The sequence below is a fragment of the Thalassospira sp. MCCC 1A03138 genome (assembly GCF_002115785.1).
In the GTDB taxonomy this organism is placed as follows: Bacteria; Pseudomonadota; Alphaproteobacteria; order Rhodospirillales; family Thalassospiraceae; genus Thalassospira.
Window position 1 is genome coordinate 115,344 of sequence record NZ_JFJY01000004.1, and the last position, 230,686, is coordinate 346,029.

Sequence of the window (230,686 nt, forward strand, 5' to 3'; positions counted from 1 at the left end):
CGGCACCCAACCATCCTGCCCGGAGGCGACTGCATGATCCCCCGTTATTCCCGTCCGCAGATGACATCAATCTGGGAACCGGCGAACAAATTCCGTATCTGGTTTGAAATCGAGGCACACGCTGCCGACAAACTGGCCGAGCTGGGCGTGATCCCCGCTGCCTCTGCCAAACTGGTCTGGGAAAAAGGCAACAAGCCCTATACCCAGGACCGTATTGACCGCATCGATGCTGTCGAAGCCGAAGTCAAACACGACGTGATCGCCTTCCTGACCGAACTAGCAGAACAGGTCGGTGAAGAAGCCCGTTTCGTTCATCAGGGCATGACCAGCTCCGACGTCCTCGATACCTGCTTTAACGTTCAGCTTGTTCAGGCAACCGACATCCTGCTTGAAGATATGGACAAGCTTCTGGCCGCGCTTAAAAAGCGCGCCTATGAAACCAAGGACATCGCCTGCATGGGGCGTTCGCATGGTATCCATGCGGAGCCTGTGACCTTCGGCCTCAAACTGGCGACATTCTATGCCGAATTCAAACGCAACCGCGACCGTCTGATCGTGGCGCGTGAAGAAATCGCGACCTGTGCGATTTCCGGTGCGGTCGGCACATTTGCCAATATCGACCCGCAGGTCGAAGAACATGTTGCGGCCAAGCTTGGCCTGAAACCGGAACCGGTTTCAACCCAGGTGATCCCGCGCGACCGTCACGCTGCCTATTTCGCCGCCCTTGGCGTGATCGCATCCTCGATCGAGCATCTGGCAACCGAAATCCGCCACCTGCAACGTACCGAAGTCCGCGAAGTTGAGGAGTTCTTCTCGAAGGGGCAGAAGGGTTCGTCGGCAATGCCGCATAAACGTAACCCGGTTCTGACCGAAAACCTGACCGGTCTTGCGCGTCTTGTCCGTTCGATGGCGATCCCGGCAATGGAAAACGTTGCCCTTTGGCATGAACGTGATATTTCGCATTCATCGGTCGAACGCAATATCGGCCCGGATGCGACCGTAACTCTCGACTTCGCGCTGATGCGTCTGACCAATGTGGTTGAAAACCTTGTCGTCTATCCGGAACGGATGGATGAAATCCTCAATCAGATGGGTGGTCTGGTCTTCTCGCAGCGCGTGCTCCTCACCCTGACGCAGCATGGCGTTTCGCGCGAAGATTCGTACCGCATTGTTCAGCGCAACGCGATGAAGGTCTGGAACCGCGAAGGCGATCTGTTGTCGCTTCTGAAGACCGACGCAGACGTTACCGCGAAAATCCCGATGGAAACGCTCGAAAGCCTGTTTGACCTTGGTTACCACACCAAGCATGTCGACACGATTTTCGCCCGCGTGTTTGCCGACTGACGGTAGCATCGCGCACTAAAATCAAAGCCCCGGTCAATTTGCCGGGGCTTTTTTCGTTTACGGGTTTTGCGACAATGTCAGTTCCCGTGCCTCGCCCAGCAGCCAGTCGCGAAACAGCTTCACCTGACCGCGCAGTTCCCGGTTTTTCGGATGCACCAGATAATATCCCAATGGGACAACCTGAACCTGTTCGGGAAACAGATGGATCAGCTTGCCTTCCATCACGTCTTCCTCCGCCAGTAACGGATTGGCCATCACAACCCCCTGCCCGTGGATCGCGGCTTCGATCGCCATAGATGTCTGATCGATTTCAATGCGCTTGATTGCAGCAATCTCGACCGGGTTCATCCCTGCAAACTGGCCCAGCCATTCTTCCCACCAGTCATGCAGAATGTCGTTTAACAAAGTCGCACGCGCCAGATCGGCGGGGCGCTCAAACCCCATCCGGTCACGATAGGCAGGCGAACAGAAGGCCGCCGCCTGCCCGCGATAGATCAGGACGGCTTCAAGCTTTTCATCATTCCCGTCAAAATACCGCACGGCGATGTCGACCGGATCGCGATCAAAATCCGTGAATTGTACTGACGAACCCACGTGAAGTGACGTTGACGGATAATCGATCAAAAACCGCGCCATGCGTTTGGAAAACCATTTCGCGGCGAAGCTTGGCGGCATGACCACACGCACCATATGTTCGCGCTGCCCGCGCAAATGCTGGCTGGCATGGATAATCTGCTGCAGGGCGGGCGATATGCGCGCGGCATATTCAAGCCCGTCGGCGGTTGGTTTGACCTGCCGGACCGAACGGGCGAACAGTTCTACACCCAGCCATTCCTCAAGCTTTCTGATCTGCTGTCCGACGGCACCGGGTGTTACGTTCAGTTCTTCTGCTGCACGAGAAAAACTATTCAGTCGAATGGATGCCTCGAAAGCACGCAAGGAATTCAGGGGGGGATATGAACTCATAATACAGATTTTCTATTTCATGATCCAGATAACATGATTTGTACGCCATTCCGGCCAGACCTACAATCACGGCATTACCCCCACGAAAGTTCCGGCCATGAAGAGCAACGCATACCTCGTTTTCGGCTTTCTTGCCCTGTGCTGGGGCATGACCTTTTTGTTCAACAAAACGGCAAGCAACCTGATATCGCCGATGCAGGTGGTGACGGTACGTGTGATCATGGGCTTTCTGCCGGTTCTGGCATTTGCGATGGCGCGCAAGGTGCTGCATTGGCAGCATCTGCGTTATGTACACCATTTCATTGTCATGTCGCTTCTCGCGGCCACCGTTTATTACCTCGCCTTTGCCAAGGGCATCGCCCTTCTGCCATCCAGCGTTGCCGGGATGCTAAGCGGCGTGATCCCGATGTTTTCCTTTATCGCCGCGGCCATTTTCCTGCGCAGCGAACCGGTCAATATCCGTTCAATCAGCGGATTGCTGTTTGGCTTTGCCGGTGTCCTGATTATCGCAAAGCCATGGGAAAGTGGCACGTCGGGCATCGATCTGAGGGGTGTGGTTTACGTCGCCATTGGATCGGGCTGTGTCGGGCTTTCGTTCGTCTATGTCCGCAAATTCCTGAGCCCCCTTGGCATTTCACCAATAGCACTTTGCACCTATCAGCTTGGCCTTTCTGCTTTAACGCTTCTGCTGATTTGCGACTTTTCCGGCATGAATGCGATCTTCACCAACTGGAAAATTGCCACCGGGCTATTCATCGGCCTTGGCATGTTTGGCACCGGCATTGCCTATATGTGCTATTACTTTCTGATCGGGAAACTGGGCGCGGTCAAAACCGCCGGAGTCACCTATATCCCGCCGGTCATTGGCCTTTTGACCGGAAGCCTGATTTTGGGCGAACCGGTTTCCGCAACTGATATCGTTGCGACCGCCATGATCCTGTCGGGTGTTTTCATCATCCAGTCGGGCAGAACCCCGCCATCATCGACAAATACAACATCATCGAATGTCCGGGCACACAACCTGCCCGAACGTGCCTGAGACTCTCCGTCTCAAGGACTGCACCCCCGTGCTGATCGCGGGGGTGCTTTTTTATGGGATTATTTTGCCGATGCGGCTTTGATAAAGGCCGTGATCAGCGGATGATTTTCACCGCGCAGGGCGGATCGTTCCGGCTGAAAGGCTGTGCCGATAAAGAAACGATGATTGTGCAATTCCACCGAACGGGGATCGCCATCTGCATCCCATGCCCCAATCTGCAATGCCTGCCCTGCCAGCAGCCCCGCATAATCACGATTAAACCCATAACTGCACCGATAGGTTTCAATCAGATGATCCGATCCGCAATGAGCACGGATCAAACTTCCCGCAGCCAGATCAATCCCGGCATCCTGATCAATCAGCGCACAGGCCAGCGGCGCAATCAGCGGCAATTCCGCATCCGGATCAATTTCGGCATTCGCAGCATTGGCAAGTCCCAGAACATTGCGTGCATATTCCAGAACCGCATGCTGATAACCGCCGCATGTGCCAAGAAACGCGATATCGTTCTCGCGCACAAACCGGATCGCGGCAAGCGCACCTTCAAGATTTTCATACGGACTTGCCGGAACACACCACATCCCGTCATAGCCAGATAGTATCGGTGCAGCCCCATCATCAAAACGCGGTGTTGCGATCCAGTCATATTCGACGAAAAAGCTGATTTCGGCGGCCGCGATTTCAATGGCTTTGGGGATGGCCTGATGGGCGGTAACGGCGGGGTTGAAATCCCCGACAAGGGCGATACGGATGGTCATTTCAGTTCCTCGTTTCAGGTGACATTACGAGGGGAGCAACCCGAACCGCCAAAGAAAAACGGCCCGTGAAATCACGAGCCGGGTTTCGAGCGTTAAACAGCGCTGCCTTTGACAAGCTTACTACAAGTTTCCGGCGCGCGCCATATCTTCAAGTGCGATTTTTACCGCCTGTGCACGATTGGACACATGCAGTTTGCGGTAAATGTTTTTCAGGTGATATTTCACCGTAATTTCGCGCAGATCAAGATGGCGCGCGATATCCTTGTTCGGTCGCCCTTCGGCCAAAAGCGCAAGAACTTCACGCTCCCGCGGTGTCAACCGGCTGAAATCGCCTTCGTTGCCAAATCCGCCAGCCATGCGCGGTTCGCCGTCGCTACCGCCGCCAAATCCGTCCCCCATGTCATTAAGGATCGAGGATGGCAGATATTTTTCACCCGCCAGAACCAACTGGATTGCATTGGCAAGTGCCTGCCCGCGCAGTGTTTTGGGGATAAAGCCGTGTGCGCCATTTTCGATGGCATGACGTACATCTTCGCTGCGATAGGCACCGGAAAGCAAAACGACCGAGGTTGTTTTGGATGCCTTTTCAAGCGCGCGTTTAAGTCCCTCAAGCCCGTTCATGCCGGGCATGCGCAAATCCAGAAGCACCAGATCAAAATTATTCTGAGCTTCGATATGGTCCAGTGCCGGGTCAAGCGCCCCAGCTTCGACCACTTCACAACCTTCGAAATATTGCTGGAATAGCAGTGATAATGCTTCACGAACCAGATCGTGATCGTCTGCCAACAGGATACGCAAAGCCTTTACCCTTCTTTACCTGACCCACAACCATGCCCGACATTAACAAGCAAAACAACGCGTGGCTGCAACCAGAAATCTTTCTTGATCCGGGAACAGAATACGAAACCGGCTAATGGTTTGCAAATCCGAACTTTTTCTTATTTCGGGGAAACAACTATTCCTCGAGCACTTCGGCACGCGCGATTGGGCGTAACGCTTCGAGTTTACGGTTAAGTTCGCTGACCGTCATATCGACATTGTGTCGTCCGAAATCGGCCAGAATCACCGAAATCACCCCGTTTTCCTGAGGATTTGCAATAACATCGCCGATGACTCTTGCAGCATAGGTCTGACTTTCGGCCTCGGTCATACCCATTTTATCGCCGGCCCAAACGGCAAGCATTTTATAAAGGTGAGCCTCGATGCGGAAATTCTGTTCAAGATCAAAGCTGTATTTTGCCTCGAAACCGCGTTCGCGTTCGGTCAAATTCGTCATGTGCGCACTCCTCCATCTGATTTGTTTTTTGGCGGGACGTTTCCCCGTTGTCCTTTATTTATGGACTGTACCACGTCATGTCACCGTGGTGCTGTGATACTTTTGAATTTGACAAATGCCGGTTCATGTCGCTTTGATCTGGGTCATGTGTACAGTTATCATTCTGCGCCGCCCCGACCATGAATGGCCGGTGATTATCGGTGCCAATCGCGACGAAATGAACAACCGCCCATGGAAGGCCCCTGCCCGCCATTGGGAAGATCGCCCTGATGTTATCGCCGGACTGGATGAAACCGGCGGCGGAACATGGCTTGGCATCAATGAAGATGGCGTGGTGGCAGCGGTCCTGAACCGGTTTGGCACACTTGGCCCCGCCGACGACAAACGGTCCCGCGGTGAATTGCCGCTTGAAGCACTTGACCATGCCGATGCCATTGATGCCGCCCAGGCACTTGCCGAACTTGATGGCACAGCCTATCGACCGTTCAATATGGTGATTGCCGATAACCGCGATGCTTACTGGCTGGCCAATCGGGGGGATGGCAAAATTGAAATCACCGATATCCCCGAAGGATTGTCGATGATCACCGCCCATGACCTGAATGACAAGACCAATAGCGAACGCACCAAACGCAACCTTCCGCGTTTTTTAACGGCACCGCCACCCAACCCCGAAGCCGATGACTGGTTTGCCTGGCAGGCCCTTCTAGCCGATACCGGCTTGATGGAACCCGATCCAGAACATCATGACATCCGCGCTGATGCCATGCTGGTGCGCAGCAATATTGGGTTCGAGACGATCTGTTCCTCCCTGATCGGGCTTCCGGCCATTCCGACTCAGAAAAACGAATTGCCGCGCCGACCGGTCTGGCTGTTCGCCGATGGCCAACCAGACAAGGTTCCGTTTCACTCGGTTGAGATTTAGGCGCCCCACTAATTTCGCCTCGCAACGCCCGGATTTGGCGGACCATTTGCGCGGCAACAACCTGCCAGACGGACGGTTGCAAAATCCTATTATCAAGTCTGCGTAAATAGACCTACACGGCAATTGAGTTTCTGCGTCAGCACTGCTATACGGGGGGCGCGATTTTCAGGGTGCTCGGGGACACTCCCCGCAAGCAAAGATGTGAAAGATCCCGCCAATGTCCAGAAAGCAGCCCATCTACGAGGGTAAAGCCAAGGTTTTGTACGAAGGTACCGAGCCCGGAACCATCATCCAGTATTTCAAGGACGATGCCACGGCGTTCAACGCACAGAAGCGCGGCACCATTGCCGGCAAAGGCGTCCTGAACAACATGATCACCGAATTCGTCATGACCCGTCTGGCGGAAATCGGTATCCCGACGCATTTCATTCGCCGCATCAATATGCGCGAACAGCTTTGCAAGAAATGCGAAATCGTTCCGATCGAAGTCGTGGTGCGCAATATTGTCGCCGGTTCGATGGCAAAACGTCTTGGCCTTGAAGAAGGCGAACGTCTGCCGCGCCCGATTGTCGAGTTTTATTATAAAGACGACGCCCTTGGCGACCCGCTGGTTTCCGACGAGCATATCCTTGCCCTTGGCTGGGCAAGTGCCGAAGAGCTCGAAGAAATCGTTGGCATGACCCTTCGCGTCAATGATTACCTGTGCGGTCTTATGCGCGGCATCGGCATCAAACTGGTCGATTTCAAACTTGAATTTGGCCGGGTGTGGGAAGGCGACTTCATGCATCTGGTTCTAGCTGATGAATTCAGCCCGGACAACTGCCGCCTCTGGGATGCCGTCACCAACGAAAAGATGGACAAGGACCGGTTCCGCCGCGATCTTGGCGGGGTCGAGGAAGCCTATCAGGAAGTGGCGCGCCGTCTCGGCGTCCTGCCTGAGTCCGCAGATATAGAATCGCTGAATAAAGACAAATAATCCAAAAGGCCGCGCTTGCGCGGCCTTTTCTTATCGACGCCGGAACCTTCGGGACCGGTACATTATTGTTTGCAAACAAGTATCGCCGTATGGCGAGTGCGCACTCAAAGGAGCTTCTCGTGAAAGCACGTGTCCACGTCACCCTGAAGAACGGTGTTCTTGACCCGCAGGGTAAAGCCGTTCACCACGCCCTTCAGGGTCTTGGTTTTGCCGGTGTCAACGATGTCCGCCAGGGCAAGTTCATCGAACTCGAACTGGATGGCAGCGACGTCGAAAAGGCACGCGCCGAGGTCAAGGAAATGTGCGAGAAGCTTCTCGCCAATACCGTGATCGAAGATTACAGCATCGAGCTGGCCTAACTGCCCGGGCGGGGCTTTGCCGTTGCAGGGCCTTTGTCTATCGCGATCAAGTAACGGATATTAATCGAGAGACGGTATTTCATGAAATCCGCTGTCATCCTCTTCCCCGGCATCAACCGGGAGAATGACGCCATTGCGGCCCTTGAACAGGCCACCGGCACCAAACCGACCGTGGTTTGGCATGGCGAAACCGAACTGCCAAAAACCGACATCATCATGGTCCCGGGCGGTTTTTCCTATGGCGACTATCTGCGTTGCGGCGCCATGGCTGCCAAATCGCCGATCATGCGTGCGGTTGCCGAACGCGCGAAGGCCGGTGTGACCATCCTTGGCGTCTGTAACGGTTTCCAGATTCTGACAGAAGCAGGCCTGCTGCCCGGTGCGCTGATGCGCAATGCCAGCCTGAAATTCATCTGCAAGAATACGCATCTGAAGATCGAAAACACCAATACGCGCTTCACCAACCAGTACAAAACCGGCGAAGTCGTCGATTATCCGGTGGCTCATCATGACGGCAACTTCTTTGCCGATAGCGAAACGCTTGACCGCCTCGAAGGCGAAGGTCGCGTTGTTCTGCGCTATTGCGATGCCAATGGTGTCGTTGATCCGGCAACCAACCTGAACGGGTCGCAGCGTAATATTGCCGGCATCATCAACGAGGCGGGCAATGTCCTTGGCATGATGCCCCACCCGGAAAATGCGATTGATCCGCTCCATGGTGGCACCGATGGCCGCAATCTGTTCAAAAGCTTGGTGGAGGCAGCATCGTGAGTGCTAACGATTTCAACACCCCGATCACGCCGGAACTGGTCAAGGAACACGGGCTGAACGAGGAAGAGTACAAACTCGTCCTCGAAATCATGGGCCGTGAACCCAACATCAACGAGCTTGGCATTTTCTCAGTCATGTGGTCAGAGCATTGCTCTTACAAATCATCGAAAAAATGGCTCAAAACCCTCCCGACGAAGGCCGACTGGGTCATTCAGGGACCGGGTGAAAATGCCGGTGTCATCGACATTGGCGATGGGCAGGCCGCCGTCTTCAAGATGGAAAGCCACAATCACCCGTCCTTTATCGAACCCTATCAGGGTGCGGCAACAGGCGTTGGCGGCATCATGCGCGATGTCTTCACCATGGGTGCCCGTCCGGTCGCAAACCTCAATGCACTGCGCTTTGGCGAACCGGATCATCCGAAAACCCGCCACCTGCTTAGCGGCGTGGTCGAGGGTATTGGCGGTTACGGCAACTGCATGGGTGTGCCGACCATCGGTGGGGAAACCAATTTCCACGCATCGTATAACGGCAATATCCTGGTCAATGCGATGACCGTGGGTCTGGCCGATGCCGACAACATCTTCTATTCCGCAGCAGCCGGTATCGGAAACCCGGTTGTCTATGTCGGTTCGAAAACCGGTCGAGACGGTATCCATGGTGCGACCATGGCCTCGGCCGAGTTTGATGATGACAGCGATGAAAAACGTCCTACCGTTCAGGTCGGCGATCCGTTCACCGAAAAGCTTCTGCTGGAAGCCTGCCTTGAACTGATGGCGACCGACATGATCGTCGCAATTCAGGACATGGGCGCGGCCGGTCTGACATCCTCCTCGTTCGAAATGGCGTCCAAGGGTGGTGTCGGTGTCGAACTGTGGCTTGATAAAGTCCCGATGCGCGAAGAAGGCATGACCCCCTACGAACTGATGCTTTCAGAATCGCAGGAACGCATGCTGATGGTCCTGAAACCCGGTTGCGAAGACGCCGCCAAGGCGATCTTTGACAAATGGGAACTCGACTTTGCCGTCATCGGTATCCTGACTGATACCAAACGCATGGTTCTGAAATGGCATGGCGAGGTTGCAGGCGACCTGCCGATTGACCCGCTGGCCGAGGCATCGCCTGAATATGACCGTCCGTGGGAACCGACCCCGAAGCAGGACCGTATTGATCCGGCCAGCATTTCGGGCAAGGTCAGCCATGTCGATGCGCTTAAAACCCTGATGGCGTCGTCCGATCTGGCATCGCGTCGCTGGATCTGGGAACAGTATGACCATCTGGTCATGGGCAACACGATTGTCCGCCCGGGTGGTGATGCCGGTGTCGTGCGCGTTTCGGGCACGAACAAGGGCATTGCAGCCACCACCGACTGCACCCCTCGCTATGTCATGGCCGATCCGGTCGAGGGCGGCAAACAGGCCGTTGCCGAAGCCTATCGCAATCTGGTTGCAACTGGTGCCAAGCCGCTTGCGATCACGGATAACATGAATTTCGGCAACCCGGAACGCCCGCGCATCATGGGTCAGTTTGTTGGCGCTTGTCAGGGCATTGCCGAGGCCTGCATCGCACTCGACTTCCCGGTCGTTTCGGGCAACGTGTCGCTGTATAACGAAACCAATGGCGTCGGTATCATGCCGACCCCGGCAATCGGCGGCGTTGGGGTGATTTCCGATCTGGGCCATCATGCCACCATCGCCATCAAACGCGATGACAGTGCGTTGATCATGATCGGTGCCGCGACCGGTGAACTTGGTCAGTCGCTGTATCTTAAAACCATTGAGGGCCGCGAAGAAGGCGCCCCGCCGCCGGTCGACCTGAATGCGGAAAAACGGGCTGGTACGCTGGTGCGCGAACTGATCGAGCTTGGTTTGGTACGTACTTGCCATGATATCGCCGATGGCGGCCTTCTGGTTGCAGTTGCCGAGATGAGCCTTGCCGGCAATATCGGTGCCGACCTGCACCTGCCGGAATCCGGCAGCGAAGTCGCATGGCTGTTTGGCGAGGATCAGGGCCGTTATGTGATCGCCACCCGCGATCCGGACAAGGTCCTGAACGCGGCGGGCAGCGCAAATGTCGCCGCGGTCATCATCGGTCAGGCCGGGGGCGATGCGGTTACCATTGATGGTGGTGCCAAGGTATCCCTTGCCGAACTGCGCCAACTGAACGAAGGCTGGATGCCATCCTATATGGCAGAAGCTGCTCAGTAAGCTGCCTTCGCGACAAAACCAAAACCCCGTTAGAGAAATCTGGCGGGGTTTTGTGCTTTGGCCCGGTTCGGTTCAAATTAACGCAAATCTGCCGCCAGCCCCCGCAAAATGGCCGTCGTTTGGGCATCGGCTGGCAACAGGGTTGCGATAGCAAGTTCGGACAATGTGACCTCGACCGGAGTGCCAAAGACCGTGGTTGTGCTAACAAAGCGCAATTCACCGGCGTCACTTTGCAAAACCAGCGGCACGACAAGCCCGGACAGATCCCCTGCCCCGTCAGCGGCACCGGGTTCGTCTGCATTTTCGGGCGCACGGTAACGGCTGGCCTCGTCATAAAGGCCGCGCAGTTTCGCATCTGCTGTCACTGCAATCTGGCGGCGCCATCGGTCCAGTAAATGGTCGCGCCATTCGACGTAATTCACTACCCGGGGTGCAAGCCCGTTTGGATGCAGGCTCAGCCGCAGGATATTGACCGGCGGCCAAAGAGATTCCAGGTCAACCCTGCCAATCAACAGGGGCACAATCCGGTTTGCGGCCACCATGTACCAGTGCCGATCCATTGCCAGCGCCGGATAAGGCTCATGTGCAGCCAATATCAGATCCACCGCCGCCCGGATTGCAGCCGACTGATCGGTGCCAAGATCATGTTCGGCATAGATCGGCGCAAAGCCCCCCGCAATGAGCATCGCATTCCTTGTCGGCAGCATCCTGACGCCCCATGTCTTCTGTAAGGTACAGAAGCATCATCAGGGGCCAGAATGACATTTCCGGCAAGATTACTTGCCCTATTGATACTCGTCGTCGGCATGGCCTTCGCGGTCCTGATGCCGGCGACGCAAAGCCATGCCGAAACCATTTATGTCGACGAAGCCAATCCGCCTTTTATGTATCGTGCCGGGGATGAGGCCGTGGGCATTTACCCAGCCCTGATCCGTGCGATTTTCAGACATGCCAGCATAAATGTCGATGTCGTTGCCGTCCCTTGGAAGCGCGCCATTGAAAACCTTGACGCCAACAAGGGCGGTGTTGCCGGGATATACAAGAATCTTGAACGCCAGAAGAAATACGTCTTTTCCGAGCCGATCCATGTAGAACAGCTGATGCTATATCAGCGCCTGAGCACATTCAACAATCCAACCGATATTGATGACCTGCGCGGCCAAACCGTTGGTGTCATTCGCGGATGGAGCTACGGGGATCAGATTGATGATGCACGAAAACGCGGCGTGTTTAGCGCATCCGAAGCCACCGGGGACGAACAGAATTTTCAGATGCTGGCACTTGGCCGGGTAGATACCGTCATCGCGATTGGCGAGGCCGGGGATGTCTGGGTCAAACGGCTGGGACTAAGCGACAAGGTCGTCCGCAGCGAAACCCCGATCCGGAAAAACCCGACCTATATCGTATTCCACCGCGCATCATCGACAATATCGACGGTGACGATGATCAATCGATCCATCGAAGAACTGCGCGAAAACGGCACCCTGCAACGCATCTCTCAAGAAGTTTTGCAGGGTGCCAGCAATTATTAGGCGAAAGTCGGGCGACCTAACGGAAGCTGATTTTGGGGAACAGGCTTTTCTTCGGTGCGGTTTTCGGTCCGACGCGTTCGTCAATTGCCGCAGCAATCTTGTCGGCAATCGCGGCATAGGCCTTGGAATGTTCGCCGTCCGGATCGGTATGGATGATTGGTTTGCCTTCATCCGCACCCAGCCGGATTTTAAGGTCCAACGGGATTTCACCAAGAAACGGTACGCCCAGTTCATCGGCGGCCTTGCGTGCACCACCATGATCGAAGACATGATCGACATGGCCGCATTCCGGGCATTTATAATAGCTCATATTCTCGATCAGGCCGAGCACCGGCACATTGACCTTCCGGAACATATTAAGTCCCTTGCGCGCATCCAAAAGGGCAATGTCCTGCGGGGTGGAAACGATCACCGCCCCCGTGACCGGCACGCGTTGAGCCATCGAAAGCTGGATATCGCCGGTGCCCGGTGGCATGTCGACGACCAGAACATCGAGTTCGCCCCAATCGCTGTCGCGCAGAAGCTGTTCGAGAGCGCCCATCGCCATCGGCCCACGCCAGATCACCGGCTGTTCTTCATCGACCATAAACCCGATAGACATGATCCGGATGCCAAAGGCCGACGGCGGCACCATTTTGCCTTCCTTGTCGGAATGGGTTGGTTTGGCATCACGAAGGCCCATCATCCGTGGCAGGCTGGGCCCATAGATATCGGCATCGAGAAGACCGACCTTCAACCCCTTGGCCGCCAGTGACAGCGCCAGATTGACCGAAGTGGTGGATTTCCCCACCCCGCCCTTACCCGACGCAACCGTGATGATCGAACGGACACCCGTCATTTCGAGCGGCTTTTGCCCTGCACCTTGCGGACGTTGCCCTGCTTGCGGTGCGCCATGTTGCCCCCCATGTGTATGACCATGAGAATGGGGATGCGAATGACCACCTTGTGCCGGGGCAGAAGCCCCATTCGGACGTTCTGCCGTAAGGGCGACACGGACTGTTGTGACCCCGTTCACATTAGCAACGGCACGTTCCGCAGCAAGGCGCAGATCTTCAAGCGACGCCCCGCGTTGCGGGTCAACCGCGATCATGACATTCACGGTTTCGTCATGAATATCAATACCTTGCACCATACCCTTTTCGACGATACTCTTGCCGTCAGCCGGATCGATAACCGTCGAAAGGGCTTCAGTAATGCGTTCCCGGTTGGGCGAGGTCATATTGCAGTCTCCGAAAAATGGCTTAAGTCCGTGATCGCACAGAACTTGCAGGCGCGTATCGTTGTTTTGCGAGGCAAGCTGTCATATAAGGCCTTAGGGTGTGGCCCCATTAATTACATGCAACGCCGTCCGGATAAAAGGATTGAGACGGAACTTGATGCGCAGATAGGTCAGATGACCGCGATAAGCAAGCAATAGGCATGTCATTAATGGGCTCATGTCCCAAGATCGGTAAGCATAAATAAACACCGAACGGCAAGAAGAGGAAGACACTCGATGCCTTGGAATTCACAAGGGGGCGGCGGCCCCTGGGGTGGTGGCGGAAACAATGGCGGCGGCCGCAATCCGTGGGGACAGCGTCCTCAGGGTGGCGGTGGCGGCGGTGGTAACACGCCCCCCGATTTTGATGAAATGATTCGCAAAAGCCAGGAACGCTTGAAGCGGCTGTTCCCCGGTGGTGGTGGCTATAAGGGCTTTGTCCTGATCGGTATCGCCATAGTCGGGTTGTGGCTTTTGACAGGTTTCTATCGCGTCCAACCGGGTGAACAGGGTGTAACACTTCTGTTTGGCAAATGGGTTGGCACGACGGGCCCGGGTCTGAATTATTTCCTGCCCGCCCCGATTGGCGAAGTGATCAAGCCGAACGTCGAACGCACCAACCAGATTGAAATCGGTTATCGCGGTACCGGCAATGCCGGAACCGGCGGTGCGCGTGACGTCCCGGAAGAAAGCCTGATGCTGACCGGTGACCAGAACATCATCGACATTGATTATGTCGTTCAGTGGCGCATCAGCGATGCCGGTGCCTATCTGTTTAATGTTCGTGATCCGGAAAACACCATCAAGCTTGCCGCAGAAAGTGCAATCCGCGAAGTCATTGGCAAAACCAATCTGGAAGAAGCCTTGACCGTTGGTCGTGTCCGTGTTGAAGAACAGACACGCACCCTGCTGCAATCCATTATGGATGGCTATGCGTCGGGTATTTTCATTGCAGAAGTGAAAATGCAGAAAGTGGATCCGCCGCGTGACGTTATCGATGCGTTCAACGACGTGCAGCGTGCCCGTCAGGACCGTGACCGTTCCCAGAACGAAGCACTGGCCTATCGCAACGACATCATCCCGCGTGCAAAGGGTGAAGCCGAACGTATGGTTCTTGAAGCTCGCGCCTACAAGGATCAGGTTGTGAAGAATGCCCAGGGTGAAGCCGAACGCTTTACCTCGGTCTATAATTCCTATCTGACCGCGAAGGATGTCACCACGCGTCGTCTGTATCTTGAAACCATGCAGGATGTTCTGAAGAACTCCAACAAGGTCATTCTCGATCAGAAGGGTGAAGGTGCCAATGGCGTGGTTCCGTACCTGCCGTTGCCCGAAATCCAGAAACGCACGAACGCAGGAGGCAACAACTAATGGCAAGTCCTAAACTTATTGCCACCGGCGTCGTTGTCGTCATCGCGGCCGTGGTTGCATCCATGTGCATGTTCACCGTCCGTCAGGACCAGCAGGCACTGGTGCTTCAGTTCGGTAATCCGGTCCATGCGGTTTCCGAACCGGGTCTTCATTTCAAACTGCCGATCCAGAATGTGGAATATTATGAGCGCCGCATTCTGGAACTTGATCCGCCGGTTCAGCAGGTTCTGCTGTCGGACCAGAAGCGTGTCAACGTCGACAGTTTTGCCCGCTGGAAAATCGTTGATCCGCTGCAGTTCCGTCAGCGCGCAACCAATGCAGCCAACTTTGTTCAGCTGTTTGGCCAGCGTCTGAACTCGGTCATCCGTGGTGAACTTGCACAGGCCCCGCTTGTGTCACTTCTGTCGGATAACCGGTCGCAGATCATGGAAAAAATCCAGGCAACGCTGGTCGAGCCGGCAAAAGAATTCGGTGTCGAACTGATAGATGTTCGTATCGGCCGTACCGACCTTCCGCAGGAAACCTCGCAGGCGGTGTATAACCGTATGCGTTCTTCGCGTATCGCAGAAGCCGCACAGCTTCGTGCCGAAGGTGAAGAGCTCAAGGCGAAAATTCAGGCCGAAGCGGATCGTGAACGCGTCGGCATTCTGGCTGAAGCCCGCCGTCAGGCAGAAGTTCTGCGCGGTGAAGGTGACGGTCAGCGGAACATCGTTCTGGGTGAAGCCTATGGCAAGGATGCCGGTTTCTTCGAGTTCTATCGTTCGCTGGAAGCCTATCGTGAGGCCCTTTCGGATGGCTCGACCATGGTGATTTCACCGGATTCCGAATTCTTCCAGTACTTTAATAACTCCACGCCTAGCGCAACGCGCTAGACAAACGGGTGCTGGACAAAGCACTAGGGCGACCGGCATAGTGTGCCGGTCGCCCTTTTTTGTTTGAAAATAATGTCCTGTTGATAGTTATATCGCACACAGGTTCATAGAAACGCCGGAACGTCCACGCCCATGAAGGAACTCGTTACAGCTGTTCTCCTGGCCATCGCGCTGGAGGGAATGTTTTATTCGCTGTTCCCGGGCGGCGCCAAACGTGTGATGGAACTGGTGCAGGAAATCCCCGAATCCCAATTACGGATCGGCGGCCTTGTTGCCGCGGTCGTCGCCATCGCCGCGATCTGGGGTGTGCGGGTCTGGCTTTGAAGATAAAGTTCGGGGCCATTTCGCGCATATTTGCGCCTTCCGGTGTGCAAACACAGAAAAACCCGAGCTCTTCCTTGATTTTTCTCAGGCTTGCCAAATTTCTGACAAACTCGGCACTAACTTGGCTAGTTAAGCGGTGCATGAACTATCCAAAAGAACAGCATCGCGTGCTGCAAAAATTCAATACCGTGAACGCGGCAACGAACAGGATCAGACACATGCTAAAAGCATTATACAACCCGGCGCGAAGCAGATTTACGGCTGCGCTGGTGATTGTTCTTCTTGGCGTGACCAGCGTCTCGCAGATTGCGAACGCTCGCCCCGCTCCTGAAAGTTTCGCAGACCTGGCCGAAAAGCTTCTGCCCAGTGTGGTAAATATCTCGACCAGCCAGATGGTGGCCGAACGTCAGGGACCGGACTTCCAGTTCCCTCCCGGATCGCCGTTTGAAGATCTTTTCAAGGACTTTATGGATCGCAACGGACAAGGCGGGCAAGGCCAAGGCCAGACTCCGCAACAGCGCCGTGCGACCGCACTTGGTTCGGGCTTTATCATTTCGGCAGACGGTTACATCGTAACCAACAACCATGTGATTGATGGTGCCGACGAAATCACGGTACGCCTGCATGATGGCGATACGCTTCCGGCGAAACTGATTGGCCGTGACCCGAAAACGGATGTCGCACTTCTCAAAGTCGAACCGGAAGACGACCTGCCCTTCGTCAAATGGGGTGATTCCGATCATTCCCGTATCGGTGATTGGGCGATGGCGATCGGCAACCCGTTCGGCCTTGGTGGCACCGTGACCGCCGGGATCATTTCCGCACGTAACCGCGACATCAATCAGGGTCCGTATGATGACTTCATCCAGACGGATGCGTCGATCAACCGGGGCAACTCGGGCGGGCCGCTGTTCAACCTTGATGGCGATGTCATCGGCATCAACAGCGCGATCTATTCGCCGTCGGGCGGTTCGGTCGGCATAGGCTTTGCCATTCCGTCGGCTATTGCACAGTCGGTTGTTGACCAGCTTAAGGAATACGGCCGGACCCGTCGTGGCTGGCTGGGTGTTCACATCCAGACCGTGACCGACGATATAGCTGACTCGGTCGGGCTTGATAAATCGACCGGGGCGATGGTTGCCGGCGTGTCCGATGATGGCCCGGCAAAGGCCGCTGGCATCAAACAGGGCGACGTCATCCTGTCGTTTGACGGCAAGGAAGTCGAAAGTATGCGCCGCTTGCCGCGTATCGTTGCTGAAACCAAAATCGGCAAGGATGTCGATGTTGTAATCTGGCGTGACGGAGAAAAGAAAACCGTTCAGGTCGAACTTGGCGAACTTGAAGAAGACGTTGTCGCCACCTCGGCAGAACAGGGCGAAGAACAGGCACCGGCCGCAATTGCCGAAGCCGAAATCAAGCCGCTGGGCATGAAGATTGCCAACGTCGATGATGAACTGCGCCGCCGCTATAACCTAGCCGAAGGCACCGAGGGTGTCATCGTGACCGAAGTCAATGGTGACAGCTATGCCGCTGAAAAGGGTGTTCGCCCGGGCGACATCATTATCGAGGCATCGCACAGCTCGGTTTCCACGGTCGAGGAAGTTTCAGACGCGGTCAAAAAGGCAATGGATGATGACAAACGCACCATCCTGATGCTGATTGAAACCTCGGCAGGCCCGCGTTACTTCGGCCTGACGCTGAACAAGGAAGACTAAGACCTTCTGGTCTTGCTTTCCCAAAATCAAAAAGGGCGGCCTTTACTGGCCGCCCTTTTTGCATTCCGGCTTACGGGTTTATAAATACCGTGATCAGATCACAAAATCGGATTTGGCATATCCTTGCAGATACAGCAGCGCGGTCAGATCGCCATGATTGATGCAGATGCGTGCCTGTTCCTGAACCGATGGTTTGGCGTGAAATGCCACACCGGTTCCGGCCAGTGAAATCATCTGCAGATCATTGGCACCATCGCCAACCGCAATGGCATCCTCAACACCGAGGCCCTGCTCGGCCGACAGTTTTTCAAGCGCATCAACCTTGGCCTGACGGTCCAGAACCGGTTTCTTAACCTTGCCGGTCAATGTGCCGTCTTTGGTGATCAGCACATTGGCCTGATCAAAATCAAAGCCCAGTTCACGACGCACGGCACCGGTAAAGAAATCAAACCCGCCCGACACAAGGGCGGCAAAGGCACCATTGGCCTTCATGGTTGCCACCAGCGCTTTGGCCCCGCCGGTATATTCAACGGTTTTCCATGCCTCGGCCAGCATTTCGGTCGACATACCATCCAGCAGCCCGACTCGTTCATCAAGGGCGGCCTCGAAATCAAGTTCGCCATTCATCGCACGCGCGGTTATCGCCGCAACCCGGTCCTTGACCCCGGCAAAGGCCGCCAGCTCATCAAGCGTTTCACCGGTGACCATGGTACTATCCATATCCGCAATCAGCAATTTCTTGCGCCGCGTTTTGGCAGTCTGGGTCACGGCATCAACACCAAGACCGGCATCACGTAACGCCGTATCGGCAATATCAAGGCTCAGCCCGGCAAAGCCAATATCGCACGCCTCGCCCGCCGCCAGCCACGAAACATCCCCGACACGCGCCCCGGCCCCGGCCAGAACGGTTTTGGCACGCGCGGCAATATCGTCACCTAACGCGTTCGAATTGGGGGCAGCGATCAGGGTAAGGACCAGATCCATGGATTGCGGGCTCCTTGGCATGGCGAAAGATTAATAATATTGCGCTCTTTATCCGAATTGCGACCAGCAAAGACAAGAGCCGTTTTGTTAAGGCGTCCCCTCTACGCAGTTTTTGTCTCGTAATGATGACGCTAATCTCTATGCCTTGCAGGTCGAACCCCATAAACTGGCTGACCGCGATAAATTGAATGATTGAAAGTGCCTTTCCGATGTCGGCCCAGACCACAGCCCCCTTCCAACCCGTCCTGATCGTTGCGGGACCAACCGCCAGCGGCAAGTCCGCGTTGGCGCTTGATCTCGCGGAGGCGTTTGACGGGGTGGTGATCAATGCCGACAGCATGCAGGTCTATAGGGAACTACGTGTGTTAAGTGCGCGCCCCGACGAGAGCGAAACCGCGCGTGCACCACATCGGCTTTATGGCGTACTGTCCGGGCGCGAGGCATGTTCGGCTGGGAAATGGCGCGACATGGCGATGGCGGAAATTGCCGAATGCCATGCAAAGGGCAAGCTTCCGATCGTTACCGGGGGGACGGGCATGTATCTGAATGCCCTGACCGAGGGGATCGCCCCGATTCCCGATATTCCCGCCGGGATTCGCCAACAGATCACCGCTGATCTGGAAAAAGCCGGGCACCAGGCGTTTTTCAATGATTTTGCCAAACGCGATCCTTACACGGCCGCCACCCTTGATCCGTCAAACACCCAGCGCCTGATCCGTGCGGCCGAAGTTCTGGCGGGAACCGGGCGCGGTCTTGCAGACTGGCATCACGAGCCGATGGTGAGACCACCCGAAGGCATGGTTTTCAAAAAGCTGTGCTACATGCCGCCGCGTGACATCCTTTATGATCGCTGCAACCGGCGTTTCGATTTGATGATCGAGCAGGGCGCAATCGAGGAAGTCCGCGGACTTCTGGCCGAGAACCTACCGGAACCGGCCCCTGTGATGAAGGCAGTCGGCGTGCGCGAGCTCGCAGCCTACCTTGCCGGCGAGATCGATCTTGAGGCCGCCAAAGAGAAATCACAGCGCGAAACCCGGCGTTATGCCAAGCGTCAATTAACGTGGTTTCGCCATCAGATGAATGACAAGGAGATCATCGACACGCAATATTCGGAAAGTTTGGCAGACAAATTGCGTAATGATGTTCACCAATTTCTGTTGACCACGCCAAAGTGAGGCGATAGGTTGGCCCTTCCGCCGTCGAAATGGCGGAAAACCGCCGTTTCGGCGGATTTTTCAACTCCAGTTCAAGGGTAATTGGATCATGTATCAACCACGCGGTTATCACGCGGCACGTTGTTGTCGCTAAGGAAGAGGCTCGAAAATCATGGCAGAACGTATTTTAAGCGGTTCGGAAGTAGTGTTGCAGGCTCTGGTCGATCAGGGTGTGGAAGTCGTGTTCGGCTATCCCGGCGGCGCCGTCCTACCGCTATATGACGAGATATTTAAGCAAAACCGGATTCGTCATATCCTAGTACGCCATGAACAGGCTGCCGTGCATGCCGCCGAAGGTTACGCACGTTCGACCGGAAAGGTCGGCGTTGTTCTGGTAACCAGCGGTCCGGGTGCAACGAATGCCGTTACCGGCCTCACCGATGCGTTGATGGATTCGATTCCCGTCGTCTGCCTTACCGGGCAGGTTCCGACCCACCTGATCGGCAATGACGCCTTTCAGGAAGCCGACACCACCGGCATCACCCGCCCCTGCACCAAGCATAACTATCTGGTGAAGGACAGTGCGAAGCTTGCCCGAACGATGCATGAAGCATTCCATGTTGCGTCAAGCGGCCGCCCGGGTCCGGTTGTGATCGACCTGCCGAAAGATATTCTGGTCGCCAAGGCACCGTATCTTGAGCCTTCACAGGTTCAGCACCGCACCTATAACCCGGTTGTCAAAGGCGACCGCCGCCAGATTGAGGAAGCGCTCGAACTGCTGGCATCGGCGAAAAAGCCGATCCTGTATTGCGGTGGTGGCGTCATCAATTCCGGCAGTCAAGCCTGCAAGGTTCTGACGGAATTCACCCGCCTGACCGGTGTTCCGATTACGCTGACCCTGATGGGGCTTGGTGCCTATCCGGCATCAGACAAGCAGTATCTTGGCATGCTCGGCATGCACGGCACCTACGAAGCCAACATGGCGATGCATGATTGCGATGTGATGATTGCGGTTGGTGCACGTTTTGATGACCGCGTGACCGGCAACCTAGATTTCTTCTCGCCAGGTTCGCAGAAAGTCCAGATCGATATTGATCAAAGCTCGATCAACAAGAACGTCCCGGTTGATATCGGGATTGTTGGCGATGTCGGTCATGTCCTTGAAGACATGATGAAAATCTGGAAAGCCAAACAGCACAAGATCGAAGCCAAGGCACTTGATAGCTGGTGGGACGAGATCGAAGGCTGGCGTGGTAAACACTGCCTGTCCTACAAACAACCCAAGGACATCATCAAGCCGCAGCACGTGATCCGTCGCCTGCATGCGCTGACCCGTGATCGCAAGACCTACATCACCACCGATGTCGGGCAGCACCAGATGTGGGCGGCCCAGCATTTCGGGTTTGAACATCCGCATGAATGGATGACATCCGGTGGCCTTGGCACCATGGGATATGGCATGCCCGCCGCCCTTGGCGTTCAGGTTGCCCATCCGGATGCAACCGTTGTCTGCTTTACCGGTGATGCATCAATCATGATGAATATTCAGGAATGCGCGACGCTGACCCAGTATCGCCTGCCGGTGAAAACCGTCATCCTGAACAACCGTTACATGGGCATGGTCCGCCAGTGGCAGCAGCTTCTGCACGGGTCGCGCTATTCGGAAAGTTACAGCGAATCCCTTCCGGATTTCGTCAAACTGTCCGAGGCATTCGGCTTTACCGGTATGACTTGTAACAACGCGGCCGATCTTGATGACGCACTGACCAAGATGCTTGAAATCGATGGTCCGGTGATCCTCGACGTTGCCGTGGATGACAAGGAAAACTGCTATCCGATGATTCCGTCGGGCAAGCCGCATAATGAAATGCTGCTTGGTGCGGAAACCACCGGTGACGAAGCCATTGATTCCGACGAAGGGATGGTTCTGGTCTGATCCGCGAAACCCGTTCGCGACAAGACATCATCAAAACCAAAATCAAAGGCCGGGCCGGGCTGCACACTGAATGCGCCCGCCCGCGCCCTAGCGGAGCAAGACCCGTGAAAGAAACCGAAATTTCGAAACACACGATATCCGTTCTGGTGGATAACGAAGCAGGTGTTCTGGCCCGTGTCATCGGCCTGTTTTCCGGCCGTGGCTATAACATCGAAAGCCTGACCGTGGCCGAGGTTGACGCCAGTTCCCACCAGTCGCGCATCACCGTTGTCACCTCGGGCACGCCCATGGTGATCGAACAGATCAAGGCACAGCTTTCACGTCTGGTGCCGGTTCACAAGGTCAGCGATCTGACCCTTGCCGGACCATGCGTTGAACGTGAACTTGCCCTGGTCAAGGTGATTGCATCGGGTGAAAAGCGCGTCGAGTCCCTGCGTATTGCCGATATCTTCAAGGCACGCGCAGTCGATGCGACCAACAGTTCCTTCGTCTTCGAAATCATCGGAAGCCCGGAAAAAATCGACGCCTTCATCAAATTGATGGAGCCGTTGGGGCTTTCGGAAACTTCGCGCACGGGTGTCGCAGCAATTTCGCGCGGCACGCTGACGATGTGAGTTCGCCGGGGGTGCCTTGGCAGTCCCGCTTTAACAATTTAATCCATCCGCCACGCAAAGAAAAATCGCGTGGTCCAACGTCCAGAGGTATCGAAAGATGCGTGTTTATTACGACCGCGATGCAGATGTTAATCTGATCAAGACCAAAAAAGTTGCCATCATCGGTTACGGTTCGCAGGGCCATGCCCATGCGCTGAACCTTCATGATTCGGGCGTTAAAGACGTTGTTGTCGGCCTTCGTGAAGGTTCTTCGTCGCGCAAAAAGGCTGAAAATGCCGGCCTGAAAACCATGACCCCGGCCGAAGCCGCTGCTTGGGCAGACGTTGTCATGATCCTGACCCCGGACGAACACCAGGCTGCGATCTATGCCAACGAACTGCGCGACAACCTGAAAGATGGCGCCGCCCTTCTGTTCGCACACGGCCTTAACGTCCATTTCGGCCTGATCGAGCCGCGCGCTGATCTTGACGTCATGATGATCGCACCGAAAGGCCCGGGCCACACGGTTCGTTCCGAATACAAACGTGGTGGCGGCGTACCCTGCCTTGTTGCAATCGAACAGAACGCTTCGGGCAATGCGCTTGAACTCGCACTTTCCTACGCATCGGCAATCGGTGGCGGCCGTTCGGGCGTGATCGAAACCACCTTCCGCGAAGAATGCGAAACCGATCTGTTCGGCGAACAGGCTGTTCTTTGTGGCGGCCTGACCCAGCTGATCAAATACGGCTTCGAAACCCTGACCGAAGCTGGTTATGCTCCGGAAATGGCCTATTTTGAATGCCTGCACGAAGTCAAACTGATCGTCGATCTGATGTATGAAGGCGGCATGGCCAACATGCGTTACTCGATCTCGAACACCGCAGAATACGGCGACTATGTCACCGGCCCGCGCGTGATCGACGCATCGGTAAAAGAACGCATGAAAGAAGTTCTTGCTGACATTCAGGAAGGCAAATTCGTTCGTGACTTCGTTCAGGAAATGCATTGCGGCCAGCCGATGTTCAAGGCAACCCGTCGCCTGAACGCCGAACACGAAATCGAAGAAGTCGGCACCAAACTGCGCGCGATGATGCCGTGGATTGCTGCCAACCAGCTCGTCGACAAAGAAAAGAACTAAGCTTTACGCTTTGTTTTTCGAAACGGCCGTCCCGATGGGGCGGCCGTTTTTGTTTGTCCGCACACAACAGCCATGATCTGTTTGAGGTGGATTTTACAAGCCGATCCGCGTAATCCTGACCTTTAAAACTTTAACTCAAACATGAGCATTTTGAATGTCGGACTTTATCGATATCGCCCCGGAAGTCGCCGAAGCCCTTGTTGCTGGCAAGCCGGTTGTCGCCCTTGAATCCACCATCATCTCGCACGGGATGCCCTATCCGCAGAACCTTGAAACCGCGCAGGCGGTTGAACAGGATGTGCGTGACAATGGCGCAATCCCGGCCACCATCGCGGTGATCGGCGGGCGTTGCAAAATCGGCCTGTCGCCGTCGGAACTGGAGTATTTCGCCAAGGGTACCGACATTCTGAAACTTTCGCGCCGGGATATCCCATACTGCATCGCCAAGAAACGCGATGGTGCGACCACCGTTTCAGCAACCATGATTCTGGCGGAAAAGGCCGGTATCAAGGTCTTTGCCACCGGCGGGATTGGCGGGGTTCACCGCGAACTGGCGGCAAGTTTCGATATCTCGGCCGATCTGACCGAACTTGGCAAAACCAGCGTTGCCGTCGTCTGCGCCGGTGCCAAGGCGATCCTTGATATTCCGATGACGCTTGAACATCTTGAAACGCTGGGTGTGCCGGTGATTGCATATGGCACCGATGAATTCCCGGCGTTTTATACCGTCAAGAGCGGCCAGAAAGCCCCGATCCGCCTTGATAGCCCGGTTGAAATTGCCGAATTCCTGAAATCGAAATGGGACTTTGGTCTTGAAGGCGGGGCTGTAATCGGCAACCCGCCGCCGACTGACAAGGCACTGGAGCTTGATGCGATCGAACATGCGATTGATAGCGCGCTGATCGAAGCCAAGGGGCTTAACATCCATGGTCGCGACGTCACGCCCTTCCTTCTGGAACGCGTGACCCAGCATACCAAGGGCAAAAGCCTTGAAGCCAATATTGCGCTGGTGCGCAACAATGCCGTCCTTGGCGCCAAAATTGCGGTTGCGCTGGCGGTCTAAGGCCCTCTTTCCGGAAACATTGCAAAAGTAAAAAAGCCCCTGATCCTGTCAGGGGCTTTTTCCTTGGAATTTTCGGAAGCTGCGCTTAATCAACCTTGTCGTTGCCTCTCAGATCGCCGCATTCACCATTCTCTTTTTCGCGCATCGCATTTGCCGCTACAAGTGCACGAATGATCGCCAGAACTGCAGGTGAATCCACATCCGACCCGCGGATGGACCGCTCGTAACGAGCGACATCGTTAGCAAGAAACTGCAAATTGGATAAAACAATATCGGTTGTCTGACGTGACAGATACAACCTGCCACCATAATCGTTTGCCGTACGGCGCAATAAAGCCGTCATCGTCGAGAGTTGTTCACTCAACATCTGTTTTCTACGCGATTTATGATTTTAATTATCGACCCAAAACTTATTATCGCTATTTTTCGCGTATAAACAACGCTTAAATACACTAAATACGCGATGAATACGCAAAATTCGCGTAGACACAATGCAGAACACTTCACAAATTTGCCTATTCAGAGTAGCCTCCGTGATATTCCAAACACAGTAAGCAGAGCCAAATGTATGAACCCCGATGCAATGACCGGACTGGCCCAGCGGATCGGAATTTGCGAAAAGATCGCGGGATCACGCAGCGCCCTTGCGGCAAAAACAGGTATTGCCGCACGCACGCTCGAAAACTATAGCCACGGACGCAATGACCCGAAGGCATCAGCATGTGTTGCCATTGCACAGGCCACTGGCGTTTCGATCGAATGGCTCATGACTGGCATTGGCTCCCCTGCCATAGAAGCCCCTGAAAGCGAACGCAAAATCGTTTACAATATTGCCTATTTCCTTGCCCGCAAATCCAAGGCTGTCAAAGCGGACCCAGTGGAGTTTGCTGATTCATTTCTGTCACTTTACGATTATTGCCGGGAGAAGCAGCAATCGGGATCGGAAACGTTTGATGCACAGGCATTTGAGAATGTCGTGGAATTTGCATCGAAGCGTTTTCAGAACAATAGCGCCTGATCAATAGCTGCAACCGTTGCCGCAACCGGTTGCAATCATCACAGACATAACCGACTTCCGGCAACCGCTGACCTTCAATTACACGGTCGCGTTTCACCTGACTGCGCCATCCCATTTGCGCATACCAGAAGCGGATCGGATTATCGCGGAAAGCCCAAAGCACCGGCGGGATCAGGCGACGTTCGGTCAAAAAATCAACCATGGTCAACATCATGATCGGCCCAGTTTCCCGGCCGCGATAGTCCGGTAGGACATAAGCAGCATGCATTTCGCCTTTTCCGTCGATGTCCGGGTCCTTATTGCGACAACAGAAACAAAACCCAACAACCTGTTGACCGGATTCTATCACGAATAGTCCATCGCTATCTTCGTGGGAGTCGAACCAATCCAGCCATTGCTGATGACGATATTCTCGCGACCGACTGCGCAAAACGGCTTCGGGCATGAAGGCATATGTTTCACGCCAGCAGAAGGCATGAATCTGCGAAATCATTGAAACATCGTCGATTTTTGCAGCCCTGATTGAAATCATTGATTTTCCTCCAATTGATTAATGGACGAAAATCATTGCACATCTTTCGCGTGTTGCGTTTTCCGTATACAACTATTTTAAAGAAACCAGCGAAAACCATTACCGTCTTAAACGATAGTGACCGGATTTAATGCATGCTTGATATCGATCTTCAGAAACGTCTTGATCAGGCTGCCGCTGGTGTTCGTAAAGAGAAGCCAGCCTTATCCAGAACTCAGCATATCGCGATTACGATTGCGGTTTCGCTGTTCATGACCACGGTTGGCATTGCAACCTACGCACAGCTTAACAGCATCCCCTCAATGCCATCTGACGATCTGGGGAAACTTGCTGTCCTGGTCAGTGATGTGACGGAGTCGGTACCGGCTGACATCTGGGCGGCGATGGAAAATCATATCGGCAAGCCTGCCGAAAATTTCAATGCGGATGATCAAGTTCGTGCAGTTGCATTCCTACTGGAACTGATCGAAAACCAGCCCAAGCCTACAATCAATATATGGTAACGACTGAACTTGTCACGACAACCGGATAATCGCGCAATTTACGCCACATTGTACGCGCCGGGTAGGTATTAAGCTTTGTCTCTGTAATACCTGATAAACCGTTACCGACCATTAAGCTATCGAAGAAACCCGAACTCAGTTCCATTTGAGCAGGGCTGGTCATGACTGCGACACCATCCGTGGTAAAAGCCGAATAGAAACACAAACGGCATGCGCGCTCTGCGGGGAGCCAGGCATCGGGCGTCATCACCGCCACGAGTACTCCGATCGTTTTGCCCGACACCCCTCGCAACACACGTGTTACAGGGATAAAGGGAACGCCGGATTGCTGACCGGTTACCGGCGTCCCGATATTAAGGGCTTCACTACCTGTAGCAATGGTCTGACTGAAATAATCGCGGCTCGACAAATCCAGATCCGCCGCAGGATAACGTGTCGTGTCGAAACGCAGAATCCCCTTGGCATCAATAAACAAAAGAGCACGAACCGCAGAAACCTGTTCAGTAAACCGTTTCAGGCTGCCTTGCAGAACCACTTCGTTCATGTTGCCGTCATTTCGCAATAAGTCCGCTGAACGACGCATCAGACCATCAGTTTGGTTCAATATATTTTCGACATGGGTGGCCATCAGAAGAACGTTCTCTTCCAAAGAGATACTCGCCGGGTTGGCGGAAGCCGTGCCGGGCAACCACATCACTCCGATCAGAATTACCAGCCATCTATTCATCAAATCCCCGCGCCGTTGATAGCAGCAGCTATTCAAATTTGAACTTCCTGTAAATCAAACAACAGCGACGAGGCGCAAGCAACATCTAATACATGTTTCTAGGTGCTTGTTTGATGGCGGTGAGCCGCATCAAGACGGGTATCATCAATCGGATCGCCCCAGACATTGGCGCAGGGCAAAACACCGGCCCAGACCGGCAGACCATAATCTTCCTCGTCATCGACCGGATCACCGGTGCGGACCTTGGCCGATACCTCGTTCAGATCAAAACCAAGGAACATGGTGGCCTTGAGTTCCTGTTCATTGGGATGACGGATCTGGTCCCAGCGGCCTTTGGACAGCTTTTCGACAAACAGCCGGGAATGTTCCATTTTGCCTTCCGGGTCGGCGACGATTTCACCCTTGCCGTAAATCACCACCGAACGGTAATTGGCCGAGTGATGAAAGGCCGAACGCGCCATCACCAGACCGTCCAGATGCGTAATGCACAGGCAGGCTTCCTCACCATTGGCGATGGCGGCCAGAATGCGGTTCTTCGATGCACCATGGATATAAATCCGTTCGCCCACGCGCCAATGCGCAGTCGGGATCATCGAGGGGCGACCATTCACAACGGTTCCGACATGGCAGATCAGGGCATCGTCAATAATGCCATGCACAAGTTTTCGGTCGTAACTGGCACGTTTGGGGCCACGCACCACTTTGGTTGCGGGATGGACTTCGTATTGTGCCGGAAGTGCCGTGGTCTCTGACATTTTCTTTGTTCTCTGTAACTTCTGGTGACGCAAGGACTGACGTCATCATCGACAGAATTGGACTTTATCACAGGTCCGTTATAATAATTTTGACAGAACCAATTTCAACATCATCCGTCACCGATTGGCCAAGATGCGCAGCGACTACACCTGGATTTATCCCAGCCATACCGCCAAATCCGATAATGCGAAGGAAGACAGCGCCTATCGCCGTCTTTACCTTGGCATTCGCCAGGCCATTCTGGATGGGCGGCTGCATCCGGGCGAAAAACTGCCCGCCAGCCGCGATCTGGCCAAAAGCCTTGGCATTTCGCGCAATACGGTGGTGACGAGTTTCGATCTGCTGGTGTCCGAAGGTTATCTTGAAACCCGGATCGGGGCCGGAAGCTTTGTTGCCAGCAGCCTGCCCGACCGGGAAATGACCGCCACCGCCACCCCCGAAGCACTGGACCCGGCGCGCAAGGCGACCCGCCCCGTCCGCCTGAGCCAGAGTGCCACACGCATGCTGGCCTATGACCGACGCTTTCCAAGATTTCGCGTGGCGCGTCCGTTTAACCCGGCGACACCGGATCTTGATGCCTTTCCATTTGATCTGTGGGCGCGGTTGTTGCGCCGAAGCTGGCGGGCACCTGCCCTTGACCTGACCATTCCGGTTGATCCGCTTGGCATGCCGGCATTGCGCGACGAGGTTGCCAAGTGGCTGCGCCAGTCACGCGGGGTCAAATGCGATGCCGATCAGGTGATGATTGTTTCAGGCGCGCAGCAGGCGCTGGACCTGATTGCGCGTGCCCTTGTGGATCCGGGTGACGTGATCGCGACCGAGGACCCGGGTTACGAAGGCATTCGCGGGGTTCTGGCCGCCAGTGGCGCCACCTTGCTCCCAATCCCGGTGGACGGCGAGGGATTGCAGGTAGATCAGCTTGGCAAGGGTGCACCGGCCCGGATCGTCGTTACGACGCCATCACGCAATTATCCGCTGGGCACGACATTGTCGCTTGCCCGTCGTCTTGCCCTTTTGCAATGGGCAGATGCCCATGATGCGTGGATTGTCGAAGACGATTATGACAGCGATTATCGCTATGACGGGCCGCCGTTATCGTCCCTTCAGGGATTGGATCGGCAAAATCGTGTGCTTTATGTCGGCACGTTTTCACGCGTCCTGTTTCCCGGTATTCGGCTTGGATATCTGGTTTTGCCGCCTGCCCTGATCCCGGTATTTCGCGGGATGCGCGGCTTTGCCGACGGTGTACCGGCCCCAACAGCACAGGCCGCATTGGCCTCCTTCTTCGCCGAGGGGCACTTTGGCGGTCATGTCCGCAAGATGCGGTTAAGCTACGGGGAGCGAAGGGCACATCTGCGCGAACTGATCGAAACACGTGCCAGTGATATTTTGCAGGTCCTGCCATCGGATGGCGGATTGCATCTTTGTGCGCGCCTGACCGGTGGACAGGGTGATGTTGAATTGCAGGAACGGATGGTTCAGGCACAGCTCGATTGCCGCGCCCTTTCATCCTATTACCATGATAAATCAGAAGAAAATCGCGGCAATCTGCCACAGGGGCTGGTGCTTGGCTTTGCCGGATGGAAAAAGAATGTGATTTCGCAAAGTTTCGATGAACTGATCAATCTGGTCCGCCGTACATGATGATGTACCCCGAGCCAGAGAGAGCGCATCGACATCCCTCTATGCTGTCACAGTCGATGTGCTCTCTCACCCTTCAGCCCCTTCCTCCCCCAAAGGTACGAGTTCCCGGATGCCCTCTGTTTCTGCCGCCTCGGTTGCCATCATGTGGTTTCGCAATGACTTGCGTCTTGCCGACAATCCGGCATTGAATGCCAGCGTAAAGTGGGCACAGCAAAATAACGGCATCGTTCTTCCGGTCTTTATCCTTGATCGGGTGATTGATGCCCAATTGGGCGGGGCGACGCGCTGGTGGCTGGAAAAAAGCCTGACGCGTCTTGATGAAAGCCTTGCAACAGTGGCCGGAAAAAAGGCCCCCTGTCTGCGGGTTTTCAGATCAGATGCGCGGGACGTTTTCAATCAGTTGCAAACTGATCACAAAATCGGCGCGCTTTTCTGGAACCGTCTTTATGACAAGGCGTCCATCGCGCGCGATACTGATATCAAATCATCCTTGTGCGATCAGGATATCGAATGCGAAAGCTTCAATGGTCAATTGCTGTATGAGCCATGGGAAGTCAAAACCGGTGCCGGGACCGACTTCAAGGTTTTCAGCCCGTTCTGGCGGGCGTGCCTGAAACTGCCACCCCCGGCAGAACCGAAAAAAGCCCCCGAAAAGATCCCGCTTGGCAATCTGAAACTGGCCAATGAAACGGACATTGCCGGGCTTGATCTATCGCCCAAGCCGTTTGACTGGGCCACGGGCTTTACCGACCGGTTCACACCCGGCGAACAGGGCGCGATGGATCAGCTTTACGGCTTTATCGATGACCGGTTGATTGATTATGCGGACTTGCGCGACCGGCCCGATCATCGGGTGACATCGGAACTTTCGCCGCATCTGCGCTTTGGCGAGATCAGCCCGCGCCAAGTCTGGCACGCGGCAAACCATTATGCCGACGCCCATCCCGGCCAGGGCAAAACCGCATCAAAATTCATGGCCGAACTGGGCTGGCGGGAATTTGCCCATCATGTGCTGTTTCATGCCAGGGATCTGAAATCCGTGCCGCTTCAGGGCCAGTTCACAGAATTCCCATGGGTCGATGATCCAAAGGCGCTTGAACGCTGGCAACGCGGGCAGACCGGTTTTCCGATTGTCGATGCCGGGATGCGGGAACTTTGGCATACCGGCTATATGCATAACCGGGTGCGGATGATTGTCGGGTCGGTACTGATCAAACACCTTCTGATCCACTGGCACGAAGGACTGGCGTGGTTTGACGATACGCTTGTCGATGCCTGCCCGGCCAACAATCCGTTTTCATGGCAGTGGATCGGGGGATGTGGTGCCGATGCCGCCCCCTATTTCCGGATTTTCAATCCGGTCCTGCAAGGCGAGAAATTTGATCCCGATGGCAGTTACGTCCGGCGATGGGTGCCGGAACTTGCCGACATGCCCGCGCAATATATCCACAAACCGTGGGACGCATCCCCCTTGATCCTGAAAGCCGCTGGGGTGGATTTGGGCCTGACCTATCCCGAACCCCTGATCGGGATCAAGGAAGGCCGTGAACGCGCGCTGGCGGCCTATCAGGATATGAAACGCGCGGTAGCTTAGGCTGCACTTACCGCGCCTTGCGCAAATACCAGATCAGGTTATCCATCGTGTTGGGCAGCAGGGTGCCACTCGAACAGATTGCAGCTTCGACAAAACTGTCCCGATAACCTTTGCTTTTGGCATTATCAAGCTTGAGGATTGCGGTTCCGACCGCGCAACGGTTCTGCTCCTTGTCTTTGCCAAAGGCAACGAAGCCCTCTGCCCCGTTTGGATGGCCGGGTTTGCCGACGATGGTGTAATCGAAAACCAAAGGCCGCCATCGTTCTTCAAATGCGGGACGGGTATGGATGAATTTCTTCCGTCCGGATGGCATGTCGTCCGCCGCCCAATAGGCTATTCTTACCTGCCCCTTGCCGCCATCAAGTTCCCAATTGTAATGGGCGGCTGCCGTTTCGAAAAACCCATCCCTTGGCAAATCCCGAACAGAGGTCACCGACATTCCCGACGCTTCGGCGATATTGAACTGTTCCTGATAGACAACGTCGCTTTCGGCCGGAAACTCGTTACTGGTCACGCATGTCGACAAAGCCATGATCAGCGGCAAAAGGAGCAGATGATGCAAGACCAACATTAGTCCCAATGCAGATCCCCAATCTGTCTACTTCCAGAACAGCTTCTGCTTTTCGAATTTCTTCCATGCCTGATCAAGTCCCTGCAGGCGATGATCGGCGCGCGCGCCGAACCAGCCGGAAATCAGGCCAATGGCGACCATACCATCTTTGGAAAGTTGCGGTTTCAATGCCATTAGCCGCGCTTCGGCCACCGCAACATCGTTCAGCCAGCCAAGGATTTCCTGAAGGGTTGCCAGTTCCTTGCGAAACTTCTTTGCCGGTTTCCCGTCATAAACCTCGCCAAAGAAATCGCTGCCATATCGCATCTGTTTGACATCCAGACGCAGGGCATGCAGTTGCGGGACGGTCAGGCTGCCAACATCACTGCCACGCTTGGTCAGGCGTTTATAGGCGCGGCTTAGCAAGGGTTCGGCAAGTTTGGTCACGGAGGCCGACATTGCCTTCATCTGGCTGGCATCCGCCCCAGATGCCCAGCGTGAATAGCTTGACCATGCGCCAAGCAGCAGCAGGAGTTGCTGATACTCGAAACTTTCAAGCATTTCGCGTGCGGTCACCAAGGCAGCCTCGCGCTGTTTGGCTGCCGCCTTGCGCAAATCGGTAACCCCCGGATGATCGGGAAAGCGTTCTTCGACCATCGGCAGGGTTTCATTGAGGAAAACATCCCAGTCGCGCAGGCCATCAAGCGCCTTGGTGCAATGTTTCAGCAGGCGGCGGATCAGAACGCCTTCTCCCTGCGGCAGGTTTTTCTTGAAAAGGTTGAATGCCACGCGCAGGCGCCGCATGCCCACCCGCATCTGATGACAGCCTTCGATATGAAGGTCTTCACGCACGCAGACCTCGTTCCCAAGGATCATGCGAAGCCCCTGCGCCAGTACCGCCCGAAACGCGGTTTCGGCCGACATATCGGCAACAAGCCCGCCGGGGGCCGCCTTGTAAAAGCCCGGCACCTCATTCAGATAAAGCGCCCGCCCGCGCGATGCCTTGGACCGCAGGCTCAGGAACAGGGGCACGGTGCGTTGCAGTTCAAGTGCCAGATCAAACAGGGCAGCGGGATGGCCTTCCTTCAGCTCCAGCTCGACCTCGGACAGGGGGGATTCCTTTTCCGCGGTGCGCACCACGCCCTGATCGATTGCCAGTTCCATGATCGCGTCGCGATAGGTCAGATCAACGGCACTGCGTTTCAGGTCGGTTTCAAAAATCCGGTCGATCTTCTTCTTTTTGACATGCCTGTCGAGCAAGCCCACCACGTCTTCGTCGGTGAATTTATCCAGATCAAGAACACCGTCGGGCAGTTCGACATTCCATTCATGACGTTCGGGCAGTGCTTCGCGCATGCCGTTCGATGCCTTGACGGTCTGCTCCCACCCCTTGGTGCCCTTTTTGCGGACACGCAGCGCCAGTCCCTTGCGGGCCAGCGAAAGTTTGGGCGTGTCGTGATAGATGGACACAAGATGGGTGGTCAGAAGGCGGCGGCCTTCCTTGACCTCGCGCAGGACGGGTGCCTGTTTCAAACGCGATACGTGCTTCGGATCGATGCGGAGTTTCAGTTCGATCTCGATCTGCTTTTCGGCCATCAGGGTCCCCCGGATGTTCTTGTTATTGCAGCGCAGAACACGCTGTCTGCCATAACGTCATAGCCCGAATTGTGTTTCAGCAGTTTGAAACCAGCCGCCGGACGTCATGGTAACGGGATGTAAAATTTCCGCAACATTCCTGACATAACCATATCTTTTCAAGCATTAAAGTTGCGGCTGATATCTTGCGCGCGCGGTTGTTTTCATTTGAAACCCGAACCGCCGCGATACGTTCGTTTGATCATAAAAAGTATGAGGAATGGTCGAATCCCGTCGACGAATCGCAAATTTGTCGAGGGTGAAAAGGTGCTGTTGCCCACGATTCCCTCCCCTTTTCTGACGGCATATAAAGTTTTTTAAAAAAGTTCTTGATTTGTTCTTTTGTTTGTGGCATAAAAGTAAAGTCAACGGGAGAAATGCACCCGGACCGAAACCCGCAAGGCCTTGTGCCTCGCGGGTTTTTTTGTTTAGGACCGGATCAGAGAGGTGATCAGGATGCAGCGGCAAGGACACAGACAGGGCGGCGAGGCAATCCGCAGGATATTGAGCGGCGGATGGCGGAGCCATTACGGCGGCATTTCGCGTTAGTTCTAGCACGTTTCTAACACGCTTGTTTGTCATGACGGGAGAGGTGCGTCTTGTCGGGGAAAGGACCCCGAATTTGCCGGAGAGTGGCAGCGATGGCAGCAACGGGTTGTGGCGCGTCGGCGGTGGATAGGTTGGGGGCAGTACGCCCGAAAACCGTCTGGTGGTGAAGATGGCGGCGGCCCGAGGTGTGTCTGGACGTTGGAATGGCAAGTTGTCGCCGTGACCGGAAGGTGATCGAAGTGGGCAACGAGCCCGAGGACCGTCTGTGGGCCGTCCGTCAGCGAGGTTGCTGGAGGCCCGAGATTTGTCCGGGCTTCGCGATCATGGCATCGCTGAAAGTGGCCAGAGCGGGCAGCGAGGTCGTGGGCAGTCTGTGGACCGTCTGCTGGCGGAGATGGCGAAGGCCAGCGGTGTGTCGAGGCTTCCGATGGTTGCGGGAAGTGCCATCATTGCCGGAGGCGACCGGAACGAGCAGTGAGCCAGCGGGCCGACTGTTCGCGAGGATAGCGAAGGCCCGTGATGTGTCGGGGGGCTTCCGGGATGGCAGGAAGTGTCGGCATGGCCGGAAGTGATCGGAGCGGGTCGGAAGCCCGAAGGCGGAACGGATGCTGCGCGACATCGGTGCGTGGTTCCTGTGACCTGCCCCACCAAGCTTTCGGCTGTGATTGCCGGCGTGCTCAGTCGACAAGTCCCTGAAACCTGAACGGTTTTTCTTCTTCGAAGGACGGGGCGGCATCCCCGGCATAGACATTGCGCTGATCCGGCCCGAGGTCGAGCTTTTTCACAGTACCGGTTTCCGTACTGAAATCGATATTCTTGAGATCGACCCAAAAGGTGTTCGGGGTCAGGGCGGATTCAAAGAAATACAGCATTCGCTTATGATCGGCGACCGTGCGCCAGCGGGTGGAGGAAATGTTGGGTTCGTTTGGTGTTGAAATGCCAAACGGGACCGAGACATTGCGGATGACGCTGAACACGCTGGCAAGGGCAACGACCGGGTCCTCGTCCCTGGGGATTGCGTTGATATAGAACGCGGCGCGGGCAAACCGGTCCGCAGAGCGGTTGGTGCCGGGCAGCATCACGGTTCCGCCGACCTGCTTCCAATAGGCATTCTGCGCAAGCTGATGTTCGAAAATGGGCGAGTTTGTCATGACCTGATAATCGCGGTCGTGATGGATGACCTGTTTGCCGTCGATATATTCGATAATCGCGCTGTCGCCCGTGGCATCCGAGATCGAGAGATGCAGGGTCGCAAGCCGGTTTTCGCCCGGCATCTGGTCGGTGACGACGACAAAGGGTTCCTTGGCGAGTGCCGCAACCGCATCAGACACCGTCGCAAAATTATCGAGCACATATTGCGCCCATGCCGCAATCGAAAGACCCGGCTTTGTCCCGTCATAGGGCGGATATTCGGACTCGACCAGCCAAAGCACATTGGCCGACAATCCGGCTTCGTTCAAACCATCCGTCGTTGCGATGTCATAGGCGCTGGCGATGACGCTACCGTATCTGGAGACCCATTTGACGGAATTTGGCCCGACTTCCCCGCCCCGTTCCATACCCCGCGGGAAAATCCACAGATTGGTGGCAATATCGGATTTCCAGTCCATGGAGCGCGCGGTGATCACATCATTATCCGCCCCGTGATAGACGGCCCGCGTGCAAGCCTTCGCAACGGGAAGAAGGACGGCTGTGGACATCAGTCCCGAGACAATCATCATCGTTGCAATGCGTGTCCGTCGGTCCATCGGGTTCTTCCTTTGCGCAATCCGATTTCATCCTGCCTGATCGCGATTATGTCGGGCACGGCAACCAACCGCAACCATTGCGAAAGTGTGGATGGATAAAATTCAATTTTACTGGATTTGCAGGCACAAAAAAACCCGGCCAATGGCCGGGTCATTTTGGGCTACCTAAAGATGGTGCCCGGGGGCGGATTCGAACCACCGACACGCGGATTTTCAGTCCACTGCTCTACCAACTGAGCTACCCGGGCATTCTGTAGGCGTCTCCGTTTCCGGAGCGTTCCCTGCGGAACGAGCGGGGTTATACAAACTCCTTTGGGGCTTGTCCAGCCTCAAATCGCATTTTTTTTATGCGTGAAAATCTTCTTCATCTTCAAGGTCTTCAAGATACTCCGGCGGCTCGGTCACCGGGACGGCGTAGCTTTCGTTCAGCCATTTGCCAAGGTCGAGATCGGCACAGCGTTTCGAACAGAACGGCTTGTATTTTTCCACCACCGGCTTGCCGCACATGGCACAGCCCGAGCCTGCTGTTTTAACTGTGTTTTTTTCAACCATTTCAGAGTTTCTCCAGCCTGTAGTCTGCGCGCGACAGGGTTTCATCGGCGGCCAGTTCCGGCGCCATCCCCATCACACGTTCAAGAATTTGTTGCCCAGTGGTCCCCAGCGCAAGGGTATCAATCATTTCCGGGGCGACATGAAGCCGATAACGCCCCGCCTGCCCGGCCCGCAAATCGCGAGTCACAGAACGCAGAATGGCATTCAATGCCGCGGTCCGCGTTGGCACGGGATCGGGTCGCGATGCGTGCATCAGTTCGGCAAGGGCAATCCCGCCGCGCTGCCGGGTCAGTTCAAACAGGCCCAGCCGTGTGAAGCCGCCAAACTGGACAGCACCGCTCATTTCCGGGCCAAAGGCATCGCGAAGGGCGGTTTCGAACCGGTCGCGCGGTGCCTTGCCCGCCATGCGAAGCGGATCAATCACCACCAGACCGCCGATATTGCGCAATTGCAATTGCCGGACGATTTCGGACGCCGCACGCAGATTGACCTGTTCGGCACGCCGTGCCTGATCATTGTCGGCATCCGATCCGCCCGCATTCACATCAATCGCGCACAGTGCCGTCGTCTGTTCGACCGCGATCCAGCCACCGCCCGGAAGCGGCACACGCGGTTGCAGCGCGGTTGCGATGTCGTCTTCGATATCCTGATCATCAAACAGCAGTCGCGCACCGTCATGGCGCACCAGATGCGCATCATCGAAACCACGCGCCCGCAACAATCCGCGCAGACGGACAAATTCATCCGCACCATCAACAATGCACTCGCCGCCCGCCATCACATGGCGTTCGATCAACTGATCGGCATCCGATAATGCCTTGAACACCAGAACCGGTTTTGCCGGCGATGCCAGGGCGTTTCGGGCCTGCGTCCAGACGGCACGAAGCTGCCTGAGCTCGCCCGTCAGGGCAGCGTCATCCCAGTCGATTGCCAGACTGCGCAACGTGATGCTTTCCTCGCGCGCGACAAGTCCCTTGAACAGGGCCGACAATGATGCACGGCGGTCTTCGTCCTTGAGCCTGCGGGGGAGTTCTATTAATCCGCCACCTTTTTGCTCGTTCGGACGTAGGATCATACCGAGCCCCTCGATCGCGATGCGACCGGTCAGTTTCGGGCCCTTATCCTCGAACCCAAGGCGGGAGATCTGCACGATGACCCACTGGCCTTCGTGAAGCGGGCCATCCACACGATCAAACGGCAGCAAGCCATCGGCAACACCGTCAAGGGCGACCATGGCCGCCGCCATTTCGGGAAGAATTTTGGAAACACGACCGAGATGAATGTCAAAGCGCGCCGGACCACCACGATCAATCCACAGACGCGACAGCCGATCATTGCCTATCAGGGCAATGCGCCGTTCACATGCGACGGCATCAATCAGCAGGCGGTCCGTTTCTGTTCCGCCAGCCACCATGATCACGCCCCCTGCCGGAAGCCAAGACCGCGCAGCATGCCATCAACCTCGCACAGCGAAAGGCCAACGACATTGGAATAGGACCCGGTGATGCTTTTGACGAAGGTTGCGGCATATCCCTGAATGGCATAGGCGCCAGCCTTGCCCTGCCACTCGTCATGGGACAGGTAGCGCGCAAGATCGTCTTCGCCAAGGCGGCGGAAAATCACCTGTGTTTCGATCACACGTGCGCGGGCAGTGCCATCGGGCGCAATCACGCACAGGCCACCATAAACACGATGACGACGGCCAGACAGCAGTGTCAGGAATTTACGCGCCTCGGCCGTATCGGATGCCTTGCCAAGTGCGCGACGGCCACAGGCGACAACCGTATCGGCGGCAAGAACGAAGCCGCCCGCATGGTCGTCGGCAACCGCACGCGCCTTTTCCTCGGCCAGGCGGAGTGCCAGCCGACGCGGACTTTCGTCGTCATGCGGGGTTTCGTCGATATCGGCAGGGACAACCTGATCCGGCACAATTCCGATCTGCGCCAGCAACTCAAGACGCCGCGGCGATGCAGAGGCCAAAATCAGTTTCGACAAGTCGCGGCTCCCCACAGACATCCAAAGCCAAACCAGAAGGGTTGTAGACACAGCAAAACGCAACCATGCGCGCAAACCTAAACTGCGCGCCCGGCAACGTCAATTTTTGCGGTATTACAGGTTCCGGATTACTTGAAACGGAAGGTAATACGACCCTTGGTCAGGTCATAAGGCGTCATTTCGACGCTGACGCGGTCACCAGCAAGAACACGAATACGGTTCTTGCGCATCTTGCCCGAGGTATGAGCAAGAATTTCGTGATCATTGTCCAGCTTCACGCGAAACATCGCATTGGGCAGAAGTTCGACAACAGTGCCCTGAAACTCGATAACGTCTTCTTTAGCCATGAGACTCCTAGCTTTCGTATTGCAATATCAATTACCGGTGGCCCGCAAACTGCTCCGAACGCGCCAAAAGGTCAAGCCCTTTCACACAAGGCACAAAGCGGCCCAGCACTGCATTTCGGGCATGCCGTGCGCATGACCACCGAACATCGCAAACCTTTGCCGGGAAATCATGTTGTTGCGCGTGGTCTATCGCCTTTATGGTTTAGGGTCAGGACCTAGAGCCGCCACATGAAGGACCGCATGACCATGACCGCCAAACATCCCTATCCCGTCGCCCCGCCCCATATCAGGATCGCAACCGCGCAGGATGTTGACGATATCCATGCCATGCTGTTTGAAATTGCGCGCGCAACCGGGTGCGAGGACAAGTTCAAAAGCAAACCCGAAGACCTGGCGCGTGACGGGTTTGGCCCCCGCCCTGCTTTCGAGGCGCTGATCGCACATGATGGTGACGTACCGGTTGGGCTGTGCCTTTATTTTCCGAGCTATTCGACATTTCGCGGCAAGGCCGGGATTTACATTCAGGACCTGTTTGTCGCCCCGGAATATCGCGGCGGCGGTTTTGCCCGGCACCTGATCGCACAGGCCGCCGCACGGGCCCGTTCACAAGGCGGGCACTATATTCGCCTGTCGGTCGATGCCGAAAACATCATCGGGCAGCGTTTCTATGCCCGCATCGGCATGCGGCATGCCCATGATGAACGCATTCATGTGCTGGACGGGGATGCGTTTGATGCGCTGATCGACGGTTAGGTTAGACCTTGGGTGCCGGACCAACCGGGAACCGTTCAAGAATGCGCTTTTTGATCTGGTCGCGGACCTGACGGTAGGCTTCAAGCCGGATTTCGCGTGAACCTTCGACAATTGTGGCGTCGAAGGTATTCCAGAATTCCACATCACAGGCCATGGTGCGGGTCATTTCGACCGCCCTGTGCTGGGCTTCGGGGGACAGGGTGATGATCAGATCGAAAAACCCGTCTTCAAGTTCGTCAAAGGTTTTGGATTTATAGGTCGAGATATCCAGCCCGATTTCTTCCATGACCGCGACGGCAAAGCCATCAAGATCACCGGCGCGCAAGCCGCAGCTTTCAACATAGACCTTTGTTCCGTGATAATGGCGCATAAGCGCAGCCGCCATCACGGATCTTACAGCGTTGAAGCTACAGGCAAAAAGAACCGAACCGGGAAGTTCTTCTGCCACCGTGCCCTAACCCCGGATATGAAGGACGCAGATCAGGGTAAACAGGCGACGCGCGGTATTTTCATCAATCGTCACCTTTTCCGACAGCAGTTCGCGAAGCTGTTCCGATCCTTCGTTATGCAGGCCGCGGCGCGCCATATCGATGGTTTCGATCTGTGCGGCGCTCGCCTTTTTGATCGCATCATAATAGCTTTCGCAGATCATGAAGTAATCCTTCACGATCCGGCGGAACGGGGTTAACGGCACGACAATGGTGGTCAGGTTTTCGGTATCGTCATCGCCGCGCACATCCATATAGATGCGGTTGTCTTCGATGCGCATATGAACCGAATATGGCCCTTCGAAGCCGCCTTTCGGTTCGAAATGGTTGTCTTCCAGAAGGTCATAGATGGCCACCGCCTGCTCATGCTCGACCTCGGGGCGGCGACGCACCTTGTATTTCTCGTCGAGATAGATACCGGCAATGCATTGGTTGTCTGCAATTTCTGCCATCTTAGTCTCCCTGCGATCCCTCGGCGCTGCACTGCAACAGCTTACATGCGGTTGGACCGGATCGCCACAGAAAGTCCGTGCGCCTGCAAACCTTCGCTTTCGGCCAGTGCAATCGCCGCCGGGCCGATTTTGGCCAGACTTTCAGGCGTGCATTTGATCAATGACGACCGCTTGATGAAATCAAGCACGCCCAGACCCGACGAAAAACGCGCCGAACGGGCGGTTGGCAGAACATGGTTTGGCCCGGCAACATAATCGCCAATCGCCTCGGGCGTGTAACGGCCAAGGAAAATGGCACCGGCATGATGAATGTCTTCGGCAAGTGCGTCCGGGTCATCAACAGCCAGCTCAAGATGTTCCGGTGCAATCCGGTCAACCAGGGCCGGAGCCTGCGTCAGATTTTCAACCAATACAATTGCACCAAAGTCGCGCCAGCTTGCCCCGGCGATTTCGGCACGCGGCAGTTTTTCAAGATGCGCATCAATGGCTTCCTGCACGCGATCGGCAAAATCCGCATCATCGGTAATCAGGATCGACTGTGCGACCGGATCATGTTCGGCCTGTGACAGCAGATCAGCCGCGACCCAGCTTGGATCGTTGGAACCATCGGCAACTACAAGGATTTCCGACGGGCCGGCAATCATGTCAATCCCGACCTGCCCGAAAACGCGGCGCTTTGCCGCGGCAACAAAGGCATTGCCTGGACCAACGATCTTGTCGACCGGTTTGATCGTTTCCGTGCCATAGGCAAGGGCGGCAATCGCCTGCGCCCCGCCAATCCGGTAAATTTCATCAACACCGGCAATGCGTGCCGCGGCCAGAACCAGCGGGTTCATTTTATTGTCCGGGGTGGGTACGACCATCACCAGACGTTCGACACCGGCGACCTTGGCCGGAATGGCATTCATCAGCACGGATGACGGATAGGATGCCAGCCCGCCGGGCACATAAAGACCGGCCGCCGATACCGGACGCCAGCGCCAGCCGAGTTCGACCCCGGTTGCATCGGTGTAACGTTCGTCAGACGGCATTTGCCGATCATGGTAGGAACGAATACGTTCAGCGGCCAGTTCAAGCGACTTCAGAAGATCCGCGTCGATTGCGGCGACGGCGGCATCGACTTCTTCCCGGGTTACCACCATGCCGGCGGCATCGATATTCAGACGGTCAAACTTGTTGGTGTAATCACATACCGCGATATCGCCGCGTTTACGGACATCGGCAATGATATTGGCAACCGCAACATCAACATCGGCATCCGATTCCCGCTTCATGCCAAGCAGTTTGACAAAGCCGTCTTCGAAATCGGCATCGGTGATCGAGAGTTTAATCGGCATTGCGCACCTCGGAAAAACGGTCGATCCAGGGCTGAACATCGGTCGGGCGGGTTTTAAGTGCGGCCCGGTTGACGATCAGGCGCGAGGTGACATCGGCAATATGTTCGATTTCGCGAAGCCCGTTGGCCTTTAGCGTGTTGCCGGTCGACACAAGGTCAACGATACGACGGCACAGGCCAAGGGTTGGTGCCAGTTCCATCGCCCCGTTCAGCTTGATGCATTCGGCCTGTACCCCGCGCGCGGCAAAATGATTGCGGGTGACATTCGGGTATTTGGTCGCGACACGAACATGCGACCAGCGCGACGGATCATCGCCATCGATCATTTCTTCGGGTTCGGCCACGGCAAGGCGGCAATGGCCGATATCGAGATCAAGCGGTGCATAGATTTCGGAATAATCGAATTCCATCAGGACATCATTGCCGCAGACCCCGATATGGGCAGCGCCAAAGGCAACGAAGGTGGCGACGTCAAAGCTGCGCACACGGATGATATCGATATGCGGATGATTGGTGGCGAAACGCAGGGCCCGGGATTTCGGATCGTCAAATGCGGCTTCCGGTTCTATACCGGCCGCGCGCACCAGCGGCATTACCTCGTCTAGAATGCGCCCCTTTGGCAGGGCCAGCACCAGCTTTTCGTCACTCATCAATCAGTCGCCTTACGCGTTTGTCTGTCGTCCCGGCCCCAAGGCCAATGATCCCCGCAATTATGCAGGAACACGGACACGTTCGATCTGCGCCCCGCAGGCGCCAAGTTTTTCTTCCAGCCGTTCATAACCGCGGTCCAGATGATAGACACGGTTAATAATCGTCTCGCCCTCGGCTGCCAAGCCTGCAAGTACCATGGATACCGATGCACGCAGATCGGTCGCCATGACTTCGGCACCCGACAGCTTGGCACTGCCGCGCACGATGGCGGATCGGCCATGCACGTTGACATCAGCGCCCATGCGGCTCAGTTCCGGGACATGCATGAAACGGTTTTCAAAAATCGTTTCGGTGATCATGGAGGCCCCATTGGCCACGGCCATCAGCGCCATGAACTGTGCCTGCATATCGGTCGGGAAGCCCGGATAGGGTTCGGTCATGACATCAACGCCCTTAAGGGCGGCGCGATTGCCGCGCACGATCATGCCATCCTCGGTTTCCTCGATCTCGACCCCGGCCTTGCGCATGGACACAATCAGGCTTTCGATCAGTTCGGCCCTGGTGCCGACCAGCTCGATCTCGCCACCCGTAATGGCAGCGGCAATCGCATAGGTCCCGGTTTCGATACGATCGGGCACCACCGAATATTCCGCCCCGTGCAGGCGCGGCTTGCCGGTGACTTTCAGCGTATCGGTGCCGATACCTTCGATCTCGGCGCCCATCGCAACAAGGCAATGGGCCAGATCGGTGACTTCGGGTTCGCGCGCGGCATTGGCGATTGTGACCACACCATCGGCAAGGGATGCTGCCATCAGGGCGTTTTCGGTCGCGCCGACAGATACCTGCGGGAACAGGACATGCCCGCCCTTAAGGCCTTCGGGGGCGCGGGCTTCGATATAGCCCTCGGTCAGGTGGATTTCGGCACCCATGGCTTCAAGCGCCTTCAGATGCAGGTCAACCGGACGGTTGCCAATCGCACAGCCACCGGGCAGCGACACACGCGCCACACCGCAACGCGCGACCAGCGGCCCCAGCACCAGAACCGATGCCCGCATTTTGCGGACCAGATCATAAGGTGCAGTCGTCGATGCGATTTCCCTGGCGGTCATTTCCAGAACGCGACCAGTATGCCCGCCATTGGGCGCATGGCCGTTCAGATGCAATGCGACACCATGCTGTGCCAGAAGATTGGCCATCGATGTGATATCGGCCAGATGCGGCAGGTTGGAAAGGGTCAGCGTTTCATCGGTCAGAAGGGCTGCTGCCATTAGCGGAAGGGCCGCATTCTTGGCTCCGCCAATTGCAATTTTGCCCTGCAACCGGCGGCCGCCGGAAATCTTGATCTTGTCCATTCAATCCTCGTATGACCATGCCGGTTGCGGCATGGCGGTTACTCGTGTCTTTGGCGATGCCACCTTTATGGCATTGCCTTTATCACAGGCGTGGCAGCGTGACACCTTTTTGGCCCATATATTTTCCTGCGCGATCCGCATAGGAGGTATCGCATTCGCTTTCGGCTTTCAGGAAAATGAACTGGCAGGCCCCTTCATTGGCGTAAATGCGGGCCGGAAGCGGCGTGGTATTGGAAAATTCAAGGGTCACATGCCCTTCCCATTCCGGTTCCAGCGGGGTGACATTGACGATGATGCCGCACCGGGCATAGGTGGATTTGCCAAGGCAGATCACCAGCGTGTCGCGCGGAATGCGAAAATATTCGACCGTGCGCGCCAGCGCGAAACTGTTGGGCGGGATCACGCAGACATCGGTCTGGCGATTGACGAACCCTGCATCGGAAAATTCCTTGGGATCGACAATGGCCGAGTCGACATTGGTGAAAATCTTGAATTCGTCGGCGACACGGGCGTCATAGCCATAGGAACTGACCCCATAGGAAATGACACCATCGCGTTTGAAACCGTCGACAAACGGTTCGATCATGCCTTTTTCCTGCGCCATCTGGCGTATCCAGTGATCCGGTCTTACCGACATATCGCCACCCCTGTTGTGCAAATTGGCATTGTGCCATTGGTTTTACCCGCGCGGGGCATGCAAGATCAACCAGGCGATGCGGGCAACAGAGCCAAATTGGCATTTTTCTTGAACCGGGGCTCCGAAACCGGTGGGAAGCGGACTAATCCTTGTCCGAAGTGCTGCCCTGTTCGTCCGTATCGGTATTTTGTTCCACCGTCTTGCGAGAACGCTGCTGCTGTTTTCGGCGCGCCAGATTGGCACGCAGGGCTTCGGCCTCGCGCTTTTTGCGTTCTTCGTTGGTCGCGGGATATTGCTTGCTTTGCTGTGCTGTCATCTTGCCAATACGTTTCTGGTTCCAAAGGTCCGGCTTTTATAGAATATTCCGAGGCAGAATGCAGCCTTGACCAACAAAATTGCACCATCCGAGCAAGATCAAAAATCTTCGCATAATTCGGGCTTGACCAATTGCCAGCCAGTGGCCTATAACCCGCCCGCACCGCAAGGGCTCGATGCTGCTGTAGCTCAGGGGTAGAGCACTCCCTTGGTAAGGGAGAGGCCGGGAGTTCAAATCTCCCCAGCAGCACCATTGCCCGACGATCAGCCTTTTCAAGGGCTGCTGTAGCTCAGGGGTAGAGCACTCCCTTGGTAAGGGAGAGGCCGGGAGTTCAAATCTCCCCAGCAGCACCATTTTCCAAATATTTTAGAAAACCACGCAAAAGCACCACGCTGTAAGCGCAGTATGCATACATGCCTTGTGGTATAGAGCAGGCGCAATCACGCCTGCCCCTAACAAACCAAGCCTTACCCGTAAAAGGCTTTGTACCATTCAACAAACCGGCCAATACCCGTTTCAATCGAGGTTTCCGGCTTGAAACCGACGGCATCGGTCAAGGCATCGACATCGGCATAGGTCGCCGGAACATCACCCGCCTGCATCGGCAGCATGTTTTTCTCAGCCGTCTTGCCCAGTGCCTTTTCAAGGGTTCCGATCATGTGCATCAGTTCTACCGGACTGTTGTTGCCGATATTGAACACGCGATAGGGTGCCGAACTGGTTGCCGGGTCCGGCTTGGCCGGGTTCCAGTCGGGATTGGGGGATGCGATGGTTGAAATGCAGCGATGAACACCTTCGACGATATCGTCGATATAGGTGAAATCGCGGCGCATTTTTCCTTCGTTAAAGACGTCAATCGGACGTCCTTCCAGAATAGCCTTGGTAAACAGGAACAACGCCATATCCGGCCGCCCCCAAGGACCATAAACCGTAAAGAAACGAAGGCCTGTGGTCGGCAAACGGTAAAGGTGGCTGTAGGTATGCGCCATCAGTTCGTTGGCTTTTTTCGATGCGGCATAAAGACTGATCGGGTGATCAACATTGTGATGCACCGAAAACGGCATTTCGGTATTCATGCCATAAACCGAACTGCTTGAGGCATAGACAAGATGCTTCACGCCGTTATGGCGGCAGCCTTCAAGAATATTGGTAAAACCGACCAGGTTGGCATCAATATAGGCATGCGGATTTTCAAGCGAGTAACGCACCCCGGCCTGGGCCGCAAGGTTGACGACATAGGCCGGCTTTTCGGTTGCGAACAGATCAGCAATACCATCGCGATCTTCCAGATTCATACGGACAAATTTAAAGCCGTCCCGCCCTTCAAGTCGTGCAAGCCGGGCTTCTTTCAGCGTGACGTCATAATAATCATTGACGTTATCAAGCCCGATTACGGTACTGCCCTGATCCAGCAGTTTCTGGCAAAGATGCGATCCGATAAAACCGGCAGCCCCGGTTACCAGAACCTTTTCATTCGCGGGAATGACAAAGTCGGACATCACGATCAGTTTTCCTGTCTTGAAAGGCTATTGCCCAAGAATTGGGGGCATCCAAAATCAAGCCTTTCCTGTAACAGCCTATACTTTGGCGCGCAAGACAGCATGCTTCATGCAAGGCACCAAAGGTATAGACACCGGGCGAGACTCCTGCGAATTTTCCTGCTATCCTTACGTATCGATTTTGTATCGCCACGGAAAACCATTTCGATCCGATGATTACGACCGGTCAAACCATAACGAACCCCGCTAGCGGTGGATTGGGCATTGTCCTGAATGTCAGGGAAGTTGCACAAACCGCTGATGGCAGGGTTTTGGCCGAATACGAAGCGCTCGAAGTTAAACTTGGCAATAAATCCGGACTTTCAAATAGTGCTTATGGTTTTGGCGATGTCTCAGCAGCCGGGGTTCGAACGCGTATTGTAGACCCAAGGACACTCACCGAAGCACAAGCTGTTGCCAGTGGCGTCAGTCGCGGCGAGTATCGCGAAGCCCGTGAGGCTAGCGAAGATAATGCCGAAAGCAATAATGCCGGCCCTAAAAACCCGGCGGATATGAGTGATGCGGAGAAGGCCGCAGTTGCGAAGCTGCAAGCTAGAGATTCGGCTGTAAAACAGGAAGAAAAGGCCCACGCAGCGGCGGCTGGCATGTATGCTTCTGCCCCGCAATATGAATATCAGATAGGGCCGGATGGAAAGGCATACGCCGTTGGCGGACATGTCGATATCGGTGTTAGCCTTGTCGGGAGCAAGGAAAACAGAGAACGCGCCCTGGCAACCATTCAGAATGCAGCGCTTGCACCGAACGCACCATCGGGCGCCGATATGGCAGCCTTCCGAGACGCAAGTTTGCAACGCGCAGCACTTGGCAGTGATGCATCAGAAGTGATGTCGAACGATCAGCAACCGAAAAACGACGCGAACGACATTTTTTCGATTTACGCATGATTTTCTCTAGCCATATAACTTGAGATTCAATGAAATTTACTATGCAATACGCGACAATATCTTTATCACATCACACAGAATACTATCCTCATGGATAATTCCACCCCCTGAAATCCATCCTGCAGTTTGACAGGACATCAGAATTATTTAATGCTGCGCTCGCGTCCGGGGGGACGCGAAATTTGGAAGATGACAACTTTGCGTGTTTCCGTATGTTTGGGTGCGGGACGCGATACCGGTACCGCCTTTTGCGGGAGACGGCTAAAAACGGGTACGGCACAATAACATGAACATCCTGCTAGCGGACGACCATGACCTCGTCAGAGACGGGATCACATCCTTTCTGAAAACGGCGGCGCCAGAAGTCGAAATTGCCCAGGCAAAAGACTTTGCCGAAGCACTTTCCATCGTCGATGGCGATACGCCGGTCGAACTGACGATCCTAGATCTCAACATGCCAGGCATGAACGGGCTTTCGGGCCTGACCGTAATGCGGCAGAAACATCCGGAAATTCCGGTCGTCATTTTGTCGGGATCGGTCAAACGCAGCGATGTGCTCAATGCACTTGAACATGGTGCGTCGGGCTATTTGCCCAAAACGTTGTCTGGCAAGTCGCTGATCAATGCGCTCCGCCTGATCATGTCAGGGGAAAAATACATTCCGTCGGCACTTCTGGAAGATGATGGCAGCAACACCCGTCCGGGTGAAATTGATCTGGATGGGCTTGCTCCTGACAATCCCCTGCGTCAACTCACCAATCGGGAACGTGAAGTTCTGGCCCTGCTGACCAAAGGTCTGTCAAACAAGGAAATCGCCAAACAGCTTACGGTCCGCGAAATCACGGTGAAGGTTCACCTGACCGGTATTTTCAAAAAGCTTGGTGCCGCGAACCGTACGCAGGCAGTTAAAATAGCCATGCAGCTTGGCTGGGAGGCCTGATTTCCGCGCATCATGCCGAAGCTTTCAAAACCCGGCCCCTTTGGCCGGGTTTTTTTTGTATTTCAGCCCGCAACGACTTCGGAAATTTCATCAAGCGTGGCCAGAAGCTCTTTCAAATCAAGCGGCTTTGCCATCACCATGACCGGCGCATCATCCCCATCCTCTGTCGGCCTGTCGGCATCCCCCGGATGACCGGTCATAACGATCACCGGCAAGGCTGGATTGCGCGAACGCAGTTCCCGAACCAGACTATTGCCATCCATCTGCGGCATCCGTATATCGGTGATCAGAATATCGGGCTGGACCACACCGGCCAAGGCAAGCGCATCTTCGCCGTCGCTTGCCGCCGAAACCGAGAATCCCTGCGCTTCGAGATAGGCTGCGATAATCTCCATCGCATCGATTTCATCATCGACAACCATGATCCGTAAATCGCGCGACCTTGCCCCTGGAACTTTTTCCTGCTGAGGCAGCAAGGGAGTATCATCGGATTGATCATCGTCATCCCCCTGGCTTTCGCCGATATGCGTCGCAGGCAGAACAATCTCGAAACAGGCACCGTCTCCTTCATTGCGAACATCAATATGCCCGCCCATTCCCTCGACGATGCCATAGCTTACCGAAAGGCCAAGCCCCGTTCCCTTTCCGACATCCTTGGTGGTAAAAAACGGATGAAAAATAAGACCAATGGCATCTTCGGGTACACCACCGCCATTGTCATTGATGGCAATTCGAAGCACTTCCTGATCGGGGTCAAGCATTGCCGTTAACCGGATAAGCCCACCAATCCCGCCGGTATCGTCGCCATTTTCCGTGATCGCATCGCGTGCATTGGTCAACATATTGACCAGAACCTGTTCAAGCTGAACCTGACGCCCAAGCACCTGGCAACTTTGTGCAGATGGAACAACATCGACGACGATCCCCGCCAAACGGCAATCATGCTCGATCATATCCACCGCACGGGTCACCGCCCGCATCGGGTCGAAAAGCTCGAAATCGTCTTCGTCCGGTCGACTGTATATCTGCAAATGTCGAATAATTTCGGCCATGCGCTGGGTTTGCCCGCTGATCAGGGACAATCGCTCTCTCTGAAACGAGGGTTGAACCTTTTCAAGTTCATATTGAAGCGCGCAGGTATCAGCCGCCATCCGAATGACATTGAGCGGCTGGTTCATTTCATGGGCGACGGATGCGGCCATTTCACCAAGGGTCGCAAGCTTCGAGGTCTGAACCAGTTGCCGTTCGATTTTGCGCTTCTCGGTCACATCCTCGGCCAGCATCAGCATGGCTGGCGCCCCTTCGTGGGTGAAGGCGATGGCGGACACTTCAAGTTCGACATTTTCGCCGTCTCCCCGTCGGCAGATGATGACGAAGTCCGCCCGCCCCGTATAACCGCCAGCGTAACGGTCGATATACTCGGTCATGATTTCGCGGCTGTCGGGATGGACCATCTCCATGAAGCTGCGCCCGACCAGTTCAGAACTGTCGTTACCATGCAGAATGGCAACGCCCTGCTGGTTGATATAGGTAATTTCCTCACCGCTCAGCACCGAAATCAGTTCCGGTGCCAGTTCCACCAGCTTGCGATACCGTTCTTCGCTTTCCTTCAAAGCCTGCTCGGCACGCGACCGTTCAATCGCATAACGGATGGATCGGCGAATGGTCCTGCCGTCGGGGAATTCTTTGGTCAGGTAGTCTTCTGCGCCGTGCTGAAGGGCTTCAAAGGCAAGTTCCTCGTCCTTGTGCCCGGTCAGGACAACAACCGGTGCACTATGCGCGCAATCGCGAATTCGGCGAATGGTCTCAACCCCCGATGAATCGGGCAGCGTCAAATCCAGCAGGACAACATCAAACTGTCCATCAGGTGACGGATCATTCAGCAGGGCCATGGCCGAAGCAAGATCGGACCGATGTTCGATGCCGAATTGCTCACCGGTTTCTTCCAGCAATGTTTTTACAAGAAACGCATCGCCAGGATTATCTTCGACCAGAAGGATACGAAACCGGTTTTCGGTCATATGGCTGGGCCCATTCGCTTCAGAATTTCAGGATTGGCGGCTCGGATCAGGCTGATTCTGCATATATTTGCCTCTGCTAGCAATCCTGCACATCAATCAGTAACCGCCCCCGAACCTGCCCTTTGAGGATTTTTTCACCCCACGGCAGGATATCACGAAGCCCAACCTTTGTTGTCACAGCATCCAGTTGATCCATGGGTAATTCCTGCGCCAGACGTTTCCAGGCTGTGACGCGCTTTTCATAGGGGCACATCACGGAATCAATTCCGATCAACCGGACCCCGCGCAGCAGAAATGGAATGACCGTTGCGGGCAAATCCGGCCCGCCAGCCAACCCGCAGGCGGCAACCACACCGTGATATTTCATTTCCGATAAAATATGCGCCAAGGTCGCGCTGCCGACACTGTCAATGGCACCCAACCAGCGTTCGCTCAACAACGGCTTGCTTGCATCGCTTAATTCCGACCGGTCGAGAATGGAATGCGCACCAAGGCTTCGAAGATAGTCATGCGTGTCTGCACGCCCGGTCGAGGCGGCAACACGATAACCAAGATTGGAAAGAAGACTTACTGCGACTGAACCAACGCCACCCGCCGCCCCGGTAACGAGGACTTCACCATCCTGGTCAGTTGATACGCCCTGTTCTTCAAGCGCCATCACGGCAAGCATTGACGTAAAGCCCGCGGTGCCAATTGCCATTGCATGTGCACCATCAAGGCCATCGGGCATCGGCACCAGCCAGTCTGCATTCACGCGCGCATACTGGGCATATCCGCCCCAATGAGCTTCGCCAACCCGCCATCCCGTCAGGATAACGTCATCCCCGGCCTTGTATCGCGAATCACGGGACGAAACGACCTCACCAGAAAAATCGACACCGGGCACATGCGGATATTCCCGAACAAGCCTTCCCTGCCCGTTCAAAATCATCCCGTCCTTGTAATTCAGGGTAGACCATCGTACCCGAACCAGCACATCACCGTCTGGCAGATCATCAATTGCAAGATTTTGGAAATCGGCCTGAACTGCTTTTTCCTGCTGGCTCAGAACCAAGCCACGAAATGTATCTGCCATTGTCGTATCCCGTTTAATGATGGAATTGCATCCAAGCTTAAAAGGGCAGGGCAAAGACTGTCAAAGGTGCAAAAGTAGTGTCTTAACCAGTGGACGGTGTGTTCAGGAAGCTATCATCGGGCCCTGTGAGCATAACAATGCCAATCAGAACCAGGATCAAAATCAGAAGATACAACCATTTACGAGACTTTGCCGGCGTCTCAAGATTGTCGGATGCCATATCCGATTTTATGGTTGGCGGCAGGCTTTTATATGAAAGCCATCCCAACAGGGGCACGATAACAAGGTCATCAATCCAGCCGACACCGGCAATAACGTCTGGCAAAAGATCAATTGGACTGACGAGGTAAATGATTCCGGCCAGCAAAAGAATCTTGCTTCGCAGCGGGACGTCGGATCGAAACAGGCTGCGCAACAAATTGGGAATAATCGCCCAGACAGTCGGTTTGGCCATTCGATACTCCAGACATTAATCCTGCATTATCAACGCGTCAGGTCGGCTTGGCGATATCAGCGACGCGCCGTATCCAGAGGAAGGCTGACCTGCATATATCCGCCGCCTATTGAACTGGCCTTTTCCAGATCAAATGCACCGCACAGACTGCCACAAGATGCGTTATCGGCATTCCCATAACGGATGGCGTACATTTCGAACCCGGCTTTATAGGCCGGAACCGGCACAAGATTGACCTGGCTTCTCTGCTCCCCCACAGCCCCCTGAATCCAGGCCATGGAAACAGCAAACAGCAAAACAACGATCATTGTCAGATGCTCGGTACGGATCATCTTTCTGGTCCGGAACAGTTGAAACAAAATTCACATGATAAGCAAATGCATTAACATGCGAATTGTTCCCGATTGATCGCAAACAGGATTGTCCGGACCTTAAAATTTCAGCTTTAAGAACGCTCGCCATTAAACTCTTTGCGGCTTGGCGATCGTAAGTTTCTCTGCCGCAAACAGGGGATAGCGATAATTGACCGATACCGTTTTGCCATCTGTCGTTTCAATTTCGGTTTTCACATCTCTGTCTGCCCGAATATCGTCGACACCTGACAGGTGCATTATTCCAATGGTGGCATGCGGTTCGTTGGGTTCGACAAAAACCGATTTCTCTGCATCCCAGAATGGTTTGTGCTGGCATTGCCACATTGCATAGGCAGGCAGGTATTCGGCCTTATATCCTTCAATGTGAATGATCTTGCCCAAAGACAACTGTTCGGCCGGGAACATCTTTCCCTTCATGGCAGCTTCAACAATAACTTCCTGCCAGCGCTTCCAGTGCGGCGCCTTTGCCGCAATCGCGAATGTCGCCGCAGACAGCACATAATGGGGAATCATTTTCTTGGCCGTCGCCCAGCCAAACGCCTTTTTGCCATTGGCGTTATAGAAGCTGCCTATTTTTCGGGGCCATCTTCCAAGCCACGAAATACGGATCGGCTTTGGATAGGATCGATCCGCTCCATTCGTGATCGCCAGACGGTCGCCTTTCGCCGCGGATCGAATGAACATCTCTACAGATGACCAGTCCTGAACCCAGGTATCACAATCCATCCACAGATATACGTCATATCCGGGGAATATCTCGGGGATGAAGGGGCGGCAAATACACGCCTTGAGGTATTCCTTGCCCTTTGATTTTTCTTCCGAAATGCCTTCGGGCCAATCGGGGATAACGAGCTGGTTCACCAGCGGTGACAGTTCTTCCCTCTGGGATTCAGCCAAACCCGCATCCATCACGCAGATGTCGATATTTCGGTCGACAGAGAATTGCCTGACCGAATGCACCATTTCGATCAACAAAGGAAAATAGTTTTTGTCAGAACCTGAAACGATGGCGATCCGCATGCTTCCCCGCTTAAACAAACCGATAATTTATTTTAAAAACTTACATGAAAATTCAAAAACTTTGTCAACAGACAGGTCCGTCATCAAAGACTTCTGAGATTTCCAGTCGACACCGTCAGCCACAATCTGATCATAATTGCGATCCGTGCAGACATAAGCTGTCTTCTTACCATATGGCGCATAGTTTTCCGGTCGGGACGGACCAAAAAGCCCCACGGTGGGAGAACCGGAAGCCGCCGCCATATGCATCAAACCGGAATCATTACCGATATAAAGATCTGCCTTCTCCAGGCAGGCTTGCACGGTCAATAAATGCTCACTTCCAAAAACAACAGTTCTGCGATCATCCGCAATGGATGAAATCAGTTCCTGCGCCTTCTCGATTTCAGAAGGTGCACCAACCAGCAAAACATGCGCATCCGGCAAAGGACCCGTTATAGACGTCAGCCGCCCGACAAGGTCCTGAAAACGATCTATCGGCCACATCTTTCCTCCCCAGTTTGCCGTTGGACCAACCACAAGAAGCGGCCGCCCGGCAAAAGAGGAAAGAATTTCCTGAGCCCGTTTCACATGTCTCGGATCAAGCCAGATTTTGGGATTTAGAGGACGATCAACACCGATCAGACGTGCAAGCTGCTCTACCCGGTGGACACTGTCATCGTTGCCTTTGAGCACCACCCGCTTCCAGCCCGGCAACACATAAGCCGTCGCACTGCCGCGCAGATCGACGATGATGTCCCACCAGCGAAACGCGACCGACTTCCAAAGCTTCCACCAATGGCCGCCGCGTTTCTGCTTTGGCATTTCAATGATGCGCTCAAGCCCTGGTACCGCTTCAAAAATCGGGGCGGCGACCGGGCCGCAGGCAACCGTTACCTTGATGCCGGGATAGGTTTCGACATAGTGGCGCAGCACCGATGTCGAAAGAACGGCATCGCCGAGCCGGTTCGAGGTGATGAACAGTAACCGCACGGTTTAAAGTTTCTCCAGCTCGCCTGCCACGTTAAGCCATTCACGACGGCTGTTACGGGCCGCTTCGGACTGGCTGGCAAAAATCTGCCGGTCTGCCAGCAACTGCATCACCAGATTGCCATAGGCGGTTTCATCGGGAACGATATAGCCGGTCTTGCCGTTTTCAACCCGCGCCTTGGCAATCCCGCCATAGGACACAACCGGGGTTGCCGCGGCCAGCGCATCGTAAATCCATTGGCCGACCTGATCATTGCCGTATTTGCCGTGATGCAGGAAGGCACGCGCGGTTGCGATACGTTCGGCCATGTCGGCCTCGGGCATCGGGTGACAAACGCGGACACCCTTGTCGATGTTATCGCGCACCATATCGACGAGTTCTTCGGAAACATCGTCATTTTCGCCCGCCATCGCCGAGAACAGGTCGGCAGCATAGATTTCCAGAATGGCACCGGGTACTTTGGGCGCGACATAAGCCGACCAGATGCGGATGATCTGGGCAATGCCGGTTTTGCTGTTGGCAACCGTCACGGCAAGATCTTCGCGGCTCTCGAACGCCCAATGCATGTTTGACGCCATGGCAAAGGCCGGGCACGCGCCTGGTGCAATCACAATCGGGCGTTTGGCGGTATCGCCATCAAACGCCTTGCCCTGATCTTCATGGGGGAAGATCACCTGCGCGCCGGTTTCAAGCAACGCCAGCCGTGCCTTATCCGCATTCAGATCGGATGCCATGCCATCAAACCAAAGCCAGCAGTCGCTACCTTCGGGGATTGACGGATGACGCAGCAGCTCCGCATCGCGCCACACCAGAACCCGATCCACCGGGTCGCCACCAAAGGGCGGCATGGCACTGTCAAGCTGACGCCAGGCAACGCCATGATGATCAAGGTCGATGCCACCATTCCGGCGGGCTTCAACCTTGTGGCCACGGGCAACAAGGGCCTCGGCCAGCGCGATAAATCCGCGTTGGCGCGATCCCAGCGGGCGGGCTTCACGATCCTTGGGATCAAAGCCGATGGAACGATCAAGCATCAATATTTTCATACATTGCGTTCTATCGGTTCCCGCGCAATTTATGAAGGCTTTTCTTGCGGCGGGTTGCTTTGCCTTTGCCAAACCACCCCTTGCCAAATCCCGGTCATTGCCCCACATTTCGGCCAACAATTCCGATAAACCGGAGCCATAAGAATTATGAGTGAGACTTTATACGCCCCCCTGCCTGACCGGGCCGTTATCCGGATCAGCGGGCCTGATCGCGTCAGCTTCCTTCAGGGGCTGGTGTCGAACAATATCGAAAAAATCACGGCTGACCATTCCGGCTATGGCGCGCTTTTGTCGCCGCAGGGCAAATTCCTGTTTGATTTCTTTGTCTATCAGCAGGACGAGGACAGCCTTCTGATTGAATGCGAACGCGGCGAAGATGGTGAGCGCGCGGCCGAGCTGTTCAAAAAACTGCGCATGTATAAATTGCGCGCCAAGGCGGAACTGACCGATGTCACCGAAAGCTATGACGTTGTCGCCGTTTTCGGCGATGGAGCCCTGAGCGCACTTGACCTGCCCGATACGCCCGGTGCCACCGCACCGTTTGCCGACGGGATCAAGGCCGTTGATCCGCGCCTGAGTGCGATGGGCGCGCGCGTGTTACTGCCCAAGAACGAACTGGCGCAAATGGCCGCGATTGGTGCCATCGAAAGCGATGAAAGCACCTATCATCAGCACCGCGTGCTGCTTGGCCTGCCCAATGGCAGCGAGGAAATGGAAATTGACCGTGCCATCCTGCTTGAAAACGGGTTCGAGGAACTGGGCGGCGTTGATTTCAAAAAGGGCTGCTATATGGGGCAGGAACTGACCGCGCGTACCAAATATCGCGGGCTGGTGCGCAAACGCCTGCTGCCGATCACGATCACCGGCCCAGCCCCGGAAATTGGCACCCTGATCATGAATGGCGACAAGGAAGCCGGCACCATCCGCAGCATCCATGGCGATGCGGGTCTTGCCCTGATCCGGCTGGAACGGATCGGCGATGATGCCGACCTGACGGCGGGGGATGCCAAAATTTCGGTCAAGATCCCCGACTGGGTCAAGTTGCCGGAAACAGCGGCCTGATCCACCGATCATCGCCTTACGAATGAAAAACGGCGGCAGAAATTCTGCCGCCGTTTGCTTTATCAGTGCTGCTTATCAGCAGCCTTATTTCTTGAGCGCGGCCTGTGCCGCCGCCAGTCGCGCAATCGGCACGCGATAGGGTGAACAGGACACGTAATCCAGCCCCTGTGCCTCGCAGAAGGCGATGGAGGATGGATCACCGCCATGTTCGCCGCAAATGCCAAGCTTGATGTCAGAACGCGTTTTACGGCCACGTTCCGCGGCGATGCTTACCAGTTCGCCCACCCCTTCCTGATCAAGTGATACGAACGGATCACCGGCAAAGATATCCTTGGAAATATAGGTATCCAGGAACCGGGACGCGTCATCACGCGAAAGACCAAAGGTCGTCTGGGTCAGATCGTTGGTCCCGAAGCTGAAGAATTCGGCTTCTTCGGCGATTTCACCGGCCCGAAGGGCGGCGCGCGGCAATTCGATCATCGTGCCGACAAGGAATTCGAGCTTGGCCGATTTTTCGGTTTCGACCTCGCCTGCAACCTTGATGATCGCGGCCTTGAGTATTTCGAGCTCTTTCTTGCCGACAATCAGCGGAATCATGATTTCCGGAATGACCGGATCGCCACCATCCTTTGAAACCTCGATCGCGGCTTCGAATATCGCACGCGCCTGCATTTCATAAATTTCCGGATAGCTGATGCCAAGACGGCACCCGCGATGCCCCAGCATCGGGTTGGCTTCCGAAAGTTCCAGCAAACGGCGACGCACAACGACCTCTGCCACGCCCGCCGCATTGGCGACCTCGGCGATTTCGTTGTCGCCATGCGGAAGGAATTCATGCAATGGCGGATCCAGCAGACGGATCGTGACCGGCAGGCCCTTCATGATCCGGAACAGGTCAATGAAGTCCTGACGTTGATAGGGCAGAAGTTTATCAAGTGCCGCACGACGGCCTTTTTCCGTATCGGCCAGGATCATTTCGCGCATGGAAATGATGCGTGCCGGATCAAAGAACATATGTTCGGTCCGGCAAAGGCCGATCCCCTCGGCGCCAAAGCCACGGGCGGTTGCCGCGTCATCAGGCGTTTCCGCGTTGGTGCGAACCTTAAGGCGGCGCACACCATCCGCCCATTCCATCAACTGGGAAAAATCACCGGAAAGGTCGGGCTTAAGCGTTGCCACCTCGCCCAGCATGACCTCGCCGGTCGCACCGTCAAGGGTGATGACATCCCCTTCTTTCAGGGTCACGCCGCCCGACGTCATGGTTTTGCTGGCATAGTCAATCTTGACCTGACCGGCGCCGCAAACACATGGCGTCCCCATGCCGCGTGCGACGACGGCGGCGTGGCTGGTCATGCCGCCGCGTGATGTCAGAATACCCTCGGCAGCATGCATGCCGGCAATGTCTTCGGGGCTGGTTTCGATGCGCACCAGAATGACCTTGCGGCCCCGGTTATGCACCCAGTCCTCGGCGACCTCGGCGGAAAAGACAATCTGCCCGGATGCAGCACCAGGCGATGCCGGAAGCCCCATGCCAATCACCTTGCGTTCCGCATCGGGATCAAGGGTCGGGTGCAGCAACTGGTCAAGCTGTGCAGGATCAACACGGCGAAGGGCATCTTCACGCGAGATTACATTGGCTTGGCACATTTCAACCGCGATGCGAAGGGCGGCCTTGGCGGTGCGTTTGCCTGCGCGGGTTTGCAGCATGTAAAGCTTGCCGGACTCGACGGTAAATTCCATGTCCTGCATGTCGCGATAATGGGATTCAAGCCTGTCGCGGATATCGCAAAGTTCGCCAAAGACGCCGGGCATGGCTTCTTCCATCGACAGAAGGTCGGAACCGGACTCTTCACGTTCGATTTTGGTCAATGGTGCCGGGGTACGAATGCCCGCCACGACGTCCTCGCCCTGCGCATTGATCAGATATTCGCCGTAAAAACGGTTTTCACCGGTTGACGGATTGCGCGAGAAGCAGACACCGGTCGCACAATCATCGCCCATATTGCCAAAGACCATGGCCTGAACATTGACCGCCGTGCCCCAGCTTGCCGGGATATTGTGCAGGCGACGGTATGTATTGGCGCGCGCATTCATCCAGCTTCCGAAAACCGCACCAATCGCGCCCCAAAGCTGTTCGCGCGGGTCCTGCGGGAAGGGACGGCCAAGTTCGGCATCAACCTTTTTCTTGAAGCCCTGAACCACCGCCTGCCAGTCATCGGCATCCATATCGGTATCAAGGACATAGCCCCTGTCTTCCTTGTGGATTTCAAGGATTTCCTCGAAATGGTAATGATCGACGCCAAGCACCACATCGCCATACATCTGAATGAAGCGACGATAGCTGTCATACGCAAAACGGCGGTCACCAGAGACCGCCGCCAAACCTTCAACCGTTTCGTCATTCAGGCCCAGATTGAGAACCGTGTCCATCATGCCAGGCATCGAAGCACGTGCGCCGGAACGAACGGAAACCAGCAACGGGTCCTTGGGATTACCAAATTTGCGACCGACCAGGGCTTCGACAGCAGCAAGCGACTTTTCGACTTCGGCTTCAAGACCGTCTGGATAGGCACGGTCATTGTCATAAAATGCCGTGCAGACTTCGGTCGTGATGGTAAAGCCGGGCGGGACCGGAAGGCCGAGATTGCTCATCTCGGCAAGGTTGGCACCTTTACCGCCCAAAAGCTCGCGCATATCGGAACGTCCTTCGGCGCTACCGCCACCGAAGCCGTAAACCCATTTGGTCATCTTGCCTTTTCCTCATCTGGTCAAGGCGATCCGGAATTCCGGGCGACCCCGACCTTATTTATGACTCGATCTTCGAGAAATCGGCAATGTCATGCAAGGCAGTGCGAATTTGCGCCAGCAGTTTAAGGCGGTTGGCACGTTCGTCTGCCTTGTCACTATTTACCGTGACCCCTTCGAAGAATGCATCGACCGGTCCGCGCAGATGCGCGAATTCGGCCATAGCCGCGGCATAGTTCTCGGCCCGCAGAAGCGGCAAGGCCTTATGCCGGACATTGATGAGCGCCTCATAGAGCTTGCGTTCCTCGTCCTGCGTCAGAAGATCGGCGGACACATCCGCATCATAGGATTTTTCATCCTTCTTCTCTTCGATACGCAGGATATTGGACGCGCGCTTGTACCCGGCCATAAGGTTGACGCCGCTTTCACCCGACACAAAATCGGCAAGCGCATCAACACGGGCCAGAAGGCGGACAAGATCGTCCTCGCCATCCAGTGCAAACACGGCAGACACCAGATCATGGCGTACGCCCTGTTCACGCAGATGGACTTTCAGGCGGTCGGCAAAGAATGCCAGAAGTTCGTCAACCGCCTCGTCACGACGAATAGAGGCCGGATATTGGGAAACGGCAAAGGCAAATGCGCGACGCAGCGGTACGCGCAAACCGTTTTCCAGAACCAGCCGGATGACACCCAATGCCGCACGACGCAGCGCGAACGGGTCTTTTGAACCGGTCGGCTTTTCATCGATGGTAAAGAACCCGGCAAGGGTATCGAGCTTCTCGGCCAAGGCAACAGCCACCGAAACAGGTGCGGTCGGACACATATCCGACGGACCGGCCGGTGCATAATGCTGCGCAATGGCGTTGGCGACTTCGGGGGCTTCGCCGTCATTCTCGGCGTAGTATTTCCCCATCAGTCCCTGAAGTTCGGTAAATTCGAACACCATGTTCGACACCAGATCGGCCTTGGCAATTTCCGCCGCCCGATCGGCAAGTTTGACATCGCAGCCCGGAATATCGGCTGAAAGTTCGCGTGCCAGTCCGCGTAGGCGCAGAACACGCTCCGCCAGCGAGCCAAGTTTGGCATGGAACACGATGTTATCAAGTTTCGGCAGACGCGCTTCGAGCGTCACTTTCCGATCCTGATCCCAGAAGAATTTCGCATCATGCAGGCGTGCGCGCAAAACGCGTTCGTTCCCGGCAATGATCTGCGCGTTGGCATCCAGCGTCACCATGTTTGAAATGGTGATGAAGCGCGCGGCAAGTTTGCCCGTGCTGTCTTCGACGACGAAATATTTCTGATGTTCGCGCATCGAGGTTTCCAGAACCTCGCGCGGGATATCCATGAACTGGTCATCGACCTTGCCCATGACGGGTACGGGCCATTCGACCAGACCGCAGACTTCTTCAAGAAGCCCGTTATCTTCCAGAAGCGTGAAACCTTCTGATGCCGCAAGTTTGCGCGCGCCGTCCAGAATGACTTTTTTGCGTTCTTCGCGGTCCAGCATCACCTTGGCAAAGGCAAGCTTCGCCTTGTATTCGGTGGCATTGGCAACGCTAAAGGTGGCCGGTGCCAGGAACCGGTGGCCGCTTGTGATATTGCCGGCCGTTACCGGGCCAAACGATGCCGGGATCACCTTGCCGTCAAACAGGCACAGGATCCGGTCAAGCTGACGGACCCAGCGGACTTTCTGATCAGCCCAGCGCATCGATTTCGGCCAGGGCAGTTTTGCCATGGCGTCTTCGATGATGTCCTTGATGACATCCGCGCTATCGCGGCCTTTCTGTTCGACAATCGCAAACAGGAAAACACCCTTGGGCGTTTCGCGCTTTTCGCATTGTTCCAGCGTCACACCATTGCCCGCCAGAAAACCGGCAATCGCCTTTTCCGGGGCATCGGCACGCGGGCCACGGCGTTCTTCGCGAAGGTCCGGCTGTTTGTCCGGCAAACCATCAATGATCAGGGTCAGACGGCGCGGTGTTACCAGTGCCTCGACATTATCAAACGCAAGGTCGGCGGCCTTCAGGCCATCGGTAACCAGTTTGGTCAGATCCTCGGAAGCACGCGCCTGCATGCGGGCCGGAATTTCTTCCGAAAACAGTTCAAGCAGCAATTCGGCCATGACTTATGCCTCCTCTTTCAAATGCCCGCGCGAACGAAGCCACGCCTCGCAGCAGGATTTCGACATGTCGCGCACACGGCCGATATAAGCCGCACGTTCGGTGACCGAAATCACGCCGCGCGCATCGAGGAGGTTAAAGATATGGCTGGCCTTCATTGTCTGCTCGTAGGCCGGAAGCGCAAGACCGCGTTCGATATTGACCGCACATTCGGCCTGCGCGTCCTTGAAATGCTGGAACAGCATATCGGTATTGGCGACTTCGAAGTTATAGGTCGACTGTTCCTTTTCGTTCTGCAGGAACACATCGCCATAGCTGACGCCATTGCCGTTATAATCAAGGTCATAGACGTTTTCGACGCCCTGGATATACATCGCCAGACGTTCCAGACCATAGGTCAGCTCGACCGGGACCGGGTCGCATTCAAAACCGCCAACCTGTTGGAAATAGGTGAACTGGGTGACTTCCATCCCGTCCAGCCACACTTCCCAGCCAAGGCCCCACGCGCCCAAAGTCGGGCTTTCCCAATCGTCTTCGACGAAACGGATATCATGCGCCATCGGGTCAATGCCCAGATGCGCCAGCGAGCCAAGGTAAAGTTCCTGCGAATTGGCCGGTGACGGCTTCATCAGGACCTGGAACTGGTAATAGTGCTGCAAACGGTTCGGGTTTTCGCCGTAACGACCATCGGTCGGGCGGCGTGACGGCTGCACATAGGCCGCATTCCAGCTTTCCGGACCCAGCGCGCGCAACGTGGTTGCGGTGTGGAAGGTACCGGCACCGACTTCAAGGTCATAGGGCTGCAGGATGACACAACCCTGATCGGCCCAATAGCTTTGCAGGCGGAGAATGATTTCCTGGAATGAAGGGGGACGTTGCGACCCGTCGAGCGCCATTGCGCGAACTCACTTTGATGTTGTCGGTAAATTTAGAGCGGCAAGCTACCGCCCCACCCCGTCGGGGTCAAGAACGCAAAAGCCCTGAGTGGGCCTGAATTTAGCGCTTTTTATGACGTCCCGCCGAATCTTATACCGCGTTGCAGCATACAACATCCGTGCAACAACCGGTTTTTCCAAGCGAAATCACGGCCTGTTGGGCGAAAGTCGAAGAAATCAGCAAAGGAAAATATGCCGTCCGCGCAACTCAGACTTCGCAAACATGCGCGCTGCCTTCGGCGTGATAGACACCGCATTTCGGGCATTTTTCAAGATCATGCGCCACAGCTTCCTGTTTCTGCTGTTTGGCTTTCTTGTCATGTGCCTTCTGTTTTGGCTGTTCCTGCCCGGAAACCTGATTCTTGCGGGTAAACAGCTTGAAGCCCTGCCATACCACCACAACGATCAGTGCGGTAAAAAGGATTTTCGATAAACTCAGCATGGCATTTCCCGTCAATTGGGCATTGGATGTGCGCACCGTAAAGTCAAAAAGTTCGCGGTTCAACCCAAATGGGTATGCCCACCGCGCCGAGGATCAGCCATCCGGTACAAACAAGGATGCCGCCCGGCGAGCCGGACGGCATTTTTCATTTCATACCAATAGCCTAGGCGGTTTTCACACCAGACAGGAATGCGCTGACGATCTCACGCATTTTTTCGGCTTCATGCGACAGCTCCGAAGACGCCTGCAATACGTCTTTGGCAACCCCGCCGGCACTTTGAACCGCATTGGTGACTTCGTGAATGTTTTCATTCACGTCTTCGGTACCTTTCGCGGCTTCATCAACATTTCGGGCGATCTCGCCGGTTGCGACCTGCTGCTGTTCGACGGCGGCGGCGATACTGCTCGAAATTTCGTTTATCTTCTCGATGGTTTCCGCAATAGAGGAAATGGCAGCTACCGCTTCTTCAGTCGCGGCACGCGTTGCTTCAATTTGTTCGCCGATATCGGCCGTTGCCCGGGACGTCTGGCTCGCAAGGTTCTTGACTTCGCTTGCGACAACAGCAAACCCCTTGCCAGCCTCTCCGGCACGTGCGGCTTCGATCGTTGCATTCAATGCCAGCAAATTGGTTTGCCCTGCAATGTCATTGATCAGGCTCACGACTTCGCCGATCTTGACGGAAGCCTGTTGCAGGTTGCCAACAACCTGCCCGGTATGACCGGCCTGATCAACAGCCTGCTTTGAGACCTGGGCTGCCATCGAAACATCCTGTGCGATCTGGCTGATCGATGCCGAAAGCTCTTCTGCCGCAGAGGCAACAGTCTGGACATTGCCCGCCGCCTGCGTTGCAGCCGATGCCACAGCCGACGACTGCGTTATTGCCTGCTGCGAAGTTGCCGACAGTGTCGACGCATTTGCCTGAAGCTCCGTTGCAGCCGAGGCAACCGCCCCGATGGTTTTGCCAGCACTCAGATCAAAATCCTGGGTGAGTTTTTCAATACGCTCAGACCGTTCTGCGCGTTCTTTCTGATTTTTTGCCTCAATCTCTGCAAGACGCTCGGCTTCTATCATGTTATCGCGGAAGACCTGAACAGCATCAGCCATGCTGCCAACTTCGTCACCACGTCCCACGCCCGGGATTGTGACGGTTTTGTCCCCTCCAGCAAGGCGGCTCATCGCTGCCGTCATGTCGCGGATCGGGTTGGCAATAAGCCGTGACAACCCGAACGAAAACACAATGGTCAAAGTCGCAACGACCAAAGCAACCGCAATCATCAAACCTCTGGAAAGCGCGAATTCTTTGTCACCGATATCTGACGCTTGGCGGCCACCGGCCTCGTTCATATCGACCAGTTCGAGCAAGGCGCCACGAAGCTCTATGCTGGTCTGGCGCGCATCCTCGAACATCACCTTGCGCGCCTGTTCGTCTTGGTTTTTGTTCGAAAATGCAAGAGCGCGCTCCAAATGGCCGTTAAATTGGGCAATCAGGGCTTTGGCTTTTTGCCACTTCTGGCGCTCTTCATTTGACGAAATCAAAGCCTCGTAAGTTTTAATTTCTTCTGATTGCTGCTTTTGCAACTCGAGGGTACGGCCCTCATATTCTTCCTTGTCAGTCGCATCACTTGACAGGATATGCGACAGACCGGTCAGCCTGATAAGGTTCGAAGACGTAACGATCTCATTCACAGCTTTGATACTGGGCATCCAGTTTTCAGCAAGAGCCGTCGACGTATCGTTAATAGTGTCCATTTTCATGACGGCAAAGACACTGGCGAAGACGTTTAGAATAAACATAGCCCCGAAGGCGAACGTTAACTTTTTAGATATCTTAAGATTGGTGAGCGCGTTCATTTCTTTCCCCAATAAAACACGAGGTTTTCCGCTCTCAAGCACAAGAAAATTTCAATTTTTGAAATGCTTTGACTCGCGACAATAAAATTAATGACCACAAGTCATTAATTGAACGAAAAACAATAGCTTCGTACACTTGGGATTACTCTTTTGCACATTTAAAAATTGCATACCTCCCAAGATGAATATCTTCTCCGCCAAAAATTCGTATTGATACATCGGCCCCAAAAAGGACCCAAGACATCACCCCGGCACTCCAGGTCGGGTATTCCCGAAGTCACAGGATCGCTTTAGTCAGAATTTAAATGCACTCGTCTAAAGTTAAATTCGAATACATGTAGGGCTTATTGAAACCGCGTCGCATTTGAGGACATAAAATCCGTTCTTTTTTTGCAAAACACTCTCCCTTGGCTGTAACAATTAAAAAAAGTCGCCCAGCGAACTGGACGACTTTGATCTTGGCGAAAGGCTTGCTCTTTACGCGCTTTTTACCCCCTGAAGGAAGGCACTCACGATATCACGCATTCTTTCTGCTTCTTTTGAAAGCTCTGACGACGCCTGCAGAACGTCACGAGCAACACCGCCTGCACTCTGCACAGCATCGGTGACCTCATGAATATTTTCATTCACGTCTTCCGTGCCCTTGGCTGCCTCGTCGACATTACGGGCAATCTCGCCGGTTGCAACCTGCTGCTCTTCTACAGCAGCGGCAATGCTACTCGATATTTCGTTGATCTTTTCAATGACCTCCGCAATCGAGGCAATGGCTGAGACAGCTTCATCGGTCGCAGCCCGGGTAGCGGCAATCTGTTCACCGATATCAGCTGTTGCACGCGACGTTTGACTGGCGAGGTTTTTAACCTCACTGGCGACAACAGCAAACCCTTTACCGGCGTCACCGGCCCGCGCAGCCTCAATTGTCGCGTTGAGCGCCAGAAGATTAGTCTGACCTGCTATGTCTTCGATCAGGTTGACAACTTCACCAATTCGAACAGATGCCTGTTGCAAGTTACCAACAACTTGTCCGGTGTGACTAGCACGCTCCACGGCCTCTTTGGAAACAGCTGCCGCTTGAGAGACGTCTTGCGCAATTTGACTGATTGAAGCCGAAAGCTCCTCAGCTGCTGATGCGACAGTCTGAACATTACCCGCAGCCTGTGTGGCAGCGGAGGCCACAGCCGCCGACTGTGAAATTGCCTGTTCGGATGATGCAGATAGCGTTGAGGCATTTGCCTGAAGCTCTGTCGCTGCCGATGCAACAGCGGAAATCGTTGCCCCCGCACTCGCATCAAATTCGCGGGTCAAATTTTCAATACGTTCGGCACGCGCTGTGCGCTCGGCCCTGTTTTTTGTTTCAATCTCGGCAAGTCTCTCTGCCTCAATCATATTGTCGCGGAAAACCTGCACAGCATCAGCCATACTGCCGATCTCGTCGCCACGCCCCACACCCGGAATTTCAACAGATTTGTCGCCGCCCGCAAGACGTGTCATCGCGGTAGTCATGTCACGAACAGGTACCGCAATCAAACGTGTAAGCCCAAAGGAAAACACGACAGTCAGCAGTGCCACAATGACAGCCACAACAATCATCAAGCCCCGAGCAAGAGAAAACTCTTCATCACCATCACGAGATGCCTGTTGTCCGCCTGCATCATTAAGAGATATCAAATCATTCAGCAAATCGCGCAATTCGCTATTAATCCTCGACCCATCCTCGAGCATCACAGAACGCGCCTGTTGATTTTCATTTTTCTGGGAAAAGGCCAATGCGCGATCCCAAAGAAGGTTATTTTGCGCAATGAGCGCTTTGGCCTGTTCCCATTTCTGACGTTCATCGTCAGACGAGATCAACGCTTCATAACGCACAATCTCTTCAGCTTGCTGTTTTTCGAGTGCCTGTATTCTCTGTTCATACATCTCCATCGCTTTTTGATCTTCCGATAGAATATGAGCCAGCCCGGAAAGTCTTAGAATATTGGAGGATGTATTGATGTCGTTCACTGCCTTGATACTGGGCATCCAGTTTTCAGCAATCACAGTAGAGGTATCGTTGATCGTACCCATTTTGACGATTGAGAACCCGCTGGAAAAAACGTTCAGGGCCAGCAGGAAGCCAAACGCAATCAGTAACTTCGTCGATATTTTCAGGTCGGATAGGACACTCATATTCACCTCGATGAACCGTTCTAGGCCACTCAAATTCGGCGTTTCTGCGAAACGGCCATCAGGCCCTGTCGACGGATTCAGCGAGTACTCGGCGAAAAGACTAAAAGCTATTTCACATTAGCGCATTACTTGATCGCCCTGCTTCGCCCTTTCAAGATGCGGGCAAAAATTTATCGTTCTAAAACCTGAAATTGTTTTTTAGATTGTAGAGGGAATCTTTTCGTCTGCTAAAAAACAGCTCACTGAAAAGATTAACGCCTTAAAGGGCACGGAACACTACAACTCTATCCCGGCAGGGTTTCGCAGAATTACCTCGATTTCCGGCAGATAGTTGCCCTCAGAATCATGCAACACAATTCCCCGCCTCAGGGTAACCGGCGATGAAACGCCCTTGCGGGCCGAGACAATCACGCGAAGCGGTGCATCGGCGCTGGCCTTGCTCCAGATCGGGTAAATGGTCATGTCGCCTGCCCGGCCATACAAAAGCCCGATGATCCGGTCGAGATGATCCGCCCGATGCACGATGGTGACCCGGCCCTTCCGGCGGACCATCTTAAGGCAGAAATTGATCCAGTCCTTAAGATCAGCCGTGCCTTCCTGATGCGCCTTGGCCCGGCTTTCATTGGCGGGGCGCGTTCCCCCTGCATAGAAGGGTGGGTTTGAAATCACCTGATCAAAACTTTCGGCCACCAGCGGCAAGGACCGGTCATTGATATCGCCATGAACCGGCGTTACCCGGCCCACCAGATCATTTTCGACAATGTTACGGCAAAACAGCGCATAGAGATCGTCCTGCAACTCGACCCCGGTCACTTCGGCATCGGCCAGACGGCGTGCCACACATAACCCGGCCGACCCGACAGCCGCCCCGACATCAAGTATTTTCTGATCCCGTCTGGAATTGATCGACACGGACGCGGCCAGCAAAACAGCATCAACCGCCGCCCGATACCCATCTATCGGCTGTTTTAACGTCACCGAACCGCCCAGCAGAAAATCGTGGCTGATGCGTTCTTCCGCAAAATCGGGAACATGAAATGCGCTATCGGTTCGGGTCATAAATGCCTAAATTCCTGCAACCTTGCCGATGTCTGACTGATTTTCAGTCTTGGACTTCCTCGGTATCGGGATCATGCTGTGCGTTATGCGCATCAAGTTCGCGTCTGGCAATATCAAGGATGTATTTGGCCCGGCTTTCTTCCTGGGGCTCAACCATCAAACGCCTTGGAAGTGCGCCGATGGATCCTTCGAGAATGCTGGCGTGGTAATCAAAAATATGGCTGGCGATGCCTTCGTCGGCGAGAACCGATTGCGCCCAGCTGAGCTCGATCGGGTCGTTGCTGCGAAATAGCTCGATCATGCGATTTATGCGCCCCGGTTGTTATTGTATGTTTATCTTATCCATATATGTGTCTGGCAGAACATATTTGGGTAAAAATGACGGCAAAGCGGCTATTGTTGCCTGCCTGGCAACCATTTGTCCACTTGACCGTCACCACCCGGCATCTCTATGTTGAGGCCGCCCACTGAAATCAGCGTTACCCGTCCCGGTGGGCGGGGTCAATACGCGAGAAATTGTTTCGGATTACAGCGTGACCAATATCGCAACGCAGCAGACGACCGAACCCAGCCTGGACTCCCTGATCCGCCTTGTCGATGCCGACATGAAGCGCGTCAATCAGGTCATCATTGACAACATGCACAGCGAAGTCGCGCTGATCCCGCAACTGGCAAGCCATCTTGTCGCTGCTGGTGGCAAGCGCATGCGCCCGATGCTGACACTGGCATCCGCCCAGCTTTGCGGCTATCAGGGCGGCACATCGGCGGTTGATCTTGCGGCCTGTGTCGAGTTTATCCACACCGCAACACTTCTGCATGACGATGTCGTTGATGAAAGCCTGCTGCGCCGTGGTCAGGCATCGGCCAATGCCCTGTTTGGCAACGAAGCCAGCGTCCTAGTCGGTGACTTCCTGTTTGCGCGCGCCTTTGTCGTGATGGTCAAAAACGGCTCGCTCAAGGTTCTTGATATCCTGGCGAAGGCGTCCGCCGTCATTGCCGAAGGCGAAGTTTTGCAACTTTCGACCGCCAATGACATGGCGACCACCGAAAAAGCCTATCTTGAAGTCATCACCGCCAAAACCGCCGCCCTGTTCGGGGCAGCGTCACAGATCGGTGCGGTGATTGCCAATCGTTCGGCCGAGGACGAAGAAGCGCTTCGTCTTTATGGCATCTATCTTGGCACCGCTTTCCAGCTGATCGACGATGTTCTGGATTATTCCGCCCATCAGGCGACGCTGGGTAAAACCGTTGGCGATGATTTCCGGGACGGCAAGGTTACCCTGCCGGTCATCATTTCCTATGCCAAGGGCGATGACGCGGAAAAGGCCTTCTGGCGCCGTTGCATGGAAGATCAGGAATTCCAGGATGGCGATCTTGATCGCGCACAGGAACTGATCCGCAAATATGACGCGCTTAGCGCATCCATGGACCGTGCACGCGAATTTGGCCAGCTTGCCATCGATACCCTGACGCGCTTTGACGATGGCCCGATCAAGGATGCGATGATCGAGGCGGTCGAGTTCTGCATTTCGCGCCCATACTGATATCGCATGCCGGGGTCCCGGCGGATTGGCGCAAAAAACCCTTGCGTCGGTCCGTATTTGGGATTATCACCCGGCTTCGCAGAATGACGGAGCGTAGCTCAGCCTGGTAGAGCACTGTCTTCGGGAGGCAGGGGTCGGAGGTTCGAATCCTCTCGCTCCGACCATCATTCAAAGGTCCTGAAACGGTTTCCGTTTCGGGGCCTTTTGCGTATTGGCACAAACCCCGCCGAATTCACCCGCAAAGCGATTGATGCCCACACCGCGCAACCGTGAAATCATCTGTCGTAAAGTGGCAAAGTTTTTCGCGCCCACCGACCGGTTTATGCTTGATCCAGCCCGAAAGAAGGGCTAAACAACCGCCCACTGACGGAGCGTAGCTCAGCCTGGTAGAGCACTGTCTTCGGGAGGCAGGGGTCGGAGGTTCGAATCCTCTCGCTCCGACCATCAGTCGGGAAGTCTTTCTCAAAGGCTTCCCGTTTTCATTTCCGGGCCCCTTTCCCCGCCTAACTTGCCTCCTTATCCCCGTCCATTCTATGAGGCGCAGACACCGCGCAACCATCTTTCTGTACGGCTTATCAAGTAGTCTTTCCCAAAGCGGTTTCCAGCAACCAATTCGAGCGCACCGCGCTGCAACAAATTCGCATTACCGTTCGCAAGCGCAAACTTTATCATCGCACTTTTGCGCCCCTGTACTCACATTGCCAACATTGCGGATGGCGGCGCCAGAGCGCACCGACAATCCGAAAACGGTTTCTCTGCCAATCGATTCGCAACCATGGCGCGGGTTACCGGGTCTTTCTGCTATAACAACTTTAAATGAGAGTTATGCAATATGCTGAAGCCCGTATAAATACGCATTCCCATGCGGAAATCCCGGTTTTTTGAGCGAAATCAAGTCATTTTTGTGCGTTCGCGAAGATATTTTCTTGCGCAGCGGGCGAAACAAACTTGCCCATACTTGCGAAATACGCTTAAGCTTCGCCCTGCAACAAGAGGAACGGGGAGTTTCCGCCAGCAATAATAAAAGCAAAAGGCGGTTATCGACCTGACGTGGTAATACCAATTTCGGACTTCTTAGGGAGGAAGCTACGAATGAAATTTGCTAATATTTTGAAATCTGCAACCTGTGTGGCCGTCCTTGCAGCGGCTGCTTTGACAACGGTTGCACCTGACGCGGATGCGGCTGATCGTGTTCGCTGGAAAATGGGCTCGACCTATCCGGGTAGCCTGACCCAGCTTGGTACGCTTGGCAAACGCGTTGACGAAAAGATCGACGAAGTTTCCGGCGGCAACATTCAGATTAAATTCTACGAGCCGGGCGCACTTGTTCCGGCACTTGAAGTATTTGATGCGGTTTCAACCGGTTCCATCGATGCCGCCTTCTCCACCCCGGGTTACTGGGCGGGCAAGGTTCCGGCATTGCAGCTTTTTGGTGCCGTTCCGTTTGGTCCGCAGGCTGGTGAATATCTGGCATGGGTCAAATTTGGCGGCGGTCAGGAAATCTTTGACCGTCTTTACGCAGAACATGGCATCAAGTCGCTGTTCTGCGGCCTGATCGCACCGGAAGCATCGGGCTGGTTCTCCAAGGAAATCAACACGGTTGAAGACCTTAAAGGCCTGAAAATGCGCTTCTTCGGTCTTGGCGCAAAAGTGATGGAAAAGCTTGGTGTTTCGACCCAGCTTCTGTCGGCTGGCGACATCTATCCGGCACTTGAACTCGGCACGATTGACGCGACCGAATTCTCCATGCCGGCGATCGACCTTAAACTGGGCTTCCATCAGGTCGCCAAATACTACTACTTCCCGGGCTGGCATCAGCAGTCCACCTTCTTCGATCTCATGATCAACAAGGAGAAGTGGGACGGTCTTGACAAAACCCAGCAGGCACAGATCGAAGCCGTCTGCAACGACAACCTGGCTTATGGTTTCGCCGAAGGTGAAGCAATCCAGTTCTCGGCCCTGAAAGAACTTCAGGAAAAAGGCGTGAACATCAAGAAATGGTCGCCTGAAATGCTTGATGCCATGCGTGGTGCATGGGAAGAGGTTGCAGGCGAACTTTCTGCGCAGGATGCGGACTTCAAAGAAGCCTATGACAGCCTGCAGGGCTTCCGTGCCAACTACAAAATCTGGAAAGACATCGGATATCTCGATTAATCTTTCCCGGTCCTGATGCGACCTTGTGTCGGACCACAAAAAAGTCTCGGCAAGGCCGGGCGCCAATGGCCCCGGCCTTGACCGCGATTAAGAAAAGACCCGGGAGGCTTTTTAATGGAAGCGCTACTAAAACTGAGTGACGGCATTGATGCCATCGTTTCCCGTATCGGGAAATGGGCCGCCCTGCTCGCCATTCCGCTGATGCTGACGATCATGTTTGACGTGATCCAGCGTAAATTCGGCGGTCAGGGTTCCATCAAGCTGCAGGAACTGGAATGGCATCTCCATACCGGCCTGTTCATGCTGTGTTTCGGTTTTGGCTATATTCGTGACTCTCATGTCCGTATCGAACTGATCCGTGACAATCTGCGCCCGCGCACACGCGCCATCGTCGAGATGATCGGCGCGATTATCTGCATTCTGCCGTTCTGCGCACTGGTGATTTATTTTGGTTATGATTTTGTCCTTCGATCCTTCGAAAACCACGAAGTCTCTGCCTCGACCACGGGGCTGACCCATCGCTGGCTCATCAAATCAACCATCCCCATCGGCTTCGGCCTTCTCGCCATGGCCGGTTTTTCGGTCTTCCTGAAATGCTATGTCTTTGTGTTCGGCCCTAGCAACCTGCGCAGCCGTGCGGGTCACTATGTCGGCGCAACACATCACGCAGACCTTGGCAACAAAGCCGCCAGGCTCAAAGACTGATTGCGGAACGGGGATAATTCCAAATGGAAAACTTCTATATCGAAGACTGGTTTCCGCTGATCATGTTTGCCTCGCTGGGCATTCTGGTCTTCTCGGGGCTGCCGGTCGCATTCGTCATTTCGGGCATCGGGATCGCCTTTGGCTTCCTTGGCATGGCCTATGACGTCTTCTCATTCATTGAATTCTTCAACATCGTATCGCGCATCTGGGGTGGCATCGCCGAAAACATGGTGATGGTTGCCGTTCCGATGTTCATCTATATGGGCACGATGCTGGAAAAAAGCGGCGTTGCCGAAGACCTGCTTGAATGCCTGAACGTGCTGATGCGCAAGGTTCCCGGTGGTCTGGCACTTTCGGTTACCCTGATGGGTACGATTATGGCCGCCACCACCGGCATCATCGGTGCATCGGTTGTGATGATGACCCTGCTTGCCCTGCCGGTCATGCTGCGCCGTAATTATGATCCATCGCTTGCGACCGGGACGATTGCCGCATCGGGAACGCTCGGCATTCTGATCCCGCCAAGCATCATGCTGGTTCTGATGTCCGACCTTCTGTCGGTATCGGTCGGCAACCTGTTTCTGGCGGCGATCATTCCGGGTTTGCTGCTGGCGTCACTTTATACGATCTATATCTTTGTGCGTTGCCAGATGCAGCCGCATCTTGCCCCGCCCCTGCCTGATGCTGAAGCCGTCCATGGCATGGATATGGTACGCATGATGCTGCGCAGCTTCATCCCGCCGGTCTTCCTGATTGTTCTGGTGCTGGGCTCGATCTTTGCCGGTTTTGCCACCCCGACCGAGGCCGCAGGCGTTGGTGCGGTTGGTGCGACCTTCCTGGCACTGGTCAAGGGCCGCCTGAAATGGGATGTGCTTAAGGACGTCTGCGAACGGTCGGCTTTGACCGGCGCCATGCTGTTCTTCCTGTTTGCCGGTGCAACCGTCTTCTCCTATGTGTTCCGTTCACTGGGCGGTGATGATCTGGTTGTTGATCTGGTCGACAGCGCCGGCCTTGGCGCATGGGGCGTTCTGTTCCTGCTGATGCTGATCGTGTTCATACTTGGCTTCTTCTTCGACTGGGTCGAAATCACCCTGATCGTGTTGCCGATCTTTGCCCCGGTCATTGCACAGCTTGATTTTGGTGATCACCTTGCCGTTGCCGGCATTGGCCCGACCGAGACACAGGTACTGACCTGGTTTGCCGTCATGGTTGCGGTCAACCTGCAAACCAGCTTCCTGACACCGCCCTTCGGGTTTGCCCTGTTCTATCTTAAGGGCGTCGCACCGAAATCGATCACCATCCAGCAGATTTACAAAGGCATCATTCCCTTTGTCATCCTGCAGGTGATCGGGCTGTTGCTGGTGATGTATTTCCCGGAACTGGCGCTGTGGATGCCAAATACCATTCTTGAATAGGCTTATGTCTGTCACATCAAAGGCACCGTGCAAACGGTGCCTTTTTTGTTTCCATCCCCTGCAACCCAAAGAAAAACCGCCCCGACAGGGCGGCTGTAATCTTTAATGTCCAAAGGGATGCCGGACTATTGCTGCGGCAGGTTCCGCTCGCTTGGCAATTGCAGCATACGGCCCATCAGGTAATCGACATCGTCTGAATCGAATTCGACACCAAGATCACCATACTGGGTCAGAACCCGTTCAATCATCCGGCGTGAATAGCGTTCCCGATCACGTTCCCCGCCATCAAGGTCGGTTTCACGCGCAACTTCTATGGCCGCGCGAATGCCCGGGAAGAAATGTTTGGGCATGTCAGCCTTGTTGTAAATCGCTTCAAGCCCGAACGGGCCGCTATCATGGATCAGAATGCGGGTATTGATCAGTGACACCCCGGCACGGCGCGCAAGGGCGGCTTCGAAAAAGGCAACATCGCCCATGCAAAGCGCACGCAGGATTAGACCGCTGGTCAGACGGTTGTTGGTGTGAAGATGTTCAACCAGAAGCTCGACATCGCGTTCTTCCGCGCCATCCCCCAGAAGGCCGATGGTCGCACTTTCCTGCGACTGGGTCATGACCGCATTCACGATCCCCTCAGGGATGTGGCCGCGCGCAATCAGTTCGGATCGCATCCGGTCAGACACCAGCGTCACCAGCCGTTCGGCAATCGTGATCGGCAGATGGTTGCGTTCGATCATCGGCTTTTGGATGCGCTCGTTCTCGCCGAATTCATCCACAACCTTTTGCAGCGAATGTTCGCTGATCTGTGCGCCGTCATTCGAAATCAGATCGACCATCACGTCTTCATGACCGATATCGACAAGAGTTGCCGAAACGATTTCCGACACATGCGGACGCGATGCGATGGCACGCTGTTTTTCAACACTGTCGGCATTGTCACCGATAATGTCGACCAGATCCTCGTCATTGAGAACTTCGGAAAATTTCAGGATCGGCAGGGCCACATCATCGACATCGCGTGCAAGGGTCGCGGCAACATCGTGGGGCACAAGCGGAGTCTGCTTAAGGTTCTTGGCCAGCGCCTTGCGCACACGCACTTCCGCGTCACGCACCATCAGCCGGAAAATATCCTCGGCAAGAATGCGTTCGCTGTCACTCAGGCTTTCAGCAGAAAATTCACGGCTGATTTTCTCGGCCGTTTCGGCACGATTCTTCCCGGAAGGATCCTGGATCAGATTGTTAAGATCTTCTTTGGTTATACGCGGCAATGGAGTTCTCCCGGCACGCTAAGCAATCGGCTGCCAACCATTTGTAATTCTTTATACACCGTAGGGCCGATTGACTAAACGCAAATTATTCAGTTCCTGCATGTGGTAAATGTCGTGTCGAATTCGGGAAACTCAACAGTAAGCCGATCTTTTTTAACGAAAAGCGAATTTTTGCTTCTGTTTATGTTTTTCGGTTCACTTGTGAACCAACCAACGACACAATGTAGTGGGGACCCTACCACCGCAGACCAAGAGAGGCCCGCAATATGAATTGGACCAAAACGCTTACCATCGCCGCCACTCTGGCCGTACTCGGCATGGCACCGGCAATGGCTGGTGATGCCGAAAAAGGCGAAAAAGTTTTCAAGAAATGCGCTGCCTGCCACAGCATTGAAGCCGGCCAGAACAAGGTCGGCCCATCGCTGGCGGGTGCGTTCGGCGCACAATGTGGCCATGTCGCCGACTTTAAATACGGCAAAGGCTATCAGGCTGCTTGTGAAAAAGGTTTCACCATCGATGAAGCCTTCCTGGTTGATTATCTTCAGGATCCGTCAGCCAAGCTTAGCGAAATCTCGGGTTCGAAAGAACGCTCGAAGATGACCTTCAAGCTGAAAAAAGAAGACGAAATTGCCGATGTCATCGAATATCTGAAAGCGCACTAAACCTTTCGATATCCGGTACCGGAATAAAAAACGGCCAGTGCTTCTGCATTGGCCGTTTTCATGCGTGCAAAGATATCACGCTGCGGCGCGTCGCCGACCAAGTTCCTCGGTGATCGCGCGGATTTGCTCCTCGACCCGGATGTCAATGGTCGATGTCACTTCCAGGTCGCGATCTTCGTAAACATCGCGGTCAGGATACTTTTCACGCCATTCGTTGATTGCCACATCACGCAGGCGGATCAGCTGTTCGATTTGCGGCCGATACAAAAAGATCATCCCCGATATCCAGCGATTTACCGGCCAGGATGGTTGCGCATGATCAATGATGAAGTTTTCGAGCATATTGATCACGGTTTCGCCGTCATACCAGACTTCGCCGGTCACCCAGCGGTTGGTGGTGAACAGACGCTGGGCAAAACCGTATTCATCCATCGATACCGCAACCAGGTGCGACAGCGCGTCATTTGGCCCTTCGGGATAGTCAAATCCCTCAATCGGTACCGGCTTTGACCCGGACGGCATACCGCGCGGCCGCAGGAAGGTATGGAAATGTCCATGCTCGTTCCAACTGCGCTGTTCGTCTTTGGGATGGGCATGATAATAAAACTGGGCGTGCGAATTGCGGTCATACACATCCCCTTCGGGATAATGCGTCCATTCATAAAAAGGCCCCGCCGTCTTGATCAGTTCACCGACAACATTATCGCCTGTCACCGTCAAGACCCGGTGGCATTCCATAACATCGCGTCCCGCAGTCAGCATCCGTTCAAGCCGTCCGGTCGGAAGCGATGTCCAGTCAATTGCAATTCCGGTCATTCCAACACCAGTAACCTTGCGATGAGAATCCTATCCGCAGCGGCAGAAATAACCCGTCCATGGCCATGACGGCCAATTAATCCCGTTCAAGAATTAGTGATTCTGTCACAATGTGCAAGCCTGCTTCGAAAACAGGCCGCTATTCATGCATCAACCGAAATCCGATAAGGATATGCTGCATATGTTCCGGCCTGCCATGGCGGGCGGCGGGGCGGCAAACACCGCATCCCCGATCATCCCAAGATCCGCCCTTAACAATACGGTATCCGGCTTGCAAACTGGTGGCCGTCCATTCAAACACCTGCCCCGCCCCGTCATACAGCCCATAAGGCCCCGGTTCGAACTGCCCCACCGGGACGGTATCAAACGGGCCGCGATCGGCACTGTTCAATTGCAGCGGATCATAAATATTTCCCCAGGGATAGAAAATGCCGTCCGCACCGCGAACCGCCTTCTCCCAATAGATTTCTTCGGGGATTCGCCACTTGATGCCGGTTTTCAAACTTAGCCAGATGGCATAATCCTGGGCATCACGCCACGACACCAGAACAACCGGATGATTGCCCTTGCCACGCGGCGGCTCGCCATTCTGCCACGCAAACGGACGGGTCGCGTCATATCCGTAAATCAGACCAAGACTTTCCCAGTCTTCCTCGCTGATATCAGGCGCTTCACGACCGGTATCCCGGACAAAGGCGGCATACTGATCATTGGTGACCGGCGTTTTCATGATGAAATAGTCGGGCAGATAAATGTGCCATTTATCGACTTCAACATCGTACCAGCGATTCCGGCGGCTGATGTCATGGCCATAGACCTGCTCATCAATCTGATAGGCATATTGCCGTTCAATCGCATCCGATCCCTGAAAGAACCAACCGGCCGGAATTTCCGCCACATCAGCATAGGGTACATCCGCGGACTGCGCCCGCACAGAACCGGGCAACGACATCGCGGCCAAAACGGCCGCAAAAAGACCGCCGATCATGTGACTCTGCTGTTTTTTCATTGTCTGTTCCGGTCTCCGTGATGGCTGTTCTCACGGTTTATTCAACCGTACGCCATGCTCCGCTCCCCGTATCCCTGATTTCTTAAATGCGTAAAATCTATCGATTTTTCAATCGTTTTGATACCAAAGCATAAAAAATCAAACATAAATTGTTCGCCACTCATTCAACCTTGGGCATCTTTTGACCGCTTCTCTCACACGGCTCTCTCACACAACAGTGAAACCATGTGACGTTCCGGGCGACCTGATTTGGCGCATATTGGCCTGCATCGGACGAAAAACATTCAACGTCCCTACCGTCAGATCGAAATGAACGCTTAATCAGTGAGGCAATCAATGTCCAAAAAATCCAGCTTCTTCTCCCAGTCGGCCCTGATCCCCGCGATTGCCGTTGGCGCCGGCCTTGCCATCGCGGCCCCGATGGCAATGGCAGCCCCGCTTCCGACACCGACCGCCGAAGTCGCGACGTGCACAGCCAATCCTTGCGCGGCCAACCCCTGTGCCGCAAACCCCTGTGCCGCAAACCCGTGCGCGGCCAAAAAGGTCGTCAATCCCTGCAGCCCGTGCGCAGCCAACCCTTGTGCTGCAAATCCTTGCGCGGCGGCTAACCCCTGCGCTGCCAATCCGTGTGCGGCAAATCCCTGTGCTGCCAAATAACCGGGCCGATCCGTCGCCCTGACCATGCAAAAGGGGCAGTGCTTTTGGCGCTGCCCCTTTTCATGTCTGTCCGGAACGATAGCAATCAGTCGCGAACCACCATCACCGAACAATCGGCATGGCGCACAACGCGTGCGGCGTTCGGCCCCAGAAGGTAATCCTTCAATTCGGGGCGGTGTGCCCCAATGACGATCAGATCGCAATTGGTCTTTTTCGCCATTTTCAGGATCACTTCATAAACCGTCCCCTGGCCCACGATATGCTGAACCTTAAGGTCGGACGGAATATGTTCGGAAACGAACTGGTGCAGTCTTTCGTTATAGGCATCAAGAACCTTTTTCTCGTAACCCTTGGGGAAAAACTGCCCGACCATCGACATCCCGACCGTGGGAACCACGGTCAGGACATGAAGGCGCGCATTGAATGCCTGGGCTTGCTTGATTGCAACCGGAATGGCTTTTTTCCAGGACAGATCGTGATCAAGATCCACTGTAACCAGAATATCCTTATACATGGACTTGGCCCTCCTTAGGCCGCTTCGGCACGACGGCGACGGCGTTGCAATACGATGATCCCGCCCAGCAGAATAAACGCCGGGATAAAGAACACCTCTTTGGGCATGCGGTCGGCTTCGATCTTGATCGCGGTGATTTCAAAGTCGAAATCAAGTCCCGCTTTCTCGGCCGGACCACCAAATACCAGATCATCGATAAAGACCTTGCCGTCTTCGTTGCGAACCGCAATGCCCGCATTGTAAAGACGGTCTTCACCCGATGCTTCCGGCCCCAATGGCAACATCACCGATTTGCTGACTTCGTCGCCTTCAAGACTGATGCCCTCGACATCCAGAAGAATGCTGGTATTGGCGGGCATATCGGCCGCCTTTTCAACAATCTCGGTCGCGGGCAGGTTTTCATAGGGCGGCTCCAGCAGATCAAGCCAGAAACCCGGACGGAACAGGGTAAAGGCAATCAGCAGAAGTGCCGCACTTTCCCACAGTTTCGACCGGGTGAAGAAATACCCCATCGTCCCTGCGGCAAAGACCAGCATCGCAACAATCGCGACAAAGATCACCATCACCACTTCAAACGGATGATCAAGCCCGATCAGCAGAAGCTGCGTGTTGAACAGGAACAGGAACGGCAGAACGGCGGTACGCATGCTGTAAAAGAACGCGACGAAGCCGGTCTTCATCGGGTCGGCCCCCGAAACCGCAGCCGCAGCAAAGGATGCCAGACCAACCGGTGGCGTCACATCGGCCATGATGCCGAAATAGAACACGAACAGATGCACCGCAATCAACGGCACGATCAGGCCGTTCGCAGCCCCCAGTTCAACAATCACCGGTGCCATCAGGCTCGACACCACGATATAGTTCGCCGTGGTCGGCAAGCCCATGCCAAGGATCAGGCTGATGATCGCGGTAAAGATCAGGATCAGCATCAGATTGCCGCCCGAAATCAGTTCAACGAATTCGACCATCACCTGACCGATCCCGGTCAGCGACACCGTACCCACGATGATACCGGCCGCCGCCGTCGCGACCCCGATCCCGATCATGTTGCGCGCCCCGGTGGCAAAACCGTCAATCACATCGGCAATGCCTTCCTTCACACTGGCCATATAGTCCGGCTGCTTGCGGAAGAACGCCTTGACCGGACGCTGGGTCAGCATGATGAACAGCATCAGAACCGTCGCCCAGAAGGCCGACAATCCGGGTGATTTCAACTCGATCATCAGGAACCAGACCAGAACCACGACCGGCAGCAGATAATGCAGGCCGGACTTGGCGGTTTCGCCCAGTGCCGGAAGCTCCAGCACCGGCTTGTTGGGATCATCCAGTTCAAGATCAGGATATTTCGCCGCATAATACAGACCGGCAAAATAGATCGCGGCACATTCGACCGCGACAATCCAGCCCACCGCGTTACCGAATATCTGTTTCTGGAAATTGATCGCGTAGTAAATCACACCCGCAAGAATAACCAGCGACAGCACGAACAGAAGCGAACGCATCAGCACTTGCTGCACGGTGGATGTCTGACGTTTCGGCAGGCCCTTCATATCGGCCTTAAGCGCCTCAAGATGAACGATATAAATCAGCGCGATATAGGAAATCGTCGCCGGCAGGAAGGCATGCTTGATGACTTCCGGATAGGGAATACCGACATATTCCACCATCAAAAAGGCCGCAGCCCCCATGACCGGCGGCATGATCTGCCCGTTGACCGACGATGCGACTTCGACCGCACCGGCCTTCTCGCCCGAGAAACCGACACGCTTCATCAACGGGATGGTAAAGGTCCCGGTCGTCACCACATTGGCAATCGAGGAGCCTGAAATAAGCCCGGTCATCGCCGATGCCAGAACTGCAGCCTTTGCCGGACCGCCACGCATGTGACCAAGGGCTGCAAACGCCACCTTGATGAAATAGTTGCCAGCCCCGGCTTTATCGAGCAACGAGCCAAACAGCACAAACAGGAACACGAAGCTGGTCGAAACGCCAAGCGCAATCCCGAACACGCCTTCGGTCGTGATCCACTGATGCGACATCGCCTTGGAGAAGCTTGCACCCGCCCATTGCAGGACATCGGGCACCCACGGCGCATTGCCAAAGAAAACATAGGCAAGGAACACCATCGCCACGACCATAAGGGGCGGGCCAAGTGCGCGGCGCGTTGCTTCAAGCAACAGCACCAGACCGGCACCGGCAACCACAAGATCCTGCGTGATCGGCAAGCCCGGACGCGATGACAGCTCGCGGTAGAAAATAAAGATATAAAGGGCACAGAATGCCCCGGCAGCCGCCAGGACCCAGTCAAAAACCGGAATATAACTTCGCGGTGAATTCTTGAAAGCCGGATAGGCCAGAAACGCCAGGAACACGGCAAAAGCCAGATGGATCGACCGTGCTTCGGTCGAATTGAAAACCCCAAAACTGACAATATAGGGCAGTGGCGATGCCAGCCACAGCTGGAACAGCGACCAGGCCACGGCAACATACAGCAAAATTTTTGCCGTCATGCCGGTCGGCTGGCGCGCGCCTGTATCATTTTCTGCGATCAGATCCTGAAGATCCTGGTCCGATGGACCCTGTGTCGCGCTTTTATCGTCGGTCATTGCAAACTCCCGGTCTGAACGCGGTTTCTGTTTCGGGTGGCCCAAACCAATAGCCCAGAAACAAAAAACCTCCGTCGACACTTACCCGGTCGCCCACGGAGCATATCGGCACATCATCGTGCGCCATTTTGATCAAATTTTTTTAAGATGCCCGCAGGACGGAAGAAAACAAAACGGGAGGCACGCCGTGCCTCCCGTTTCAACCTGTCTTACATCAGGCCAGCTTCTTTGAAGTATTTGACAGCGCCGTCATGCAGCGGTGCCGAAAGGCCGTCTTTGACCATTTCTTCTTTTTTGAGGATCGCAAAAGCCGGGTGCAGCTTTTTGAAATCGTCAAAGTTTTCAAAGACTGCTTTGACAACATTGTAAACGACGTCCGCATCGGTTGCGGTCGATGAAACGAAGGTCGCGCCAACACCGAAGGTTTTCACGTCTTCCGGGTTACCGCGATACATGCCGCCCGGAATGGTGGCAACACGGTAATACGGGTTATCGGCAACCAGTTTGTCGATTTCCGGACCGGCAACTTCCACCAGAACAGAATCACAGGAAGATACAGCTTCCTGAATCGAACCGGACGGATGACCAACGACATAAAGCATCGCATCGATCTTGTTATCGCAAAGCGCCTGCGACTGTTCAGCCGGCTTCAGCTCGGATGCCAGTGCGAAATCGTCAAGGGTCCAGCCCTTGGCGTTCATCACGATTTCCATGGTGTCGCGGCTACCCGAACCCGGGTTACCGATATTGACACGTTTGCCTTTAAGGTCATCAAAGGTTTTGATGCCGGAATCAGCGCGGGCAACAATGGTGAACGGCTCTGGATGGATCGAGAAGACAGCACGCAGTTCCGGGAACGGGCCGACGTCTTTGAATGCTTTTTCACCATTCAGGGCATAGTACTGAACGTCAGACTGGGCAACGCCAAGATCCAGCTCGCCCGAACGAATGGTGTTGATGTTGTAGGACGAACCACCAGTGGACTCGACCGAGCAACGAATGCCATGCTCTTTACGGTCTTTGTTCACAAGACGGCAGATTGCACCACCGGTCGGATAGTAAACGCCCGTCACGCCACCGGTACCGATGGTGATAAAACGGTTTTCCTGTGCCGATGCCTGTCCGGCGAACAGCGACGCACCTGCCAAGGTGGCAATGGCACCCGCTACAGCAATAAGTTTCTTCATCAGGATTAGCTCCCTATTACACCCTGTTATAAAGTTTTCAACCACACCGCGAGGATGCGACGGAAAAACATGGAAACATCAGATAAATCAGATGTTTCAGCGAGGGGATTATAATGACGAGCCTCAAGAATTGAAACCCTATAACCCCGAAACCCCCTGATACTTTTATGTCAGGTAACCAGTCTGTTTTCATTGGCGCACCACAGTTCACCACTGTGGTTGCATGATTTTTCGCGCCTGATCACTGGTCGCAACAGTCCGCCCCATAAGATACGCGCCTTCGCGCGCCTGAACGATCAAAGCAGCATTGTCGACCGCACCCGAACGGTCAACCAAAAGATGATTATTTTCAAAACCAATACGCGCATGACCACCCAATCCGGCAGCCGTCAACGCGCAGGCATTTTCATGCGCCCCGAAGGCGCACAGCATCCATTCCGACACAAAGGGCGACGTCTCTAGATACGGCAAAAGGTCCTTGGGATCGGATACCTGCCCCGTGGTGTAACGGCCCAGAACATAAAGCGCCGGCAGCTTTTCACCCGGAATGACGCCATCACGCACAAGCTGGTTGAACCGTATCACGTCTCCTGGCGCATAAAGGATGAATTGCGGCAGGATATCCGCCTCGCGCATGAAGGCAAAGAAATCGCGCAGTTCGTTCAGGTCGGCATTTTCCGGCGCAATTTCGCGAACCGCGATTGAAACGGCTTCGGGCACAAGCCCGCGAATCATCGCCATCTGGTCCTGCGCGCTATACATGCCGACCGCCTCGCTTGTGACCTGAAGCAGCATGTCATCCCCGACACTGGCCCTGACCTCGGTCAGCATTTCACGATAACGGCCCACATCAATGCTGTGCTTCTGATCGTCATCACGCACATGCAGATGCATCATTGCCGCCCCGGCGGCCTTGCAGTTGGCGGCTTCTAGTGCCAGTTCCGCTGGTGTAATCGGAATGCTGGGCAGATCGGCCTTGGTTTTGCGCGCGCCATTGGGGGCCGATGCGATCAGAAACGGGGTTTCACCATAAGACATTACAAAAGCCCCTCGGCGGCAAACACGTCATTCATCGCCAATTCAAACAGTTCAACGATCCTTGCTACATCATCCCCGGTCACGATAAAGGGCGGCGCAAACAGCACGTGATCGCCGCGCACGCCATCAATCGTGCCCCCCATCGGATAGGCCATCAACCCGCGCGCAAAGGCCGCCTTCTTGATCCTGGCGTTGATCTTGCGCGCCGGATCAAACGGGTCTTTAGTTTCGCGATCCGCGACCAGCTCAACACCCCGGAACAATCCCCGGCCCCGAATGTCGCCAACAAACGGGTGCTGCCCGAACCGTTCGCGCAATCCATCGGCCAGCAATTCGCCCTGCTTGACGACATTGGCCAGAAGGTCGCGTTCACGGATGGTCCGCTGGGTTGCAAGGGCTGCGGCACAGGCGGTTGCATGCCCCTGATAGGTATGACCGTGCTGAAAGAAACCCGATCCATTGGCAATCGCATCATCGATTTTCTTCGACACCAGGATCGCACCAATCGGCTGGTATCCGGCACCCAGCCCCTTGGCGATGGTTTGCAAATCACCCGAAATGCCTTCCTGTTCAATCGCATGCAGGGTGCCGGTGCGCCCCATACCGCACATGACCTCGTCAAGGATCAGAAGCACACCATACTGATCGCAAATCTCGCGGATGCGTTTGAAATATCCCGGCACTGGTACAACCGCACCCGATGTTGCGCCGACAACCGGCTCGGCGACAAAGGCGGCAACGCTGTCGGCCCCCAGTTCAAGGATCGCGGTTTCAAGTTCATTGGCGACCCGCAAACCATACGCCGCATCACTTTCGCCCGGCAACTGGTCGCGATACGGATAACAGGGCGCGATATGGCTTGCCGTAATCAGCAGCGGTTCGAACTGCTTGCGACGCCACATATTCCCGCCAACCGAAAGCGCGCCCAGCGTATTGCCATGATAGGACTGGCGGCGCGCAATCACGTATTTCCGGTCCGGCTGCCCGATCTCAAGGAAATATTGCCGCGCCATTTTAAGCGCCGCCTCGGTCGCCTCGGACCCGCCCGAGACGAAATACGCCTTGGCAATGCCTTCGGGGGCATGGGTGACAAGGTCTTCGGCCAGTTCTTCCATCGCATCGGTGGAAAAGAAACCCGAATGGGCATAGGCAATCTGATCAATCTGTGCATGCATCGCTGCACGCACCGCCGGGTCGGAATGCCCCAGGCACGAAACGGCGGCTCCACCGCTGGCATCCAGATAACTTTTGCCATTCTGATCAAAGATATAAATGCTTTCCCCCCGCACCGCACGCGGCGGGGTCGCAAGACTGCTGCGATGAAGGACATAGGTTTCGGGCTTGCTGTGGGGCTGTGTCATGATCGGGAATTCCGGGTGGGGGCGGCTTCTTCATGATAGGCATCGAAAGCCGCAAGTTGTTCTTCCGCAACGGCAATCCGTTGCAGTACCTTTTGACCGCCGCGCGCAACCAGAAGGGCGACAAGCGCCTGCATGACCGAAACGCTGGTGGTAAAGCTTTGGAAAAAGGATGGGGAACGGTCTGATACGACCAGCTTTGCAACCGCATCGACCGCAATCGGCGCAACGTTCGAATCACAAACCGCAATCACCGGGCAATGCTGTTTGCGGGCAAACGCAACCGCGCGCACCGTATCGCGAATATAGGGGCGTGCCCCGACGGCAATCAGAACGTCCCGCGGGCCAATCCCGCGCAACTGATCGCCGAATGCGCCTGCATGCCCGTCAACCAGAACACCATTTTCGTTAAACAGCCGATAGGCATAGGCAAACTGATACGCCGCCGGATAGGCCGCACCACGCCCGACGACAAAAACCTGACGGGCGCGCGCAATATGTTCACACGCGTCCTTCATGCATTCGCACATTTCCGGTGCGAATGCATGCCCGATATTGGCAATCTCCGCCGCCGCGATGCTTTGCAGCAGATGTGCATCGCGATGGATATCGGCTTCGCTGTTTTGCAGTTCTCGGGCCCGGTGTGCGTAACTTGCCGGCAGGTCAAGCAACCGGTTCTGGTAACTGTCGCGAAACTGCTGCCACGTATCAACACCGATGGCTGCCATCAGGCGCGTGACCGTGCTGGGCGGGACATTCGCCGCACGCGCAAGGGCGCGCATTGATCGCAGGGCAACATCATTGGGATGATCAAGGATATGGCGCGCTGCCTTCTGCATTTGCGGGCTCAGCGTTGCATAGTCCGAAATCAGCTTTTCGCGCAAATCGGTGTAAACACCCATTTTCCTGCGTTCCTGTGGTCAATTGATCGAAAAACTACGCCACAGCGCCACCGGATTTGCAACGAATGTTTCAATTATGCAGCTCAATGAAACGTTTGTTTTGCAAAATGTTTCATGACCAAGGCAGACTTGTGGGCTGCAATTGGTAAAAACCATGGACTTATAAGAAAAAGATGTAACAATACCAAATTCGCGGCAGGAACGTTTACGTTTCATATAAAGATATAAATCTACATTCGCGATGTGGGACTGGGCACCGAATCGATAAGGTGGCCAATGAATAACCAGATCATCGATGCACTGGCACAGACAAGTGCAGGCATCGCTCTTTTTGACAGCAATGAACGAATCATCTATGCGAACCCGGCTTGGGAACAGCTGATTACCGGCGTTGCCGAGGAAGACCTGCTGTTTTCCGAGACCGAGCTTGCTGATGGCGGCATGATTTCCGTCTGCTTCGTCAAGCCGCAGGCGGAGCATCCCCACCCGATTGCCCTTCCGGCATCGGCCAATGACACCAAAATCGGTACCGTGATCATCGCCGATGACAGCGAAAGCAACCGCATGGTCGCGCGCCGCATCCTGCAAGCCGAAGGATACGGCATTGTCGAGGCCACCAACGGACAGACCGTGCTGAACATGCTGCGTCGCGGGGTCACCGCCGATCTGATCCTGATGGATGTTGAAATGCCCGATATGGACGGATTGCATACGACGCGCCGCATCCGCCACATGCAGGGGCCGGTTGCCCATACCCCCATCATTGCCTTGTCTGCCCACCAGTCGCGCGACTGGAACGTCATTGCGCGTCAGTCCGGCGTGGACGAATTCATCAACAAACCGATCCAGCGGACCAAGCTTCTTGATACCATCCGCGACCTCATCAGCCGGTCCCCGGACGGTGCGACCCCGACCGCACGACTGTCACCGCCGCCCGTGCTGCGTTCCAAGGGCGCTCGCCTCACCCGCCCGGAACGCCTTGATCCCCCCTCAAGCCCGGTTCTTGATATCCGCACCCTCGAACAGCTTTATGCCGACGCCGGGGACGAAGGGGCATCATGCGGTATCGACCTTTTCATCAATGAAACCGAAACCCGCTTGGTCAAAATTGACAACGCGCTGTCAAATGACGACCTCGCAACCGTCCGGGACGAGGTCCATGTGCTCAAAAGCACCTCAGGCACCTTTGGCTTGCGCCAGCTTTCCGATTTGTGCGGGGTCACACAGAATTTCTTTGAAGAAGACGATATCGACGAAGGCCGCATCCTCGCCCTGTCACGCCAGGTCGTACTGCTGGCACCAACGGCCCTGACCGCGCTTAATCTTTACCGCCGCTCACGCGGCTGGGGCAATCCGCAAGGGCCTCAATAGCCTGCCCCCACGACAACTCTCGCCACCCCGGCCACACCTCCTACAGAGGCCGGGGCCGAGGTTAAGCTTAAGGCAGAGACAGCATTAAAGACTGAGCCCGAAACCTCGGCAAAACCTCAGTCCAAGCTCCCAGCCCACACCCAAGTCCAAGCCAAATGCACGATTTTCACATCGCTGCCTCGGACAACGTTTCTGCTTGAACAGCCGCCTTTATCGATCCACCCACGCTGCCTTTTGCATACTTGATCTCTGCCCCGCGATCCGTTGCAAGATGCGTCTGCCAAATCCGCCAAACGAGTAACGCCCAAAGGCCAAGCGCCATATCCTGCTCGCCATGCCGTGTTGCCCTGCGCCAGTAATCCTGCCGCGCGCAATCCAGTATCGGCAGATCAGCAAACAGCATCTGGATAATCCGGGCCTCGCACCCCCACAAAAGCCCACCAAGCTTTACCAGCCAGTCCGACACCGGTGGATTGAAGCCGACCTTGGATGCACGGAGATAGCCATCCGGCATCATCGGCGCGATGGCCGCACGCAACAACGACTTCGCACCGTCCCGCAGATGCCCGCGTGCCGCAACACGCCCGGCAATTGCCATCACGTCATGGCCCAGCAATGGCACCCGGTATTCCAGCCCATATGCCATGCCACATTGGTCCGACATCGCAAGCTGATTTCCCGGCAATGTCACCCGTCGGTCAAACGCCATCATCTGATCGCACAAATCACCGTCTGGCAAACCCTCGGGTACCACTAACCGCGCGCCCAATTCCGTCAATCCGCAACGATCATTCCAGTATTGAAACGCCCTTTGTGCGTCGCCCTGCCCGCCCCGAACAAACCGCGCCCCCCCGCGCGGCAGCAACCGGGCAATATTGCCTGCCATCTTTCGTCGGATGAAACCCGGAACAGACTGCCACGCACCGAATATCGCGGCCGCCTGATAGCGCGGATAGCCCCCAAACAGCTCATCCCCGCCATCCCCTGCCAGACAGATCGGCACGTGCCTTGATACCGCCGCACCAAGCGCCTGCATCAAAACAACCGACGGATTGCCAAAGGGCGCCCCAAAAGCCCGCAGGCCATCATTCAGATGCGCCAGAATTTCTTCGGGCCCGTCAGGTGCCACGACAATGTGCAACTCCATGCCCAGATGCTTTGCCAACTGCCGCGCCCGCGGTGTTTCATCCATCTCGGCATTGTCAAATTGCATGACAAATCCCGGCGGCGGCTTTTGCCCGCGTTCACGCGCGACATCACACGCCATGGCGGCAATCGCACCACTATCCACTCCACCGGACAAAAGCATGCCAACATTACGGTCCGCATCCATCGCATCGGCCACCGACTGGCGAATGGCCCGGCGCAGATCGGCAACTGTGTTGCCACCAGCAGCTCGGTGGCAAATGGCTGGCCGGATCATCCGGCTATCAATCTTACCATCCTGCCAGCAGATCAGTTCCCCCGGCCTTAACTGCCGGATATCGACAAAGCCCGTCGCAGGTGCAGGCACAAATAGGTGCGCAAGATAATGCGGAAAAACATTCTGGTCCGGCATGGCCGGTATGATGCAACGCAGGGCTGCGACCTCGGACGCAAACGCCACGTTCCCGTCGCTACATTCTGCAAAATGAAGCGGCTTTATCCCGACCGGATCGCGCCCCAGCCAAAGCTGCCGCAAGACGCAATCCCAAAGCGCAAAGGCATACTGCCCGGAAAGATCGGCAAGTGCTTTGGCAGGATCAGCATCATCACGCAGGGCATTGCCAAGAACCGCCAGAACCAGCGCCGCGTCACTGTCGCTTTCAACGACGGAACCTTTTTCACGCAAAGACAAAATACGCCGCCGATGCCCCGCGATATAACCATTGAACGCCAATACAAACCGACCATCGGGTGAAATCAGGGGCTGGTTTGCCGCCATCCCCGGATCGGTTGTGATCAGCCGACGCACGCCAAGCGTTAGCGCACCCGAGCGATCAGACCAGCACCCTTCATCATCAGGTCCCCGATGGGCAAGCGCATGCAGCGCTGCCAGAACGCGCTGACGCTCAGTACTCCCCGTCGCCCCCGCCAATCCGCACATAAGGCTCCCCCCTTATGAAGGTCTAGCTTCCCTGTTTGCCAAACCACGCGCCAGTACGGCGCAATCCGTCATACGCATCCACAGGCGGTTGCCAGTCCAGCAGTCGACGAATGGCGCGACTGTCAATTTGCAACGAGCCCGTCAAACGCGAAACCTGCGCACTTTTGCCGGTTACCCGACCCAGCAGGGCCAGAACCCCTTCGGGTACCGGCAGCAAAACCGGTTTTTTTCCCATTCCCTCTGCCAGCAGGCGGATCATCTGGCCAATTGAATGATCAACCCCGTCCGAAACAAGGAAGGTCTGATTTGCCGCCCCGGGATGTGCCACCGCGGCCACACACGCATCCGCCAGATTATCGACATGCACAAGGGAACGGTGATTGTCTATCGCCCCCAATGGCAACGGCATTCCACGACGGACCAGCTTCGTCAGTGCCGCAAAATTCGCCCCGACATTTGGCCCATACACCAAAGGCGGCCGCAAAATGGTGACTTCCAGACCGGTTTGCGCAGCAATGTCGCGTAGCATCTGTTCCGCCTCGGCCTTGGATTGCCCATACGGGTCTTCCGGTGCCGTCGGACTGCTTTCATCAAAGGCCCGGTTTGTCGTCGCCTCGCCGTTCACCTTGATCGAGCTCATGAAAATCAGCCGCTTAACACCCTGCGCATGTGCCGCCCGTGCAAGGCCCGCCGTCCCGTCAACATTGACCGCGCGAAATGCCGCCAGCGGATCATCGGACTGGTCATTCATGACATGCACGCGCGCGGCCAGATGAATAACCGCCTGCACATCTTTCAGATGATCTTTCCAATCGGTTGTCGCATTGATATCGCCAACAACCCGGCTATCGATTGCCACACCATCGACAGGCTGCGCCAAGGCATCCGCGCGGCGCAACAATGCGCGTACCCTGTATCCCTTCGCCAACAGCGTTCTGCAAACCGCCTGCCCGACAAAGCCATTGGCACCCGTCACGGCAACCCGTACCGGTTCACTCATTCTCCATATCCCCTGTTTCGGATGATCCTGCACCGTCTGACGAATTCAGCCGCCCCTGCAAATCCGCCAGTACATATAACCGCAGGGCACTTGAAAGGTTGCCGTCGCGGCCTTCGTCAACCTCGGCTACCAGTTCGGCAATTGCCATGTCGCGCCGTGTTGCGATGCCCTGAAGTTCGGACCAGAATGCATCTTCAAGCGAGAAACTCGTCCGGTGTCCGGCAATTGTCACAGATCTTTTGCGAACGTCGCTGCTCATCGGCCTGTATATCTTCCCAATCCTCGGCAACTCGATCATCATGCCGGTGGCGTCACCCGATCATGATAAGGCATCCCTATGAAATTCATACATCTTTCCGATACGCATCTGCTGGCCCGTGATGATCTTTCGCGTCCGCCGCATTCGGGTGAAACGCTGCGTGCCGTCATTGCCGAGATCAACGAATATCATGCTGATGCCGCGATCTGCGTGATTACCGGCGACATCACCCATCATGGCCGCCCGGAACAATATGACCACGCGGTCGAACTGTTCGCGACCCTTGCCATGCCGTTTATCATGATCCCGGGCAACCACGATATCCGCGAACCGATGCTGGCCGCCTTCCCCGATGTGCCGCGCGATGAAAACGGCTTTATCAATCATGGTCAGACAATCGGCGGCATCCGCTTTGTGATGCTTGATACCATCGTCCCCGATGCCCATCACGGCACATTGTGCGATACCCGGCTTGACTGGCTGAAACGCGAACTGGCAGAGCACCAAAACCTGCCAACGTTCCTGTTCATGCATCACCCGCCGCTTGATATGGGCCTGCCGTTTCTTGATTCGATCCGGATGGATGCAGACGCCGAACTGGCCGCCATCATCAAGAACAATCCGCAGATCAGGCATATCTTCCTTGGCCACCTCCACCGCCCCAGCAACGGCATCTGGCAGGGTATCCCGTTCAATGTCGGCGGCAGCAGCCAGAAGGGCGAACCGTTCGACATGCGTCATGAAAAGGAAGAAGAACTGGTTGAACGCGCCCCGTTAAAGCCGATGTTCGGCATCGTACTGACCGATCCGTCGGGCAATGTGCGCTATCATTATGAAACGGTACCGTTCGACTAGGATCACGGAGCGGGGCGCGCCCATTCCGCCAGCACCACCGGATCACTTTCCATGCGTTCATGACGGGATCGCAGGGCGTCAAACGCCTTGCCATCCATCAATTGCGACAGCGCCCAGACCGCCGATCCGCGCACAAGCGGGCTGTCGTCGGTCAAAAGGCTTTCGACACGCGGCACAAGATTGACCGCCCCGCTATTGCCCACCGCCGTCAGGACATTGCGCAAAAACTTCGCCCGCCCGATCCGCTTGATCGGCGATCCGGCAAAGAAACTGCGAAATGTCTCGTCATCAAGATCAAGGAAATCGGCAAGCCTTGGCGCAGTCAGTTCGGCGCGCGGGATAAAGGCCATTTCCTGCGTCCGGCTGGCAAACTTGTTCCACGGGCACACCGCCAGACAATCGTCACAGCCATAAATCCGGTTCCCCATCGCGCGTCGAAACTGGGGCGGGATCAAGCCATCATGCTCGATCGTCAGATACGAAATGCATTTGCGCGCATCAAGTTTGTAGGGCCCCGGAAACGCATCGGTCGGGCAGGCCGAAAGGCATTTGGCGCATGACCCGCAATAATCGATTTCCGGTTCAGCCAGATCAAATTCAAGCGTCGTGAAAACCTCGCCCAGAAACAGCCAACTGCCATAGTCGCGCGACACAAGATTGGTATGCTTCCCCTGCCAACCAATCCCGGCGGCCTGCCCCAGCGGCTTTTCCAGCACCGGAGCGGTATCGACAAACACCTTGACCTGTTCGCCATCAGCACCCGCTTTCTGCGCCTGTTCGATCATCCAGCGCGCAAGCTGTTTGAGGCGTTTCTTGATCAGGTCATGATAGTCGCGATTTCTGGCATAGACCGAAATCATCGCCCGGTCGGGATGGTCCAGAAGGGTTAGCGGATTTTCCGCAGGGCCATAGTTGGAACCCAGAACAATGACGGATTTGACATCCGGCCACAGCATTTTCGGATCGCGACGGCGCGGCAGCCGTTCCGGGTCATTCATCCAGTCCATGGTGCCATATTCTGCAGCGGCGACAAATTCATCGAGCCGCGCCTGATTGCGTTCGTCAATCTGCGGGCGCGCCACGCCACAGACATCAAAGCCGATTTCACGGGCTTTGGCCTGAAGGCTTTCAAGGGTGATGGCAGCAGCAACCGTCATGGCAAAACATCTGGGTCGTTTTCTCTCTCTGTGCTGCCTTATATATGTTTGTCACCGAAACGCAAAAGGCCGCAGCACATGGCTGCGGCCTTTTGAAACGACACCGAGCGAAATCAGAAGCGATATCGCAGCGTCGCCAGAATTGTGCGTTCCTCGCCATAATAACAGTTATCCGACCACTGCGTGATCAGGCAGGATGCGACATATTCCTCGTCCATCAGGTTGTTCACATTCAGCCGGAAATCGGCATTGTTCATGCCAACCTGCGCCAGATCATAGTTCAGCACTACATCAACCAGCGTGTAGTCCGGAACCATAAGGGTGTTCGCCTCGTTCGCGGCAGTTTCACCGACATAACGGATACCCGCCCCGATGCCGAGCCCGTCAAGCGCCCCCTGATCAAAGCGGTAATGCCCCCAAAGCGACACCATATGTTCGGGCACCTGCTGCGGGCGATTGCCATCCTTGACCGAACCCGGCGCATCAAACGACGCGTCGGTATAAGTGTAACCGGCCAGCACGCTAAGATTGTCGGTCAGTTCGGTCCGCGCCTCAAGCTCAATGCCTCGGGATTCAATCGTTCCAACCGGCTCCCATGCCGTCGTCAGGTTGTTATAAACCGCAACGTTTTCCTGTTCGATATGGAATGCCGCTGCACTCAGCATCGTTCTGCTGCCTTCAGGCTGGAATTTTACACCGACTTCATATTGCGTGCCTTCGGTCGGTTCTAGCGGTTTGCCGGATGCGTCACTCGACAGGCTGGGATTGAAGGATTCCGAATAATTGAAATAGGGCGCGATGCCGTTATCAAACAGATAAAGCACACCACCGCGTTTGGTAAGCTTGCTGCGATCTTCACCCTGTTCAACATTGGTCAAACGGTTCAGGTTGCTGGTTTCCAGCCAATCCTGCCGAAGGCCAAGCGAGAAACGCCAGTTTTCATAGGCCAGCTGATCCTCGGCATAAAGCCCTGCCTGTTCAAGGGACCGGCTGTTGCTGTTGGTGATTGTTCCCAAAGCAACCCCGGGGCTACCATAGACCGGATTGAATGCATCAATGTTCGATGCCCCGGTAAACAGCCATTCGTTTTCACTTTTACGATCCTGATAGTCAAAGCCCATCAGAACCGTGTGATCGATCTCGCCCGTGGCAAAATTGGCTTCGGCCTGGTTATCCACCGTAAAGGCCCGAAGGCTTTCATCCCCACCGCCATAGGTACGGGTCAATTCGTTTAAGGTGCCGCTCCAGCCCGTCTGATAGATCTGGTCAAGATGCACATCGGCATCAAGGAAGCGGAAATTCTGGCGCACCGTCCAAGTATCGTCGAAATCGTGTTCAAACTCGTAACCAACCATATTCTGGGTGCGCTCGAAACTTTCCAATGCCGGATCACCGTCAAAGAAAGTGTTTGAGATATACTGGCCGTTACGCGGGAAAAGCGTGCCTTCGGACGGAAGCCCATTATGGGTGCCACCTTCCGGGTCTTTCTGGAAATAACCCGACAGTGTCAGGCGTGTATCATCGCTGATATTGGCTGTCAGTGACGGGGCAATGGCATAACGTTCTTCTTCGGTGCCTTCGAACTGGGTGTCGGATGCATCTGCCTTGCCGACAACGCGATAGGCAAGCTTGCCCGCCTCGTCCAGCGGACCGGTGAAATCAAAACCGACCCCGCGCTGATTGCGGCTGCCATAGGAAAGTTCGACTTCGCCCTGCTGTTCGAATTGCGGCTTCTTGCTTGATAATGCCACCAGACCACCGGGCGAACTGCGACCATAGAGAACCGATGCCGGGCCTTTGACCACATCGGCACGTTCGACGAAATAGGGATCGATCTGCATCGAGCTATAGGTCGAATCATCGCTCATGGTTTTCAGGCCATCGAGATAGATATTATCGATACTGCGATCCACCAGACCACGCAGGATAATGTAATCGTACCGGTTTGATGCACCGACCTGTCCGGTAAAGGCACCGGGCGTATAGCGCATCGCCTGCATCACCGTCTGCGATCCCTGATCTTCCATCTGCTCCTTGGTCACCACGCTAATGCTTTGCGGTGTTTCAAGGATCGGCGTTCCTGTTTTGGTTGCCGCACGCGACCGGGTCGCGACATACCCGTCCACCGGCCCATCGGCGGTTTCGGTGACCGCATTGGCTTCGACCCGCACCGGATCAAGCACCGTTTCACCACTGGCGGCAATCTGTTCAATCGTGACCGTGTTATCCTCGGTAAAGTGCCAGGTGTAACCCGTCCCGCTCAGAAGCTGCCCCAGTGCCTGATCAACCGTCATTTCCCCCTGAACAGCGGATGCCTGAACCCCGGAGATCCCGCCGGACGGGAAGAACAGACGCACACCTGCCTGATCGGCAAGGCTGGTCAGGGCCCGGTCAAGGTCCTGTGCCGGGATGCTGAAATCAATCACGCTCGCCTGTGCGATTTCGGCATTGTCCCGCGACGCGGCAATATCGGCCGCCGTCGCATAAAACGGTGTAATAGCAACAATGCCGGAAATCACCGTGGTTACCGCAAGACGGCGTTTCCAGCCCATCAGCATCATCCGCCGGGCCACACAAACGTTTGTATTCATTCCATAAGCCTTTTCGTCAGAAACCCCAATGCGAATGAAATTAAGAACCGAAATCATTCGCTGTTGTTTCTGAGACGAAACCGCCTAACGTGATTTGCAGTAAAAAATTCAAAAAATTTTCCGAAGCCGGATAGAGACAGGAAAAAGGCCAAAAAACAGGGGATTGGGCCGCCGGCAGAAGATCAATAGATGACGGTCAGGAGCGGCAACCGGGTGACACGCGCCGACGTCGTCTGTTCGATGGAGGCGAAAATCGCATCAAGGTCGGCGGTTTCAAACACCCCCGTAACCTTAAGCCCGCGCAACGCATCCCGCGCCACAACGATTTTCCCCGGCTGATAGCGTTGCAGTTCTTCCATCACATCCGAAAGGGTCCGCTGATTGAAAATCAGCTTACCGCGCTGCCAGCTGCCATAGGCGGCAAGATCGGCATCCGTGATCTTTTTCAGCCCGCCATTGCCATCATAACGCACCTGTTGCCCGACGGTGATCCGCACCGGTTCACTGTCGCCACTGGTGACTTCGACAATGCCTTCGCGCACGGTGACATTCGCCGCGTCCCCGTCAAGCCGAACCCCGTAAACCGTGCCAACCGCGCGTGCTGCCCCCCCATTGGCGGAAACGACAAACGGATGATCGGCATCCTTTGCCACGTCAAAAATCACTTCGCCCGATGCAAGGCGGATTTCGCGGCGCGGACCGGAAAAATCAACGGAAAAGGCCGATGCGGTATTCATATGCGCAACCGACCCATCGGCAAGCGTCACCACGCGCTGCTGCCCGATGGCCGTACTGTAATCCGATGTCCAGCGCGCGATGGGCCCGGTTGCTTCCACCCCACCAAACACCGCCAGCATCAAGGCACAGACCATTGCCCCGGCAATGACAAGGCGTCCGGGCCGGGGGCCGGATACCCTGCGTTGTGCCGGTTGTAGCGTAAGTTGCCTGCGGGGTGTTGCGGTCCCCGGCGCGGGTGACTGGAAACTGCCGATCTCGTGCAGGATATCGGGATTTTCCTGCCATTGCTGCGCGGCTTCGGTTTGACCGACGGCGGCAAAAAGGCTTCGGGCCTCGGCCGCGGCACGGGCATAATCCGGGCTTTGCGCGCACCAGTCGGCAAAGGCTGCACGATCCCGCGCACCGGCATCGCCCGATTGCAACATCACGAGCCACTCGATCGCCTGATCGCCAAGATCAGTCGCCACTGGCCTGTCTGTTGACTGCGGATCCGAATGCGCGGTTTTCAAAACCCGATACCCCGAAAATGGTTCTGTCCGGCCCCGGTTGCGGGGCCCTTACTGTTAAGACGTTTGGGCAGGGGCAAATCCACAATGATTTCCGTCATTATTTTTTACCCTCGCGCAGAAGCTCGTCCCGACAATGTTGCAGCGCGCGCACGATATATTTCGCCACCATGCTGTTCGATACGCCAAGGCGCCTGGCAATTTCACTGTGCGACAAACCATCAACCCGAAACATCAGCAACGCCATACGTGGCTTTTCTGGCAGTTTTTCCAATGCTTTATCAAGCAGTAAAATCTGTTCGCGATCCAGCACGATGTTTTCGGGGCCGGGTTTGGGATCGTGGATCGCATCGGTATCCTCGTCCATGTCGTGATGGGCGGTGATGCGTTTTTCGCGCCTGAGTCCGTCAATCGCAAGGTTCCCGGCAACCCGATAGACATAGGCACGCGGATTTTCGATCACGTCCCCCTGATCGGGTGTATCGGCAAGCCGCACATAGGTATCCTGCACGACATCGGCTGCGCGTTCATGGTCCCCGCCCAGCTTTCGGGTCAGAAACCGGAAAAGCTGTTCGTAATTTTCCTGAAAGCTTGCGATCAGAACCGATGCGCTGTTGCGCGCCATGGTCTTGCCCAAACGTGCCGTTGTCAAATGATACAGGTTCCCCCGTTCCGCCCGTGTATTAGCAAGAACCACAACACAAAACAATGAGAATAATTCGCATTGTTAATAACTATACATACCGGTACCCCCCAAAACAAAAGGCTGCCACCGGTTTCCCGATAGCAGCCTTTGATTTTGCATCAATTCCGGCAGACCTGGCTACTAGCCACGCCCGCGATAGGGCGCCACCCCCTGATCGGGGATCCACACCCCTTCGGGGGCCGGGCCGGTCTGGTAAAACACGTCAATCGGAATGCCGCCGCGCGGATACCAGTAGCCACCAATGCGCAGCCATTTCGGATCAATCATATCGGCAATCCGTTTGCCGACCTTGACCGTGCAATCCTCGTGGAACGAGCCATGATTGCGAAACGACGTCAGAAACAGCTTCAGCGACTTGCTTTCCACCAGCCAGTCACCCGGCACATAATCAATCACCAGATGGGCAAAATCCGGCTGACCGGTGATCGGGCAAAGCGATGTGAATTCCGGTGCGACAAACCGCACACAGTAATCGGTTCCCGCCTGCGGGTTCTGCACCCGTTCAAGAACCGCTTCATCCGGGCTGGCGGGCTGTTCGGTGGTCCCGCCCAGCATGGTCAGGTTGTCGTAAATGGTTTGATCGGCCATGTGATTAATCCTCGATGATCGGTACGGGATCAATGTCCCCGCCTTCCTGCCCGGCGTAAAAATCACGGGCGAACTGTTCCATGCGGCGCTGGGCAATGGCGTCGCGCATGCCGCGCATCAGGTCCTGATAATAGGCAAGGTTATGCCACGTCAGCAGAACCGCACCCAAAATCTCGCCTGCCTTGATCAGGTGATGAAGGTAGGCGCGCGAATATTTCGTGCAGGCCGGGCAATTGCACTGATCGTCAAGCGGACGATCATCATCGCGATGACGGCCGTTCTTAAGGTTCAGCGTCCCGCGATGGGTAAAGGCCTGCGCATTGCGGCCCGAACGGGTCGGCAAAACGCAATCGAACTGGTCAATCCCGCGCATCACCGCACCGACAAGGTCCGATGGCTTGCCAACCCCCATCAGGTAACGGGGCTTGTTGGCCGGCAGCATATCGACACAGAAATCAAGTGTATCGAACATGATCTGCTGGCCCTCGCCAACCGCAAGACCGCCCACCGAATGCCCCGGAAGGTCAAGTTCGGCCAGTTTTTCGGAACTTTCGCGCCGCAGGTTTTCAAAAACACTGCCCTGCTGAATGCCATAAAGCGCATAGCCTTCGCGTTCGACAAACGCATCCTTGGACCGTTTTGCCCAGCGCATCGACATGCGCATGGAATCTGCGGCCTGCTGTTCGGTCGCCGGGAACGGGGTGCATTCGTCAAACGCCATGGTGATGGTCGATCCCAGCAGATGCTGGATTTCCATCGACCGTTCCGGCGACAGCGCAAATTTGCGCCCGTCGATATGGCTTTTGAACGTAACACCATCTTCGGTGATCTTGCGCAGCTTGGACAGTGACATCACCTGATACCCGCCGCTATCGGTCAGGATCGGCTTGTCCCAATTCATGAATTTGTGCAAACCGCCAAGCCGCGCGATGCGTTCCGCACCGGGGCGCAGCATTAGGTGGTATGTATTGCCCAAAAGGATTTGCGCGCCGGTATCGGCAACGTTTTCCGGCAACATGCCCTTGACCGTGGCGGCCGTTCCGACCGGCATGAAGGCCGGGGTATCGATCACGCCGTGGGCGGTATGAATGCGGCCAAGACGGGCCTTGCCGTCGGTGGCCAGAAGTTCATAACGGAATTCAGTCATCAGCTTTTTTCAATCTTGCTGGCGCATTCAAGCAAGCTGCAATCGCCATAGGAATAGAAACGGTATCTGTTTTCAATCGCGTGGCCATAGGCCGCCTTCATGCGATCAAACCCGGCAAAGGCCGATACCAGCATGAAAAGGGTCGACCGCGGCAGATGGAAATTGGTCAGCAGCATATCGACCGCCCGGAATTTATAGCCCGGCGTGATAAAGATGTCGGTTTCGTTCTCGAACGGTTCAACCACCCCGTCTTCGCGCGCCGCACTTTCAAGCAGCCGAAGCGACGTCGTCCCCACCGCAATCACCCGTCCGCCCCTGGCGCGCGTTTCGTTGATCAGGTTGGCGATCTCGGGCGATATGCTGCCCCATTCGGCATGCATTTTGTGATCGTCGGTATCATCGACCTTGACCGGCAAAAACGTGCCCGCCCCGACATGAAGCGTGATCGTGCGGCGCTCAATACCGCGCGCATCAATTGCTGCCAGCAATTCCGGGGTAAAATGCAAACCCGCCGTCGGGGCTGCTACCGCACCGTCATGCTGGGCGAAAATCGTCTGATAATCCGATCTGTCCTGATCATCCCCGCCCTTTTCACGCCGGATATAGGGCGGCAACGGCATCACGCCATGTTTTTCAAGCGCTGCAATCAGATCGGCACCGGCAACGTTAAACCGCAGCAACACCTCGCCGCCGTCTTTCTTTTCCATGACTTCGGCTTCGAAATCATCGGCAACCCTGAAGGTTTCGCCAATGCGCAGCTTCTTGGCCGGTTTGGCAAAGGCGCGCCATTGAGCAAGACCTTCCTGCTTGTGCAGGGTCACTTCAATGCCTGCATCCCCGCGCTTGCCAAACAGGCGGGCCGGGATCACGCGGGTATCATTGGAAATCAGAAGGTCGCCGGGCTGCAGGATATCAGGCAGTTCGCGAACGATGCGGTCATGCGTTTCCCCGCCCGTCAGGTCAAGCATACGGGCACTGTCACGCGGATTGGCCGGATGTTCGGCAATACACTCACGCGGCAGATCGAAATCGAACAGATCGACTTTCATCAGAAAAACAAAACCTGCAATTATCAGAAAAAATCAGAGGGGCGCTTTATACCGCCCCTCTTTGCAAAACCTCAAGGCATCGCGTCGGAATATCAGCCCTGCATCAACCTTGCGCCGGCTCGGCATTCATCCGCGGGGTAATGATCGCCATCAGCAGACGGAACGGTGCCAGACAGGTCAGCGCCATGATGATCTTGGCGGTGAAATCGCCCATCGCCCATGTCTGCCAAGGAAGCCCGGTGCCAACGAATGCGATGGAAAAGAACAGCGCGGTATCCACCGCCGACCCGATCCCCGATGAAATCAGCGGTGCCTTCCACCAGGTTGCGCGGCGCAGCCTGTCAAACACCGTCACGTCAAGCATCTGCGCAATCAGAAACGCCGTTCCCGATGCAATCGCGATGCGCGTATCGGCAACGATCAACGACAGACCAACCGCAATCGCAAACCCGGCCAGCACCACAAGGCGTGCTGCCGCTGCCCCGCGTGCGCGGTTGGTCAGGTCAGTCACCAGAAACGCCACCGGATAGGTAAACGCCCCATAAGTCAGCCAGTCGGCCAAAACGCCCGGCAGCGGATATTCAACCAGAATGTTCGATGCAACAACCGTCACGGCCATTGCCAGAACGCCAATGATGGTGGCTTTCATCGTTTTTCCTTAACCAAAATCCTGACCAAAAGCAGAACGCACGCATAAGAAATCTCGCGGCCCACTTTGATTGGGCGACGATTCGGCACGGGTTTGATTCAAATTATGGTTGGGGTAGATACGCTTGCAGGCCCCACGCGTCAAGGAAAAACGGCGGTCAGACAAAGCCTGACCGCCGCTGCAGATCGCCACAAGCTGCTCCGGGGAAAAGGAGGAGCACCGTGCCGCGAAACTTCAATTCTGCGCCTAATTCCGGCGGAATTAAAGCATGATCCCGCGAATGGTGAAAAACAGCAACGCACCAAGGAAAGCCCCGGCCGGAACCGTGATCACCCACGCGGTCGCAATCGTCACCGCATAACGACGCCGCACCAGCAACCGCTTGCGCAGTTTCTTCTCGGCCTTTTCGGCCTGTGCCGGATCAAGCTGGCGCAGGGCTTCGATATGCTGTTTCTGTTCGTCGGTTTCGGTGTCTTCGCCAACCAGCATCGGCGCATTATCAACCCGGCGACGATGGCTCAGCGTTTCACGCAGGAACCCAACCCCAAACACTGCACCAACCGCGATATGGGTCGAACTGACCGGAAGGCCAAGCGCGGACGCCACAATCACAGTCAAAGCCGCCGACAGCGCCACGGTATAGGCCCGGATCGGGTCAAGCTTGGTAATCTTCGATCCGACCGTCTTTATCAGTTTCGGCCCGAAAAGGATCAGACCCGCCGAAATGCCAATCGCCCCAATCACCATCACCCATATCGGGATCGGGGCCGATGTGACGATCTCGCCGCTATCCACACCCGAAACGATGGCCGCCAACGGACCAATCGCATTCGCCACATCGTTTGACCCATGCGCGAACGACAGAAGGGCTGCCGATACAATCAGCGGAATACGAAACAGCGATGCGATTTCCTTGCGCCGCCCGGTCATGTTACGCGACGCATGCAGCACGGCCTTGCGGGTCGGCAACAGGGTGACGAAAAAGGCTGCGATACCGATAACAATGACCTGCCACGTATCAGCAGCCCAGATCTTTTTGATCCCCTTCATCATCAGATACATGGTGAAGGCCGATACCATCACACCAACCAGGATCGGCACCCATTTGCGGGCCGCTTCGACGCGGTTGTCGGTATAAAGAATTCTGAACTTGATAAAGGCAAGGAACCCGGCCGCGATCACCCCGCCCAGAACCGGTGAAATCACCCAGCTTGCGGCAATCGTGCCCATGGTCGGCCAGTTAACCGCGCCAATGCCGACGGCTGCCATACCGGCCCCCATCACACCGCCAACGATGGAATGGGTGGTCGATACCGGCGCGCCAAGCCACGTCGCAAGGTTAAGCCAAAGAGCGGCTGCCAGAAGGGCCGCCATCATTGCCCAGACAAAGGTCTGTGCATCGGGCATCTGGGTCGGGTCGATAATGCCGTTCTTGATCGTGCCAACAACATCGCCACCGGCGATAATCGCCCCTGCGGCTTCAAACACGGCTGCAATCAAAAGGGCGCCAACCATGGTTAGCGCCTTTGAACCAACAGCAGGACCAACATTGTTGGCGACGTCATTTGCACCGATATTCAGTGCCATGTAACCGCCGATCACCGCAGCGGCGATCAGAAATCCGCTTTGCGGCAAGCCCCCCATGTGAAAGGCGACAAAGGCGCTGCACGCCAAAAGAAAGACAAGCGCAAGTCCGAGCTTCGCACTCAGGGAGGCCGTCTCTCCGGCACCCGCATCCATGCGGCGCTGCCATTTGAGATCCTTATCCAGAGCGGTTTTCTTTGCGACCATGATCAACCGTTACTCAAAAGGGAATCGACGCGCGGATCATGTCGAAGCAAACCCGGTTTGTTAAGGTTTTTTTGCCTTTTCATGACAGCCATGTCCCGCAGCCACCCTCAAAACAGCAAAACGGCCCCGCACTGCAGGGCCGTTTTACGTTTGGAATGATCGTTAAAAGTTATCGACCGAACTGGTTCAAAAGACCTTTCAGCAATCCCTTGGCCGCATCCTTGCCGGCATCCTTGCTGGATCCGCCACCATCGGACGAACCACTGCCGCCAAGCGCCTTATCAAGGATATTATCCAGAACCTTGATCGCGACCTTGTCCATCCGTCCGGTAATCTCCGGGTTGCTGATATTGCCCTTGGCGTAAACGCTGAACGGCGGCAATTCTTCGATTTTCTCGGAAAAATCGAAATCGGCCTGCGTATCCATCTGCCATTTCGGCAGATCAAGGGTCGCATCGGCATCCGCCGTCCCCACACGCGATGTCGCTTCGACACGGGAGGTTTTGGCAATCCCGTTGGTAATCGCAATGTCGGCTTCAAGGCTCTGAACCAGATCGTTGTTACCGACCCCTTCAACCACCATTGCCTGCGGTCCCTGCTGCAACAATGCCTGAATGTTCAGCTTCGGATCGGCCGACCGTTTATCGGCATTGCTGAACCGGACATTGTTCAGAACAAGGTTCGCCGTGCCATTCAACGCACTGACCAGCTTGCGCGATGTATTGCCCGATGCGGTGACATCAAACTTCGTCGCTGCCCCGCCGATCACCGTGTCATTGGCAACCCGGATCGGGGTCAGCTTTTCGATATCCGCCCCGTCAAGATTACCTTTAAGCGCCAGCTTCGGCGTATCGGAATTGCGCGCATCAAACGTGCCATCAATCGACAGATCACCATCGCCCAGAAGGCCGGTGAATTTCTGAATGGTCAGAAGCCCGGTCACGAGTGTCGCCTTAAGGTCCGGCTCCACAAGGCTGTAGGTGTCGAAATCAAGCTGATCAAGTGCGACCGTGATATCCGCATCAATCGACCGCAGGGCCGATACATCAATCACCGTATCATCCCACGGCGTGCCGTCACGGGCATCAACAGTCGTAACCTTCATCGTGGTCGGCATATTGAAAGCCGCCCGGCGCGCACCGCTACCGCCTTCGGGCATCAGTCCGGCCCGTTTTGCCGCGGGCACGAACGGATCAACATTCAATACCCCGCCTGAAAGGGCCACGGCCAGTTTCGGCTGCGCCCCGGTGGCATCAAAATCCACATCACCCCTGGTTTCAAACGGACCGATGCCGAACTTCGCGATATCAAGCGCGATATTCTTGACATTGCCCTTGACCGTGCTGTCCAGAACCAGACGCCCCAGATTGCCCGACGGCTCATAGGTCGGTGCCAGCAACGGTAACACGCGGTTCAGGCTTGATGCCTGCATCGCAAGTTTGCCATCAATGCCCGGTGTTGCCCCGAACAGGTCGCTCAGCACCCCGTTCAATGCCACCTGCATCAACGGGTTGGATACATCAAGATCAAGGTTCGGGCCCGTTACCGGACCATTCAGCCCGATATTGGCCTGAATGCTTTTATATTCGCTGGCCGGTGCCGGAAGCGTCATACCCGTCAGCTTCGCCAGCGGCGCCAGCGTTTTGGCCGTGACTTTAAGCTTGATCCCCTCGAATGCCGGAACAGCCACATCGCCACGGAACACACCGCTGGCACTGGCCGAAAGTCCGGCCGCATCGGCCACCGCAAAATTGTTCAGCTTGATCTGCGAACCGCTCAGGCTGCCATCAATCGAAATGCCCTTGATCGACACGCCCGACGAAATGATTTCATCCGCCGCCAGTCGATAATTGGCCGCAACACCATCAAGCGGCGCCAGCGCATCCTTGATCGTCTTGACCATGGCATCGCTGCCCGCCGCCGGGCCTGAAGACGCACCCGATGATGTATCAGAACCACCTGTTGTGGTGCCGGAATCCGTTGTTGCCGCACCGTTGCCCGCTGGGCTTGCCGCATCGCCATTTCCGGCGGCTGGTGCTGCCGAAATATACTGATCCAGATTGATACGATCGAGCTTAAGACCAACACCAAGTGCCGGAAGCCCCTCGCCGCTCAGATTGGCGACGATGGCACCGCGAATGGCGGTATCATCAATCCGCATATCCAGATCGGAAATATCAAGCTTGTCAGGTGTCCCCTTGACCCCACCGGTCAACGAGAAACGACGCAGACGGTCAGCACGGATGCCATCAACATCCGCCCCAAGCCAGCGTGCCACCGCCCGAATATTTTCCGATGCCACCTCATAGGAAAGGGCCGCACTCGGCTTCGGACCTTCGCCGGAAATGCTGCCAAACACCGAGAAATCGGTCCCGCCCGGAAGACCGGCCGAAACTTCGTTCAATGTGATCTTGCTGTTGGCAATCGCGGCATTGATCCGCGCATTGTGAACCGGCGTCTGGTTATAGATCAGAGTTTCAACTTCGAAATCAATCGATGCCGTCAGATCAGCCGGGATCATCGGGCCATTGGCCGCACCCGATGTCTTGTCGCCCTGCGACGGGATGGATTGCCCACCAGCATCGCCCGCCGATCCATTTTCCGGGGTCGCCGTGCCGCTGCCACCCGTGCTGCCGGCACCGGTGTCCGGATTGGCACCATCACCCATATGGGTCAGGACAAGGATTGAATCGAGGTCAAGCTGATTGAAACGAAGCGCCACATCGGCCTTCATTTTCGGGTCCTGATCAATCGCAATCGCGCCCGATCCACGGGTTTCACCAAACCGGATCGACAGATCATTGATCGTGACGGATTTCGCATTGGCGGCAACCTGCCCGCCCAGATTGAACGGCTTGGCCGCGATATCAGGGATATCGGCACCTTCACCGGCAATCCGAAGGGCGGCTTCGCGCAGATCATCAAACTTGCCGTCAATCTGGCCGTTAAAGCCCGGATATTCCGCCGAAAGATCAACCTGACCGCTTAAATTGATACCGCCATCGACCTTGTCGATGCCAATCTGCATGCCGACCGGGAACGGGCCGGTCTGGCTGATTTCGCCTACATTGAAATTAAACGTCAGCGGAATCCCGCGATAGAAAACATATCCCTCGCCCTTTGCCGGACCATTCAGGCTGTCGGCCGAAACGCCAAGCGTCAGCCCCTCGATCCGCTCCGTGCTGCCGGGTGTGTGATAAAGGATTGTCGCATTTTCGATTTCAAGGCGGTCGATCTGGATCGTGCTGGCAAAATCGGATGAACCAGCATCGCTTCCGCCCGATTGAGCATCGGTTGCCGCCTGTTCTCCATTCGGTGCCGGGGATGCGGATGGCGGTGTGGTGATCGTACCGGCATCCGGCCCGCTGGGGGCCGCCTGTGCCGGATCAAACACCAGATTGTTGCTGCCATCTTCGAACGTCTCAATCGAAATCACCGGATCAATAAGGCTGATCTCGGTCACCTGCACATTGCCGGTCAGAAGCGGCATCAGGGCGACCGATATGCGGACTTCCTCGACCGACACCATGTCGGGGTCCTGCGCGCCGGGCAGATTACTGAGTGTGACCTGCTCGACCGACAGGGCCGGGAACGGCAGAACGGACATCGAAAGATCGCCGCGAATTTCAAGATCGCGACCGGTTGCTTCACGCACTGCCTGGGTGATCTGTGGCTTGTAACCGTTCCAGTCAATCAGGGAAGGAATGACCAACAGGGCAGCGATGATCACAACCAGAATGGCGCCAATCACGGCAAGGATCTTTTTCAACAGTCCGGCTCCGCTTTTTGCTCGGCACCGCTGAAACAGACATGTTTGCGCGGTGCGATGTTGTATTTATCTCAGTAGCATATGGCTCGTACCGCTCGTCGCAACAGAAAATGGCAACAAGTTGGTTGATGATACCATTTACGCACGTTTTCGGTACGCGCATTTCCCTGTTACCGGTTCACCTATGAATTTGTGAGCAAGACCCGCAGTAATCAAGCATCCCCTATGGAAAACCGCCCCCGCACCCTCATATGAAAAACCTGTGCCATTGAACACAGCCGATACTGGCAATTGTTTTGCGAAGTGATACTATAAACAAAAAAGAACACACCATCAGGGCGTTGAGCCTGTGTATCAGCCACCTTGATCAATTCTGATCAACAGGGTGCAGGGAGGATGCAGATGTCCGAAACCACAATCGAACAACCAACAGGTTCCATCGGCGGGCTTCCGCAGGGCATCGCGATCCGCGATGTCACAAGTGACCAGTCCGGCAAATGGCTCGAAGCAGGCTGGCGCGATTTCAAACGTACCCCGGCCATCGGTCTTGCCTATGGCGGGCTTTGCGTTATTGCCGGTTATCTTATTTTACTAAGCCTGTTCCAATCGGGTCAGCCCTATCTGACCCTGCCGCTCGGCGCCGGTTTCATGCTTCTGGCACCGGTGATTGCCGTTGGCCTTTATGAAACCAGCCGCCGCCTTGAAATGGGTGAAAATGTCACCCTGTGGCACAGCCTGAACGGTTTCCGGCGCAATCCCGGCCAGCTTGGCGCGATTGGCGTCGTCCTGATGCTGTTCTTTCTGGCCTGGACGCGCATTGCCATGCTGTTATTTGCGCTGTTTTACAATGGCTCGGTCCCGTCGCTTGATGTGCTGGTCTGGGAAACCTTCTTCTCGCGCGATGCCATCACCTTCCTGATTACCGGCACCATCCTTGGCGGTGTGCTGGCGATGATGGTGTTTGCCATTACGGTCGTCTCGATCCCGCTTCTGGTGGATCGCGATATTGATGTGATTACCGCCCTGATCATCAGTGTCGCGGCGTTTCGCAAAAACTGGCGGGTTCTGACCGGCTGGGCAGCCATGATTGCCGTCATGGCGGCGTGTGGCATGGTGGTGTTCCTGCTGGGTCTTGCGGTCATGATGCCGCTTCTTGGTTATTCCAGCTGGCATGCCTATCGCGGCCTGATCGACACCGAAAATGCCGAAGCCCGTCGGTTAAGACGCGTGGTGCCATAACCCCCTTCAAACAGCATTTCACAAAGGCCCAAAGATGCATTAAAGCAGCCTTGGGCCTTTGTTTTTACCAAAAGAAACCCGGCAAAACTAACCCGTGTTAGCAAGCTCAAAGTTCCCATGTGCTAAACCTTTCGATAGCTTGGCGGAAGTTCCGTCGGGCATTGTTAAGGCACCGCGCATGACACAGAAAACAGTCGAAGCCGACAAAACGGCCACCTCAATTCCCGCACCCATTCTCGAAGTTTTTAACGGACCGATTGCATCGACGGTTAAAAACAATTCCGAGACCATCGCCAATAGCATGCAGGTTGTCCCCGCAAGGCTTGGGGAATTTGTCGCTGGCCGGATCAAGGCCAATGTGCAGCTTTACCAGACGTGTCAGGAATGTACGGATTGGTCGGACCTGATGGATGCGCAACAAACCTGGCTAAAAGACACCAATGCCGCGTTCGCCGATCAGACCAATACCATCATCGCGATGACCCAATCCCTTTTTGGCCAGATCGAAATCCCCAAAGGCAAAGTGGAAACAAAAGTTTCCGATAAAGCCCACAAATAAGATCTGACGACATTGGCGATCTTCGATGTAACAGGCATCGAAACACATCACGAAAAAGGGCGGGATTTTGCGCCATGCAAGATCTCCGCCCGTCCGTGTTAAGATATTGAATAATTCTGTCTGGAAAGCATTTGATGAAAACCGTCACCCCGACTAAGCGGGATGTCGCACCGAGTTTCCACCTTTTATAATTGCCTTGATCAAATCATGAACGGCCAGGTGATGGGCATCGTCTTTCCCCCCGGCTTCAACGACGACATGGGCGTTGGCGGCATCTTCAAGAATACCAATAATATCCTTGTCCGTCATCAGACCCATATCTCCCAGACAAAGCAAGAGCGACTCACAAATCGAAAGGGCAGCAGCACCTTGAACGCTGTATTGGTCACCCACGTTATTCATCCTTCAAATGATCTTGAATTTATCGCGTCCATGTTGCGCAATATGACCCAAAGATTTATCATCATATTTGCAAAGAAGCGTAAACACAGATCAGGATTTTAAAAATATTGACACAATAATTTTGATTATTTTGTCAAGAAAGAAAAATATATGATTTCCTCTACAGATTTTGTCGTTAAAAAACTAAAATCTTTTATCGACCTGACCGACAATGAAATTTCCGTATTTTCTTCGCTACCACACAGATTGATTACGCTGGCCGCCGGTCGCGAAATTGTCCACGAAGGGCAGCGCGCCCATAACGCCTTTATTCTTGTTGATGGCTGGGTCGCATCATACAAACTGCTGCCCGATGGCACGCGCCAGATCATCGATGTTCAAATTCCCGGTGATTTTCTTGGCCTGCGAAGCCTGTTGCTGCGTACCTCGGATCACAGCTTCGAAGCCATAACCGATATTACAATCGCCGAAATATCTGCCCAGAACATGATATCCACCTTCTCGAAATCGCCCCGCCTGGCCAGTGCCGTTCTCTGGGCAGCATCACGCGATGAGGCAATGGTCGTCGAACATCTGGTCAATATCGGCCGCCGGTCCGCGATTGTGCGCACGGCCCACTTCCTGCTGGAACTTGGAAACAGATTGAATCTGATCGGGGTTGGCACCAAACACACCTATCCCTGCCCGCTGTCACAGTACCTTCTGGCCGATGCATTGGGGCTAAGCGCGATCCATATCAACCGTGTCCTTCGCCAGTTGCGCGAACAGGATCTGATGACCTTCCAGAAGGGGATCGTGCATTTCAAAAATCTTGAAAAACTGATCGCACTTGCCGATTTTCAGGTCGGCTACCTTGATCAGGACGAACCGATCATCAGGCACTGACATCGGTCGTCCCGGGCATAGATCGCCTTCATGCGATCAAAACACCTTGCCCGCCATCCACGCATCGACATCCTTTGTCGCCTGCTCTTCGGAAAGGCTGGCACGGACCTTGATCATATTGCAAAGCTGCCCTTTGGTCCGGATGGTCGAAAGATCATAATGCGTCAGGAATTCCCAATGCTTCTGCGCATCTCGCAGATATCCCTTTTTGCGGTCAACAACTTCGGCTGTTTCGTTACCCTGAAAACCAAACATTTCCGCTCTCCTTTTTGTGATCGTCTTGAATTCCAAAATGAAATGAAAGAGCCGGACAGGCCGAATGAACCGGGCCAGAATACACCAGCAAAAAACACGGGAAACCTCAACGCATAACCGTTGCAAATGGCGACCTGGCTGGTGAAGACCGGTTTGCACGGCGGATATCGCTCATCAATCGCAATTCCTGCTCGGAAACATCGCTGTCAAACATCGTCAGTTCCTCGGCTGCGATATCATCCATCATCAAGGCAAGCTCAAGCTCCTCAAGACAGACCTGAATGGAAACCCGGGCATCATTCGAAGCCGGCTCCCCATTGAGGTGCAAAAGCGTTAGCAACGGGATATAAGTGACGAAACAGTCCCCCGCCTCCAACTCCTCATAGGTTTCAACACAATAGACCCCCGCTGGCAGGCTGCGCACCCGTCCGGCCAAATGAAACGGATGTCTGAAACAGTAAACCTTTCGGATCGTGCGGACACTCATGGAAGCCTCCTGTATTCTCAAGTCAAACCCTGCTCTTGCGTCATGGCCAGTTAGAAAAAAACCACCCCGACGGAACGCCGGGATGGGAGATGTCAATAGGGGTAGGACATCAAAGTTCAGTTCAAAGCTTTGGTCGCTGCGTCGAGCGATTTGAAGCAATCAGGGTCGTTCTTGGCTTTGTGGGCCGTTTCGGCTGCCTGATAATGCTTCAACGCCGCTTCTTTTTTCGGACCGGAAGGCGCCTTATCCCAGGCAGCCTTGACAGTCTTCATTTTCTCGGCAGCGGACTGCCCTGAACTCTGTTGTTCTTTCATAGCCATTGACCTTAAGTCTTGGTTTCGTAAGGGCAATATAGGGGGACTTGTCTTGAGCATCGGGGGTCCGACTTTGGGCGACAAGGATTGTCCTAGCAAAACCGAATTTGAATAACTGAACATTCAGCATTCATGATCACTTTTAACCGAAATCCCAAAAGACAGAACTAACCTCTGTTTACTTCGGCCAAAATTTTATATCGTCATTACATTAGAAAAATAGCTGAACATCATTTGTGAATGACACGCCAGCGATAATGACAATCAACACAAGTATGATCGAACAGGGGAAATACCCCCACCTGCGACTAAAAGACCAGATCGGCATGGTCACGACAAATATCGATCCCAAAATCATCAGTATCAGGAAGGTAAGCGACATGATGCCCTCGTTGTATCGAGTTGCCGCCAAGATAAAGTACCTGTCCAAGCGGGGAAAATTTCGTCTTTTCATGATTATACAAAATTAAAATCCACGCACTGATCTGTGTTTGCTTACGCAATGAAAAATAAAAATAGACCAATAGATACAAAATTCGGATCAGCGTATAATAATAATCAAAACAAAACGCAAAGTGTGAAAATAAATGAAAATATCTCCTAACAATATATTCCACACACTCGAAACAAAATCAAATCTTCCTCTTGAAGGTTGCCCGTTCAGTACGCCGACACCTTTGCCAAGGAAAGAACCGGACGAAGGATATCCTCTGCGCTCGTAAAATGATTTTGCCTTCCCCACCGACGAATGCCCCGCACCATCGGACAAAAGTCATAGCCGGGGCCATCGCAAATGGAGCCTCATGACATGACGACCGTCAGAACAACCCAGAAAACATATGCCTTCCACCATCCCTTCCATCTGAAAGGCTTCGATCACAGTTTCCCGGCTGGTTCGTACAATGTTGAAACCGAAGAAGAAATGCTCGAAGGGCTGTCTTTCGTATCCAACAAACGGATCGGAACCACGCTGCATATGCTTCGAACGGCAACCACCCTCATTGAACCGAAAATCTTCAATATCGACCCGCGCGATCTTGACCTTGCCGTGCTTCGTGATCGCCATCAATGCGCCGAAGAAACCGGATTGTCAGACGCACCATCAATGATGTCACGCGTCGACAAGCTGGCAATAGAAAGAGGCGAAAACGAAGGCATGACGTCCCGTAAATAGGAGCCCAAAGGCACCATCTGCCGCGCCTCTGAATACGCCCAAAAGACAAAACACCGCCCAGTGATACGGGCGGTGTTTTGCTTTGCACAGGCCATAGTCGAAACCAGCATTTATAACCTAGCTGGTCGCCGATGCCCGCCGATCCGCTGGCCGTGCCGGGCGCACAAGGAACGTTCCCGCCACCACACAGCCCAGTGTCACGATCAGTTCCGGTCGCAATGTTTCCCCCAAAAGCAACGTACCCCCCGCAAGACTGGTCAGGGCCATGACATAGCCGATCTGGCTCAGGAATACCGGGCCTGCCACGCGCTGCAATTCGAAATGACAGATATACATCATGCTGGCGACCGCCATCTGAACCCCGATGATCAGCCACGCCATGGCATTGCCGAAATCGGGCACATGCAACCGATCACGACCGGTTTCAAACACAAGACACAGGATCGCACTGAGCAGCATCATCCCCGATGCCAGTGTCAGGGGCGATGCCCCTTTTGGCCATGCCACCGTCCGGTACACATTGCCAATCGCCAGACTGACCGGGATCAGCGCCGCAATCAGCAGATAAACCAGAAGGGTGCTATCGGGTGCACTGATCTGCGGCACATACAAAAACAGCACACCGCAAAAACCGACCATCAACCCCATCAGGCGCTTGAATTGCGCGGTTTCAATCCCGATCCCCATCGAAATCAGATAGGTCATCAGCGGTGGAAGCGCGGTAAACACACCGGCCATTGATGCCCCGATATAGGGAACCATGAAATAGCCAAGCCCCATCGGAAACGCCAGACTGACCAGACCGGCGACAAAATAATACCGGATATATTTGCCCCGCAGCGGCGGCAAACCACCCCGCCCGACCGACAATATCGCCAGTATCAATCCCGCGCCAAGACACTGCCAGAACAGATAGGAAAGGGCGGGAATACCTTCCTGCGCGGCAACCTTTGACAGCAGGATGGAACTGCCGCCCATCGTTCCGGAACCAATCAGCAATAAAACAGGTTTGAGCCAGGTGGCCCTCATGGTCTTGATCCTTCCTCGGGCCGGCGCGAATATGTGGGGCGCGCGGGCAATTTCAATTTTGGTGAAACTAACACAACATTACCAGTCGATCTTGCCGGTATTTGATCGTAGTTTATTTCCAATATGGAAATTATAGGGTTATTTGACCGGAATACGGGGAACAGGAATGGACCGTCTGCGCGCACTGGAATGTTTTCGTAAAATCGCCGAACGCGGCACATTTGCCGCCGCCGCCCGCGAACTCAACATGACGCCGGGCTCGATGACCAAGCATATCAACGCGCTTGAAGATCAACTTGGCGTGCAACTGATCGCGCGCACCACACGCCGCATGAGCCTGACCGAAGCCGGCGAAACCTATCTTGGCCGGATTACCGGCATTCTTGATGACATGACCGATGCCGATGAAACCGTGCGTGATCTTAACGACGGGCCGCGCGGACGGGTGCGTATCGCCGCTCCCATGTCGTTTGGCATCCGGCAACTGTCGCCGATGATTGCCGAAATGATTGATGCCTATCCCGAACTGACCATCGAACTTGAACTCAATGACAAGGTCGTCGATCTGGTGGACGAAGGATTTGACATCGCCCTTCGGATCAGTGAATCACTGCCCAATTCAAGCCTTATTGCCCGGCGATTATGCGGCTATTCTAGAGTCTTATGCGCAAGCCCCGCCTATATTGCCAAATCACCCCCGCTGACCAGACCCGAGGATCTGTTGCACCACAACTGCTTTGTTTACACCAATGACGGTCGTCCGGGTTTCTGGACCTTTCTTGATGGTGAACATGAACGCAGCGTTCAGGTCAAAGGCCGCTTTTATGTCAATAGCAGCCTTGCGAAGCGCGACGCACTGCTGCAAGGTTGCGGCATCACGCTGACACCGCGTCTGGTTGTCGACGATTTACTGCAAGACGGCAGGCTTGTCAGTCTTCTGGATGATTTCGCCCCGCGCGAGCTGGGCCTTTATGCTATATGTGCACCGCAACGTCATAAACTGCGTAAAATCAGGACCGTGATCGATTTCATGGTGCGGAAATTGCGCGTCAATAATGATCAGAGCATTCGATGACATCGCCCAAAACCATTTCGAAAAACCTTCTGGCATCACTGCCCGTCCTTGGTGTTCTGACCCTGGCAAACATCGCCCATGCCCAGCAAAACACCGCATCCGGTCCGCAATCGACCCGCACCCCCGATGATAAATGGGGTGTGTCGCTATCGGTTGAAAACGATCTGTTCACCAAGAACAATCAGGACCAGCATTACACCAATGGTGTCCGGCTTGCCTTCGTTTCCCCCGAAGACAACGCGCCAGAACCGGTGCTCAGTGCGGCCAAGGCCGTGCCGTTTTTCGCCTCAAACGGCCGCATCCGCACCAGCTATGCCATCGGGCAAAGCATGTATACGCCAAACGACATCACCATTGCCGAAAACCAGCCCAATGACCGCCCGTGGGCTGGTTTGCTTTATGGCAGTGTCGGGCTTCTGTCCGATACCGGCCTGCAGCGCGAAGAAGAAAGCAACTATTCGCGCATCGACACACTTGAACTGACTCTTGGCGTCGTCGGCCCGGCATCATTTGCCGACAATACCCAGAAAGTCGTTCATAAAATGATCGACAGCCCTGACCCCCAAGGCTGGGACAACCAGATTAAAAACGAACCGATCGTCAACCTTGCCTATGAACGCAAATACAGAAGCTGGTTCGAAGGCGACGTGCTTGGCCTTGAATATGACGCCACCCCGCATGCGGGTTTCATGCTGGGTAACGCTTACACCAATGCTGAACTTGGCACCATGTTCCGGCTGGGGTTTGACCTGCCGGCCGATTACGGCCCGCCGCGCATCCGCCCCAGCCTGCCGGGTTCGGACTTCTTTGCGCCCGACACGCGCGGCTTCCCCGTCAGCGGTTATCTGTTTGCCGGGGCTGCGGGCCGCTGGGTGCTGCGCGACATCACCCTTGATGGCAACACATTCCGCGACAGCAATTCCATCGACAAGGAACCGCTGGTCGGCGATCTGCAAATCGGTTTCGCCATCATCGTCGGACAGGCCCGCTTCACCTACACCCACGTCTATCGTACCGCCGAATTCGAAGGCCAGGACAAGGGCGATCAGTTCGGATCGCTGTCCATGTCCGTCCGTTTCTGATCCGATAGCCGATATTACCGCTCAAAAAACGGGGCCACTTTGGCCCCGTCTTGCATTCATCTGACAGGTCGGACGATCTCAAAGACCCGGGATCAGCTTGCCCGGGTTCATCAATCCCTTGGGATCAATCGCTGATTTGATGGCACGCATCAGGGCAATCGTATCCGGGCCATGTTCGGCTTCCATGAAATCAAGTTTGCCATAACCGATGCCATGTTCCCCGGTGCATGTCCCGCCCAGTTTAAGCGCACGTTCCACCATGCGATCATGCAGGCGCTTGGCTTCGGCCATCTGTGCCGGATCTTCGGGATCGAGCAGGATCAGGGTATGGAAATTGCCATCACCCACATGGCCGACAATCGTGCAGGTCAGCGGGCTGGCATCGCAATCGGCGCGTGTTTCGCGGATCGCCTCGGCCAGCTTTGAAATCGGCACGCAAACGTCCGTCGGCATCCCGGCCTTGCCCGGTTCAAGCTGAAGCGACGCGTAATACGCCTTGTGACGTGCCGCCCACAATTTGTTGCGGTCTTCCTGACGGGTCGCCCACTGGAATTCCTCGGCACCAAATTCTTCGGCAACCGACTGAACAAACTCCGCCTGTTCCTTCACACCGGCTTCGGTGCCGTGGAATTCGAAGAACAGGGTCGGGGCTTCCTTGTGATCGGTCTTGGAATAATTGTTGATCGCCCGGATTTGCATTTCATCCAAAAACTCGATGCGCGCCACCGGAATACCGGCCTGAATGGTCAGGATAACGGTATCGACCGCCGCATCAACGCTTGGAAACGCACAGACCGCAGCCGACATCGCTTCGGGGATGCCATACAGCTTCAATGCGATTTCGGTAATCACGCCAAGCGTGCCTTCGGACCCGACAAACAGGCGGGTCAGGTCATAACCCGCCGATGATTTGCGCGCCCGGTTGGCGGTCTTGATGATCTTGCCATCTGGTGTCACGACGGTCAGGTTCAGCACATTGTCACGCATGGTGCCATAACGCACCGCATTGGTGCCCGATGCGCGGGTTGCCGTCATGCCGCCGATGGAGGCATTCGCCCCCGGATCAATCGGGAAAAACAGACCGGTATCGCGCAGATGATCGTTAAGCTGTTCGCGCGTCACACCGGCCTGAACCCGGCAATCAAGGTCCTCGTTATTGACCTCAAGGATCGCATCCATCCGCGAAAGATCGATGCAGATCCCGCCGCGAAGGGCCGCGACATGCCCCTCAAGCGACGATCCGGTGCCAAACGGCACGATCGGCACGTTATGTTCGGCGCAAAGTGTGACGACCTTCGCGACTTCTTCGGTCGAGGTGGCAAACACCACCGCATCGGGCGGAGATGCCGCGTGCCAGCTTTCATCCTTGCCATGCTGTTCCAGTACGGCGGGGGCAGTCGACAAACGATCACCCAGCATGTCACGCAGGCTCGCGATCAGGCTTTCGGGGGTTTCAATGCGTTCATACTGACGGTCGGACATATATTTCCTCTTCTTTCCGGGCTGCTTTGTTCGGCGCTGGCACGGATGCCTGGTGCCGAACATGCAAGGGCCCTGATGGCTTTGGTGGCGTTCGGGCAGCAGACCAATGATATGTCCCGATGACATGTGGGGTCGGCCAGCTGCCCTGAAATCATGTTGCCTACCCTACGCCGCCAGACGCAAAATTGGTATTACCTTTTAACCCGTAAAAGCAAAAAACCGCCCGTGATGCCACGGACGGTTTTGTTATATCGCATCAATGATCGCATCTGCTTCAACCGCGCCATGATGCCGATGACGCTTCAAACGCGCGTCAGTCAGACGCCAAGTGCTTCCTTGACCGCAGCCAGTCCGTCGCCACCATCCTTGGTGGTAACCCCCTCAAGCCACGCATCAAGAACCGACGGGTCTTCTTTCAGAAGCTTGGTCGCGGCATCATTGGGCGCCATGCCATCATTGATGATCAGCCCCATCATGGTGTTTTCCATATCAAGGGTGAAACTGACATTATCAAGCAACTTGCCGACATTCGGGCAGGCCTTGGCAAAGTCGCCGCGCACCAGCGTGTAGACATCCGCCCCGCCGTAATTCGGGCCGAAATATTCATCCCCGCCTTCAAGATAGGTCAGATCGAACTGGTTGTTCATCGGATGCGGTGCCCATGCCAGGAACACGATCCAGTCCTTGCCGCGCTCAAGGCGCTTGGCCTGTGCCAGCATCGCCTGTTCGCTGCTTTCGACAAGTTCCCAGCCCTCAAGACCGAAATCACCGGAATCGATCATTTTCTGGATCAGCTGATTGGCCGGTGCGCCGGGCTCGATGCCGTAAATCTTGTGATCGAACTCTTCAGCATGCGCCCCCAGATCGGCAAAGCTTTTGATCCCCGCCGCGGCGACATATTCCGGCACGGCAAGCGTGAATTTCGCCCCCTTAAGGTTCACACCCAGATTTTCAATGCCGCCTTTTTCATTGGCCGCATCAACAAATTTCTGCTGGGCGGGCATCCAGTTGCCCTGAAACACGTCAACTTCCCCGGCGCCCAGCATTTCAAAGGTCACCGGAACCGAAATGGTTTCAACCTTCTGCTCGTAACCAAGTGCTTCAAGAACCACACCGGTCAATGCATTGGTCGATGTGATATCGGTCCATTGCGGATCGGAAAACACCACCGTATCGCATTCTTGCGCATGGGCCGTGCCCGTCATGGCAATGCCGCCCAGAATAATGGCCGTTGCCCCCGCCGCCATTATTCCCCGTCGTCCCGCAAAACTCATGAAATTCTCCTGACTTTTATAATTGGTTTTCGATCCGCGCCGCCGCGCAGTTGATCCACCGGCACTTGCTCCAAACGCCTGATCACACAGCAAGTTCCGCGATCTGCCTTTGGCATTCACAGAAATGATAGTTATCGCCGTCATGGATGAATGTCGCCAATTCTTGCCTATCGGAATTCCTGTGTGAAGGCCGCTTGCATCGATCATTGGTATCAATATAATTCATGTCATGAAATTCCATCACATCCCCTCGCCGCATGCCCTGATCGCGTTCGAAGCCGCCGCCCGCTGCGCCAGCTTCACCGCGGCGGCCCGCGAACTGGGGGTGGGGCAGCCCGCCGTCAGCCATCAGATCACCGCCCTTGAAGAACAGCTTGGCCAACCGCTGTTTCGCCGTAAACATCGCGGCGTGTCGCTGACCCGCGCCGGGCAGGAACTGTTTGACTGCATTTCGGTGGCCTTCGGGCAGATCGACCGCACGGTAGAACGCATCAAAACAAGGCGGTCGGCCCGGCTCAGTGTCGGCACCGACTTTGCCTTTGCGTCCTTTATCCTGATGCCGCATCTGCCGGAATTCATCGCCCGCCATCCCGATATCGAGGTCAATGTCGTCACCAATCAGACCGGGCGTTTTACCGCCGATCAGAATATCGATATCGAAATCTCCTTTGATCATCACCGCCCCGAAGACGTGATGCTGATCCCCGAACAGGTCACACCGGTTTGCAGCCCCACCTTGCTTGAGGCCCGCGGCCATCCGAAAAACATCGCCGATCTGCGTCATTATCCGCTGATCCATCTGGATGATGAAATCGACCATCGCTGGTTTAACTGGGAAAGCTGGCTGCGCACCGCAGGGGTTCGGGAAACCGGGCCGCTTTACGGGCACCGGTTCAATACCTATCTGCTGGTCCTGTCGGCCACCCTGTCGGGACAGGGCGTGGCGCTCGGCTGGACCGCCCTGTTGCAGCAGCACCTTAAAACCGGGCAGCTTGTCACCCTTGGCGATGTCACGCTGGGCTCGGACCGGGGATATGTCCTGTCCTGCCGGTCAAACACCCACCGGCAGGAACAGATCAATGCCTTTCTGCGCTGGATGCGCGAACTGGTCGCTCAACCCGCACCCTAACCCTTGTTGCGATCCTGCGGCAGGGCCGCGGCAATCCGGTCCGCCAGCCGCGCAAATGGCAATGTCTGCAACCACACCGTCCCCGGCCCTTCAAGGGTCGTGACAAAAAGCCCCTCGCCACCAAACAGCGCATTGGTAAAGCCGCCAATGAATTTGATCGAATAATCAACCGATGGCGTCATCGCGACAAGTGTCCCGGTATCCACACGCAATGTCTGGCCCGGTTGCAAATCCTTGCGGATGATCGTGCCCCCGGCATGCACAAACGCCAGCCCGTAACCTCGCAACCGCTGCAGGATAAAGCCCTCGCCGCCAAACAAACCGGCACCGAGTTTCTTGGAGAATGCGATATCGATATCAATGCCCGATGCCGCGCATAAAAACGCGTCCTTCTGGCAAATGATCTCGCCGCCCAGTTCCGGCAAATTCATCGGCACCACCTTGCCCGGATAGGGGGCAGCAAAGGCGACATGCCCCTTGCCCGATCCTTCATGCACGAAACTGGTGATAAAGAACCCCTCGCCGGTCAGCATCCGTTTGAAGCCGGAAAAAATCCCGCCGCCCGTGCCGGTCTGCATGGCAATGCCGTCCGACATATACATCATGGCCCCGGCTTCGGCCCGCACGCCCTCGCCCGGATCAAGTTCGATCTCGACAAGCTGCATTTCCTCGCCATGGATTTTATAGTCGATCACGTCTGCCAATTGGGCGTCTCCATTTGTATTGCATAGGATTTTACACAGGTTCGGCCATTCGTCTCCAAACCGCGGGTTCAGTATCTATATTCAGCCCCCAAAAATTCAACTTCCCTTGAATCTCTTCGTTTGTCGGCTCCAAAGGAATGGCATCACTGTCAAAGCGAGAATATTTAAAGAAATTGGACGTATGAAGGTATAGTTCGGTGGCATCAAATATTGCATCCGCAATGCTTTCCTCAAAGTCAAACGCTACCAACTGACGCTGCTCAGGCGCTATATCTCTCAACATTGCTGCTTGAACCTGATACCGAGAAACTAGAGAGCGGACCGCAATACCGATACCTCCATCTGTCGTTTCAACAATGTCACGAAGCACACTGATAACACCGTCGGAAACCGTCGGCATTGGCCTTTGTGTGTCAGCGTTTTCTCTGAGGGCTTTCGCATACAGTACACACGCCATCGAATAAGCACACATCCGGCTAAGAGCCAAAGGCATCACTGCCCTTGCGGCGCTGTGCCTTCTTTGCGTTTCTAACTGATGCAAAGAGTAGGCTTGTCTAATTTGGCAAGTAATCGCCAATATCGTACCGAATGCTGCCAATGTGGCCATCATTCCTGTTACCAGCGTTTCATGGTCGTATATCCAAGACACCGCTCCATATATCCAGTCATTGCTCATGGCTTTATCCTCAGAATGGATCGTCACTGGAGCTTACTCTCACCAAGCACTTGTAAAAACACCCAAATCGCACGAGGATGAGGTGATCAAGGGCAAGCCGGAGCACCCGGTGAACACCAGATCAGGGTCAAGGCATCTTCGTCGCGTTTTCTGGCTGCTGCCACTTCTGGCCGCAATCCTGTCGTCCTGCGCGCCGCGCGATCCCTATCAGTTCAATATCTGCCGCCTCGCCCTTCCGGGGATAGAGGATGAAGATAAACAGATCCGCCTTGTCACCCGGTTTGACGAAACCTCTGACGGCAATCAGATCACCCTGCGTTACCAGTTGCTCGAACCGGGTGAAATCCCCCTGCCCTCGACTGAAACGCACGCCATTACGTGTCATTTCGAAGCAGCGACCAAACCCAACACGCCAACCAACCTTTATGCGATTGAAACAACCCGCCTTGGCCCGGTGTCCGATGCCCATATGGCCCTGCTCAAACGGTTCTGGATTGACCGGGTCGGGCGCACCGCACTCGAAAGCTATATCGATCCCGAAAGCCACGGCCTGCGCGCCGATGTGCCAGATATCGGGTTGCCCGCGGCCTATGCCACCCAACTGGTGCTAAGCGGCCTTGCGCGCGGTGCGATCTATGGCCTGCTCGCACTTTCGTTTACCCTGATCTATGGCCTGATCGGGCGCATCAATCTTGCCTTTGGCGAGGTGGTGATGACGGCCGCCCTTGGCACCATCATCACAAGCCTGTGGATATCAGGCATGGTCGGCTGGCTGATCCCGGTGATGGTGGTCGGATCGGTCGCGATGGCGGCCTTTATCGGATCGGGGTTAAGCCACCTGACATGGCGCAATGTCTTTGGCCCGCTGGGCCGCCGTGCTGCTGGCGGGCGGGCGATGATTGTCGCGTCCCTTGGCTGTGTGCTGGTCATTCAGGAATTTATCCGGATTGTCATATCAGCACGCAATTTCAACCTGCCGCCGATCTGGCAGTTTTCCGTACCGCTTCTGCGCGGCGATCATTTCGTCGTGCGCCTGCACGGGTTCGATATGCTGGCCATTGGCGGCGCGGTTATGGTTGCGGGCATTCTGGTCTGGATCATGGGCAAAACCGCCTTTGGCCGGAACTGGCGCGCGATCAGCCAGGATCGTCTGGGGGCGGCGCTTTGCGGGGTGTCGCTTTCGCGCACTGAATCCCAATCCTTTGTTCTGGCAGGATTTTTATGCGGATTAACCGGTGCAATGTTGGCCCTTCGTTATGGTGTCATTAATTTTCACAGTGGTACGCTTTTCGGGTTCAAGGCACTGACTGCCGCCATCCTTGGGGGAATAGGACGGATGCGCGGTGCGTGGCTGGGCGGGTTAATGATCGGTTTGACCGAAACATTATGGTCGGGATATTTCGGCGGGGCCTATCGCGATGTCGCGGTTTTCGGGCTTCTGGCGGCGATCCTCGTCCTGCGCCCTCAGGGGATTTTGGGGATAAATGACAGACATGACAGCTTGTTCTCCGCACGAAACGGACAAATATAAAAGGAACGGACCCCTGAAACGTCTGGTCACGTCGCTGACATCCGGCAAACCGGACCCATCAGGGAAATGGAGGGACCGGGGGCGTCAGGATATGGTGCAGTTCAAGACCCGCGACTGGCTTGTCGATGATGATGCCATCGCGCCGTCACTTGAAAAGTGGCAGCGTGCGGTCGATCTGATGACCGAACTTCTCGGTGCCAGTGCCGGTTTCATTGTCGAATATAATGACCGGCTGGGTTACCGCGCCGCCGTCACCAGCACCAATCACGCCAATCCCTATTCCGGGCGCGACACCAGCATCACCAAGCTTGATACCAACATCTTCTGCCGTCGTGTGATCACACTGGGCAGCAGTTTTTACGAACCCGATGCCCGCGAAAAACCCGAATGGGCGGACAACCCGGAACTGACCGAGGATGGCTTCTGTTCCTATTTCGGGGTTCCGGTCACATGGTCGAACGGCACGATCTTTGGCACGATCTGCGTGTTTGACTGCAAACCCACCCAATATTCCGACACGCTGCAAAAACTGATCGAAACCATCCGCGACCTCATCGAAGCCGACCTTCGGCTGTATGAACAGTTCCAGATCATGCGCAGCATCTCGCTATCTGATCAGCTCACGGGGCTTAACAACCGCGCCGGGTTTGAAATGCTGGCCCAGCAGAAAATCCGCATCGCCAAACGCTATCACCATCATATCGGCCTGATCTTCATCGATCTTGATGACATGAAACACTGGAACGATGATTACGGCCATGCCGCGGGGGATGCAGCACTCAAGGCCGTCGGGGCCGCCATCACCGCCAGCATTCGCGAGGTTGATATTTGCGGGCGGATTGGCGGCGATGAATTTGCCATTCTGGGCTATGTGCGCAATCGCGGCGATCTGACCACCATCATCACCCGTATCCGCAATGTGCTGCAAACGGCCAAAATTTCGGTCCCCGGATCAAAAAAACCGATCCACGAAACCCCGAAAATAAGTGCCGGGGCCTCGGTCTTTTTCGAACCGGTCAAGGAAAGCCTCGAAGAAATGATGGATATGGCCGACCAGGAAATGTATCGCGACAAAAACCGCAAAAAATAAATCGCCTTTTTATCGTCCATTGTGTGGCACATCACTGCACGCGACCTCAAAAAATGCGACTTTCACCCAAAGTTCAACCTGTGCTGTGGTGACATTCAAACACACCTTTGGTATGAGCCTCCCACGAAAGTCAGGATCAGACTCAAAACGTGACAAAAGCCCGAAAACCCGCATGTTCCGGGCACCGCCTATCGCCTGAAAAGACGCAACAATAAAAAGACAACGAGCCACGAATGCAGATCCGCAAAGGCACTGCCAACGACCTCCCCTTCATCCGCGACCTGACCAAACGCGCTACCGACACAACCTATTTCATCGAAGGCATGGGGGATGCCGCCGCGGCAACCGCGGCACGCTATGTCGATATGTCGACCGGCGTGTTTGAAAATGCGCTGACCTGCCCCGATCACAGCGTCATCGTCGCCACCCAGAAAGACGACCTGCTGGGCTATGTCATCACCGTTCACGATATCCCGGAAATCAAATGGATCATCGTCGACCCGGCATCGCATGGCCTGGGTGCGGGCAAGGCGCTGATGATCGCGGCCCTTGATGCACTGGCAGAACGCAGACCCGGTGCCACGGTCAAACTGTTGGTCGCCGCCCACAACGAACGCGCCAAGGCGTTCTACCGCAAATTCGGCTTCCTCGTCACCGGCCCGATCCCGGGTCGCGATATCCCGACCGTGGAGATGCAGCGGGCGGCGTGAACGCCAAGCACGACAACAGCTTGACGAACAGCCGCCGGATTGGCATTTTGGCGGCGAACCTTTATCGGAGCTTTTATGTCAGAGTCCCGGCACAGTCGCTGATCGCGGCTTAACCAAAATCTGAACGCGACCATCAATTCCGGTCGTCAGTTTCATCCTTCCGGCCGCTGATCAGCAGATCGGGTTGTCCCTGCCTTAAGACGCAGGCACACCTCCGGCACCTTTGTGCCCGTCCCGATCGGAAAAACTTCTGACTGACAGTTTTCCGGACTTACGACAGTGAATATCTCGAAAAATGAACAGCGCGTTTTGCACGCGCTGGCACAAGGCGGCCTGATCAAGGTGATCAAGGACGACAAAAACCGTGTCTGCCAAGCCGACTGCATCACGCGCGACGGCTGGTTCCTGACCGCATGCAATATCGACATTTTCAAGAAACTGCGCAAACGCCGCCTGATCCGATCACGCGGCGGGGCTCCCTATCGCATCACGCGAGAAGGGCTCGAAGCAGTCCGTGCGGAATTATTCCAACGCTAGAAAAACCAAAGCCCGACTGGTTTTCCGGTCGGGCCCCCGCTCTCCCCCTCACACGTGAGACAGAATATTCAGAAACCCGCAGGTCGTCACCGGTGGGCTTTTTTTGAACTTCAAGCACAAAACTTACCAGCTCTTTGCTTCTTCATAGGCTTCCGGGTAGAGAAAAAGAAAGGCATTCACGACACTCTCAAGTCGCGTTTCTTCCTTGAAATTGACGCTTCTGGCTTCGCAACCGTATTTCTCGACACTCACCATGTCGATATCTCTCTTCCAGTCATTTTTCACATACTGGTTTACAAGAAACTGCGTCGCTTTGCGTTTGACGACCTTGGCATTTTCTGCTGACAAATCGGCACGTTCCTGCAATGTCAGATCGTCGAAATTTTCATAACATTTGAAATCGAACGACACGGACGCCAACGAATGTGGACGTCCGGTTTCACCCTGCCAGAAAACGTTTACCGGCGTTGACGTAACCTCGGCAATCGGACCTGCGGTTAAGTCCAAGTCAGGCGCGCTCTGTCGGGCACATGCCGAAACCAAAACAGACAGACAAACAATCGCCGCCACACGAAACAGTAAAACTCGACCTTGCACCATTTCACCAAAACCCTGCACGTACTGAAAACATCCTCCGCTTCGGCAAACTGCCTCAGACGGAACATATCGATCCCTACCCTCAATGATTGATGATCCCAGTGACCGTGATCACTTTGCGGTGAATTTTCTTTTGATGTGAAACGCCCGCAACGAGAACGTTGAGCTTCGTTCTCTGTTTCACACTCTGGCTCTGCCGTCGTCTGGGAAAAAGCAGATATTTTTCACGGACACGCAATCATGCCGAACCTGACGACCTCATTCCAGACAATCGTTGGCAACTATAAAAGCTCTGCGACGAAATTGTTCACTTCAGACATGCAGAAGCGTGTCGATAGCAACCTTGCCAGCCTGTCGACACAGATGACGGAACTCGACAACGCATCCGCTGCCACCCACGGCAAAGCATTGCCTTCCCCCCAACAGGCAGCAAAAACGCTGGCACAGGCCACCTCGGCGGTTGAACTGTCTCTGAACGCGCTGGAACAGCTCTTTTCAAGCCTCCGACGCGAACGGCAGACCTTCATAAACAACAAGGCCCTTGTCGAACAAAAGGCCCTTTTTGCAACCGACAAAGTCCAGTCCGAACTCGATCAGAAACTTTTGGCGTCGATGCGAAACCTCGCGAACTCGATATTGTTTGCAAATGGCCAGAACTACCTTCCGCCACCCAAAACAATCATCCGATCCAAAGAAGACCTTCTGGCCGTGGACACCAGCAGTTTCGAGGCGTGGCTCGCGGGTTTTGCCGCGCAGTTCCGTTGACCAAGGGCACAATACCCATCTATTTCCCCGGGAGATCGCAATGCCATATGTTGAACGAACAGACGTCGTCATTTCCGACACCGAAGTCCTGATAAAGGCAATCGCGAAATGGCAACGCGATAATAACACCAATGGCTTTGGTCTGACGGGGAACAATCCCGGCACCGATCTGATGAATATCCTCATGGATATGATTGCCGATCTGCCTACTACTGTTAGGGCTGGATACGAACTCAGGTTCCCTGACATGACAACAGGACCAAAAGCTGTGTCTCTTCTGAAGGCGACCTACTATGCCTATGCCCGGCATGTGCATAGCGGCGGCCCGAACATCGACATCGCGACCAATGAAGTCGATATCACCGATCCCGGTTATGGCCTGTCATGCACTGATTTCGCCATGTATGCGTTCCTGATGCTCCGACTGTTTCTGATCAGCAGCGCGCTTAGCCTCGAAGGCGCGATTGGCATTGCCGTTGCCTTTTTAACCTGGCAGGCAACCGCCGTTGGTGAGCAGGATAACCATTCCGAACTTTATATAAACATCGCTGGCATGGCGACGCAGTTTGTTCTGTGGATCGCGGGCTGGTTTGCACATGGCTCCTTGCGGGTTGAATGGAAAAAAACCGAAACCATCGCTGACAAGGCAAGCTTCATCACAAGTCAGGTCGGCACGGTTGCCGCAGCGTCCTCAATGGGTGTACTGGCCTATCTCGGCACACAGGCTGACGCCTCCAACGAAATCGGCATCATGCTCTTTGTCCTGATTGGTGTTGTTCTGCTTCAAAACAACAAACCTGCAATCTTGCAGATCGGCAAAGGCATCGATGTGCTGATCCACATCATCTTTGCCCTGTTCAGCCTCGTTGGATGGTTCCTGGGAGGCGCGGTCGGCTCTTTTGCTGCTTACGGAAGACAACAAGCGCAACTGCCGCATTAAGTATTCTAAAACGCAAAAGCAAAGCCCGGGCGGTTATGCGTTCGGGCTTCTCATTTATGCGAGTCTGGGTCTTGCCATTTCCCCGTTATCGCAACAACATCGAAATACTATTTTAAGTTGATGATATATTTTCATTTTATTACATATAATTAGAAAAATTAGCCATCTAAGAACCAAAAAAATCTACTTTTGAGGGTAAAAATCACATAAACATGAATTGTGATTGATTGAACAATCACGAATTAAAGCAACCATAAATTGCAATCCGAAGGAGTACCCTAAAATGGCGAAGCTTCATTTTTACAAAAAGGTGGGGAAAAATTGGTCCAAGATGGCGGATGGTGATGGCACCATCCCCAACACTCAGGATACCGAGTTCTCGGTAAAGATCACCGATGGCTCGGTCAATAGCGGCATCACCTACGAAGTCCGCTCTGGGCAATCAAGCGACGGCCCGCATTGCCCCTGCACAACCAGCGGCACCTCTCAGCAAAGTGGTGATGCTAAATTCAAGACGCCGAAAACCTGAAAATGTGATGCCGAAATTCGGGCCTTTGATTGTCGCCCATAAGTGCCCTCCCTCCCAAGGCACCCGGAACCGACCATAAACCGTGTAAAAAACACCGCCCGAATACCAAAACCTCAAATCAAAGGGGACCGATCCCAAATGGCACCGGCCCCCTTTAACAATATCCGCCCACTGACATTGACGGCAAATTATCGCCTTTACTGTGCCGCCTTCTCGGTCACGACATTCTTGTGCCGCTTGAACGGTCCGAACGGGATTTCGGACGGGGCAAAGGTTTCCGCCGATGCCCGGTCCCAGCGTGAATACCAGTCATGCAGCCCCTCGATCTCCGGCCCGCCGGACACAAGGAACCCTTCGGGCAGGTAAGGATAGGCTTCGTTGCCATCAAGAAACTCGTTGTCCTTCTGGCGCACCATGAAGTGATAGGGCATGAAATTGCGCGGATCGGTCAGGCCCGCCGCCCCGGTAATTTCCGCCAGCGCATGCATGGTATTATGGTGGAACCGCGCCACCCGGTCGCTTTTATCACCCACATTAAGGGCCCGCTGGCGCAGCGGGTCCTGGGTTGCAATGCCGACCGGGCAATGGTTGGTATGGCATGACTGCGCCTGAATACAGCCCAGCGCAAACATATACCCCCGCGCCGCATTGCACCAATCCGCCCCCAGCGCCAATGTCTGGGCAATATCAAACGCCGAAACGATCTTGCCCGCCGCCCCGATCTTGATCTGATCACGCACACCCGCACCCCGAAGGGCATTATGCACAAATGTCAGCCCCTCGCGCATCGGCATGCCGACCCGGTTGGCAAATTCAACCGGGGCCGCACCCGTGCCGCCTTCCTTGCCATCGACCACGATGAAATCGGGCAGAATACCGGTTTTCAGCATCGCCTTGACGATGCACATGAATTCGCGCCGATGCCCGATGCACAGCTTGAAACCGACCGGCTTGCCGCCCGAAAGATCGCGCAGTTTCGCGATGAATTCCATCAGGCCGACGGGGGTGGAAAACGTGCTGTGCGCGGCCGGCGAAATGCAATCGATCCCCATCGGGATGCCGCGTGCCTCGGATATTTCCGGGGTGATCTTGGCGGCGGGCAACATGCCGCCATGGCCGGGCTTGGCCCCCTGGCTCAGCTTCACCTCGATCATCTTGACCTGCGGGTCGGATGCGGTCTCGGCAAAGCGTTCCTCGGAAAAAGTGCCATCATGGTTGCGGCATCCGAAATAACCCGACGCCACCTGATAAATCAGGTCTCCACCGCCTTCACGGTGATACCGGCTGATGCTGCCCTCGCCCGTGTCATGGGCAAAGCCACCCTTTTTCGCCCCTTTGTTCAGCGCCAGAATGGCATTGCCGGAAAGCGAGCCAAAGCTCATCGCCGAAATATTATAAAGGCTGGCGTCATAGGGCTGCTTGCAGGCCGTACCGCCGACCCGAACCCGAAAATCGATATCGGTAATGCTGGTCGGCGTGACCGAATGGGTCAGCCACGCATAGCCGGAACCATACACATCCTCGATGGTGCCAAACGGGCGCTTATCCTCGACCCCTTTGGCGCGCTGATAGACAAGCCCGCGCGACTGGCGGCTGAACGGCACCTCGTCCTGATCGCTTTCGATCATGTATTGCCGGATTTCCGGGCGAAAACTTTCAAGGATAAACCGGATATGACCACTGACCGGATAGTTGCGCAGGATCGAATGCCGGGTCTGGCGCAGATCAAACCAGCCAACCACCATCAACCCGCCAAAGATCACCACCGGCACCCAGAACCAGACATCGACCACGGCGGCACAGATCAACGAGGCAAAAGTCAAAAGCGTCACGCCAGCCAAAACAGCATAACGCTGATTCAAAATCAGAAACTTCACAGTGATCTATCCCATCCAATGGTGCGGGGAGTGTTGAATGCGGTTCCCGATCCTATCTGCTTATGCCGCCGCCGTCAGGGTGAAATCGACATGCACGGCATCAAACGGGAAAATGATCTGGCCGTTTTCCTCCCGATCCAAAACACCGGCATCCAGCAGGGCATGAACATCGCCATGCACGCTTTTAACATCCCGCCCGACACGGCGCGCTGCCTCGCGCATGCTCATCGCGCCCTGCCCGGTCATCGCCTTAAGCAATTCCCACCGCTTGGCCGTCATGGTCTGCCAAAGCAATTCGACCGACGCGAACGAAATATGCGCGCCTTGCACCGTGCCCTCAAACGCTGCAAGGGCACGCTTGGTCACGTCCTCGCGCGATGCGACCGACAGGGTGACGGTATTGGCTTTGGTTTTGGTGTTCATTCATGCCTCCATCCATCGACATCGGCCCAAAAATCACGCAGCAATTGCGCCGGTGTGGAAAAATCATAGGCTGTTTCAACATCGCCGATATGCTTGTGGTCGCCCTTACCCGCTTCATTGTCATAACGAAGCACACATTCCCGGGCCACAACATAAGCCAACGCATATTTGAACATATGGTCCGAGCCCCGCACCGATTGCGGCACCCGCCAGATCCGCAATTCAACAAATGCGTCGGGCGCAAGCTGATGACGCTCGCGCATAAGCAATTCAGCTTTCATGTTGGTGTTTATACCAACAAAGTCGGAGTGTTGTCAATTACACCAACACTCCGCTTTTTTGTAAATGCTGTGTTCACGAAATCAATACGTGAAAATCACTGCCTGTTTATTCCCTACGCCAGTAACTATTGAGAGGCAACTTATTGAGCAAACATCTCTTTTGCGAAAGGCACAGGCCAAATCAATAAATTACTGAAGATCATACTCTTCTCGTCATACTCTTTGAACGTACAATCAATGTTCACATATGTACGTATGCTTCGCCCTCTCTCTTCACCAACAAGTTCTCCACCAAACCTATAGGTCTTTTGATCCCCATTTTCCTGCGTTCGGAAGGCGTCTGTATCCATAACAAGATACAACTTGCTCCCATGAAGGGGCTCTCGAGTATGCGCATACAAAAAGCACATACTGCGAATTGGCTCAGGAACTTTTATAGGCTGCCCATTTTGTGCGAAAGCACCAGCAGATGAAATCAATAGAATTACCGAAACAAAAGTCGCCTTCAAAAATGACATACTCGCACCTTTCAGCCGTAGAAATGCTACTTATAATTTTCATAGATACACAATCCACACGCAACAACCATTTCTAATTTAAACAAAAAAGCCGCCGGTTTCCCGGCGGCTGCAAGTCTGACAGGGAGCATCCTGTCGGGAACACCCCGTGATGAGGGGCGGGCGTTCCCGGATGTCCTGTCGGCTCTGAGTATTGTGATCAGGCTTTGCCGTAACCGCCACCACCCGGCGTCTCGATGATGAAGACATCACCGGGATACATGGTCGCGCCATCGGTACCTTTAAGCTCCTCGACCGTGCCGTTGGTGCGCTCGATCGCATTGCGGCCAAGCTGGCCCGGCTCCCCGCCGCCAACGGCCTGAACCGGCACGCGACGGTGGTTGGACAGGATCGATGCGGTCATTTCCTCAAGGAAGCGCACCCGGCGCACCGTGCCGTCCCCACCCTTGTGTTTACCTGCCCCGCCGGACCCTTTGCGGATGCCAAAGCTTTCGAGCAGAACCGGGAAGCGCCATTCAAGGACTTCCGGGTCGGTCAGACGCGAGTTGGTCATGTGCGAATGCACACCCGATGTCCCGTCATAATCCGGGCCCGCACCGGTACCGCCACAGATGGTTTCGTAATACTGGTGCGTATCATTGCCCCAGGTGAAGTTGTTCATCGTGCCCTGCGCACCCGACATCACGCCAAGGGCGGCATACAGCGTATCGGTGACGTGCTGCGATGTTTCGACGTTCCCGGCAACCACGGCGGCCGGATAACGCGGGTTGAGCATAGATCCTTCCGGCACGATCAGATTGACCGGCTTTAGGCACCCGGCATTCAGCGGAATGTCATCATCAACCAGGGTGCGGAAGACATAAAGAACCGCCGCCCTTGTTACCGCCGATGGGGCGTTGAAGTTGTTATCAAGCTGATCAGACGTACCGGTGAAATCAACCGTCGCCGAACGGGTTTCCTTATGGATCGTGACCTTGGCTTTCACCACTGCCCCGTTATCCATTTCATAGGAAAACTCGCCGTCTTTCAGCACGTCAATCACACGGCGCACACTTTCCTCGGCATTGTCCTGCACATGGCCCATATAGGCATGCACAACATCAAGCCCAAAGTGATCGACCATCTTGCGCAGTTCCTGCACGCCCTTTTCATTGGCGGCAATCTGTGCGCGCAGATCGGCGATGTTCTGATACGGGTTACGTGCCGGATATTTCGCCCCTTCCAGAAGGGCGGTCAAACCGGCCTCGTCAAACTTGCCCTGATCAACCAGTTTGAAATTATCGATCAGAACGCCTTCTTCCTCAAGAATACGGGAATTTGGCGCCATCGAGCCCGGGGTGATCCCGCCCACATCGGCATGGTGGCCACGCGATGCGACATAGAACAGGATTTCCTTGCCATCATCACCAAACACCGGCGTGATCAGCGTGATATCGGGCAGGTGCGTGCCACCGTTATAAGGATCGTTCAGCATATAAACATCGCCGGATTTCATTTTCCCGGCATTGTTTTCCATAACGGCCCGAACCGATTCACCCATCGATCCAAGGTGGACGGGCATATGCGGTGCGTTGGCAATCAGAAGACCTTCCTGATCAAACAGCGCGCACGAGAAATCAAGCCGTTCCTTGATGTTGACCGAATAAGACGTGTTGGCAAGTGTGACCCCCATCTGTTCGGCGATATTCATGAACAGGTTGTTGAACACTTCCAGCATCACCGGATCGGCCTGCGTGCCAATCGCTTCCGACCGTTTCAACGGCACAACACGGGTCAGCACAAGGTGATCCCGGCCATTAACCTTGGCTTCCCAGCCCGGATCAAGCACCGTGGTCCCGACCGGCTCGACAATCACCGCCGGGCCGCGCACGGTGGCACCCGGTTTCAGATCTTCGCGTTTATAGAACGGCGTTTCCTGCGATTTGCCATCAAACACGACCTTGCGGGTGGCAAGCGGATCGGGTTTGACGCCATCCTTGGAAACCTCGGCTTCGGCATCGGGCAAGCCTTGGGTTTCGCCAATCGCCTCGACCGCAACCGCCTCGACCACCAGCGGCTTTTCATCCATGACAAAGCCGTAACGCTGCTTGTGCTGTTCTTCGAACTGCGCCTTGATCGATGCAACATCACCGAAATCAACGATCAATGGGTTATCCGTGCCGTCATAACGCAGATGCAGCTTTTTAAGCATGCTGATCTTGGCATCGGTAATACCCTGCTCATGCAGCTCGCCGCGTGCTTCGGTGGCCAATGCCTCAAGGCTTTCATCAAGCCCGGCAAGGGCAGCGGTTTCAAGCTTCGCCTCGACCGCCTGTTCGCGCATTGCGCGGATATCGGCAAGCCCCATGCCATAGGCCGACAGAACCCCGGCAAACGGATGGACAAACACGCGTGTCATGCCCAGCGTATCAGCCACCTGGCAGGCATGCTGCCCACCGGCCCCGCCAAAGCATTGCAGGATGTAATCGGTCACGTCATAGCCGCGCTGAACCGAAATCTGCTTGATCGCGTTGGCCATGTTTTCAACCGCGATGCGCAGGAACCCTTCGGCGACTTCTTCGGGTGTGCGCACCTGACCGGTGGCATCCTTGATCTTGGCGGCCATGTCGGCAAAGCCCGCCTTGACCGCATCGGCGTCAAGCGGCTCGTTGCCTTCGGGGCCAAACACATTCGGGAAGAAGTCCGGCTGAACCTTGCCCAGCATGACATTGATATCGGTCACCGCAAGCGGCCCGCCACGGCGATATGCCGCCGGCCCCGGATTGGCACCGGCACTGTCCGGGCCAACGCGGAAACGCGCGCCATCGAAATGCAGGATCGACCCGCCACCGGCCGCAACCGTATGGATTTTCATCATCGGGGCGCGCATGCGCACACCGGCAACCTGGGTTTCGAAATCGCGTTCATATTCGCCGTCATAATGCGAAACGTCGGTCGATGTACCGCCCATATCGAACCCGATGACCTGATTAAAGCCATCCATTTCCGCGGTCCGAACCATGCCGACAACACCGCCCGCCGGGCCCGAAAGGATCGCATCCTTGCCTTGGAACTTGGCGGCATCGGTAAGACCGCCATTGGACTGCATGAACATCAGCTTCACACCGCCCAGTTCACCGGCAACCTGATCAACATAACGGCGCAGGATCGGCGACAGATAGGCATCAACAACCGTGGTATCGCCACGCGACACCAGCTTCATCAACGGACTGACCTGATTACTGACAGATACCTGGGTAAAGCCGATTTCGCGTGCGATCTCGGCGGCGGCATTTTCGTGTGCGGTATAACGATACCCATGCATGAACACGATGGCACATGCCCGGATGCCGTCATCAAACGCTGCCTGCAAATCCTTCCGCAGGTTTTCACGATCAAGGGCGGTCAGTTCCTCGCCCTGCGCGTCAAAGCGGCCATCGGCCTCGATCACGCGCTCATACAGCATTTCCGGCAGCTTGATATTGCGATCAAACAGTTTCGGGCGGTTCTGATAAGCAATGCGCAATGCATCACGGAAACCGGTCGTGGTCACCAGAACCGTGCGATCCCCTTTACGTTCAAGCAGGGCATTGGTCGCAACCGTGGTGCCCATCTTGACGGCTTCGATTTTCTCGGCCGGGATTTTCTCGCCCGCCGGGACGTCAAGCAATTCGCGAATGCCCTGAATGGCGGCATCGGCATAACGTTCCGGATTTTCCGACAGCAGCTTGTGCGTCAGAAGGCTGCCATCGGGCTTGCGCGCGACAATATCGGTAAAGGTACCGCCACGGTCGATCCAGAACTGCCATTTCGGCTGTCCCGTCGTCTGATCAGTGGTTTGCGAAGCGGACGAATTTTGGGTGTGCGAAGCCATGATGCTTACTCCTTCAGCATCGTATTCAAACAAATCTTGCGAATGCGCCGACCGTTAAACGGCGCGGGTCAGCCGTTCATTTTCTGCGGAAGCCAGGTGGCGATTTCGGGGAAGACCGTAATCAGCAAAACCGCCAGCAACAGCAGGAAGAAGAACGGCAGGGAAGCCCGTGCAATGGAAAACAGGTTTTTGCCTGTCAGCCCTTGCAGAACAAAAAGATTGAAACCGACCGGCGGGGTGATCTGCGACATTTCGACCACCAGCACCACATAGATGCCAAACCACAAAAGATCGATCCCGGCGGCCTGCACCATCGGCAGGATCACCGACGTGGTCAGAACCACCACCGAAATCCCGTCAAGGAAGCAGCCCAGCACGATAAAGAACACCGTCAGCGCGGCAAGCAACGCATAGGGCGAAAGGTTCATTTCCGCGATCCATGCCGCAAGTTCGCGCGGAATGCCGGTAAAGCCCATGGTGACGGTCAACACCGCCGCCCCGGCAAGGATGAAACCGATCATGCACGATGTGCGCGTCGCCCCCATCAGGCCATCGATAAAGCTTGCCCGGTTAAGCGACCCGCTGATCGCCGACAGGATCAGCGCACCGACCACGCCAAAGGCCGCGGCCTCCGTCGGGGTGGCAATCCCGCCATAGATCGACCCGATCACCGCAGCAATCAGCGCGATCACCGGGATCAGGCGACCGGACGCCCGGACCTTTTCCATAAAGCCCATATCCGGCCCGGCAGGCGGCATCTTGTCCTTGTTCGCCGTCGCCCAGATCATGACAAAGCCCATGAACAGAATGATCAGCATCGCACCGGGCAGGATGCCGGCAATAAACAGGCGCGCAATCGAAAGCTCCGCCGAAACGCCATACACGATCAGGATGATCGAGGGCGGGATCAGAAGCCCAAGCGTCCCCGACCCGGCCAGCGTGCCAAGGATCAGCTTGTCGGCATAACCCTGCTTGCGCAGTTCCGGGATCGACATCCGGCCAATCGTGGCAGCCGTTGCCGCCGACGAACCTGATACGGCGGCAAAAATCCCGCAGCCCAGAATATTGACATGCAGCAACCGCCCCGGAAGCTTGTTCAGCCACGGTGCAAGACCGGTAAACATGTCCTCGGACAGCCGTGACCGGAACAGGATTTCACCCATCCAGATAAACAGCGGCAGCGGTGCCAGCGACCAGCTTGCAAGCCCCGACCACGCGGTTGTCGCGATGATCGGTCCGGTCTGCGCACTGGTAAAGAATTCAAGTCCGATGACACCGACCGCAAATAACGACAATGCCACCCAAAGCCCCGCCCCAAGGAACAGGAACATCAACCCCATAAGGATCAGGCCGATTTCAAGTACTTCCATGACCGTCCCCCTATTCCGTCAGTTCGCTGGCTTCGCGCGATGCAAATCCGGGTGCACGACCGCGCGCCACATCAAACAATGCTTCGAGCATGGCGATGGTAAAAACAATCAGTCCAAAGGCCATCGCCGCTTGCGGGATCCACAATGGAAAGGCCAGAACACCGGGCGACGTATCGCCATACGAAAAACTTTCCTCGGCCAGCACGGCCATCCAATAGGCAAAATACCCGCCCAGGAAACTTGCTAGCGCCAAAGTGATGCTTTCAACCACCCGGCGCACGCCGCCCTTAAGGTGGGATAACACGATCAGAACCCGGATATGCGTACCCGCCCGAAGTGCCGGACCAAGCGCCAGAAACGTCCCCGCCGCAAGCGAGAAACCGGCAAGCTCATTGGCATCATGCACGGCAATTCCGATAAACCGGCCCAGCGACGACGCCAGGATCAGCAATGCGATGGCAACCAGAAAAATGGCTGCTAACCCCGCACTGAATTTGAACAAATAATCTAATGATCTGCGCACAGCAGTCCCCTTTCCGCCCGCGGGATTTCCCAGTGGTGGCTGACAATACGGACAGTCATATCATGAATTTCGGCGGGGCGTCCCGATCCGGGCATCTTCACCCGGATCGGAAAAGTCGGTTCGTCGCTTACTTTTTATAAGCGTCGATGATGGCGGCACCGGCATCACCTGCTTCGGCCTGCCAATCGGCAACCATCTGATCGCCAACCTTGGCAAGACCGGCTTTCAGCTCGTCACTCGGTGCGGCAACATTCATGCCGTTATCGGCCAGAACCTTTTTCTTCTCGTCGGTTTCGGCCATGCTCATTTCCCAGCCACGCGTTTCGGCCTTGGCAGCTGCGTCCATGACGGCTTTCTGCACTTCCGGCGAAAGGGCATCAAATGCCTTGGCATTGACGATCACCATGTTTTTCGGAAGCCATGCCTGAACGTCATAGAAATTCTGCACAAAGTCCCATGCCTTGGAATTCGCACCGGTCGACGGCGAGGTCATCATCGCTTCGACAATGCCGGTCGCAAAGGCGGTCGGGATTTCCGGAACTTCCACCTGGGTGCCGACCATGCCGGTCAGATCTGCCAGTTTCGACGTTGCCGAGTTATAGGCACGGAACTTCATGCCTTTAAGGTCTTCGACCGAATTAACCGGCTTTGCGGTATAAAGACCCTGTGCTGGCCATGCGACCGCATAAAGGACTTTAAGGCCATCACCGGCCAGTTTTTCTTCAATCGCCGGGCGCGATGCTTCCCAAAGCTTTTTGGCTTCGTCATAGCTGGTCGCAAGGAACGGGATCGCGTCAACGCCGTAAATCGGGTCTTCATTCGACAAAAGCGAAATCAGGGTTTCGCCCGCCGGAACCAGACCGCGCTGCACCGAACGCTTGATGTCCGGGTGCTTGAACAGCGAACCACCGGAATGAACGGTGATGTCCAGTTCACCGCCGGTCGCTTCTTTCACGTCCTTGGCAAATTCGATGATGTTCTGGGTGTGGAATGTCGCATCCGGATACGGGGTCGCCATATCCCATTTTTCGGCGGCCATGGCAAAACCGGCCGACATCGTGATGGCCGCAACTGCAACGGTGGAAAGTGCCTTTTTAAGCATCAGTCAAGTCTCCCTGTGTGTGATGAGGCCGACATGCATTTTTTCGCGCATCTCGTGACTCCGAAGTAGCCTCCCAACAGAACGGTCACATTTTACTGATAAATTGTCAATGTTATTTCATGGCTGATATGCAAAATGCGGGAAACTACGCATGATATGGTGCCCAGACCCGCCCTGACAGAGCGCGCCATCAATATGATATTCCTCGATTTATGGCCGTGTGCTAGGCTCCGCGCAAATAACAAACAGGGAGAAAGCCCGTGCATGATCTTTCGGGGAAATCAGTCTGGATCACTGGTGCCGGCAGCGGCATCGGCGAGGCAATCGCAAAATCGCTTGCGGCGGCAGGTGCCCGGGTGGCGCTTTCTGCGCGCCGCGAAGAAACACTCCAGCAGGTCGCAAACGAAATCACCTCAGATGGCGGAAAGGTCGAAATCCATCCGCTTGATATCAGCAACAGCGATCAGGTCGCGGACGCCGCCCGTAACATTCAAAATTCCTTTGGGCAGATCAACGTCCTGATCAATTGCGCCGGGATGAATACCCCCAAACGGCACTGGCGCGATCTTGATATTGCCGACTGGCACCGCATTGTTTCGGTCAATCTCAATGGTGTGGCGAACACGGTTTGCGCGACCCTGCCCTTCATGCGCGCGCAAAAGGACGGACTGATCATCAATATCGCATCCTGGGCGGCAAAACATGAATTCCCTGTCGCAGGCCCGGCCTATGTCGCGTCCAAACGTGGCGTTGTCGACCTGTCGCACAGCATCAATCAGGAAGAAATGCACAACAATATCCGTTGCTGCTGCATAAGCCCCGGTGAAGTCGCCACCCCGATCCTTGATCAGCGCCCCGTCCCGATCAAAGAAGACGAACGCGCCCTGATGCTAAAGCCCGACGATCTGGCCGACATGGTCGCCTATGTCGTCGCAGCCCCCAAACGGGTCTGCTTCAACGAAATCGTCATGTCCCCGACCCATAACCGAACGCTTCTACCGCAGCCCTAACGCAGACATGAAAAAGGCAGCCCCGATAACCATCGTGCTGCCTTTCATCTTCTTCCCAGAAACCCCCGATCAAATGATCACATTGCACTTGCCGCACGCGATGCCTGATCATAAACGCCCGAAATCGCACGCAGCGTCTTGGCCACATCGCCGACTTCCTCGTGATTGACGCCCAGCCGCTGGAACGTCTCCACCAGACAGGCCTCACGCACTTCGCGGTATTTCTCGCACATCTCGCGGCCTTCCTTGGTCGTCGAATAATGCACTTCCTTGCCGCGCTTGATCCCGTCAACCAGCCCCAGCTTGCGCAGTTTCTTAAGCGAGTAATTGACCAGATGGCTGTCTTCGACATTCAGAACGAAACAGACCTCCGACAGGCTTTTTTCCCGCTCGCGTGAATTGACGTTATGCAGAACAAGGATATCAAGAACCGAAACATCGGGCATGCCCGCCGCCCGCATGCAGCGCACCATCCAGCGGTTAAACGCATTGCCCGACAGGATCAGGGCAAATTCAAGCTCGGAAAGCTCGGCAGCACGTTCCGAAACAAGATGTGACGATGATACGATACGTGGTTTGTCGGTCCGTGGTGTGTCGGTCATGCGGCGTTCCTGAAATCCCGTTGTTAACTTTCGCGATGCGCTTTGTGGCATTCACTTATACGCTTTGTCGGGATTTTATCGCAAAAAAAGCAGCCTGGACAAGGCCAGGCTGCACATTAATGTCGACGTTTCGCTATCAAAGTGATCGCATGCGTTCCAGGAACCCGTCGATCTGACCGCGCAAATGCCCGTTTTGGGTACCAAGATTATCGGCCGAAACATTCACATCATTGGCGGCAACATTGGTATCTGCCACTGCGGCGGATACCCCCTGCATGGCGGCCGATATTTCCTCGGTCCCGGCGGCGGCCTGCTCAACATTCTGCGAAATCTCGCTGGTCGCAACCGTCTGCTGTTCGACTGCGGCGGCAACCGCAGCGGCCCGTTCGCTGATGTCCGAAATCATCCGGACGATTTCATCGATCGCCTCCACGGCCAATCCGGTTGCCTGCTGGATACCGTTGATCTGACTGGTAATGTCCTCGGTTGCCTTTGCCGTCTGGTTGGCAAGGTTCTTGACCTCGCTTGCCACAACCGCAAACCCCTTGCCGGCATCGCCTGCACGGGCGGCCTCGATGGTGGCGTTCAGTGCCAGAAGGTTGGTCTGCCCGGCGATATCGCTGATCAGGCCAATCACTTCCCCGATCTTGAGCGCCGCATCATTCAGCCCCTGAATGTTTTCATTGGTATGGCGTGCACGTTCGGTTGCCGATTGCGCCATGTTCGATGTTTCACTGACCTGACCGGAAATCTCGTTGATGGATGCCGCAAGTTCGGTCGCCGCCGTCGCGACAAGCTGCACATTGGCCGATGCCTCTTCTGTTCCCGACGATACCGCCAGTGACTGGGTTGCCGCAGTATCCGCACTCCTGCGAAGCACATTTGACACCATGTGCAATTGCTCGACCGCGCCGCCAACCTCGGCCATCACGGTAACAACGGCCTCATCAAATTCGCGAATGTACTTTTCCTGAGTTTCCATGCGTTTGCGCCGTTTTTCATCCTCGGCACGCTGAGCAGCTTCAAGCTTGACGCGCTCGATGCCATTTTCGCGAAACACCAGAACCGCCCGACCCATCGTGCCGATCTCATCGGCCCGATTGACTTCGTTGATCTCGACATCAAAATCGTTTTCCGCCAGCCGGGTCATTTTGACGGTCAATCCGGAAATAGCACGCACGATCGCCTTTGACAGCAAGACCGACAGCACCAGCAACGCCAATGCGCCAACCGCAAACATCACCACCGTCGTGATCAGGCTGCGGCGCGAAATCGCTTCGGCCTCGGCCTTCATCGCCGTTGAAATGGCGGTAATATCGACACTCAGCTGCTGAAGAACCGGTTCGGCCTCGGCGTAATAATCGCTAAGCTTGGTTAATTCTTCCTCGCGCTTGAGGATACCGTCGGCCAGCGCCTTGAAATCCGTTACATAGGACTTCATAAGCCCTGCAATTTTCTGCTTTTCGGCAGCGGGAATACTGTCTGCCGCGGCCAGTGCCGGGCCGAATTCCGCCAGACGGTCATCTATCCGCGTGACATATTTCGGATCAATTCGCGCCAGAAAATCCTTCTCGTGGCGGCGCATCATCAACATGATGATTGTCAGCTTGTCGGCCTTGTACTGGTCCAGTGCTTCTTCGACGTTGTGTACGGACGCACGCAGACTGCCAAGCAGGCCACTTTCTTCACTCAAACCAATTTTCTGCTGCAAATCAGCGATGATTTCGAACTGCGATGCATAATTGTCAAAGGAAGTCGAAATCAGCGAAATCTGATCATCAAACCGATCAAGAGCCGGATCACCAGCCAGCTTGTTCAAACCAGCCTGAACAATCTTGACTGTTTCAGCATGGTCGGCTGCATATTTTTCATCCAATCGCAGCAGAAAGTCCTTTTCACGCCTACGCGCATTCAGGAACTCCCGGGCGATCTCGTCAACGATCAGTCGGTCATCAAGTGCTTCCTCGGCAGTCGTTTCCGCAGTTTGGCGTTGGTAATCAGAAACAAACAGCACCACGGCAACGATCGCAAAAATAGAAAGCGCAGCTAACCCTATCAGCGAAATCTGATAGATCAGCTTCATACGAGACAAAAAGCTCATAACATATCTCCCAACGAGCCTAAAGGTAGACTCCGAAAACTAAACCTAAGTATATTTATACATCCTTTAGTATAGTTTTGCACGAGAATTTTGACCGGGCGTTCCAAATTGTTCTTTTTTGCTATCTTGGGCTGCACCGGGGGGTTTTCATCGCCGTATCTGTTACAGTTTTATGACAATAACGGTGGTCCAATAATGAAAAAAAGGCAGCCAGAGCGAGATGGCTGCCTTGAAATAAAGCGACATGGATCGTCAAAGAGACCTCATGTGCTCCAGAAATGTATCAATCTGTCGGCGCAGACCGCCACTTTGTTCTCCCAGATTTTCGGCTGAACCGCGCACGTCACTTGCCGCTGCATTGGTATCGGATACCGCGCCCGATACCCCCTGCATGGCGGCTGAAATCTCGCTGGTGGCTGCTGCTGCCTGTTCGACATTCTGCGAAATCTCGCTGGTCGCCACGGTTTGCTGCTCAACGGCGGCGGCCACTGCCGATGCCCGTTCGCTGATATCGGTGATCATGCGAACGATTTCGTCAATCGCATCAACGGCCGAACGCGTCGCCTGCTGGATACCGGTGATCTGGGCTGAAATATCCTCCGTCGCCTTGGCGGTCTGATTGGCAAGGTTCTTGACCTCGCCTGCGACCACGGCAAATCCCTTGCCCGCGTCACCGGCGCGCGCCGCCTCGATGGTGGCATTCAGCGCCAGAAGGTTGGTCTGACCGGCAATATCATTGATCAGCCCGACAACCTCGCCAATGCGGATTGCCGCATCATTCAGGCCCTGAATGTCCTCATTCGTGCTTTGCGCGCGTTCACTGGCCGAAAGCGCCATGCTTGATGTTTCGGTCACCTGACCGGCAATCTCATGGATCGATGCCGAAAGCTCGGTCGCGGCCGTCGCGACAAGCTGCACGTTTGACGATGCTTCCTCGGTCCCGGCGGAAACCGCGCTGGATTGTTCGGTTGCTGTATTGGCGCTGTTGCGCAGGACCTCGGACACCGCATGCAATTGCTCGACCGCGCTGCCAACCGCCGTCATCATCGTGACGACCTCGGTATCAAATTCGCGGATATAGCTTTCCTGCGTTTCAAACCGCTTGCGCTGGGCTTCTTCGGCGGCGCGCTGATCGGCTTCCAGTTTCTGGCGTTCCACCCCGTTTTCACGAAACACCAGAACCGCACGTGCCATTTCGCCGATTTCATCCTTGCGGTCGACCTCCCCCAGATCGACATCAAAATCATTCCCGGCAAGCCGCGTCATTTTGCCGGTCAGACCGCCAATCGCATGCACAATGGCGCGTGACAGAATGATCGAAAACACCACCAGCAACACCGCACCAGCCACGAAAATCCCGATGGTCATCATCAACGCGGCTTTGGCAATCTGTTCGGTTTCTTTCTGAATACGCACAACATTGGTGCCGATATCCGCACCAAGCTGTTCCAGAACCGGCTCGGCATTGCTGTAATGCGTGCTTAATTCTTCAAGGGCCGCTTCACGTTGCAGCATGGTCGCCGACAGGGTTTTGAAATCCTCGACATAGGATTTCATCAGATCCCCCATCGATGCCTTCTTGTCATCCTTGATACTGGTCGCGGCATTCAGCGCCTTTAAAAACGCGGCAAGCTCGCTGTCCATCTGCGTGATGATTTCCGGATCGGGATGTGCAAGAAAATCCTTTTCAAGGCTGCGCATCTTCAACATGGTCATCGACATGTCCTTGGTCTGGCTCAGACCCAGCATCGCCTCGAACTTGGCAACTTCCGCCAATGCATTTTCAATATTCTGTGCGGCCGTATGCAGGCGCCCCAAAAGCCCGCTCTGGCCATCAAGCCCGATGTCGCGCTGTAACGCGACGACCGTTTCAAACGAACTTGCGTAATTGTTGAATTCGGTCGTGATCAGGTCGATATTTTCGCGAAATTCCGCCAATTGCGGATCGTTGCCCAGAACCTCAAGGCCGCTGCGAACCGCCCCCGCGGTTTCCGCATGGGCCACTACGAACTGTTCATCCAGACGCAGCAGAAAATCCTTTTCCCGACGCCTTGCATTCAGGAACTCGCGCGAAACCCGGTCGACAAGAATCTGATCGGCAATTGCGTCCGCCGCTTCCTGTTCGGCCGCCTTTCGCTGCCGGTCACTGACAAACAAAACCCCGGCAACGAAAACAAAAATAACCAGGGCCACCAGTCCAACCATCGATATCTGATAGACCAGCCTCATCCGCGATAGAAATTTCATCTTTCCCCCCATTCATTATTTTTTCTGCGGTTAATTCAACCATAAGATTAATATTATTACGGAAAACGTAATATTCCAGATAAATGCCCCAAAAAGCCTGTTTCATAGACTTAAGCACTAGTATCGTCAGCCACCTGTACTATCTAATGCGCTTTGCCTGTCAGCCCCGAACCGTTCGGGCGCTGGATCAATGTCCTTTTCGCAACCAAGAGCCTGATCAAAAGCATGAGCATCTGGGGTAAAATCATTGGCGGTACTGCGGGCTTTGCCCTTGGCGGGCCGCTTGGCGCCATTCTGGGGGCGGCGGCCGGTCATGTCGTCGACCGGATCAAGCACAATATCCGAACCGCCCGCATTGGCGGCTATACCGGCAGTACACAGGGCAGCTTCCCCGGCGGGCAGGATGCGCGCCAGGTCGCCTTTGCCACCGCCGTTGTCGTGCTGTCGGCCAAGATGGCCAAGGTCGATGGCGTGGTGTCGCGTGATGAAATCAACGCCTTCAAGCGCGTGTTTCACATTCCGCCGGGCGAGGAAAAGAATGTCGGCCGCCTGTTTGACATGGCGCGCAAGTCATCGGACGGTTTTGAACCCTATGCCCAGCAGATCGCCCTTCTGTTCCGCGGCGAACGTGCGCTGCTCGAAGGCATTCTCGAAGCGCTCTATCAGATCGCGATGGCCGATGGTGCCCTGCATCCGGCCGAAGAACAGTTCCTGCACAAGGTCGCAACCATCTTTGGTTTTGCCGATGTTGATTTTGATCGCGTGCATCACGCCTATACCCGCCCCGGCGGCCCCGATCCCTATGAACAACTTGGCCTTGGCCGCGATGCCAGCGACGATGACCTCAAGGCCGCCCATCGCAAGCTGTCGCGCGAAAACCATCCCGATACCCTGATCGCCAAGGGCATGCCACCCGAATTCATCGAACAGGCAAACGACAAGATGGCCCGCATCAATGCCGCATGGGATCAGATCCGCAAGGAACGCGGCATTCGCTAGTTTGCCACGCACGTCTGCCCTGCATGCAATGATTTCCCTTGCAAGATGCCGCGATTTGCGGTTTGCAGGGGGCACATTTTTGTGACCTCAAGCTTATCGGTTTTTCCATGGCGCCACCGCTGATCAATATTAACGATATCCGTCTGACCTTTGGCGGCAACGATCTGTTTTCCGATGTATCCTTTGCCATCGGCGATCGGGATCGCCTGTGCCTTGTCGGGCGCAATGGCGGCGGGAAATCGACCCTGCTTAAAATCATCGCTGGCGAAATCGAAGCCGATGGCGGCGAACGGTTCGTTCAGCCGGGCTGCAAGATCGCCTATCTTAATCAGGAACCGAAATTCGACGGCTTTGCGACGGTCGAGGAATATGTTCTGTCCGCACTCGACGAACATGAAATCGATTATGCCTATCGCGTCTATATGCTGCTGGACTCGGTCAATATCGATCCGCAGGCCGACCCGACCAAACTCTCGGGCGGCGAAGGCCGCCGGGCGGCAATTGCCCGCGCCCTGATCGCCGATCCGCAGGTCCTTCTGCTGGACGAGCCGACCAACCATCTTGACCTGCCGACCATCGAATGGCTTGAGGGCGAGATCAAAAACTTCCGCGGTGCGGTTGTGGTCATCTCGCACGACCGTGCCTTCCTGAATGCGATTTCAACCGGCATCCTGTGGATTGATCGCGGCGTCATGCACCGCACCGATCAGAACTTCTCGAAATTCGAAGAATGGTCCGAGGAAATCTTCCGCAAGGAAGCCGAAGAACGCGCCAAGCTCGACAAACTGATCGCCCAGGAAACCGTCTGGTCCGTACAGGGCATTTCGGCCCGCCGCAAACGCAACCAAGGCCGCCTGCGCCGCCTGTGGGACATGCGCGAAACCAGATCGCAGCAGATCGAACGCATCGGCAATGTATCGCTTGCCGCCGATGCCGGCAGCACCTCGGGCAAGGTCGTGATCGAGGCCACCGACATCGCCAAATCCTTTGGCGACCGCACGATCCTGACCGGTTTCTCGACCCGTATCCTGCGCGGCGACAAGGTCGGCATTATCGGCCCGAACGGGGCTGGCAAAACCACCCTTCTTAAAATGCTGACCGGGCAACTTGAACCCGATAGCGGCACGATCAAGATCGGCACCAACCTCAATGCCAGCTATTTCGATCAGAAACGCGCCGCCCTTGATGACACCATGACCCTTTGGGATACGCTGTGCGATATCGGCGGCGATCAGGTCATGGTGCGCGGCAATCCCCGCCATGTCGTAAGCTACCTGCGCGATTTCCTGTTTGATGAAAAACAGGCGCGCAGCCCCGTTGGCGCCCTGTCGGGTGGGGAGCGCAACCGGCTTTTGCTGGCCAAACAACTTGCCAAGCCGACCAACCTTCTGATCATGGACGAACCGACCAACGATCTTGATATGGATACGCTTGATCTGTTGCAGGAAATGCTCGCCGATTACGAAGGCACCCTGCTTCTCGTCAGCCACGACCGTGATTTCCTGGATCGCGTCGTGACATCATCCATCGTGATGGAAGGCAACGGCATCGCCACCGAATATCCCGGCGGCTATTCCGATTATGTCGCGCAACGCAAACTGTCCGCCGCCCCCGCCGTGGCCGAGGAAAAGCTTGGCAGCACATCGGGCAAAGGCGGCAAAAAATCCGTCTCGTCACAGGCAGCAAAGCCCAAACCAACCGGCAAGATGAGCTACAAGGACCAGCGCGAATACGACAATCTGCCCGGCCAGATCGCCAAGCTCGAGGCCGAGATTGCGGAAATCGAAGCCGCCCTGTCCGATGGCAGCCTGTTCACCAAGGACCCGGATGCCTTCCAGAAAAAGGTCGACCGCATGGCAGCGGCCCGCGCCGAACTCGAAGCGGGCGAAGAACGCTGGCTCGAACTCGAAATGCTCCGCGAGGAACTCGGGCTGTCATAACACTTCACAGCCAATGCTTTACGGCACTATTCGGATCGGTCACAATTTACCCGACAACTGAAAACAATTCACTTGTCGGGTACCTCTTTCCATCCGATGAAGGGGCATACCGATAACCCTGCAAACGCGCCACCAGCGCCGATGCGCTTTGCCGAAAGCCCCTGCCATGCCCCTCAAAGCCGTTCTGATGGCCCTGTCCGTTGCCGTGATCTGGGGCGTCAATATGCTGACCGTCAAAGGTGCGGTCGCTGAAATACCGCCCCTGATGCTGACCGCGATCCGTTTTGGTTCGGTTGCCATTCTGCTTTTGCCCTTCACCAAAATGCCCACTGGCCGCTTTGGCCGTCTCGCCATTCTGTCCATCGTCTTTGGCACCGGTCATTTCGGGGTGCTGTTCTTTGCGCTTTCGATCCTTGATGCCGGGCCGGTCGCGATTATCGTTCTGCTGGGCGTGCCGTTCTCTTCCATGCTGGCGACCTATTTCTTCAATGACCGGCTGGGCTGGAAACGGCTTTCGGGCATGACGCTGGCCTTTGTCGGGGTCATGATCATGTTCTGGGACCCGACCATGACCGATCTGCAATTGCCCCTGTTGCTGGTGGTGTTTGCCGCCTTCATGTGGGCGGTTGCCAATGTCATGATCAAAAAACTCGGCAATATCGATACTTTCCAGCTTAATGGCTGGATGGCTTTGATGGCGGCCCCGCAACTGCTGATCCTGTCGCTGTTCCTCGAACCGGCTGCGGTTGATGCCGTGTTCAATGCAAGCTGGGTCGCATGGGCCAACACGAGTTTCACCGTAGTGATGTCGTCCATCGTTGCCTATGGCTTCTGGTATCATTTGCTGAAAACGCAGGATGTGAATGTGGTGGTGCCGTGGTCGTTGCTGGCCCCGGTGATCAGTGTTGCCGGATCATTTATTGTCTTTAACGAACCGATCAGCACCCTTAAAATCATCGGCGGCCTGACGGTTCTGGCCGGTGTTGGCGTGATCATGCTGCGCAAACCGCCGCAGCAACAGGAACAGGGAATGGACTAGGCCGCAATGCCCACAATGTCTGCCGGAAATGACGACCTGAAGAACCGCATCATCGCCCGCCCCTCGCCCAATTGCGGCGACAGGCCCGGTGATGCGAAGGGGGACCGCAAGGTCGATATCCTCGTCCTGCATTATACCGGCATGCAAAGCGGTGCGGCCGCGCTGGATCGTCTGTGCGATCCGGCGGCCTCGGTTTCCAGCCATTATCTGGTCGAGGAAGACGGCACCATTTTCCAATTGGTGGACGAGGATAAACGCGCCTGGCACGCCGGGCGCGGTCAGTGGCAGGAATGCCTTGATGTGAATTCCAATTCCATCGGCATTGAAATCGTCAATCCCGGCCATGAATTTGGGTATCGTCCCTTTCCCGATATCCAGGTCGACGCCGTCATCGCGCTGTGTCGCGATATTCTGAGCCGTCACGATATACGACCTGACCGAATCATTGCCCACTCCGACATGGCCCCGGACCGCAAGGAAGACCCGGGCGAGCTTTTCCCTTGGGATCGGCTTGCCGCCAACGGCATCGGATTATGGCCAACGGCGGATAAAACGAACGGCGATGACGCCTGCACCGAAACCGAATTCGATGCGATGCTGGGTCGGTTGGGATACGGTCCAAACGATGCGCTTAAACGCCGCATCGCCTTTCAGCGTCACTGGCGACCTGCCGATATTTCGGGAAAAATGGATGCGGAATGTATCGGGATTTTGCGCGCCCTGCTTGATCAGGCCGGGCGATAGGGGAAAGCCTACTGGGCGATCAACCCGCCCGGATTGGCAATCGGCACGTCCGACAATCCGACATAGCGGGCAAAGCCGACCCGGCTGAAGCCAAGATGCCGGTGATAGATACCATCCACCCCCCCGGTAAGAAGCCCGCGCGCCATTTCACGGTCAAAATCGTTCAGCACTGGCGCCAGATCGGACCGCAGGCTCAAATACCGCTCCTCAACCTCGACCGCAGGCAAAAGCACCTTGAACCCCATCAGGCTTTTCTGACCCCCGCCAGCAAAACGCAGAAAGGCCAGATCGCTAAACAGCACATCGACATAGTGCCGTTTAAGCATCTCGAACCCCTTGGCATATTCGGCAACTTCCACCGGATGCATGGTTTCGTTGGCAATGATTTCCGCCGGATAGGACTGCCCGATCACTTTAAGCCAGTTGGTGTTATCAAGGCTGCGCACGCCCTGATAGGTCCCAAGGCAAAAGCCCGAATTGACCACCGCCACCGTCACCTTGCTCACGAGGGACTGGGACGATATCACAAGCCCGGTTTCATCGGCCTTGGCAAGATCATCGAGCAGCATGCCATCCACCGCCCCATAGCGCAGCGAGAAACGGCACCGCGCCATCGGCATCGCGACAAAACTGACGGAATGCCCGGCATTTTCAAGGAATTTGGTCGCCATATCCACCGCAAGCCCGCGGGCAACACCCTGATCGTCATAGGCATAAGGCGGCCAGTCGTCATAGCACAGACGCACGTCTTTCGCCTGCGCCCCAAAAGACACAGCACAAAAGATCAATATTGCGCCTGAAATCCAAAGCGCCGCACGCATGGCCAATCCTTCAAATGAAAATCCGGCATCATCAATATGAGCCCGGAAACACGAAATACCCCCTTTAGAGGGATATGGCAAACCCGCAGATTTCCGGGCTTCTATGCGTTTTTGGCATGGTTAAAATAACGATCGTATAAGTCCCTGTAGCCACTGCTTTTTCTTGACGACGCGACCAATGTCACCTACATCACGCCCACCAGATGGCCGGATGGCCGCCCCTGTTCTTCGGAACGGGGGAGGAAAGTCCGGGCTCCATGGAAATACGGTGCCAGTTAACGGCTGGCGGGGGCGACCCTAGGGAAAGTGCCACAGAAAGCAAACCACCTGATCGCGCAAGCCATCAGGAAAGGGTGAAAGGGTGCGGTAAGAGCGCACCGGTCCTTCAGCAATGCGGGACGCATGGTAAACCCCACCGGGAGCAAAACCTAATAGGAATGGTCGGCCGGATGCTTCGGCATTGTCGGCAGGCGGGTTTCCGCGCCACCATTCGGGTTGGTTGCAGGAGGCGTCCGGCGACGGGCGTCCCAGATGAATGGCCATCCAGTGCGGTTCGCCGCATGGACAGAACCCGGCTTACAGGCCATCTGGTTATTTCTTTTTCTGATGCCGATAACAGATCGGCGGGGACCTGCCCCGCCGTGAAATGCCCGATCCGGGCTATGCGCGATCCGCCTTATCCGCGTTCGGCGATGGATTGCGCGAAATGTTTGTCGGCTTCTTCCTGGGTGCCGACGTCGAAATTCGCTGCCGTCTGATCCTTGATGATCTTGCCAAGGGTCGGCATCACCTTGCGATCAACCTGGCTCTCGATGCTCCAAAGCTTGGAACGCATCAGCGATTTCGCACAATGCAGGAACGCTTCCGCGACCCGGATTTTGATCACCGTGATCGGCGGTTTTGGCGTATCGGCAAAATGCGCCAGCAATGCCGGATCATTATGGATTTCCGCCGTGCCATTCACACGCAGCGTATCGTTGAAACCGGGCACGAAAAACAGCATCCCGACATTCGGGTTTTCAATGATGTTCGATAACGTATCAACGCGATTGTTGCCCGGACGATCCGGCATTAGAAGCGTGTTGTCATCCAGAACCTTGATAAAGCCCGGCCCGTCGCCGCGCGGGCTGACATCGGCATTGCCCTTGGCATCAGCCGATGAAATCACCGCAAAGGGTGCCAGTTCGATAAAATGCCGGCAATGCGGATCAAGTTTCGTCAATGCCTTGGCAACCGCCAATTCCATCGGCATTCCGTAAATCTCGCGCAGTTTCTCGGCAGTATCGATCTTGGTCATGGGGCAAACCTTTTCCGGGGACGATTATGATGGTGACGGGCGCCAAAACTGCGACAAACCCAGATGCAAGTCAATCGCAATCCCCCCCGATCATCTGCTCCGTCGTGCAAACTTTGGCAAACTCGCCATTCAAGCTCGCCAATGCCACATCATGCACAAGATCGGCCCCAAACACCCGCCCATCGGGCAATTTGCGCTCAAACGCAAAACAGGCATCACTGACAATCGTGACCTCAAAGCCAAGGTTCCCCGCCATCCGCGTCGTGGTATTCACGCAATGATCGGTCGAAATCCCGCAACAAACGATCCGGTTGATCCCGCGTGCCCGCAAATCGGCCTCAAGGCTCGTTCCGATAAACGCCGAATTGACCTGCTTGCCATAAACCGGCTCACCATCCTTCGGTGTGGCAAACTCAATAAATTCATGCCCCGGATGATCAGAATGCAGGCGCGATATCGGGGTTGTTGAATCATGGCGCACATGGATCACCGGTGCGCCCTTGGCCCGCCAATGCGCCAGAAGCCTTGCGCCATTGGCCTCCGCCCCCGGATTATTGCGCTGCCCCCAATAATCCAGATCGGCAAAACCCTGCTGCCAGTCAATCAGGATCAGGGCGGTATTTGCGGTTTTGGTTTCGGTCATTCTCAATCTCTCCGGCGCGTTTGAATGTTGGCCCTAGATTACCCGACCCCAAAATGGCATAAATGACAATAACCCCTCATTTCAGGACAATGCTGCGTGATACCCCGCCTCATCGTTTTCATCCTCACCCCACAAACCGTGATGCTCGATGTCACCGGCCCCTTACAGGCCTTTCACGAGGCCCGCGATCCGGCAACCGGCACCCCGCTTTATCGCACCATATTGGCCTCAAGCCACGGCGGCCCGATCATGACCGATACCGGCATCGCGCTTGATACCGTCGCCCTTGCCGATCTTGATCCGGGTGAAATCCACACTCTGATCGCCGCCGGGTCCGATGAAATGCTTGATGCGCTGGGCGATGCCAATCTGATCGGCTGGCTTGAAAAACACCGGGGTAAAATTACCCGCATCGGGTCGGTCTGTATCGGGGCGTTTATTCTGGGTGCCGCCGGAATGCTTGATGATCGCGCCTGTGTCACGCACTGGCGCTGGTGTGATCGTCTGCAAGCCATGTTCCCACAAAGCCGTGTCGCCCCCGATCCGATCTTTGTTCGCGATGGACCGGTCTGGACATCGGCCGGGGTGACGACGGGGATTGATATGGCGGTCGCGATGATCGAACAGGATCATGGCCGGGACGTCGCCCTTGCCGTGGCGCGCAGCCTGATCGTCTTCATCCGCCGTCCCGGCGGCCAGTCACAATTCAGCCTGCCGCTCGAACATCAGGCCAATGACAGCACCGGGCGCTTTGATGATCTGCATGGCTGGATCACGCAAAACCTTCAAACCCGGCTTTCGGTCGAAGACCTCGCCAAACAGACGGGCATGAGCCCGCGCAACTTTTCGCGTACCTACAAATCCGCCACCGGCCTAAGCCCGGCGCGCGCAGTCGAACTGATGCGCCTCGAAGCCGCAAGAACCGCCCTTGAACAAACCGACAAACGCATAAGCCAGATCGCCATCACGTGCGGCTTTGGCGATGACGAACGCATGCGCCGCTGCTTCGTCAAACATCTGGGCGTCGCGCCCAACGACTACCGCGAACGATTTAAAGCCACCACCTAAAGCCAGCCCTTCCGCTTGAAATACCAAAGCGGCAGAACAGCCGACAGCACCATCAAGCCAATCGCCAGCGGATAACCAAACTGCCAATCCAGTTCCGGCATGACTTTGAAGTTCATGCCATAAATGCTCGCGATCAGGGTCGGCGGCAGAAACGCCGCTGCTGCGACCGAGAAAATCTTGATGATATTGTTCTGTTCCAGATTGATCATGCCCAGCGTCGCATCAAGCAGGAACGTCACCTTGTTGGCGATGAAATTGGCATGCTCGGTGATCGACACGATATCGCGCGAAATGGTTTTAAGCCGCGTCTTGGCATCCTTTTTAAGCCGCGTCTGCGTCGACAGGAAAAGCCCCAGCCGATGCAGGTTCAGCAAGCTGTCCTTGGCCTTGCCCGAAAGGTTCCCGGCCCGCCCGATGCGACGCAGAACCGCCCGGTGATCCTGATCATGGGCCGGGTCATCGGGATTGGCGAAAACGATGTTTGACAACCCTTCAAGGTCGGCGGCCGCCTGTTCCATGATATCGGCCAGCCGATCAACAATCTGTTCCAGCAACCCGAACAGAACCGCCTCGGCGCTGGATGCCAGCGACGGGCTGCGATTGACCCGCCGGATAAAGGTCTTGAACGGCACCGGGTCGGCATAGCGCAGCGTGATCAGGGTCTTTTTGACCAGGATAAAGGTGATGGCAGTCGTTTCCGGCTCGTCACTATTGGCCTTGTTAAGCACCGATACCGTCATGAAAAGCGCGCCATCTTCGTCATATAACCGCGATGAAAGCTCGATCTCCTGCATTTCCTCGCGCGTCGGGACCTCGATGGAAAACCGTTTTTCAATCTCTTTGACCTCGTCAGACGACGGATTCAAAAGATCAATCCAGACCGGTGTGCGTTCCGCCTTTGGCGGTTTTACGACACTTTCCGCAGCACTGATTTCGCCATCAACAGCATCGCCGCTACTGACCAACGCAGCATCGTCCGCCGGTGCGGCGGTATCGTCCGACGGCGTCCGGGCCGGGGCAAAAAATTCGTTGCTGTCCATGGTCACTCTCCATCCGCGCCAGATTACCGGACATTGCCGGGTACCGGTCTATTTGGGGCTTGTGCGTTTCCTGTCATAGGCCCGAAGGCCCCGTTCTGTCACGCGCCAAGCCATGACAAATCGGTTAAACACCGCCAAGGCGCATCATCGCGCTATTGAAACGGCAGAACCGTCTGAAACTCAAACGGATCAATGTCCGCATCGTTCCCGCGTTTTTCATCAAATTGCGCCTTGGCATAGGTAAGGAACTCATCCTTGCTGATCATTTTGTCAGAATTGGCATCAACGCTACCAAACAGCAATTCCAGCCGTCGGCTTTCGGTCCGCAGCCGCTGGCGGTTGGCTTCAGACGACCCCGGCAATGCCTCGACCGCGGCAAATTCACGCGCCACCAGAACACTGTCGCCATTGATATCACGCCGCCGGAACATCCAGCTCGCATAGGCCGCCGCCTCGTCCGCACTGATCCGCCCGTCATGATCCATATCGATCGGATGATATTGCTGCCGATACATCGTGACCTGTTCGGGGATGCCGGTTGCGGCGGCGCTCGCCGCATTCTGCTTTGCCAGCGCCTTGGCAATCGCATCCTCAAGTCCGGGGATTGCCGCCGCACCCGTGCCGTTGGCGCCAGTCCCCGTCGGCATGCCCTCGCCATCCTCAAGCCCGCCCAGTCCGTTAAGCGCGCCCAATCCACCAAGCCCGAACTGCCCCATCAATTGCGGATTGTTCTGCAACTGCTTCATGATCAGTGGCAATAACTGGCGCATTTCTGGCGACGTGACCTCGGGCGTGATTGTCGCACTGCCCTTATCCATCTGAAGGCTCTGGGCATACACCGATGCCCGAATGCCCAAAACTGCCACAACGGCACAAGTCATTAACAATATGGCAGCTTTTTTCCGCAACACTCGTTCCCTTCGCCTGTCCTGACGCCGCCCCGCATCAGGATCACCATCATAGCATATCAGCACGAATTGGATCGCGGGCAACATTGCCCCATCAAAACCGATTAACGATCAAATGCCAATCCCCGAAGCCGGGATCAGCCCCCCAAACCGGATCATCGCCATGTTGCGTGAAATGCCTCTCCGTCATCCCGTCACATCCCATGCAGGACAAAAATGGTCTGCGCATGGATTTGCATGGGCACCCATGGGGACGCGCGTGGGTTTTGATGGGCGAGAGCCGAAAATCACCCGGAAAACGGTTACTTTTGGCCCATTTTCACCCAATTCCGACATGCCCCAAAGCCGCAGGAAACCACATTATTACCCTATTTGATCCCATCAATTCCCATTGACCCCCATCAAAACCCATGGTACCCCATAACTAGGCACATTTACGGTGTCATGCGGGGCATATCCATTTCGACGCGGAAACTGATCATTCTCTGGCGGTTCGAAATGGGTTTTTGATCAGGGGAATGGCGAAGTGCTGTTCACAGGAACGCACATTCACAAGCTGGACCGAAAAGGGCGCGTCTCCGTGCCCAAGCGGTTCCGTGCGACCCTGGAACGCGAAACCTTCGCTGGCATCTATCTGTACCAATCCCACAAGGAAGCCGCCCTTGAAGGCTGTGGCGAAAGCCACATGGACCGCATCGCCGCGTCAATTGACGAACTGGCGATGTTCTCGGACGAGGCCGACGACCTTGCCGATACCATTCTTGGCGCATCCCACATGCTGCCGTTTGACGGCGAAGGCCGCATCATTCTGCCCCCGGAACTGATCGAATTCGCCCGCATCGAAGATCAGGTCGCCTTTGTCGGCCGTGGCCGCACCTTCCGTATCTGGAACCCGGAAATCTTCAAACCGCTGCAAGACGCAAGCCGCACCCGCACCTTCAATCGCGGATCGACCCTCAAACTGAAACCGGCATCCGATTTCACGCCGGGCAGCCGCCCCGCTGCCCCGACCGGCGAAATCGCCCCGGATGAAGAGGGGCCAGATGATGGGGGGAGCGCGTAATGAGCATCCATGACCTAAGCTTCGCCACAGGCGATGGCCCGCACAAGCCGGTGCTGTTACGCGAAGTTCTCGATGCCCTGTCCCCCGGGACCGGCGAGATCATGGTGGACGGAACTTTTGGCGCGGGTGGATATTCCCGCGCCATTCTCGATCATGCGGATTGCGAACTTTACGCCATTGACCGCGACCCGACCGCCGTTGCCACCGGCAAGGCCATGCAAGCCGATTACGCCAATCGCTTCCACATGGTCGAAGGCTGCTTTGGCGATATGGGCACTCTTCTGCCCGCTGCTGGCGTGGATCAGGTTGACGGCATCGTCCTTGATATCGGCGTATCTTCCATGCAGCTTGATCAGGCCGACCGCGGATTTTCCTTCCGCGAAGACGGGCCGCTCGACATGCGCATGTCGATGTCCGGCCCGACGGCGGCCGATTTCATCAATACCGCCGACGAAGAAGACATCGCCAATGTCATCTATCGTTATGGCGAGGAACGCGCATCGCGCAAGGTCGCGCACAAGATCGTTGAAATGCGTGCCGAGGCACCCTTTGAAACCACCCTGCAACTGGCCCGTGCGGTCCGCTCTGTCGTGCGCAAATCCAAGGACGGCATTGATCCGGCAACCCGCACCTTCCAGGGCCTTCGCATTTACGTCAATGACGAGCTTGGCGAACTTGAACGCGCCATGCAGGCGGCTGAAAACCTTTTGAAGCCAGGTGGCCGTCTGGTCATCGTGACCTTCCATTCGCTCGAAGACCGCAGCGTCAAAACCTTCATGAAGGAACGCTCCGGCGATCCGTCGAAAATGTCGCGCCGCCTTCCGGGCGAGCCAGAGGTCGCAACTCCGACCTTCACCACCATCACGCGCAAGGCCGTGACCGCGCAAAAAGACGAACTGCGCGCCAATCCGCGTGCGCGCTCGGCCAAGCTGCGTGCGGTTGCCCGCAATGAACAGCCCGCCACAAAAGGAGGTCGCAAATGACACGCGCCATGACCTTTATCGGGCTGTTTCTGACCATCGTGATTGGTGCGGGCACCTATTGGGTGTCGCACGAAGTCGAACGTCTTGAAAAACGCTATTCCGCCATTCAGTCGGAAATCCTCAATGAACAGGAAACCATCCATGTTCTTGATGCGGAATGGAGCTACCTGAACAATCCGCAGCGTATCGAAAGCCTGGCCAAGACTTACCTTAAACTCGATCAGATCGCCCCGCTTCAGATGGCAAGCATCGATGACCTGCCCGAAGACGCCGATCTGCACCAGTACCGTCTTGATAAATTCGGCGAGGCCGTCGCCTTCCTGCCGGTCCCGCGCGCCCGTCCCGATGAACTGGCCCCCGACGAGGCCGCCGAAGCCATGATCATCAACGCCCCGTCGCTTGCCGCAACCCGGTCCGATGCGCAGGAGGGCGGACAATGAGCTTCTATCGTTTCTCATACTGGCTGCGCGGTGACCGCCCGGAACTCAGCCCCGACCAACGCGAACGTCACGCGATTGAAACCGCGCGCAACCGCATCTTCATTACCGGTGCGATGTTTGCCATCGGCTTTGTCTGGATTACGGCGGGCCTTGTCGATGCCACCGTTCTGCGTCAGGGCAATGAACCCGAAATGGCATCGGGATCGGATACCCGCGAACTCAAAACCGAACGTGCCGATATCGTTGATCGCAACGGCATGCTGATTGCGACCGATCTTCCGACCAATTCGCTTTATGCCGATGCCCGTGTGATCAAGGACCCGGTCGGATCGGCTGATCAATTGCTGACCGTCCTGCCCGATCTGGATCGCGATACCCTGATCCGTCATCTAAGCTCGCAAAAGGCTTTCGTCTGGATCCGTCGCAATCTGACCCCGGAACAGCAATATGCCGTCAACTCGCTTGGCGTGCCGGGATTGAATTTCCAGCGTGAAGAACGCCGCGTCTATCCGCATGGCCGCCTGTTTGCCCATGTGCTGGGCTTTACCGATATCGACAATAACGGCATTGCCGGTGTCGAACGCAAATTCGATAACGAACTGCGCATCAATAACGGCCCGCTGCAACTCTCGCTCGATACCCGCATTCAATACGCGCTTGAGGAAGAAGTCGAAAGCGCGATGAAAACCTATGACGCGGTCGGCGCGACCGGCATGGTCATGGATATCTATACCGGCGAAGTGCTCGGCATGATGTCGCTGCCCGATTTTGATCCGCACCGCCCCGGTCAGGCACCGGCCGACGCGCGCTTTAACCGTGCGACGCTCGGTGTTTATGAAATGGGTTCGGTGTTCAAACTGTTTAACACCGCCATTGCGCTTGAAACCGGCACCGTCAATCTGCAAAGCATGTATGACGCCTCCCAGCCGATCCGCGTCGGGCGCTTCGCGATTAGCGACTATCGCGGCGAAAACCGCTGGCTGTCGGTGGCCGAGATCATCAAATATTCGTCAAACATTGGGTCTGCCCGCATCGCCCTTGATTTCGGGACCGAGACCCAGCGCAAATATCTCAAGAAATTCGGCATTCTCGATACCCCGCGTATCGAGCTGCCCGAAGTCGGTTCCCCGCTTGTGCCCAATCCGTGGCGCGAAGTGAACACCATGACCATTTCCTTTGGCCATGGTCTTGCCGTGACACCGCTTCAGGTCGTCAGCGGCATCTCCGCCCTTGCAAATGGCGGCATTTTGCGTCCGGCAACGATCCTCAAACAGGACGGCGCACCGGCGGGTGAACGCGTTATTTCCCGGCAAACCTCGGACAAGATGCGACGCCTGATGCGCCTCGTCGTGACCGATGGATCGGGCAAAAAGGCTGAAGTTCCGGGTTACTTCCTTGGGGGTAAAACCGGGACGTCGGAAAAACTCGTGAACGGGCGCTATGTCAAGAACGCCCGCATGTCGACCTTTGTCGCCGCCTTCCCGATGCAGGACCCGAAATATGTGGTTCTGGTGACGCTGGACGAGCCCAAAGGCACCAAAGAAACGTATGGATTTGCCACAGCCGGTTGGGTGTCCGCCCCGGCAGTAGGCAAGGTTGTGACACGTATTGCTCCCCTTCTGGGCATTGAACCGGCGAATGCGAAGGCGCCGGAGATTGAGCAAGCGCTGCATATCGACCTTCGCAAGGGGGAGCGCAAACTTGCGTCTTTCTGAACTCATGGCAGGTGATCAAGCGGCACTTAAACATGCCGACGGACGGGACCCGAACATTACGGGCCTGACAGCAGACTCACGCACCGTGAAGGATGGCTATCTGTTTGCCGCCCTGTCTGGTGCCAAAACCGACGGATCGAAATACATCAATGATGCGATCCGGCTGGGTGCAGCCGCCATCCTGGCAAAGGACGGCACGCCCAAACCCGCCGCCGCAACGGTTCCGCTGATCCCGGTGGAAAACCCGCGACAGCGTTACGCCCAACTGGCCGCGCGTTTCTATGGCAAACAACCGGCCAATATCGCGGCCATCACCGGTACCAACGGCAAAACCTCCACCGCTGTTTTCACCGAACAGCTCTGGACCATCATGGGCAATATGTCGGGCTCCATCGGAACCCTTGGCATTCGCGCTGCGGGTGCAAAAATCCCCGGATCGCTGACCACGCCCGATCCGGTCGCCCTTCATCAAAGCCTTAATGAAATGGCTGAAATCGGTGTCACCCATGTCGCGATGGAAGCCTCCTCGCACGGGCTTGATCAGCATCGCCTTGATGGCGTGAAAGTCACGGTTGCCGCCTTTACCAACCTGACCCGTGATCACCTTGATTATCACGGTAATTTCGAAAAATACTTCGCCGCCAAGGCCCGCCTGTTTGCCGATCTTCTGGCCGAAAACGGCACGGCGGTCTTGAATGCCGATGTCCCGCAATTCAAAATTCTGCGCTCGATGTGCGAGGGACGCGGCATTTCGGTGATGTCCTATGGCCTTGCTGCCGATGATATCAAACTGCTCGAAGCCAAACCCGATGCCACCGGCACCAAGCTCAAGCTCGCCATCGAAAAGGGCGAATATGGTGTGCATCTGCCCCTCATGGGCTCCTTCCAGGTGATGAACGCGCTTGCCGCCCTTGGCATCGTCATTGCGTCGGGTGCCGATGTTGATGATGCGGTTGCCGCCCTTGAAAAGCTTGAAGGTGTCCGGGGCCGCATGGAACTGGTTGGCAAAACCAGCTTCGGCGCGCCGGTCTTTGTTGATTACGCCCACACCCCTGATGCGCTTGAAACCGTGATCAAGGCCGTCCGCCCGCACGCCAAGGGCCGCATCATCTGCGTCTTTGGCGCGGGTGGGGATCGTGACACCGGCAAACGCCCGGAAATGGGCCGCGTGGTCAAGGAAAACGCTGATATCGCCATCATCACCGATGACAACCCGCGAAGCGAAGACCCGGCCAAAATCCGCGCCGCGATCAAGGCCGCCTGCGACGGTGCGGTTGAAATCGGCGACCGGGCCGAGGCGATCAAACGCGGCATCGGCATCCTGCAACGCAACGATATTCTTATTATTGCCGGAAAAGGCCATGAAAGAGGCCAGATTGTCGGCGATACGGTTCTGCCTTTCGATGATGCCGCGGTCGCGCGCAACATCCTTCTGGGCGGTAACTGATTGATTTTAAAACCAGCCACGACGCCAAAGATCGTGCTGGATGCGGATACGAAAGAAACCCAAAAATGACCAAGGCTGTTTTATGGACGGCAAAAGACGCCGAAAAAGCCACCGGGGGCAAGGCAACCGGCAACTGGCAGGCGTCCGGCGTATCAATTGACAGCCGCAAGGCCGCAAAGGGCGATCTGTTCATCGCGCTCAAAGGCCCCAATTTCGATGGTCATAAATTCGCCCAGACCGCCCTTGATAACGGCTGTGCCGCCGCCATGGTGTCGGACACCAAAACCCTTGGCAATGGCGCACCGGCCCTTGTGGTCGATGATACGCTTGATGCCATGGTCCGCCTTGGCCTTGCCGGGCGCGAACGGTCCGATGCCAAAATCATCGCGATCACCGGCTCTGTCGGCAAAACCGGCACCAAGGAAGCCCTTAAATACGTTCTGAACGAACAGGGTCAGACCCACGCCAGCCCGGCCAGCTTCAATAATCATTGGGGTGTCCCCATGAGCCTCGCCACCCTGCCGGTGGCAGCGGAATATGGCGTATTTGAAATCGGCATGAACCATCCCGGCGAAATCAGCCCGCTGGTCAAAATGGTCCGCCCCAAGGTCGCCCTGATCACAACCGTCGTCGGCGCCCATACCGAATTCTTCAAGGACGAGGCCGAAATCGCACAGGCGAAATCGGAAATCTTCGATGGCCTGGATACCGACGGCACCGTGATCCTGAACCGCGACAACATGCATTATTTTGCATTGGCGCGTCGGGCCAAGGAACTCGGCATTAAAAATATCAAATGCTTTGGCACTGATGCCATGGCCGATTACCGCCTGTTCGAAGCCAACATTGTCGCCAATGGCTCTGCCGTGCGCGCCCGCATTGGCGGCCGCGATATCGAATATTTCATCGGCTGCCCCGGCGAACACTGGGTCATGAACTCGCTTGCGGTTCTGGCTTGCGTTGATGCAATCGGCGGTGATGTGCTGCGCGCCGCACAGGATCTGGCCGATTTCACCCCGCCCGCCGGTCGCGGCGAAACCCACATTCTGCCGCTGCCCAATGGGGTCGATGGCACCTATACCCTGATTGACGATGCCTATAACGCCAACCCGACCTCGATGATGGCGGGTTTAAGCGTGCTGGCGCAAAGCAAACCCGAAGGATCAGGGCGCAAAATCGCGGTTCTGGGCGATATGCGCGAACTTGGCGATGATGCGCAAAAAATGCATGCAGACCTGCACCAACCGCTGGTTGCCCTTGGCATCGAACGTGTTTATACGGTCGGCCCGTTAATGGCCAACCTGACGGAAACCCTGCCAGCCGACCTTCTTGCCGGCCATTTTGACACCGCCGAAGACGCAATCACGCCGATCAAGGCCGATTTGCAGGCCGGTGACGTGGTTTTGATCAAAGGATCGCTTGGCATTTACGTTTCGAAAATTGTCTCGGCCTTAAAATCATCGGATGGCGCATCTGGCGCACCCTCTAAAAATTAAGACGCAGAAGGAACCCCCGGGGCGATGCTCTATAATCTGCTTTATCCGCTGGCCGACCAGTTTCCGATCTTCAACCTGTTTCGTTACATCACGTTTCGGACCGGCGGGGCGATTATCACATCCCTTATTCTGGCCTTCGTGCTGGGCCCGTCCCTGATCAACTGGCTGCGCTCGAAACAAAGCGAAGGCCAGCCGATCCGCGATGACGGCCCCGAAAGCCACCTTCTGACCAAAAAGGGCACGCCGACGATGGGCGGCCTTTTGCTGTTGCTCTGCACCTCCATCGGCACATTGCTGTGGGCCGATCTGTCCAATGCCTATGTCTGGGCGGTGCTGCTGGTGACCATCGGCTATGGCTTCCTTGGCTTCCTTGATGATTTCCTGAAAGTCTCCAAGAAAAACACCAAGGGCCTGCCGGGCAAACTGAAACTGTTGGGTCAGTTTTCCATTGCCGCCGCCGCCGCATGGTGGATTTCCACCAACACCGCCGATCCGCTCTCGACCGCGCTGGCCTTCCCGTTCTTTAAAAACTACCTGCTTGATCTCGGCTGGTTCTTTGTGCCCTTTGCGATGTTTGTCATGGTCGGTGCGTCCAACTCCGTCAACCTGACCGACGGCCTTGATGGTCTTGCCATCGTGCCCGTCATGATTGCCGCGGCCAGTTTCGCGCTCATCACCTATCTGATCGGCAACATCCAGTTCGCCGAATACTTACAGGTCCACTATGTCGCCGGATCGGGCGAACTGACCATCTTCCTCGGTGCCCTTGTCGGCGCGGGTCTTGGCTTCCTGTGGTATAACGCCCCGCCTGCCATGGTGTTCATGGGCGATACCGGCTCGCTGGCCTTGGGTGGTGCGCTCGGTGCTGTTTCGGTCGTCACCAAACATGAACTGGTTCTTGCCATCATTGGCGGTCTGTTTGTCCTTGAAACCCTGTCGGTGATCATTCAGGTCGGCTCCTTCAAACTGACCGGCAAGCGCGTGTTTCGCATGGCGCCGCTGCATCACCATTTCGAAAAAAAGGGCTGGCAGGAACCGACCATCGTTATCCGGTTCTGGATCATTGCCGTCATTCTGGCCCTTGTCGGGCTGGCCACGCTTAAACTCCGTTAAACTCCATTAAATTAAGGACATCCCGCCTTGATCGACCTGTCACATCTGCGCGGCAAAACCATCGCGGTTCTGGGTCTGGGAAAATCCGGCCTGGCCAGTGTCAAGGCACTGGTCAATGGCGGTGCCATCGTCTGGGCATGGGATGACAATGCGGAAAGCCGTGGCCAGCTAGAAGCCTTTGGCCTCGCCCCGATCAATCTCGCGGAATGTGACTGGACCGAACCCGACATGCTGGTCATCAGCCCCGGCATCCCGTCCACCTTCCCGACCCCGCACGCCGCCGCCGAAAAGGCCCGCCGCGCGGGCAAGCCGATCATCTGTGATGTCGAACTGCTCTGCACCGCCCTTCCCGATGTGCCCAGCATCGCAATCACCGGCACCAACGGCAAATCAACCACGACCGCCCTGACCGCCCATATCCTGTCGAACGCCGGGATCAAGACCCAGGCGGGCGGCAATCTTGGCAATCCGGCCCTGGGCTTTGATCCCGCCGGTCCCGATGATTGCTTCGTGCTCGAACTCTCATCCTATCAGCTTGAACTGCTCCATGACGCCAGTTTCGATGCCTGCGGCCTGCTCAACATCACGCCCGATCATCTGGATCGTCACGGCGGCATGGATGGTTATATCGGTGCCAAACGCCTTGTCTTTGCCCGCAACAAAGGCCCGAAATGGGCGATCATCTCGGTCGATGATGATCCGTGTGCGCGCATGGCGGTTGAACTTGCCCGCGAAGGCGGCCGCCGCGTGATCGAGGTCTCGGTCCATAAACCAAGCCCGCATGGCATTTACGTTGAAAATGGCTGGCTGATCGATGATCTGACCGGTGCGCAAACCCGCATCATGGATCTGGTCACCGTCACCCACATGCCCGGTGTCCATAACTGGCAAAATATCGCATTCGCCTATGCCCTTTGTCGGGCACGCGGGGTGGCGGCATCCCAGATCATCGACGGCATCATGACTTTCCCCGGCCTTGCCCACCGGCAGGAACGGCTGGGCATGGTCGATGGCGTGACCTTTGTGAATGACAGCAAGGCCACCAACGCCGAAGCCACCGCCAAGGCGCTCTCGGCCTATCGCGATATCTACTGGATTTTGGGTGGCAAGCCCAAGGAAGGCGGCATTGAAGGCCTTCAGGCATTCTACCCGCAGATCAAAAAAGCCTATCTGATCGGCGCTGCTGCCGATGCCTTTGCCGAAACGCTGGGCGATGACCTGCCATGGCAGAAATGCGAGACGCTGGATCGGGCGACTGCGGCGGCCTTCCTTGATGCCAAGGACGCCATTCAATCGCGTGCGGTCGATATGCCGGTCGTGCTGCTCTCGCCGGCCTGCGCATCCTTTGATCAGTTCAAAAGTTTCGAAGCCCGCGGCGATACCTTCCGCGATCTGTTTAACGCGCTGACGACAACCGGACGGGAAAAATCATGAAAACCCTGTTTGGCAACAGCACCAATCACAACATCGCCTTTTCACGTGCCGATACATCCGTGCTCGGCATCTGGTGGTGGACGATTGATCGCTGGATGCTGGCTGCTGTGATCCTCCTGATGGGGATCGGCGCGTTGCTGGTCATGTCGGCAAGCCCGCCGGTGGCGGACCGCATCAATGTCGACAGCTTCCATTTCGTCCGTCGGCAGTTCGTCTTCCTCGGTCTGGCCGCGATCTGCGCCTTTGGCATTTCGCTGCTCTCGATCAAATGGGTGCGGCGTCTCGCATCCGTGATGTTCCTTGGCGTCATCTGCCTTCTGATCATCACCCCGTTTGTCGGCTCGGAAATCAAGGGTGCGGTGCGCTGGATTCATCTGGCCGGAATTACCCTGCAACCGTCCGAATTCCTCAAGCCCTGCTTTGCGGTTGTGGTGGCCTGGATGTTTTCCGAAGGCCGGCTTAACCCGAACTTCCCGGGCTATATCGTCTCCTGCATGCTGCTTGCGACCTGCATCATCCTTCTGATGATCCAGCCGGACTTTGGCCAGACCGTCGTGGTCACCGCCATCTGGTCAACCCAGATTTTCCTCGCGGGCCTGCCGATGGTGCTGGTGTTTGGTCTTGGCATGGGCGTGGTCGGCCTGGCGGTTGGCGCCTATCTGATCCTGCCGCACGTCCAGTCACGTGTGGACCGCTTCCTTGATCCGGCATCGGGCGACAACTATCAGATCGACCGCTCGATGGAGGCCTTCATGAATGGCGGCCTGATGGGTCAGGGCCCCGGCGAGGGATCGGTAAAAAACTACCTGCCCGACGCCCATTCCGACTTCATCTTTGCGGTCGCGGGCGAGGAATTCGGCCTTCTGTTCTGCGTGCTCGTGGTTGGCGTCTTCAGCTTCGTCATCATGCGTGGCCTCTCGCGCCTGATGGGCGAACGCAACCTGTTTGTCGTGCTGGCGGTGACCGGCATTCTGGTCCAGTTCGGTTTGCAGGCCGTGATCAACATGGCCTCCACCCTGCAACTCGTCCCGCCAAAAGGCATGACCCTGCCCTTCATCTCGTATGGCGGCTCCGCCACCGTCGGCATCGCAATCGGCATGGGCTTCGTTCTGGCCCTGACCCGCAAACGCCCGGGCGAATGACGCCCGGCCACCGCCCGACCCCTCACCGCTACAAAACCCACCGTCATTCCCGCGAACGCGGGAGTCCAGCCTGCCCCTTCCTCAAAAACACCTGCCTTGATTGACTTTTAGCGATACAGTACCCGTACCTGTTCGCCCCAACCCAAGGCCCCACCATGATCGATATCCAGCACGCCGAACCCTGCCACCGCGCCGGATGGGAACGCCTCTGGCGGCAAAACATCATCCAGTTCGGCGCACCCGACATGCCTGACGATGTGATTGATGGCCTGTGGCAACGCATCCTCGATCCCGATCACCCGATGCAGGCATGGCTGGCCCTGGATGATGACCAAGATGATGATAATCAATCCGTCATCGGACTGGCCCACCTCATCATCCATCCGCACACCTTCACGCTGCGCAATGTGGCCTATCTCGAAGATTTCTGGGTATCACCCGATCACCGCAGCCGCGGCATCGGCGGACTGATGATGGACGCCCTGCAAGAACAGGCAAAGCAAAACAACTGGCTCCGCCTCTACTGGCTCACCGCCAGCGACAACCACGGCGCCCAGCGCCTTTATGACCGGCTGGCAAAACGGGTTTATTCGGTGCTGTATAAGATTGATACGGCTTGATCTATGACATAGGGCGCATAAATCATAATAAAATAATTACCTAGAAGCGGATTTTATTTCAAAGATCCTGAATTTCTTTCTGACGCCTTTCTCTCCAATTTTCAGATATTTTTCCTAAAATTTCTAACTGCTTACTAAAAATAATTTTTCTTGAATCACTACTTTTATCTCTATTTTTCAATTCATAATCACACGCCATATCAAATGTGACCATAGAAAACATCCAATACAGGACTTCATCAACAGATGAAGCCTTTTTCTTCGACAAGAGACATCCTCTCTCTTCAATAATGAATAATATATCATCATCTTTAACCTCAATGTGCGGGAACCCGTTCTGAGGAGAGACATTGAATATTTTACTGTATTTTGGAGAAAAATTATTTCTCTTTGAAATATCAAGGAACGTTTCTTTTATATGTTGAAAATCAGCCATTTTTTTTCCTTTTACACAGGGAATATATTTAGACCAGCTATGGGATAATTTTTTTTATAACATCCAAAAACATCTCTGTTTTAAAGCAGAAAATTCAACACACTCGACAAAATCACTATCCCCTCGCTATGACGCTCACAACAAAACTGCTTTCCGCTTGCGCGGGAGTCCATCGCGCCACAGGCTCGGTCTCGCCTGCCCTATCAACCGAGCCCCACATCCCAAAACCTCAAAACCCATCAATCCACCCCAAAAAACGACAAAATCCTCCCCTACAAACACCCGCGCTTGAAGGGATGTTAACCTTTCTCGGGTTCTGATAGGGGCAAACCGTCGTTGCATATGTGGATCTGATGACCGACATCCAGAATATTGAAGTTTCCCCGATGGAACACCCGTTGGCAGGACAGGTGATCGCCCTGACATCGGGCGGTACCGGCGGCCATATGTTTCCGGCGGTTGCACTGGCGCGTGCCCTTGTCCGGCGCGGCGCGCACGTGCTGTTTTTCACCGATGCCCGTGCTTCGCGCTATACCGAGGGGGTCGAGGGGGTTGAAACCATCATCCTGCCGGCCGGTGGCATTGCCGGAAAGGGCCTTAAGGGCCGTCTGACCGGCGCACTTCGCCTTGGCCTTGGCACGATGAAGGCGCGCGCGCTTCTGAAAAAATCCCGTCCCGCCGCGGTCATCGGCTTTGGCGGTTATGCCTCGATCCCGGCAACGCTTTCGGCCAAGTGGCTTGGCATTCCCTTTGCCATTCATGAACAGAACGCGGTTCTGGGCCGGGCCAACCGGATGGTTGCGGGGGCCGCCCACCGCATCGCGACATCCTTCCCGACGGTCAAACTGATCGCGCCCAATGACGCGGCCAAGGTCATCTGGACCGGCAACCCGATCCGCCACGAGGTCGCCGCGCTTGCCAGCACCGAATATGACGCCCCGACATCCGAGGGCCCGGTGCGCCTGCTGATTACCGGCGGCTCGCAGGGTGCGCGCGTTCTGTCCGAAATTCTGCCCGCCGCCTTGGTCGCTCTGCCCCGTGATTTGCGCAACCGTTTGATCGTGACCCAGCAGGCACGCGCCGAAGACCTTGAAGCCGTCCGCAAAACCTATGAGGGATCGGGCATTGATGTGACGCTGGCGTCCTTCATTGACGATATTCCCGAACGTCTGCGCGACTGCCATCTGGTGATTGCGCGCTCCGGTGCCTCCACCGTCGCCGAGCTGACCGCAGCCGGTCGTCCGGCCCTTCTGGTGCCGCTGCCGAGCGCCATTGACGATCACCAGCGTTTCAATGCCCAGCAGGTCGAAGAGGCCGGTGGCGCGTGGCTGTTGCCCCAGGACCGTTTCACGATCGAGATTCTAAGCGAACGTTTGACCAAGCTTCTGCAAAACCCGGCGGCCCTTACCCGTGCGGCCAAGGCTGCCAAGGCCACCGGTCGCCCCAATGCCGCCGAACGGCTGGCCGACATGGTGCTGGATCTGCTGGGGCTGACCCCGGCCGGTAGCCCCGATAATGATAACATGACAAAGAAAGACCCCCAGAAGGTATGAGGAGACACTCCATGAACACCCTGCCGCTCAACATCGGCACCATCCATTTTGTCGGTATTGGTGGCATCGGCATGTCCGGCATTGCCGAAATCCTGCACAACCTTGGTTACACGGTGCAGGGGTCGGATATTTCCGACAATGCCAATGTGCAGCGCCTGCGCGATCTGGGGATCAGGGTTTTCGTCGGCCATCAGGCCGCCAATGTCGAAGACGCCAAGGTTGTGGTCATCTCCACCGCCGTGAAGCCTGACAACCCCGAAGTCGTCGCCGCACGTGCCGATATGATCCCGGTGGTTCGCCGCTCCGAAATGCTGGCCGAACTGATGCGGCTCAAGGCCGCGATTGCGGTTGGCGGCACGCATGGCAAAACCACCACGACGTCGCTTGTTGCCACCATGCTCGATGCTGCCGGGCTTGATCCGACCGTGATCAATGGCGGCATCATCAATTCCTATGGCACCAATGCGCGCCTTGGCGATGGTGACTGGATGGTGGTGGAGGCGGACGAGTCTGATGGCACGTTCGTTAAGGTCCCCTCGACCATTTCGGTCGTGACCAATATCGACCCGGAACATCTTGATCACTGGAAAAACTTTGATCAACTGCGCGAGGCCTTCAAGAACTTCGTTCAGAACATCCCGTTCTATGGCTTTGCCGTTCTGTGCATCGACCATCCCGAAGTCCAGGCCCTGATCGGCAAGGTCACGGACCGCCGCATCTTTACCTTTGGCTTCTCGCCGCAGGCCGATGTGCGCGCGGTTAATGTCCGTACCGAAATCGGCCAAAGCACCTTTGACGTCGTCATTCGCGAACGGGTCGATAGCGCCGAACGCGTGATCAAGGATGTCCGCCTGCCGATGGTTGGCGATCATAACGTGTCAAACTCGCTGGCCGCGATCACGGTGGCACTCGAACTTGGCATTCCTGACGATAAAATCGTCTCCGCCTTTGACGGTTTCACCGGGGTCAAACGCCGCTTTACCAAAACCGGCGAAGTTGATGGTGTCACCATCATCGATGATTACGGTCACCACCCGGTCGAAATCAAGGCGGTGCTGAAGGCCGCCCGCAAGGCAACCGAAAACAACGTGATTGCCGTGGTGCAACCGCACCGCTATTCGCGCCTGCATGACCTGTTCGAGGAATTCTGCACCTGCTTTAACGACGCCGATAGCGTGATCGTCGCCGACGTTTACGAAGCCGGCGAAAGCCCGATCGAAGGCGCCAACCGCGACGCACTGGTCGAAGGGCTTCGCAATCGCGGCCACCGCCATGTTGCCGCCCTTGAAGGCCCGGAATCGCTGGCAAGCATGATCGCCAAGGAAGCCAAACCGGGCGATCTGGTTGTCTGCCTGGGTGCCGGATCGATCAGCGCATGGGCCAACGCCCTGCCAGCCCAACTTGAAGCGCTTAAGAACTGAGACTGAACCGAAACCTGCAACGGATTTGACGAGTTTGTCATGAGCACGCCGGGACATCACACACCGCTTATTGATCGCCTGCCAAAGGTGCGCGGCAAGCTGCGCGAAGGCGCACAATTGTCCAAGGTCACCTGGTTTCAGGTCGGCGGCCCGGCCGATGTGATGTTCCGCCCGGCTGATGAAATGGATCTGGCCGATTTCATCAAAAACCGCCCGGCCGAAATTCCGATCACCGTGATCGGGGTCGGCTCAAACCTTCTGGTCCGTGATGGCGGCATTCGTGGCGTCGTCGTCCGCCTGGGTCGGCCCTTTACCGATGCCATCATCAAGGACGGCGAAATTCATGCCGGTGCCGGTGCGCTTGACCTGAACGTTGCGCAAATCGCGCGCGATGCCGGGATTGCCGGGCTTGAATTCCTGTCTGGCATTCCGGGCACGATTGGCGGGGCGCTTCGCATGAATGCCGGGGCCTATGGCGCGGAAATCAAGGATGTTCTGATCAGTGCCAATGCGATTGACGGCAATGGCGACCTTCACACCGTCACCGCCAAGGCGATGGATATGACATATCGCCACTGTGGCCTGCCCGAAGACTGGATTTTCACATCCGCCATCCTGCGTGGCAAGCCGGGCGACCCGGCCGAGATTACCAAACGCATGGATGAAATCCACGAAGCCCGCGCCGGATCGCAGCCGATCAAATCGCGCACCGGCGGATCGACCTTCGCCAATCCCCTGCCCGATAGCGCGTGGGAAGTCATTGATGCCGCCGGGTGCCGGGGGCTGACGATTGGCGGGGCGCAGATGTCGCCGCAACACTGCAATTTCATGATCAATCTGGGCAATGCCACCGCCTTTGATCTCGAAGAACTCGGCGAAACCGTGCGCGAGCGCGTGAAAAAACATAGTGGCGTCGATCTGCGCTGGGAAATCCGGCGCATCGGCGACCGACTGGGACACTCGATCATAGGAAAAGACGCATGAGCAAGCATGTCGCCGTCATTTATGGCGGCTGGTCCGCAGAACGCCCCGTTTCCCTGTCCTCGGGCACGGAATGCATCAAGGCGCTGCGTGAAAAGGGCTATCGCGTCACCGAAATTGATGCCGGTCGCGATCTGGCCGCGCAGCTTGCCGCGATTGACCCCAAACCCGATGTCGTCTTTAACGCCCTGCATGGCCGCTGGGGCGAGGATGGCTGCGTGCAAGGGTTGCTTGAAATCATGGGCATTCCCTATACCCATTCCGGTGTGCGCGCATCCTCCATCGCCATGGATAAAATGTCGGCCAAGGCGATGTTCATGGAATATGACATCCCTTGTGCGCGCCATGTCTGGGTCTCGCGCGATGAAATCGCATCGGGCAATGCCCTGCCGCCGCCCTATGTCCTGAAACCCAATAACGAGGGATCATCCGTCGGGGTGGAAATCATCCTGACGCCCGAGGAAGAACAGAACATGCTGGCGCGTGAATGGAAGCATGGCGATGGCGTGATGCAGGAAGAATTCATTCCCGGCCGGGAAATGACCGTGGCGGTCAAGGATGGCAAGGCGATGGAAATCATCGAAATCCTGACCGGCAATCACGCCTTTTATGATTTTGAATCAAAATATGTCGCGGGTGGGTCCGAACATATCATCCCCGCCGATATCCCCGGTGACCTTCGCGCCAAAATTCAGGATTGCGCCGAAAAGGCCTATCGCGCGCTTGGCTGTCGCGGGATTGCGCGCGCCGATTTCCGCTATGACCCGACTGAAGACCGCGTTGCGATCCTTGAAATCAACACCCAGCCCGGCATGACCCCGACATCGCTTGTCCCCGATGCCGCCCGTCATGACGGTTTAAGCTTTGCCGACATTGTCGCCTGGATGGTCGAGGACGCCTCATGCGAACGCTGATGCTCACACTTGTGCATAAAGTCTCTGGAAATGGCTGCCATGTATAGCACCCCGCCCAGCACGCTAGAAGAACAGGCCCGCGAACGCCGCGAGAAGCTTGAACAGCGGCACAGTGTTGGCGCCAACCTGAAAAAACTGGTGCGTGTTTTCTGGTGGTCGAGCCTCACGGCCCTTCTGATCGCCGGGCCTTTTGCGCTGTGGTACACCGGCAAGGCCGAAAAATGGTATGCGGTTGCCGAGGTCGAGGCGATCCGCCTTTCCGCCGAATTTGGCATGACGGTGAAAAACATCGAAGTCCGGGGGCGTGAAAAAACCGACCCCGAAGCCCTTCTTGCCGCCATCGGCCAGAAGCCCGGCACCCCGATTGTCACCTTTGATGTCGATGCCGCGCGCGAACGCATCGAACAGCTTTCCTGGGTCCGCAATGCGGTTGTCGAACGCCGCCTGCCCAGCACCCTGATCGTCTCGATCACCGAACGCCAGCCGGTCGCCCTGTGGCAGACCGACACCGGCCATGTCGTCATTGATGCCGACGGCGCGCAGCTTCAGAATTACGAACTGGGCGATTATCTTGACCTGCCGGTCGTGGTCGGCGCGGACGCCCCGGAAAATGCCAGCGAAATGCTGACCACGCTTAAATCCATCCCGCGCCTGTTTGACATGGTCAGCGGCGCACAGCGCATCGGCAACCGCCGCTGGAACATCCAGCTTTCCAACGGCATGTTCATCCGCCTGCCCGAAGAAAACTTGGACAAGGCCTGGGCGCGCCTTGATCAGCTTGATCAGGAACACCACATCCTGTCACGCGACGTCCTGATCGTCGATCTGCGCCTGCCTGATCGCACCTTCGTGCGCCTGACACCGGGCGCTGCCGAACAACGCCGCAACCCGCCAAAGAAGGGTAACGCGGCCTAGTGCCGCGTACCGTTTTCTCAAAAAAGACCCGGAGCAAAAGGGCGGCTTCTGCTCCGGGGATAGCCGGTCGGTCGAAAATCAACCGCCCGGCCGGTGGGCGATGCGGTCAAACGACCTTATTTTGCAATACGATTGACCGGTGCCAATCCCTGACGGATACGATTGACGTTATCTGCCATGACATTTCTGCGCCGTTCAATCGTGCCATGTGTCCAGCCCGACATGTGGGGCGTCATTGTAATATTGCCGAGTTCATGAAACGGCAGGCGGGAGGGATAGGTCACCGCGTCCGGTCCGCTCGGATACTGGTACCATGTATCAATAAAGGCATGTTCGATCAGGCCATCTTTTAACGCCCCAAACAGCGCCTCTTCATCCACCACGCCACCGCGGCCGACATTCATGAAAACCGCATTCGGCTTCATGCTGGCAAACGCCTTGCCATCAACAAGGCCGGTCGTGTTGGCCGCCAGCGGCAGCGTATTCACGACAACATCCACATGCGCCAGCATTTCCCTGAAATCATCAATGGCATGAAACGCATCGATCTGGCTCTGGTCCTCGGGGCGGGAACGGTTGGCAACATGCACATTCATGCCAAACGCCTTGGCGCGTTGGGCAATCGCCTTGCCGATATGCCCGTAACCCAGAATGCCGATTGTGGTACTGCCAAGCTCCGTTCTCATGCCGGACGGGCCACCCGCCCAGTATTTCCAGTCCCCTTTGCGCAAACGCGCATCGGCATCGGCAAGCGGAACATGACGCGACAGCAACGCACACATCGCATATTCCGCAATCGCGATCTCATGCCCGAAACAATTGCAAAGATCGGCATCCACCGGCAGGTCCGGAACACGGATGCCGTCATAGCCCGCCCCCGGCACCTGATAAAGTTTCAGATTGCGCGGCGATGGAAGACTGTCATCAAACCTGATGCCGATAATGACATCTGCCGTGGCATAGGCTTCGCGATCCGCCTCACTGCCAAGATGATCGGGCAACAGAACAAGCTCATGCGCCGCATCAAGCAACTCGGCAAAACCGGGATGAAAAGTCGAGGCATTCGCCCCATGAAACACGACCTTCACGAAATCCTCCCACATATGGTTATTATTTTTCGCTTTGATATTTTCTGATATTTCACAAAATTTCAATAGGAAAATCACAAAATCCTATTGGCCCTCCGGCCCCTTATCTCAAAATGGATCGAAGTCCTGCGTCACGTCAAAGATGCTCGGCGCGATACTGCTTTCAAGAACCGGGAACATCGCATCCACAAACTCGATCAGCTTGTCCGACGCAACCAGTGCCGCATCCTTTTCCCCCTCGACAACCGCATTCAGAACATCCAGATGGCTGTCGATGGTCACGTCAAGCGACACCCCATCAACCGTCTGCGTATGATAAATCCACCCCAGACGACGGAAAATCGTGTGCAGGGGACGCAACGTATATTCAAGGAACGGCTCGCCGCAGGCCGCCAGCATCATCTGATCAATCCGGCGATCGAATTCGTTGAACTCGACAATCGTCATCTTGTCGCGATGCGTTGTCAAAAGCCCGATCAGATGGCGCATCTGACTTCTGTGCGACGTACTCGCCCGCGCACTCGCCAGCGACACGACAAACCTTTCCATATCGCGCCGCAGCCGCAACAGCAAATGGGTGCGCGTCAGATCAATCGGCGCAATCTGGATGCCCTGGCGGGGCTGAATGATCATAAGGGTATCGGCTGACAGGCGCGTGACCGCCTGATGAACCGGCGTGCGGCTGATACCGGTTGCGGTTTGCAAATCCTGTATGCGCAGATAACTGCCCGGCTTCAATTTACAGGTCACGATAAGTTCTTCAAGCTTGTTATAGGCAAGCTCGTTCAGGTTTTTGCCCCCGCCCGATCCTGCTTTTCCCGGCTCGGAAGAATCGCCTGAAATGGCCTTATCTTTCTGTTTCGACGCCATTATTTCTCTCTGTAATTTCATAAAAAGTCACAATATATTTGTTTTTATTCAATACCATATATACACATTCCCATGGATGGAAAAGTAAAACCTGTTGAAGTTCCCGCTTGATACATGCTACTGATGTTTCGTGAAATATCACAACATGTCACATAAGGGAGGAACCAACGACATGAAAAAACTAACAAAAACATTAACCGCTCTGGCCGCCACCGGCTTTCTGACTTTCACCACCTCACAGGCCTTCGCGGCCGACCCGACCCCGCTGCAATTCCAGACACATCACAACGCCTCGTCATTGCAGGGCAAGGCACTGTTGCGGTTTGCCGACCTTGTAAAAGAATATTCCGACGGCACGGTGCAGGTCGAAATGCACACCAGCTCGTCGGTCGTGAACTCGAACGAAGCCTTCGAAGCATCCAGCATGGGCATCATTGACGGTGACGCAACCGGTGCGGGCTATATCACCGGCAAAAACCCCGCCTTCCAGTTCTATGGTGACATCATGGGCGGCTACAGCACCCCGGAACAGCTTCTTGGCTGGTACAGGGATGGCGGTCTCGACCTCGCAAACGAGCTGTATCACAAATTCAACATGCATCTTGTCGGTGTCTTCATCGCAACACCCGAATCACTCAGCTCAACCACCCCGCTTGCCGGGATCAATGATCTCAAGGGCTGGAAATTCCGCTCGCCTCCGGGCATGGAATCCGAAATTTTCCAGAAACTTGGCGCGGGCCCGGTTGTGATGCCGTTTGGTGAGGTGTTCACCGCCATGTCCACCGGCACGGTTTCGGGTGCGGATGCCTCCACCCTCGCCGTGAACAAGAAACTCGGCCTCTATGACATCGCCAAATACGCGACCTATCCCGGCTTCCATTCCATGCCGATCGAACATATCGCGATTAATCTCGAAAAATGGAATGCGCTGAACGAGACCCAGCAAAAGGCAATGCAGGACGCCATTGCAACGATTGCCCCGGAAGTCATCGCAGAATCAAACAAGCTTGATCAGGAAGCCGCCAAGGAACTGACCGAAGCCGGCGTCACCCTCGAAGACTGGAGCAGCGAAGACCGTCTGGCATTCCGCAAGGCGGCACAGGAAGTATGGGCCGACTGGGCAACGCGGAGCCCCGAAGCCAAAGCGGCCTATGACGCGCATATCGCCTACATGAAGAAAAACGGCATCCTCGACTAACCAGCAAGTCCGTCATTTTGATCCTCGGGGGTTTCCCCCGGGGGCTTTTCTGGAGGTCCGCGATGCAGGCAACCCCGAAACGCGTGCGCAGCTTTCAATTCGTCGTCGCGCTATTTTCCCTACTTCTTTTGGTCATTGTCGGCGTGACTTTTTACGAAGTCATCGCACGCTACATATTCAGAACCCCGACAATCTGGGCCAATGAACTGGCCTTGTGGCTCTCGGCAATCCTGTTTCTGGCCGCGGGCCTCTATGCCATGCAAAGAGACCAGCATCTCAGAATTACCGTCCTCTATGACGCAAGCCCCGCATGGCTTCAGCGCATATTTGATCTCATCACGCTGGCCTGCTGCCTGACATTCTGTCTGGGCATTGCATGGTTCGGCGCGCCCAGTTCGTGGCAGTCCCTGATGAATTGGGAACCGTTTGGCACGGCATGGAACCCGCCGATCCCGGCAACGGTCAAACCGCTCATTGTTCTGACAACCGGTTTGATGGCGCTTTACGCGATCATCAACTGCGTCAAAAGGTTCCGTGGCATCCCCGCCGACACCGCAGAATCAGTCACGGAGGACAACCGTGTCGATTGAAATCATTTCCATTATCCTCGTCGGTGGCGTCTTTGCCCTGATGGCGCTGGGTGTTCCGCTGGCTTTCGCCGCCGGGTCGCTTGCCGTCCTTGTCAGCTATCTTAAATTCGGTCCGGCGGTCATCGCACTTGCCCATAAAACGGTTTACGGACTTGCTACCGAATATTCGCTGCTGTCCGTACCGCTTTTCATTCTGATGGCAACCCTGCTGGAACGCTCCCGGCTGGCTCAGGACCTATACGATGCCCTGTTCAAGGTTTTCGGAAATCTGAAGGGCGGTGTTGCGACCGTGACCCTGATCATTTCCGTTTTCATGGCCGCCATCAGCGGCATCATCGGCGGCGAAATCGTTCTGCTTGGTCTGATTGCCCTGCCACAGATGATGCGCCTGCAATATGACCGGAAACTCTCCATCGGGATCATCTGCGCGGGCGGATCACTGGGTACAATGGTGCCGCCCTCGATTGTCCTGATCATTTACGGCCTGACCGCCGATGTCTCGGTGCAAAAGCTCTTTCTGGCATCCTTCGTACCGGGCTTCGCGCTCGCCTTTGCCTACTTCGCCTATATCTATATTCGCTGCACGCTTAATCCGGCCCTGACCCCAAAGGCACCGGAAAAGACCGAGCCCTTCACAAAACAGGATTTCTTACGCGGCGTTCTGCCACTGCTTGTCCTGATCGGCATCGTTTTTGGCTGCATCTACGGCGGGGTGACCTCCATTACCGAGGCTGCGGGCATCGCGGTTGGCGTCTCCATCCTCATCATCGCCCTGCGCTCCGAACTGAACATAACCATGCTGTGGCAGGCCCTGACACGCACCCTGCAATCCTGCGGGATTATCCTGTGGGTGACGTTTGGCGCGGCATCGCTGATTGCGATTTACAATCTTTCGGGCGGCCAGCGTTTTGTCACCGGCATGATCACCGGTCTGGATATCGCGCCTGTCGTCACGATCATGCTGATGATGGCGATCTTCATCGTACTCGGGCTGTTCATGGACTGGATTGGCATCCTGCTTCTGACCATTCCGATCTTTGTGCCGATCGTCACCCAGCTTGGCTATGACCCGGTATGGTTCGGGGTGCTTTTCTCGCTGACCATGCAGGTGGCATTCCTCTCACCACCTTTTGGTCCGGCCGCTTTCTATCTCAAAAGCGTCGCCCCGCCGGAAATCACCCTTCAGACGATTTTCGCGTCTCTCTGGCCTTTCATGCTCATTCAGATCGCCTTCCTGGCGCTGATGCTCACCTTCCCGTCCATCGCGCTATGGCTCCCGGAAATACTCAATTAATCTGAATTCGGATAAGAAAATGAAGATCACAGCAATCAAAACCTACCGCGTAGACGAATTTGCCAATGTCCTGTGGGTCCATGTCGAAACGGATGCGGGCATTACCGGCCTTGGCGAAACCTTCTATGGTGCGGGTGCGGTCGAAGCCCACATTCACGATACACTGGCCGGACGCCTGATCGGGCAGAACCCCCTTCACATCGAAGCCCTGCACAAGGAAATGGTCAACCTGCCGATGGCACAATCATCGACGGGGGCGGAATATCGCGCGGCATCCGCCATCGACATTGCCCTTTGGGACATCTTTGGCAAGGTCTGCGACCAGCCCGTCCATCAGATGCTGGGCGGTTTGTGCTGGGATAAGATCCGGATTTACAACACCTGTGCCGGATATCGCTATGTCCGCACCAACAATATCAAACCCGTATCGAACTGGAACCTGGGCGAACCGGAAGGCCCCTACGAGGATCTGGACGGTTTCATGAACCGTCCGGCCCAACTGGCCGAAAACCTTCTGGAATCCGGCATCACGGCCATGAAAATCTGGCCATTTGATCCGATGGCGGCCGAAACACGCGGTCAGTACATCACCGCCGAACAGATGAAAAAGGCGATCCGTCCCTTCGAAGAAATCCGCAAGGCCGTCGGCGACAGAATGGAAATCATGGTGGAATTCCATTCCCAATGGAACCTGCCGACCGCCAAGAAGATCGCCCGCGAACTCGAACAGTTCAGCCCGACCTGGTACGAAGACCCGATCCGCATGAACTCGCCGCAGGCTCTGGCTGAATTTGCCGCATCCACCGATGTCTGGACCTGCGCCAGTGAAACACTGGGGTCACGCTGGCCTTACAAGGACATGCTCGACCGTGATGCAACCCATGTGGTCATGGTGGACCTGTGCTGGACCGGCGGCCTTACCGAAGGCAAGAAAATCGCCGCCCTGGCCGAAACATGGCATCGCCCGTTTGCCCCGCATGACTGCATCGGGCCGGTTGGTTTTGCCGCCGCCATTCACATGTCGTTCAGCCAGCCAAACACCCTCATTCAGGAAAGTGTCCGCGCCTTCTACAAGGGTTGGTACAATGAACTGGTGACCGCTGTTCCGAAAATCGAAAACGGCTATGTTTATCCGATGGAAGGCCCCGGCCTTGGTGTCGAATTGCAGAAGACCTTCTTTGATCGCAGCGACCTGACCGTCCGCGAAAGCAAAGCCTGAAAATAAAAGCCCGTTGGAGGAAACATGTCTCTCGAACTTTTCTCGCTCGCCGGTAAAACAGCCCTCATAACCGGCTCTTCCCGCGGTCTGGGTCGCGCCTTTGCCGAAGGTCTGGCTGCGGCCGGGGCCACCGTCATCCTGAACGGCACCAATTCCGAACGCCTGTCGCAGGCCTGCAAGGAAATGTCCGATGCCGGTATGAAAGTCGATATGTCCCTGTTTGACGTCACCGACGAAGCCGCAATCAGGGCCGCCTTTGATCGCTTCGATACGGCCGGTATGCAGATCGACATATTGATCAATAACGCCGGTATCCAGTTCCGCAAACCCATGCTGGAACTCGATACCGCCGACTGGCAGCGCGTGATTGATACCAATCTGACATCCGCCTTCATGATTGGCCGCGAAGCCGCAAAACGCATGGTCAAACGCGGGCATGGCAAAATCGTCAATATCGGCTCGCTGACAAGCGAACTGGCGCGCGCCACCGTCGCCCCCTACACCGTCGCCAAGGGCGGCATCAAAATGCTGACCAAGGCGATGGCAGCCGAATGGGGCGAACACGGCCTTCAGGCGAATGCGATTGGTCCGGGTTACATGCTCACCGACATGAACGCGGCGCTGACATCCAACCCGGAATTTGACGCCTGGGTCAAGGCACGCACCCCCGCACGTCGCTGGGGCCGGCCTGACGAGCTGATCGGCACGGCGATTTATCTCTGCTCGGATGCATCCAACTATGTGAACGGTCAGATCATCTATGCCGATGGCGGCATGATTTCCGTTCTTTAAGGTGATCTTACATGTACTCTGTTGTCATACATTCACCCCACGACCTGCGTGTCGATCAGATCGACCAGCCCGGCGCACCGGAACCGGGCACGATAACCGTTCAGATCGACAAGGGCGGCATTTGCGGCTCGGACCTGCACTACTATCATAACGGCGGTTTTGGCACGGTTAAAATCCGTGAACCGATGGTTCTCGGGCATGAAGTCGCCGGTACGGTCATTGCCGTTGGCAAAAACGTGACCGGCCTTGCCGTTAATGACAGGGTCGCGGTCAATCCCTCCATGCCATGCAACCAATGCCAGTATTGCCGCGCGAACATGCGCAACCAATGCACCGACATGCGTTTCTTTGGCAGCGCGATGCGCTTTCCCCATCAACAGGGCCTGTTCCGCCAACAGATGAATCTGCCCGCGGAACAGTTGGTCAAACTGTCCCCCGACATCAATATGGAACACGCCGCCTGCAGCGAACCCTTGGCCGTCTGCCTGCATGCGGTGCGTCAGGCCGGGGCGCTGTCGGGGAAAAAGGTCCTCGTCTCCGGTTGCGGTCCCATCGGCTGCCTGACCATTCTGGCCGCCGCCCATTCCGGGGCGCACTGGATTACCGCGACCGATCTGTCAAAGGCCGCACTGGATGTTGCCACAAAGGCAGGTGCCAATAGCTGCATCGATGTCGCCCGCAATGCCGATGCCTTCAAAACGCTCGGCATGAACAAGGGCACGCAGGATGTGGTCTTTGAATGCTCCGGCAGCCCGCAGGCGCTTGCCAATGCATTCGATGCGGTCAAACCGGGCGGCACCATCATCACGGTCGGCCTTGGCGGCAATGGCGAACTCCCGCTCAGTCTCGCTGTCACCAAAGAAGTCAGAATGATCGGAAGCTTCCGCTTTGATGCGGAATTTGCCCAGGCCGCAGAACTGATCGACCGCAAGGTCATTGACGTTTCACCGATCATCAGCTCGGTCCTGCCCTTCCGGGACGCCAAAACCGCCTTTGACCTTGCCTCGGATCGCAGCCAATCCATGAAAGTACAACTGGATTTCGGCTGACGGCTGACCTATTCGTCCGCGCGCCCCTATCGCCGCGCGGATCACCGGGGCGGGCAAGATCACCTCGATAAACTTGCCCGCACTCGCTGCCGCGATCTATCTCGGGGCAGAGGTACAGACCAATTTCGCACTTGAACGCGTTGAACAGCTTTCATAGGTGCGCAACACACTTGTCGCCCCCGCCCGCTCGCCCCCATCTTTGTCCGCCTGATCTCGGGCCACCAACAACACCTCAACCCACCAAAAAAGGTAACGCTGCCCGACGCCACATGCCCTGCCCGCAAAGCGCCGCGAATAAATCCTCATACAAATAATATTAATGGCGGATTTCCGGGATTTATCTGGCAGGCCGGGGGTCAAAACCTGCCTGAAATGCCGGTTTTGAAAATATATTCCTCATACAAATAAAAACGCTGTTTTCACGCTTCGCCGGGCCAATGAGTCACGCCCGAAAAGCAATCAACAACCAAAAATGAATAATCGACTGTATTTTTCATTTTAAGTGAATAATAAATCCCGGAAATCTGGCGTTCAGATATCGTTGCGCCAAACCGGGATTGGCGCGCTCAGCGATTGCAGATTTGCCCCTTCCCGCCCCTCGATCACGTCGAGCAGATGGGTCGCCAATTGCTGCCCGGCAACGATCAGATCCTCGCGCAGGCTGTCGATCCGGGGCCGGGTAAAGTTCAGCAAATCCGACGTTTCCTTGGCGATCACATCAATGTCCCGCCCGACATTCATCCCCGACTGGATCATCCCGTCAATCAGCGCCATCGCACACAGCTCGCTACCGCAAATCACCCCGTCGGGCACATAATCCTGATGGCGCAATGCCATGCCGGCCTGACGCAAAACCTCACTGCTGCTATCAAGGTCAATCCCGCCAAGTACCTGAAAAGGCACGTTTTCTGCCTCCGCCACCGCAGCAAGCCCGGCCAGGGTTTCCTGATAATATGAAAATTCCGACGGCGGCGACAGCAGCGCCAGCCGCCTGCGCCCCCGCGCAATCAGGCGCCTTGCCGCCATCTCGCAAAACGCCCGATTATCAAAATCGTGATAGGCATGATCGGGTGCCGAAAGGCAACGCCCATGCGCCACAAACGGCAGCCCGCTTTGGCTCAGCGCCTGCACCCTCTCATCATCGGGCCTGATATGGGTGATGATCACCCCGTCGGCAGCACGGGTATTCAGCACATAACGCACCGGGTCCATCGGATCATCGGTACGTGATTGTGGCGTGACGACAAGGTGATAGGGCGTACCGCGGATGACATCGGAAATGCCGACAATCAGGCGTCTGGCAAATTCCGGCACCTTGTCGGTCTGATCAAGGATCAGGCTGATAACATTGGTTTTTCCCGTCCGCAAACGCACCCCGGCCCGGTCCGGATGATAACCGATGGCATCCGCCACCTTGCGCACGCGCAGCTTGGTTTTCGCACTGATATCATGCGCATCCTTAAGCGCGCGCGACACCGTCGTCACACCAAGGCCGGTCATTTCCGCAATGGTTTTAAGGGTCGGCCGGGATGGGGCGGCGGGGCGCCCGGCCTTCCCGGCAAGATCGTGATCGGACAGTTGTCAAAGCCTCCGTGGGGTATTTCTAGCGCAGTCTTACGCCGCTTTCGGGATCAAAAAACACAACTTTTTCAAGGTTGAACACCAATTTCGCATGGCTGTTGGCCTGCCCGTTCCAGTCCTGATGCAGGCGGGTCACCACCTCCTTGCCACCAAGCGATGTGATGGCAAAAATATCCGCCCCGGCCGGCTCGACCACATCAATCCTGCACGACGCACTGACCGCCTGCTGCCCGTCGCGCACCAGTGCCCGGTTATCGGCATCGGTGATCGCCTCGGGCCGGATGCCAACAATGACCTCCTGCCCGTCCCGCGCCCGGACATCCGCAGGCAGGTGCTGGAATTCAAGCATCAGCGGCTCTTCGCCCGCCCGCGCCATTTCAACCGCATTGCCCCGCACCGTCGCCGGGATCAGGTTCATCGCGGGCGATCCCATGAAATCGGCGACAAACAGGTTGGCCGGATCATTATAAATCTCGGCCGGGGTGCCGTATTGCTGGACAATACCGTCCTTCAGGACCGCGATCCGCGTGCCCAGCGTCATGGCTTCGATCTGGTCATGGGTGACATAGACAATCGTGGTGCCGAATGTCTGATGCATACGTTTGATTTCGGTGCGCATATCCACGCGCAGCTTGGCATCAAGGTTTGATAGCGGTTCATCAAACAGGAAAAGCTGCGGATTGCGTACAAGTGCGCGGCCCATCGCAACGCGCTGCCGCTGCCCGCCCGAAAGCTGGCCGGGCTTGCGATCCAGAAGATGTTCGATCTGAAGGGTTTTTGCGACTTCGGCAACCTTGGCGTCACGTTCATCCTTTGGCATGCCGCGCATTTCAAGGCCAAACGCGATGTTCTGCCCGACATTCATGTTGGGATAAAGCGCATAGCTTTGAAACACCATCGCGATATTGCGCTCCGACGGCGGCAGATCATCGATGACATTGCCAGCAATGCGGATTTCCCCGGTTGTCAGCTTTTCCAGCCCGGCAATGGTATTGAGCAAGGTCGATTTGCCACAGCCCGACGGCCCGACAAGCACCAGAAAACCGCCTTCTTCAACATCCAGCGTAATGTCGCGCAGCACATTGATCGGGCCGAAACTTTTGCACACCTTGTCGATTTGCAGAAAGGACATGATAACTTCCCTGTAAGTCTTTTTATGAGCTAACCCTTAACCGCACCGGCCATCAATCCACGCACGAAATAGCGCCCGGAAACGATGTAAACGATCAGTGTCGGAAGGGCGGCAAGGACAGCACCGGCAAAGTGCACATTGTATTCCTTGACCCCGGTCGAGGATGAAACGAGATTGTTCAGCGCAACCGTCATCGGCATTGAATCAAAATCGGCAAATGACGCCCCGAACAGGAAATCATTCCAGATATTGGTAAATTGCCAGATCACGGTCACCACAATGATCGGCCCCGAACTGGGCAGAAGAATACGGGTAAAAGTCCGCCAGAACCCGGCCCCGTCCATCTTGGCCGCCTTGATCAGCTCGTCCGGGAATGCCGCGTAATAATTGCGGAAAAACAGCGTGGTAAAGCCAAGACCGTACACCACATGCACCAGAACCAGCCCGCCGGTCGTGCCCGCCAGACCAATCATGCCCAGCACGCGTGCCATCGGGATCAGGACGATCTGGAAGGGGATGAAGCAGGCAAACAGCATCAGCCCGAAAATGATCTTGTCACCCGGAAACCGCCATTTGGTCAGAACATACCCATTCAGCGCCCCAAGCCCGGTCGAGATGGCAACCGCTGGCACAACCATCATGATGCTGTTGATGAAATAGGGTTTAAGTCCCGTCGGCTCAACCCCGATCTGGGCCTCGGACCACGCGGTCAGCCACGGCTCAAAGGTGAACATTTCGGGCAGCGACATCATGTTACCGCCCCGGATTTCATCAAGCGTCTTGACCGAGTTCACCAGCATGACAAACAGCGGCAGCAGGTAATAAACCGCAAACAGGATCAGGACCGCATAAAGGGCTGCGCGCAGAAGCTTTCCGGTGCCAAAGGAGGATTGTGTCGAACGCGACATCAGCGGCGCTCCCGAAGTTCGGAATAAAGATAGGGCACAATGATCGAGGCAATCATCGCCAGCATGATCACCGCCGACGATGCCCCGACCCCCATCTGATTGCGGGTAAAGGTATAGGAATACATGAAGGTCGCGGGCAGTTCGGTAGCCCGGCCAGGCCCGCCATTGGTCAGCGCAATGACAAGGTCATAGGCCTTGATCGCCAGATGGGCCAGAACCACAAAGGCCGACAGAAACACCGGGCGCAATTGCGGAATGACGATACGGGTATAGAGGCTCCAGCGGCTAGCACCATCCATCTGGGCGGCTTTGAGGATTTCAGTGTCAATCCCGCGCAAACCCGCCAGAAACATCGCCATGACAAAACCCGACGATTGCCAGACCGCGGCAATCACCACGGTATAGATCGCCATGTCGCGATCCTTGATCCAGTTGAAGGTAAAGCTTTCCCACCCCCAAAGATGCATGGTGTTTTCAAGACCGAGCCCCGGATCAAGAAACCATTTCCATGCCGTACCGGTGACGATGAAAGACAGCGCCATCGGATACAGGTAGATCGGACGCAAAATGCCTTCGCCGCGAATTTTCTGATCCAGCAGGATCGCCAGAACCAACCCCAGCACCGAACAGATCGCAATGTAAAGAATGCCAAAAATCGCAAGGTTTTGCAGGGCAATCAGCCAGTTTCGCTGCCCCCACAGATTGGCATAGTTGCCAAATCCCTCAAGCTCGTAGGAGGGCAGCATCCGGCTGTCGGTCAGCGACAGGTAACCGGTGTAAATGATAAATCCGTAAACGAATAAAAGGATCAGAAACAGGCTGGGGCTCAGCACCAGACGGGGCAGAACCTCCCGCAGGGTTGCCTGTGCCTTGCCGGGCAAGGATGATTGCATGGGTGATGCTCCGCACTTTATCCGGCGGCCGGAATGTTATCCGGCCGCCGGTTTCATTCTGGTATTATTGGGCGGACTCAACCGCGTTAACCAGCTCCTCGACAGCGGTTGCACTGTCATATTCGCCGTTAAAATGCGCGGTAATCACGTCATACATCGCGTTTTTGACCCCGGCCGGAACCGAATGGCCATGCGCCATCGACCCGAACAGTGTGCCTTTTTCATTGGCAGCAGCAAGTTCAGCCATGCCTTTTTTGCCACAGGCATCAAAGTCGTCATTGGGCACATCCGTGCGCGCCGGGACGGAACCCTTGACCACGTTGAATGCCGACTGGAAGCTTGGCGACATCACGGCCGATGCCAGTTTCATCTGCGCGTCCTGACGATCTTCGCCGACCTTGAACATCACGAACTGGTCAGAGTTGAACGTCACCGCATCCTGTGTTCCCGGGAAGCGGAAGCACATGAAATCAGTGTCGGGCACCTTACCGGCATTCAGAAACTCGCCCTTGGCCCAGTCGCCCATGAACTGCACCCCGGCTTCCTTGTTGATCACCATCGCGGTCGCAAGGTTCCAGTCCCGACCCGAGAAATTGTCATCAACATAAGTGCGTAGTTTCGCCATGCGATCAAACACGGTTTTCATCGTGTCCGACCCCAGCGCATCGGGATCGGTGTCGATCATCGAGGATTGATAGAATTCCGGTCCGCCGGTTGCCATGACGACCGCATCAAAGATGGTGGCATCCTGCCATGCCTGCCCACCATGCGCGACCGCGGTGTAACCGGCTTCCTTGATCTTATCGAGTGCTGCGATCAGTTCGTCCCAGTTGGTCGGCTGTTTCAGGCCCAGTTCATCAAAGATCGCCTTGTTGGCCCAGACCCAGTTGGTCGAATGGACGTTGACCGGGGCCGCGATCCAGTGGCCGTCATATTTTGAAAACTCTTTTAAGGCATCGGGAACAACATCTTCCCAGCCTTCCTTTGCGGCAAGGTCGTCAAGATTGCCCAAAACGCCCTCGCCCGCCCAATCCTTGATATCAAAACCAAGCATCTGCACGGCGGTCGGTGCATTGCCCGATGTAACGCGTGCGCGCAGCACGGTCATGGCCTGTTCGCCACCACCACCTGCAACCGGCATGTCGTTCCATGAAACACCCTGATCTTCGAGATCCTTTTTAAGAACCTGAAGCGCCTTCGCCTCGCCGCCTGCCGTCCACCAATGCAGAACTTCCACACTTTGCTGTGCCGATGCGATGCTGGTTGAAAGCCCGAGTGCCGCGATCATACCGATGCCGGCACGTGTCATTTTGCCAAGAAACATTTGTTTCCTCCCTGTTGGCTTTTTTGATTTGGCAGTTGATTACTGCAACGTTACAGGTCGGAGTCAAGCGCCTCCTGTAACGTTGCAGTACAGCAAAGCCGCCAACAGGCGCAAAATCTGTGGTTGATCAGATTGCGTTATTGCGTCGCAAAATAGTGCATTTGTTATTGCCGGAAACTGGAACGCGGAAGACTCCGCCCCATATAAAAGGGCGCCAGCCATGATCCTGTCATGGTTTCTGGCGCCCGAATTTCCGGATGGCTTGCTATGGTCAGGCGGCGTCGCCGATATCCCAGAACACACCGGCCATCATTTGCAGAGCCTGTCGGCTGAGGCTTTGCAGGATGTGTTCGTTGGGCGCATGCTGAGAGCATGACGCATAGGAGTGCGGCACCCAGACGGTTGGCAGATCAAGGATATAGGCAAATGTATCATTAGGCAGCGACCCGCCAAGATTGGGCAGGATTGCCGGTTTGGTTCCGGTGGTCTTGATGATTGAATCGCGTACACGCGTGACCCACGGATGGGACGGGTCAAGCCGGGTTGCCCGGAAGAACCCCTTTGCCGAGGGAATGATTTCAACATCCGTAAAGCCATGTTTATCAAGGTGGCGGCGCAAAGCCGGCAGAATGTCATCCGCATCCGTGCCAACCACATAACGCAACTGGCAATGCGCAATGGCTTCAGGCGCGATCGCATTGACCGGTTTTTCCGGGTTTCCTGCCTTTGCCGCAAGTACCGCAAAGCTGTTCCAGCCATAAACCTTTTCCGCCAGTGACAGGCTTTCCTCGCCCCAGTCAGGGTTAATTGTCGGCCCGGTTTCGGGTTGGGTGATTGCGCAATCCTTGAGGGCTTCCCGGACTTCGTCATTCAGGCTGTCAGGACGCCATTCCGGCACCTGTATTTGCCCGCGACGATCAACGATGGATGCAATCGCATGCGAAAGAACAATCATCGGGTCTTTCAGCAAACCGCCCCAGTTCCCGGAATGGTGGCCGCCTTCGCGATATTTAAGCGACAGCGCAAAATTGATCGCCCCGCGTGACCCCATGAACATGGTCGGGCGTTCTGCACTCAGGCGCGGACCATCCGATGCAATCAGGACATCGGCGGCAAACAGATCGCGATAATTGGTAAACAGTTCGGCAAGGCCGGGCGACCCCGCCTCTTCACCCATCTCAATGATGACCTTGCAGTTAAAGCCCAATGCACCACGTGTCTGAATGACCGACCGCAGGGCCGCCAGATTGATGCAATGCTGCACTTTGTTATCCGCCGTACCGCGCCCGTAAACCCGATCACCTTCGATCACCAGCTTGAAAGGTTCAAGGCCTTCGCGCCATTCACCTTCCTGTGCCAAGATCACATCGCCATGCCCATATGTCAGGACGGTCGGCAAATCGTCGCCTTCGCGGCGTTCGGCAAACAGGAACGGTCCGAAACCGGGCTTGGGATTATCGATGATGCGGGTTTCAAACCCCATATCGCGCACCATCGGAACAATCACATCGGTAAGATACCCATAAAGCGCTTCGAGATTATCGGGCTTCTGGCTTTCGGTTTTCTGTTCGACCATTCGACGCAGTTCTTCGATGAACTGCCCATCTTCAAAATACCGGGTTACATTTTCGATAGCATCAGCACGCGTTGACATTGATTGATCCTTGTTCTTTCCGATAAGCCATCCAATTCCCAAAGGAACGACGGAGCATTTTGTATTTCACAGACCATCCCGGTTTTCCGCCACCGCATCGCCCCAGGGCGACATGATTTCGGTCATGCCCTGATTGATATTTTCCTGCCGAAGGACCCCCGCCGGGCAGGCAAAGGCATAGGGGAAAGCGGTCCGGCGCGTAGTCACGCAACGATGGCGTTCCCCAAGGGCCGCAACGATATCGGACGAAAGGCTTTGATCGATGATCACCGTATCGCCGCCGCTGAAATCAACCCGCGCCTGATGAAAGGCATCTTCGAGGGTCATATCAAAATCCATCAGGCAGGATGTCAGTTGCAGGATGGCTGGCAAAATCTTGCGCCCGCCCGATGCCCCGATAGCAAAACGCCGGCCCTTTTGCTGCCCGATTGCTGGGCAGACATTCATCAAACACCGTTTGTTGGGTGCTAACGAGTTTGGCCGTGCCGGTTCGGGGTCGAACCACAGGATCCCGTTATTCATCAAAAGCCCGCTTCCGGGCAGCACGACCTTGGATCCGAAAATGGATAGCAATGTCTGGGTCACGGCAACCATGTTGCCATGTCGATCCGTCACACTGAAATGCGTGGTGCAGGCAGGGGCGCGACTGTCATCAACGTCCCCCATATCGCGCAACCGGCGTTTATAAGTCGTCTTAAGCGCATCGACATACGCCCCATAGGCATCCGCCCCCGGGGACGTCCCCTCAAAATCCTGATGCGACAGGATTTCCAGGCATTCCGCAAGGTTTTCACCCGCCGTCATCGCAGGCGGCGTATAGACCGTCCCCCCGCGATAGGATATTGTCAGCGGATCAGACAAAACAGCCTGATAGGACTTCATGTCATCAAGCGACAAACATCCCCCGGCAGCCCTGACATCGGCAACGATTTCCGCCGCAAGATCGCCTTCGTAAAATTCACGCGCACCTTTATCGGCGATGCGTTGCAGGGTGGCCGCCATCCGGTCAAGATTGATCCGCTTGTCCGAAAGGGCCGTCCATCCGGCAATAGTCGGCCACTGCCCGTCTTCCAGAAAGGTTTCCGCCGCAGTCGGGTTTTTAACAAGTTCGCGGGTACTGGCCGCGATGATAAGGGCCGCATACCAATCAACCGATAGCCCACCCGACGCAAGCTTTGCCGCCGGCGACACAAGATCACGCCATGGCATCGTGCCAAACCGGTCAAAGGCAAGCCACATACCGGCAACGGTGCCGGGTACCGCAATCGCGGTTGCGCCAATCTGGTTACGATCCCCAACAACCCGCGCCCATGGGAACAGGTCACCCGCAACGCCTTCGCCCGATAACGGATAATCCGCAACATCAAGCCCGGCGGGTGAACGCATCCCGAACGTGATGCAATAGGTCCGGTCTTCATCGGCGCGATAGATCATCATGGCACCGCCACCGGCCGGGCCACTCATCCAGGGTTCGACAACCCCCATGGCAAAGGATGTTGCAATCGCGGCATCAATGGCATCGCCACCGGCGGCAAGAATGTCCGCCCCGACCTGTGCCCCGTGCTTATGCTGGGCTGCAACCACCCCACCATTTTCGACGGTGACGACGTTTTTACGGACCGACTGCATGTTGGAAAAATTGTCGCGGATCATTGCACCGCCCCTTCGACCAGATGACATTCAACCCGCTTGCCCTGATGCAGGGTCGCCACCGGTGCCTTGGTCGAACAGATATCAATCGCGCGCGGGCAGCGCGGATGGAAATGACATCCACTGGGCGGGTTGATCGGATTGGGGAATACAGCCCCCAATTGCGTATCGGGAACACCAAGGGACGGGTCCGGTGTCAGAACGGATTCCAGCAACGCATTGGTATAAGGATGGTCCGGACCGGCAAACAGCGAAGATGCTTCCGCTTCTTCGACGATACGACCCAGATACATGACCGCCACCCTTGTTGCGAGATGTTCGACCACCGCAAGGTTATGACTGATGAACAGATAGGTCAGCCCGAATTCATTGCGCAGATCCGACAGCAGATTAAGGATTTGCGACTGTACCGACACATCAAGAGCCGACGTCGGTTCATCGCAGATCACGATCTCAGGGCGCATGATGAGTGCACGTGCAATGGCGACACGCTGACGTTGCCCGCCCGAAAGCTGGCTGGGATAACTGCGCAAAACCCGTTTGGGCAAACCGACAACATCAAGAATATCGGCGGTCTGTTTGTCCCAGTCACGCGGATCGCCGACCTTGTGCACCCTTAGCGGCAACGAAATGATGTCGCCAATCGTCTTGCGCGGGTTCAGTGATGAATAAGGATCCTGGAAAATCGGCTGAATACGCCGCGCCAGATAGGATCTGTCATGGGTGGTAATGTCTTCGCCATCGACCAGAACCCGCCCCTGTGTTGGCGTTTCCAGTCCCAGCAAAATACGCGCAAGGGTACTTTTGCCACAGCCGGATTCCCCGACAAGGCCAAGGACTTCGCCCTTTTCTAGTTTCAGCGTCAGTTCATCAACCGCACGAAGATCCTTGCGTTTGCCAAAGATGCCCTGCTTGATCGAAAAAATCTTCGAGACATTCTCAAGTTCAAGAACCGGAACGGACATTATGCTTTCCCCGATTTTGGCTGGTTCATGTCATAATCGTGAACACAGCGATAAAGATGCCCGGCGGGTGAAATCCGGGCCGGTATATCGGACGCACATTGCGCGGTTGCCTCGTCACAGCGGCTTCGGAAAGCACAGCCGTCCACATCATCGATAAGAGACGGCACAATACCGGGGATCGAGCCCAGATGTTCACCAACCGCGGTTTTGCCCGGCACCGGAATGCAATTGAGCAACCCGCGAGTATAAGGATGCTTTGGCGCGGTAAAGACTTCGGCGGCACTCCCGGCTTCGACCATTTCACCGGCATACATGATGGCAACCTTGTCCGCGACGCGGGCCACCACACCCAGATCGTGGGTAATCAGGATCATCGCCATGTTCAGTTCACGCTGAAGATCCTTAAGCAGGCGCAATATCTGGGCCTGAATGGTGACATCAAGCGCGGTTGTCGGTTCATCCGCAATGATCAGATCAGGTTCGCCCATCAGGGCCATGGCAATCATCACGCGTTGACGCAAACCACCGGAAAGCTGATGGGGATATTGTTTCATGCGGTTGGCCGCCGCCGTGATCCCGACCTTTTCCAGAAGTTCGATGGCACGGTCACGCGCAACCGGCTTGGGAACCTTCCGATGAAGCAAAAGGGCTTCCATCAGTTGATCGCCAATCGTGTATGCCGGATTAAGCGAAGTCATCGGCTCCTGAAAGATCATCGAAATCCGGTTGCCGCGCAGTTTGCGCATATCCCGATTGGATGCGGTTTGCAGATCGACACCTTCAAAATCCAGAACCTGCGCCGAACGTTGGGCCTGCTTGGGCAGAAGCCCCATGATCGCAAGCGAGGTCAGGGATTTGCCACTGCCTGATTCACCGACCACACACAGGGTTTCACCGCGCTTCACATCGAAATCAATGCCGCGCACGGCATGCAGCGTTCCGGCCGCCAGCGGAATATCGACCGTCAGGCCGCGAACAGAAAGAATGTTTTCCATACTGATGCCCCTAGTTGCGGTTTTCAGGTGCGGAAACGTCACGAAGACCGTCACCCAGCAAATTGATCGCCAGAACAAGGATGAACAGCGCGACACCCGGGATGGCAATCATCCATGGCTGGAACAAAAGCATCTGTTTGCCTTCCGATACCATCAAGCCCCAGGACGGGGTCGGCGGTTGCACCCCGAGGCCTAGGAACGACAGGGCGGCTTCAAGCAAAATGGCATGCGCCATTTCAAGCGTTACAATCACGATCAGGCTGTTGGCGATATTGGGCATGATTTCGCTAAACAGGATGCGCTTGGTCGAACAGCCGATGGCCTTGGCTGCCGTGACATATTCCATCGATCGCAATTGCAGCGTGGCAGATCGCATCACAACCGCGAACCGATCCCAAAGCAAAAGGCCAAGAACCGTGATCACCACCTGAAGTGATCCGCCAAACAGCGCCACCACCGCCAGCGCCACCAGAACCACGGGCATGGCAAGGCGCACATTGATCAAAAAGGTGACACAGGCATCGACACGGCCACCGAAATACCCCGCGGCAACCCCCATACTGGTGCCGATAATGCCGGAAATCAGGGCAGCAATCGCCCCGATGGCCAATGAAATGCGTGCGCCATAAAGCAACCGTGAAAGATAATCCCGCCCCAGATGATCGGTACCAAGGATGTTTTCCCAACTGCCTTTGGCATCCCAGACCGGCGGGATCATTCGATGCATCAAATCCTGATGATAGGGATCATAAGGTGCCAGAAGAGGTGCGAAAAGCGCCATCAGGAAAATGGTCAGAAGCACGATGGCACCAAACATCAGCCCCTTGTGACCAAGGACTTTGGTCAGCAAAATCTGTCGTGGCGTCGGGCCGCTCAGGACTTCAGCTTCAACCTTGGGTGCCACTGTGTTGATGGTTTCGGTCGTGTTGGTCATGTCAGCCCACCCTCATGCGCGGGTCAAGCCACGCATTCAACAAATCCGACAGGAAGGTGAAGACGATATAGAACATCGAAAACACCAGAATCAGGGCCTGCACGGTTGGCAGATCGTTACGACCAATGGATTCCCATGCCAGATAGCCCGCGCCATGCAGGGCAAAGATCGATTCAACAACAATCGATCCGCCCAGCATGAAGCCCATCTGAACGGCGGCCAGACTGACAACCGGGATGATGGCATTGCGAAGGGCATGCTTGAACATGACCCTGAATTCACCCGCCCCCTTGGCGCGTGCGGTGCGGACATAATCCGCCCCCAGCACATCAAGCATCCCGGCCCGGGTCAGGCGCATGATGGCGGGCATCGCGTAGTAGCCCAAAACAATGGTCGGCATCACAAAGTTTTGCCAGTTGTCCGAGCCGGAAGGCGGCAGGATGCGAAGCTTGATACTGAACAGGACAATCAGGACCAGGCCAAACCAGAAACTGGGCATGGCCTGCCCCATGACCGAAAGGAACAGGGCTATCCGGTCAATAATGCTGTTGGGGCGAACGGCGGCGGCAACACCCAAAGGCACAGCCGTCAGAAGCGCAAAGGAGATTCCGCAGACGCCAAGCAACATCGTGACGGACAGACGTTCGGCAACCAATTGTGATACCGGCAGCTTGAAGTAATAGCTTGTGCCGAAATCTCCCCTGATCGCATTGAACATCCATTCGCCATACTGAACGACCCATGGTCGATCAAAGCCGTAATATATTCTTACAGCTTCGATATCCTCGGCATTCGCCGTTTCACCAGCAATAGCCGCCGCGGGATCCCCTGAAAGATAGAGAAGCGCGAAGCTAAGCATGGAGACGGCAAGCGTCACCAGCAAGGCCAGACCAAGCCTTTTTAACGTATATACCAACACCGTTCTGAACCCCTGATCCGGAGGATTATTTCCAGCTCATCTGGAAGAAGCGCGGAATAGCATCCGTGGTCGGTGCATATTCCAGATCCTTGGTGAACACGTAGTTCGAGTTATAGGAGAACAACGGCAACCAATAGGCTTCTTCCGCAATACGCTTCAGGGCTTTGGCGTAGTATTCCTTGCGCTCGTCGGGATCGACGGAACTGTCGGCAACATCCAGCCATTCCTTGACCTGCTCGTCTTGCGCACTGTCAAGACTGCCAAGCTTGAAATACTGGCTGACGATCGCCGACGCATCATTGATCGAATAGGATCCCCATGTCTGGAACGACATCGGCACCTCGCCCTTCATGTTCAGTTCACGCAAGGCGGAGTATTGCAGAAGCTTGAAATTGCTTTTGATGCCGACCGCTTCGAGATAGCCCAGCATGGCTTCGGCATATTCGCGATCACGATAGGCATAGAAGTCAATTTCAAGTCCATCCGGATAACCGGCTTCGGCAAGAAGCTGTTTGGCTTTTTCAGGGTCATAGTCATAGACGGTAACGTCCTGTGCGCAACCGAACTGCGACGGGAAGCACGCCGAATTGACGACGCGGGATTTTCCCTTGAGCATTGATGCAACGATGGCTTCGCGATCAATCGCATGCGAAATTGCCTGACGCACAAGCTTGTTGGTGAACGGGTTGTTTTCACCGCTGCGACCGGCGGCATCAAAGTCAAGATATCCAATACGCATGGTGCTTTCGTTGGCAACCGTGAATTCACCCATCGCGCCAAGGCTTTCGGCCTGATCTGGCGGCACCTGCCAGATCCAGTCCAGACCGCCACTGAATAGTTCGGCCGCCTGGGTGTTGAAATCGGGAATGGTGCGGATATCGAGACGACCGATATCGGCCTCTCCCTTCGGGCTGTCCTTGTGATAATTTTCGTACTTCTCCAGCACGAAATGCTTGCCCGGCTCAACCGAAACAACCTTGTAAGGACCGGTCCCCACCGGATTAAGCCCCATGCCGGTCGGACCAACCTCGGCATAATATTCGTTGGGATAAATCGATACCGGCCCGGCAAGATATTCAATCGCCGCCGGGAATGGCGCTTTCAGATGAATGCGGACCTTGAACTGGTCAATCTTCTCGGCACTTTTCATCCAGTTGACGTTGCGCTGGGTTTTAACGCCGTTCTTTTCGTCCGCAACCCAGTTCACGGTCGCAACCACATCGTCGGCGTCGAAAGGCTCACCATTGTGGAACGTCACACCTTGGCGAAGATTGAATTCAAGGGTTTTGTCATCAACCCATTTCCAGTCCGTCGCCAGATTTCCCTTATACTCGCTGGTATAAGGATCGCGATACACCAGCCCATCCCAGATGGAGCGTTGCAGAATGACGCCTTCACGTGCCGAGTTGAAATAACTGTCGACATTTTCAAGCTCTTTGGAGAATGCGACATTGAGAGTATCGTCTGCTTTGTTGGCAGCGGCTGTTCCAGCAGCGGCCATGACGAGGGCAAAGATTCCAGCCCCCTTAAGGATCTGTTTCATTATAGCCTCCTGATATGCGTGCCTTACTTCGCGGTGTTCGCGGCAAGACACATTAGATGTATTTAAAACATCTTGTATTATATTGTAATACAGCGTACTGTATAAAACTACGATAAGGCAACTGGAAGCTGCATGTCAACCAGCACGTTTGCCATTAAAAAACGAGGAAACGCGACCATGGCGAATGCCAAAGCCCGGCAGCAGGACACCCTTTTTGTCACATCCCTTGAAAAGGGCATGCGGATACTCGAAGCTTTTTCAGAAGATAAAACCGAACTTGGCCTGGCCGATCTTGTAAAGGTTACCGGTCTTGAAAAAAGTGCGGCACAACGATATGCCAACACGCTTTACGAACTTGGCTATCTGGAAAAGAATCCGGAGACTCGCCGGTTTCGGCCATCCGTCAAATATCTGGAAATGGCGTACAGTTATCTATGGGCTGATTATCTGGCGCAGTTGGCAATGCCCCGACTGATCGACCTGAGCCGCCAGACATCCCAAACCATCAACATGGCCGAGCCAATCGGAACCGACATTATTTATGTCGTGCGCATGCCCAACCATCGCACCAATTTCGGAGCTTCTGCAATTGGCCGACGGGTGCCGGCACTGGTTGCCTCGTCCGGGCGCATTATCCTGAGCCGCCAGTCAGATCAGGCCATTCGTGACGCAGTGAATAATTGGCCAATCCGGCAATACACCCCCCGGACAACGATGGATCGCGATGCCATACTCGATAATATCCTGATGGCACGCGAAAAGGGATATTGCACCACACAGGGGCAGGTTTTACCCGATGAAGTCAACGTTGCCGCCCCGATCTGCAGCATTGACGGAATACCGGTTGGCGCCATCCACTGTTCTTTGCCGTCGATCCGATGGACAATCGAACGTGCGGAAGCAGAAATTGCCCCGCTTGTAGTTGAAGCAGCCCAATCGATCGTGCCATCCAGATAAGGTAAAACCCGGCCCGGCCAGACCAAGGGAACGCCAGCGTAGCCACAGACAGACTCACAGCTTTGGAAAATACAGAATAACGCGGCCCTGCCTTAACCAATTTGCAACAGCTTATGGGCGAAAACCGGCATAAGATCTGGCGGACAGAAATCAGATCATAATTTTTAAAAAAGTTCAGAGCATTCAATTGGCACGCAGCAAAACCAGATCAGGCTTGATCGCGGCCTTGGACATCGGCACGTCCAAGGTCTGTTGCTTTATTGCCCGACGTGAAAAGGGCGAAGCCCCGAAAGTCATCGGCATCGGACATAATATGTCCAAGGGGTTGCAAAGCGGATCAATCGCCAATCTTGACGCTGCGCAGGAAGTCGTCCTTGCGGCGGTGAATGCGGCCGAGAAAATGGCGGGCCATACGATTGATTCCGTCATCGTCAATCTATCTGGCGGCAGCCCGGAATCAGAAACCCACACGGTTGAACTGCCGCTGGGATCGCGTCCGATCGGCAATCTTGAAATCCGTAAACTGAACGATCAGAAGGACGCCGTTCTGCGCCAGGCGGGTGACGAGTTGATCCACACCGTGCCGCTGGGCTTCAGGGTCGATGCCGCCACAGGTCTTCGTGATCCGCGCGGCATGTACGGGTCTGTCGTCGGGCTTGATCTGCATTTTGTGCGCACCCAGACCGCCCCGCTTCGCAATCTGGAAACCCTTCTGGGGCGCTGCCATCTCGGGATCGAGGAAACGGTGGTCACCCCGCTGGCATCGGGCCTGTCGGCTTTGACTGCCGATCAACGCGACCTTGGGGCGACTGTCATCGATATGGGGGCCGGCACCACAAGCGTTGCCGTCTTCCACGGTGGACAGGTGATCTATACCGCGACCGTACCGGTCGGCGGGGCGCATGTGACGCGCGATATCGCCTATGGGCTTAACACGTCGCTTAATCATGCCGAACGCATGAAAACACTGCATGGCAGCGCGCTGACATCGCCGTCCGACGATCAGGAAATCCTAGCGGTCCCTGTAATCGGCGATGAAGATGAAAACAATGTCAATCATGTGCCGCGCTCGATGCTGATCAACATCATCAAGCCGCGTCTTGAAGAAACGTTTGAGTTGATTCGCGATCAGTTGGACGAACATGGCCTGTCGCAGATCGGCGGCCGTTCCATCGTTCTGACGGGTGGCGCCAGCCAGCTTAACGCGATTGCCGATCTGGCAAGCCAGATGTTCGAACGCCCGGCCACCATTGCCACACCGCACGGGGTATCAGGTCTTGCCGAAGCAACGGCCGGCCCGGCATTTTCGGCCTGTGCAGGTTTGTTGTTGCGCGCCCTTCAGCAGCAGAACGATCCGCTTAGCGAAGCAATGGCCCAAATCCGTCAATCGGGTGGGCGTTGGGGTCGACTTGGCGCATGGTTCAAGGAAAACTTCTAGTTTCCCTGACCGTTTCACGTTTTTTCGCGGCCTGCCCGATCCGGCTGGAAAGGCGTTTTACGCAACGCGAAAATTATTTCGCGAAAAAAACGCGATAATTTTCGAAATCTTCCATTGTTATTAATACGGCAATAACTCTTTGCCCGCTAAAACGAATGCCAAGGTCTAATGTCCGGGGGACACCTGAGACTTAGCGTGGCAACGGGAAGGCCGCGCCGATCTTAAGCTCTAAAGCGCGGAGAGGAAGAGCAAACAATGAGCACGATCAATTTTTCCGTTCCTGAAACGGAAGAAAACCTGAAACCGAAGATTACCGTTATCGGCGTCGGTGGCGCTGGCGGAAACGCCGTTAACAACATGATCGCATCCGAACTTGAAGGTTGTGATTTTGTTGTTGCCAACACCGACTCACAGGCCCTGAGCCAGAGCAAAGCAGCACGCAAGATGCAGCTTGGTCGCAAAATCACCCAGGGTCTGGGTGCTGGCGCACGTCCCGATGCGGGCAGTGCGGCCGCCGAAGAATCCATCGAAGACATTCAGGCCCAGCTTGAAGGCAGCCACATGGTATTCATCACCGCGGGCATGGGCGGCGGTACCGGTACCGGTGCAGCTCCGGTCATTGCACGTGCTGCCAAGGAAGCAGGCATTCTGACGGTTGGGGTCGTTACCAAACCGTTCCATTTTGAAGGCACGCGCCGTATGCGCACTGCCGAACAGGGGATCGAGCAGCTTCAGCAATATGTTGATACGCTGATCATCATTCCGAACCAGAATCTGTTCCGGGTCGCGAATGAAAAAACCACATTCGCAGATGCCTTCCAGATGGCAGATGACGTTCTGCGTAACGGCGTGCGCTCCATCACCGATTTGATGATGGTCCCGGGCCTTGTGAACCTTGACTTTGCCGACATTCGCACCGTCATGAGCGAAATGGGCAAAGCCATGATGGGCACCGGTGAAGCCACGGGTGAAAAACGTGCCCTTGAGGCCGCCGAGGCCGCCATTGCAAATCCGCTTCTGGAAGATGCTTCGATGAAGGGCGCACGTGCGGTCCTGATCAACATCACCGGCGGCATGGATATGGCCCTTTACGAAGTCGACGAAGCCGCGAACCGTATTCGCGAGGAAGTTGCTTCGGAAGCCAACATCATCTTTGGTTCGACGTTCGACCCGACCATCGAAGGCGCGCTTCGCGTTTCCGTGGTTGCCACAGGCATCGATGCAGAGGACGTCCGTCGTCCGCAGCCGACCACCGTTTCGGTCGCGCAGATCAAGGCCGCCGAACAGGCCGCCAAGCCGGCAACCCCGTCCTTTGGTCAGCATGGTGCGGCAGCCACCGTCGCCAGTGCCCCGGAAGCCGCTGTTGCCAGCGCGCATGATGGCTATCATGGCGGTGCCTCTATCGACGAAATTCCGGCAGAACGTTTTGCCGCAACCGGCAGCGCCCAGCAGCCGGAACTGAGCAATCAGCCTGCTGGCAACAATACCGGTTCGATCGAACTGGGTCAGACCGTTCTGAAACCGAAGCCGGTTTCGCGCCCGGCACAGCATTTCACCCCGGCCGAAAAGCCGAAAGAAAACGGTGACATGGCCTTTATCCCGCCGCGCCCGGCCCGTCCGAGCGACGCAGAACAAAATCACAGCCCGGATGTGTTCGAAGCAGCAGATGCCCAGAACGCAACCCCGCCGCGCTTTGGCCTGCGGACCCTGTTTGGTAAAAACAAGGGCGGTCACGAAGACCATTCAGAACAGTCCCATCACGCGGCACCGCGTCAGGCACACCCGCAGCCGCAGGCTCCGGCACCACGCCAGACCGAAATGTCGCTTGGCGAGAATGCAAACCAGTCCTTGAAGGCGGATCCAGCTTCCCGCGTCAAGACGTCGAATGCGTCTGACGACCTTCTGGAAATTCCGGCCTTCCTGCGTCGTCAGGCCAACTGACGACATTCTCCGCGCGAAAAAGGGGAAGGCTTTGGCCTTCCCCTTTTTTAAATGCGGATCCGGTCCCTCAAATACCTGCACCTTTGCAACCTGAAATGATATCTGATCGATTTTCCCAGATTATTTTGTTTATTTTCAGATAGTTAATCAATTTACAAAGCGTAACAAAGAGTGATTTGTTCTCTTGTCACAGCGCCTGTAGGGTCTGAAACTAAGAAATGGGGTTCATACCCCGAGCGCCGATAGGGCGCATTCATTGACAAACTTGACTGACCTGACTTTTTGGGGGTTCCCGTGAACAAAATTACTGACCTCGGCGCTGCCCTTTCGCATTCGGGCGCATCTGATCATGATGTCGTGCGTCAGCGGACCCTTAAAGCACCCATCGGCTGTGCCGGTGTCGGGCTTCATTCAGGTCATAAAATCCGCATCACCCTTCACCCTGCACCTGAAAATCACGGTATCGTATTCCGCCGCACGGATCTGGATGGCCAACCGCTGTTTCCGGCACGTTACGATGGTGTGATCGACACGCAGCTTTGCACCTGCCTTGGCGACAGGGATGCCGGGATCAAGATTGGTACCATCGAACATCTGATGGCCGCCCTTGCCGGGCAACGCATCGACAATGTTCTGATCGATATTGATGCCGACGAAGTGCCGGTAATGGATGGCAGTTCGGCACCGTTCAACTTCCTGATCGATTGCGTCGGGATTGAGGAACAGGAGGCACCGCGTCAGGTAATTGAGGTTCTGAAACCGGTTGAAGTCGAATACAAGGGCTGCACCGCGCGGATCGAACCGGGGCATGGCTTTGAGGTCGATTTCGAAATCGATTTCGCCAGCAAGGCAATCAACAATCAGCGCATGTCGGTCAAATTCGACGATGGCGTGTTTGTTGCCAATATCGCCCGTGCACGGACTTTCGGCTTCCTGCACGAAGTCGAAGCCATGCGGTCGATGGGCCTTGCACGGGGCGGTTCGCTTGATAACGCCGTTGTCCTTTCGGGCGACGAAGTCATGAACGAAGAAGGTCTTCGTTACGACGACGAATTCGTCCGTCACAAGATTCTTGACGCGCTTGGCGATCTTTACACCGCCGGCAAGCAGTTGCAGGGCAAAGTGACGGCATATAAATCCGGTCACCATGTCAACAACCTGCTTTTGAAGGCGCTGTTTGCCGATGCAAGTGCGTGGCGCGTTGTGCCAATGCGCAAATCGGCCCTTCATGCGGTTGAAGCCCGTGCGCTCGCAACGGCTTGAGAAGCTTTTTTGATATGATCTTGTTTGCAAAAAGCGGTCCCTGGGGGCCGCTTTTTTATTGCGTTTCCCAATCACAGCTTGTGAAACCGCGATCCGGTTTCCGACCGCGATGCAGAAAAGTGCCTGCTGGGTAACACAACCCCTTGCCCTATGCCCGTACAGGCATGGTATAGTCCGGAAAATTCCGCCTGAACGCGTCACAAAGCTTAAGGAAACGTCACAGTGCTTCGTAAGGCTTCCGCCAAGAATGTTATTGCTGCTTGTGGTCTGGCCCTGCTTCTTGCAGCCTGCTCCAGCGACGACAAACCGGCATATGTCGAACGCCCGGTTTCCGAACTTTATAACAGCGCGCAGGACCTTCTGGACGCCAAGGAATACCAGAAGTCAGCCGAGGCCTTTGATGAGGTTGAACGCCAGCACCCCTATTCTGTGTGGGCGACCAAGGCGACCCTGATGTCGGCCTATGCCTATTATCAGGACAACAAGTATGACGACGCGATCACAGCCCTTGATCGCTTTATCTCGCTTCATCCGGCAAACCCGGATGTGCCATACGCCTATTACCTGAAGGCATTGTCCTATTACGAACAGATTTCCGACGTCGGCCGCGATCAGCAGATGACACAGCATGCGATGGACTCGCTTGATGACGTTATCCGCCGTTTCCCCGACAGCCAGTATGCGCGTGACGCGAAACTGAAAAAGGATCTGACGGTTGACCACCTTGCTGGCAAGGAAATGAGTGTTGGCCGTTATTATCAGGATCGCGGTGAATATCTGGCTGCGATCAACCGGTTTAAAATGGTCCTCGACAAATACCAGACCACCACGCATGTCCCCGAAGCACTAGCGCGCCTGACCGAAAGCTATCTGGCACTTGGTCTTGAAGGCGAAGCCAAACGCACCGCATCGGTACTGGGTCATAACTTCCCGGGCAGTCCGTGGTATGAGGAATCATACGATCTTCTGGTTGGTGACGGCATAAACACCCGCGAGGGAGAAAGCTGGTGGCATTCGACCACCACCGCCCTTGGTGACTGGTTCTGATTCTTGACGCGTCGCGTGACTTCCGACACGAGAACGCATCAGGAACACCGATTTCTTGTCAGTTGTTTTTCAACATTTTTCGCTCTTTCCTGCGGCACACAGGGATGCGGCAGATTTTGCGTTCTGCCAAAGCTTGCAAGGCGCGCTGTGATTGGGCACTCTGCTTGTCGCGACGCTGCCTGACGGGCACGATCGCACCTGTTTTAACAATGTCAGTATCCCGCAATGCTCCGACGGCTTAGCATCCGAAATGTTGTTCTGATCGACAAGCTGGACCTTGATTTCCGCGACGGGCTTAGTGTGCTTACCGGGGAAACCGGTGCCGGGAAATCGATCCTGCTTGACTCGTTGGGGCTGGCACTTGGCGCACGCGCCGATAGCGGCCTTGTCCGACATGGTACGGACAAATGCAGCGTTACCGCAACCTTCACCCTGCCCGCCGGTCATCCGGTTTACAGGCTTCTGGCCGAACAGGATATCGAGGTTGAGGACGACGAACTGGTGGTGCGTCGTGTTGTCACCTCCGACGGGCGTTCGCGCGCCTATGTCAATGATCAGTCGGTATCAGTCGGGTTGCTGCGCGATGTCGGCAATTACTGTGTCGAAATTCAGGGCCAGTTTGACCAGCACGGTTTACTGGATCCGACCACCCATCGTGCGACCCTTGATGCGCACGGCAATCTTGGCAGCCTGGCACTTACGGTGCGCGATCAGTGGCGCGCATGGCGCGATACGCAAAAGGAACTGACCGCGGCGACCAACCGGATCAACAAGGCGCGCGAAGAAGAAGAATGGCTGCGCCACGCGGTTGACGAACTTGAAAAGCTTGGCCCCGAAGAAGGCGAAGAAGAACGCCTTGCCGAGGAACGCCAGTTCCTGATGCATGGGGAAAAGCTTGTTGCAGCCCTGAATGATGCCGCGGGCGAACTTTCGCGCGGCAAGGGTGCCGAAAGTGCGCTTCGCAGTGCGCAGCGCCATCTTGAACGCGAATTGCAAAAGGCCGAAGGCCGGTTTGAACCGATCATCGAGGCACTGGACCGTGCCGCCATCGAACTTGAAGAAGCATCGCGTGCGATATCGGTTACCCTTGCAGACCTGAATGTCGATACCGGGCAGCAGGAAACGGTTGAGGAACGGTTGTTTGCGTTGCGCGCGGCCGCGCGCAAATACAATGTACCGGTTGATGGGCTGAATGGCCTGATGAAGGAATACCGCAGCCAGATCGATCAGCTTGAATTCGGTGAAAAGGAATTATCGCGCCTGACGGCTGCCGTTGCCGAACACCGCGCGGCCTTTATCGATGCCGCGCAAAAGCTTCATGGCGCACGCAAAGCCGCGGCCGAGACCCTTGATACCGCCATTAATGCCGAACTGCCGCCGCTTCGTATGGAAAAGGCGCGGTTTGTTACCGACATTGCCGAACTGGAAGAAAACGAATGGGGTATCGACGGGATTGATCGCGTCCAGTTCATGGTTGCCACCAACCCCGGCAGTCCGGCGGGGCCGCTGAACAAAATCGCGTCCGGTGGTGAGCTTTCGCGCTTCCTGCTTGCTCTCAAGGTAGTTCTGGCGCGGGTTTCCGCGGTGCCGAGCCTTGTGTTTGATGAAGTCGACAGTGGTGTTGGCGGCGCAACAGCCGCCGCGATTGGCGAACGGTTGCATTTGCTGGCCGGGGAACGCCAGATTCTTGTGATTACGCACAGCCCACAGGTCGCCGCACGTGGACGCACCCACTTCAATATTGCCAAAAGCGAAAATGACGGCAGCATGGTGACCCGTGTGAACGAGCTGGTCGATGGTGCCCGACGCGAAGAAATCGCAAGGATGCTGGCCGGTCATTCGATCACCGCCGAAGCCCGTGCTGCGGCCGATAGCCTTTTAGACCAACCCCGCTAGAACGTTTGACAGGGTATTTTCCCTGCCCGTTCCAGCCGCTTGAATACGGATAAAAAGAAATATGAGCGCCGAACAAGGGTCAACCTCGTCCATTGTCCCCGACATGCCCGAAACCCGGACCGAGGCAGGACTGCAGCATGCCGAAATTTCCGACCGTATTCGCGACTTTAACGAGGCGTATTATATCAATGACGAACCACTGGTTCCCGATGCGGAATACGACGCGCTGTTCAATCGCCTGATCGAGCTTGAGGCGCGCTATCCGACGCTCAAGAAGAACAGTCCGACGCAAGAAGTTGGTGCCGCCCCGGCCGATGGTTTTGCCAAAATCAAGCATGCGCGTCCGATGCTGTCGCTTGCCAACGCATTTTCGCGCGAGGACATTGTTGATTTTCTGGCCCGTATTCGCCGTTTCCTGAATCTGACGGCGCACAGCCCGGTCGAAATCGTTGGCGAACCCAAGATCGATGGTTTGTCACTATCGCTGCGCTATGAAAACCGTGAACTGGTCAGTGCTGCAACGCGTGGCGACGGGACAGAGGGCGAAGACGTCACAGCCAATGTCGCCCATATCACCGACATCCCCAAAATCCTGCCCGAAGATGCCCCGGCCGACGTCGTTGAAATCCGTGGCGAGGTTTACATGGCGCGTTCGGCCTTCCAGAAGCTGAATGAAACGCAGACCGAAACCGGTGGTAAAACATTTGCCAATCCGCGCAATGCCGCCGCCGGGTCGCTTCGCCAGCTTGACCCGACCATCAGTGCCAAACGCCCGCTGCGTTTCTTTGCCTACAGCTTTGGCGAACTGTCCGAAAGTCTTGCGCAGACGCATTGGGATTTCATCAGCAAGATCAAGGGTTGGGGCTTTGTCACCAATCCCCACACGACGCTTTTGCACAATACTGACGAGATCATGGCGTTTTACGAGGAACTCGGCAATCAACGGGCCGAACTCGATTACGACATTGACGGCATTGTCTATAAGGTCAACGACTTCGAATTGCAGTTGCGGCTTGGCTTTGTCAGCCGGTCACCGCGCTGGGCAATTGCCCATAAATTCCCGGCCGAACAGGCCCGCACCCGCGTTAAGGCGATTGATATCCAGGTTGGGCGCACTGGCGCACTAACCCCGGTTGCACGGCTTGAACCCGTCACGGTTGGCGGCGTTGTGGTCTCGAACGCGACCCTTCATAACCGCGACGAAATCGAACGGCTCGGCGTAAGGGTCAATGACCTTGTCGTCATTCAGCGGGCTGGTGATGTGATCCCGCAGGTGGTCGAGGTCATTACTGATGAACGGCCCGATGACGCCGTGCCCTATGACTTCCCGGAAACCTGCCCGAAATGCGGCAGCCACGCCATGCGCGAAGAAGGCGAAGCTGTCACACGATGCAGCGGCGGGCTGATCTGTCCGGCACAGGCGGTTGAACGACTGAAACATTTTGTGTCGCGCAATGCGTTCGATATCGAAGGCATGGGCGGAAAGCATATAGAGGCGTTCTTTGACCTCGGCTGGGTCAAATCACCTGCCGATATTTTCCGGATCGAGGAAAAGCACGGTGACGCCCTTCGAAAGCTTGAAGGCTGGGGCGATAAATCGGCCGAAAAGCTGTTTGCCAGCATCAATGAACGGCGCACCGTGCCGCTGGACAGGTTTATCTACGCACTTGGTATCCGCCAGATAGGACAGGCCACGGCAAAGCTTCTGGCGCGGCATTACGGATCGATCACGGAATGGCGCACAGCGATGAATGATGCCGGAACGCCCGATAGTGACGCGTTGCGCGATCTGATCAATATCGATCAGATCGGCCCCAGTGTGGCCCATGACCTTATTGAATTCATGGCCGAAGAACATAACCGCGATGTGCTGGATGACCTTCAGGCCGTTCTGACCATCGAAAATGTCGAAGCCCCGCAGGTTACCGACAGCCCCGTCAGCGGCAAAACGGTTGTCTTTACCGGCAAGCTGGAACTGTTTTCGCGTAACGAGGCAAAGGTCAAAGCCGAAAGCCTTGGTGCAAAAGTAGCCGGTTCGGTATCGGCAAAAACCGATTTTCTGGTTGCAGGACCGGGTGCAGGCTCCAAATTAAAGAAAGCAGAAGAATTAGGTGTTACTGTTCTGGATGAACAAGGATGGCTTGATCTGATCGCCGATTGATCAGCGCGGGCAAAGCGGAAGGAAAACGTATCCTATGGAAGACCTTGGCAGCTTTTTTCGCCGCTATGCCGATGCACATCTTAAATTCGAAGCAGACGCCCTTGATGCGTTTTATCACTTCCCGTGCCTGATCAATGACCTGATGGGGGTTCATGCCATCGGATCAGTCGAGGATCTGCATACATACAATCAGTCGTTTTTTGATGAATTGAAAAATGCCGATCTGGCGATGGCGAAATCGATGCTGGTCGAACAGCATTCCGCCCTGCCCGGCGGATCGCGCGCGATCGTGTCGTTCCGGTTCGGCAATTCGGAAAACAATCTGATCTTTGATTGTGATTATGCCTTTGCCCTGCTCAAACAGGACGAGACATGGAAAATCGTTTTTGCCCAGCTTGACGAGATCCGATACAGCGACCTTTATTAGGCGCGCGCACGCCCCAGGGTCAGACGCGCACGGGGCAGATCTTTCGCTGTGGCTTTGCCCAGTACCCGTTCAATTTCAACGGGCGCATCAAGAAAACCTGCCAATCCATACCCTTGAAAGTATGAAACGCCTGCCTGCACACCGGCTTCGATCTGCGCCACTGTCTCACAGCGGCAGAAAACTATTTTATTGATCAGATCGGACGAACATTGGTCGAGTGTCTGCCTGATTTCATCGGGTTCGCAATCCGCCACATGCAGTTTGATGAAGTCGGCGATTTCAGTTTCCTTGGCCAGAAGCTGTGTCAACCGCGACAGCGGAACACGATCAAAGGCCAGTCGAATGCCATGCCTTTGAAAACGTGACAGAATTCCCTGACGTACTTTGGGATTGTTTCGCCACATCAGCAACGGGATTTCCACCGTTAACTTGCGAAGCTGACGGGATGGAATGGTTTTGATCATTCGCTGAAAATTGGCGCTGACAACAGCCACAGGATTCAGGTTCAGAAACCGCGCAACCTCACCCGTATAGTTTTCCTTGGTGACGTAGGATAGAACCCGGTTATCCAGAAGCTCTGTAAAACGCGCGAACATCCATTCATCGTTGAGGATTTCCTTGCCCGAGATCTCTTCCATCGCGGCAATAGAAACCCAGAACTCCTCACCGGCAAGCGCAGGCGCGCTTTCCGGCTGCAATTCCCAGATCAGTTGGCTGCGAATGTGCATCGAGATGTCAGCCTGGCCAATGATCCGCTCGATTTCGACGAGTTGCCCAAGCTGGATGACGTTTTTTGGTGGTGCCAGATAGAAATCAAGGAAGTCTTCGGCGTTCTCGCGTGTGATGGCCCGCATATGACCGACACAGCAGAGCGCAAAAGCAGATGCTTCCTCACTAAGATCGAAGACCTTGCAGTCAAGGCCACCATATCGACGTGCCAGCAAAAATGTTCGTACATTTTCGACCAGTTCTTCCATTCGGCTGCGCTGGTCATTTGGCATCGTCAGGACGAATGTGTGGTCTGATAAAATGCGCGGCGTCAGGTTTTGCAGACAGCCATATTGAAAGTAGCGAACAAATGAACAAAAAACCGTCCGGCTTCGTGTCGTCGGCACACTTGTAAAATCAAGAACGAACGCGCAATGGTCAGGTTTATGAAGGCCGGATTTTTGAATACTGGCGAGCAACTCTTTCGGGACTGTTCTATTCATCCAAGGACCCCTAACGATGCAACTTCATTGTATGTGTCGCTGTTGATCGCGACTTCCTTTAGCGTCCCGGTCTGTGAATTGGATCGTGCTAGGCACGAGTCAAGAGTTACTCTATACTTTAATATAGTACATATCTCTACGGAATCTAATGTGTCCATGTCAAGTAATGGTTGACCAGGCACATGACGTTGAATTGACGATCAGTCACTTAAGATTCGTACTCAACTGCCGCTGGAACCAACACTTTCTTTGATTTCTGCCGACAGACAGAACACGATAGATACTTGGCCGATCACACAGTCAGATAAACCATGAGCCCGATGCATTTCTTCAAAACCATGCTTGTTCTGGGAACGGTTGCGGCCTTGTTCGTCGCGAGTCCGGCACTAGCCGACCCCGATTTCGATGAACTGGTTGGCAAGGCGCGTGCGGTTGATGGCGACACGCTGGAGTTTGGTTTCAAACGCGTTGATCTTTGGGGGGCGGACGCGCTTGAACGGTTTCAGCGGTGCATCGTGAATGGTCAAACCACGGCATGCGGCGCAGATGCATGGCAGGTCGTTACCAATTTGATTGCAGCCGGGCCAATCACCTGCAAGGTGCAGGGCAAGAACCGGTACCATCGCAACATGGCGATCTGTCGCAATGCCAACGGGATTGATATCGGCCAAAGCATGATTGCACGCGGCATGGCCGTGGCACGGACCAACGAAATGCCATCTTATGCTGCGGCTGAAAAGAGCGCACGCCAAAGCCGTTCAGGGGTATGGGCCGGGCAGTTCATCGACCCGCTGCTGTGGCGACGCGGTGAACGGTTGCCGGAACATCAAACCGAAGTCCGCCGCTGGCAACGCGACGAATAAGGGCCGCGATCAGGCACCTTTGCCCGATGCATCCGCTGCCGGGCCGCGGTCGGTATCTGCCGCGTTGACGTCATTCGAACCACGACCGGTTGCCGAAAAGAACGGCCGGGCCAGCAACCGGCCAAGACCAGCCAGTGTGACGCCATTCTTGATAGACGCAACGCCGACAATAACCACAGCAAAGCCAAGCGCCTGCGGTGCCGTCAGCACCTCGCCCAACAGGAGCCATGCGGCAAAGAATGTCATGGCAGGGCCCGAAAGCGAAATCAGTGCTGCCTGTGTCGCACCGATCCGCCGAATACCTTCAAACAGCAGAAAGAACGGGATCACCGTACAGAAGATCGAAATGCCCGCGGTCCACAAAACCCCATCGACATTCAGATTTAGCGGCTTGGTGACGATCAGTTCATAGATGATCATTGATACACCTGCCATGGTATTGACCAGGGCCGCAAAATGCATCGACCCAATGACCGAAATCATCCGCTGCCCGAAATAAAGGTAACAGGCATAAGTCAGGGCCGAGGCAAACGCCAAAGAAGCCCCCAGCCAAAGCTGATCTGAAACAGCACCGATCCCGTTGGGGGCGAGAACCAGTACCAACCCGATATAAGTGACGACAAAGCAGACAAACTGGCGCAAGGGAGGAAGCCGCCACTTATGCAGGCATTCAAGGATCAGAACGATGGCCGGGAATGTGAAAAGCACGATCCGAGAGACGGTGACATCAATCACCGACACCGCGGTAAAATCAAACAGGGCCGCGGCAAAGAACAGCCCGCCATAAAGCGCCCCCCAGAGAATATCGACCGGCTTCATCGTACGTTCGCCCGGGCGGTGTTTGCCAAACAGATAAACACCGATCCAGAAAAACGGCATCGCGATCAAAAAGCGCAACAGCAGCAAACCATCCACCGTCATGCCGGTGGCATAAACGTATTTCGCCAACAGCCCCTTCATTGCGAATGCCACAGTCGACAGCAATACAAGGGTCAGGGCCGAACCCGATGGTTTTGCCACGGATTTGGCATCTGCTGGCGCGGATGGTTTTGTCATTGTTGTCTCCGGTCTCTCTTGGCCTTAACTATCTGCCGCGCTTAGCCATTATTCAATTCGAATTAAATGTTATCAGATATCAGGATTTGCTATATCTAACGACACATAAGCCGGTTCATATGTGTTTTGGATTGCAGATAAATGGACATCAAACAGCTTCGAAGCTTTGTTCACATTGCCGAACTTGGCAGCCTGTCGCGCGCGGCCGACCGGCTGAACCTGTCGCAGCCAGCCCTTAGCCGACAGCTTAACCTTCTGGAAGAGGCACTTGATACCCGCCTGCTGGAACGGACCGGACGCGGGGTCAAACTGACCGAAGCCGGTCAGATGCTGGCCGAACGGGCACGGGTTATTCTGGGTGATCTGGCGCGCCTCGAAGCCGACCTGTCGGCCCGACGCAGCAAGGTAACCGGTCATGTCCATGTCGGTGTGCCGCCCAGTGCCGGGATCGTCATCACCGGTGCGCTGGTCGAAGCATTGCGCGAACGCTATCCCGATCTGAACATCTCGATTGCCGAGGATCTGACAGGTGACGTGCAGGAAGGATTGCTATCGGGTCGCCTTGATATCGGCATCCTGCATGACGGCATGATATCGCGCAGCCTGCATGCCGAACCATTGTGGCGCGAGGACCTGTTTCTGATTTCCCATCCGTCGCGCGTCGGCGAAGGCGAAACCGAAATTGCCTATGAAGATGTATTAACCCTACCGCTTATCATGCCAACGCCAAAACACGGGTTGCGCGCCAAGATGCAGGAAGCCGCATTCCGTGCCGGTCGCCCCCTGACCCCGGTGGTCGAGGCCGACGCATTACGGGTTCTGGTCGATCTGGTCCATCGCGATCTGGGGCATACGGTTTTGCCACGAAGCTCATTGGTGATGGAATTATCGACCGGGCGGCTCAAGGCACGGCGGATCGTCAATCCGCAATTGTCGCGCAAGGTGATGCTGTCCTGGCTTCAGGATCGCCCACTCAGTACCGGGGCCAAAGCCGTGCTTGATACATTGCGCGATCTGGCGGGCACCATGCCGATGGCTGATAACTGAAAAACAAAACCCCGGCACGACGAACGTACCGGGGTTTACTGGAGGGGCTTTGGACTGATCAGACCGGGGCTTCGGAATCAGATGATTTCTGCCACAGGTTCAGGCCACCATCGGTCGCGTATTTGTCGATTTCAGCCAGTTCCTCGGCACTGAATTCAAGGTTGTTCAGGGCATCGAGACTGTTATCAAGCTGTTCGACATGACGCGCCCCAATCAGGGCTGATGTGATTTCCGGGCGACGCAGCACCCACGCAATCGCCATTTGAGCCAGTGTCTGACCACGGCGTTTGGCGATTTCGTTCAGGGCGCGCACACGGTTCAGGTTATCTTCGGACAACATGCCGGACTGGAACGATCCTTCAAGGGCGGCACGGGAATTTTCCGGCACACCGTTCAGGTATTTGTTGGTCAGAAGCCCCTGCGCAAGCGGCGAAAACGCAATGCAGCCAATGCCAAGTTCGGACAGGGTATCAAGCAGCCCTTCGGTTTCGACCCAGCGGTTCAGCATCGAATAGGATGGCTGATGAATGACGCAGGGCGTGCCCAGATCGGACAGGATCGCCTGCGCCTTGCGGGTCATTTCGGCGGAATAGGACGAAATGCCGACATAAAGCGCCTTGCCCGAACGTACGATCTGATCAAGTGCGCCCATGGTTTCGGCAAGCGGCGTATTCGGATCAACACGGTGCGAATAAAAGATATCAACATAATCAAGCCCCATCCGCGACAGGCTTTGATCCAGACTTGAGATCAGATATTTGCGCGAACCCCATTCGCCATACGGCCCCGGCCACATGCGATAGCCCGCCTTGGTCGAAATCACCAGTTCGTCGCGATGGGATTTAAGGTCCTTTGCCAGCACCTTGCCAAAGTTTTCCTCGGCCGATCCGGGGGGCGGGCCATAGTTGTTGGCAAGATCGAAATGGATGACACCGCGATCAAAGGCGCGCCGGATCATGGCGCGCTGCGTTTCAAAAACGTCAACACCACCGAAATTCTGCCAAAGACCCAGCGTGATCTGCGGCAGCATCAGGCCGCTTTTGCCAGACCGGTTATAGGTTGCATTGTCGTAACGTGCGGGATTGGCATTCCAGCCTTCTTCCACTGACGCCATTTATTCCTCCTGCCTATTTTCTTTTGGGGTCATGCCCGCAATTGAATCGATCCAATGTTTTATTCATAAGGCAAAAAGACCCCGCTGTCAGGCGTGTTAAAATGAAAAAACCGCCCCGATATGTCGGGACGGTTTTGCATTGTGCCTTGCCTGAAGACCGAACTTACGCCACGCGTTTCTTGATCGGTGCGGTTGCCTTTTGCAACCATTCAAGAAGATCTTCGTCAAGATCGTCGGCATACATGGCATAGACCTGTGCGTGGTAATCATTCAGCCACTGCAATTCATCCTTGGTCATCAGTTCCGGATCAATCAGTTTGCGTTCAATCGGCGAGAAGGTCAGCGTTTCAAAGCCCAGCATCGGGCGATCCGCCCCAACCGGGCCATCGACTTCGACAACCGCAATCAGGTTTTCGATACGAATGCCGTATTCGCCTTCCTTATAGAAACCCGGTTCGTTCGACAGGATCATGCCCGGTTTCAACGCGATCTTGTTCGGGGCCTTGGAGATCCGCTGCGGACCTTCGTGAACACCAAGGTAACTGCCAACGCCATGCCCGGTACCATGGTCGAAATCAAGCCCGGCTTCCCAAAGCGGCGCACGGGCAAGGGTATCAAGCTGCTGCCCGGTGGTGCCAACCGGGAAAATCGCGCGCGCAAGTGCGATATGCCCCTTCAGTACACGGGTGAAACGATCCCGATGTTCCTGGGTCGGTTGCCCGATCACGGTTGTCCGCGTGATATCGGTGGTCCCGTCCAGATACTGCCCGCCGCTATCGATCAGGAAAATTTCGCCCGGTGAAAGTTTGCGATTGGTTTCGGGGGTATTGCGATAATGGCACAAAGCCCCGTTCGGGCCGCTGCCCGGGATGGTTTCAAAACTGGTATCGCGGAATAACGGATCTTCAGCACGAAGTGCGAGAAGTTTGTCTGCTGCCATGCGTTCGTCAATGCTGCCATCTGACGCGGCTTCTTCAAGCCATGCAAAATAACGAATGATTTTCTCGCCGTCGCGCTTATGTGCCTTGCGCGATCCTTCAAGCTCGACCTCGTTCTTGCAGGCCTTGGGCAACGCCACCGGATCACGACCGATCCGCATGGTTGCACCGGCATCGGAAAGCTTCATGCGCAGCCAGTCGGATGCGGTTGCCTCGTCCAGACGGACCGACTGATTGCCCAACGCACCAAGGGCTTCTTCGAGTTCGCCGGGTTGGCGGAGGGTCGCATCGTTTTCAAGCCATTTGACGGTTTCAGCCGCAAACTTGCGTTCATCCATAAACAGATCAACCGATGCATCGCCATGAATGATGGCATATCCCAACGGCAGCGGAATATGGGGTACATCGCCCCCCCGGATATTCAAAAGCCAGGCGATGCTGTCAGGCGCTGAAATCACCGCACTGTCGCATTCCAGCTTTTCGAGCATTTCGGCAATCTGTTTGCGTTTTTCCGCGTTTGATTTACCGGCATGTTCCAGAAGATGTGGACGAACGGGCGCTATCGGCATGGCGGGCTGTTTATGCCACAGAACATCAATCGGATTGGGCTCGATTGCGACCAGTTCGGCACCGATACCTTTGCACGCACCGCGCAGATGTTCGGCCTGCTGGACAGTATGCAAATGCGGATCATAGGCCAGCTTCTGGCCCGATTTCAGATTATCATGAATCCAGCCCACAACCGGCTCATCGACCAGATGACGATATTCGTAAATGTCACGGTTGACCTGCTGGCGGACCTGAATGGTGTAACGACCATCGACAAATACGGCAGCCTTGTCGGCCAGCACCACCGCCGCCCCGGCCGACCCGGTAAAACCGGTCAGCCATGCCAGACGTTCGGCACAGGCCGGAACATATTCACCCTGATGTTCATCTGATCGCGGTACGACGAAGCCATCGACACCCTTGGCGGCAAGATATTTGCGAAGCGCTTCGATCCGGGCCGCGGCATCATAGCCATCCTTGGCATACAGAAATTCCGATTTGCGTTCATCACGCAATGCCAGCAGGGCCGATTTCAGATCATCGCCAAGCTTGCCACCGACCAGATCAAACCAGTCGGCTCGCGTATCGCCATTGGCACTGGCAAGAACACCGTCGATCAGATCGACAATGGCAGTAACGTCCTTGTTAACGCCGTCACGTTCAAGCATGGCAGCAAGTTGGGTATCGCCGGGAAGGGTCATCAAAATCCTCGTTTCTATGCGTGGGGCAGCATCCGACCAAAGCTATCTAAGGGTTTTCGCTGATCACTTGCAAGATGGAATGCCATAAAACGCCTTCCTGCGCGTCAGATCAGGTCCGCAATAAACTACACCTGTTCTGGTCCTATACCACCACATGCATCATGGGTATGAAAGCCCTGCAAGCTTCGCAATGCAAATTAAGGAAAGTTTAAACTATGACATCCCGGTGACAAAAAGATGACCCGTCGGGACGTCAATTTGCAGGAGACCAAAACGGTGATCCGTTTTCCAATTACTGCCCAAAGCGTTGTTCAATCGCGTCGTCGTCAGACGGCCTATGACGGTCTTGAGCGCCTCACCCTTGCGGAAAGAGCCGCGCTCGGCCTTGATACAGGCCCTGCCAATCTGTCAGACGACGCTGAAAGCCACCATCGGGGTCAGACCCTTTCGGTAGCAGCAATGGGCAGGGAATAGGGATCAATCCCGCCCGCCTAGGTCTTTGATGCCATAAGACGCCACACAGGATCGAAGGTTCGCGATCCTTGCGGTCTTTTTTTGTCTTTCCCTCTGAGACGGCCCTGCTACTCCACAGCAGGGCCGTTTCTTTTTGACCCTACCGCAAAAGCCACGTCATAGTGTCTGCCGATAATGATTTTCGGGGAAACATCCATGACAAAAACCGTCCTGATCACCGGTGGCTCCCGCGGGATTGGCCGCGCAACCGCCATTCTGTGCGCGCAAAACGACTGGAACGTCGCCATCAGCTATGTCGGCAACAGGGAAAGTGCCGATGAAACCTGTGCGCTGTGTGAACGGGCGGGACGAACCGGCAATGTTTTCGCCCTGAAATGCGACGTGAAATATGAACAGGACGTTGTTGACCTGTTTCAGGCAACGCTTGACCGGTTCGGCACAATCGATGCGGTTGTCAATAATGCCGGGATCGTTGCCCCCAAAAGCGATCTGGCGGATATGAGCATCGAACGGATGAAATCGGTGTTTGATACCAATGTTCTGGGCGCCTATATCGTGGCCCGCGAAGCCGCCCGCACCCTGTCAAATGCGGGTGGTTCAATCGTCAATGTATCGTCGATGGCCTCCAAACTCGGATCACCCGGTGAATATGTCGATTATGCCGGGTCCAAAGGTGCGATTGACACCCTGACCATTGGTCTTTCGAAAGAACTTGGTCCCAAAGGCATTCGGGTCAATGCGGTGCGACCGGGCATTATCGATACCGACATTCATGGCAGTGTCGGGCGCCCGGAACGGGTTGCCGAACTTGGCCCCAACTGCCCGCTGGGCCGCGCGGGCAAGGCAAACGAAGTCGCCAATCTGATTTATTGGCTGCTGTCAGATGACGCGTCCTATGTGACCGGCGCGCTGATTGATATTTCAGGCGGGCGTTAAGCCCCGCCCCCAAAGTCCCATCACCCGAGTAAACACAAGAATGTCCTGCGGCATTTATGCATGGCGGACATTCCGCCAAACGCGCATTTGCCGATATCAAAAACACGGCCGGTCGATACAATTCCGGCGTTGTGTTCTTGATGGAGCAACGCACATAAATGGACGACTTTTTCTGGTGGATCGTTCTGATCGGCTTTGCCGCACAGCTTGTTGATGGTGCGCTGGGCATAGCTTATGGGCTGACATCGACATCGCTCCTGATCAGTATCGGCCTGCCCCCGGCGCAAGCCAGTGCCACAGTGCACGCCGCCGAGGTTTTCACCACCGCCGTTTCCGGCACATCACATCATTTCGCACGCAATGTTGACTGGAAAATGGTCAGGACACTGGCGATTGCCGGTTCCATCGGCGGTGCTGCCGGTGCCGCGTTGCTGTCATCGGGGATCGGGGAATATCTTGCGCCGTTTGTCGCCCTTTACCTAAGCGCGCTGGGCGTTCTGGTCATTGCCAAGGCGGTGCGCAAGGTACAACCGCCTGCGGCCATGCGCGGGCTTGCCCCGCTTGGTCTGGTTGGCGGGTTCCTTGACGCGGTTGGTGGCGGCGGATGGGGACCGATCGTATCAAGCACGCTGGTCTATCGCGGCCATGCCGAACCGCACCGGATGCTGGGCACCTCGGCAGCATCGGAATTTTTCGTGACAGTGATGATCACCTTGACCTTTGCCGGGCATTTCGGACTGGAAAGTTTCGGGATGGCGGCACTGGCACTGGTGATTGGCGGCGTGCCTGCCGCACCGCTTGCCGCCGTGCTTGTCCGCATCATACCGCGCAAACCGCTCATGATCGCGGTCGGGTTGCTGATCGTGATCCTTGGCGGGTTCGGGATTTACCGGTTTGTCAGTGCGTTGCTGGTGGCTTAGCCAACCACCAGCGTCGTCCATTCCTCAACCTGGAAACGCTTGACCAGTGACAGGCCAACATCGCGATAGGCCGACAGGACAAACTGTTCCTGATGGGACAGAAGCCCCGAAAGAACCACATAACCACCTTCGGCCAGCGTACCGCGCAGGTCGCGTGCCATATGGCGCAACGGGCGGGCAAGGATATTGGCACACACAATGTCGTAATAACCGGCATTGCGGATGCGCACGTCGCTAAAGCCGTTGGAATGGATCGCGGTGACCAGATCGGTGATCTTGTTGATCCGGGCATTTTCACGGGCAACGCGCACCGATGCGGCATCGATATCAGCCATCATCACCGGGCAACGCCATGTTTTGGCACATGCCATGCCCAGAATGCCGGACCCACAGCCCATATCAAGCGCGTTGTAACGGTACGAATGTTTGGCGATCCAGTCGATTGCCGCAAGGCACCCCTTGGTCGTCTGGTGTTCGCCCGACCCGAATGCCAGACCGGCATCGACCTGCAAACCGGTTTTGGCCACCGGAATACCGTCTTCCCAGTGCGAGCCATGGACGTAGAACCGACCAACCGAAATCGGCTTGAAGCTGCGCAGATTGTCGCTGACCCAGTCCTTGGGCTCGTAGGTGCCAAATTCGACCACCGGCACCTCAACACCGACCGCAGACGCCATCAATGATACGGCGGTTTCAACCGCGGTCTTGTCAAGATGATCGCCCGAAAAGCCTTCGACCTTCCAGGGCGCAGTCGGATCGCCCGGCCGTTCGAAATGCGACAGGGCATCGCAATGCTCATACAACGCCTCGGCAAAGGCCGGGGCATATTTGCCATCAACCTCGAAGGTGAAATTATAGCAACGAACGGTTTCGGTCATATCGCTTCTCGCAAGATTGCGGCGGCCGTTTGACCGCACCATAAATAATGTCCGGGCGGCTTAACCCGGCAGGATGAAACTGTCGACCACTTTCTTTGTGCCGACACCCTCGAAATGGATTTCAAGCTTGTTGCCATCGACTGCCTTGACGGTACCGGGGCCGAATTTGCGATGACGTACTGCATCTCCGACCTTGTATTTCGATGATTTCGAACTGGTGGTGTAACTGGTTTCACCATCCGGCTTTACATCAATCACGTTTTTGCGCACCCGGTCCTGCCATCCCGCGCTGGCAAACCGGCGCTCGCCGGTACCGCCATAGGGGTTATAGCTTTCCGCCGGTTTGTTATCCGCCCAGCTTGGCATTTTCATCCAGTCATCGGCCCCCCATGCACCGGGCGATACATTGCCGCGATGATTGCCAAGGCCAGTGTCGCTGATGCGTTCGACATGCTCGTCCGGCAATTCATCGACAAAGCGTGACGGCAGAGCCGATTGCCACTGGTTATAAATCCGACGGTTGGCGGCATAGGAAACAGTGGCACGTTTGCGTGCGCGCGTGATGCCGACATAAGCCAGACGGCGTTCTTCCTCCAGGCCCTTCACCCCGCTTTCATCCATGGCGCGCTGATGGGGGAAAACGCCTTCTTCCCAGCCGGGCAGAAAGACATAGTCAAATTCCAGCCCCTTGGCCGCATGCAGGGTCATGATGGTGACTTTTTCCTGATCGGCGTTCTGTTCGTTTTCCATCACAAGCGACACATGCTCAAGGAAGCTGGTCAGGTTTTCAAACTCGCCAATCGCGGATACCAGTTCTTTGAGGTTCTCCAGACGGCCGGGCGCATCGATTTCCTTCGATGTCCGCCACATATCGGTATAGCCGCTTTCATCAAGAACCGTTTCAAGCACCGCCACATGCGATGTGGTTTCAAGCATTTCGCGCCAGCGTTTGAAATCACCCAGCAATCCGCCAATCGCCTGACGCATTTTGGGTTTGAGTTCCTCGGTCCCGATCAGATCAAGCGCCGCCGCCGGAAGCGAAACCGCCTGATCACGCGAATATTGATGCAGGGTTTGCAAGGTCGCCTTCCCCACCCCGCGCTTGGGCACATTGACGATGCGTTCAAACGCAAGGCTGTCATCGGGTTGGGCGACCATGCGGATATAAGCCAGCGCATCACGGATTTCCTGACGTTCATAGAAACGCGGTCCGCCGACAACCCGGTACGGGATGCCCAGCGTGATCAGCCGTTCCTCGAACTCGCGGGTCTGGAACCCGGCACGCACAAGGATCGCCATCTGGGATGCACCGATGCCACGGCTTTGCAGGGCTTCGATATCCTCGCCGACAAGCCGCGCCTCGGCCTCGCCGTCCCAGACACCTTTGACGAAGACCTTCTCGCCGGTATCAAGTTCGGTCCAAAGCTCCTTGCCCAGACGGCCATCGTTAAAGGTGATCAGCTTGGACGCCGCCGCCAGAATATGCGGCGTGGAACGATAGTTCTGTTCCAGCCGGACGACCTTGGCACCGGGGAAATCAGACTCGAAACGCAGGATGTTGCCGACCTCGGCCCCGCGCCAGCTATAGATCGCCTGATCGTCATCGCCAACACAGCATATATTGCGATGAACCATCGCCAGCGCGCGCAGCCAAAGATATTGGGCCACGTTGGTATCCTGATATTCATCGACCAGCACATAGCGGAAGGTTTCCTGATAACGGCGCAGGATTTCCGGATGTTTCTGGAACAGGGTCAGGCAATGCAGCAAAAGATCGCCAAAGTCGGCCGCATTCAGAACCGCAAGGCGTTCCTGATAGATTTTATAAAGATACTTGGCCCCGCCATTGGCGAACTCGACACTCTCATTGACCCGTTCGGGTGAAAGCCCCTTGTCCTTCCATCGCTGGATGATCCCCATCAGCTGCTTGGCCGGCCATTTTTTCTGATCGATCTGTTCGGCATCCATGATCTGCTTGAGCAGGCGGACCTGATCATCGCTATCAAGGATCGTGAAGTTTGATTGCAACCCGACCAGTTCGGCATGGCGGCGCAACAGGCGGGCCGCCAGCGAGTGGAAAGTCCCCAGCCACCATCCTTCAACCGGACGGCCCAGCGCATGGGCGACACGTTCCTGCATTTCCTTGGCCGCGCGGTTGGTAAAGGTCACGGCAAGTATTTGCTGCGGATGCAGGCGCTCCGTCTGTCCCTTGGTTTCCAGCAGATGGGCAAGACGGGTCGTCAGAACGCGCGTTTTCCCCGTTCCGGCACCTGCCAGCACCAGCAACGGACCATCAAGCGTTTCGACCGCTTCGCGTTGCTCGGCATTCAGATTGGCAAGGTAATCGGGTGCGGGTGCGTCCTGAAGGCGCATTTCCGGGCTTGCGGCGAATTCATCGATTTCAAAGGGATCATCCATCATGTCGGGATATATAACATGCTCTGCAAACGGGGCCAGTATTGGCATTCAATCAAGTGGCGATATCGGGTTGCTTATTGTGCAACAAATCAGGAACGTCGACCAATTTTTTCCCTGAAAATATTTTTTCCGCCTGCTTTCTGGCGACAGTTTTTCCTGCGCCTCGCGTGAACAGTCATAACGACAATCACCACGCAAGGAGCCCCTGATGAGCGGCATCGACAGTCTGAGTGCCAGTCTTGCGCAAATATCTGGCGCGTCACACTCTTCGGCCCAGCAGCACAAGCGACGAGGCATGCACTGCCGCCGGCGACGATATCAAACCGGCGGCATTTTTTTGCCTGCTACGTTCGGGAAAGCCCCTAGAACAGCTTGGGCGGCGCATCTCCGCGTTCTTCGCTTTGCAGTTCCAGAAGCGCGTTGTTATAGGCCATCATCGCGTCCTTTTCATGGACGAAGCCCACCATCAGGCGTTCTTCGTCATTATTGATCACCGGCAGGTGCTCCTCGCCGGTTTGTTCCATCAAACGCACGGCCTTTTCGATACTGTCGGTCCTAAGCAGGACCGGCGGCTTGGATCGGGCGACCTGGCCTGCGGTAACTTCTTCGCCCATCGTCGGGTCAAATGCGGCATGGCGCAGATCTGCCAGTGTGATCGTGCCATGCAACCGGCCATCATCATCAACAACAAACAGTTCGGAATAGGGGGCGTTAATCAGTTTTTCCCGTATTCCCGGCATGCCTTCGACAAGCGGCACGGTTTCGTATTCCGCCTTCATGATGTCGGCGACCTTCATCATGCGCAGCAAATTGACTTCCCGGCCCCATCGGGTTGAAAGCCCCCTGCATTTAAGCTGCCACGCGAAAAACGACCCGCCCTGAAACTGATCCATGATGACCGATGCAATCACCGATGCCACCATCACCGCAATGGTCAGGGCATAGTCGCCCGTCAGCTCAAACATCATCAGGGTGGTTGAAATCGGTGCTCCCAGCATGGCAGCGGCGACCGCCCCCATCCCGATCAACGTATAAGCACCATAGCCCGATGAAAGGTCGGGGAAAACTGCCGTTGCCGTAATCCCGAAAGCCCCGCCCAGCATCGCCCCCAAGAAAAGGGCGGGGCTGAAAATGCCGCCCGCAAAGCCCATACCGATGCAGATCGCAACCATCGCGGCCTTAATAAACAAAAGCTGCATCAGGAATGACCAGTCATAGGCACCGTAAAGCGCATCATTCATTGCGCTGTATCCAACCCCGACAATCTGGGGAAACTGGATCGCAACGATACCAATCACAAGCCCCGCCACCGCAGGCCGTAACCAAAGCGGAATTTTGGATGCCTTGGCGGCCTTCTGCACCACCGGTATCGCGCGTGTTACGCAGATTGCGGTAATTCCCGCGGTGATGCCCAAAAGGATAAAAGCCGGAAATTCAAGGAAGGACTGGATTTCGTGGGCAGGCAGCAAAAAGGCAACATCGGCACCGTAATAAAGCCGGGTTATGATCGTGCCGGTCACGGATGCCAGAACAATCGGGGCAAATGCCGTTAATGCGTAGTGGCCAAGGGCCACTTCATGGGCAAACAAGGCCCCGGCCAGCGGCGCATTGAACGATGCCGCCACCGCCGATGCAACACCACAGCCAAGCAAAGTACGCGAAGCGCCGCGCCTTAAATGCAGCATTCGTGCAAGCCACGCACCAAAGGATGCCCCCATATGGGCAACGGGCCCCTCTCGGCCCAGTGACGATCCGGCCCCCAGTGATACAGCACTGACAAATGCGCTTTTGATCCCGCAACGCGATGACATGCGCCCATCGTGAAAGGCCACCGCGTCAATCAGGTCGGCAACACCGTGCGGGCGTTTTTCCGGCAGAAATTTATAGATGAATATGCCGACAAAAAGTCCGCCCAGTGTCGGGGCCGCCATCAGATGCCAGAATGGCAGATCGACAAGATAGTGATGAAGGGCCTCGTCCCCGGTGCCATAAACCAGTGCCTGAAAAAACAGCAATCCTTCGCGAAACACGATTGTTCCGCCCCCGGCCATGGCCCCGACCACCAATGCCAGTATCGACAGCACAAGCTGTTCGCTTTTGACAAGGCGACGCAGTTGACTGAGCAGTTGGTTGGACTTGAAAAGCTTTTCGGCCATATCGGGTTACCGGCGGGAACGGGTGAAACAGGATGTGATCATATGATTACAAGTTCCTGCGAATAAAAGGTAAAGGTCGGTAAATCCAATATTTTTTGCCACTATCAGCATTTTTCAGGCACAAATGATGACCTTTGTTCGTTCAAAATGCTGTTTAGAGTGGGAAATGACCTGCCTTTCAAAAAACCATCATTGATCTTGCAACGAAAAATAACGCATGTTTGTTGCAATACAGGCTTTTTGGCTGGCGGGACTTGGCCGCACACAACAACAAATTCCTTTTTCAGGACTTCCGATAAATGACTGAAAGTCAAAAATCGGGCGCCACCATCGCCCGTCCGCTCCCCGGTTTTGTCGAATTCGTGGTATTGATGGCGATCACGATTGGTCTGGTCGCGCTTTCGATCGATAACCTGTTACCGGCATTCGGCCCGATCGCCACCGATTACGGCATCGAAGACGGCAACCGCATGCAGTTGCTGATCTATGTCTTCATGATTGCCTTTGGCCTGATGCAGATCGTTTATGGCCCGCTGGCCGACAGCTTTGGCCGCAAGCGTATCTTGATGCTGGGTCTTTCGATTTATGCCATCGGCACGGTCATGGCGATTTTTGCCGACAGTTATGACCATCTTCTGATCGCGCGTTTCGTTCAGGGGCTTGGTGCAGCGGCTCCGCGCGTCCTGACGATTGCGATCACGCGTGACTGTTTCGAAGGCCGCGAAATGGCCCGCGTCATGTCGTTCGTGATGATGATCTTTATCATCGTGCCGGTCTTTGCCCCGGCATCGGGCAGCCTGATCCTTGCCCTTGCCAACTGGCACATGATTTTCGTCAGCACCCTTGTCCTGGCGATCATTATTGCCGTCTGGTACAGCCTGCGGATGCCCGAAACGCTAAATCCCGAATACCGGCATAAACTGTCACTCAGCCGGATTGCGCGCGATATCAAAACCACCATCACCAACCGCCAGACGCTGGGTTATGCAACGGCGATGGGGCTGATGTTTGCCTGTCTGATGGCTTATATCGGATCGGCCCAGCAGATTTTCGAAACCGAGGTTTACGGACTTGGCGTCTGGTTCCCGCTGGTGTTCGGGATGATCGCCGCCTGCATGAGCGTTTCATCCTTCGTCAATGCCCGGCTTGTCCGCAAGATCGGCATGCACAAACTCTCCCAGGGCGGGCTTCTGGTGATGGCAATCAGCAGCCTGATCAATCTGGGCATCGCCTTTGGCTTTGACGGTGCCCCGCCGCTTCCGGTGTTTGGTGTGGGTCTTACGGTCACACTGTTCTGCTTTTCCATGACCATGCCGAATTTCAATTCGCTGGCGATGGAACCGGTTGGCCGGATTGCCGGCACCGCATCCTCGATGATCGGGGTTTACAGCACCCTGATCGGCGTTGTCGCGGGCGGCATCATCGGTCAACTATTCAATGGCACGGTGATCCCCCTAGTGGGCGGCTATCTGGCTCTTGCGGTGCTGGCCATCATCATTGTCGGCATTACCGAACGCGGGAAGTTTTTCCACGCGACGCATTGATGACCGACCAAATGTAAAAAAAGCCCCGCAGCCGGAAAGCTGCGGGGCTTTTTTTGTTTTGTACGATCACGCCTGACGCGGATCGTAATTCAGGTTCGGCGCCAACCAGCGTTCGGCTTCGGCCAAAGTCATGCCCTTGCGCTCGGCATAGCTTTCAACCTGATCGCGTTCGATCTTGCCAAGGCCGAAATATTTGGCTTCGGGATGGGCGAAATAGAACCCGCTGACCGAGGATGCCGGGGTCATGGCACAGCTTTCGGTCAGTCTGACACCGACATTCTTTTCCGCATCAAGCAACTGCCACAGCGTACGCTTTTCCGTATGTTCCGGGCAGGCCGGATATCCCGGTGCCGGACGAATACCGCGATAGTTTTCGGCAATCAGTTCCGCATTCGGAAGGTTTTCATCCGCCGCATAGCCCCAAAGTTCCTTACGCACCTTTTCATGCATGCGTTCGGCAAAGGCCTCGGCAAAGCGGTCGCCAAGGGCCTTGACCAGAATGGCGTTGTAATCGTCATGCTCGGCTTCAAGCTTTTTGGCGATTTCTTCGACCTGCGGCCCGGCGGTGACGACAAAACCACCGATATAGTCGGTTTTACCCGACTCTTTTGGTGCAATGTAATCGGCAAGGGCCCGGTTCGGACGTTTGTTGTTTTCACGGAACATCTGCTGGCGAAGCGTGCGCAGCATTACCGGTTCATTCTGATCGGGTGCCGGGGTGACTTCGATATCGTCACCCATCGAATTGGCCGGCCAGATGCCGACAACCGCACAGGGCTTGAACCATTTTTCATCGACAATGCGTTTAAGCATCGCCTTGGCGTCTTCGTAAAGGCCACGTGCGGTTTCGCCGACCTTCTCGTCCTGCAGAATGTCCGGGAAACGGCCATGCAGTTCCCAGGTTTCAAAGAACGGCTTCCAGTCGAACCGTTCAACCAGTTCGGCCAGATCAAAGGTTTCAAACCGGGTAATGCCCGGTTTGGCCGGTGCGGGAACATCATAGGCATCCCAGTCAAGCTGCACCTTGTTGGCGCGCGCGTCCGCAATGGCAAAACGTTTTTTCTGCAATTGCTGGGCGGCGTGTTTTTCCGCCATCGCAATATATTCCGCGCGAATTTCCGCGGCAAACCGTTCCCGGTGGGTTTCAGACACAAGCTGGCTTGCGACCCCCACCGCACGCGATGCGTCAATCACGTAAACCACCGACTTGTTATAGTTCGGGGCGATCTTGACTGCGGTATGGACCTTGGACGTGGTTGCGCCACCGATCAGAAGCGGGATGTTCAATCCTTCGCGTTCCATCTCGGCCGCCACATAGGTCATTTCCTCAAGCGACGGCGTAATCAGGCCCGAAAGACCGATCATGTCGACCTTTTCGGCCTTGGCGGTTTCGATGATTTTCTGGGTCGGCACCATCACGCCAAGGTCAAGGACCTCGAAATTGTTACATTGCAGGACCACGCCCACAATGTTCTTGCCGATGTCGTGCACATCGCCCTTGACCGTCGCCAGCAGGATTTTGCCGTTGGTTTCGCGCACGCCGTCCTTTTCTTCCTCGATGAACGGGATCAGGTAAGCCACGGCCTTTTTCATCACACGCGCGGACTTGACCACCTGGGGCAGGAACATCTTGCCCGCACCAAACAGATCACCGACCACATTCATGCCGTCCATCAGCGGCCCTTCGATAACGTGAAGGGGCTTATCGGCCTGCTGGCGGGCTTCTTCGGTGTCTTCTTCGACGAACTCGGCAATGCCGTTGACCAGCGCATGAGCCAGTCGTTCATTGACCGGCTTCTTACGCCATTCCAGATCGGCCTTTTTCTCTGGCCCGCCGGTGCCTTTGTATTTTTCGGCAACTTCAAGCAAACGGTCGGTCGCATCCGGGCGACGGTTCAGGATGACGTCCTCGACCCGCTCACGCAGCTCTGGCGGGATTTCCTCATACACGACCAGCTGACCGGCATTGACGATGCCCATATCCATACCGGCCTGCGTCGCATAATACAGGAACACGGAATGCATCGCTTCGCGGACCGGGTTGTTGCCCCTAAACGAGAAGGAAACGTTGGAAACACCGCCGGAAATCTTGGCGTATGGCAGACGTTCCTTGATCAGCTTGCAGGCTTCGATGAAATCAACGGCATAATTGTCGTGTTCCTCGATCCCGGTCGCGACGGCAAAGATGTTCGGATCGAAAATGATATCTTCGGGCGGGAAACCGACCTTGTCGACCAGCACGCGATAGCTGCGTTCGCAAATCTCGATCTTGCGGGTGACGGTATCGGCCTGCCCTTTTTCATCAAAGGCCATCACGACGACGGCGGCACCATAACGGCGCAGAAGGCGTGCCTGCTTGATAAAGGGTTCCTCGCCTTCTTTCAGGCTGATGGAGTTGACGATACCCTTGCCCTGAAGACATTTCAGACCGGCTTCGATCACGTTCCATTTGGAACTGTCGATCATGATCGGTACACGGGCAATATCGGGTTCAGCCGCCAGAAGATTGACGAATTTGACCATCGCCGTTTCGGCATCCAGCATCGCATCATCCATATTGATGTCGACGATCTGCGCGCCGTTTTCGACCTGCTGACGGGCAACCTCAAGGGCTGCGTCGTAATTTTCCTCGACGATCAGGTTTTTGAACTTGATCGATCCTGCGACGTTCGTGCGCTCGCCGATATTGATGAATCTTGAAATGTCACTCATGGGTCTGTTCGATCTCTTTTTTCAGCTTCCCGGCATCAGGCGGCGTTGAACGGCTCAAGGCCCGAAAGACGCATTTTCGGCTCGATCACGGGCAATTTGCGCGGGGTCGCATTTGCCACCGCATCGGCAATCGCCTTGATATGGGGCGGCGTCGTGCCACAGCACCCGCCCAGCAGATTGACCATGCCGGTATCGGCCCATTCCTTGACCAGTGCCGCCATTTCGGCATCCGACTGGTCATATTCGCCAAATTCGTTGGGCAGGCCCGCATTGGGATAAACCGAAACCCGGCATTCGGCAATGCGTGACAGTTCCTGAACATAGGGGCGCAACTGTGCCGCCCCCAATGCGCAGTTAAGCCCGATCGAGAACGGCTTGGCATGACGGACCGAATTGTAAAACGCCTCGGTCGTCTGCCCCGAAAGGGTCCGGCCAGAGGCATCGGTGATCGTGCCCGAAATCAGAACCGGTACATCTTCACCGCGTTCTTCAAGCACTTCGTCGATGGCAAACAGCGCCGCCTTGGCATTGAGCGTATCGAAAATGGTTTCCACCAGAAGCGTATCCGCCCCGCCATCCAGAAGGCCATTGACGGCTTCCTTATAAGCTTCGCGTAGCTGGTCGAAATTAACACCGCGGAAACCCGGATTGTTCACATCGGGCGAGATTGATGCGGTACGGTTGGTCGGGCCGATGGCACCGTTGACAAAGCGCACATCGCCGGGATGGGAGGCTTCCCATTCATCGCAGGCCGCGCGCGCGATTTTCGCACTTTCATAATTGATCTCGTAGGCAAGGCTTTCCATGCCGTAATCGGCCTGCGCAATCGTCGTCGCACTAAAGGTATTGGTCCCCTGAAGGTCCGCACCTGCGGCAATATATTGCAGGTGGATATCCTTGATGATGTCTGGCTGGGTCAATGACAGCAAGTCGTTATTGCCCTTCACATCCTGTTTCCAGTCGGCAAAGCGTTCACCGCGGTAATCTTCCTCGGTCAGCTTGTGCTTCTGGATCATGGTACCCATCGCACCATCAAGGATCAGGATTTTGTTTTCGGCCCGTTTACGCAGCAGGGCAATGCGTTCCTTGCGGTCATTCATCATCGTCATCCAGTCGTTTTGATCATGCAGGCTGTTTGGGCGGGTCGGTTCAGGCAGCAGCCTGTGCAACACCGCGAATACCCAGCGCATGACAGATGGCATATGTCAGTTCGGCACGGTTTAACGTATAGAAATGGAAATCGGCAACACCTTCGGCCATCAGGCCCTCGACCTGTGAAATGGCTTCGTGGAAGGCGACCATGCGACGCGTGTCGGGATCTTCGTCAAGGTCTTCAAACCGCCAATGCAGGCGCTTGGGTACCGATGCGCCGCACATATCGGCAAATTTCAAAAGCGATCCGAAATTGGTCACCGGCAGGATACCCGGCACAATCGGTGCGGTAATCCCGGCGGCAACACATTTGTCGCGGAACCGAAGGAACACCTCGTTATCAAAGAAGAACTGCGTGATCGCGCGGTTCGCACCGGCATCAATCTTGTGTTTCAGGTAATCGATTTCGAAATCGGCATTGGGGGCGTCCGGGTGGGTTTCCGGATAGGCCGAAACCGAAATATCGAAATCCGCAATCCGCTTAAGCCCTTCGACCAGATCAACCGCATAAGGATAGCCACCCGGCGTCGGGACATATTTATCGCCCGCATCAGGCAGGTCACCGCGCAGGGCAACAATCGACCGGATACCTTCATCCCAGTAATTGCGCGCAATACCTTCGATTTCTTCCTTGGTATGGCCAACACAGGTCAGGTGGGCCGCCGCCGGAATGCCGGTTTCGCCCTGAATGCGGGTGACACTGCTATGCGTGCGGTCGCGGGTTGATCCGCCTGCCCCATAGGTTACCGAAACAAAAGACGGGTTCAGCGGCGCCAGACGGTGGATCGAACGCCACATGGTTTCTTCCATCTTTTCCGTTTTCGGCGGAAAGAATTCGAACGAAACCCGCAAATCGCCATGCGAAGTGCCCTGTGGTGCGATGTCGTTTTTAACCGTCATTCTTTTAATCCTGTCTTGTCGTTCCGGTGGAACGGGTCGTTATTCATCATTATTATGGTATCAAGCTGCCGGTTTGTTACTCGGCAGCTTCGTTATTATTGTTCGCTATCGGCGCCTTCTGTTCCTTTGCGGATGCATGTGCGGACCAGATTCGCACCGTCAGGGGCTTGCCCGGCAGGCTTATGACATCGCCGGGCGAAAGTTCACATGCGCGAAACCACGTATTGATCGCCCCGTCTTCAAAGCCAAGCCGCCGATGCGCGTGCTCTTCGCGCAGTTCTTCGCGGTCATGGGTCGCAAAATCAACCACCATCAGCCTGCCATTAGGCGCCAGAACGCGGGCAGCTTCGGCGATGGCGGCTTCGGGGCGTTCGGCGTAATGCAGCACCTGATGCAGGGTCACAACATCAAACATTCCGGCCGGATAAGGCAGTTGATACATATCGGCCTGCCTTACCAGACAGTTCGAAAGATCGGCGCGCTGCAAGCGTGCGCGTGCGACCGCCAGCATCTCGCGCGACATATCAACGCCGACGCCCTCTTCGGCCGTTTTGCCCAGAAGTTCCAGAATCCGGCCCGTACCGGTCCCGATATCAAGAATACGGCCCCCGGAAAGATCGCCGATGGCGTCAATAAGCGCCCGTTCGACCACCGCTTCGTCGATATGAAGTGACCGGATTCGATCCCAGTCATCGGCATTCGCACGGAAATATTCCGTCGCAATCTGTTCGCGCTGCGCCTTGACCTGCTCAAGCCGGGTACGATCAAGCGAGAGGGTTTCGTCATCGCGGGGCAACAGATCAAGAACCGGCTGCAACAGTTCGGCCCCCGGACCTGTATTGGGTGTGCGATAAAAAACCCATGTCCCTTCACGGAATCGGACAAGCAAACCGGCTTCGCACAGCAATTTCAGATGACGCGACACACGCGGCTGGCTCTGCCCGATGATCTGGGTGATCTCGCTGACCGTCAGTTCGCATTCGGCACAGATCGCCAGCAGGCGAAGACGTGTCGCCTCTGCCGCTGCGCGTAACCTTGCAAGGACCTGTTCCATTTCGCTGCCTCCGCCAACTCCGAAAAGACATAAAGATATGTTTATATTTAATCAAGACCTATTTACCCACCCCAAAGGAGTATGGCAAAAAAGCAACACGCCAAATCCCATTGATCGAGCACATAATTTTGTGTGCTGGTGTTTAAACTTTCCCTATGCTAACCACATTGGTATCTGAGACGTGTGCGATGCATGGTCCTGTTTTCTTCGCGGGCAACAGGACAGGTAGCGTTTTTGAAATCCCGATTTCAAAAACGTCTCGGGGTCGGGGAAAGTTTGTATCGAAAATCGTTTGGCAAAAAATAATGAAGCTTCGAACTTTGCTTTCGCTGTGCGCTGGTGCATCTCTGTCCATGCTGACAGCATGCGCGTCCACCCAGCCGGCACAGGACATGAGTGACTATGACCCTCTCGAACCGGTGAACCGGGTCGTGCACGGAGTTAATGGCGCCGTAGACTTTATGGTCCTTTACCCAGCCGCCATGTGGTATCGCGACATTGCACCGCAGCCGGTAAAAACCGCTGTCCGCAGTTTTGTGCGCAACATCGGCGAGCCGGTGAATGCATTGAACTCGCTGCTGCAAGGGGAACCTGATCAGGCCGCTGACTCCGTACAGCGCTTCATCATGAACACCACAATCGGCTTCCTTGGTTTCAATGATGTGGCTGCCGATTTCGGCATTGCCTATCATTCAGAAGATTTCGGCCAGACTCTTGGCCATTACGGCATCGGTGGCGGTCCTTACATTGTCCTGCCGCTGCTTGGTCCGTCGAACCTGCGTGATACGACCGGCATTGCCGTTGATTACGTGGCAAACCCGCTGACCTGGGGCAGCCGGAACAGCGATACCCTTGATGCGCTCTATCTTGGTTCGCTGGGTTTGACAGCACTTGACGCACGCTATCGTACGCTCAACCAGCTCAACGAATTGCAGCAGTCGTCGATTGACTATTATGCCGCTTTGCGTAGCCTGTATCGTCAGCAACGCAACGCCGCCATTCGGAACGGTGCAGATCCTTCGGCACCGAATTTCGAAGACGAAAGCGCTTCTGCCGACTTCGACGATGCGTTTGAAGCCGCGGCAAATTAATGGTTCGATCGAACATGAAAAGCAAATTTACGATTCCCGCACTGGCGGCAGCAATCGTTAGCGCGACCGGCCTTCTGGCCGGTCCTGCATTTGCAGGTAATGCAAACACTGCGCCGTCCCTGACGGTAGAGGTCGCTGTAAGCAGCAACGCATCCGAGGTAATCAAGACTCTTGCGAATGAAGCGATTATCGGCCTGACCGACCAGTCGCTTAGCAACGATACCCGTCGGCAGAACTTTGTTGCGCTGATGGACCGTTACTTCGCAATGGATGTGATTTCCCGGTTTGTTCTGGGACGTTACTGGCGCTCGATCTCCGAGGAAGAACTTAACGAGTTCGCCGATCTTCTTCAGGACTATCTGGCTCTTAACTACGCCAGCCAGTTCAAGGATTTCAATGGCGAGCAGTTCGTTGTCGGCGACGAGAAACAGCAGAACAAGGATACCTTCGTCAATTCGCAGTTTGTCCGCCCGGATGGTCCGCCGGTTTCGATTATCTGGCGTCTGCGCGAATTCGGTGATGAATATAAAATCATTGATGTGACCGTCGAAGGTCTAAGCATGGGCATCACCCAGCGCGATGAATTCACCGCCGTCATTCAGAAAAACGGCGGCAAGGTCTCGGCATTGACCGAAAATCTGCGTGCAAAAGTCGGAAAATAATTCCGCATAGACCCTCCCGGAAATCAAAAAGCCACCGGTAAATTTACTGGTGGCTTTTTTCATGCACAGATATGATCAAGATAATAAAAGGCCGCCCATCGGGCGGCCTTTCGTTCTTAACCGCGGGTCAGCGGTTTGTATTTGATGCGATGCGGGCGGTCGGCCGCGTCACCGTAACGGCGTTTATAATCCGCCTCGTATTCCTGATAGTTGCCTTCGAACCATTCGACATGCGAATTGCCTTCGTAAGCCAGGATATGGGTCGCGATACGGTCAAGGAAGAAACGATCGTGCGAGATAACCACGGCACAACCGGCAAATTCCAGCAGACCTTCTTCAAGCGCGCGAAGCGTATCAACGTCAAGATCGTTGGTCGGTTCATCGAGCAGCAGGACGTTAGAACCGGATTTCAGCATCTTGGCAAGATGCACACGGTTACGTTCACCACCGGAAAGCTGCCCGACCTTTTTCTGCTGATCCGCACCCTTGAATGCAAACTGCGACACATAGGCGCGCGAGCTCATCGGGCGTTTACCCAGAAGGATTTCGTCCAGACCGTCGGAAACTTCCTGCCAGACGGTCTTGTTCGGATCAAGCGAGTCACGCGACTGATCGACATAGCCCATCTTGACGGTTTCACCGATCTTGAGCGTACCAGCATCGGGTGTATCGCTGCCGGTCAGCATTTTGAACAAAGTGGTTTTACCCGCGCCGTTCGGACCGATCACACCAACAATGCCACCCGGTGGCAGACGGAAATGCAGATCATCAAACAGAAGCTTGTCGCCAAATGCCTTGGTAAGGCCTTCGGCCGTGATCACCTCGTTACCAAGGCGTTCGGCAATCGGAATAACAATCTTGGTTGAATCCGGAACCGCCTTTGCGGCTTCGGCAACGAGATCGTCATAGGCACGAACACGGGCCTTGGATTTCGCCTGACGGCCTTTCGGGTTCTGACGGATCCAGTCCAGTTCGGATGCCAGCTGTTTCTGACGGCTACCTTCCTGACGGGCTTCCTGTTCCAGACGCTTCTGCTTCTGTTCCAGCCAGGATGAATAGTTGCCTTCGTAAGGGATGCCCTGACCACGGTCGAGTTCAAGAATCCACCCGGTAACGTTATCGAGGAAGTAACGATCGTGGGTAACCAGAATGACAGTACCCTGATAATCTTCAAGGTGACGTTCCAGCCACGCAACCGATTCCGCATCCAGATGGTTGGTCGGTTCGTCAAGCAGCAGGATGTCGGGCTTTGCAAGCAACAGACGGCAAAGCGCGACACGGCGGCGTTCGCCACCAGAAAGCTTGGTCACATCTGAATCCTTGGGCGGGCAACGCAGCGCATCCATGGCGATATCAAGCGTACGCTCAAGATCCCAGCCATTGGCCGCATCAATGCGTTCCTGCAATTCCCCCTGCTCGGCGAGGAGATTATTCATCTCGTCATCGGTCATCGGCTCGCCAAAGGCCATGCTGATTTCATTGAAACGTGCGAGATCGTCAACGATCTGACCGCAACCTTCCATGACGTTGCCCAGAACATCCTTTTCCGGGTTCAGCTGCGGTTCCTGTTCAAGGTAACCGACGCGAACACCTTCGGCTGGCCATGCTTCGCCGGAATAATCCTTTTCGATGCCCGCCATGATCTTAAGCAGGGTCGACTTACCGGCACCGTTGTTCCCAAGAACACCGATTTTCACACCCGGCAGGAAGGACAGCGTAATGCCTTTGAAAAGTTCGCGACCGCCCGGAAGGATCTTGGTCAGGTCCTTCATGACGTAGATATACTGGTAGGATGCCATTAAATTCCCCATCCAAAATGTGAGAAATCCCGGACCATGCCGGGACATGCGGATCGCCGCCTTGCGACCATCCAGAAAGCTTTGCCCGTTTGTAACCGACCGGCCCCTTACAAACAATGACAAACAATCGCAATCGATGTGATGCGCTTTGAATCTGCATCGATGGAAACGACGCGGGCAAAACCGCGCCCGGAAACACACCTCTCAGGGCAAAATCAACCGTTAATAATGCATAATCAAGCAAATATGCACGTATTTCGATTAAAAACAGGCTGCCATTGTGCAGCGCAGAAAAACATCGAAAAAATGGCGGTTTTGGTAGGTTTTTTCAGCGTTTCCAGCAGGTTGAGCCCCCCGGGAGCGCTAATGTCTACGACTAATGATTAGCTTCTTGCGCATTCTGAAAACTGTTATCGAATTCGCTGGCAATGGTGCGTGCAAACACCACCACTGCACCAAAAGCAGGCGGACCGGCACAAAAAAGAACTCAATAGCCGGTCGGCAGGGAAGTTTTCATTTTCTAGGAAGGAGACGCGCTATGGATGAGCAAAGCGCAGCCTACTGGAAGCGAAACGTAAAACTGGTGACCACCTTGTTGATCATCTGGTTTGTCGTTTCCTACGGTTTCGGCATCTTGTTTGTCGATGTGATGAACAACATCAAGATTGCGGGCTTTGAACTCGGGTTCTGGTTCGCCCAACAGGGGTCCATTTACGTCTTTG

Annotated in this window: 209 protein-coding genes, 5 tRNA genes, 1 other RNA gene and 1 pseudogene (1 of these 216 running past the window's edge); 96 read left to right on the forward strand and 120 right to left on the reverse strand. The window is 55.6% G+C overall.

All coding sequences use genetic code 11. The features are described 5' to 3' along the window. The first annotated feature begins 33 nt into the window (after window positions 1-33). Window positions 34-1,344, forward strand: coding sequence for an adenylosuccinate lyase (purB, locus tag TH468_RS10280; RefSeq protein ID WP_085644205.1), 1,311 nt, complete (start codon window positions 34-36; stop codon window positions 1,342-1,344). A 57-nt stretch (window positions 1,345-1,401) separates the two neighbouring features. On the opposite strand, the gene TH468_RS10285 is transcribed toward purB, so the two are convergent. Beyond that, window positions 1,402-2,310 carry a LysR substrate-binding domain-containing protein gene (locus tag TH468_RS10285; protein ID WP_085643822.1) on the reverse strand — a complete coding sequence of 303 codons (909 nt, stop codon included), beginning with the start codon at window positions 2,308-2,310 and terminating at the stop codon, window positions 1,402-1,404. Between the two features lie 97 nt (window positions 2,311-2,407). On the opposite strand from TH468_RS10285, the gene TH468_RS10290 reads away from it, so the two are divergent. Further along, a complete protein-coding gene (locus tag TH468_RS10290; RefSeq protein ID WP_085643824.1) occupies window positions 2,408-3,349 on the forward strand; it encodes a DMT family transporter in 942 nt (313 codons plus the stop codon). 59 nt (window positions 3,350-3,408) lie between these two features. Here TH468_RS10290 and TH468_RS10295 read toward each other — a convergent pair whose 3' ends face one another. The 3 genes from TH468_RS10295 to TH468_RS10305 form a co-directional block, all read right to left on the reverse strand. Then, the gene (locus TH468_RS10295) at window positions 3,409-4,107 is read right to left on the reverse strand and encodes a hypothetical protein (protein ID WP_085643826.1); all 699 of its coding nucleotides are present in this window, start codon (window positions 4,105-4,107) and stop codon (window positions 3,409-3,411) included. 120 nt (window positions 4,108-4,227) lie between these two features. After that, the gene (locus tag TH468_RS10300) at window positions 4,228-4,905 is read right to left on the reverse strand and encodes a response regulator transcription factor (RefSeq protein ID WP_085643828.1); all 678 of its coding nucleotides are present in this window, start codon (window positions 4,903-4,905) and stop codon (window positions 4,228-4,230) included. Between the two features lie 157 nt (window positions 4,906-5,062). Further along, a complete protein-coding gene (locus TH468_RS10305) occupies window positions 5,063-5,383 on the reverse strand; it encodes a DUF1476 domain-containing protein (protein WP_085643830.1) in 321 nt (106 codons plus the stop codon). Window positions 5,384-5,528: 145 nt separating this feature from the next. Here TH468_RS10305 and TH468_RS10310 point away from each other — a divergent pair, with 145 nt between their 5' ends. The 5 genes from TH468_RS10310 to purL all read left to right on the forward strand — a co-directional run bounded on the left by TH468_RS10310 (window position 5,529) and on the right by purL (window position 10,621). Beyond that, window positions 5,529-6,308 (forward strand): NRDE family protein, encoded by a 780-nt coding sequence (locus tag TH468_RS10310; RefSeq protein ID WP_168177118.1) that lies wholly within the window; start codon window positions 5,529-5,531, stop codon window positions 6,306-6,308. 217 nt (window positions 6,309-6,525) lie between these two features. Then, window positions 6,526-7,284: a phosphoribosylaminoimidazolesuccinocarboxamide synthase gene (purC, locus tag TH468_RS10315; protein ID WP_007092029.1), complete on the forward strand. Its 759-nt coding sequence runs from the start codon at window positions 6,526-6,528 to the stop codon at window positions 7,282-7,284. Between the two features lie 119 nt (window positions 7,285-7,403). Continuing rightward, window positions 7,404-7,643, forward strand: coding sequence for a phosphoribosylformylglycinamidine synthase subunit PurS (gene purS, locus TH468_RS10320; protein ID WP_007092030.1), 240 nt, complete (start codon window positions 7,404-7,406; stop codon window positions 7,641-7,643). Between the two features lie 81 nt (window positions 7,644-7,724). Next, a complete protein-coding gene (purQ, locus tag TH468_RS10325; RefSeq protein ID WP_062958382.1) occupies window positions 7,725-8,414 on the forward strand; it encodes a phosphoribosylformylglycinamidine synthase subunit PurQ in 690 nt (229 codons plus the stop codon). Then, complete coding sequence (gene purL / locus TH468_RS10330) at window positions 8,411-10,621, forward strand: phosphoribosylformylglycinamidine synthase subunit PurL (RefSeq protein ID WP_085643834.1); 2,211 nt, start codon at window positions 8,411-8,413, stop codon at window positions 10,619-10,621. Before purQ ends, purL begins: the two co-directional genes overlap by 4 nt. Window positions 10,622-10,698: 77 nt before the next feature. Here purL and TH468_RS10335 read toward each other — a convergent pair whose 3' ends face one another. Beyond that, the gene (locus tag TH468_RS10335) at window positions 10,699-11,328 is read right to left on the reverse strand and encodes a transcriptional regulator (RefSeq protein WP_246832290.1); all 630 of its coding nucleotides are present in this window, start codon (window positions 11,326-11,328) and stop codon (window positions 10,699-10,701) included. Window positions 11,329-11,379: 51 nt separating this feature from the next. Here TH468_RS10335 and TH468_RS10340 point away from each other — a divergent pair, with 51 nt between their 5' ends. Then, window positions 11,380-12,153 carry an ABC transporter substrate-binding protein gene (locus TH468_RS10340; RefSeq protein WP_085643836.1) on the forward strand — a complete coding sequence of 258 codons (774 nt, stop codon included), beginning with the start codon at window positions 11,380-11,382 and terminating at the stop codon, window positions 12,151-12,153. Between the two features lie 16 nt (window positions 12,154-12,169). Here TH468_RS10340 and TH468_RS10345 read toward each other — a convergent pair whose 3' ends face one another. Next, a complete protein-coding gene (locus TH468_RS10345) occupies window positions 12,170-13,372 on the reverse strand; it encodes an Mrp/NBP35 family ATP-binding protein (RefSeq protein ID WP_085643838.1) in 1,203 nt (400 codons plus the stop codon). A gap of 276 nt (window positions 13,373-13,648) precedes the next feature. Here TH468_RS10345 and hflK point away from each other — a divergent pair, with 276 nt between their 5' ends. From hflK to TH468_RS10365, 4 genes are all read left to right on the forward strand, one after another. Further along, complete coding sequence (gene hflK / locus TH468_RS10350) at window positions 13,649-14,782, forward strand: FtsH protease activity modulator HflK (protein WP_085643840.1); 1,134 nt, start codon at window positions 13,649-13,651, stop codon at window positions 14,780-14,782. Continuing rightward, window positions 14,782-15,654: a protease modulator HflC gene (gene hflC / locus TH468_RS10355; RefSeq protein ID WP_085643842.1), complete on the forward strand. Its 873-nt coding sequence runs from the start codon at window positions 14,782-14,784 to the stop codon at window positions 15,652-15,654. Before hflK ends, hflC begins: the two co-directional genes overlap by 1 nt. Before the next feature lie 132 nt (window positions 15,655-15,786). Next, window positions 15,787-15,978, forward strand: coding sequence for a DUF2065 domain-containing protein (locus TH468_RS10360; protein ID WP_062953332.1), 192 nt, complete (start codon window positions 15,787-15,789; stop codon window positions 15,976-15,978). Between the two features lie 218 nt (window positions 15,979-16,196). Next, window positions 16,197-17,693 (forward strand): DegQ family serine endoprotease, encoded by a 1,497-nt coding sequence (locus TH468_RS10365; RefSeq protein ID WP_085644207.1) that lies wholly within the window; start codon window positions 16,197-16,199, stop codon window positions 17,691-17,693. A 93-nt stretch (window positions 17,694-17,786) separates the two neighbouring features. Here TH468_RS10365 and serB read toward each other — a convergent pair whose 3' ends face one another. Then, window positions 17,787-18,677 (reverse strand): phosphoserine phosphatase SerB, encoded by an 891-nt coding sequence (gene serB, locus TH468_RS10370; protein WP_085643844.1) that lies wholly within the window; start codon window positions 18,675-18,677, stop codon window positions 17,787-17,789. 188 nt (window positions 18,678-18,865) lie between these two features. On the opposite strand from serB, the gene miaA reads away from it, so the two are divergent. From miaA to TH468_RS10395, 5 genes are all read left to right on the forward strand, one after another. Continuing rightward, on the forward strand, window positions 18,866-19,852 hold the full coding sequence (gene miaA, locus TH468_RS10375) for a tRNA (adenosine(37)-N6)-dimethylallyltransferase MiaA (protein ID WP_246832291.1): 987 nt from the start codon (window positions 18,866-18,868) through the stop codon (window positions 19,850-19,852). Between the two features lie 151 nt (window positions 19,853-20,003). Continuing rightward, on the forward strand, window positions 20,004-21,767 hold the full coding sequence (locus tag TH468_RS10380) for an acetolactate synthase 3 large subunit (RefSeq protein WP_085643846.1): 1,764 nt from the start codon (window positions 20,004-20,006) through the stop codon (window positions 21,765-21,767). A gap of 104 nt (window positions 21,768-21,871) precedes the next feature. Continuing rightward, the gene (gene ilvN, locus TH468_RS10385) at window positions 21,872-22,381 is read left to right on the forward strand and encodes an acetolactate synthase small subunit (RefSeq protein ID WP_037989846.1); all 510 of its coding nucleotides are present in this window, start codon (window positions 21,872-21,874) and stop codon (window positions 22,379-22,381) included. Window positions 22,382-22,478: 97 nt separating this feature from the next. After that, window positions 22,479-23,498, forward strand: a complete 1,020-nt coding sequence (gene ilvC, locus TH468_RS10390) for a ketol-acid reductoisomerase (protein WP_007092048.1) — start codon at window positions 22,479-22,481, stop codon at window positions 23,496-23,498. Between the two features lie 154 nt (window positions 23,499-23,652). After that, window positions 23,653-24,561 (forward strand): pseudouridine-5'-phosphate glycosidase, encoded by a 909-nt coding sequence (locus TH468_RS10395; protein ID WP_085643848.1) that lies wholly within the window; start codon window positions 23,653-23,655, stop codon window positions 24,559-24,561. Between the two features lie 85 nt (window positions 24,562-24,646). Here the strand turns inward: TH468_RS10395 and TH468_RS10400 are convergent, their stop codons facing one another. Then, window positions 24,647-24,925, reverse strand: coding sequence for a hypothetical protein (locus TH468_RS10400; RefSeq protein ID WP_210402241.1), 279 nt, complete (start codon window positions 24,923-24,925; stop codon window positions 24,647-24,649). A 219-nt stretch (window positions 24,926-25,144) separates the two neighbouring features. Here TH468_RS10400 and TH468_RS22015 point away from each other — a divergent pair. Then, window positions 25,145-25,333: pseudogene (locus TH468_RS22015) on the forward strand (helix-turn-helix domain-containing protein); the annotation flags it as partial. Between the two features lie 91 nt (window positions 25,334-25,424). Here TH468_RS22015 and TH468_RS10410 read toward each other — a convergent pair. Beyond that, window positions 25,425-26,072, reverse strand: a complete 648-nt coding sequence (locus TH468_RS10410; protein ID WP_168177119.1) for a GNAT family N-acetyltransferase — start codon at window positions 26,070-26,072, stop codon at window positions 25,425-25,427. A gap of 173 nt (window positions 26,073-26,245) precedes the next feature. Here TH468_RS10410 and TH468_RS10415 point away from each other — a divergent pair, with 173 nt between their 5' ends. Beyond that, complete coding sequence (locus tag TH468_RS10415) at window positions 26,246-26,614, forward strand: hypothetical protein (RefSeq protein ID WP_085643856.1); 369 nt, start codon at window positions 26,246-26,248, stop codon at window positions 26,612-26,614. On the opposite strand, the gene TH468_RS10420 is transcribed toward TH468_RS10415, so the two are convergent. Together TH468_RS10420 and TH468_RS10425 are read right to left on the reverse strand one after the other, a co-directional pair. Beyond that, on the reverse strand, window positions 26,601-27,341 hold the full coding sequence (locus TH468_RS10420) for a hypothetical protein (protein ID WP_139834687.1): 741 nt from the start codon (window positions 27,339-27,341) through the stop codon (window positions 26,601-26,603). The two genes, TH468_RS10415 and TH468_RS10420, sit on opposite strands and share 14 nt — an antisense overlap. Before the next feature lie 98 nt (window positions 27,342-27,439). After that, window positions 27,440-28,096: a pyridoxamine 5'-phosphate oxidase family protein gene (locus TH468_RS10425; protein ID WP_085643860.1), complete on the reverse strand. Its 657-nt coding sequence runs from the start codon at window positions 28,094-28,096 to the stop codon at window positions 27,440-27,442. A 133-nt stretch (window positions 28,097-28,229) separates the two neighbouring features. Here TH468_RS10425 and TH468_RS10430 point away from each other — a divergent pair, with 133 nt between their 5' ends. Together TH468_RS10430 and TH468_RS10435 are read left to right on the forward strand one after the other, a co-directional pair. After that, window positions 28,230-29,741: a PLP-dependent aminotransferase family protein gene (locus TH468_RS10430; RefSeq protein WP_085643862.1), complete on the forward strand. Its 1,512-nt coding sequence runs from the start codon at window positions 28,230-28,232 to the stop codon at window positions 29,739-29,741. 109 nt (window positions 29,742-29,850) lie between these two features. Beyond that, on the forward strand, window positions 29,851-31,335 hold the full coding sequence (locus tag TH468_RS10435) for a deoxyribodipyrimidine photo-lyase (protein ID WP_085643864.1): 1,485 nt from the start codon (window positions 29,851-29,853) through the stop codon (window positions 31,333-31,335). A 7-nt stretch (window positions 31,336-31,342) separates the two neighbouring features. On the opposite strand, the gene TH468_RS10440 is transcribed toward TH468_RS10435, so the two are convergent. From TH468_RS10440 to TH468_RS21180, 3 genes are all read right to left on the reverse strand, one after another. Further along, the gene (locus TH468_RS10440) at window positions 31,343-31,897 is read right to left on the reverse strand and encodes a hypothetical protein (RefSeq protein ID WP_139834688.1); all 555 of its coding nucleotides are present in this window, start codon (window positions 31,895-31,897) and stop codon (window positions 31,343-31,345) included. A 36-nt stretch (window positions 31,898-31,933) separates the two neighbouring features. Then, window positions 31,934-33,481, reverse strand: coding sequence for a CYTH and CHAD domain-containing protein (locus TH468_RS10445; protein ID WP_085643868.1), 1,548 nt, complete (start codon window positions 33,479-33,481; stop codon window positions 31,934-31,936). Between the two features lie 165 nt (window positions 33,482-33,646). Then, window positions 33,647-34,048, reverse strand: coding sequence for a hypothetical protein (locus tag TH468_RS21180; protein WP_139834689.1), 402 nt, complete (start codon window positions 34,046-34,048; stop codon window positions 33,647-33,649). Between the two features lie 286 nt (window positions 34,049-34,334). Here TH468_RS21180 and TH468_RS10450 point away from each other — a divergent pair, with 286 nt between their 5' ends. Then, complete coding sequence (locus tag TH468_RS10450; RefSeq protein ID WP_085643870.1) at window positions 34,335-34,547, forward strand: hypothetical protein; 213 nt, start codon at window positions 34,335-34,337, stop codon at window positions 34,545-34,547. 199 nt (window positions 34,548-34,746) lie between these two features. Here TH468_RS10450 and TH468_RS10455 read toward each other — a convergent pair whose 3' ends face one another. The 6 genes from TH468_RS10455 to infA all read right to left on the reverse strand — a co-directional run bounded on the left by TH468_RS10455 (window position 34,747) and on the right by infA (window position 38,711). Next, window positions 34,747-35,817, reverse strand: coding sequence for a linear amide C-N hydrolase (locus tag TH468_RS10455; RefSeq protein WP_139834690.1), 1,071 nt, complete (start codon window positions 35,815-35,817; stop codon window positions 34,747-34,749). Window positions 35,818-35,989: 172 nt separating this feature from the next. Continuing rightward, window positions 35,990-36,065 (reverse strand) — tRNA-Phe (locus TH468_RS10460). A gap of 97 nt (window positions 36,066-36,162) precedes the next feature. Next, window positions 36,163-36,369, reverse strand: coding sequence for a DNA gyrase inhibitor YacG (locus TH468_RS10465; protein WP_062953319.1), 207 nt, complete (start codon window positions 36,367-36,369; stop codon window positions 36,163-36,165). 1 nt (window position 36,370) lies between these two features. Beyond that, window positions 36,371-37,783 carry a ribonuclease E/G gene (locus TH468_RS10470; protein WP_085643872.1) on the reverse strand — a complete coding sequence of 471 codons (1,413 nt, stop codon included), beginning with the start codon at window positions 37,781-37,783 and terminating at the stop codon, window positions 36,371-36,373. 2 nt (window positions 37,784-37,785) lie between these two features. Then, on the reverse strand, window positions 37,786-38,364 hold the full coding sequence (locus TH468_RS10475) for a nucleoside triphosphate pyrophosphatase (RefSeq protein ID WP_085644213.1): 579 nt from the start codon (window positions 38,362-38,364) through the stop codon (window positions 37,786-37,788). 128 nt (window positions 38,365-38,492) lie between these two features. Next, window positions 38,493-38,711: a translation initiation factor IF-1 gene (gene infA, locus TH468_RS10480; RefSeq protein ID WP_007092059.1), complete on the reverse strand. Its 219-nt coding sequence runs from the start codon at window positions 38,709-38,711 to the stop codon at window positions 38,493-38,495. Between the two features lie 228 nt (window positions 38,712-38,939). On the opposite strand from infA, the gene TH468_RS10485 reads away from it, so the two are divergent. Next, window positions 38,940-39,464, forward strand: a complete 525-nt coding sequence (locus TH468_RS10485) for a GNAT family N-acetyltransferase (protein WP_246832292.1) — start codon at window positions 38,940-38,942, stop codon at window positions 39,462-39,464. A gap of 1 nt (window position 39,465) precedes the next feature. On the opposite strand, the gene TH468_RS10490 is transcribed toward TH468_RS10485, so the two are convergent. The 7 genes from TH468_RS10490 to TH468_RS21610 form a co-directional block, all read right to left on the reverse strand. Beyond that, entirely contained in the window at window positions 39,466-39,912 is a 447-nt protein-coding gene (locus TH468_RS10490; RefSeq protein WP_085643874.1) for an arsenate reductase ArsC, read from the reverse strand. Between the two features lie 6 nt (window positions 39,913-39,918). Continuing rightward, window positions 39,919-40,395 carry a UPF0262 family protein gene (locus tag TH468_RS10495; protein WP_168177127.1) on the reverse strand — a complete coding sequence of 159 codons (477 nt, stop codon included), beginning with the start codon at window positions 40,393-40,395 and terminating at the stop codon, window positions 39,919-39,921. Window positions 40,396-40,445: 50 nt separating this feature from the next. Beyond that, window positions 40,446-41,741, reverse strand: coding sequence for a histidinol dehydrogenase (gene hisD, locus TH468_RS10500; protein ID WP_085643878.1), 1,296 nt, complete (start codon window positions 41,739-41,741; stop codon window positions 40,446-40,448). After that, entirely contained in the window at window positions 41,731-42,390 is a 660-nt protein-coding gene (hisG, locus tag TH468_RS10505) for an ATP phosphoribosyltransferase (protein WP_007092064.1), read from the reverse strand. The genes hisD and hisG overlap by 11 nt, the downstream gene beginning before the upstream one ends. A 60-nt stretch (window positions 42,391-42,450) precedes the next feature. Next, a complete protein-coding gene (gene murA / locus TH468_RS10510) occupies window positions 42,451-43,743 on the reverse strand; it encodes a UDP-N-acetylglucosamine 1-carboxyvinyltransferase (protein ID WP_085643880.1) in 1,293 nt (430 codons plus the stop codon). An 82-nt stretch (window positions 43,744-43,825) separates the two neighbouring features. After that, window positions 43,826-44,380, reverse strand: a complete 555-nt coding sequence (gene dcd / locus TH468_RS10515; protein WP_037989813.1) for a dCTP deaminase — start codon at window positions 44,378-44,380, stop codon at window positions 43,826-43,828. Between the two features lie 142 nt (window positions 44,381-44,522). Then, a complete protein-coding gene (locus TH468_RS21610; RefSeq protein WP_168177120.1) occupies window positions 44,523-44,696 on the reverse strand; it encodes a hypothetical protein in 174 nt (57 codons plus the stop codon). 177 nt (window positions 44,697-44,873) lie between these two features. Here TH468_RS21610 and TH468_RS10520 point away from each other — a divergent pair. Together TH468_RS10520 and TH468_RS10525 are read left to right on the forward strand one after the other, a co-directional pair. Beyond that, a tRNA-Thr gene (locus TH468_RS10520) sits at window positions 44,874-44,948 on the forward strand. 26 nt (window positions 44,949-44,974) lie between these two features. Further along, window positions 44,975-45,049 (forward strand) — tRNA-Thr (locus tag TH468_RS10525). Between the two features lie 114 nt (window positions 45,050-45,163). Here TH468_RS10525 and TH468_RS10530 read toward each other — a convergent pair. Next, on the reverse strand, window positions 45,164-46,195 hold the full coding sequence (locus tag TH468_RS10530; RefSeq protein ID WP_085643882.1) for an NAD-dependent epimerase: 1,032 nt from the start codon (window positions 46,193-46,195) through the stop codon (window positions 45,164-45,166). A gap of 212 nt (window positions 46,196-46,407) precedes the next feature. On the opposite strand from TH468_RS10530, the gene TH468_RS10535 reads away from it, so the two are divergent. Both TH468_RS10535 and TH468_RS10540 read left to right on the forward strand, forming a co-directional pair. After that, window positions 46,408-47,139 carry a putative metalloprotease CJM1_0395 family protein gene (locus tag TH468_RS10535; protein ID WP_085643884.1) on the forward strand — a complete coding sequence of 244 codons (732 nt, stop codon included), beginning with the start codon at window positions 46,408-46,410 and terminating at the stop codon, window positions 47,137-47,139. A 286-nt stretch (window positions 47,140-47,425) separates the two neighbouring features. Further along, window positions 47,426-48,079: a response regulator transcription factor gene (locus TH468_RS10540; protein ID WP_007092070.1), complete on the forward strand. Its 654-nt coding sequence runs from the start codon at window positions 47,426-47,428 to the stop codon at window positions 48,077-48,079. Between the two features lie 62 nt (window positions 48,080-48,141). Here TH468_RS10540 and TH468_RS10545 read toward each other — a convergent pair whose 3' ends face one another. The 7 genes from TH468_RS10545 to TH468_RS10575 form a co-directional block, all read right to left on the reverse strand. Then, window positions 48,142-50,100, reverse strand: coding sequence for a response regulator (locus TH468_RS10545; RefSeq protein WP_085643886.1), 1,959 nt, complete (start codon window positions 50,098-50,100; stop codon window positions 48,142-48,144). Between the two features lie 76 nt (window positions 50,101-50,176). Next, a complete protein-coding gene (locus TH468_RS10550; RefSeq protein WP_085643888.1) occupies window positions 50,177-51,175 on the reverse strand; it encodes an MDR family oxidoreductase in 999 nt (332 codons plus the stop codon). 82 nt (window positions 51,176-51,257) lie between these two features. Next, window positions 51,258-51,629, reverse strand: a complete 372-nt coding sequence (locus TH468_RS10555) for a YkvA family protein (RefSeq protein ID WP_085643890.1) — start codon at window positions 51,627-51,629, stop codon at window positions 51,258-51,260. Window positions 51,630-51,685: 56 nt separating this feature from the next. After that, window positions 51,686-51,961 carry a hypothetical protein gene (locus TH468_RS10560; RefSeq protein ID WP_085643892.1) on the reverse strand — a complete coding sequence of 92 codons (276 nt, stop codon included), beginning with the start codon at window positions 51,959-51,961 and terminating at the stop codon, window positions 51,686-51,688. Between the two features lie 129 nt (window positions 51,962-52,090). Further along, window positions 52,091-53,023, reverse strand: a complete 933-nt coding sequence (locus tag TH468_RS10565; RefSeq protein WP_085643895.1) for a glycosyltransferase — start codon at window positions 53,021-53,023, stop codon at window positions 52,091-52,093. A 27-nt stretch (window positions 53,024-53,050) separates the two neighbouring features. Next, window positions 53,051-53,995, reverse strand: coding sequence for a glycosyltransferase family 9 protein (locus TH468_RS10570; protein ID WP_085643897.1), 945 nt, complete (start codon window positions 53,993-53,995; stop codon window positions 53,051-53,053). Window positions 53,996-53,998: 3 nt separating this feature from the next. Further along, window positions 53,999-55,027, reverse strand: a complete 1,029-nt coding sequence (locus tag TH468_RS10575) for a glycosyltransferase (RefSeq protein ID WP_246832293.1) — start codon at window positions 55,025-55,027, stop codon at window positions 53,999-54,001. 159 nt (window positions 55,028-55,186) lie between these two features. Here TH468_RS10575 and TH468_RS10580 point away from each other — a divergent pair, with 159 nt between their 5' ends. Further along, window positions 55,187-56,101 carry a folate-binding protein YgfZ gene (locus TH468_RS10580; protein WP_085643901.1) on the forward strand — a complete coding sequence of 305 codons (915 nt, stop codon included), beginning with the start codon at window positions 55,187-55,189 and terminating at the stop codon, window positions 56,099-56,101. Between the two features lie 84 nt (window positions 56,102-56,185). On the opposite strand, the gene ppdK is transcribed toward TH468_RS10580, so the two are convergent. The 8 genes from ppdK to TH468_RS10620 form a co-directional block, all read right to left on the reverse strand. Further along, window positions 56,186-58,849, reverse strand: a complete 2,664-nt coding sequence (gene ppdK, locus TH468_RS10585) for a pyruvate, phosphate dikinase (RefSeq protein ID WP_085643903.1) — start codon at window positions 58,847-58,849, stop codon at window positions 56,186-56,188. Window positions 58,850-58,907: 58 nt separating this feature from the next. After that, window positions 58,908-60,971, reverse strand: coding sequence for a glycine--tRNA ligase subunit beta (glyS, locus tag TH468_RS10590; protein ID WP_085643905.1), 2,064 nt, complete (start codon window positions 60,969-60,971; stop codon window positions 58,908-58,910). Window positions 60,972-60,974: 3 nt separating this feature from the next. Further along, window positions 60,975-61,865, reverse strand: a complete 891-nt coding sequence (locus TH468_RS10595; protein WP_085643907.1) for a glycine--tRNA ligase subunit alpha — start codon at window positions 61,863-61,865, stop codon at window positions 60,975-60,977. A gap of 247 nt (window positions 61,866-62,112) precedes the next feature. Then, a complete protein-coding gene (locus TH468_RS10600) occupies window positions 62,113-62,346 on the reverse strand; it encodes a hypothetical protein (RefSeq protein WP_085644217.1) in 234 nt (77 codons plus the stop codon). Between the two features lie 163 nt (window positions 62,347-62,509). Then, on the reverse strand, window positions 62,510-64,198 hold the full coding sequence (locus TH468_RS10605; RefSeq protein WP_085643909.1) for a methyl-accepting chemotaxis protein: 1,689 nt from the start codon (window positions 64,196-64,198) through the stop codon (window positions 62,510-62,512). Window positions 64,199-64,675: 477 nt separating this feature from the next. Continuing rightward, entirely contained in the window at window positions 64,676-66,364 is a 1,689-nt protein-coding gene (locus TH468_RS10610) for a methyl-accepting chemotaxis protein (RefSeq protein ID WP_085643911.1), read from the reverse strand. A gap of 276 nt (window positions 66,365-66,640) precedes the next feature. Then, window positions 66,641-67,423 (reverse strand): tRNA1(Val) (adenine(37)-N6)-methyltransferase, encoded by a 783-nt coding sequence (locus TH468_RS10615; RefSeq protein ID WP_085643913.1) that lies wholly within the window; start codon window positions 67,421-67,423, stop codon window positions 66,641-66,643. Between the two features lie 43 nt (window positions 67,424-67,466). Then, window positions 67,467-67,724, reverse strand: a complete 258-nt coding sequence (locus TH468_RS10620; protein ID WP_085643915.1) for a DUF2007 domain-containing protein — start codon at window positions 67,722-67,724, stop codon at window positions 67,467-67,469. A 232-nt stretch (window positions 67,725-67,956) separates the two neighbouring features. Here TH468_RS10620 and TH468_RS10625 point away from each other — a divergent pair, with 232 nt between their 5' ends. The 6 genes from TH468_RS10625 (at window position 67,957) to TH468_RS10650 (ending at window position 73,241) form a co-directional block, all read left to right on the forward strand. Next, on the forward strand, window positions 67,957-68,967 hold the full coding sequence (locus TH468_RS10625; RefSeq protein ID WP_168177121.1) for a polyprenyl synthetase family protein: 1,011 nt from the start codon (window positions 67,957-67,959) through the stop codon (window positions 68,965-68,967). A gap of 87 nt (window positions 68,968-69,054) precedes the next feature. Beyond that, window positions 69,055-69,131: transfer RNA gene (locus TH468_RS10630), tRNA-Pro, on the forward strand. A gap of 203 nt (window positions 69,132-69,334) precedes the next feature. After that, window positions 69,335-69,411 (forward strand) — tRNA-Pro (locus TH468_RS10635). A 648-nt stretch (window positions 69,412-70,059) separates the two neighbouring features. Beyond that, window positions 70,060-71,121, forward strand: coding sequence for a TRAP transporter substrate-binding protein (locus TH468_RS10640; protein ID WP_085643919.1), 1,062 nt, complete (start codon window positions 70,060-70,062; stop codon window positions 71,119-71,121). 114 nt (window positions 71,122-71,235) lie between these two features. Further along, on the forward strand, window positions 71,236-71,826 hold the full coding sequence (locus tag TH468_RS10645) for a TRAP transporter small permease subunit (protein ID WP_085643921.1): 591 nt from the start codon (window positions 71,236-71,238) through the stop codon (window positions 71,824-71,826). A gap of 23 nt (window positions 71,827-71,849) precedes the next feature. Continuing rightward, window positions 71,850-73,241, forward strand: a complete 1,392-nt coding sequence (locus tag TH468_RS10650) for a TRAP transporter large permease subunit (protein ID WP_085643923.1) — start codon at window positions 71,850-71,852, stop codon at window positions 73,239-73,241. A 125-nt stretch (window positions 73,242-73,366) separates the two neighbouring features. On the opposite strand, the gene TH468_RS10655 is transcribed toward TH468_RS10650, so the two are convergent. Further along, on the reverse strand, window positions 73,367-74,506 hold the full coding sequence (locus tag TH468_RS10655) for a DUF2336 domain-containing protein (RefSeq protein WP_085643925.1): 1,140 nt from the start codon (window positions 74,504-74,506) through the stop codon (window positions 73,367-73,369). Between the two features lie 266 nt (window positions 74,507-74,772). On the opposite strand from TH468_RS10655, the gene TH468_RS10660 reads away from it, so the two are divergent. Further along, window positions 74,773-75,168 carry a cytochrome c family protein gene (locus TH468_RS10660; RefSeq protein ID WP_085643926.1) on the forward strand — a complete coding sequence of 132 codons (396 nt, stop codon included), beginning with the start codon at window positions 74,773-74,775 and terminating at the stop codon, window positions 75,166-75,168. Between the two features lie 75 nt (window positions 75,169-75,243). On the opposite strand, the gene TH468_RS10665 is transcribed toward TH468_RS10660, so the two are convergent. From TH468_RS10665 to TH468_RS10705, 9 genes are all read right to left on the reverse strand, one after another. Beyond that, window positions 75,244-75,984 carry a hypothetical protein gene (locus TH468_RS10665; RefSeq protein ID WP_085643928.1) on the reverse strand — a complete coding sequence of 247 codons (741 nt, stop codon included), beginning with the start codon at window positions 75,982-75,984 and terminating at the stop codon, window positions 75,244-75,246. A gap of 139 nt (window positions 75,985-76,123) precedes the next feature. Next, window positions 76,124-76,993, reverse strand: a complete 870-nt coding sequence (locus tag TH468_RS10670; RefSeq protein ID WP_085643930.1) for an SUMF1/EgtB/PvdO family nonheme iron enzyme — start codon at window positions 76,991-76,993, stop codon at window positions 76,124-76,126. Between the two features lie 317 nt (window positions 76,994-77,310). Then, window positions 77,311-77,646, reverse strand: coding sequence for a hypothetical protein (locus tag TH468_RS21615; RefSeq protein ID WP_168177122.1), 336 nt, complete (start codon window positions 77,644-77,646; stop codon window positions 77,311-77,313). Window positions 77,647-77,735: 89 nt separating this feature from the next. Continuing rightward, window positions 77,736-78,164, reverse strand: coding sequence for a universal stress protein (locus TH468_RS10680; RefSeq protein WP_007089662.1), 429 nt, complete (start codon window positions 78,162-78,164; stop codon window positions 77,736-77,738). Between the two features lie 14 nt (window positions 78,165-78,178). After that, window positions 78,179-80,770 (reverse strand): TRAP transporter permease, encoded by a 2,592-nt coding sequence (locus TH468_RS10685; protein WP_085643932.1) that lies wholly within the window; start codon window positions 80,768-80,770, stop codon window positions 78,179-78,181. 209 nt (window positions 80,771-80,979) lie between these two features. After that, the gene (locus TH468_RS10690; protein WP_085643934.1) at window positions 80,980-81,957 is read right to left on the reverse strand and encodes a TAXI family TRAP transporter solute-binding subunit; all 978 of its coding nucleotides are present in this window, start codon (window positions 81,955-81,957) and stop codon (window positions 80,980-80,982) included. 207 nt (window positions 81,958-82,164) lie between these two features. Then, window positions 82,165-82,995 carry a 3-keto-5-aminohexanoate cleavage protein gene (locus tag TH468_RS10695; RefSeq protein WP_085643936.1) on the reverse strand — a complete coding sequence of 277 codons (831 nt, stop codon included), beginning with the start codon at window positions 82,993-82,995 and terminating at the stop codon, window positions 82,165-82,167. Next, window positions 82,995-84,356, reverse strand: coding sequence for an aspartate aminotransferase family protein (locus tag TH468_RS10700; protein ID WP_085643938.1), 1,362 nt, complete (start codon window positions 84,354-84,356; stop codon window positions 82,995-82,997). The genes TH468_RS10695 and TH468_RS10700 overlap by 1 nt, the downstream gene beginning before the upstream one ends. Further along, window positions 84,353-85,255 carry a MurR/RpiR family transcriptional regulator gene (locus tag TH468_RS10705; protein WP_085643940.1) on the reverse strand — a complete coding sequence of 301 codons (903 nt, stop codon included), beginning with the start codon at window positions 85,253-85,255 and terminating at the stop codon, window positions 84,353-84,355. Before TH468_RS10705 ends, TH468_RS10700 begins: the two co-directional genes overlap by 4 nt. A gap of 276 nt (window positions 85,256-85,531) precedes the next feature. Here TH468_RS10705 and TH468_RS10715 point away from each other — a divergent pair, with 276 nt between their 5' ends. Further along, window positions 85,532-86,626, forward strand: coding sequence for a response regulator (locus tag TH468_RS10715; RefSeq protein ID WP_085643943.1), 1,095 nt, complete (start codon window positions 85,532-85,534; stop codon window positions 86,624-86,626). A gap of 166 nt (window positions 86,627-86,792) precedes the next feature. Here the strand turns inward: TH468_RS10715 and TH468_RS10720 are convergent, their stop codons facing one another. From TH468_RS10720 to TH468_RS10730, 3 genes are read right to left on the reverse strand one after another with little or no spacing between them, the layout of a single operon-like run. Further along, window positions 86,793-88,712, reverse strand: a complete 1,920-nt coding sequence (locus TH468_RS10720; RefSeq protein ID WP_085643945.1) for an asparagine synthetase B — start codon at window positions 88,710-88,712, stop codon at window positions 86,793-86,795. 22 nt (window positions 88,713-88,734) lie between these two features. After that, window positions 88,735-89,712: an SDR family oxidoreductase gene (locus tag TH468_RS10725; RefSeq protein WP_085643947.1), complete on the reverse strand. Its 978-nt coding sequence runs from the start codon at window positions 89,710-89,712 to the stop codon at window positions 88,735-88,737. Then, on the reverse strand, window positions 89,705-89,971 hold the full coding sequence (locus TH468_RS10730; RefSeq protein ID WP_062958434.1) for a ribbon-helix-helix domain-containing protein: 267 nt from the start codon (window positions 89,969-89,971) through the stop codon (window positions 89,705-89,707). The genes TH468_RS10725 and TH468_RS10730 overlap by 8 nt, the downstream gene beginning before the upstream one ends. Before the next feature lie 78 nt (window positions 89,972-90,049). Here TH468_RS10730 and TH468_RS10735 point away from each other — a divergent pair, with 78 nt between their 5' ends. Continuing rightward, complete coding sequence (locus TH468_RS10735) at window positions 90,050-90,826, forward strand: phosphodiesterase (protein ID WP_085643949.1); 777 nt, start codon at window positions 90,050-90,052, stop codon at window positions 90,824-90,826. A 2-nt stretch (window positions 90,827-90,828) separates the two neighbouring features. Here TH468_RS10735 and queG read toward each other — a convergent pair whose 3' ends face one another. The 10 genes from queG to TH468_RS10785 form a co-directional block, all read right to left on the reverse strand. Continuing rightward, complete coding sequence (gene queG / locus TH468_RS10740) at window positions 90,829-91,983, reverse strand: tRNA epoxyqueuosine(34) reductase QueG (protein ID WP_085643951.1); 1,155 nt, start codon at window positions 91,981-91,983, stop codon at window positions 90,829-90,831. A 113-nt stretch (window positions 91,984-92,096) separates the two neighbouring features. Beyond that, window positions 92,097-94,574 carry a TonB-dependent siderophore receptor gene (locus TH468_RS10745; protein ID WP_085644219.1) on the reverse strand — a complete coding sequence of 826 codons (2,478 nt, stop codon included), beginning with the start codon at window positions 94,572-94,574 and terminating at the stop codon, window positions 92,097-92,099. A gap of 182 nt (window positions 94,575-94,756) precedes the next feature. Next, window positions 94,757-95,779, reverse strand: coding sequence for a FecR family protein (locus TH468_RS10750; RefSeq protein WP_139834692.1), 1,023 nt, complete (start codon window positions 95,777-95,779; stop codon window positions 94,757-94,759). A gap of 139 nt (window positions 95,780-95,918) precedes the next feature. Beyond that, window positions 95,919-96,443 (reverse strand): RNA polymerase sigma factor, encoded by a 525-nt coding sequence (locus TH468_RS10755; protein WP_085643955.1) that lies wholly within the window; start codon window positions 96,441-96,443, stop codon window positions 95,919-95,921. Between the two features lie 201 nt (window positions 96,444-96,644). Then, a complete protein-coding gene (gene queF, locus TH468_RS10760; RefSeq protein ID WP_062958438.1) occupies window positions 96,645-97,112 on the reverse strand; it encodes a preQ(1) synthase in 468 nt (155 codons plus the stop codon). Window positions 97,113-97,116: 4 nt separating this feature from the next. Continuing rightward, window positions 97,117-98,259, reverse strand: coding sequence for a tRNA guanosine(34) transglycosylase Tgt (gene tgt, locus TH468_RS10765; protein ID WP_085643957.1), 1,143 nt, complete (start codon window positions 98,257-98,259; stop codon window positions 97,117-97,119). Then, entirely contained in the window at window positions 98,259-99,308 is a 1,050-nt protein-coding gene (gene queA, locus TH468_RS10770; RefSeq protein WP_085643958.1) for a tRNA preQ1(34) S-adenosylmethionine ribosyltransferase-isomerase QueA, read from the reverse strand. Before queA ends, tgt begins: the two co-directional genes overlap by 1 nt. Window positions 99,309-99,411: 103 nt before the next feature. Continuing rightward, the gene (locus TH468_RS10775; RefSeq protein WP_085643960.1) at window positions 99,412-99,957 is read right to left on the reverse strand and encodes a queuosine precursor transporter; all 546 of its coding nucleotides are present in this window, start codon (window positions 99,955-99,957) and stop codon (window positions 99,412-99,414) included. Between the two features lie 261 nt (window positions 99,958-100,218). Next, window positions 100,219-101,748 (reverse strand): inorganic phosphate transporter, encoded by a 1,530-nt coding sequence (locus TH468_RS10780; RefSeq protein ID WP_085643962.1) that lies wholly within the window; start codon window positions 101,746-101,748, stop codon window positions 100,219-100,221. A 169-nt stretch (window positions 101,749-101,917) separates the two neighbouring features. Beyond that, window positions 101,918-105,517 (reverse strand): AsmA family protein, encoded by a 3,600-nt coding sequence (locus TH468_RS10785; protein WP_085643964.1) that lies wholly within the window; start codon window positions 105,515-105,517, stop codon window positions 101,918-101,920. Between the two features lie 402 nt (window positions 105,518-105,919). Between TH468_RS10785 and TH468_RS10790 the strand changes: the two genes are divergently transcribed. Together TH468_RS10790 and TH468_RS10795 are read left to right on the forward strand one after the other, a co-directional pair. Continuing rightward, window positions 105,920-106,756: a DUF2189 domain-containing protein gene (locus tag TH468_RS10790; protein ID WP_085644221.1), complete on the forward strand. Its 837-nt coding sequence runs from the start codon at window positions 105,920-105,922 to the stop codon at window positions 106,754-106,756. Between the two features lie 178 nt (window positions 106,757-106,934). Continuing rightward, window positions 106,935-107,315 carry a hypothetical protein gene (locus TH468_RS10795; protein ID WP_139834693.1) on the forward strand — a complete coding sequence of 127 codons (381 nt, stop codon included), beginning with the start codon at window positions 106,935-106,937 and terminating at the stop codon, window positions 107,313-107,315. 153 nt (window positions 107,316-107,468) lie between these two features. On the opposite strand, the gene TH468_RS10800 is transcribed toward TH468_RS10795, so the two are convergent. Further along, window positions 107,469-107,708: a hypothetical protein gene (locus tag TH468_RS10800; RefSeq protein ID WP_085644223.1), complete on the reverse strand. Its 240-nt coding sequence runs from the start codon at window positions 107,706-107,708 to the stop codon at window positions 107,469-107,471. A gap of 159 nt (window positions 107,709-107,867) precedes the next feature. Between TH468_RS10800 and TH468_RS10805 the strand changes: the two genes are divergently transcribed. Continuing rightward, window positions 107,868-108,602 carry a Crp/Fnr family transcriptional regulator gene (locus tag TH468_RS10805; RefSeq protein ID WP_085643970.1) on the forward strand — a complete coding sequence of 245 codons (735 nt, stop codon included), beginning with the start codon at window positions 107,868-107,870 and terminating at the stop codon, window positions 108,600-108,602. A 36-nt stretch (window positions 108,603-108,638) separates the two neighbouring features. Here the strand turns inward: TH468_RS10805 and TH468_RS10810 are convergent, their stop codons facing one another. The 4 genes from TH468_RS10810 to TH468_RS22020 all read right to left on the reverse strand — a co-directional run bounded on the left by TH468_RS10810 (window position 108,639) and on the right by TH468_RS22020 (window position 110,112). Beyond that, the gene (locus TH468_RS10810; protein ID WP_085643972.1) at window positions 108,639-108,857 is read right to left on the reverse strand and encodes a hypothetical protein; all 219 of its coding nucleotides are present in this window, start codon (window positions 108,855-108,857) and stop codon (window positions 108,639-108,641) included. 106 nt (window positions 108,858-108,963) lie between these two features. Beyond that, a complete protein-coding gene (locus TH468_RS10815) occupies window positions 108,964-109,344 on the reverse strand; it encodes a hypothetical protein (RefSeq protein WP_085643974.1) in 381 nt (126 codons plus the stop codon). Between the two features lie 116 nt (window positions 109,345-109,460). Further along, entirely contained in the window at window positions 109,461-109,658 is a 198-nt protein-coding gene (locus TH468_RS10820) for a hypothetical protein (protein ID WP_085644225.1), read from the reverse strand. A 211-nt stretch (window positions 109,659-109,869) separates the two neighbouring features. Then, window positions 109,870-110,112 carry a DUF3309 family protein gene (locus TH468_RS22020; RefSeq protein WP_139834694.1) on the reverse strand — a complete coding sequence of 81 codons (243 nt, stop codon included), beginning with the start codon at window positions 110,110-110,112 and terminating at the stop codon, window positions 109,870-109,872. A 354-nt stretch (window positions 110,113-110,466) separates the two neighbouring features. Between TH468_RS22020 and TH468_RS10830 the strand changes: the two genes are divergently transcribed. After that, the gene (locus TH468_RS10830; RefSeq protein WP_085643979.1) at window positions 110,467-110,832 is read left to right on the forward strand and encodes a hypothetical protein; all 366 of its coding nucleotides are present in this window, start codon (window positions 110,467-110,469) and stop codon (window positions 110,830-110,832) included. Window positions 110,833-110,949: 117 nt separating this feature from the next. Here TH468_RS10830 and TH468_RS10835 read toward each other — a convergent pair whose 3' ends face one another. Then, the gene (locus TH468_RS10835; RefSeq protein ID WP_085643980.1) at window positions 110,950-111,861 is read right to left on the reverse strand and encodes a DMT family transporter; all 912 of its coding nucleotides are present in this window, start codon (window positions 111,859-111,861) and stop codon (window positions 110,950-110,952) included. A 166-nt stretch (window positions 111,862-112,027) separates the two neighbouring features. On the opposite strand from TH468_RS10835, the gene TH468_RS10840 reads away from it, so the two are divergent. Further along, window positions 112,028-112,936 (forward strand): LysR family transcriptional regulator, encoded by a 909-nt coding sequence (locus TH468_RS10840; RefSeq protein ID WP_085643982.1) that lies wholly within the window; start codon window positions 112,028-112,030, stop codon window positions 112,934-112,936. Next, on the forward strand, window positions 112,933-114,018 hold the full coding sequence (locus TH468_RS10845; protein ID WP_085643984.1) for a lipid A deacylase LpxR family protein: 1,086 nt from the start codon (window positions 112,933-112,935) through the stop codon (window positions 114,016-114,018). The genes TH468_RS10840 and TH468_RS10845 overlap by 4 nt, the downstream gene beginning before the upstream one ends. A gap of 78 nt (window positions 114,019-114,096) precedes the next feature. Here TH468_RS10845 and TH468_RS10850 read toward each other — a convergent pair whose 3' ends face one another. Both TH468_RS10850 and choX read right to left on the reverse strand, forming a co-directional pair. Beyond that, window positions 114,097-115,500 (reverse strand): FAD-binding oxidoreductase, encoded by a 1,404-nt coding sequence (locus TH468_RS10850; RefSeq protein ID WP_085644227.1) that lies wholly within the window; start codon window positions 115,498-115,500, stop codon window positions 114,097-114,099. A gap of 317 nt (window positions 115,501-115,817) precedes the next feature. Continuing rightward, window positions 115,818-116,774, reverse strand: coding sequence for a choline ABC transporter substrate-binding protein (gene choX / locus TH468_RS10855; RefSeq protein WP_085644229.1), 957 nt, complete (start codon window positions 116,772-116,774; stop codon window positions 115,818-115,820). A 229-nt stretch (window positions 116,775-117,003) separates the two neighbouring features. Here choX and TH468_RS10860 point away from each other — a divergent pair, with 229 nt between their 5' ends. Next, the gene (locus TH468_RS10860) at window positions 117,004-117,903 is read left to right on the forward strand and encodes a LysR substrate-binding domain-containing protein (RefSeq protein ID WP_085643987.1); all 900 of its coding nucleotides are present in this window, start codon (window positions 117,004-117,006) and stop codon (window positions 117,901-117,903) included. On the opposite strand, the gene TH468_RS10865 is transcribed toward TH468_RS10860, so the two are convergent. Next, window positions 117,900-118,598 (reverse strand): TIGR00266 family protein, encoded by a 699-nt coding sequence (locus tag TH468_RS10865; RefSeq protein ID WP_246832300.1) that lies wholly within the window; start codon window positions 118,596-118,598, stop codon window positions 117,900-117,902. The genes TH468_RS10860 and TH468_RS10865 overlap by 4 nt on opposite strands. 40 nt (window positions 118,599-118,638) lie before the next feature. Then, complete coding sequence (locus TH468_RS10870; protein ID WP_085643990.1) at window positions 118,639-119,283, reverse strand: hypothetical protein; 645 nt, start codon at window positions 119,281-119,283, stop codon at window positions 118,639-118,641. Window positions 119,284-119,392: 109 nt separating this feature from the next. Between TH468_RS10870 and TH468_RS10875 the strand changes: the two genes are divergently transcribed. The 4 genes from TH468_RS10875 (at window position 119,393) to TH468_RS10890 (ending at window position 123,151) form a co-directional block, all read left to right on the forward strand. Next, a complete protein-coding gene (locus TH468_RS10875; protein WP_168177124.1) occupies window positions 119,393-120,814 on the forward strand; it encodes a branched-chain amino acid ABC transporter permease in 1,422 nt (473 codons plus the stop codon). A 91-nt stretch (window positions 120,815-120,905) separates the two neighbouring features. Next, window positions 120,906-121,904, forward strand: coding sequence for a sensor domain-containing diguanylate cyclase (locus tag TH468_RS10880; protein WP_085643994.1), 999 nt, complete (start codon window positions 120,906-120,908; stop codon window positions 121,902-121,904). Window positions 121,905-122,137: 233 nt separating this feature from the next. Beyond that, window positions 122,138-122,614 (forward strand): GNAT family N-acetyltransferase, encoded by a 477-nt coding sequence (locus tag TH468_RS10885; RefSeq protein ID WP_085643996.1) that lies wholly within the window; start codon window positions 122,138-122,140, stop codon window positions 122,612-122,614. Window positions 122,615-122,893: 279 nt separating this feature from the next. Continuing rightward, window positions 122,894-123,151: a YjhX family toxin gene (locus TH468_RS10890; protein WP_085643998.1), complete on the forward strand. Its 258-nt coding sequence runs from the start codon at window positions 122,894-122,896 to the stop codon at window positions 123,149-123,151. Between the two features lie 123 nt (window positions 123,152-123,274). On the opposite strand, the gene TH468_RS10895 is transcribed toward TH468_RS10890, so the two are convergent. Then, window positions 123,275-123,658, reverse strand: coding sequence for a hypothetical protein (locus TH468_RS10895; RefSeq protein WP_085644000.1), 384 nt, complete (start codon window positions 123,656-123,658; stop codon window positions 123,275-123,277). A gap of 330 nt (window positions 123,659-123,988) precedes the next feature. On the opposite strand from TH468_RS10895, the gene TH468_RS10900 reads away from it, so the two are divergent. The 3 genes from TH468_RS10900 (at window position 123,989) to TH468_RS10910 (ending at window position 125,982) form a co-directional block, all read left to right on the forward strand. Then, entirely contained in the window at window positions 123,989-124,513 is a 525-nt protein-coding gene (locus TH468_RS10900; RefSeq protein ID WP_007089706.1) for a hypothetical protein, read from the forward strand. A 184-nt stretch (window positions 124,514-124,697) separates the two neighbouring features. After that, complete coding sequence (locus TH468_RS10905; protein WP_139834695.1) at window positions 124,698-125,453, forward strand: hypothetical protein; 756 nt, start codon at window positions 124,698-124,700, stop codon at window positions 125,451-125,453. A 283-nt stretch (window positions 125,454-125,736) separates the two neighbouring features. Beyond that, complete coding sequence (locus TH468_RS10910) at window positions 125,737-125,982, forward strand: hypothetical protein (protein ID WP_085644004.1); 246 nt, start codon at window positions 125,737-125,739, stop codon at window positions 125,980-125,982. 197 nt (window positions 125,983-126,179) lie between these two features. On the opposite strand, the gene TH468_RS10915 is transcribed toward TH468_RS10910, so the two are convergent. From TH468_RS10915 to TH468_RS10950, 8 genes are all read right to left on the reverse strand, one after another. Further along, on the reverse strand, window positions 126,180-127,859 hold the full coding sequence (locus TH468_RS10915) for an FMN-binding glutamate synthase family protein (protein WP_085644007.1): 1,680 nt from the start codon (window positions 127,857-127,859) through the stop codon (window positions 126,180-126,182). A 60-nt stretch (window positions 127,860-127,919) separates the two neighbouring features. Next, a complete protein-coding gene (locus TH468_RS10920; protein WP_085644009.1) occupies window positions 127,920-128,282 on the reverse strand; it encodes a transcriptional regulator in 363 nt (120 codons plus the stop codon). After that, on the reverse strand, window positions 128,279-128,563 hold the full coding sequence (locus tag TH468_RS10925; RefSeq protein WP_085644011.1) for a DUF6516 family protein: 285 nt from the start codon (window positions 128,561-128,563) through the stop codon (window positions 128,279-128,281). Before TH468_RS10925 ends, TH468_RS10920 begins: the two co-directional genes overlap by 4 nt. Before the next feature lie 140 nt (window positions 128,564-128,703). Then, a complete protein-coding gene (locus tag TH468_RS10930; RefSeq protein ID WP_085644013.1) occupies window positions 128,704-129,081 on the reverse strand; it encodes a hypothetical protein in 378 nt (125 codons plus the stop codon). A 199-nt stretch (window positions 129,082-129,280) separates the two neighbouring features. Then, window positions 129,281-132,934 carry a hydantoinase B/oxoprolinase family protein gene (locus TH468_RS10935; RefSeq protein WP_085644015.1) on the reverse strand — a complete coding sequence of 1,218 codons (3,654 nt, stop codon included), beginning with the start codon at window positions 132,932-132,934 and terminating at the stop codon, window positions 129,281-129,283. Window positions 132,935-133,002: 68 nt separating this feature from the next. Beyond that, the gene (locus TH468_RS10940; protein ID WP_085644018.1) at window positions 133,003-134,304 is read right to left on the reverse strand and encodes a TRAP transporter large permease; all 1,302 of its coding nucleotides are present in this window, start codon (window positions 134,302-134,304) and stop codon (window positions 133,003-133,005) included. Between the two features lie 10 nt (window positions 134,305-134,314). Next, the gene (locus tag TH468_RS10945) at window positions 134,315-134,827 is read right to left on the reverse strand and encodes a TRAP transporter small permease (protein ID WP_085644020.1); all 513 of its coding nucleotides are present in this window, start codon (window positions 134,825-134,827) and stop codon (window positions 134,315-134,317) included. Window positions 134,828-134,954: 127 nt separating this feature from the next. Next, window positions 134,955-135,929, reverse strand: a complete 975-nt coding sequence (locus TH468_RS10950) for a TRAP transporter substrate-binding protein (protein ID WP_085644023.1) — start codon at window positions 135,927-135,929, stop codon at window positions 134,955-134,957. A 260-nt stretch (window positions 135,930-136,189) separates the two neighbouring features. On the opposite strand from TH468_RS10950, the gene TH468_RS10955 reads away from it, so the two are divergent. Further along, window positions 136,190-136,939, forward strand: coding sequence for an SDR family oxidoreductase (locus tag TH468_RS10955; RefSeq protein WP_085644025.1), 750 nt, complete (start codon window positions 136,190-136,192; stop codon window positions 136,937-136,939). Between the two features lie 77 nt (window positions 136,940-137,016). Here the strand turns inward: TH468_RS10955 and TH468_RS10960 are convergent, their stop codons facing one another. The 3 genes from TH468_RS10960 to TH468_RS10970 form a co-directional block, all read right to left on the reverse strand. Then, window positions 137,017-137,541 carry a winged helix DNA-binding protein gene (locus TH468_RS10960; RefSeq protein WP_085644027.1) on the reverse strand — a complete coding sequence of 175 codons (525 nt, stop codon included), beginning with the start codon at window positions 137,539-137,541 and terminating at the stop codon, window positions 137,017-137,019. Window positions 137,542-137,677: 136 nt separating this feature from the next. Then, window positions 137,678-139,642 (reverse strand): methyl-accepting chemotaxis protein, encoded by a 1,965-nt coding sequence (locus tag TH468_RS10965; RefSeq protein ID WP_085644030.1) that lies wholly within the window; start codon window positions 139,640-139,642, stop codon window positions 137,678-137,680. A gap of 252 nt (window positions 139,643-139,894) precedes the next feature. After that, window positions 139,895-141,889 (reverse strand): methyl-accepting chemotaxis protein, encoded by a 1,995-nt coding sequence (locus TH468_RS10970; protein ID WP_085644231.1) that lies wholly within the window; start codon window positions 141,887-141,889, stop codon window positions 139,895-139,897. A 225-nt stretch (window positions 141,890-142,114) separates the two neighbouring features. On the opposite strand from TH468_RS10970, the gene TH468_RS10975 reads away from it, so the two are divergent. From TH468_RS10975 to TH468_RS10990, 4 genes are all read left to right on the forward strand, one after another. Next, window positions 142,115-142,888 (forward strand): TerB family tellurite resistance protein, encoded by a 774-nt coding sequence (locus TH468_RS10975; RefSeq protein WP_085644233.1) that lies wholly within the window; start codon window positions 142,115-142,117, stop codon window positions 142,886-142,888. A 107-nt stretch (window positions 142,889-142,995) separates the two neighbouring features. Then, window positions 142,996-144,828, forward strand: coding sequence for an ATP-binding cassette domain-containing protein (locus TH468_RS10980; protein WP_085644235.1), 1,833 nt, complete (start codon window positions 142,996-142,998; stop codon window positions 144,826-144,828). A 166-nt stretch (window positions 144,829-144,994) separates the two neighbouring features. Next, entirely contained in the window at window positions 144,995-145,867 is an 873-nt protein-coding gene (locus TH468_RS10985; RefSeq protein ID WP_085644032.1) for a DMT family transporter, read from the forward strand. Window positions 145,868-145,882: 15 nt separating this feature from the next. Further along, entirely contained in the window at window positions 145,883-146,611 is a 729-nt protein-coding gene (locus TH468_RS10990) for an N-acetylmuramoyl-L-alanine amidase (protein ID WP_085644034.1), read from the forward strand. Window positions 146,612-146,619: 8 nt separating this feature from the next. Here TH468_RS10990 and TH468_RS10995 read toward each other — a convergent pair whose 3' ends face one another. Beyond that, window positions 146,620-147,432: an ABC transporter substrate-binding protein gene (locus TH468_RS10995; RefSeq protein ID WP_085644036.1), complete on the reverse strand. Its 813-nt coding sequence runs from the start codon at window positions 147,430-147,432 to the stop codon at window positions 146,620-146,622. A 199-nt stretch (window positions 147,433-147,631) separates the two neighbouring features. Here TH468_RS10995 and rnpB point away from each other — a divergent pair. Continuing rightward, window positions 147,632-148,027, forward strand: an RNA gene (gene rnpB, locus TH468_RS11000) — RNase P RNA component class A. 81 nt (window positions 148,028-148,108) lie between these two features. Here rnpB and TH468_RS11005 read toward each other — a convergent pair. Both TH468_RS11005 and TH468_RS11010 read right to left on the reverse strand, forming a co-directional pair. Next, window positions 148,109-148,729 carry a pyridoxamine 5'-phosphate oxidase family protein gene (locus TH468_RS11005; protein ID WP_085644038.1) on the reverse strand — a complete coding sequence of 207 codons (621 nt, stop codon included), beginning with the start codon at window positions 148,727-148,729 and terminating at the stop codon, window positions 148,109-148,111. Window positions 148,730-148,799: 70 nt separating this feature from the next. Then, window positions 148,800-149,372 (reverse strand): cysteine hydrolase family protein, encoded by a 573-nt coding sequence (locus TH468_RS11010; protein ID WP_085644040.1) that lies wholly within the window; start codon window positions 149,370-149,372, stop codon window positions 148,800-148,802. A 96-nt stretch (window positions 149,373-149,468) separates the two neighbouring features. Here TH468_RS11010 and TH468_RS11015 point away from each other — a divergent pair, with 96 nt between their 5' ends. Beyond that, a complete protein-coding gene (locus TH468_RS11015; protein ID WP_246832295.1) occupies window positions 149,469-150,440 on the forward strand; it encodes a GlxA family transcriptional regulator in 972 nt (323 codons plus the stop codon). Here TH468_RS11015 and corA read toward each other — a convergent pair. Further along, window positions 150,437-151,480 (reverse strand): magnesium/cobalt transporter CorA, encoded by a 1,044-nt coding sequence (gene corA, locus TH468_RS11020; RefSeq protein ID WP_085644044.1) that lies wholly within the window; start codon window positions 151,478-151,480, stop codon window positions 150,437-150,439. The two genes, TH468_RS11015 and corA, sit on opposite strands and share 4 nt — an antisense overlap. A 152-nt stretch (window positions 151,481-151,632) precedes the next feature. Beyond that, window positions 151,633-152,298: a hypothetical protein gene (locus tag TH468_RS11025; protein WP_246832296.1), complete on the reverse strand. Its 666-nt coding sequence runs from the start codon at window positions 152,296-152,298 to the stop codon at window positions 151,633-151,635. 616 nt (window positions 152,299-152,914) lie between these two features. On the opposite strand from TH468_RS11025, the gene TH468_RS11030 reads away from it, so the two are divergent. The 10 genes from TH468_RS11030 to TH468_RS11075 all read left to right on the forward strand — a co-directional run bounded on the left by TH468_RS11030 (window position 152,915) and on the right by TH468_RS11075 (window position 163,841). Next, window positions 152,915-153,451: a division/cell wall cluster transcriptional repressor MraZ gene (locus TH468_RS11030; protein WP_085644048.1), complete on the forward strand. Its 537-nt coding sequence runs from the start codon at window positions 152,915-152,917 to the stop codon at window positions 153,449-153,451. Next, window positions 153,451-154,434, forward strand: coding sequence for a 16S rRNA (cytosine(1402)-N(4))-methyltransferase RsmH (gene rsmH / locus TH468_RS11035; RefSeq protein ID WP_085644050.1), 984 nt, complete (start codon window positions 153,451-153,453; stop codon window positions 154,432-154,434). Before TH468_RS11030 ends, rsmH begins: the two co-directional genes overlap by 1 nt. After that, entirely contained in the window at window positions 154,431-154,874 is a 444-nt protein-coding gene (locus TH468_RS11040) for a hypothetical protein (RefSeq protein WP_085644052.1), read from the forward strand. The genes rsmH and TH468_RS11040 overlap by 4 nt, the downstream gene beginning before the upstream one ends. After that, window positions 154,871-156,589: a penicillin-binding protein 2 gene (locus TH468_RS11045; RefSeq protein WP_085644054.1), complete on the forward strand. Its 1,719-nt coding sequence runs from the start codon at window positions 154,871-154,873 to the stop codon at window positions 156,587-156,589. Before TH468_RS11040 ends, TH468_RS11045 begins: the two co-directional genes overlap by 4 nt. Next, window positions 156,576-158,036 carry a UDP-N-acetylmuramoyl-L-alanyl-D-glutamate--2,6-diaminopimelate ligase gene (locus TH468_RS11050; protein ID WP_085644056.1) on the forward strand — a complete coding sequence of 487 codons (1,461 nt, stop codon included), beginning with the start codon at window positions 156,576-156,578 and terminating at the stop codon, window positions 158,034-158,036. Before TH468_RS11045 ends, TH468_RS11050 begins: the two co-directional genes overlap by 14 nt. 65 nt (window positions 158,037-158,101) lie before the next feature. After that, complete coding sequence (gene murF, locus TH468_RS11055) at window positions 158,102-159,532, forward strand: UDP-N-acetylmuramoyl-tripeptide--D-alanyl-D-alanine ligase (protein ID WP_085644058.1); 1,431 nt, start codon at window positions 158,102-158,104, stop codon at window positions 159,530-159,532. A gap of 24 nt (window positions 159,533-159,556) precedes the next feature. Next, a complete protein-coding gene (gene mraY / locus TH468_RS11060; protein ID WP_037992165.1) occupies window positions 159,557-160,645 on the forward strand; it encodes a phospho-N-acetylmuramoyl-pentapeptide-transferase in 1,089 nt (362 codons plus the stop codon). Window positions 160,646-160,672: 27 nt separating this feature from the next. Then, window positions 160,673-162,079, forward strand: coding sequence for a UDP-N-acetylmuramoyl-L-alanine--D-glutamate ligase (gene murD, locus TH468_RS11065; protein ID WP_085644060.1), 1,407 nt, complete (start codon window positions 160,673-160,675; stop codon window positions 162,077-162,079). Beyond that, complete coding sequence (gene ftsW / locus TH468_RS11070) at window positions 162,076-163,221, forward strand: putative lipid II flippase FtsW (protein WP_085644062.1); 1,146 nt, start codon at window positions 162,076-162,078, stop codon at window positions 163,219-163,221. The genes murD and ftsW overlap by 4 nt, the downstream gene beginning before the upstream one ends. A 155-nt stretch (window positions 163,222-163,376) precedes the next feature. Further along, window positions 163,377-163,841: a GNAT family N-acetyltransferase gene (locus TH468_RS11075; protein ID WP_085644064.1), complete on the forward strand. Its 465-nt coding sequence runs from the start codon at window positions 163,377-163,379 to the stop codon at window positions 163,839-163,841. A gap of 58 nt (window positions 163,842-163,899) precedes the next feature. On the opposite strand, the gene TH468_RS11080 is transcribed toward TH468_RS11075, so the two are convergent. Then, entirely contained in the window at window positions 163,900-164,277 is a 378-nt protein-coding gene (locus TH468_RS11080; RefSeq protein WP_085644067.1) for an Imm63 family immunity protein, read from the reverse strand. 353 nt (window positions 164,278-164,630) lie between these two features. Between TH468_RS11080 and murG the strand changes: the two genes are divergently transcribed. Genes murG through TH468_RS11105 form a run of 5 tightly spaced genes read left to right on the forward strand, consistent with a single transcriptional unit; the run spans window position 164,631 to window position 170,061 of the window. Continuing rightward, window positions 164,631-165,830 carry an undecaprenyldiphospho-muramoylpentapeptide beta-N-acetylglucosaminyltransferase gene (gene murG, locus TH468_RS11085; RefSeq protein WP_085644237.1) on the forward strand — a complete coding sequence of 400 codons (1,200 nt, stop codon included), beginning with the start codon at window positions 164,631-164,633 and terminating at the stop codon, window positions 165,828-165,830. Window positions 165,831-165,841: 11 nt separating this feature from the next. Then, complete coding sequence (murC, locus tag TH468_RS11090) at window positions 165,842-167,251, forward strand: UDP-N-acetylmuramate--L-alanine ligase (protein WP_085644069.1); 1,410 nt, start codon at window positions 165,842-165,844, stop codon at window positions 167,249-167,251. A 39-nt stretch (window positions 167,252-167,290) separates the two neighbouring features. After that, window positions 167,291-168,235, forward strand: coding sequence for a UDP-N-acetylmuramate dehydrogenase (gene murB, locus TH468_RS11095; RefSeq protein WP_085644071.1), 945 nt, complete (start codon window positions 167,291-167,293; stop codon window positions 168,233-168,235). After that, window positions 168,232-169,146, forward strand: coding sequence for a D-alanine--D-alanine ligase (locus TH468_RS11100; RefSeq protein WP_085644073.1), 915 nt, complete (start codon window positions 168,232-168,234; stop codon window positions 169,144-169,146). Before murB ends, TH468_RS11100 begins: the two co-directional genes overlap by 4 nt. A 39-nt stretch (window positions 169,147-169,185) precedes the next feature. Continuing rightward, window positions 169,186-170,061, forward strand: a complete 876-nt coding sequence (locus TH468_RS11105; RefSeq protein ID WP_085644239.1) for a cell division protein FtsQ/DivIB — start codon at window positions 169,186-169,188, stop codon at window positions 170,059-170,061. Between the two features lie 116 nt (window positions 170,062-170,177). On the opposite strand, the gene TH468_RS11110 is transcribed toward TH468_RS11105, so the two are convergent. Both TH468_RS11110 and TH468_RS11115 read right to left on the reverse strand, forming a co-directional pair. Beyond that, window positions 170,178-171,149: a 2-hydroxyacid dehydrogenase gene (locus tag TH468_RS11110; RefSeq protein ID WP_210402242.1), complete on the reverse strand. Its 972-nt coding sequence runs from the start codon at window positions 171,147-171,149 to the stop codon at window positions 170,178-170,180. Between the two features lie 108 nt (window positions 171,150-171,257). Continuing rightward, the gene (locus tag TH468_RS11115; RefSeq protein ID WP_085644075.1) at window positions 171,258-172,019 is read right to left on the reverse strand and encodes a GntR family transcriptional regulator; all 762 of its coding nucleotides are present in this window, start codon (window positions 172,017-172,019) and stop codon (window positions 171,258-171,260) included. 172 nt (window positions 172,020-172,191) lie between these two features. On the opposite strand from TH468_RS11115, the gene TH468_RS11120 reads away from it, so the two are divergent. The 6 genes from TH468_RS11120 to TH468_RS11145 all read left to right on the forward strand — a co-directional run bounded on the left by TH468_RS11120 (window position 172,192) and on the right by TH468_RS11145 (window position 178,161). Continuing rightward, entirely contained in the window at window positions 172,192-173,217 is a 1,026-nt protein-coding gene (locus tag TH468_RS11120; protein WP_085644077.1) for a TRAP transporter substrate-binding protein, read from the forward strand. Between the two features lie 62 nt (window positions 173,218-173,279). Further along, window positions 173,280-173,807 carry a TRAP transporter small permease subunit gene (locus TH468_RS11125; RefSeq protein WP_085644079.1) on the forward strand — a complete coding sequence of 176 codons (528 nt, stop codon included), beginning with the start codon at window positions 173,280-173,282 and terminating at the stop codon, window positions 173,805-173,807. Continuing rightward, complete coding sequence (locus TH468_RS11130; RefSeq protein ID WP_085644081.1) at window positions 173,797-175,101, forward strand: TRAP transporter large permease subunit; 1,305 nt, start codon at window positions 173,797-173,799, stop codon at window positions 175,099-175,101. The genes TH468_RS11125 and TH468_RS11130 overlap by 11 nt, the downstream gene beginning before the upstream one ends. Window positions 175,102-175,120: 19 nt before the next feature. Continuing rightward, window positions 175,121-176,320 carry a mandelate racemase/muconate lactonizing enzyme family protein gene (locus TH468_RS11135; protein ID WP_062960718.1) on the forward strand — a complete coding sequence of 400 codons (1,200 nt, stop codon included), beginning with the start codon at window positions 175,121-175,123 and terminating at the stop codon, window positions 176,318-176,320. A 24-nt stretch (window positions 176,321-176,344) separates the two neighbouring features. Continuing rightward, window positions 176,345-177,112, forward strand: coding sequence for an SDR family oxidoreductase (locus tag TH468_RS11140; protein ID WP_085644083.1), 768 nt, complete (start codon window positions 176,345-176,347; stop codon window positions 177,110-177,112). 11 nt (window positions 177,113-177,123) lie between these two features. Then, window positions 177,124-178,161 carry an L-idonate 5-dehydrogenase gene (locus tag TH468_RS11145; protein WP_085644085.1) on the forward strand — a complete coding sequence of 346 codons (1,038 nt, stop codon included), beginning with the start codon at window positions 177,124-177,126 and terminating at the stop codon, window positions 178,159-178,161. Window positions 178,162-178,692: 531 nt separating this feature from the next. Here TH468_RS11145 and TH468_RS11150 read toward each other — a convergent pair. The 12 genes from TH468_RS11150 to TH468_RS11205 all read right to left on the reverse strand — a co-directional run bounded on the left by TH468_RS11150 (window position 178,693) and on the right by TH468_RS11205 (window position 192,659). Then, window positions 178,693-179,739 (reverse strand): LacI family transcriptional regulator, encoded by a 1,047-nt coding sequence (locus TH468_RS11150; protein ID WP_371268749.1) that lies wholly within the window; start codon window positions 179,737-179,739, stop codon window positions 178,693-178,695. Window positions 179,740-179,764: 25 nt separating this feature from the next. Continuing rightward, window positions 179,765-180,874 (reverse strand): ABC transporter ATP-binding protein, encoded by a 1,110-nt coding sequence (locus TH468_RS11155; protein WP_085644087.1) that lies wholly within the window; start codon window positions 180,872-180,874, stop codon window positions 179,765-179,767. Between the two features lie 29 nt (window positions 180,875-180,903). Continuing rightward, window positions 180,904-181,782, reverse strand: a complete 879-nt coding sequence (locus tag TH468_RS11160; RefSeq protein ID WP_085644089.1) for a carbohydrate ABC transporter permease — start codon at window positions 181,780-181,782, stop codon at window positions 180,904-180,906. Then, window positions 181,782-182,675 (reverse strand): carbohydrate ABC transporter permease, encoded by an 894-nt coding sequence (locus TH468_RS11165; protein ID WP_007089755.1) that lies wholly within the window; start codon window positions 182,673-182,675, stop codon window positions 181,782-181,784. The genes TH468_RS11160 and TH468_RS11165 overlap by 1 nt, the downstream gene beginning before the upstream one ends. 64 nt (window positions 182,676-182,739) lie before the next feature. Beyond that, entirely contained in the window at window positions 182,740-183,999 is a 1,260-nt protein-coding gene (locus tag TH468_RS11170) for an ABC transporter substrate-binding protein (RefSeq protein ID WP_139834697.1), read from the reverse strand. Between the two features lie 271 nt (window positions 184,000-184,270). Beyond that, the gene (locus tag TH468_RS11175; protein WP_085644091.1) at window positions 184,271-185,653 is read right to left on the reverse strand and encodes a M20 family metallopeptidase; all 1,383 of its coding nucleotides are present in this window, start codon (window positions 185,651-185,653) and stop codon (window positions 184,271-184,273) included. A gap of 66 nt (window positions 185,654-185,719) precedes the next feature. Next, a complete protein-coding gene (locus TH468_RS11180; RefSeq protein ID WP_085644094.1) occupies window positions 185,720-187,306 on the reverse strand; it encodes a gamma-glutamyltransferase in 1,587 nt (528 codons plus the stop codon). Continuing rightward, complete coding sequence (locus TH468_RS11185) at window positions 187,303-188,268, reverse strand: ABC transporter ATP-binding protein (RefSeq protein ID WP_085644096.1); 966 nt, start codon at window positions 188,266-188,268, stop codon at window positions 187,303-187,305. The genes TH468_RS11180 and TH468_RS11185 overlap by 4 nt, the downstream gene beginning before the upstream one ends. Further along, window positions 188,268-189,263 (reverse strand): ABC transporter ATP-binding protein, encoded by a 996-nt coding sequence (locus TH468_RS11190; protein ID WP_085644098.1) that lies wholly within the window; start codon window positions 189,261-189,263, stop codon window positions 188,268-188,270. Before TH468_RS11190 ends, TH468_RS11185 begins: the two co-directional genes overlap by 1 nt. A gap of 10 nt (window positions 189,264-189,273) precedes the next feature. Continuing rightward, window positions 189,274-190,197, reverse strand: coding sequence for an ABC transporter permease (locus TH468_RS11195; RefSeq protein WP_085644100.1), 924 nt, complete (start codon window positions 190,195-190,197; stop codon window positions 189,274-189,276). Window position 190,198: 1 nt separating this feature from the next. Beyond that, entirely contained in the window at window positions 190,199-191,116 is a 918-nt protein-coding gene (locus TH468_RS11200) for an ABC transporter permease (RefSeq protein WP_085644102.1), read from the reverse strand. A 25-nt stretch (window positions 191,117-191,141) separates the two neighbouring features. Then, window positions 191,142-192,659 carry an ABC transporter substrate-binding protein gene (locus tag TH468_RS11205; RefSeq protein ID WP_085644104.1) on the reverse strand — a complete coding sequence of 506 codons (1,518 nt, stop codon included), beginning with the start codon at window positions 192,657-192,659 and terminating at the stop codon, window positions 191,142-191,144. Window positions 192,660-192,836: 177 nt separating this feature from the next. Between TH468_RS11205 and TH468_RS11210 the strand changes: the two genes are divergently transcribed. From TH468_RS11210 to TH468_RS11245, 8 genes are all read left to right on the forward strand, one after another. Then, window positions 192,837-193,616, forward strand: coding sequence for an IclR family transcriptional regulator (locus TH468_RS11210; protein ID WP_037992128.1), 780 nt, complete (start codon window positions 192,837-192,839; stop codon window positions 193,614-193,616). A gap of 187 nt (window positions 193,617-193,803) precedes the next feature. Next, window positions 193,804-195,054, forward strand: coding sequence for a cell division protein FtsA (gene ftsA, locus TH468_RS11215; protein ID WP_085644106.1), 1,251 nt, complete (start codon window positions 193,804-193,806; stop codon window positions 195,052-195,054). Window positions 195,055-195,309: 255 nt separating this feature from the next. Further along, complete coding sequence (gene ftsZ / locus TH468_RS11220) at window positions 195,310-196,995, forward strand: cell division protein FtsZ (protein ID WP_085644108.1); 1,686 nt, start codon at window positions 195,310-195,312, stop codon at window positions 196,993-196,995. A 294-nt stretch (window positions 196,996-197,289) separates the two neighbouring features. Continuing rightward, a complete protein-coding gene (lpxC, locus tag TH468_RS11225; protein ID WP_085644110.1) occupies window positions 197,290-198,258 on the forward strand; it encodes a UDP-3-O-acyl-N-acetylglucosamine deacetylase in 969 nt (322 codons plus the stop codon). Window positions 198,259-198,480: 222 nt separating this feature from the next. After that, on the forward strand, window positions 198,481-199,305 hold the full coding sequence (locus TH468_RS11230; protein WP_007089768.1) for an outer membrane protein assembly factor BamD: 825 nt from the start codon (window positions 198,481-198,483) through the stop codon (window positions 199,303-199,305). 225 nt (window positions 199,306-199,530) lie between these two features. Next, the gene (gene recN / locus TH468_RS11235) at window positions 199,531-201,201 is read left to right on the forward strand and encodes a DNA repair protein RecN (RefSeq protein WP_037992121.1); all 1,671 of its coding nucleotides are present in this window, start codon (window positions 199,531-199,533) and stop codon (window positions 201,199-201,201) included. Between the two features lie 91 nt (window positions 201,202-201,292). Next, complete coding sequence (gene ligA / locus TH468_RS11240) at window positions 201,293-203,362, forward strand: NAD-dependent DNA ligase LigA (protein ID WP_371268750.1); 2,070 nt, start codon at window positions 201,293-201,295, stop codon at window positions 203,360-203,362. Between the two features lie 34 nt (window positions 203,363-203,396). Then, entirely contained in the window at window positions 203,397-203,789 is a 393-nt protein-coding gene (locus TH468_RS11245) for a hypothetical protein (protein ID WP_037992120.1), read from the forward strand. On the opposite strand, the gene TH468_RS11250 is transcribed toward TH468_RS11245, so the two are convergent. Then, window positions 203,786-205,000, reverse strand: coding sequence for an EAL domain-containing protein (locus TH468_RS11250; RefSeq protein WP_139834698.1), 1,215 nt, complete (start codon window positions 204,998-205,000; stop codon window positions 203,786-203,788). The genes TH468_RS11245 and TH468_RS11250 overlap by 4 nt on opposite strands. A 311-nt stretch (window positions 205,001-205,311) precedes the next feature. Here TH468_RS11250 and TH468_RS11255 point away from each other — a divergent pair, with 311 nt between their 5' ends. Then, window positions 205,312-205,863: a thermonuclease family protein gene (locus TH468_RS11255; RefSeq protein WP_085644116.1), complete on the forward strand. Its 552-nt coding sequence runs from the start codon at window positions 205,312-205,314 to the stop codon at window positions 205,861-205,863. A gap of 9 nt (window positions 205,864-205,872) precedes the next feature. Here the strand turns inward: TH468_RS11255 and TH468_RS11260 are convergent, their stop codons facing one another. Next, window positions 205,873-206,919, reverse strand: coding sequence for a DMT family transporter (locus TH468_RS11260; RefSeq protein WP_085644117.1), 1,047 nt, complete (start codon window positions 206,917-206,919; stop codon window positions 205,873-205,875). 141 nt (window positions 206,920-207,060) lie between these two features. Between TH468_RS11260 and TH468_RS11265 the strand changes: the two genes are divergently transcribed. Next, window positions 207,061-207,966 carry a LysR family transcriptional regulator gene (locus TH468_RS11265; protein WP_085644119.1) on the forward strand — a complete coding sequence of 302 codons (906 nt, stop codon included), beginning with the start codon at window positions 207,061-207,063 and terminating at the stop codon, window positions 207,964-207,966. Between the two features lie 58 nt (window positions 207,967-208,024). Here the strand turns inward: TH468_RS11265 and mgrA are convergent, their stop codons facing one another. Both mgrA and TH468_RS11275 read right to left on the reverse strand, forming a co-directional pair. Further along, on the reverse strand, window positions 208,025-209,080 hold the full coding sequence (gene mgrA, locus TH468_RS11270) for an L-glyceraldehyde 3-phosphate reductase (RefSeq protein ID WP_085644121.1): 1,056 nt from the start codon (window positions 209,078-209,080) through the stop codon (window positions 208,025-208,027). Between the two features lie 163 nt (window positions 209,081-209,243). Beyond that, entirely contained in the window at window positions 209,244-211,268 is a 2,025-nt protein-coding gene (locus TH468_RS11275; protein ID WP_085644123.1) for an aminopeptidase P family protein, read from the reverse strand. Window positions 211,269-211,544: 276 nt separating this feature from the next. Between TH468_RS11275 and TH468_RS11280 the strand changes: the two genes are divergently transcribed. The 3 genes from TH468_RS11280 to TH468_RS11290 all read left to right on the forward strand — a co-directional run bounded on the left by TH468_RS11280 (window position 211,545) and on the right by TH468_RS11290 (window position 213,598). After that, window positions 211,545-211,742, forward strand: a complete 198-nt coding sequence (locus tag TH468_RS11280; RefSeq protein WP_139834699.1) for a hypothetical protein — start codon at window positions 211,545-211,547, stop codon at window positions 211,740-211,742. Between the two features lie 195 nt (window positions 211,743-211,937). Beyond that, on the forward strand, window positions 211,938-212,678 hold the full coding sequence (locus tag TH468_RS11285) for an SDR family oxidoreductase (protein ID WP_085644152.1): 741 nt from the start codon (window positions 211,938-211,940) through the stop codon (window positions 212,676-212,678). 158 nt (window positions 212,679-212,836) lie between these two features. After that, window positions 212,837-213,598 (forward strand): sulfite exporter TauE/SafE family protein, encoded by a 762-nt coding sequence (locus TH468_RS11290; RefSeq protein ID WP_085644154.1) that lies wholly within the window; start codon window positions 212,837-212,839, stop codon window positions 213,596-213,598. Here the strand turns inward: TH468_RS11290 and TH468_RS11295 are convergent. The 3 genes from TH468_RS11295 to TH468_RS11305 form a co-directional block, all read right to left on the reverse strand. Beyond that, window positions 213,595-214,476, reverse strand: a complete 882-nt coding sequence (locus TH468_RS11295) for a 50S ribosomal protein L11 methyltransferase (protein ID WP_168177125.1) — start codon at window positions 214,474-214,476, stop codon at window positions 213,595-213,597. The two genes, TH468_RS11290 and TH468_RS11295, sit on opposite strands and share 4 nt — an antisense overlap. A gap of 60 nt (window positions 214,477-214,536) precedes the next feature. Continuing rightward, a complete protein-coding gene (locus TH468_RS11300) occupies window positions 214,537-216,894 on the reverse strand; it encodes an ATP-dependent helicase (protein ID WP_063095137.1) in 2,358 nt (785 codons plus the stop codon). A gap of 362 nt (window positions 216,895-217,256) precedes the next feature. Next, entirely contained in the window at window positions 217,257-219,050 is a 1,794-nt protein-coding gene (locus TH468_RS11305; RefSeq protein ID WP_085644156.1) for a chloride channel protein, read from the reverse strand. A 299-nt stretch (window positions 219,051-219,349) separates the two neighbouring features. On the opposite strand from TH468_RS11305, the gene TH468_RS11310 reads away from it, so the two are divergent. Further along, window positions 219,350-220,594, forward strand: a complete 1,245-nt coding sequence (locus TH468_RS11310) for a multidrug effflux MFS transporter (protein ID WP_085644158.1) — start codon at window positions 219,350-219,352, stop codon at window positions 220,592-220,594. Between the two features lie 66 nt (window positions 220,595-220,660). On the opposite strand, the gene metH is transcribed toward TH468_RS11310, so the two are convergent. From metH to TH468_RS11330, 4 genes are all read right to left on the reverse strand, one after another. Then, entirely contained in the window at window positions 220,661-223,306 is a 2,646-nt protein-coding gene (gene metH / locus TH468_RS11315) for a methionine synthase (RefSeq protein ID WP_085644159.1), read from the reverse strand. A 35-nt stretch (window positions 223,307-223,341) separates the two neighbouring features. Beyond that, window positions 223,342-224,508 (reverse strand): homocysteine S-methyltransferase family protein, encoded by a 1,167-nt coding sequence (locus TH468_RS11320; protein WP_246832297.1) that lies wholly within the window; start codon window positions 224,506-224,508, stop codon window positions 223,342-223,344. Next, entirely contained in the window at window positions 224,456-225,358 is a 903-nt protein-coding gene (gene metF / locus TH468_RS11325; RefSeq protein ID WP_085644161.1) for a methylenetetrahydrofolate reductase, read from the reverse strand. The genes TH468_RS11320 and metF overlap by 53 nt, the downstream gene beginning before the upstream one ends. Before the next feature lie 76 nt (window positions 225,359-225,434). Next, window positions 225,435-226,412, reverse strand: coding sequence for a metalloregulator ArsR/SmtB family transcription factor (locus TH468_RS11330; protein ID WP_085644163.1), 978 nt, complete (start codon window positions 226,410-226,412; stop codon window positions 225,435-225,437). Between the two features lie 305 nt (window positions 226,413-226,717). Here TH468_RS11330 and TH468_RS11335 point away from each other — a divergent pair, with 305 nt between their 5' ends. Together TH468_RS11335 and TH468_RS11340 are read left to right on the forward strand one after the other, a co-directional pair. Then, on the forward strand, window positions 226,718-227,503 hold the full coding sequence (locus tag TH468_RS11335) for a VacJ family lipoprotein (protein WP_246832298.1): 786 nt from the start codon (window positions 226,718-226,720) through the stop codon (window positions 227,501-227,503). Between the two features lie 14 nt (window positions 227,504-227,517). Beyond that, entirely contained in the window at window positions 227,518-228,165 is a 648-nt protein-coding gene (locus TH468_RS11340) for a phospholipid-binding protein MlaC (RefSeq protein WP_246832299.1), read from the forward strand. A 116-nt stretch (window positions 228,166-228,281) separates the two neighbouring features. On the opposite strand, the gene ettA is transcribed toward TH468_RS11340, so the two are convergent. Beyond that, entirely contained in the window at window positions 228,282-229,964 is a 1,683-nt protein-coding gene (gene ettA, locus TH468_RS11345) for an energy-dependent translational throttle protein EttA (protein WP_007089794.1), read from the reverse strand. A gap of 538 nt (window positions 229,965-230,502) precedes the next feature. Between ettA and TH468_RS11350 the strand changes: the two genes are divergently transcribed. Then, window positions 230,503-230,686, forward strand: the 5' portion of a protein-coding gene (locus TH468_RS11350) for a DUF4212 domain-containing protein (RefSeq protein WP_007089795.1). Its footprint extends 74 nt past the window's final position; the window shows 184 of its 258 coding nt (coding positions 1-184); its start codon is at window positions 230,503-230,505; the stop codon falls past the right edge of the window.

What these genes read in the sequence shown, in the direction of transcription:
- TH468_RS10290 (WP_085643824.1), top strand. Translation starts at nt 2,408, where the DNA reads ATGAAGAGCAACGCATACCTCGTTTTCGGCTTTCTTGCCCTGTGCTGG.
- mgrA (WP_085644121.1), bottom strand. Translation starts at nt 209,080, where the DNA reads ATGGCGTCAGTGGAAGAAGGCTGGAATGCCAATCCCGCACGTTACGAC.
- TH468_RS10435 (WP_085643864.1), top strand. Translation starts at nt 29,851, where the DNA reads ATGCCCTCTGTTTCTGCCGCCTCGGTTGCCATCATGTGGTTTCGCAAT.
- purQ (WP_062958382.1), top strand. Translation starts at nt 7,725, where the DNA reads ATGAAATCCGCTGTCATCCTCTTCCCCGGCATCAACCGGGAGAATGAC.
- miaA (WP_246832291.1), top strand. Translation starts at nt 18,866, where the DNA reads ATGATTGAAAGTGCCTTTCCGATGTCGGCCCAGACCACAGCCCCCTTC.
- murC (WP_085644069.1), top strand. Translation starts at nt 165,842, where the DNA reads ATGAACACCCTGCCGCTCAACATCGGCACCATCCATTTTGTCGGTATT.
- TH468_RS10930 (WP_085644013.1), bottom strand. Translation starts at nt 129,081, where the DNA reads ATGTCATTTTTGAAGGCGACTTTTGTTTCGGTAATTCTATTGATTTCA.
- TH468_RS10685 (WP_085643932.1), bottom strand. Translation starts at nt 80,770, where the DNA reads ATGACCGACGATAAAAGCGCGACACAGGGTCCATCGGACCAGGATCTT.
- murB (WP_085644071.1), top strand. Translation starts at nt 167,291, where the DNA reads ATGAGCACGCCGGGACATCACACACCGCTTATTGATCGCCTGCCAAAG.
- glyS (WP_085643905.1), bottom strand. Translation starts at nt 60,971, where the DNA reads ATGGCCGAATTGCTGCTTGAACTGTTTTCGGAAGAAATTCCGGCCCGC.
- murG (WP_085644237.1), top strand. Translation starts at nt 164,631, where the DNA reads ATGACCGACATCCAGAATATTGAAGTTTCCCCGATGGAACACCCGTTG.
- TH468_RS10605 (WP_085643909.1), bottom strand. Translation starts at nt 64,198, where the DNA reads ATGAACGCGCTCACCAATCTTAAGATATCTAAAAAGTTAACGTTCGCC.
- TH468_RS10575 (WP_246832293.1), bottom strand. Translation starts at nt 55,027, where the DNA reads ATGCTTGATCGTTCCATCGGCTTTGATCCCAAGGATCGTGAAGCCCGC.
- TH468_RS10285 (WP_085643822.1), bottom strand. Translation starts at nt 2,310, where the DNA reads ATGAGTTCATATCCCCCCCTGAATTCCTTGCGTGCTTTCGAGGCATCC.
- TH468_RS10775 (WP_085643960.1), bottom strand. Translation starts at nt 99,957, where the DNA reads ATGAAAGCCACCATCATTGGCGTTCTGGCAATGGCCGTGACGGTTGTT.
- TH468_RS10925 (WP_085644011.1), bottom strand. Translation starts at nt 128,563, where the DNA reads ATGAAAGCTGAATTGCTTATGCGCGAGCGTCATCAGCTTGCGCCCGAC.
- TH468_RS10820 (WP_085644225.1), bottom strand. Translation starts at nt 109,658, where the DNA reads ATGAAAGAACAACAGAGTTCAGGGCAGTCCGCTGCCGAGAAAATGAAG.
- TH468_RS10810 (WP_085643972.1), bottom strand. Translation starts at nt 108,857, where the DNA reads ATGTTTGGTTTTCAGGGTAACGAAACAGCCGAAGTTGTTGACCGCAAA.
- dcd (WP_037989813.1), bottom strand. Translation starts at nt 44,380, where the DNA reads ATGTCGGTAAGACCGGATCACTGGATACGCCAGATGGCGCAGGAAAAA.
- TH468_RS11195 (WP_085644100.1), bottom strand. Translation starts at nt 190,197, where the DNA reads ATGACCAACACGACCGAAACCATCAACACAGTGGCACCCAAGGTTGAA.
- serB (WP_085643844.1), bottom strand. Translation starts at nt 18,677, where the DNA reads ATGGATCTGGTCCTTACCCTGATCGCTGCCCCCAATTCGAACGCGTTA.
- TH468_RS10620 (WP_085643915.1), bottom strand. Translation starts at nt 67,724, where the DNA reads ATGATCGAGCTATTTCGCAGCAACGACCCGATCGAGCTCAGCTGGGCG.
- ppdK (WP_085643903.1), bottom strand. Translation starts at nt 58,849, where the DNA reads ATGACCAAATGGGTTTACGGCTTCGGTGGCGGTAGCGCCGAAGGACGT.
- TH468_RS10640 (WP_085643919.1), top strand. Translation starts at nt 70,060, where the DNA reads ATGAAATTTGCTAATATTTTGAAATCTGCAACCTGTGTGGCCGTCCTT.
- TH468_RS11205 (WP_085644104.1), bottom strand. Translation starts at nt 192,659, where the DNA reads ATGAAACAGATCCTTAAGGGGGCTGGAATCTTTGCCCTCGTCATGGCC.
- TH468_RS10530 (WP_085643882.1), bottom strand. Translation starts at nt 46,195, where the DNA reads ATGTCCGACTTTGTCATTCCCGCGAATGAAAAGGTTCTGGTAACCGGG.
- TH468_RS10565 (WP_085643895.1), bottom strand. Translation starts at nt 53,023, where the DNA reads ATGCGGATCGCCATCGTTTCAGGTTCTGACAAAAACTATTTTCCTTTG.
- TH468_RS11105 (WP_085644239.1), top strand. Translation starts at nt 169,186, where the DNA reads ATGTATAGCACCCCGCCCAGCACGCTAGAAGAACAGGCCCGCGAACGC.
- TH468_RS10425 (WP_085643860.1), bottom strand. Translation starts at nt 28,096, where the DNA reads ATGTCAGAGACCACGGCACTTCCGGCACAATACGAAGTCCATCCCGCA.
- TH468_RS10950 (WP_085644023.1), bottom strand. Translation starts at nt 135,929, where the DNA reads ATGCTTAAAAAGGCACTTTCCACCGTTGCAGTTGCGGCCATCACGATG.
- TH468_RS10660 (WP_085643926.1), top strand. Translation starts at nt 74,773, where the DNA reads ATGAATTGGACCAAAACGCTTACCATCGCCGCCACTCTGGCCGTACTC.
- TH468_RS10560 (WP_085643892.1), bottom strand. Translation starts at nt 51,961, where the DNA reads ATGATCCGTACCGAGCATCTGACAATGATCGTTGTTTTGCTGTTTGCT.
- TH468_RS10690 (WP_085643934.1), bottom strand. Translation starts at nt 81,957, where the DNA reads ATGAAGAAACTTATTGCTGTAGCGGGTGCCATTGCCACCTTGGCAGGT.
- TH468_RS10980 (WP_085644235.1), top strand. Translation starts at nt 142,996, where the DNA reads ATGGCGCCACCGCTGATCAATATTAACGATATCCGTCTGACCTTTGGC.
- TH468_RS10700 (WP_085643938.1), bottom strand. Translation starts at nt 84,356, where the DNA reads ATGACACAGCCCCACAGCAAGCCCGAAACCTATGTCCTTCATCGCAGC.
- TH468_RS21180 (WP_139834689.1), bottom strand. Translation starts at nt 34,048, where the DNA reads ATGGCTCCGCCATCCGCCGCTCAATATCCTGCGGATTGCCTCGCCGCC.
- TH468_RS10780 (WP_085643962.1), bottom strand. Translation starts at nt 101,748, where the DNA reads ATGGTCGCAAAGAAAACCGCTCTGGATAAGGATCTCAAATGGCAGCGC.
- TH468_RS10755 (WP_085643955.1), bottom strand. Translation starts at nt 96,443, where the DNA reads ATGGCGCGCAACAGCGCATCGGTTCTGATCGCAAGCTTTCAGGAAAAT.
- TH468_RS11115 (WP_085644075.1), bottom strand. Translation starts at nt 172,019, where the DNA reads ATGGCGTCGAAACAGAAAGATAAGGCCATTTCAGGCGATTCTTCCGAG.
- TH468_RS10845 (WP_085643984.1), top strand. Translation starts at nt 112,933, where the DNA reads ATGACATCGCCCAAAACCATTTCGAAAAACCTTCTGGCATCACTGCCC.
- TH468_RS11335 (WP_246832298.1), top strand. Translation starts at nt 226,718, where the DNA reads ATGAAGCTTCGAACTTTGCTTTCGCTGTGCGCTGGTGCATCTCTGTCC.
- TH468_RS10415 (WP_085643856.1), top strand. Translation starts at nt 26,246, where the DNA reads ATGCTTGATATCGATCTTCAGAAACGTCTTGATCAGGCTGCCGCTGGT.
- TH468_RS10735 (WP_085643949.1), top strand. Translation starts at nt 90,050, where the DNA reads ATGAAATTCATACATCTTTCCGATACGCATCTGCTGGCCCGTGATGAT.
- TH468_RS10850 (WP_085644227.1), bottom strand. Translation starts at nt 115,500, where the DNA reads ATGTCCGACCGTCAGTATGAACGCATTGAAACCCCCGAAAGCCTGATC.
- TH468_RS11290 (WP_085644154.1), top strand. Translation starts at nt 212,837, where the DNA reads ATGGACGACTTTTTCTGGTGGATCGTTCTGATCGGCTTTGCCGCACAG.
- murA (WP_085643880.1), bottom strand. Translation starts at nt 43,743, where the DNA reads ATGGACAAGATCAAGATTTCCGGCGGCCGCCGGTTGCAGGGCAAAATT.
- TH468_RS10555 (WP_085643890.1), bottom strand. Translation starts at nt 51,629, where the DNA reads ATGGCCAAACCGACTGTCTGGGCGATTATTCCCAATTTGTTGCGCAGC.
- queF (WP_062958438.1), bottom strand. Translation starts at nt 97,112, where the DNA reads ATGGCCGATCAAACCATTTACGACAACCTGACCATGCTGGGCGGGACC.
- hflC (WP_085643842.1), top strand. Translation starts at nt 14,782, where the DNA reads ATGGCAAGTCCTAAACTTATTGCCACCGGCGTCGTTGTCGTCATCGCG.
- TH468_RS11295 (WP_168177125.1), bottom strand. Translation starts at nt 214,476, where the DNA reads ATGACCGAAACCGTTCGTTGCTATAATTTCACCTTCGAGGTTGATGGC.
- choX (WP_085644229.1), bottom strand. Translation starts at nt 116,774, where the DNA reads ATGAGTTTTGCGGGACGACGGGGAATAATGGCGGCGGGGGCAACGGCC.
- TH468_RS11135 (WP_062960718.1), top strand. Translation starts at nt 175,121, where the DNA reads ATGAAGATCACAGCAATCAAAACCTACCGCGTAGACGAATTTGCCAAT.
- TH468_RS21610 (WP_168177120.1), bottom strand. Translation starts at nt 44,696, where the DNA reads ATGACAGCACAGCAAAGCAAGCAATATCCCGCGACCAACGAAGAACGC.
- TH468_RS11170 (WP_139834697.1), bottom strand. Translation starts at nt 183,999, where the DNA reads ATGTTTCTTGGCAAAATGACACGTGCCGGCATCGGTATGATCGCGGCA.
- corA (WP_085644044.1), bottom strand. Translation starts at nt 151,480, where the DNA reads ATGGACAGCAACGAATTTTTTGCCCCGGCCCGGACGCCGTCGGACGAT.
- TH468_RS10650 (WP_085643923.1), top strand. Translation starts at nt 71,850, where the DNA reads ATGGAAAACTTCTATATCGAAGACTGGTTTCCGCTGATCATGTTTGCC.
- TH468_RS10310 (WP_168177118.1), top strand. Translation starts at nt 5,529, where the DNA reads ATGTGTACAGTTATCATTCTGCGCCGCCCCGACCATGAATGGCCGGTG.
- TH468_RS10340 (WP_085643836.1), top strand. Translation starts at nt 11,380, where the DNA reads ATGACATTTCCGGCAAGATTACTTGCCCTATTGATACTCGTCGTCGGC.
- TH468_RS10545 (WP_085643886.1), bottom strand. Translation starts at nt 50,100, where the DNA reads ATGACCGAAAACCGGTTTCGTATCCTTCTGGTCGAAGATAATCCTGGC.
- TH468_RS10725 (WP_085643947.1), bottom strand. Translation starts at nt 89,712, where the DNA reads ATGAGTGAACCGGTACGGGTTGCCGTGACGGGTGCCAATGGCTTTGTC.
- TH468_RS10960 (WP_085644027.1), bottom strand. Translation starts at nt 137,541, where the DNA reads ATGACCGACACACCACGGACCGACAAACCACGTATCGTATCATCGTCA.
- TH468_RS10990 (WP_085644034.1), top strand. Translation starts at nt 145,883, where the DNA reads ATGTCTGCCGGAAATGACGACCTGAAGAACCGCATCATCGCCCGCCCC.
- TH468_RS10430 (WP_085643862.1), top strand. Translation starts at nt 28,230, where the DNA reads ATGCGCAGCGACTACACCTGGATTTATCCCAGCCATACCGCCAAATCC.
- TH468_RS11310 (WP_085644158.1), top strand. Translation starts at nt 219,350, where the DNA reads ATGACTGAAAGTCAAAAATCGGGCGCCACCATCGCCCGTCCGCTCCCC.
- infA (WP_007092059.1), bottom strand. Translation starts at nt 38,711, where the DNA reads ATGGCTAAAGAAGACGTTATCGAGTTTCAGGGCACTGTTGTCGAACTT.
- TH468_RS10345 (WP_085643838.1), bottom strand. Translation starts at nt 13,372, where the DNA reads ATGACCTCGCCCAACCGGGAACGCATTACTGAAGCCCTTTCGACGGTT.
- TH468_RS10395 (WP_085643848.1), top strand. Translation starts at nt 23,653, where the DNA reads ATGTCGGACTTTATCGATATCGCCCCGGAAGTCGCCGAAGCCCTTGTT.
- purC (WP_007092029.1), top strand. Translation starts at nt 6,526, where the DNA reads ATGTCCAGAAAGCAGCCCATCTACGAGGGTAAAGCCAAGGTTTTGTAC.
- TH468_RS11125 (WP_085644079.1), top strand. Translation starts at nt 173,280, where the DNA reads ATGCAGGCAACCCCGAAACGCGTGCGCAGCTTTCAATTCGTCGTCGCG.
- tgt (WP_085643957.1), bottom strand. Translation starts at nt 98,259, where the DNA reads ATGACTGAATTCCGTTATGAACTTCTGGCCACCGACGGCAAGGCCCGT.
- TH468_RS10295 (WP_085643826.1), bottom strand. Translation starts at nt 4,107, where the DNA reads ATGACCATCCGTATCGCCCTTGTCGGGGATTTCAACCCCGCCGTTACC.
- TH468_RS10680 (WP_007089662.1), bottom strand. Translation starts at nt 78,164, where the DNA reads ATGTATAAGGATATTCTGGTTACAGTGGATCTTGATCACGATCTGTCC.
- TH468_RS10360 (WP_062953332.1), top strand. Translation starts at nt 15,787, where the DNA reads ATGAAGGAACTCGTTACAGCTGTTCTCCTGGCCATCGCGCTGGAGGGA.
- recN (WP_037992121.1), top strand. Translation starts at nt 199,531, where the DNA reads ATGCTCCGACGGCTTAGCATCCGAAATGTTGTTCTGATCGACAAGCTG.
- TH468_RS11330 (WP_085644163.1), bottom strand. Translation starts at nt 226,412, where the DNA reads ATGGAACAGGTCCTTGCAAGGTTACGCGCAGCGGCAGAGGCGACACGT.
- TH468_RS11305 (WP_085644156.1), bottom strand. Translation starts at nt 219,050, where the DNA reads ATGGCCGAAAAGCTTTTCAAGTCCAACCAACTGCTCAGTCAACTGCGT.
- TH468_RS10965 (WP_085644030.1), bottom strand. Translation starts at nt 139,642, where the DNA reads ATGAGCTTTTTGTCTCGTATGAAGCTGATCTATCAGATTTCGCTGATA.
- TH468_RS10420 (WP_139834687.1), bottom strand. Translation starts at nt 27,341, where the DNA reads ATGAATAGATGGCTGGTAATTCTGATCGGAGTGATGTGGTTGCCCGGC.
- TH468_RS11320 (WP_246832297.1), bottom strand. Translation starts at nt 224,508, where the DNA reads ATGCCATCTGTCATGCGCTGGGTATTCGCGGTGTTGCACAGGCTGCTG.
- TH468_RS11075 (WP_085644064.1), top strand. Translation starts at nt 163,377, where the DNA reads ATGATCGATATCCAGCACGCCGAACCCTGCCACCGCGCCGGATGGGAA.
- TH468_RS10720 (WP_085643945.1), bottom strand. Translation starts at nt 88,712, where the DNA reads ATGTGCGGATTGGCGGGGGCGACGGGGAGTACTGAGCGTCAGCGCGTT.
- TH468_RS11180 (WP_085644094.1), bottom strand. Translation starts at nt 187,306, where the DNA reads ATGATCCGCGACAATTTTTCCAACATGCAGTCGGTCCGTAAAAACGTC.
- TH468_RS10975 (WP_085644233.1), top strand. Translation starts at nt 142,115, where the DNA reads ATGAGCATCTGGGGTAAAATCATTGGCGGTACTGCGGGCTTTGCCCTT.
- TH468_RS11025 (WP_246832296.1), bottom strand. Translation starts at nt 152,298, where the DNA reads ATGGATAAGGGCAGTGCGACAATCACGCCCGAGGTCACGTCGCCAGAA.
- TH468_RS10830 (WP_085643979.1), top strand. Translation starts at nt 110,467, where the DNA reads ATGACGACCGTCAGAACAACCCAGAAAACATATGCCTTCCACCATCCC.
- TH468_RS11145 (WP_085644085.1), top strand. Translation starts at nt 177,124, where the DNA reads ATGTACTCTGTTGTCATACATTCACCCCACGACCTGCGTGTCGATCAG.
- TH468_RS10445 (WP_085643868.1), bottom strand. Translation starts at nt 33,481, where the DNA reads ATGGCCGAAAAGCAGATCGAGATCGAACTGAAACTCCGCATCGATCCG.
- mraY (WP_037992165.1), top strand. Translation starts at nt 159,557, where the DNA reads ATGCTCTATAATCTGCTTTATCCGCTGGCCGACCAGTTTCCGATCTTC.
- TH468_RS11100 (WP_085644073.1), top strand. Translation starts at nt 168,232, where the DNA reads ATGAGCAAGCATGTCGCCGTCATTTATGGCGGCTGGTCCGCAGAACGC.
- TH468_RS11265 (WP_085644119.1), top strand. Translation starts at nt 207,061, where the DNA reads ATGGACATCAAACAGCTTCGAAGCTTTGTTCACATTGCCGAACTTGGC.
- TH468_RS10485 (WP_246832292.1), top strand. Translation starts at nt 38,940, where the DNA reads ATGAAGGACCGCATGACCATGACCGCCAAACATCCCTATCCCGTCGCC.
- TH468_RS10970 (WP_085644231.1), bottom strand. Translation starts at nt 141,889, where the DNA reads ATGAAATTTCTATCGCGGATGAGGCTGGTCTATCAGATATCGATGGTT.
- TH468_RS10365 (WP_085644207.1), top strand. Translation starts at nt 16,197, where the DNA reads ATGCTAAAAGCATTATACAACCCGGCGCGAAGCAGATTTACGGCTGCG.
- TH468_RS11155 (WP_085644087.1), bottom strand. Translation starts at nt 180,874, where the DNA reads ATGTCCTTTCTGCAAATCGACAAGGTGTGCAAAAGTTTCGGCCCGATC.
- TH468_RS11245 (WP_037992120.1), top strand. Translation starts at nt 203,397, where the DNA reads ATGGAAGACCTTGGCAGCTTTTTTCGCCGCTATGCCGATGCACATCTT.
- TH468_RS11260 (WP_085644117.1), bottom strand. Translation starts at nt 206,919, where the DNA reads ATGACAAAACCATCCGCGCCAGCAGATGCCAAATCCGTGGCAAAACCA.
- TH468_RS10595 (WP_085643907.1), bottom strand. Translation starts at nt 61,865, where the DNA reads ATGGCGCTCGACGGGTCGCAACGTCCCCCTTCATTCCAGGAAATCATT.
- TH468_RS10905 (WP_139834695.1), top strand. Translation starts at nt 124,698, where the DNA reads ATGGATATGATTGCCGATCTGCCTACTACTGTTAGGGCTGGATACGAA.
- TH468_RS10705 (WP_085643940.1), bottom strand. Translation starts at nt 85,255, where the DNA reads ATGGGTGTTTACACCGATTTGCGCGAAAAGCTGATTTCGGACTATGCA.
- TH468_RS10910 (WP_085644004.1), top strand. Translation starts at nt 125,737, where the DNA reads ATGGCGAAGCTTCATTTTTACAAAAAGGTGGGGAAAAATTGGTCCAAG.
- TH468_RS10305 (WP_085643830.1), bottom strand. Translation starts at nt 5,383, where the DNA reads ATGACGAATTTGACCGAACGCGAACGCGGTTTCGAGGCAAAATACAGC.
- TH468_RS10410 (WP_168177119.1), bottom strand. Translation starts at nt 26,072, where the DNA reads ATGATTTCGCAGATTCATGCCTTCTGCTGGCGTGAAACATATGCCTTC.
- TH468_RS11140 (WP_085644083.1), top strand. Translation starts at nt 176,345, where the DNA reads ATGTCTCTCGAACTTTTCTCGCTCGCCGGTAAAACAGCCCTCATAACC.
- TH468_RS11275 (WP_085644123.1), bottom strand. Translation starts at nt 211,268, where the DNA reads ATGACCCTTCCCGGCGATACCCAACTTGCTGCCATGCTTGAACGTGAC.
- TH468_RS10550 (WP_085643888.1), bottom strand. Translation starts at nt 51,175, where the DNA reads ATGGCAGATACATTTCGTGGCTTGGTTCTGAGCCAGCAGGAAAAAGCA.
- TH468_RS11255 (WP_085644116.1), top strand. Translation starts at nt 205,312, where the DNA reads ATGAGCCCGATGCATTTCTTCAAAACCATGCTTGTTCTGGGAACGGTT.
- TH468_RS10645 (WP_085643921.1), top strand. Translation starts at nt 71,236, where the DNA reads ATGGAAGCGCTACTAAAACTGAGTGACGGCATTGATGCCATCGTTTCC.
- TH468_RS11300 (WP_063095137.1), bottom strand. Translation starts at nt 216,894, where the DNA reads ATGGATGATCCCTTTGAAATCGATGAATTCGCCGCAAGCCCGGAAATG.
- TH468_RS10840 (WP_085643982.1), top strand. Translation starts at nt 112,028, where the DNA reads ATGGACCGTCTGCGCGCACTGGAATGTTTTCGTAAAATCGCCGAACGC.
- TH468_RS10745 (WP_085644219.1), bottom strand. Translation starts at nt 94,574, where the DNA reads ATGAATACAAACGTTTGTGTGGCCCGGCGGATGATGCTGATGGGCTGG.
- TH468_RS10465 (WP_062953319.1), bottom strand. Translation starts at nt 36,369, where the DNA reads ATGGTTGAAAAAAACACAGTTAAAACAGCAGGCTCGGGCTGTGCCATG.
- TH468_RS11250 (WP_139834698.1), bottom strand. Translation starts at nt 205,000, where the DNA reads ATGAATAGAACAGTCCCGAAAGAGTTGCTCGCCAGTATTCAAAAATCC.
- TH468_RS10815 (WP_085643974.1), bottom strand. Translation starts at nt 109,344, where the DNA reads ATGAGTGTCCGCACGATCCGAAAGGTTTACTGTTTCAGACATCCGTTT.
- TH468_RS10455 (WP_139834690.1), bottom strand. Translation starts at nt 35,817, where the DNA reads ATGGACCGACGGACACGCATTGCAACGATGATGATTGTCTCGGGACTG.
- TH468_RS11080 (WP_085644067.1), bottom strand. Translation starts at nt 164,277, where the DNA reads ATGGCTGATTTTCAACATATAAAAGAAACGTTCCTTGATATTTCAAAG.
- hflK (WP_085643840.1), top strand. Translation starts at nt 13,649, where the DNA reads ATGCCTTGGAATTCACAAGGGGGCGGCGGCCCCTGGGGTGGTGGCGGA.
- TH468_RS11210 (WP_037992128.1), top strand. Translation starts at nt 192,837, where the DNA reads ATGGCGAATGCCAAAGCCCGGCAGCAGGACACCCTTTTTGTCACATCC.
- TH468_RS10470 (WP_085643872.1), bottom strand. Translation starts at nt 37,783, where the DNA reads ATGGTGGCTGGCGGAACAGAAACGGACCGCCTGCTGATTGATGCCGTC.
- ettA (WP_007089794.1), bottom strand. Translation starts at nt 229,964, where the DNA reads ATGGCATCCTACCAGTATATCTACGTCATGAAGGACCTGACCAAGATC.
- TH468_RS11160 (WP_085644089.1), bottom strand. Translation starts at nt 181,782, where the DNA reads ATGTCGCGTTCGACACAATCCTCCTTTGGCACCGGAAAGCTTCTGCGC.
- hisG (WP_007092064.1), bottom strand. Translation starts at nt 42,390, where the DNA reads ATGAGTGACGAAAAGCTGGTGCTGGCCCTGCCAAAGGGGCGCATTCTA.
- TH468_RS10670 (WP_085643930.1), bottom strand. Translation starts at nt 76,993, where the DNA reads ATGAAAAAACAGCAGAGTCACATGATCGGCGGTCTTTTTGCGGCCGTT.
- TH468_RS11045 (WP_085644054.1), top strand. Translation starts at nt 154,871, where the DNA reads ATGAGCTTCTATCGTTTCTCATACTGGCTGCGCGGTGACCGCCCGGAA.
- TH468_RS10715 (WP_085643943.1), top strand. Translation starts at nt 85,532, where the DNA reads ATGAATAACCAGATCATCGATGCACTGGCACAGACAAGTGCAGGCATC.
- TH468_RS11285 (WP_085644152.1), top strand. Translation starts at nt 211,938, where the DNA reads ATGACAAAAACCGTCCTGATCACCGGTGGCTCCCGCGGGATTGGCCGC.
- TH468_RS10940 (WP_085644018.1), bottom strand. Translation starts at nt 134,304, where the DNA reads ATGGAAGTACTTGAAATCGGCCTGATCCTTATGGGGTTGATGTTCCTG.
- TH468_RS10885 (WP_085643996.1), top strand. Translation starts at nt 122,138, where the DNA reads ATGCAGATCCGCAAAGGCACTGCCAACGACCTCCCCTTCATCCGCGAC.
- TH468_RS10860 (WP_085643987.1), top strand. Translation starts at nt 117,004, where the DNA reads ATGAAATTCCATCACATCCCCTCGCCGCATGCCCTGATCGCGTTCGAA.
- TH468_RS11185 (WP_085644096.1), bottom strand. Translation starts at nt 188,268, where the DNA reads ATGTCCGTTCCGGTTCTTGAACTTGAGAATGTCTCGAAGATTTTTTCG.
- TH468_RS10995 (WP_085644036.1), bottom strand. Translation starts at nt 147,432, where the DNA reads ATGCGTGCGGCGCTTTGGATTTCAGGCGCAATATTGATCTTTTGTGCT.
- purB (WP_085644205.1), top strand. Translation starts at nt 34, where the DNA reads ATGATCCCCCGTTATTCCCGTCCGCAGATGACATCAATCTGGGAACCG.
- ilvC (WP_007092048.1), top strand. Translation starts at nt 22,479, where the DNA reads ATGCGTGTTTATTACGACCGCGATGCAGATGTTAATCTGATCAAGACC.
- TH468_RS10805 (WP_085643970.1), top strand. Translation starts at nt 107,868, where the DNA reads ATGATTTCCTCTACAGATTTTGTCGTTAAAAAACTAAAATCTTTTATC.
- hisD (WP_085643878.1), bottom strand. Translation starts at nt 41,741, where the DNA reads ATGCCGATTAAACTCTCGATCACCGATGCCGATTTCGAAGACGGCTTT.
- murF (WP_085644058.1), top strand. Translation starts at nt 158,102, where the DNA reads ATGACCAAGGCTGTTTTATGGACGGCAAAAGACGCCGAAAAAGCCACC.
- TH468_RS11040 (WP_085644052.1), top strand. Translation starts at nt 154,431, where the DNA reads ATGACACGCGCCATGACCTTTATCGGGCTGTTTCTGACCATCGTGATT.
- TH468_RS10730 (WP_062958434.1), bottom strand. Translation starts at nt 89,971, where the DNA reads ATGAGCAGCGACGTTCGCAAAAGATCTGTGACAATTGCCGGACACCGG.
- TH468_RS10835 (WP_085643980.1), bottom strand. Translation starts at nt 111,861, where the DNA reads ATGAGGGCCACCTGGCTCAAACCTGTTTTATTGCTGATTGGTTCCGGA.
- TH468_RS10580 (WP_085643901.1), top strand. Translation starts at nt 55,187, where the DNA reads ATGAGTGAGACTTTATACGCCCCCCTGCCTGACCGGGCCGTTATCCGG.
- ftsZ (WP_085644108.1), top strand. Translation starts at nt 195,310, where the DNA reads ATGAGCACGATCAATTTTTCCGTTCCTGAAACGGAAGAAAACCTGAAA.
- TH468_RS10920 (WP_085644009.1), bottom strand. Translation starts at nt 128,282, where the DNA reads ATGAACACCAAAACCAAAGCCAATACCGTCACCCTGTCGGTCGCATCG.
- TH468_RS10615 (WP_085643913.1), bottom strand. Translation starts at nt 67,423, where the DNA reads ATGACCCGAACCGATAGCGCATTTCATGTTCCCGATTTTGCGGAAGAA.
- rsmH (WP_085644050.1), top strand. Translation starts at nt 153,451, where the DNA reads ATGAGCATCCATGACCTAAGCTTCGCCACAGGCGATGGCCCGCACAAG.
- TH468_RS11340 (WP_246832299.1), top strand. Translation starts at nt 227,518, where the DNA reads ATGAAAAGCAAATTTACGATTCCCGCACTGGCGGCAGCAATCGTTAGC.
- TH468_RS11175 (WP_085644091.1), bottom strand. Translation starts at nt 185,653, where the DNA reads ATGTCAACGCGTGCTGATGCTATCGAAAATGTAACCCGGTATTTTGAA.
- TH468_RS10610 (WP_085643911.1), bottom strand. Translation starts at nt 66,364, where the DNA reads ATGAGTGTCCTATCCGACCTGAAAATATCGACGAAGTTACTGATTGCG.
- TH468_RS10880 (WP_085643994.1), top strand. Translation starts at nt 120,906, where the DNA reads ATGGTGCAGTTCAAGACCCGCGACTGGCTTGTCGATGATGATGCCATC.
- TH468_RS10695 (WP_085643936.1), bottom strand. Translation starts at nt 82,995, where the DNA reads ATGTCTTATGGTGAAACCCCGTTTCTGATCGCATCGGCCCCCAATGGC.
- TH468_RS11165 (WP_007089755.1), bottom strand. Translation starts at nt 182,675, where the DNA reads ATGCAATCATCCTTGCCCGGCAAGGCACAGGCAACCCTGCGGGAGGTT.
- TH468_RS11010 (WP_085644040.1), bottom strand. Translation starts at nt 149,372, where the DNA reads ATGACCGAAACCAAAACCGCAAATACCGCCCTGATCCTGATTGACTGG.
- TH468_RS10985 (WP_085644032.1), top strand. Translation starts at nt 144,995, where the DNA reads ATGCCCCTCAAAGCCGTTCTGATGGCCCTGTCCGTTGCCGTGATCTGG.
- TH468_RS10795 (WP_139834693.1), top strand. Translation starts at nt 106,935, where the DNA reads ATGACACAGAAAACAGTCGAAGCCGACAAAACGGCCACCTCAATTCCC.
- TH468_RS10540 (WP_007092070.1), top strand. Translation starts at nt 47,426, where the DNA reads ATGAACATCCTGCTAGCGGACGACCATGACCTCGTCAGAGACGGGATC.
- queA (WP_085643958.1), bottom strand. Translation starts at nt 99,308, where the DNA reads ATGAAAGTCGATCTGTTCGATTTCGATCTGCCGCGTGAGTGTATTGCC.
- TH468_RS10935 (WP_085644015.1), bottom strand. Translation starts at nt 132,934, where the DNA reads ATGGCTTCGCACACCCAAAATTCGTCCGCTTCGCAAACCACTGATCAG.
- TH468_RS10600 (WP_085644217.1), bottom strand. Translation starts at nt 62,346, where the DNA reads ATGCTGAGTTTATCGAAAATCCTTTTTACCGCACTGATCGTTGTGGTG.
- metF (WP_085644161.1), bottom strand. Translation starts at nt 225,358, where the DNA reads ATGACGGTTAAAAACGACATCGCACCACAGGGCACTTCGCATGGCGAT.
- TH468_RS10335 (WP_246832290.1), bottom strand. Translation starts at nt 11,328, where the DNA reads ATGCTGCCGACAAGGAATGCGATGCTCATTGCGGGGGGCTTTGCGCCG.
- TH468_RS11005 (WP_085644038.1), bottom strand. Translation starts at nt 148,729, where the DNA reads ATGACCAAGATCGATACTGCCGAGAAACTGCGCGAGATTTACGGAATG.
- TH468_RS10900 (WP_007089706.1), top strand. Translation starts at nt 123,989, where the DNA reads ATGCCGAACCTGACGACCTCATTCCAGACAATCGTTGGCAACTATAAA.
- TH468_RS11190 (WP_085644098.1), bottom strand. Translation starts at nt 189,263, where the DNA reads ATGGAAAACATTCTTTCTGTTCGCGGCCTGACGGTCGATATTCCGCTG.
- TH468_RS22020 (WP_139834694.1), bottom strand. Translation starts at nt 110,112, where the DNA reads ATGAAAAGACGAAATTTTCCCCGCTTGGACAGGTACTTTATCTTGGCG.
- TH468_RS10535 (WP_085643884.1), top strand. Translation starts at nt 46,408, where the DNA reads ATGATTACGACCGGTCAAACCATAACGAACCCCGCTAGCGGTGGATTG.
- queG (WP_085643951.1), bottom strand. Translation starts at nt 91,983, where the DNA reads ATGACGGTTGCTGCTGCCATCACCCTTGAAAGCCTTCAGGCCAAAGCC.
- TH468_RS10790 (WP_085644221.1), top strand. Translation starts at nt 105,920, where the DNA reads ATGTCCGAAACCACAATCGAACAACCAACAGGTTCCATCGGCGGGCTT.
- TH468_RS10665 (WP_085643928.1), bottom strand. Translation starts at nt 75,984, where the DNA reads ATGACCGGAATTGCAATTGACTGGACATCGCTTCCGACCGGACGGCTT.
- TH468_RS10380 (WP_085643846.1), top strand. Translation starts at nt 20,004, where the DNA reads ATGGCAGAACGTATTTTAAGCGGTTCGGAAGTAGTGTTGCAGGCTCTG.
- ftsW (WP_085644062.1), top strand. Translation starts at nt 162,076, where the DNA reads ATGAAAACCCTGTTTGGCAACAGCACCAATCACAACATCGCCTTTTCA.
- metH (WP_085644159.1), bottom strand. Translation starts at nt 223,306, where the DNA reads ATGAGTGACATTTCAAGATTCATCAATATCGGCGAGCGCACGAACGTC.
- TH468_RS10870 (WP_085643990.1), bottom strand. Translation starts at nt 119,283, where the DNA reads ATGAGCAATGACTGGATATATGGAGCGGTGTCTTGGATATACGACCAT.
- TH468_RS11120 (WP_085644077.1), top strand. Translation starts at nt 172,192, where the DNA reads ATGAAAAAACTAACAAAAACATTAACCGCTCTGGCCGCCACCGGCTTT.